We start from the raw sequence: 230686 nt of genomic DNA, 5'->3' as shown, positions 1-230686 counted from the left end.
CTTGGCCATGCCAATCCATATAGCTAATTGTGTTTTTGAATGGATGCACTTGTAATACATCTTTGTAGCTAACCTCTCCTAGCGCTATACTGTTGCGCATGCCACCACCGCTGATGACACCAAAATCAGCGCCGACAACATTCATTTGTGCTTGGATGATCACTCGTGCTAAGTTAGTTTGTTGCACACGCACTTTATCCCGGTCACCCTCAAGCTTTGCATCTACATAGCCAATCGTACCTTCAATTTGCGCAGCACCTTTAGCTTGAAAGGGCATTAGAAAAGCTTTTAGCTCAGTGTCAGCGGGGATATAACTCGTGGCCAATTCTAATTTGATGGAGCCATCGGATTGTGGTTTATCAAGGTATAAATTGACCGGTAACAACTTATAATCAAGCAACGTTAACTGATCATCTGCAAACTTAAATTCAGCTTTACCCACATATTTACCCCACTCATGGGCTTGCATGATCCACGTACCGTTTTGTTGGTCTGGCTTACAACTCATTCCAGGCTTAAAATTATCGTCGTTGATGTTGCCGGAGGCCATACATACCTGTTTTTGAGAACGCCCACCAATGATCACATCCAAAGTATTGTTGGGTAAAGAACGTGCGAGCGTCACATCTCCTGGGGCATTGCTGCCGTAAGATGCATCTACATAGTGGCCCATATGCGTAACGGCAATGGTAATATCGGGCTGATATTGTTGCTCAAGTCTTTGTGTGAGTGCGGCCGTGATTTGAATCGGCTCCCTAAACTCTAAGTTATTGATATATTGTGGGTTACCTATTTTAGCGGTGTCGGTGGTGGTAAGGCCAATAACGGCGATGGTTAAATCTTGTTGCTGAAAGATTGCATATTCTTTAAACGCATTTTGCCCACTATCTTTAAAGAATATGTTGGCCGACAAAAACGGAAAATTTGCCCATGTTTGTTGTAAATCTAACACGCTAAGGGGATTGTCAAATGCGTGATTGCCAAGGGCCATTGCGTCATAACCAATCAATGACATGCCTTTAAAATCTGGCTCGGCGTATTGTAAATCAGACTCCGGCACGCCAGTATTAATATCACCGCCCGATAACAATAAGACCGCATGCCCTTGTGCCTGCGCTTGATTACGAAGTTCATCAATTAGCGTTTTACGCGCTGCCATTCCATATTCGCCTTTTTCATTGTGCCAAAAGCGACCATGGTTATCGTTAGTGTGCAGTATGGTTAGAAAGCGAACCTGTGATCCGTCAATACTTTCGTTTAGCGGCGGTGCAGTGTTACAAGCAGTAATACTAAGAGTGAAACTGACTAGCACTATAGTGGTAACAAATGCGCGCATAATATCATGTGTCCTATTGAGTTTCGCACACATGATATACCGAAATTCAGCTTTCGGCAGCTTTTAGTGTTGCTGAAGGGCTTTCTTATTGCAGCAGGATAACGCGTAGTTCAACGGGGCGTTTTTGTTGATGCAGCACTAGTTGCTGCCTGAAACTGTTGAGTAGGCAAAAAGTATGTGGCTAGCGCATTTAATTTAGCCATAATAGCTTCATACTGCTTGGTGTCTACTAACTCAAAAATAATCGGCGTGAGTATTTTAATAACTCTGAAGCAGTGTATACGCCAATGTTCAGACATAAGAAGGTCACACATGGTTTCTTCTAGGGTACGTAGAAGCCTGAAATATACTTTTTCCCTTGCTGCAGGTGTTTGACACTGTTGCGCAGCCTGCAAGCCTGAATTGAAATAACAGTTTATAATATCGAGTGTTTGGTGGTGGTTTTGTGCTCGTATTGCTCGCTCGTAGCAGGCAAGTTGGTATAAATACATGCTCATTTCCTAACCTTAATGATAATCGTTAGCATTAAGGTTAGGGGGTATTAGATTCGACGTCAAGTGTAAATTTTGTTTACGTGTACCTTACATATCTAATAGAAGTCATAAAGGCCTGTAAATACGCTAAATGCTATCACGCTACAAATGACTATCACGGTATATGAGAGCCATTTACCGGCACATATACTCGATATCACCTTGTGCCAAACGGTCCGCCTGGCACAAGTTTTTAACCGATTAGATCTATTTCAATATAGTTATTGCTTCATTAGCAGTTGTTAGTTTTCCCTAGTGCGTTTTGCGGCATCTTCCACGATGCCTTTTTTTCTTCTAGTAAAATGTGTAAGTTGACAATAAGTGCTAATTTGTTGTTTCGAAGCTCATAATTATTCTTGCGGCAAAAATCCATCTATAGATAAATAACGCTCACCGGTATCATAATTAAACCCTAGCACCTGTGCCCCTTGCGCTAGCGTAGGTAGCACTTGGCTAATAGCCGCTAGCGTTGCACCCGATGAAATACCGACTAACACGCCTTCTTCTGCTGCGGAGCGTCTTGCCATGTCTTTTGCATCGTCAGCATCGACTTTAATAGTGCCGTCTAAAAGTGTAATGTCTAAATTTTTAGGAATAAAACCTGCACCAATACCTTGAATAGGATGTGGGCTAGGATCGCCACCTGAAATTACAGGTGATGCTGATGGCTCTACCGCAAATATTTTTAGTTGTGGCCATACTTTTTTAAGCGCTCGCGCGCAACCCGTAATGTGCCCGCCTGTGCCTACGCCTGTCACAATTGCATCTAAACCATCGGGGAAATCGGCAAGAATTTCTTGTGCGGTATGATCAACATGCACATCTATGTTGGCTGGGTTTTCAAACTGTCGCGGCATCCACGAGTTTGGAGTCTCAGCCACTAACATTTCTGCTTTAGCAATTGCACCGTTCATGCCCTTTTCCTTTGGTGTTAATGCAAATGTTGCGCCGTAGGCTAACATTAAGCGACGGCGCTCTACCGACATGCTTTCTGGCATTACTAATATTAATTTATAGCCTTTTACTGCCGCTACCATCGCCAGACCCACACCGGTGTTACCCGAGGTTGCCTCGATAATAGTTGAACCGGGCTTTAATAAGCCGCTTTTTTCTGCAGCTTCAATCATTGACAAAGCAATACGATCTTTGATTGAACCACCTGGGTTTGATCGCTCACTTTTAATCCACACGTTTTGCTTATCTCCAAACAAACGTTGAACTTTAATATGCGGGGTATTACCAATAGTCTCTAAAACTGACTGCACTTTCATAACTTGTTATCCAATTATTATATTTAAAAATAGAATGGTATTAACTCTAATGCCACACTGACGACAAAACAAGTACCTTTTTATTCATAAATAATATATGCAAGTACAATATTGCTAAAAACTTACCCAGGACAAAAGCGCAGGACAAAAGCGCAGGACAAAAGCGCAGGACAAAAGCAAATTCATCTAACGAGACCTTGAAAGATTGTTCAAGGCAGTCTAGTGATTGGCTATTGCAATTGGCATTTGACAAGAATATAGCTTTGGATCGATACTGGTTTAGCTGTTTTAGATATTATACGGCACGACATGGAGTGGGGGTCGCTACCTTTTCGCACTTGGGAGGATGAACATGAACATGAACGTCACACAGAAACTGATCCAATCGCATCTGATGCACGGTGATATGAAACCGAACGAGGAGATTGGTATCCGCATTGACCAGACTCTGACGCAGGACGCTACCGGCACGCTAGTTATGCTTGAGCTGGAGGCAATGGGCCTGGACCGAGTGAAAACTGAGGTGAGCGTCCAGTATGTTGATCACAACATCATTCAAGAGGACTTCAAAAACCCCGACGACCACCTTTTTCTGCGCAGCGCATGTCAGCGATTTGGCGTCTGGTACTCGCGGCCTGGAAACGGGGTGAGTCATCCCTGCCACCAAGAAAATTTCGGTAAGCCAGGCAAGACGCTGCTTGGCTCTGACAGTCACACCCCGGCGGCCGGCGCTATTGGCATGCTTTCTATTGGCGCTGGCGGGCTAGAAGTGGCGCTAGCAATGGCGGGTGAACCGTTCTTTACACGTATGCCTTTGGTCTGGGGAGTGAAGCTTACCGGCATCTTGGCGGACTGGGTGAGCGCCAAGGACGTGATCCTAGAGATGTTACGCCGCCACGGCGTGGAAGGAGGTCATGGCCGGATCATCGAATATTATGGACCAGGGCTAGACACATTAAGTGCGATGGATCGGCACGTGATCGCCAACATGGGTGCCGAGCTTGGCGCGACCAGTACGGTTTTCCCATCCGATCAGGAGGTGCGCCGTTTCTTACGCGCCTGGCAGCGCGAAGAAGATTGGATCGAATTAGTTGCCGATAAGGGCGCGACCTACGATGTATATGAAGAGATCGATCTGGCCAGCTTGGTGCCGCTGATCGCTATGCCGTCCAGCCCGGGCAACGTGCGTCCGGTTAGCGAAGTAGCGGGGGAGCAGATCTATCAAACATACATTGGTTCGTCAGCTAATCCCGGCTATCGTGACTTAGCTGTTTCCGCTATGATGGTAAAGGGTCGGCAGGTGAATGACCGAGTTTCGTTCGATATTAACCCCACCTCTCGCGCGCAGCTTGAAACCTTGGTGCGTGATGGACACGTAGCTCATCTATTGCACGCTGGTGCACGGCTTCATCAGGCTGGCTGCAATGGCTGCATTGGCATGGGTCAGGCGCCGGCTAGCAATGAACTTTCTTTGCGTACAGTGCCGCGCAACTTTCCCGGTCGTTCCGGTACGCGCGAGGACAAGGTTTGTCTGGTCAGCCCAGAGACCGCCACGGCGTCTGCGCTCACCGGCGTGATCACCGATCCACGCACACTTGGCATCCCTTATCCTCGAATTGCAGACCCAGATGATCCTATTATCAACCGCGCGATGTTTATGCCGCCGTTGCCGCTTGAGGAGGCGCAGCAAGTAGCCCTTGTGAAGGGCCCTAACATTGCTTCGCTGCCGAACTTTGAGCCACTGCCTGATGAGATTGAAGTGCCGGTGATACTTAAGACAGCGAACGACGTGTCTACCGATGAGATAATGCCGCCAGGGTTGCGCGTGCTGCCGTTTCGGAGCAACATTCCCATGATTGCTGAGTTCTCCTTCGACAGAATTGATCCTACCTACGCCGAGCGAGCCAAGCAGATGCCGGGTCACGTTGTGGTGGGAGGAAGTAATTACGGACAAGGTTCGAGCCGTGAGCATGCCGCACTAGGCCCGCAGTATCTTGGGCTGCGCGCTGTCTTGACTAAGGGCTTTGCACGAATACACGCGCAAAACCTAATCAACTTCGGCGTGTTACCGCTGATCTTCACCGAGTTTGCTGATTACGATGCGATTCAGGCCGGCGACGTGCTGCGCCTGACTGACCTTCGGCGCGTGCTATCTGAGGGGGGTGAACTGGTGGTCGAAAACGTCACTCAGCAGCACACGTTTCAGGTGCGTCATGACATGTCACCGCGACAAGTACAGTTCTTGCTTCGTGGCGGATTAATTAGCTGGATGAAAGAGCGCCTCTCACGACAGTAGGAAAATAATCAACGCGAACCGATTGTTGGATCCGCACTGGGCTTGGCAAAAAATAAATCCTTTTCAAAGCAGTAGTCTGCGTAAATCACGCGGCTCGCGCTTATTCTATGGTTTAAAAAAACCGCTATTACTAAGTTTATAAGCAGAACCTGAGAACTTACGCATGTTTTCATCTTCGCCCACAACAAGGTCATTACGACCATTCACATAGCCTTTTGTCTTGCAGTCAGACAAGTCTGATCTACCCGAACTCTCAATGCTTTTCAATATCAAAGATGTCGTCTTATTTACTGATGAAAAAGTGTGCATTTTGTTATGCGCATGTCGCCTATTATGGACTATTTTGTTAATGAATAATTAACGTAAATATTTATTTACGGAGCAGCGCGAAACTCGCGTAACATAAGGGTCACAATGCATATCCTACGCGTAATTAAGTTACAATATAGTAGTTGTTATGACTGATAGAAACGTTTTAAAACGCCTATTAAATTTGTTATTAAAGGGGTAATTACCATGAGCCAAATACTTGAATATTCATTCAAAAAAGAAGTCGCAGATCCGCTTAGTAAACATCATATGCCGGCTGGCACCTCTGATCGATTCGCCTTTCGCTTAACTAAGTTATTACGTTTTTTTGCCGACCATTTTTTTGCGAAACGCTACGGGCATCGTGCCGTTGTACTTGAAACCGTAGCAGCTGTGCCTGGCATGGTTGCTGGCATGGTGCGCCATATGCGCTCATTGCGTCGAATGAAAGACGACAGAGAAGCGATTCATACATTGCTTGAAGAAGCTGAAAATGAGCGCATGCATTTGATGACCTTTATAAAAATTGCCCAGCCCAGCTTATTTGAGCGGTGGTTGATTATACTTGCACAAGGGTTTTTCTTTGCTAGTTTTTTCATTTTATACGTAGTTTCTGGCCGAACCGCGCATAGGCTAGTAGGGTATTTCGAAGAAGAAGCGGTATATAGCTATACCGAATATTTAGCTGCAGTAGACAGTGGTCTATTGGAAAACGTGCCGGCTCCTGATATTGCTATCGACTATTGGAATTTGCCGAAAGACGCAAGACTTCGCGACGTTATTATTGTGGTTAGACAAGATGAAGCTGGCCACAGAGACGCAAATCATCAATTTGCTAATAATTATGATCAGGAGTCCTAAATTCGGTTCAGGCTCACCCTTAATCTAGATTACTCGCCCAATTATACAAAACCTCATTCAAGCTCGAAAAGTTGAGGTTTTCTTTTGTAGATAGGCAACACCCCCATATTCAAAATAGTCCTTATAAAGTTGGTAGATAATAGTCTCATTTGCCGCGCTAACTGTATCTGTTATTTACCCTTGCTTTACTTGTATATGGTCTCAAGTATACTCATCGGCAATTATTTAGTGCAACAAGCGGTCAAGTTTGAAAATGAAGACTTTACAAAAATCACTAAGGGTATTCATGATTGCGTCAACAGTAATTAAACAGGCGTAAAATGTTTAAAGAAGTGCTTGCGTTTGTCGCCAAAATGCGAAGATATTTGTTTAACTCGGGCTGGATAATGCTCGAGAAGATCCTCTCCCTTGGTATAACCTTTTTAGTTACCCTGCTAGTAGCTCGCTATTTGGGGCCTTCACAGTTCGGCCTACTGGCGTATGCTATGTCGTTAACGGCCCTGTTTGGTGTGGCCGGGCATGCGGGTCTCAGCGGTTTGGTTATGCGCGAGTTAGTGCGTAATCCCGATAAAATCCATGAAGTTTTGGGCACCAGCCTAGTGATGAAGGCAATTGGCTATTTCGTGGGTATAGCGTTAGTGCTAATATTTACGTTTAGTACGGAAGAGCTTGGTAGCGACGGGTTTTATATACTCATTATTTTATCGTTTACAATGCTACTTAAACCCTTTGATGTTATCGATTTTTGGTTCACCTCACAGCTTAAGTCTAAATTCAATACTTACGCTAAAGTAAGCGCCATGCTCATTGTTGCTGGATTAAAAGTATTATTTGTATATATGGGTGCGCATATTCTTTATTTTGCGCTGGCCAATACATTGCAAGTTGTGCTTGCATCTGTGTTACTCATCGTTTTGTATCAACATAAAAGTAAGCTGTCGCTTTTCAGTTGGCAAGCATCTAGGAAACGCGCCCAACAGCTGTTTTCTGAGGGTTGGATGGTATTTCTTGGCTCTATTTTTGCGATAATTTACCTTAAAACCGATCAGGTAATGTTGAAGTGGCTCGTTGGCACCGAAGAAGTGGGTATTTACGCCGTTGCCGCGATCTTGTCTGAAGCTTGGTATTTTGTGCCGGTTGCAATTGTGACATCGTTTTTTCCAAAGCTCATTAATATGCAAAAACAGAACGACCCACGCTATGCGCCCTCAATGCAGCAGCTGTATGACGTTTTGTTTCTAATTGCAGTGTCCATCGCAATTTTAGTCACCTTGTTCGCTGGGCCAATCATTAGTAGTCTGTTTGGAAGTGATTATGCAGGCTCTGCAGATATCTTAATTATTCATATATGGGCAGGCTTATTCATATTTATGCGCGCGGCTTTTAGCAAGTGGATACTGATTGAAAAGCTCGTTGTATTTTCGCTGGTAACCCAAGGCTTAGGCGCTTTTGTGAATGTGGGCTTGAATTTATATCTTATTCCTCGTTTTGGTGGCGAAGGCGCGGCGTACGCGACTATAATTTCGTACGCGGTAGCGTCTTACTTTAGCCTTTGTGTGCATCAAAAAACGCGACCTGCGTTTTTTATGATGAGCAAAGCGATGGTTTCCCCAATTCGTTTGCTGCTAAACATGGCTAAATAAAGAACTTGTAATGTCGATAAATGACTTGCTAAGTATTATAGGGCAAGTAAAATGCTGAGTAATGCGCCGCCGGTTTACCCCCGTGGCGGCACTTACATTTTTGCATGGAAAATAACACAGGTGTATATGAATAAAATAAGAGTTGTGCGGGGCTTTACCCTCGTTGAGCTTCTCATCGTTATGCTAATTCTAGGCTTGCTAGCCTCGTTAATAGCGCCGCAAATGTTTGGCAGAGTTGATTCATCAAGAGTGCAAACCGCAGAAACGCAAATGCGAATGCTTGAAACCGCTTTAAACACATTTCGAATCGATACCGGCAGATTTCCCGAAAACCTTGCAGAGCTTCGCGCAAGCGAGCATTCAATGTGGAACGGTCCCTACCTGCCGCGAGAACTGCCAATGGATCCTTGGGGCAACGCTTATGTTTACCGAGTGCCAGGCGAAGATGGAAGACCGTTTGCACTCATGTCATTAGGCCCTGAAGGGCAAGAAGCCAGTGAAGACGTTATCCGAAACTAACGACAAGCGCACTTGACAGGAGTGAGATGGAAAGTTTATTACGCAATGATTTTGCAATCGCTGAAGATGAATTACGCAAAGCCGTTCTTTATCAGGAGCGTAATGGTGGTAATTTAGAAAAAATATTAGTGAGCTTGGGCGCGTTATCTTCTGAGCAACTCCCCCATATTTATAGCAAGGTTTTTGCGCTGCCATTTTACGAAGACGCGCAAGCAAGTGAAGAGCTTTGGGGATCACTTAGCAAAGAGCTGCAGTCATCATTGCTTGCCCATAATATCTTACCTTTACACAATACCGATAAAAAGCTAACGCTGTTGGTGCAAGACCCGACCATGCCGGCTTTAAATGAGCTCTTAATTCGCTTACCTAAGCTCTTGTCACAGGCCGATGTACCCGTGAATGAGCTGCAGGTCAGTTTGGCCTCTGAAGTTGTATTTGAACGCATTAAAAAACAGCTGCAGGCGCACGCGCCGGTTTCAAACACCTCTGGGCTAAGTGTATTTGAAGAAGATCGCTTGCGTGAAATGGCGTCAGAAGCGCCCACGGTAAACCTGCTAAACACCCTCATTTCGCGTGGCCTAAGGCGACGAGCTTCCGACATGCACATTGAACCAAGCAGCGGTAGAGGCCGAGTGCGCTACCGTATTGATGGGGTTTTGCATGAAACCGACTCAATCCCCATACTCATGGTATTGCCAATCGTTACCCGTTTAAAATTACTGGCAAGCATGGATATAGCAGAAAAACGCCGCCCCCAAGATGGCAAAATTGAATTAAGAGTAGACGGTAAAGATGTAGACATTCGCGTTTCGGCATTGCCCGTATCTGGCGGTGAAAGCGTTGTAATGCGATTCTTATTACAAGAATCGTTAGAGTACGATGTTGCCAAACTGGGCATTGAGGCCGATATTGAAGCCGATTTAATGCTCGACATTGCCTCCACCTCCGGTGTGGTATTACTTACCGGCCCTACTGGCTCGGGCAAAACGACCACTTTGTATTCCTTTTTATCGCGCCGCAACGAATCTGGCATCAAGATCATTACTATTGAAGATCCGGTAGAGTACCAACTTGAAGGGATCAATCAGGTGCAAGTACAATCCGATATTGGGTATACCTTTGCCGGCGCTTTAAGAGCCGTTGTTCGCCAAGATCCTGATGTCATCATGGTAGGTGAAATACGCGATTTTGAAACCGCCTCCATTGCATTGCAGTCGGCGCTTACTGGTCACTTAGTATTTTCAACACTGCATACCAACGATGCCCCAAGTGCATATACTCGACTGCTCGATTTAGGCGTAGAGCCGTTTTTATTGAGCGCCGCCGTAAAATCCATTGTGGCACAGCGCTTAGTACGTCAATTGTGCCCACACTGCGCCCAGCTTGATGAAACTGCAGCAGACATAGTCAAAAATTTACAAATGAGCTGGCTTTCAACATTATTACAAGAGCAACCCACTTATAAAAAAGCAGTAGGCTGCGAACATTGTGCAAATACCGGTTACAATGGCCGTATAGCCGCCATTGAATACATGCGCTGTGATGACGATCTGCGGGCTTTGCTTGGTAATAAGAATTTTCTGATAGAAGCGCGCCAGCTGAATAAGAGTAAAGGCAGAAGAACGCTGTTAGAAGATGGCGTTTTAAAAGCGATGAAAGGCATAACTACTATAGACGAAGTGGTTAGAGTGGCCGGATAGTGAATCAATTTCGTTACGTAGCGTACAATAAATCGGGCGTTAGGCAAGAATCGTTGATTAATGCGATGAATATTGCTGAGGCCCGAAAGCGACTTGAATCTGATGGTCTTTTGTTGGTTTCTCTTGCTATTCGCAACAACGACAGCTTCAGTATAAGTATGCCTGGCGGCAGTACGCTCAATACAAAAGATGTCGAATTTTTCACCGCTGAAATGGCGCTTTTGCTCCACAGCGGTCTTAAAGTCGACAGAGGCCTAACCATTTTGCGTAATAACGTGGAAAAGCCAGCGCTGCAGAATTTACTTGATTCAGTTTATCAAGACGTAAAACAAGGCCTTACCTTATCCTCCTCCCTGGCAAAATTTTCTATATTTGATGCACTTTATATCGGCCTGCTGCGCATTGCAGAAGAAACCGGAGAGCTAGCAACAACCTTTGAGCGCCTTGCTTCCGAACTAAAATATCAGCTTGAGTTAGCCAATAAAGTGAAGCAGGCTTTAATTTATCCGAGCGTTATTCTTGCCGTGTGTGTACTGGCTTTGGTCTTTATTTTTAATTTCGTTGTACCAAATCTTACCTCATTATTCAGTGCGCAAGATGATTTGCCTTTATATACAGTTGCCTTACTCAACGTGAGCCAGTTTATGCAAGATTTTCAACTTTACTTGCTTGTTTTGTTTCTTGGCGCCGGTTTTTTACTGTACCAGCAGCGCAATAGCGCTTGGGTTGAGCGCTTAGTTGACACTATGCGCGATCGCCTGCCGGTGGTGTCAAGCGCAAATTTGTTAGTTGAGCGTATTCGCTTTAACGCCGCCCTTGCCACCATGCTTTCGTCAGGCGTGGCCATAGATCGCGCGCTAAAGCTTGCGCAAGGAACGTTGCGCAGTAAATCTTTGCGTCATGAAGTGGGTGTTGCCTGCGAAAGTGTTCAGCGCGGCGAAGGCTTAGCGCAAAGTATGAGTGAAACCCGAATATACCCCCCCTATTACGCGTCGTTATTGAGCATTGGCGAAGAAAGCGGCAAATTAGAGCGCGTATTCACCGAAATAGCCGACCGTTCACGCACCGATTTCTATAACTGGGTTACTCGGTTCACCACCTTATTAGAGCCCATTTTAATTTTAGTGATGGGCACAATAGTGGGCACTGTGGTAGTTATCATGATGCTGAGCATTTCTGCTATCACCAACGTGGACTTTTAAGTCGTGGCTAGCGTGCTTACATTAGGATCAAAGCCAAGGCATTTAAATGTCAGGCGTGTGGCAGGATTTACCTTAGTTGAATTACTGGTTGTATTGGCAATATTAGGCATAGCGCTAAGCTTAGTAGGGCCTTTTACTATTAATCAACTCGACAAGGTAAAGCGCGCACAAGAGCGTGAAGAAATAAGGCTGCTGCTCAATGAATGGCAGTTTAGGGCGTTTAATCAGCGCCGCACGATTCAGCTAGGGTTTTCGGGTAGCCAGTTATTAGTGAGTCGCGGTAGCGCTATTAATCGACCTCAGGTAGAGCTTGAAAGCCAAATAGCAAGCTATGAGTTCGCTTTTAGTCAGTTTCCGTCACAGTCGATAATTGTGAACGCCCATGGTTATGCAAATTATGATCAACTACAGCTTTTACAGGGCGAGCGAGAATTTACCCTTAACATTGTGAACACTGGCCTTATTACCGGCAGTAAGGCAAATGCTACAGCTGGGTTTGGGGCTAGTGTTAATGCAACTGACTAGTCAAAATATACGCGCATTCAAAAAAAACCAAGGCTTCACGCTTGTGGAAGTGTTAGTGGCTGGCCTGATCCTTTTTCTCACGTTAGGGGCAGGGCTACGAGCATATGAGGTGGCCATGAATGGCAGCTATCGCGCCGCCCAGCATTTAAAAATGCTGCAGGTAACTGAGTTTGTGCAAGCGCACATTCACAAAGCCATTAACGATGAAGTGCAAGACGCCGAGCAAACAGGGCGACAAATTAATGAACTTGCCGGTCAAACTAACTTAATGGAGGTTGCCATTAATTGGCAAGCGGTGCTTTTTGAGCGCGGTTCGCCGCCGCGCCGGTATGACGAAAATATTGGCGCTGAAGCAGATTTCGAACCTCGCTTTTTCAAGTTTCAAGTAACGTTACGCTTAACTTTAAATAAGCGCGCGCAAAGTTTTACGTATACTGAGTTAGCGTGGTTTAAACAATTAAAAGTAGCCCAGTCGTGAACACAATAATCGACGGTTCTAGGGCATTGGCCCCAAAAAACAAAGCGCATGGCTTTACCCTAGTTGAAGTATTGCTTACCATGGCTATTTTGAGCATGCTCATGCTTACAGCAACTTATGCCTATAACTACATTACCCAAAATTGGAAACGCAACCAGCAGCTGTATGAAAGTGAGTTAGCGCAGTATAAAAGCGCCACTTTGGTATATCGCGCAGTGGCTCATACTCAGCCCAAAATAGTAAAAGGGGAAGGCACTGCAAGTTTGCAAGGCGCAAGCTCACGCACAGGTTTTTATTTTTTAGGGCGTGATAATGGATTTACCGCTTACACTCACTCAGCCGCCCAAGATCCGGCTTACCCCGCCGTTTATCGCTTATTTCGCGAGCAGAGTGAAAACGGCCAGTTCAGTTTAATTTATGAAGAGGCAATGTTAAATGACGTGCTTCTTTTACGCGCTCAGCAAAATCTTCCATTTTCTTTTCGCCTAACGGTGGCAACTGAGCTAAACAGCCTAAACTTTGAATATTACGGCTGGGCGTCAGCAACCATAAGAATGAATGCCAATCCTGAAGTAGGTACGCAGCTGTTTACGCCCGAGTGGTTCAAACAATACGATGGTATGGAAAGAGTTCAACACCCCCTTGTGGTCCAAGTCAGGATTGAAGATTTTCTGTGGCCAATACCAGTGCTTGATTTGTCATCTGAACTTCTCAACAGACGCTTTGTTGGCGAAGAATAAATGACTCAGCAGACTAAAAAACATAAGGGCCTAGCCTTAGTACAAGTGCTCTTACTCGTGGCCATGCTATCAATACTGTTACTGCTTATGACAGCGAATACCCAGCAACAGCAAAAGCAGGTTATTGCCTTACAAGCGCAGCTTGACCAGCATTTTCGTTTGTATTCTACAGGCAATGATATGGTGTATAGCTTGCTTACGCATAGTTGGAATAGATCTGCACAAGCTAGCGCGAGCGGTTCTACTATAGTGCAAAGCGCTGCCAATAAGAGCGGCGGCGTAAATGCTTGGCACGAGCATTGGAATTTTTATGCATCTTCGTTTGCGCTTAACGATTACTCAGCGCGGATCACAAATTTGAATAGCTTAGTTAGCATACAAACCGCAGGCAGGCCCATGGTTTTATTGCTAAAACATTTAGGTTACGCTGAGGCTGAGGCAGTAAGTTTGGCAAATCAGGTACCGACACCATTTGCCACAACCAGTAGCTTTGGGCCTATGCAACTGCCTTCGGAGCAATCGCAGCAAGAAGATTTTTTGCCGCTGCAGCATATCCATGAATTATCACTGCTCCCGGGCTGGGATAAAGAATTAATGCAGCGCGTCACCCCTTATGTTACTACCTACAGCTCACGACTTTTGAACGAAGCCTATATGCCCAATACCATGCTGGAAATGATGGTAACTAAATCTCAGGCTGATATAATCCGGCTAATGCGTGCTGAAGGTAGCTTTAATAGTATACAATTTGAAGCCGTGACTGAATTGTTGGCAGATGAGCTGCGCAGTTTTTTTGTTGGCCCCGATTTTCGCATTGAGGTTTGGCACAACAGCTCTCCCGATTTTGTAAGAGTGCTTGAAGCACGATTATTGCCTTATCAACCCACTGCTGTTGAATTTCGTTATCAAGGTTGGGGCTATTAATAAGTTAAGTGAGCGCCGTTGTAAAGCGCCAAAAAGGATTTACTAGCTAGCGCTTTAGCAAACCAACAAACCAACAAATAACAATAAGTGACCACAGGAACACGAATGATTGGCAAGCGAATGGATAAAAAAGTAGCGGATGGGGCTAAGCGCTTAGCGCTTAGCGCTGCGGTTTACTTTAGTGGCCAAGAACAAGTCCGCTTAGATGCTAGCCCTTGCAATGTGGCCAAGCCCTGGCTACTTATTCTGGCTAAGTCTTGTTATCAAGAAGAGATTGAGTCGTTCCCCATTAAATCAGCCAGTGAGTTAAAGCAATTACTCGAGTTGCAGCGCCCTAAAGACGCTCTTACCCGTTATTTCATTGGCCCTTACATTAATAATCAGCGGCTAGTGTACAAGATTTTTATTGACCCCAACTACGCCGTTCAAGCAAGTGCTGCGCGCCTGCTGGTGCCAGAAACGGTTTTGCTGAGTGAGTTTGCACCATTAGGTTTCACCAGTATAAGCTTGTATGCAACACAAACGGTTATTTCGGCACAGCATTTGTGGTACTACAAAGGACCAAAGCAGGGCTTGTCGGTGTTGCAAGGTGGCTTGGTGCAAACTGAAGACGCAGCGCGCGTAATGCTTGGGGTTAGCAGCGCCGCGCCCACTCAGCAGTGGCATTTTTCGCAGTATCTTAATGTTATCAGTGAAAATTGGTGGCGTTTACCATTGGGCTGGTGGCTGGCCGCACGTAATGTGCAAGAACATAAAGAGCCTTTACCTTGGCCTAAATTATTCGGTGCTGGCATCGTAATTTCGATTGTCTATGGGCTTGCTTCTTCTAGCTATCTGCACTTTGCAAATGAATGGCGCGCAAAGCAGTTGGTGAATATGAGCAATGATGTTACCCAGCGACTAGGGGAGCGTGAAAGCTTTGATGGTAACCTTAGCAAATTAAGCGCCTTAAAAAAGGCTGGTGAAATTGAAGCTCAGCAGCTACACGCATGGAATATCATTGCTTTTTTAAATATAAACGACATTGATATAAACCAAATAAGTGCGAATAACGAGTATTTAGAGTTTAGTGGTGAAACTAACAGCGCCACTGACTTAGTAACCCAACTTAATAGTTTAGCCGGCGTAGCGCGAATCGAATTTATTTCACCGGTAAGAAGAGGGCGCGCCGGAGAAACCTTTCGTTTACGTATTCAATTGGTAGCAAATTAATATGGCAAAGACAGCGGTTAGCAGTAACCAAAAAAAACTGCTTATTTCATTATTAGCAGTGCTGGCTGTAATGCGTTTTTTTGGTGTGCCGTTTATAGCTAAGCAAACCGAGCAAATTACGCAGCTAAATCTTACTTCACAGCAGCTCGAGCGCGCTACTCGTTTGTTAGAAAACGATATCAGCGAAGAGCGTGTTAGGCAAGTTAGCGAGAGTTTGCAAGCCAACGAGAGCGAGTTTCTTCAACACCTAGAAGCAAATACATTTCGTTTGCAGGCGCAAACTGCTATACAGCAAGCCGCCGCCGTTTATTCCACGCAGCTTGAGTTATTTGACTGGTTAAGCAGTGAACCGCGCCAGCAAGGATATTTACAAGTACATCAAGCGCGTATTGTGCTGCAGGGTACTTCGCAAAACGTCGCGCAAGCGCAGCTTGCTATTCAACAGCAGGTGCGCGGTTTAAAGGTATTAGAGTTTGTCTTGCGCGAACAACGTGCAAGGGCTAGGCGCGAAGGCTCAGCTACCTTAACAATGTTAATCGAAATGACAGGGGTGCGAAGATAATGCGTTTACATGTAGCCCAATACACCCGCCTGCCTTTTATCATTGTTGTTGGGGTTTTGTTATTGGTTTTTTTAGTTGACTTTATGCAGCGTGTTTGGCGCCCGCTAAACCCGCAAGAAGTGAATATTTCCCAGTTTTCTGAAAATGCTACGCAAGTAGAAACCGCCTTTAAACAGCCTGCCTACTTAGCGCAGTGGCTGCAAGGCAATGAGCAAGAGCAAGACCAAGCTGACGTTGTTACCAATAACGACAGTGAATTAGCCGCAGAAGTAGTGGCTATGCCGGGTAGCACAGCGCTTAATAATGAAAATGTGCGAATTCGCGCTATTTTTATAAGTGGTAATAAAGACGGTAATAAAGCTGGCAGTAAAGCCGGTAATAAAGCCGGCAATAACACCACAAATAATACAAAATCTAAAGCGGTCGCTGTCGCCGAAGTGCAAAATACTGAAACAGGCGAAGTAAGCAGGGTACTATTGCGCACTGCCGATACTATTTCGGCTTGGAAAGTCAGCCTAATTGAAGTTAACCAAGTGCTGCTAACTAAAAACAATGCGGCAGAAGATGCTGCAGGTCCGCCGCAAATTGCGCTATACGTTTTTGAACCAATAGCTAGCGCGCAAAAAACTGACGAGCCAACAAACAATGGGCTTACACATAATAAAAAATCTGGCTCTGGAGAATGAAAGTGGTGTTACCAATAATTAAATTACAGCGAGTAATAAAAGCAGCGGCGTTCATTAGCGTGTTAGCCGTTCTTGCGGGATGCGCGCAAACATCACGCCAATACATTGTAGATCCGTCACGTATGGCAAGCGACGAACGCGTTGATAGTCAACAGTCAGATGTGGGTACCATTGCCCCCTTAGAGCGCGCAGAGGCGGGCATTAAACGTTTAACCCCGCTAATGCTTGAAGAGCGAGAACTACAGCAGCACGAAAATGCCGCGCAATTTTTTTCTGATAACGATCAGCAGCAGGTTTCAGCCGATGAACTCGCAGTTAGCGACTTTGTGCAAACAATCTTGGGCGATGTGCTAGCAGTCAATTATATTATTACCGATGAAGCGCGGCGAGTAGGCGGCAGCGTTACCCTAAATGTTGCTGAACCAGTATCGTCACGCCGTTTATTTGTACTGGCGTCAGAATTGTTAGATGAGCGAGGGCTTAGCCTCACGCGCCGTGATAACGTATTTTATGTTACCCAAAAAGAAAACAACAGCCGCGGCGGCGCCATTATCGGTCGCGGCCGTGAGCGCGCAGACGTGCCCGATACTGTGCTGCCGGTATTACAAATTATTCCACTACGCTACGGCATAACCCTTAGCATTGAGCGTACCTTGCGTAGTTTAAGCAGTGCTGTTATCACCCCTGATTTTGATCAAAACGCACTATTTGTGCAAGGGCCACGCAATGAAGTGTTGCGCGTAATCGATTTAGTTAATCTACTCGATGTGCGCGCGCATCGAGGGAAATTTGTGGGCTTGCTACAGCTTACTTACATAACAACTAAGGAATTTACCGAAAAAGCCAGCCAGTTACTCGCCGCCGAGGGTATTCGGGCTTCTACATCGGCTTCAGGAGGCAATGCACTGCTAATGGTGCCAATTGACCAAGTCGGCGCAGTGGCGCTATTTGCGGGCGAAGATTTTATACTGCAGCGCGTTGAGTATTGGGCAAAGCAAATTGATAGGCCAACGCAAGGTGCTGAAAAACGCTACTATATTTATCATCCGCAATACGCCCGTGCATCAGACTTAGGGGCATCTATAGCGCCACTACTTAGTGGAGATGCTGGCGCAAATGCAAACCAAAGCCGCGATACTCAATCAGCCCAAGGGGGCCAGCAGTTGGTAGCAGGCTCACAACCGCGCAGTGGGCAGGGCAATAATCAGGGCCCTCAGGTTGTTAATGTAGTAAGTGAGGATTTGCGCATGACCGTAGACGAACGTTCAAACAGCATAATATTTTTTACTTCAGGCCAAACCTACGCATCATTACTCCCTATAATTCAACGACTCGATATAATGCCAAAACAAATTTTACTAGACGCGACTATTGCAGAAGTGACGCTTACCGATGAATTTGCCTTAGGCTTCGAATTTGCCTTTCGAAGCGGGCGCTTAACGGGCGGAACATTGGGCCGATTAGGCCTACCAGGCGGTGGTGTTGGCCTGAATTGGTCTGACGGCATAGGCGATATTTTAGCTAGTCTTTCGGCCAGTACGAATTTAGTTAATGTGCTGTCAAACCCTACTTTAGTGGTGCGCGATGGGGTGTCAGCAAATATTAGTGTGGGCAATGATATTCCAACCGTTGGTGCTACGGTATCCGATCCTATTCAAGGCGACAGGCAAACCACCGTAGTTAATTATCGTAAAACGGGCGTTGACTTAACGGTAACCCCCACTATTAATGCCAGGGGCTTAGTGATATTGAAAATTGAGCAGCAAATATCGAATGAATCAGAGGGTGGATCGAATATTGCCGGTTCCCCTTCTATTTTTGAGCGCTCAATTAGAACAGAGGTATTAGCGCAAAGTGGGCAAACCGTCTTACTAGGCGGCTTGATTTCTGAAAATACGACCAACAATAATGCGAGGGTGCCCGGCCTTGCCAGCTTGCCCTTAGTGGGACACTTATTTAAGAGCCGCAGTGAGTCTAAAGTGAAAACTGAGTTGGTTATTTTTATAACCCCACGGGTAATTGAAAGAGCAGATCAATGGACCGAGATACGTGCACGCATCTCTGAAGGCTTAATAAACCTAAAGATTGCCGAATAATGGTCGATAAAAACGGGTAACAGAAAAGGGCGTGTAACGACAAGATTTACCCACCGGCGTTGTATCACAAGAAGGTGCTGTTAGCATAAGTTCTATTAGAGCGCCAGAATTTTGATAGTGTGAACTTATGGACCGAAATGCGCGCGTGCACTGCTGAAGGCTTAAGCAAGCTAAAAATTGCACAGTAAATGCCTTAAACATCAGCAACATAAATGCAGGCAGTGTTACAGCAGTTTTAAGCTTACATATGTATGGATGTATATAGTAAATGAGCGTGATGTTTGTGAAATACACAAGGAGTTAAAGATACCTACTTATTTACCGCTGGCATCAAACATTAACTTGATAAACAGTCAACTGTACGTTATTGTCGCATGGCTCATTAATTAAATGCAAATACAATTTAGATTTGCACCTTAATATTGAGTTAAAAAAACACTTGACAATAACCGCTAAGAATATTTAAACTTCACACGAAGTCGCTTAAGTGACGGCTTAGGTGCATAATAAAACTTACTAAGAGTAATGAATGTATCATTATTCTAGTTTCATGAAACTTAAAGGAAATAAAAAAATGTTGAAAAAAACACTTATAGCTACTGCCATAACCCTAGCTTCTTTTGGCTCATTGGCCGCTGTTGTAGTAATCACACCTTCTCCAATATCCATTGAGGGCGCTGCCGGTGCAGCTACTATTGGTTCGCCAAACGTTGTAGTAACACTTCAAGCGGGATATGCAGTTGGAGACTTACTAACATTTACAGTTACAGGAGCCTCGTTAAATACTGCGACGCCTACACTAACCCACAGTAACATAACGCGAACAGCCGTCGCCGATACTCCTACTGCCGGCGCCGGCGGTGCCACTCAAGCTGACGTTGACGCCGCTGCTGCTGGGTTTCCTAGTCGTATTATAGAACTTGGAGACGTCGTTACTGGAATTACTCAGACTTTAGGTGGCGATCTTACAGCTGGAGTTTTAAGCAGAACAGCTACAAGTGTGACCTTTCGGGTCACAGCCGTGACGAATAATACAACAGGCACTAGGCTTACGCTAGGTGGCCTAGAGCTAACAACGGCCTCTACTATTGACGCGGTTGGTAACATTTCAGTTGCATATTCTGCGCAAACTAACACAGGAACAGCTATTGACAATACTGGCACGCTAACAGATGTATCTCATACTGTTGCCAACCAATTCACCGCGACAACTACAGGCCTGCTAGATGCAGTGGTTGATGTAGAATTCGCTCGTCAACAGTTTGTAGGAAATACTAATGTTTTGAGAAATACCGATATACTAGTAGTTACTCCAGTAACCAATGTAGATCTTGCTGGTGGTCCTCTTAACGCTGCTTATACAGGCTCAACGATTACAATTGCTGGTAATTTCTCATGGATGGACACTGATACTACTCCTGGCGTAAGCGCAGCTGAATTAGCGGCTGCATTCAACGTAAATGTTAGTGCAAACGATACAATGGTACGTACTATAAATGCTACGGGTGACTTAATTACCGTTGTAATAAGTGATGAAGCCGGCGGAGTCGTTGGCGTTCCTACTATGACCTTCACTAATTTGGGTGCCGGTGTCGGTAGAGCTGTTTTACCAACTTCTACATATACTGTTAATACAACGCTCCGTTATACTACTGCTGCTGCTGCTCCAGCAACTGTCACACTGCAAACTAATGCAGCAGCAGGTGAATGGACGTTAAACGGTGCTCAAGCGTTATATAACTACGTAGCCGTTGGCTATGCTGGCCTGCAAAACACGCTAACCCTGAGCAACTCTGGCACTCGCTCAGGCGCAGTAGTTCTTGAAGCATTTGACGAAGCTGGCAATACATATGGCCCAGTGACGCTTGCAAATGAGCTAGCCCCAACCAGCAACATGAAGATTTCTGGAGACGATATCATTGAATCGTTAAACGTGCCTGCTGGTACTAAATTGTCAGTCGGCGTTATTGTAAATGCACCCGCAGAAGCAATAGACTTTTCTGGCTTTACACAAGTTGTAGGCACAGGTCGTCAGTTAATGAACGTTGTAGTACAAGATTAATGTTTAATTATTGATTCGTTCGAAAGCGGTCGTATGACCGCTTTTTTTATGTCTGTCCAGCGAAGCAAGCAAGCCTGTCCACAAAAAAGAAACCTGAGTTACCCTAACTACGGGAAAAATAATCCGAATGACAAGGGCCTTACTGGCTAATGATGGGGTGTGAAGGAAGTCATTGGAAGTTAGCGGTACACAACTCAATATCATGCCACCCATTTTTGACTCCCACTTCCATCCATCCAGTTGTGGGTATCGTGTGAGTAGAATCTGTCATCAAGTCATCAAGTCATCAGCAAAAATCAGCAAACGTCACTTCGAAGTTAATGTAGCGACGACACTTTAAGGACTCAATTCAGTGCTTAGAGGTTTTGTTAACTACTTCAAAATAGCGAATATAAGCCGTATATTGAAATGATTAGCGACTTGGGAAAGGCCTCGCCTACAAGGACTGCACCTAAATCAGTGGAAAAAGGCAACAAAGTTACATCGCCGATTAAAGCAACTTAGGTACTAGCCCCCTTTTATGTTCAGCAAGCTGAACGCGTGGCATAATAGTGCCAGTCAACTAGCGAATTACGCAATGCCAAACAGTTGGGTTGATGAATTAGACTTATAGCAAATAGGGGAGGTAAAAACAGGTGTTCTTGCTTCTTCGGCGTTTATAATACTGATACTAAATATTCCTGAATTGATTGACTTATGGTAGTATGCATCGCAATTTTTGTTAACACAGTTTCTAAAGGGAACCTGCAATGCCAGAGGCTAAGAGTGAAGCGCAGCGCTTTGATGTAACACCATTCTTCCAGGCGTGCTGGCAAGGAAAGTTATGGATAGTGGTCAGTGTTGTGTGTGCTGTTGCAATTGGTGCCTTTTATGCTATGTCGCTTCCTGATATTTATCGCGCCGAAATTGTAGCAGCGCCTACCGAAGAAGCGCAGGGAGGAGGGCAACTGTCTGGGCAACTAGGCGGGCTAGCTACTTTGGCTGGGGTTAACGTTGGCCAAGGGCAAGTTGATAAAGCAGCTCAAGCCCTAGAAATTTTGCAGTCTCGCCAGTTTCTATATGACTTTATAAAGCGCCACGATGCAGCAGTGTCTTTAATGGCGGCTAAAGGTTGGGATCCAGAAACAAACGAGTTAATTATTGACCAAGACATATACTTAAAATCTACCAATGAATGGCTCAGAGAGCCAAAAAATAATCGGTCTTCACAACCAACAGCTTGGGAAATGACAAGCCTTATTCGAGATCGTATTTTATATGTTGAGCAAGACCAACGAACCGGAATTATTAGATTAAGCGTCGAATTTTATTCTCCCGACCTGGCGCAGCAGTGGGTAAGTGCAATACTTCAAGATCTGAATGAAATTATGCGTGAACGAGACCTAAAGGAATCTGAACAAAGTATCCGATACTTGGAAGAACAAATGCTTACAATCTCTTTGATAAGTATGCAGCAAGTATTTTCACAACTAATTGAAAAGCAAATGCAAACAATGATGTTGGCCAATGCCAGAGCTGAATATATCTTTACAACGCTAGATCCTGCTTTAGCCCCTGAAACAAAAGCATCACCACATCGCCCCGTAATTATTATTTTATTCGGCTTTTTAGGCATTTTTATTGGTGTATTAGCCGCCTTAATCAAATATTTTCTGTGGAACAACAAAACGACTTAAATTATGAAACGACAAATTCGTAAGCTCATACCAAACCAATTTATACAGTTTTACAAGGTAATTCGAGAATCGAGTAATCGGAAATTTATCACTTTGTTTGCAAGCAGTCGTTTTTTTTCTAGTGTTTACTATTTTCTTTTTAGCTCCCAGTTTCGTAGGGAGCATCAAGCGGCTTTGCAGGGGCGCCTGAAGTATTATCGCTCCTTGAATGATATAGGGCAAAGCTCAGCCTTACTGCGACGTAATACACACCGACTTGAGAAAGGCTTAATTATGCAGCCAAGACACCCTGTATTTGCAGAAGCTTATATTCTTGAAACTGTAATTTGTTATCACAAAGCTATTATGACTCCCGGTCTTTGCATCGAAGAAAAAAAATGGGCCACAGATGTATTAAAGGAATATTTTTCCGTTGTGATCCACACCAAAGTGATCGCAAAGGCAAAGGCGCTGTTTGAGGCCGCCATCGAAAGCGAAGATTTAAAAGCCAGTGCTGTATCACAGCAATCGATTCCGCGGGATCGTTCTAGTTATCCAGAGCTTGATATAGCTACCGAACAACTAGAAGCTTTATTTTTGCGTCGTCGCTCGGTAAGGTGGTATTTACCCAAGCCGGTTCCACAAAAAAAAATTATTGAAGCGGTTAATTTAGCAAGCTTAGCGCCTTCGGCCTGCAACCGTCAGCCATATGAGTTTTATGTTGTTAATGATATGCAAAGAGCTCCTATAATCGCTAAGTGCGCGATGGGAACCACTGGCTTTGCTGATAATTTGCCATGTATTGTTGTGGTGGTTGGCAATTTAGACGCCTATCCGGCCGAGCGAGATCGCCACTGTATCTACATTGACGGTTCGCTTGCTGCAATGCAGTTTATGCTGGCTATTGAGACATTAGGATTAGCAACTTGTCCAATCAACTGGCCAGATATCGAGGCGCGCGAGCGTCAGCTTGCAAAAGAACTTTCACTCAGTGTTGACCAAAGACCTGTCATGCTTATTGCCGTTGGTTATGCCGATCCAGATGGAGGTGTTCCTTTTTCGCAAAAGAAGAACAATACATTGCTAATTCGTAATGTATAACAAAAATCTGAAGAAGAGTTAAAGCCTAATTTATGTTAAACGTAGAAGTAAAGGGTATTTCTTTCCAAAACAAAGGTGCTGAATTGATGCTGCATGCAATTCAGGAAGAATTTGCTAAACGACAAGTAGATGCTCGCTTTGTTGTTGAACCTATTGGCGATTATCAGCGTCGCTGCAATTTTGGACTATGGCAAAAGACGCGATATATAAAACGCAAAATAAATTGCTTGTTTCCATTTTCTTTATTACCTTCATTTATGCGCAAAATGTTAGGGTTTATCAACGAAAACGAAATAGACGTAGTGCTTGATGCCTCAGGCTTCTCCTATGGTGAGCAATGGTCACCGCTAGTTGCCAAGTATCGCTTAGCAAGTACTATTTCTGGTATGAAGAATAGAGGTACCAAAGTCATTGTTATGCCACAAGCACTTGGTCCATTTGAATCAACTGCGCAAAAAAAATACTTTGGCCATATTCTAAATACCGCTGATAAGGTATTTGCTCGTGATGACAACTCATTTGCTTATGCTAGCACGCTACTTAAGGCTAGTACAAAGCAGGGTACATTAGCCCAGTGCGGTGATTTCACGAATATAATTTCTGGATTAGCCGATGATAATTTTGATCCCAATATGCATAAAATTTGCTTTATTCCCAATTCCAAAATGCTTGAAATGCGCACCGACGGCGAAGCATACATTGAGTTTGTAATAGCGCTAATTGAAAACGTAATAGACAGTTCACCCTTTATTTTGATTCATGAAGCAGACGCTGACAGACGTTTAGCCGAAACAATTCAACAGCGTTTGAGCCGGCGAATTCCAGTGTTGGATCCCCAACACGCGCTTAAGATAAAATGGATCATTGGGCAATCAAACGTGGTTGTCAGCGCACGTTTTCATGGCTTGGTTAGTGCACTTTCTCAAGGAGTTCCCGTTGTGGCGACAGGTTGGAGCCATAAATATAAAGAATTACTTAATGACTACGAAATGGGTGAATGGTTGTTTGATGTTGCTAGTGAGACAGAGCGAGCGTTAACGAAAACGAATCTTTTGTTGACACAGGCCAGCACTTACAATCAAGTGGTAGAGGTAATTCAATCTAACGCGGCTAAACATAAACAACGGGTAAAGGCTGCTTGGGATGAAATTTTCGCTATTATTACTGCTAAATATTAACGGCAAGCTCTGAATCAGGTGTAGTCTCTATTTGTGAGTCCTTATTTTAATTCTTTTAACTTTTAATCTAAATCTTGATAAAGGTTGTGAAAGCCTTCTTCGAAGTGGTAAAATTTTAATCTTTTAATATCGTAAAATTGGAATTTAAGAGCTTGAACAAGAGTGAAATTCATCAATGTTAGAAGCAACAAATAAGCAGATCCTCTTGTTGACAAATATGTACCCCACTGACCGATTTCCAGCAAAAGGTAGTTTTGTGAAGCGCTCGGCTGTTCAATTAGTTAACGCCGGTTTTGAAGTAAAGGTGGTAACTTTAAAAGACATCAAAACTAAAATGCTTGAGTATGCTCTTTTTTATAGTAGGGTCGTTCGTAAGCTTTTGTTACAACCCGCGTCTTATGTTTATATTCATTTTGTATCACACACCGCCGTTCCGGTGTTGTTCGTAATAGCATTGCGTAAGTTGCTTCGAAAGTCTCCGCATATAATCGTTAGTCACGTACATGGCGGTGATGTTCACTTCCAGACAAACAAGAACAAACTATTCTTTGCTGTGAAGAGGCTACTTGCCAAGCAAATTTTGCATCGCAGTGACGTAATTATAAGCCCTTCTCACCGCTATGCAGACATTGTTAGAAAACTATTAATGAGCAAACAACAAATTGGTGGTTTTGCACCTGATAAACACAGCCCCGACATTCGCGTGATTTGCAGCGCTGGGGTAGATCTAACGAAATTCGGCAGTGTCTCATTCACTAAAAGTGGGATTGGATTAGAAAATCTTAAGTTTGTATATTTATCAAGATTTGAACCACTAAAACAACCATTATTGACACTGAATTATTTGGATGAATTGTACAGACAAAAACCAGAATATTTCTCAAGTGCAAAGTTCTATGGCTATGGTTCGCTAACACAAGAGCTCAACAGTGGCATAGCAGAATCGCTGATGACATCAGAAAAAGTAAAATGTTACGATGCAGTGCCAAGTGATAGGGTGCCCAGCTTATTTGCTGACAACGATGCGTTTATTTTGCAATCAAAGGAAGAGAGCTTAGGCCTAGCGCCTTTAGAGGCGATGGCGAGTGGCTGTGTTGTGTTTCTGAGTAAAATTCCAGCATTTGAAGAATTTATTGAGGATGGTAAAAACGGGTTTTTAATAAGCTCTAAAGAAGAGTTTATTGGTAAAGTCGAAGATTTCTGTAGCTGGCCTTTCGAGCGGCAGCAGGAATTGCAACAGGCTGCTAGAAACACCGTACAGCAAAGCTATTCGTCGTTAATAGCAGAGCGCGACTTAATTGACGTTTTTGTAGATAAAAGTCGATGTTAGCAAGGTTGTCAGGGCGTATATACGTTTGTGCTGGCGAAGGAGGGCATTTAGAGCAGGCCCAACGTTTCGTAGCATCTGCGGCTGAACATTCTCAGGCTAGTCGGTTTGTTATTTACACAGACGCCTCTCACCAAAAATTAAGTTCAGGAATACCTGCAAAGTACTTACTTCCGGTATCTAAATACTCTAAGCAAACAAATAAACTGTCGAGAATATGGTCATACTTTTTATTCTGCATAGAGCTAATAAGGTTTGTATGTATGTTTATTGTCATTCGTCCTGACGGCCTTGTGCTTTTTGGCCCGCTAGTCTGCATTCCCATTGCAGTGGCTGGTAAACTGATGCGAGTACCTGTTGTGTATATAGAAACGTGGTCTCGGTTTACTGCGCCCACCAGAACAGGTCGGATTATAGCGAAGCTTGGCATTAAGTGCTTTTATCAGAATAAGAGTTTAGCTTCATTTTATGACAAATTTGGCGGCAAGTATGCGGGTAGACTATGATTAAAGTGCTTGTTTCTTTAGGCACCACACGCTTTGACGGTTTAATAAGCTTTTTTGATGTGGCATCAGACAACATCGAGCTGCTTTTTCAATGTCCTAAAAATGGCATGCAGCCTAAACACTGGCCCGCAATCGATTTTATTGATGATTTTAAGAGCAAGGTTAACGACTACGATTTGGTCATAACGCACTGTGGAGCCGGAAATGTATATAGCTTGTTAGAGCGTAAAATCAAATTATGCGTTGTGCCAAACTTAGAGCGCAGCGACAAGCACCAGTTAGAATTAGCTGAATATTTAACACAAAATGGCTTGGCTTATGTGCTTAGCTTATCTAGTGTAGCTAAATCATCAACAGAAGGAATTATTCATGAGGCCTTAGCGTTTGAGCCAAATGAATATTGTCCTGATAAATTTTTTAAAACAAAAGAAATTCTAGATTTTTTCGGGTAGGAATATATTACGATGAAAGTGCTTGTGACAGGCAGCTCAGGCTGGATTGGAAATAGCTTGTGTGAAGTTTTGCGCGCGCGCGGGCACGGTGTTGTGGGGTCTTCGCGTAGTAATGTGCCCCAGCCCGATGTTTTAAATATTGATCTGTTATCCAGTCAATGGAATTTCACATTAGATAGCATTAATACAGTCATTCACTGTGCAGGAATTTCGTTCTCAGATGCGGTAACTAATGAACATGCCAAAGCTCAATTTTGGAAAGTAAACGTGGAAGCGGCGAAAAAATTGGCTAGAAAAGCAAAAGATAGCGGTGTAAAGCGCTTTGTATTTCTAAGCTCAGCAAAGGCAATGGGAGAGCGGACCGAGCCTAACGCGCCGTTTAGCATCCTCAGTGATTGTGCCCCAGAAGATTTGTATGGAGAGTCAAAGCTAGCGGCAGAGCGCGCAATCCAGCAAGAGCTTTTAGGCTCCAATACTGAGCTAGTTTGTATTCGTCCTCCATTAGTTTATGGCGCTGGTGTTAAAGCGAACTTTCGAGCACTAATGAATATTGCCCAGCGTAACTTGCCGCTTCCGCTTGGGTCGGTAAAGAATAAGCGTAGTTTTATAGCTTTAGATAATTTAAACGACTTCATAGCTACGTGTGTAGAATATCCAGACACACTAAATGAAACATTCCTGATAAGCGATGGCATTGACGTATCCACGAAAGAGCTTCTAGTGGCACTGACACGCGCCTATGGCAAAAATCCAAGGCTTTTACCCGCTCCTGTGTCGATAATGCGCACCTGCGCCGAAATTCTAGGTAAAAAAACAATTGCACAAAGGCTGTTTGGAAATCTGCAGCTTGATGTAAAACACTCAATAAACACTTTAGCTTGGCAACCGCCAGTTTCGTTTGAGGATGCCATTAATGCGGCGGTAGCGTATGATGCCCCTAAATAAAACAATAACGCTTATTCAAGGATTAAAATGATACGTATACTGGATATCGCGGTCGCGTTTTTGGGCTTATTAATTTTGCTTCCGGTCATGCTTATTTTGTATGTAATTGGCCTTTTTGATACGGGTTCACCTATCTTTTCACAAGCGCGCGTTGGTTTACACAAAAAGGAATTCACGTTATATAAGTTTCGAACCATGAATGTTAATACGGCATCTATGGCGAGCCATTTAGCGGATGCAAACGCAATTACAAAATTTGGCCGCTTTTTGCGTAAAACCAAACTCGATGAGCTCCCCCAACTATACAATGTGATAAAAGGTGAAATGAGTTTAGTTGGTCCCCGGCCTGGTTTATTTAATCAAACAGAGTTAACGCAAGCGCGTGATGAGCACTTGGTTTATAAGGTTAGGCCAGGTATTACTGGCCTCGCACAAATTAATCAAATCGATATGTCTACGCCGAATAAGTTAGCTGAAGTTGATGGCGAAATGATACGAATGATGAGCATAAGGAATTACTTCAAGTATATTTTTCTCACGGCTGTGGGAAAGGGCAGTGGAGATCGTGTTCGCCCCTTGAAATAGACGCCGCTGAAAATTATAAATTAAACATGAATAAGAATATGAGAAAATAATGTGGCTTATCAATTAAGAACAGGTTACAAATGAAAATTTTAGTCACCGGTGGCGCTGGATTTATTGGCTCGGCAGTATTGCGGTACATAATTGAAAATACTAAAGACAGTGTAATTAATGTAGATAAGCTTACCTATGCAGGCAATTTAGAGTCGCTTGATAGTATTTCGAGCAGTCAGCGCTATGCTTTTGAACAGGTTGATATTTGTAATCGAGTAGCGCTTGACAAAATTTTTGCAATTTATCAACCCGATATTGTCATGCATTTAGCCGCTGAAAGCCATGTTGATCGCTCCATTACTGGATCAGCTGAGTTTATTCAAACAAACATCGTGGGTACCTACACTTTATTAGAAGCAGCGCGCGAGTACTGGAATTATTTAGACGAAAAAGCAAAAAAAGCCTTCAGGTTTCATCACATTTCAACAGATGAAGTATACGGTGACCTGCCTCACCCAGATGAACACAATGGTGTATTACCATTGTTTACTGAACAAACTTCCTACGCACCAAGCAGTCCTTATTCTGCTAGTAAAGCATCGAGCGACCACCTAGTTCGTGCTTGGTTACGCACTTACGGACTACCAACAATAATTACTAATTGCTCAAACAATTATGGGCCTTTTCATTTTCCTGAAAAATTAATTCCTTTAGTTATTTTAAATGCACTTGAAGGTAAAAAGCTGCCAATTTATGGCAAGGGCGACCAAATTCGTGATTGGTTGTATGTAGAAGATCACGCACGAGCGTTGTATAAAGTAGTCACTCAGGGGGCGGTAGGAGAAACCTATAACATAGGCGGGCATAACGAAAAAAAGAATGTTGAAGTAGTGCGAGCTATTTGCGAAACATTAGATGAGTTAGTCCCTAAAAGCACAAAGTACGCAGAGCAAATTACGCATGTTACTGACCGCCCCGGCCATGATCGTCGTTATGCTATTGATTCAACAAAAATGAGTAGCGAGCTGAACTGGTCACCCATAGAAACATTTGAAACAGGGCTGCGTAAAACAGTTCAATGGTATTTAGATAACCAAAAATGGTGTGAAAACGTGCAAGACGGTTCTTATCAACGTGAACGCTTGGGCGAAATAAAAGAGTTATAAATGAATAAGCAGTTATCACGGCAAGGTTTTACTTTTTTAATAGAGAATGCACCACTTGTTTCAATCGATATCTGCATTGTTTACGCTGGTAAAATTCTACTAGGCAAGAGAGCTAACGCGCCTGCAAGGAATTACTATTTTACGCCGGGTGGAAGGATTTACAAAAATGAAGCGTGGCAAAATGCAATTGAGCGGATTACTGCTGTAGAACTAGGATTAGATTTGAAAGCTAATCAATTCAAGTTGATGGGAGTGTGGGATCACTTCTACGAAGACAGTGTGTTTAACGAGAAAAAGTCCACACATTATGTGAACCTACCCCATTTTGTAGAGCTTAATGAAGAGCCGCACTTTATGGCTGATGAGCAACATGAGTCTTTATCATGGTTTAACCTGCATGATTGTGAACACAACAGTTTGATTCATCCATATACACAAAATTATATCTACTGGATAATAAAACAGCGAAGTCCTTGCAGTATCGCATTGTCTCAATTGCGCAGTTAAATGAAGATAATTTGTAAGCCTCTTGAGGTTTTAATAAAAGATTACTTAGCACGACAGTAAGTTTAGAGCTTGAATTTTAATGACTAAAGAGTAAGTAAATAAAATATTTATTTTGCAGCAAGAGTGGAGAGGGAATAATGAAAAAAGTAGCATTAATTACCGGTGTAACTGGTCAAGATGGTTCATATTTAGCAGAATTGTTGTTAGAAAAAGGATATGAAGTCCATGGCATAAAGCGTCGTGCCTCTTCTCTCAATACCGATAGAATTGATCATATTTATCAAGATGTTCATGAAAGTAATAAGAATTTTTTTTTACACTATGGCGATTTAACTGATTCTTCTAATTTAACGCGAATTATTAATCACGTACAGCCTGATGAAGTGTATAACTTGGGCGCTCAATCTCATGTCGCGGTTTCATTTGAATGCCCTGAATATACTGCTGACGTAGATGCCATGGGCACATTGCGATTGTTAGAAGCTATTCGATTTTTAGGCTTAGAAAAGAAAACTAAATTTTACCAAGCGTCAACGTCAGAGCTATATGGTGAAGTACAAGAAATCCCGCAAAAAGAAACCACACCATTTCATCCTCGCTCGCCCTATGCAGTAGCCAAAATGTATGCGTACTGGATAGTGGTTAACTATCGTGAATCATACGGAATGTATGCATGTAATGGCATTTTGTTTAACCATGAATCGCCTCGTCGTGGTGAAACCTTCGTAACACGTAAAATAACGCGTGCCATTGCAAATATTGCTCAAGGCTTAGACAAGTGCTTGTATCTTGGTAATATGGATGCGTTGCGCGATTGGGGTCATGCAAAAGATTACGTACGAATGCAGTGGATGATGTTGCAACAAGATACGGCAGACGACTTTGTAATCGCGACAGGTAAGCAAATTTCTGTTCGTGATTTCGTAGTATTGTCAGCAAAAGAAGTCGGTATTGAACTTGCGTTCTCAGGACAAGGAATTGCAGAAATAGCCACCGTAAAATCAATTACTGGCGAAAATGCACCTGCATTAAAAGTGGGCGACGTAATTGTTAAAGTTGACTCACGGTACTTTCGCCCTGCAGAAGTTGAAACATTGTTAGGTGATCCATCTAAAGCGAAAGAGAAGCTAGGTTGGATTCCTCAAATTACGGTTGAAGAAATGTGTGCTGAAATGGTTGAGAACGACCTTAACAAAGCCAAGCAGTACGCGATTTTAAAAAAGCACGGATATAAAGTAGCCATAGCCTTGGAGAGTTAATCAAGAGATTCAAGTGAAAGGTAGCCAGTTCTACGAAAGGTATTTATGAATAATAAGCAAAGAGTATTTGTATCTGGACACAATGGTATGGTGGGCTCATCTATTGTTCGTGAACTGAGCAATGATAGCAATATTGAAGTGATCACTCGTTCACGAAAAGCGCTTGATTTGTTAAATCAACAAGCGGTACTGACTTTTTTTAAAAGTGAGAAAATAGATCTGGTCTATTTAGCGGCCGCTAAAGTGGGTGGGATATTAGCTAATAACACATATCCAGCAGACTTCATTTATGAAAATTTAATGATCCAGTGCAATGTTATCAACAGTGCCCACATCACTAATATACAGCAACTACTTTTTCTAGGATCTTCGTGTATATATCCAAAGTTAGCAGCGCAACCAATGGCAGAGTCAGCGCTGCTAACTGGTAGATTAGAGGCAACTAATGAACCATATGCAATTGCCAAAATAGCAGGTATAAAGCTATGCGAAAGTTATAATCGGCAACATGGTCGTGATTATCGAAGTATAATGCCGACAAATCTTTACGGGGCCTTCGATAACTTTCACCCTGAGAATAGCCACGTTATTCCTGCACTTTTGCGCCGCTTCCATGAAGCGAAACAAAATGATGCTCGAGAGGTCGTTGCATGGGGCAGTGGTAAACCAAAGCGTGAGTTTCTGCATGTTGATGATATGGCTGCCGCTTCTGTTTATGTCATGGGATTAGACAAAGAAATTTACGATACCCACACCTCTTCGATGCTGAGTCATATCAATGTTGGCACGGGTACCGACTGTACTATTAAAGAATTAGTCGAAACAGTTGCAAAAGTAGTGGGGTTTAATGGCGAAATCAAATTTGATGCTACTAAGCCCGACGGAGCGCCACGCAAGTTAATGGATGTCAGTTGCCTTAATTCACTGGGCTGGAAGTCTTCTATTTCTCTTGAAAAAGGTCTTGAACGAACCTACAGCTGGTTTTTAGCTAATCAGGATAAGTTTAGAAGGTAGTAGATGAAAATATCAGGTACTAATTGTGAAAGCTCAGGCGCTATTCGTCACATTAAATATAATGTTAACGGTTCACTTATTAACCTTGATAAGCTTACGAGCGAAAGTGTTTAGAAAAGGAATCTTGATGCCAAAACATACAATATGGTTCTTATCGATTAAAGCTTACGGGAGCACGACAACATGAAAGGAATAGTTCTAGCTGGCGGCTCGGGCACCCGCCTCTACCCTATAACGCAGGCAGTATCTAAACAGCTATTGCCAATTTATGATAAGCCTATGATTTTTTACCCTATCTCGGTGTTAATGCTCGCCGGGATCAGAGATATTCTTATTATATCGACACCCGATGACATTGGCGGATATAAAAGACTATTGGATGATGGTTCAAAGTACGGTATTAATATTTCTTACGAAACGCAGCCGTCGCCTGATGGTTTAGCGCAAGCTTTTATAATTGGGGAAAAATTCATTGGTGATGATAACGTCTGTTTAGTATTGGGCGATAACGTTTTTTATGGGCAAGGGTTTTCTCCCAAATTACTTAGTGCTGTTTCAAGGACAAAAGGCGCCACAGTTTTTGGATACCAAGTTAAAGATCCTGAACGATTTGGTGTCGTCGAATTTGACGCTCAGGGCAGAGCACTTTCCATCGAAGAAAAACCAACCAAGCCAAAATCTAATTATGCAGTGACTGGATTATATTTTTACGACAACAAAGTTATTGAAATTGCAAAATCGATAAAGCCATCTCATCGTGGTGAGTTAGAAATAACCGATATAAATAATGCTTATTTGGAAAAAGGTGAATTGAACGTCGAAATATTAGGCAGAGGTTTTGCTTGGTTGGACACTGGCACTCACGAGAGCTTGTTAGAGGCTAGCCACTTTGTTCAGACCATAGAGCATAGACAAGGATTGAAAATTGCGTGCTTGGAGGAAATTTCTTACTTTCATGGATGGTTGTCGCGAAAAGAGCTGAAAGAAATAGCAGAGAATCTAAAAAATCACGATTACAAAAAATATCTATTAAATTTGATAAAAATGCGAGATGCATAGTATGAGCAGTTGGAATATAGTTGAAATTAGTTCATTCCCTGATGAGCGAGGAAACATACATATTGCGGAATACGATAAAGATTTTGACTTCAATGTAAAAAGAATTTATTACTTAACTGGTATGTCAGAAAAAACGTCAAGAGGTGGGCATGCACACGTTGAGTTAAATCAATTTATGTTATGTCTTGCCGGTAGCTTTGATATTGAGCTAAATGATGGCATTTTAAAGCAAAAATTCCGAATGAAAAATGACTCAAAGGCATTATGCGTTGGAAGCCTCGTTTGGAGAGATATGACAAATTTTACAGCAGATGCGGTAATGCTTGTATTAAATGACAGGGTATATTCAGAAGATAGAGTCGTTCGTTGTTACAGTACTTTTGAAAAGTTGGTTTATGAAAAAAATGTATGAAAAACAATTACAACAATTTTTAGATTGTTATGGCCAAAGCATGCCAGACAGGACCCTTGAGCAGAAAGAAATGGCTTTTGAGCGTCTTTATACTGGCGGTAGCCACAATACGATAGATGAAATAGTTTCATGGTTTAGTGAGCAACAAAATAAAAGTACTATGTCCTATGAAGTTATACCTTTACTAGAATGCAACGGGTGGGAATTTGATAAAAGCGGTTCTTTGGCTCACGCATCAGGTGAATTTTTTAGGGTTGAAGGTATTCGAGTCTTTAATACACAGCAGAGAGAAGTTAAAGGCGGTTGGGATCAGCCTATATTAACTCAAGTTGGTTACGATGGTGGTATTTTAGGTTTAATTAGAAAGCGGATTGACGCGGTACCTCATTACTTAGTTGAGGCTAAATCGGAGCCTGGAAACTATGGAATAACCCAGATTAGCACATCGTTGCAAGCAACATTTAGTAACATTAAACAAGCACACAAAGGAGATAAAACCGCTTTTTCAGACCTATTTATGGAACCAGAAAATAATGGCGGTACAGTCGTTTTCAAGCGCTGGATGTCTGAAGACGGGGGCCGGTTATTGAATAAGCGGAACTTATCGATGGTTGTCGAAGTGGATTCTTTCGATATTGAAACTCCGGCCAGATATCATTGGGTTACGTTGAATCAGTTAATTGAAATAAATCGCACTAAAGATTCTATTATCGCCCCTCACATTCGCGGGATTTTATCAGCTTTATGATTGCAATTATTGGTTACGGTAATCACGTTAAAAATACAATTGTGCCTGCGCTAGTAAGAGCGAATATAAACATTAGGTACATTCTTGTCCGAGACATGAATTTGTCATCAAAGCTTGGGACAATTAATTTTACGAACTCGATTGACCATATTCTTAATGATACTGAAGTTACGCACGTCTATATTGCAACACCATTATCAACCCACTACCACTTTTGTAAATTAGCTCTATTGGCAAAAAAAAATGTGTTATGCGAAAAACCAATAGCTGCTTTATTACACCAAACAGAAGAGTTATTTGCTATTGCTCAGGCGTCCAATGTTTTATTAGACGAAATGCTGATGTTTTCCTTTCACAAGCAATTTAAAACCTTGCAAAAGGTAATGACAAGGTCAAAGTTGGGAAAACTATTAAGATTGACTACTTGCTTTCAGGTGCCTCATTTGCAAAGAGAAAATATTCGATATGATAAAAATAAAGGCGGTGGTGCGCTGTTTGATATTGGGTTCTATCCCATTGCTGCTAGCCTACTATTACTGAAGAATTGTAAATTCAGTTCTGGAAAGGTTTTCAGTCAAAAGTCATATGATGTAGATTTGACCGGTGCAGCCCTTTTTTATAGTAACGAAGGTGCATGTGGCATAGCATCATGGGGATTAGGTGCAATTTACAAAAACTACATTAAATTAGAATATAGTGATGCAGAAATTATTGTAAACAGGGCTTTTTCTAAACCTTTTAACTTAGAGACTGAAATCGAAATTAATCACTTAGATGGTTCGGCGGAACGAATACTCATAAAACCAAACGATCATTTCGCTCAGCAGTTTTCATTTTTTCTATCAAAAAGCGAATATAGTAGTGAGAGACAGACTACCGTTATTAATCGAATTTCAGTAATGGCTCAGCTGATAACAACGTTAAATTGTGTTGAACTTGAATAAGGTAAATGTAGTAACCCTAACCTACAACCATGAAAAATATATTGCCAAATGTATTAATAGTATTGTGGAACAAGACACTGATGCAGAAGTGGAAATTTTAGTTGGGAACGACTGCTCAACAGACTGCACTAAAGATATTCTTGAGAAAATAGAAATAGCGCCTGATAACTTTTCTATGAAGGTATTTAATCATTCACAAAATCTGGGTGTTGCACAAAATTTTTGTAAGCTAATGGAGGAAGTGACGGGTGAGTATATTGTATTTCTTGATGGTGACGACTTTATGCTACCTGGAAAGCTATCTACTCAGCTAGATATTTTAAAAAAGAATCCTGAGGTAAATCTAGTGCACCACAATGTGTGTGAAGTAAATGAAGATGGCGTGGTTACAAAGCAAAGGAGAATAAAGAAGGGAGTTGCCGGTTCGATAAATGATATATTTAAAGCCTGTCAATCTGGAATTCAAAGCTGTTCAATCGTAGTAAGAAACCCATATATTAAGGACTGGTCAGTTATAGTCCCAAAAGACTCAAAAATTGTAGACTTACCGTTTTTACTTCATAGCCTTGGCAAGGGCAAGGTTTTTTATCTGAACGATGTTTTGTCTGCATATAGAGTCATTGACTCATCAATTACAAGGACCACCAGTGTTCTTACGTTTGAAAAGAACACAAGATTTCATGTTCGCCAGACTATCGATTTTGGGTATGCAAAAAGAAGTTTTATTAATACTTCTTTAGCTGCAAGTTACATTCGCTCTGCTTCTGCTGAGATAGTAAATAAAAAACTGAAATTGGCAAGTATTTACGTTTGGAGAGCGTTGCGTTTATTACCCTATCCAAGTAACGAGCTGCTAAGAACACTTTTGAATTTAATAAAAGTTGTAATTAAGAGCGCAAAATCATGACGCTTATCAGTAAGTAATGAATATTAAGAAAGTATTGTTTCTACAGGAATATGAAATCCTTGTTATGAATGAAAGTTATGCTCGTTAAAAATATTTCCTACTCAGTCTTATTTAAAATATTAAGAATGACATTGTCATTGATGATGGTACCACTGCTTTTGGAAATATTAGGCGTTACCAACTATGGCTTATGGGCTGCGCTTACATCGCTAATAGTGTGGGTAACTTTATTTGATTTTGGAATGGGTAATGCTCTGAAAAACTCGGTTTCAAAAGCGGTGGCAATCGGCAAACCTGAGTTAGCCCATGATGAGTTTTACCAAGTGATAAAACTAAGCGTTTTTAGTTCGTTTGTTATTGTTTTGATATTTTTGTTTACACTTTTCTCGGTCAACTTTTTCAGAGAAAATTTGATTGTGTCAATGTCACTTTTTTTACCCATAATTATTTTATTTCCACTGCGTGTCGCTAGCTTTGTGCTGCAAGGAGCTAGACAAATCGCTATGGATTCTGGCTTGATGTTTTTGAATACTTTAATATTCTTTGCCATGATCACAGGGGTATACTTACTTGATGTTTCGATAGGGCTTATCCTACTTGCGGTTTCGTTCGTTATTAGTTACTCAATATCAATTTTGTTAGTCGCGTCAAAAGCGATGAAAATTCTAAATATCAGGATCTATGATTTTAATAAAATATTAAAGGTTGAATTCGATTTCATCCGCATTAAACTAGGCTTAAAGTTTTTCGGCTTACAAGTTTCATCACTGGTTCTTTATTCACTAGGCACAATTATTGTTTATTCTTATTTGTCTAGTGAGCACGCAGCACAATTTGACATAGTGAATAAAATATTTGTTTTTGGCTTAAGTTTTTTTAGTATAGTTATTGGTGCATTTTGGCCAGAAATAACAACTCACAGGGCTGCAAGTGATTTTAGATCTATTCGTAGCCTTTATTTCAAGATGATAGGTTTGTCATTAATATTTACAATTGCTGCATTTATTATTGCTTACTTTTCACCATACATAGTTCAAGTTTGGACAGGGTCAAAACTCGAAGTAACAAGACATCAGGCTATGTTTTTTGCACTGTTAGTTTCGACTCAAGCTATTGCCTACTCTGGTGCGGTTATTTTAAATGCATTTGAAAAAATAAATATTCAGTTGGTCCTGTCTTTAGTTACTACTGTGCTGATGCTCCCATTAACGATTTATACTATTCGGCTGGGATATGAAATTGAGGCGGTTCCTATCGTATCTGCAATGCTAACGTCAATTGCAATGGTTTATTGCAACGTACATGCTTACAAACTTATTAGAGAGAATTGAAATGAACTTCATCAAGAAACTCACTGAATATCTATTTTATAATCCAGCAAAGGTGGCAAAAAGCTTACCCAACGTAACGCTTGCTAGTGATACCGTTTTGTTAAAAGAATGTCGTTTTTCATTTGAAAGTGCGGCGAAGGATAATCAGATTTCTATTGGTGCTAACTCAATGATTGGCGCTTCATTTGTGTTTGAGTCGAGCAGAGGTCAGATATCTATAGGCAACAATACTTTTATAAATGGTGGCACCAAACTAATCTCACGTTCATCAATTGTGATTGGTGATTATGTGACCATTGCATGGGGTTGCATAATTTATGATCATAACTCACATGCTTTAAACTTTCTTGAAAGGCAAAAAGATATAAGGGATCAAATAAAGGACTACAGAGAAAATAGAAGTATTATTTCATCTAAAAACTGGGATCTTGTAAAGTCTAGGCCAATTGTTATACATAACAACGCTTGGATCGGTTTTGACAGCGTTATTCTAAGTGGCGTTACAATTGGCGAAGGAGCCATTGTAGGCGCTAGAAGCGTTGTGAGAGAAGATGTAGAGCCATGGACGGTAGTCGCTGGTAATCCTGCGGTTATTGTAAAGAGATTAAAATGAATAAAAATAAAAAAAGCGTTTTGGTGACCGGTTCAAAAGGGTTTATTGGATCAAATGCAGCTAAACATTTCAGAAATCTTGGATTTGAGATATTTGGAATTGGGCATGGTGATTTGGCCAACGTCGAGTTAGTTAAGTTCGGTTTAGATCATTGGAAAAACGCCAACGTTACAATAGAGGCAATGCGCGATTATGGCATTAGCTTCGACATAATAATACACTGTGGTGGTAGTGGATCTGTTGGTTTTTCGGTAGAAAATCCATATGGAGATTTCAAAAAAACAGTTGATGGTACGCTTGAAGTTCTTGAATTTATAAGACTATACTCTCCTGAATCTAAGCTAATTTATCCATCAAGTCCAGCGGTTCAGGGAGAGCACTGTGACTCACCTATACTAGAAAGTTATGTAGGTAAACCTTGTTCGCCTTATGGATACCATAAAAAAATTGCAGAAGAGCTTTGTCGAAGTTACTCTGAAAAATACGGATTGAAAGTGAGTATTGTTCGGTTATTTTCCGTTTATGGCGTTGGCTTGAGAAAGCAATTGCTTTGGGATGCGGTAGGTAAGTTGTCTAAAGAGAATTCTGAAGCTGACTTTTGGGGCACTGGTCAGGAAACTAGAGATTTCATTCACATAGATGATGTAATGTATATTTTTGAACAATTAGCCAAGCAAAATTTGGACTTTGTATTGGTAAATGGAGGCACCGGGATTAAGACAAGTATTCGTCAAACTGTAGAAAAAATTAGAGAGTACTTGAAAAAAGAAGTTAATATTGTCTTCAATAACGAGATTGTCCCTTCAAACCCAATGTATTACTGTGCGTCTATGGGTCATATATCTAGCTTGATAGATTGTAATTTTAAACCATTAGAGCCAGGTTTACTTGAATATGTGACGTGGGCAAGTAATGAGCAATAAACCCAGAGTTGCTTTTTTCCCGTCTGCATCGCTTGCATGGATGGGCGGAGTGAATTATTACAAGAATTTATTTTTTGCACTTAAAAAACACGCCAAGAACGAATTGCAAGTTATTATTTTTTTGCCGAAAGTCCATGATGTAGAGGTAATTAATCATTATTCACAGTACGTTGATGAATTACATATTATTGATTTTTTAGACACAAATAATCTATTTAGACTGCTATCAAAAGTTGAAAATATTTTGTTTGGATCTCATTTAGTTTTAGAATATTTACTTAAGGCTTATAAAATTGATTTGGTTTCCCATTCAAATTTTGTGGGTACGCGACACCTAAAAGTTATTAGTTGGATCCCTGATTTCCAACATTTGCACTTACCCGATATGTTCACAAGCACTGAAATAAGCAACAGAAATAAGACATTCAGAAATATTGCAAAAAAAGCAGATGCGGTAATTGTAAGTTCAAATGATGCTTTAAAAGACTATCATAATTTTGTGCCAAGCTTTTCATCAAAAGGTAGGGTACTACAATTTGTATCACAGCCATTCGAAGATTATTTCGTTTTGAGTGAACCCGATAAGGTTTTAATCCTTAGCAAATATGAGCTGCCTAACAGTTATTTCTTTTTGCCGAATCAGTTTTGGAAGCACAAGAATCACCTAACTGCATTTAAGAGCGTAAAGCTTCTCAAAGACAAAGGTATTGATATATGTCTAGTATGCTCGGGAAGTTTACACGACTATAGGTCACCAGAATTTACTGAATTGATAAAGGAATACGTGGGTAAAAACAAACTTGACACTAATATCAAGCTACTGGGTGTTATTCCATACCACGATGTATATCGATTAATTAAGTTTGCTAAAGCGGTTATTAACCCTTCATTATTTGAAGGTTGGAGCTCAAGTGTTGAAGAATGTAAATCAGTTGGTAAGTCATTAATCTTGTCTAATATTGAGGTTCACAAGGAGCAGTCTGTTGACGCCAGTTTTTTCGAAAAAACAAACCCTGATTCGTTAGCTGCAACAATACAATCGTTCGAAAATTACGATTCTGTTGAGATACCTGAAGATGTTGAATCAAGAACGAAAGATTATGCATGTAACTATATTGAAATAATTAAGTCGGTGTTAAATAGCTAAAACAATGTCAGTTGATTAGTTGGCTTGTACCAGCAGATATGTTTATAGGCGCTAGTAGCAGACTTTCGTGGAAATTCATGACCTGGTCCTGAATTTTTTTAGTACCTTTTTGAAGACATAAGTCCCTATAATCGATCTTATAATCCTGTATCCATACCAAATATTCGATGTAATAAGATTTGTTTTGTCTCTGATAACCAATTTTGAATCTTTTAATGAAGCATAAATATCGCCACTTAATCCACCGTCTCGAAAAGCACCAAAAACAATATTGACGTTTTTCGTCGTATAGTTCTTTTTTAGCAGCCTGTATACGAGTTCAAAATCCGCACTCAACTTATAATTTAAATCAAATCCACCCTCTGATTTTAATACGCTTTTATTAAGGTAAAGGGACTGATGTGCAAAAGGCATCCTTACTAAGACATTAGCAAAAAAGAAATGTTTAATTGGAGTGAAGCGCGCGTAGTATTCCTCCTGCTCGTTAACAAGGTCTACAGAACTAAAATATAGATCGGCCGGCAAGGTTGATAGCTCATTCGCATACGATTTAAGCGAGGTGTTATACATATAGTCATCAGAATTCAAAAAACCGATATATCTACCAGTTGAGCACTGTAAACCCTTATTCATTGCATCATAAATGCCAGTGTCCTTTTCAGACACCCAGTAGTCAATAGCATGATCATATTTACGAATAATATTTAAAGTATTGTCTGTTGAACCGCCATCAATAATTATATATTCAACGTTATCGTAGGTTTGATTAATTACACTGAGTATAGCTTTTTCTAAAAACCGTTCACCGTTGAAAACGACTGTAATGACCGTTATGAGGGGGCTAACAGGCGCCGAAGAATCTGACTGAGAGCGTGTGTCACCACCCACTTTGAAATAACCTTTTGTGCGTAAGCCACCTTCACCAATACGTCCGCTTACTTTTTTCAAAAACAAAACGGTTTCGAATTTATCATCAGGGTTATTAGACCGACGTACCGTATCAGAAAATTCTTTTATGCAAGGCTTTATTACTTGACGGGCTGTACTAAAAGTAGAATCTAGTTCAAATATATTATGCATTTATTATTTTTCTTCCAGTTTATCAAACAATCATAGCACCCTTATATTGCGATGCAATATACCAAATATCCCTTGTACCCTCACTATATTTAAGGCATCTCAAAGCTTTGCTTGTTTTCTTTAGTGGAGTAAGCATGTAGCTATTTTCCCTGACGATGACTTGTGGCATATATCGCTAGCGTGAGAGGGATTGCCGCAAGCCCTGAATAAACTACGTGTCCAGCAAAACAGGATATGACTAATATAAGAAGCCAAATAGTAAATGATGCAAGATGAATGAAGTTATTTCTGATACAAATTAGCCGATATACCAGATAGAAGTAGAGAAGAAATGATATAAGCCCTGTTAGCCCAAATAAGAAGAACATATCTAATATATCTATTTCAATCTTTGGTTTGACAAAGCCGACATAGGCGCCTTGGCCCCAACCAAAGAACCATCCAAACAGTCCAAAGTTGTCGAGCGTAAATTGTAAGTTGGTTAAGAAGAAGGCCTCTCGTGCAGAGAATATCAACGATATTATGCCTCGTTTGTGATACACAAATAAGAACCGCTCGATAATGCCTGACACTTTAATGAGTTCACCTAAGGCATCTGCGAATAAGATAATTGAAAAAATACAGATAAGTAGTGTCGCAAAAAATGTTTTCCGTGAGTTTAGAAATAGAAAGAGTCCTACAATTATTATTGTACCAAGCATTGCCGATTTGGTTGCCACTAATGCGCCACACAGCAGCACTAGAATTAAGGCTGTCATCTGAATTGGCCATGATTTATGCTTCACCCAGCTAAACATTACAAAATATGATAATGCAATGATGGTAATAGCTAGCTCGTTTCCAGAGAATATAAAGCCCTTTATCCCGAAGCCCTCGTCGACAGAGTAGGTTGCAAACCCGAAGCCTAAAACACCAAATGCAAGATTTACAGCGATAGATACGGTTAGTACTTTTAAAATAAAATTGATTTTATCGACTGTTGGTTGCGTTAAAACAATGTAAAGCATAAAGCTAAGAAAGAATAAAACGCGAATAGCTAAACTGATATCGATAAAGAATAGCGAAAATTCGCCCCGTATTAGAAATATCCTTAAAGAAGGAAGCGAGAGCAAAAATGTAAGTGCCAATAAACCCGTTGCAATCCTCAAATCGGTAATCGCTATGCGAATAATGACAAGGGTTAGGATACCTGCTTTAAAGACAAGAGATAGCGGCGCAGCGGCACCAGTTAACAGTAAGAAGCCATTGACTAGGTCAACGGCTATCGAGAAAGGACACAGCATCAATATTGTCCAATCGAGCAGTGCTTTTTGCCATTGCTGTTGATTTGATGAAGGCTGTTTGCTGATGTTGTCGGCTAAGACTTCATTTGGGGTTATAATATCCGCCACATTAGCGCCTAAGTGACTGTTGGGAGATCTTCGGTGGATAGAGTAGCGACTTTCCAAAAGCAATGATTAAAGCAAGCAAGCCGCCTAAAATAGTGCCAATGATAACCAGAAGGCCACGTCTGGGATAAGAGCGTTTTTCGGGTATCATGGGCGGGTCAATAACCTCAAAAAGAAAGTTACCGTCGGCATTTATTAAAAGTGTTTCGTAAATTGTTTGTTCTATAAGATCGGATAACACCACGCGAAAACTTTCAATCTGAACAGTCGCTAACTCAGTCTCATAAAAGTGTAACTTTCTTTCTAAGGCATTGAGTTCTCTATCTTTCATTTTTTGGTTTAAATCGATGACTAGGGAATTGACAATTTGCGCTGCCACTATCGGAGACTGGTGGATAAATTTAAGGGTTAGAACTCTTGCAGCCCTGTTGTCTTCTATGAATAAATGATTAAGCATTAGCATTTTCGAAGCCACTTGAAGCGTTGGGGGTTCTTCTATTATCCAAGACTCAGTTACCGGATCATATATTTCATCATTCCAAACCAGAGAACCATCGCTGCTATTCCAGCTATCTACGCCATAGAGTAGCGGCACTAAATTATGTTTATCAATAAAGTTAGCTATAAAGCCTGGTGAACGCAAAACCTGCACTGCCACTAGATGTTGCTCGTACTCGCTCGTTGCTTTGCCAAATCCGGCCAAACGCAAAGCAATATTTGCTTCTATCGAATTATCAGTAGCAGCAAGACTAGACTCTGAAGGAATCGCCTTGAGTTCTACCGTGTAGAGTTCGACTTGCGTTAAAGCAAGCCAGACAGATACAACTATAGACAGACAAATAGTAATTAAGAAGATGTATTTTTGTGTCCACAGTATTTTAACGACATCCAAAATATCTAGACTCGCGTAATACGGGGCTTTTTTTTCGCTGGCTGTAGTGCTTTTTTTAATGTTATTCAAAGGAATACCTATCTAAGACTTCAGCCACTGCATCTCACCTAAAATACATGTTAAGTAATGCTTTACTTTACGCGGAACTCTGCCTGCTTTGTAGGTTGATAAAATGTCTAATAAGGTTATTTTCTCGTTCTTTTGGATAGCCATCATCACACTAATATTGCGACACTGCATTGGACTCATGAGCTTTCCATGTTTATCCATAAACTGTTGGAATCCCATCCAATATTTTTGGCTATTGGAAATTCTATCCTCAGTTTTGAATGCATAAATACGCATGAGCGGAATGCCAAGGCGATAAGCAGGTCCAAAGCGGTGAATCAGTCGCGTAAAACAATCGTAGTCTTGTAATGAAACAAAATTCTCGTCAAATCCACCGATGGCAAGAATACGATGCCGCTCAATAAAAATTTGATTGGAGACCTTATTGTATGAAAGCTGCTGCTCTAAACTAACAATTTCATCTTTGCAGAGCACTTTTCGGTCTTTTTTGTCATCAAACCAAAGGTAACCCGCACATATAAATGAATAACGTTCGTCGTATGCTGCAAATAGAGCACAAAGGCGTTCGCCTACGAACTCGTCGTCGTCGTCAATGCCAGTAATAAATTTGCCATGAGATGCTTTAATGGCGATATTACGACTAGCGCATGCCCCCATTAATTTGGTGTTATGAAGCACCTTAATGCGCGGGTCTTGCTTTTGCCATTTCTCTAACGTTTCACGTGTATTGTCGGTAGAACAGTCGTTAACAATGATTAATTCGAGATTTTTCCAAGCTTGATTTAAAACTGAATAAATAGCTTTGTCTATTAACCGAGCACGATTTCGGGTAGGCATATATACAGATATAAGCGGTTTGTTTGACTTATGGTGGCCATTTTCAACCGTTAAGCTAGCGTCTTTTATCATTGAATTTTTAGTTTCTGCTATTGAATTTACTGCGAGATATCGACTGCAATCCTTCGATAGACTCCAACCTCCCTTAGTCTTTAACCAGGCATTTTACCTCTTTCAACTTTCAACTTTCAATCTAAATTTTCCTAAAAGCTGCGAAAGCCTTCTCCGAAGTGGAAAATTACAATCTTAATCACCTTGTAATCGGAATTCAAGAGTTTGAGCAACAGTGCAATGCATCTATGTAATCAACAAATACAGCAGGTTTTGTTTTAAGTGTCAACCGTCAGTTTGACTGTCCCTAGCTTAGGATTTATTGTATCTTTAATGATAATGGAGATTTGCCATAGCGACAAAACTATAGTGCTTCGCTGAGAAAACGCGTTTTATATCATGTCATACAACCAATGGAAACCTATGAAACCAACACCGTATTCGCTCATTCTCGCAGGCGCCGGTCATGCTCATTTAGTGGCAATGCGGCGCTGGATAGAAAATGGATATAATCCGCCACAGGGTACTATATTACTCAGCCCCAGCCCTAAAGCGTGGTATTCGGGGATGATGCCAGGGCTTATTGCAGGACGTTTTACGAGTGACGAATGTGCAATTGATTTGGCTCCTTTGTGTAAAGCCTGCGAAGTGGAGCTTGTCATTGGCGAAATTGCTGATCTTAACGCTGCTAAGCGCCGAATGAAGCTGACAAACGAGCAAGTTCTAGAATATGAATATTTGTCATTAAACGTAGGTTCGGTGCCGCCTCAGCCATTGCATAACGATGGCAGTATTAGCCTAGCCCCGGCAAAGCCCTTCGCTGGTTTTAACGAGCATTGGCAAGTATGGCGTAAGCGTAACGAATCTATGCAGCTGGTCGTATTGGGCGGTGGTGCGGCAGCGTTTGAGCTTGCTTTAGCCTTACAAAAGAGCTTGCCACAAGCACAGCTATCGTTAATTTGTAGCGGTGATTTGCTAAGCGGCTATTCGAGGGGCCTGCGACACAAAGCCATAAAAATTCTTGACGAGCGCGGTATTAAACGACATAAAAATACGCGAATTGATAGTATCGCCAACGGTTGGCTAATTAGCGGCACACGGCAAATACTGCAGGCCGAAGCGCTTGTAATAGCAACGGGCGCTGCCGCGCAGCCTTGGCTGGCTAGTTCTGGGTTGAAATGCGACAATTCAGGCTTCGTGGAAGTTAGCAATAGCTTACAAAGTCTAAGTCATCCTGAGGTCTTGGCCAGTGGTGATTGCGCCAACCAAACCGGCGCAGCACATTCTGGTGTGTACGCGGTCAGACAAGGATCGGCTTTAAGTCAAATTATACCGGCATTATTAGACAGCGACACCTTGCGCGAATACAAGCCGCAAGCACGCGCGCTGGCTTTGCTTGCTACCGCTGATGGCGGCGCACTTATGCACTATGGTCGGTTCAGCGCCGGTGGGCGATTACTTGGTATGTACAAGGACTATTTAGATAAGGGCTTCATGGGGCGACACACGATAGATTAAACTATAAACGCTGTTATTCTTCGTTTGTAGGCTCTACCGCCTTTTTTTGAAGCGTAAAGTAGCCGCCATAAACACGGGTAAATATAGTAATGCTGCCCGCAAGCGCAAAGCCATACGCTAACCATGAAAAATGCTGCGGCCAGATACAAAAGGCGACGAAGATTAAAATAGTTTCCGTGCCTTCGGTTAAGCCATGTAAATAATAAAAGCTCTTGTATTCAAACTGCGGCTTGCTTAGCTGATACTTTTCAGCCGGAATTGCAAAGGCTAAAAAACTTGAACCAGTGCCCATAAACACGGCTAATAAAACGGCTGCGGGCAAGGCATTTTGGGCGGGATCGGCCAGTGCAAAACCTACCGGCACGGCGGCATAAAAAAGAAAGTCTAAGCAAATGTCTAAAAAGCCGCCGGCGGCGCTGCTAGAACCTTGATGACGCGCAAGAGCCCCGTCTAATCCGTCTAAAATGCGATTAATTACAATGGCCGTTAAGGCTAAATACCAGTGCTGAAAGGCCAGTAAAGGCAGGGCTAACATGCCAATTGCAAAGCCCACCACGCTTAATTGATTAGGGGTCACCTTGGTCTTTGCTATTTGTTTAACAAGCGGCGTTAATAATACTTTTACAACTGGGGTGATAGAAGCATCTAACATTGTTTATCGGCTCCTGTTGTTGACAAATTAATCACCCGACCGCCTGCGGCATCGGCATCGCTTTGATCATGAGTGACTAATATAGCCGCCAAACCACGCTGGCGAATTTGCGCAAATACTAATTCTCGTGTTGCCTGCCTAAGCTGGCTATCGAGTTTACTAAAAGGCTCATCTAGCAAAATCACGCTTGGTTCGTTTAACAGCACTCGCAATAGTGCAACGCGAGCTTGCTGCCCGCCTGATAAAGTTTTAGGCGCGCGTGCCTCCATTCCTGATAAGCCAACACAGGCCAACGCGTCTAACACACGCTGCTTTTTACTACTTGATTTACCCTGCTGCATGCCAAATTCAATATTGCCTGAAACGCTTAGATGGTTAAACAACAGCGGATCTTGAAAAAGAAGCGCGGTGCGTCTTAAATGACTGGGAGTTTGCGTTATATCTTGAGCGCCTACTAGTAGTTTACCACTAGCACGAAAAGCGGGATCTAACATGCCCGATAGCCAGCTTAACAAGGTTGATTTACCGCTACCCGATGGCCCCATTACGGTCAGTATTTCGCCTGCGGCCACGCTTGCCTCTATGCTAAGTAAAAGCGTGTCGCCTTTATAAATCTGCAAGTTTTCAATGCGTAAGAGCTTGCTTGTGTTATCCATTATTTATTGCCTTGGCCGAAAAATAAGTTTAGGAATGAGCCATGCGAGTATAAAACCAACGACAGGCAGCAGTATTTGTATTATGACATAAACCGCGCTTAGGCGTCTGCTGGCGCCACTGGCAATAGCAACTGCTTCTGTGGTTAGTGTATTGATGCGTCCGCCGCCTAATAGCAAGGTTGGCAAATATTGACCGAAGCTCACAGCCAGCCCAAGCGCGCATGAAAACAGCATAGGCGGCAGTAACTGTGGCAGCTTTACGGCGTAAAAAACCTTAAAGGGTGAACAACCTAAAGAGGCTGCCACCTTGGCATAGCGCAAATCGAGCTTGCGATAGCTTATCGCTAAAGACAAAAACATATAGGGCATAACGAACAATAAATGCCCCAGTACCACGGCGCTAAATACTGCCTTAACACCCAGCAGCTCTTTTACCCATACAATGCCAAATAAGAAGGCAACGTTAGGCACTAGCAAGGGCAAATAAACCATCAGGCTGGCAGCAGAGCCTAATTGGGTTTGGTGCTGTTGCTCAGCCTCTAATGCAAACAGTGTAAAAAATAGCGCAATAGCCGTGGCGGTAATGCCCACTAAAACCGTGTTGGTAATAGTTTGGGGAAGCTGCTGCAAAGCGCTGTTCCAGTGTAGGCTGACTAATTGGTCAGGGTAGGCATTTGGAAAAGGCCAAAAGCCTGCAAAAGACCAAAGCACAAGCCCAAGCAGCGCTAAAACGATGAAGAAAAGCACTAGAAAGGTTGTAGTATGCGTCAGTATTTTCCAGCATAAATCGCCATACTGTCGGCGCCCATTTGTGAATGTGGAAAACCCAAATCGTTTTACACATTGCTCTAGCAGCCGCCACGTTAATAATACGCTTAACGTTAGCGCAATTTGTATCAGTGCGCCTGCCGAGGCCTTTATTCTCAGGCTTAGGTCTACATCGTTAAACCACTGCATAACGGCAACCGCAAGGGTCGGGGGCGAATTGGGTCCTAAAATTAACGGGATTTCTATACTGGCACTGGAATAGGCTAAAATGGCATAAATAGGCAGGCGCATGAAGGGATAAAGACTCGGTAAAACGGCCTTGCAAAAGGCTGTAAAAGGGTAATAACCAAGGCTAAGCGCCATCTTATATTGTCTATTTATAAGCTGCTTTATTTCGTTTTGCTGCATGGCGGCTAGCGCCATTAATAAAATGAATGGCAGCTCTTTTAAAGTAAGCCCTAAAATGATGCTCAATCCATAAGGGTCGTTGGGCAACAACACATCAGGCGGTAATTCGGCGCCGCTTAGCCATGGCGAAAACAGTCGCATAATTAAACCTGATGGGGCAATTAGAAACCCAATGGCAATAGCGGCGGCCGCATGTGGAATGACGAGTATAGGCCCTAAAATTCGCTGTATGTGGCCAAGTAGTCTAGAGTTGAAATAATTGCCGAGTATTAAGATACTCAAGATGACCGCAAAAAGTGTGCTTATAAAACTCGTAAAAAAACTCAAGCCAAGCATATTAGTCCAGCCTGGGGTATGAAAAAATGCTGCAAAGCCGCGTAGGTTAATCGTGTTTTCACCAAGCGCAGGCAGCCAACCAAAAGCGGGTAGTATAAGACCTAATAAGCCGGCAGCAACAGGCACTAGCAGCAGGCTTATTAGTATTCGCGGGCTCAAGCTCACCCAGCGCGTGAAAAACGACGGCTGAATAATCATTGCTTAGCCCCATATCGTTTTTCCCATTGTGTGGTAATTACCGCATTCCATGAAGGATGCGGCTCACTCAGCGAAGGGCTGCTGTTGTTGGCAGGCAAAGCGCTTGGGTGGCGCTTTGAAGGGTGAAACATTAACTGCTGCTCAGGCGATAGCATGCTTAAATCTAGCACTGTGCGGTCGCCCCAATTGCTTGGCTGCTGCTTTTTTGCCTGTGCTTCTGGGCTCATTAAAAAATTAGCGACTACTTTGGCAGCTGCTTTGTGCTGAGCGTTAAAGGGGATTGTCACAAAATGTACATTGCTTAAGCTTCCGTCTTTCATGGCGTAACTTTTAATGCTAAGGGGCAGCTCAAAGCGTTCAACTGCGCCGGGTATGTCGCCCCCAGAAAATGTAAAGCCTAGCGTCAGTTCGCTGTCGTCTACTAAGCGTCGTATGCTGGCGCCATTGCTAAGGAAGTATTGTCCTTTACGCCATAGATACGGGTGAAGTTGGTCCAGAAATTGCCATAGTGGCGCGAGCACAAGTGCTTGGCTTTGGGCCGTAGGCGGCTCGTATAGCTGTGCAAGAATAGCGGGTTCTTGCTGCTGGCTAAGTATAATTAAAGCGTATTTTAAAAAGCTTAAACCCAAAAAATCGGGCGGTTTAGCGTAGGTAAAACGCCCCGGGTTAAGCTTGCTCCACCTTAACAGTGCTGGCAGTGTTTTAGGTGGTGATGAAGTATGCGCGCTGTCATAGTAAAAGGTGAGGGCGGCTTTTCCCCAAGGCGCTTCCATGCCGTTTGTGGGCATACCAAAGTCCATTGTTACCGCAGGGTTTTGGTCGGGGTTGGTGAGTGCAAAATTGGGAAGAAGACCAAGCCATTGCGCTTCAAGCAAATTGTTTTGCGCCATGGTGGCAAAGTTAAGCCCGTTTATCCATAAAAGGTCAACTTGTCCTGCCGTAGTATTGCCCGCTGATGCCTCGGCAAGCACTCGGCTGACCGCGTCGCTGGTTTGTGCGAGTTTAACGTGCTGCATATTAATTGCGTATAGGGTGTTAACGCGCTGGGCTACCCACTGCAGGTAGCGGTTAACCTGCGGATCGCCGCCCCAAGCATAGAAATAAACGCTCTGGCCTCGCGCCTGTTGCACTAGCTGGGTAAACTGCGTTTGGGTAACGCTTGCTTTAGTGTCGATTGCTTGGGTGTCGATTAAAAGTGGGGCTTTGAGAGGCTCAAGCGTTTTAAGTGTCTTAAGCGTTTTAAGCGCGCCCTGAGCGCTAATGAGCGGACAAAACAACAGCAGTATCCACATGAAGATTAGGTAAGATGGCTTATTTTCCATCACGCGCACAGTATTGTCAGCCTATCGTTTTACATCGTTTAACTGCCAATCGTAATCTAGGTAATCTGTTTTTACTTGCTCACTTTGCAATAATGCACGCTGTTCAGGGCTCAGGCCAAGAGTGTCTGCATAAAGCAGTACAAACGATTCTAGGCTGTTGGCACTTCGAAAACCTAACTCAAAATCATTTTTGTACCACTTAAAGATAGACGATAAATTTAACGCCTCCCCTTGCATGTTATTGCGACTCCTATCGGATAAAAAGCGCAGCGTTTGCTGTTCTAACTGCATATCGAGTTTACTTGCTTCATACGCTTCTTCACGCAGGGCCGGGCAGCCTATACTGGCGCAGTTAACCGCAAAATGTATGCGCGGCTCTTGGTATTTGTTGTCACCTCTTATGAGGTCATGCTCAATATCGTCAAGGCTAAGCACCTTGCCAAGTAAAGGTATAAAGGATTTTTTCCAAGGTGAGCGAAAAAAGCTGCCTAAGTCTTTAATAGAATCAAGATTAGGATATTCGGTTAAAATAAGCTCTACGGTCCATGCATTATAGGCGTTAAGTAAAAATGCTAACTGTTTGGCATCATCCCATGCAGCAAATTCAGCTTGGGTGACTTGTTCAAGGGCATTAAGATAGTTTTTTAACGCGCTTCGCTGGGCTAAAAAACCGGTATAGTCGACGACTGTATTGTGGCTTTGCGCGGTTGGGCTTACGTGCTCAGCCAGCAGCGTAGACCAGTCGTCGTGAAGTGTTTTTGTTTGCGCAGAAAATGCCAACATAGCCAGTAGCACAACAGTGGCGGCTACATAGCGTTTTACCCACACTGGCATGAATATTCGCATACTATTATCCTCTTCTAAACGCGTGATACTTTTCAAGTAAACTGAGTACTTTTTCAGGCGCATGCGCACGTTTCCACTCGCCCGCCGCAAACTTGCTGCTTTCAGCCCACGTGGGGTAGCTATGAATAGTGCCCAATATTTTTTGTAGCCCCAAACCGTGCTTCATGGCCAGCACGAACTCGGCAATTAAATCGCCTGCGTGCTGTGACACAACCGTCACGCCTAAAATTTTGTCTTTGCCTTTGGGTGTGATGACTTTGATGAAGCCTTTGTTGGCACTTTCACAAATGGCGCGGTCAAGCTCTTCAAAATCATAGCGCGTTATCTCATAGTCAATTTCTTGATCAATCGCGTCTTGTTCATTAATACCTACGCGAGCCACTTCGGGATCGATGAAAGTGACCCAGGGGATCACGCGGTAATCTACTTTGAATTTTTTGAAGGGGCCAAACAAGCTATTCACCGCCGCATACCAGCCATGATGAGCGGCCACGTGGGTAAACTGATAGGGCCCCACAATGTCGCCGGCGGCTAAAATGTTCGGGTATTTGGTTTCTAAAAACGCGTTAGTTTTAATAGTGCGACCGCTTTCAATCCCCAGTACATCTAAACCATACCCTTCAAGGCGAGCGGCGCGGCCAACGGCGCATATTAACGCATCGTACTCTATTGACAGTTCTTGTTGCTGATGTTTCACCACAATGAATTTTTTACCGTCGTGGCGTTCAAAACGCAAAGCTTCGTGCTCGGTTAGCACATTTACACCGCTGTCGCGCAAACTTTGTTTAGCAAACGCAGACACCTCGGTGTCCTCTTTTGACATAATACGCGTGGCTAACTCAATTTGAGACACCTCGCTGCCAAGGCGTGCAAATGCCTGCGACAGTTCGCAGCCTATAGGGCCGCCGCCTAGTACAACCAGCTTTTTAGGTGTATTTTCTAGCTTTGCAAACTCAAGCCACATGGTGTCACTGGTTACATAGCCAGAATCTTCGATGCCGGGTAAGGGTGGTATAAAAGGACGAGCGCCGGTGGCAATAACGATATTACGTGCGCTTAAGCGTTGCTTGCTGCCGTTGTTTAGGGCAATGTCTACGGTCCACGGATCAACAAAGGTAGCGTAGCCTTTAAGCACTTCTACGCCTAAATTGGTGTAGCGCTCAACGCTGTCATGCGGGGCTATTTCGGCAATGATATCGTGTACGCGCTGCATCACGTTTTTAAATGAAAAGCTGACCTTAGTTTCATCAAGTCCATATTTTTGGGCCTCTTGAAATTGGCTGACGATTTTAGCACTTTTAATCAGCGCTTTGCTGGGCACACAGCCGTAATTCAAGCAATCACCGCCCATTTCTCCTGCTTCAATTAAGGTCACTTTTGCCTTAACCGCCGCGCCAATATAGCTGGTGACTAAACCACCCGCGCCCGCGCCGATCACAATCATATTGCGGTCAAAGCTTTTGGGTTTATGCCAGCCTTTATACACGCGGCGTTTTTTTATAAGGTTAATAATCGCTTTGGCTATTAGCGGAAAAACACCCAGTAGAACAAAGGATAAAATAAGGTCGAACGACAAAATACCCTGCAGGCTGTTAAGCTGGGCAAGCTGGGTACCGGCGTTTACAAACACAAAGGTACCTGCCAGCATACCTAGTTGGCTGACCCAGTAAAAGGTCCATGACTTTATCGCCGTAAGGCCCATTAGTAGGTTAATTAAAAAGAAGGGAAAAAGAGGGACTAGGCGCAGTGTAAATAAGTAAAACGCACCTTCTCTTTCAACGCCTTTGTCTATTGCCGTTAAGCGCTCAGGAAACTTTTTCTTAATGGTGTCTCTTAATATATAACGAGACACTAAAAATGCTAAAAGAGCCCCTATGCTTGAGGCAAAAGAGGCTAGTAGCAAGCCTTCAAACAAGCCAAACAGCGCGCCTGCCGTTATGGTCAGTATGGCGGCGCCGGGCAGTGAAAGCGCTGTCACTACCACATATATTAAAAAGAAGCCACCCAAGACTAAAACAGGCGAAGCATCGCGCCACTGCCTGAAATCGTCGATGGAGTTTTTAAGGCCGTCTAAGGTGAGGTAGGTATTTAAATTGAAGTAAAAGAAGCTTGCGATCAGCGCCGCTACCACCACCGCAATGGTTAATTTTTTATACACGTAGACTCTTCCTTAAAATGAGTAGCTTAGCTTAACTTCGCCGTGAATGGGCAGCTCTGGAAACACCAGTGTTGACCCAAAAAATCCGCCTTCAAACACGGGCCGCCAATTCTTTTCGTTGGTCACATTGTTTAGGGTAAAGCGCAGGGCGAGCTGCTCGCTAAACAGATAGCGAGTATTAAGATCGAGGGTAAACTGGTCGCGTATCAGCACTGTAGCCAAAAAGTCCAAGGGGTAGCTTTTTGTATAAATACCGGAGAAGCCTGCTGACCATTTTTCGTTAATATTAAGGCCGCCGTTTAGCCCTAGGCTTTGCTGCGGGATCCCTTGTACTTGGGTGTTTGACGCAGCAAAAGGGGTGAAGTTGGGCGAACCAAGGCCCGTGCCTTGAATAATATCAGGACGGGTGTTGTCAAAAGCATCAGCTACTTGGCGCGATCCTTGGCTGGTGGCGCTGTTGTCATAACGTGCATCTATATAGGTATACCCGGCGTTAAACCAAAAGCGCTCGGCGGTATAAAAAGCTTGTAGCTCTAGGCCTGTTGCGCGCACGCCTGTGTTGCTGCCGTCGCGATTGCGTAAGCTTCGTCTTTGATTAAACCATGCGCCGTCTACATACCAATGGCTATCACTGGGCGCATACTTTATACCCGCTTCAAACAAGCTATTGTTAGTCGCAAAATTTAATTCGTTGATGGTGTTGTCGCTGCCAAGGACATTGCCGCCAGCCATACTGTTTGATGTGGCTTCGTTATAACTGCCCGCAATATACGACGTTAACGAGGCAGTAATAGCATAGCTAACGCTAATTTGAGCAGACTGCAATATTTCATTAATGCTGTCAGATACCGGCATTTGCCCCTGAGGTGCAATGGGGTCTTGGGCTTTTACATCATAATAGTCGAGCCTGTAGCCTAGGCTGGTGCTTAGTTCATCTGTCCATTGGCTGTCGTGCTGCACGGCTAAACCTGTTTGCCAACTGCTTGAGTCGGTGGTGTCTGAGAGCGAAAAGTCCCCTGCGCCGTCGCCGTTAATATCGTATTGCCCGCCGGGTGATACAAATACCCCTGGGCGTAATTCAACCAAGCGCGCTTGTTGCTCGCTAGTAAGGGGGATACGCCGATTCATAATAGGTCCGGTTAGATCAATTGGTGCATCGGCTTCGGTAGTGAACTGACTGTAGCCTAATACGCTGTTATAGCGCACGTCAAACGCGATGATACTTTGCTGACTGTGGTGCCAGTCGTAAGCTAATTCGGTGCGGTTTTGCGCGGTATTAGCCGCGTCAATAATTTCTACAAAGCTATTTTGGGCGATGCTTTCACGCTCAAGATGCTGATAATATGTGGTGTTTTTAAGTCGAGCATTATCGCTTAGTTGGCGCCTGTAAATACTGTGGACTAGGAAAGTTGTGGCGGTATTGATATTGCCTGGATCGGTCAACACTTGGCTTCGGTTTATGCGCACTTCCCCCGTTGGCGAGATAACCGAGCCTGCTCTGGGAATTAAGCTGCCATTAGCCTGAGCGCCTTGGCCAGTAATATATAAGCCCTTGTCAATGAGGTTTTGGGTGGGGCGGTTTATGCCGGCGTTGTCGGTAAATTCCACGTCATAATATTCAACGTTGATATCCCATGTGCTGTCACTATTGGGTACTAAGCGAAAAGCGCTGTAAAGGCTGTCGCTTTTATACCCGCTAAAATCATAAAAATCGCCGTTGTCTATGCGTTCATAGCTTAGCCGTAGCCCGCTTTTATTGTCAACCAAGACCTTGGAGGTATCTATTTGGGCGCGGTAGCTGTCCCATCGGCCCGCGGAGAGTGACATTTTGCTGTCTTGCTTGCTTACGGATGCACGTTTGGATTGTAAGTTAACAAAGCCGCCGTTGCGCTGACTGCTGCCAAACAGCACAGGAGGCGGCCCTTTCACCACGTCAACTTGTTCAATAGCGTTAAATGACAGCGGCACACCAAATCCGTTATTACCGGCTTGACGCCTCACACCATCTTGCAAGAGCTCACCTAGCTGACCTCTAATTGTAGGCAGGCTAGGCGCGCCAAAACCACTTGCCGCATAAGTACTTGGGCTCACAGCCAAAATATCTTGCAAAGTGGTAATGTTAAGCACTTCCATCATCTGCGCCGAAATAGGGGTTACCGAGCGCGCAATATTTTGGATAGATAGGCCATCTCCAAAAGGCCCGTCAATTAAGCTTTGCTTAGGGGAAAGTAATGCGGCGTTAGAGGCGTTGCCGGTAACCTCAATTACTTCAATTTCTTTATCGTTTTCTTGCTGTGCGAAGGCTGTCGCGCAAAAAATCGGAAGCAAAACCGACAGGGCCCCTAATGTGCAGCGCAATGAAGACGCATTTTTTTGCATGTTTGATAATATCCGAATAGGTGGTTTTGGACGTTAGCAACTGATTTTTGACCAGTTGCTATTCATCATTAAATTTTAGCGATTGAATTGGTCTTTAAAGCCTTGAATTCTTTTTGCATTAGCGCCCAAGTCACTGCGCCCGACTCTAGATACTGAGCGTAAATCGACGTTGGTAGTGTTGGGCGTTTCAGAATCAGCTTGCACTCTAATAACGATGTCATCTTTAAACTGCCACAGCGTGGTTGTTTGTGTCGCTTCAATAATACCCATATCTTCATTTATATTAACAATTTCCCAGCCTAAGCTTTGTGCTACGCCCAGCGCTTTATCAAAGCTGTCTTGCACACTTGCACTCACGTTCATGGTTTTGATGTTTGGATATGCCGCTTGCTGCAGCTCGGCTAAATTTCCGTTTTCAATACTGTAGGCTAAGGGATTAGCGCTGTCACCGCGAATGGCTACTATGGCGTCAAACCCAGGAGGATTAAGTACATCGGTTGAAATGTTATGGATAGCAGGAACGGTTCTGGCAACGTATACCTGAATGCCTAGGCCAACGATGGGGATTAAGCTTATTGCCACGGCAATAACAGCGTTTCGGCCGCTAGCGGGTTTAGCACGTCTGTGCAAAACAAAAACAACAAGGCCCGCTATGAGTACGATAAGGGCTAAATAAAAGGTGTAATTGAGGATCTGAAAACCGGTGCCAAATCCGTAAAGACCTATGCGAAAGCCGATTAATGCAAGGGGAAAGCCCAAAGCGCTTAGCACTGCAAGCCATTTAAGTACTTTACTCATAATAAATATCACCGTTAATTATTTGATTAGTATGCAAAACATTTTCATTCATATTACCACTAACACAGCGCAATTAGAACAAACAGGAGGCTGTGCACAAAGATATCGCCAAGAGTCTCTAGTTTGGTGATTTATAAGCTGCGTGGATAAATCTACCATGGCATGCGAGTTGCTGGCAGGTTGAAGCGCTAGACTGTCTGGTTTACAAGCTTCACAACGCTATCTTTGTGGATAAGCTAATTTGCTATCGATAAACTACAATAACGGCATTTTAACAGTAACTTTTAACCGATTATTGTGTTTTTATATCTATAAGGGTAACAAACTACTTTTTTAAAGCTTTTTTTATGCGTATTTACATTTCTGTTGCTCCAGTACGTAATCTACTATTTCCCATAATATTTTAAAACACTTAGCGCCTATATTGTCGACAATATCTGTTTTATTAACTTGATTAATTAAATATTTTCTTTATTATAGCCCGTTATAAAATTTACATGTCGACAATATTGTGGCATTTTGGTAGTAATTAACACTTGGTTTATTCACTCATATGAAAATAACTAACCCGACTCAACAAGCAGCGGTGACCACTGCCGACAAAGTATTTCAACAAATGCAGCATGCCATTGTTGAAGGTGAAATTGCTGCCGGGAGTAAAATTAGTGAGCCTGAGTTAGCTAAACGCTATCAAATTAGCCGCTCAACCCTGCGTGAGGCCTTAAACCGTTTAGAAAAGTGTCACCTTATTGAACGAAAAGCCAACGTGGGTTCGCGCGTAGTTACCTGCACTATTGAAGGTTTGCTAGAGCTATACATTACTCGAGAAGCACTTGAAGGCATGGCGTGTCGCCAAGCTGCCAAAAATATGAGCGACGAAGAAATTTTGCATATGCAAGATATGCTAAAAATTCACGCCCAAACGCAAGATCTCAAAGACGGTGTTGCCTATTATCAAGAAGAAGGCAATCTCGATTTCCACTACAAAGTGATTTTAGGGAGTCACAACAAGCAGTTAATCGAACTGATTTGTGGCCAGCTATATCACTTGGTGCGCATGTATCGCTGTCAATTTGGCATGCATAGCCCTAGAGCCAGTCGCGCTTTTGATGAACACGCCAACATTATCCAAGCCATTGCAGATAGAGATGGGGAGCTAGCAGAAATGCTCATGCGTCGTCATATTGCTGCATCGCGTAAAAATATTGAAAACAAAATAGCCCAAGAAATTGCTCATAAAGAGCAAGCAAACATTGTACTCATTAAGTCTTAAGAGGAAATACATTATGACAAGTCCATTATCTGCTGGCGCGAAATTTCGTCAAGCCTTAGCCAATAACAAGCCCTTACAGGTTGTGGGCACCATCAATGCATACAGCGCAATGATGGCCCAGCAAATAGGCCATCAAGCCATTTACTTGTCGGGCGGCGGTGTAGCGAACGCCTCTTATGGCTTGCCCGACCTTGGTATGACTTCATTAAACGATGTTATTGCCGATGTGCAGCGCATTACGGCAGCGTCCAGCTTACCCTTACTGGTTGATATTGATACCGGTTGGGGCGGCGCATTTAATATAGCGAAAACAATCCGTGATATGGAAAAAGCAGGCGCGGCGGCAGTTCATCTTGAAGACCAAGTTGCGCAAAAGCGCTGTGGTCATCGCCCTAACAAAGAAATTGTGGCTACTGATGAGATGGCAGACCGTATTCGCGCCGCCGTGGATGCACGCATCGATCCTGATTTCTTTATTATGGCGCGCACCGACGCCTTCGCGCAAGAAGGACTAGACGCTGCAATAGCGCGCGCTAAAGCCTATGTGGCAGCCGGCGCCGACGGTATTTTTGCAGAGGCGATAAAAACCGAAGAACACTACCGCGCGTTTACCGAAGCCTTAGATGTGCCAATTCTTGCTAATATCACTGAGTTTGGTCAAACCGAACTGTGGAACAAAAAGGAGTTAGGTGAGTGGGGCTGCGCTATGGTGCTTTATCCACTCTCCGCGTTTCGTGCCATGAATAAAGCGGCTGAGTCTGTGTATAAAACATTGCTTAAAGATGGCGATCAAAAAGCAGAAATTGGCAACATGCAAACGCGTATGGATTTATATGACTATCTTGGTTATCACGATTATGAGCAGAAGCTAGATTCGCTATTTGCTAATGGCAAAAATAAGTAATTACACTGTAAAAAGTACAAAAATATTAATAAGAGGAAACTACCATGACAGAGAAAAAGATTAATAGTGCGGGTCTACGCGGTCAAAGTGCAGGCGAAACGGCGCTTTGTACCGTGGGCCAATCGGGCAGCGGATTAACTTACTGCGGTTATGACGTATCTGACCTAGCCGACAATGCTACCTTTGAAGAAGTCGCTTATTTATTATTTAACGGTGAATTACCCACTACAGCTGAGTTAACGCAATATAAAGCCGAGCTACTGGGATTACGCGATATTGGGCAGTCACTAAAAGACGTGTTAAAACTAATCCCCAAAGACACTCATCCTATGGACGTTATGCGCACGGGCTGTTCATTTTTAGGTAACGTTGAGCCAGAAGCTGATTTTTCACAGCAGCGCCAAGCCGCAAACCGTTTACTCGCCGCCTTCCCAGCAATTATGTGCTACTGGTATAGATATTCACATGAAGGCCTTGAAATTGACTGTAGCAGTGACGAAGCATCACTAGGTGGCCACTTTTTACGCTTGTTAAATGGCAAAACGCCGTCTGCGCAGCATGAGCGTGTAATGGACGTATCGTTAATTTTATATGCTGAGCACGAATTTAACGCCTCTACTTTTACCGCACGTGTTTGCGCCTCTACTTTGTCTGATATGTACTCTTGTATTACCGGTGCAATCGGCACTTTGCGTGGCCCACTTCACGGTGGTGCTAACGAAGCGGCCATGGATATGATCCAGAAGTTCAAATCACCAAGTGACGCAAAAGTGCAAATGGCCGCAATGCTTGAACGTAAAGAAAAGATTATGGGCTTTGGTCATGCTATTTACCGCACGTCCGACCCGCGCAACGTCATTATTAAAGCGTGGTCTGAAAAGCTAGCGAAGCAAAACGGTGATACTTCACTATATGATATTTCTGTTGCCTGTGAAGAATTTATGTGGGACAGCAAAAAGTTGTTTTGTAACGCTGATTTTTTCCATGCGTCTACCTATAATTATATGGGTATTCCTACCAAGCTGTTCACGCCTATATTTGTGTGCTCACGCTTAACGGGCTGGGCTGCGCACGTGATGGAGCAGCGCTCAAATAATCGTATAATTCGCCCAAGTGCCGATTATGTTGGCGCAGATCCAAGAAAAGTGATACCCATCGCGCAGCGCTAAGCTAGCAATCACTAAGCTCAACAAGGGATTACATTATGAATTACGATTATCGCAAGCCACTTCCTGGCGCCAATATTGATTTTTTCGATACCAGAGCCGCCATAGAAGACCTCAGCCCAGGCGCTTATGCAAAATTACCCTATACATCACGTGTACTTGCTGAGCAATTAGTAAGGCGATGCAGCCCTGACACCTTAAGCGACTCGTTAAAGCAAATTATTGAAAACAAGCAAGAGCTTGATTTTCCTTGGTATCCCGCGCGTGTTGTGTGCCATGATATTTTAGGCCAAACAGCCTTAGTTGACTTAGCCGGCCTTCGCGACGCGATTGCTGATCAAGGCGGCGACCCATCTAAAGTTAACCCCGTGGTACCTACTCAGCTTATTGTGGATCACTCCTTAGCAGTAGAAGCGCCGGGATTTGATCCGCAAGCCTTTGATAAAAACCGCGCTATTGAAGATCATCGTAACGCACAGCGTTTTCACTTTATTGAATGGACCAAAACAGCGTTTAAAAACGTGGACGTTATTCCTGCCGGCAACGGCATTATGCACCAAATTAACTTAGAAAAAATGTCACCCGTTATTCAAGTGCGCGACGGCGTCGCCTTCCCCGATACCTGCGTAGGCACCGACAGCCACACGCCGCATATCGACGCGCTGGGCGTTATTGCCATTGGCGTTGGCGGCTTAGAAGCTGAAACGGTTATGCTGGGTCGCCCCACTATGATGCGCTTGCCTGACATTATTGGGGTGCATTTGAGTGGTAAACGCCAGCCTGGTATTACCGCCACCGACATAGTGCTGGCCATTACGGAGTTTTTGCGTAATCAAAAAGTGGTCTCTGCCTATTTAGAATTCTTTGGTGAAGGCGCGAGAAGCTTAACCATTGGCGACAGAGCCACTATTTCAAACATGACGCCTGAATACGGCGCCTCTGCGGGTATGTTCTATATTGACGCGCAAACCATTGATTACTTAAAAATTACCGGCCGTGAGCCAGAGCAAATCGCCCTAGTAGAAAATTATGCCAAGCATACTGGCCTGTGGGCTGACGATTTGCTTGACGCGCAATATGCACGCGTGCTCGAGTTTGATTTATCAAGCGTAGGGCGTAACTTAGCTGGCCCTTCAAACCCGCATCGTCGTTTGGCCACAGCCGATTTAGCGTCCAGCAACATTGCAAGAAACCTAAGCGATTGTAAAGCCCAAGAAGCCAAGGGTGAAATGCCCGATGGCGCCGTTATTATTGCGGCTATCACCTCGTGCACGAATACGTCTAACCCACGTAACGTGGTGGCAGCGGGTCTTATCGCCAAACGCGCTAACGACTTAGGCTTAGTGCGTAAACCGTGGGTTAAAACGTCATTTGCACCGGGTTCAAAGGTGGCTAAGCTTTATTTAGAAGAAGCCGGTCTTTTATCTGAAATGGAAAAATTGGGCTTTGGTATTGTCGGTTACGCCTGCACAACCTGCAACGGCATGAGTGGCGCCCTTGACCCAGTCATCCAAAAAGAAGTCATTGATCGCGATTTATACGCAACCGCTGTTTTGTCAGGCAACCGTAACTTTGATGGGCGTATTCACCCTTATGCAAAACAAGCCTTTTTGGCATCACCGCCTTTAGTTGTTGCTTATGCAATAGCCGGCACCATTCGCTTCGATATTGAAAAAGATATACTAGGACAAGACCAACACGGTAATGACATTACCCTAAAAGACATTTGGCCAAGCGATGAAGAAATTGATGCAATTGTAGCGTCGTGCGTGAAGCCTGAGCAGTTCAAGAAAATTTACACGCCCATGTTCGATTTAGGCTCGTTTGAGCCGGCCGAAAGTCCACTATATGCATGGGATGAAACCAGCACCTATATTCGTCGTCCTCCTTATTGGGACGGTGCGCTAGCGGGTGAACGCACTATGCAAGGCATGCGTCCGTTAGCAGTACTTGGCGACAACATAACAACGGATCACTTATCGCCCTCAAATGCGATTCAGTTAGACAGCGCCGCAGGTGAGTACTTGCATAAAATGGGCTTGCCAGAAGCGGATTTTAACTCTTACGCAACCCACCGTGGCGATCATTTAACTGCCCAGCGCGCAACCTTTGCTAACCCCAAATTATTTAACGAAATGTGCAAAGACGCTAACGGCGAAGTAAAACAAGGCTCTTTAGCCCGTATAGAACCCGAAGGTCTTGAATCGCGCATGTGGGAAGCTATTGAAACATATATGGCGCGTAAACAACCCTTAATCATTATTGCCGGCGCCGACTATGGTCAAGGCTCTTCACGAGACTGGGCGGCAAAAGGCGTGCGCTTAGCCGGCGTTGAAGTGATCGTGTCAGAAGGTTTTGAGCGTATTCACCGCACCAATTTGGTCGGAATGGGCGTGTTGCCACTTGAATTTACGAAGGGTGAAACTCGTCATACTTACCACATTGATGGCACTGAAACGTACGATGTTAAGGGAACAACGGCCGCCGGTGGTGCAATGACCGTGGTGATGACGCGTAAGAACGGTGAAGTGGCAGAAATACCTGTGAAATGTCGTTTAGATACAGCTGAGGAAGTTTCAGTATATGCAGCTGGCGGTGTTCTGCAAAAGTTTGCGAATGATTTTCTTGAAGCGACTGTCGCCTAGCCATTAATCGTCGCCTAGCCATTAACCGTCGCCTAGCCATTAACCGTCGCCTAGCAATTAGAAAAGGAAGTGTGATGTCTCATGTACCTCAGGTCAAAATACCCGCTACGTATATGCGCGGCGGCACATCAAAAGGTGTGTTCTTCAATCTGACAGACTTACCCAAACGCTGTCAGGTGCCAGGTGAAGCTCGCGACAAGATGTTACTGCGCGTCATTGGTAGCCCCGACCCGTACGGTAAGCACACCGACGGCATGGGCGGGGCAAGCTCAAGCACCAGCAAAACCGTCATTTTAGCTAAATCAGCGCAAGCAGATCACGACGTTGACTATTTGTTTGGTCAGGTAGCCATCGACAAAGCGTTCGTAGATTGGAGCGGAAACTGCGGAAATCTGACCGCGGCGGTAGGTGCATTCGCTATAAGTGCAGGATTAATTAATGCCGACAGGATCCCCGAAAATGGCATTTGCGAAGTGCGGATTTGGCAGCAAAATATCAGCAAAACAATTATTGTTCATGTGCCAATTACACAAAGCCAAGTGCAAGAAACCGGTGATTTTGAACTTGATGGCGTGACCTTTGCGGCCGCTGAAGTACAGGTAGACTTTGTTGCGCCGGTTGACCCAAGTGAAGCAATGTTCCCTACCGGTAATGTAGTGGATGATCTTGTGGTGCCAGATGTTGGCACATTTAAAGCAACCATGATAAGCGCTGGTATTCCCACGATATTTTTAAATGCAGATGAAATAGGCTATACAGGCACAGAACTGCAAGATGCCATAAACGGTGATGAAAAAGCACTAGCGCGCTTTGAAACAATTCGTGCCTATGGTGCGATAAAAATGGGCCTTATTAGTCATATTTCAGAAGCGGTGTCTCGCCAGCACACGCCGAAAGTTGCTTTTGTTGCGCCGCCCCAGCCTTATGTATCTTCAAGTGGCAAAGTTATTGCCGCCAATGAAATTGATTTACACGTAAGGGCACTATCGATGGGTAAGCTTCATCATGCCATGATGGGAACCGCCGCAGTTGCTATTGGCGCCGCAGCGGCGATTTCTGGCACATTGGTAAACATAGCGTCTGGCGGTGGTGAACGAAACTCAGTTACCTTTGGTCATCCATCGGGTAGCTTAAAAGTAGGCGCACACGCTATATGCACCAACGATAAGTGGACAGTCAAAAACGTCAGCATGAGCAGAAGCGCAAGAGTGTTAATGGAAGGCTGGGTAAGGATCCCTGAAGATTCTTTTTGAACGCTGTGTTCTATTACAGATTATCGCCTTCAATTATAAAATATTACAGCAGTTGGGTATGCTTGAAGGTGTAAGTGGGCAATTTACATTACACATGAATAAAGCTTAATGCAGATTTGTGCGTCGATGAGTTAGTATTACATTTGTATTCATCTATACTATTCGACCAAAATAATTTATAGCATTAATCATATTGCGTAATTTGCGTAAATCATCATCAGCTGACGCCACGTAATACAGCTTAAGAAAAAATAACGGAACATCTCTAAACATGACAGCACCTTTAAAAAACGCCGAAATAAAAGAAATGCCCTCTACCGAACCTCATCGAATGAAAGGCACCATGATGGATGGCGTGAAAGCCTTGCAAAGAACACCAGAACTCAAGGGCGGCACCCAAGCCGATAAGCGCACAGAAATAGCGTCTTACTTCACCAATACCTTTGACACTTACACAAGTCTTTTTGACTGCTTAGTAGATGACAACGCTTTTTACCAAAAGTCTATTGCGCTGCGCCATCCGCTCATTTTCTATTTTGGCCACACCGCCACTTTTTTCATCAATAAACTGTTACTTGCAAAGCTAATTCCTGAACGAATAGACGCACACATGGAATCAATCTTCGCAATAGGGGTTGATGAAATGAGTTGGGACGATTTAGACGACAAAAACTATGACTGGCCCAGCGTGCCTGAGGTAAGACAGTATCGTGCAAAGGTGCGCGCTAAAGTGCTCAACGTAATCAACACGCAAGCACTTAGCCTGCCTATTGACTGGGAAAGCCCATGGTGGCCAATTGTGATGGGTATTGAGCATGAGCGTATTCATCTTGAAACCTCATCTGTTTTAATTCGCCAACATGATCTTGCCAGAGTGCAGATACAGCCGCAATGGCCTGCATGTCCAGACACTTCAGACGCACCAAAAAACACCTTAATTACGGTGCCGGCTGGAGAAGTGAACATTGGCAAAGCATTTGACGATGCTTATTATGGCTGGGATAACGAATACGGCGAGCGCCGCACAGAAGTGGCTGAATTTAAAGCCAGCGAGTACTTGGTTAGCAACAACGAGTTTCTAGAATTTGTTGACGCTGGTGGCTATGAACAGGACAGCTTCTGGTCTGAGGAAGGTACGTCGTGGAAGCAGTTCACGAAGGCTAAACACCCGGCATTCTGGCGCTGGCATAAAGCGTGGCATTTACGTCTTATGACCCAAGAAATGCCAATGCCTTGGGATTGGCCAGCCGAGGTGAACTACCATGAAGCGAGCGCGTTTTGCGAATGGAAATCAGCGCAAATGGGTCAACAAATTCGCTTGCCCAGCGAAGATGAGTGGCATAGGCTATGTGCACACGCAAACGTAAAGGAAGTAGGCGTCGATGTTGCTAATGCCAATTTGCATCTAGATCATTACGCGTCGTCAACCCCGGTTAACCGCTTTAAACAGGGTGATTTCTATGATGTGGTGGGCAATGTGTGGCAGTGGACGCAAACACCAATTTATCCGCTTGATAACTTCAAAGTACACCCTTTATATGATGATTTCACCACGCCTACTTTTGACGGCCAGCACAATTTAATGAAAGGTGGTTCGTGGATTTCAGCCGGCAACGAAGCACGCCTTTCAGCGCGCTATGCTTTTAGACGACATTTTTCTCAACATGCAGGGTTTCGTTACATTGCGTCCGATGAAAAGGTCAACGATCCTAATCCCTACTATGAAAGTGATCGCTTACTTTCTGAGTATGCAGAGTTTCATTTTGGCGATACATGGTACGGCGTTGAGAACTTCCCTAAAGCACTGGCGGATATTGCGCTTGCGGCGAACAAGGGAAAGCCTGCGGGTAAAGCCTTAGATTTAGGCTGTGCCTGTGGCCGCGCAAGTTTTGAACTAGCACGTGAATTTGACAAGGTCGATGGCATTGACTTTTCTGCTAACTTTACGCGCTTAGGTGCGGTAATGGCAGAGCAGGGCGCGGTGCGCTACGCACTCACCGAAGAGGGCGAACTAGTTAGCTATCATACCCGTACACTGCAAGAATTAGGGTTAAAAGATTTTGCGCAGCGTGTGTCATTTCACCAAGGCGACGCGTGTAATTTAAAGCCCCAGTTTGCAGGCTATGACTTAGTATTGGCCGCAAATTTGATTGACCGTTTATACCAGCCAAGCGTGTTTTTAAAAGACATTGCTAAGCGCATTAACAGCGGGGGTTTGCTCATTCTTGCCTCTCCTTACACCTGGCTAGAAGAGCATACGCCAAAAGAAGAGTGGATAGGCGGCTATAAGAAAGACGGCGAAAATTACACCACCTTAGATGGCTTGAAAGACCAGCTTTCAAACCACTTTAGGCTAGTGAGTGAGCCTCAAAAGGTGCCCTTCGTTATTCGTGAAACCCAGCACAAGTTTCAACATACCTTGTCTGAACTGACTATTTGGGAGCGCTTGCCGCGCTAACTAGGGCGGTTATTTCTTGCTCAATGGCGCTGTGGTCTACTAATTGCGAAAACCAATTATTAGCCACAGCATCGCTTTGTAAGCCAAGCAATGTACCTAACACAGATCCACGGTGAACGTTGTCACCGCCCAAATTAGTATTCACTAAAAGCGCTTTGTAAGGGTCACTGTAATATTTGTAGGCTAAATACAATACTATCGGCCATGAGTCAGAAATATAGCAGGCGCGCGAAAATAAATGGCCGACAACCTGATGATCGGGCAGGTCACGTTTGATTAAACCGGGTAAATCTAAATTAGGCACGCCCTTACTTGCCTCTATTAGCAGGGCTTTAAAACCGCTCTCATCAACGCCCTCCAAAAGCCCGCAAAGTAAATTCACATAACGGTCGCAAACCTGCATTAGTGATTCATCCGGATGCGTTAGCGCCAAATGCTCTCTACAGGCAACCTGAATGTTTGAAGCAGCGCTGCCTTTTAGGTACTGTGAAAAGACCAGAGGCGCTATGGTAATTAACGCGCCAACCGAGGCAGTATCGTGTGTTAGCATGGCGCATTTTTCTGGCTTGCGCCCCTGTGCATAATTTGCAAAAAAACCACGATGATACGATTCAGCGTAAGTGTCGGGGTGAGCAGGCGGCTGTGCGGTCATAAAATCGATATAGGCGTTAACAAATGAACGGCGATCGTAATGACCGTTATCAGTTGCCAATGTACGCATTACTACACGTGCGCAATGGGCGTTTAAGGTGTTTTCACCGGCGCCCATGCCTTGATGATAATGCACATTGGGTGTATTCCAAAAAGAGGCTTTGTCTTTTAAAATAACATCACCCACCACCTCGACGTCTGCGGCAGAAGATGTATCACTTGATTGGCGTCCTCCTTTGCGTTTTGAATGCAAAGACATAATAGAAGAGGGATGATGTTTAGGGGCGGCTTCGAAACGCTGAATACCCCCGGGAAAAGCGAACTCAATTTCCATTGGTTGGTAATACCAGTGCACAGGCATTGCTAAGGCGTCAGCAATAAACTGAGTTTTAAGGGCGTTTGATACGCGTATTGATTGAGCAGAATTATGGTTCACTATATTACCTCTGTCACCTAGTACCAAAAAGTCAAAAGCCTGATGCTAAATATAATGTAACAGACGTTTAGCACTTTTTTGTCTTTAGTGTAAATTGCTTTTAAAAGAGGTAATGACAATAAACAATAAGCTTACTATATTCAACAAACAAGCAGATATTGCTTACCTTAGGCGTACGCGTGAGGAAACATGCGTCTATACTCCTTCAGCTACCACGGTTCTAGAAAACGCAAGCGCCGTATTAATAATGCTTGAAAAACGGCAAATTTGCCCCAACATTTAGCTTATACACAAGGCTAGAATTGAACAATGCTTTCCTATTTATTACCTCTTTTGCTTGGCTCGCTGTTTATTGCTTTTTTTGTTGGCAAGCCCTATTGGCGAGAATACAAAAGAGCTGAGGCAAAGCGTTTACCCTTTACTAAGCAGTGGCGTAAAATAATTCAGCAGCGCATGCCATATTTCAAAAAAATGCCGGCGCATCTGCAGCTACAATTGAAGCAGCATGTTCAAGTATTCTTGTCCGAAAAGCGTTTCATTGGTTACCACGGTATTCTTATTACAGACGAAATTAGGGTGACAATTGCCGCCCAAGCCTGCTTGTTACTGCTAAATCGAAACACCGATTATTACCCTAAATTGAGCACTATTTTGGTCTACCCGCGAGCGTTCGTGAAACAGCATAGCTCAGCAAGCTCTGATGGCGTGCACTTTAGTGAAAACGTCACGCTTGCCGGAGAGTCTTGGGGCTTTGGTAAAGTTGTGCTGTCATGGCAAGACACTCTAGATGGCGCTTACGATCCTAATGACGGGCACAATGTCGTGATTCACGAGTTTGCGCATCAGTTGGATCAAGAAAACGGCGCTGCCAACGGTGCGCCAATACTATCTAAAGGACAACGTTATGACACCTGGTCAAACGTATTGTCACTTGAATTTGAAAAGCTGAAACGCCAGGCTGCTCTTGGTCAACCCTCATTATTTGACTATTACGGCGCGACGAATCCCGCTGAGTTTTTTGCGGTTGCTAGCGAAGTGTTTTTTGAGAAGTCTGAAGCGCTTAAGTATGAGCATCCTGCGTTGTATGCGCAATTGTTTCGATACTATGGCGTTGATCCTGCCAGTTGGTAACACATAATGTATTTAGCATTTAGCATTTAGCCACAAGTATTGGTCAAAAATCAATGAGCAAAAAACGGCAGTGCTTAAGGCACGCTTGCCTAAAAAATAAGAACTGTTGTCAGGCTGTAAAAACGCTACAATATTGACTCATAATTTTATTACATTTGTGCAAAGGAAAACGCATGTTAAGCAGTACTCAACTCGCCACAATGCTGGCACTACAAGACGCCATGAACACAAAAGTTAACCCCCAGTGGCTTAGCGCAGGCTACAGCTATTTACGCGCAGCGTTAATTGAATCGGTAGAAGCTATTGATCATCATGGTTGGAAGTGGTGGAAAGCTCAAAATTGCGACTTAGCCCAGGTACAAATGGAACTGGTTGATATTTGGCACTTCGCGCTATCGCATATTATTATTGCGCATGACGGTGACATTCCAAAAGCAGCTAAAGAAATTGAAGTTGAACTACAGCACCTAAACCCTATAATCGTGTTTGACGGTGTAACATTTGATGTCTCCACAAATACCTTGGTGGAAAATTTAGAGTTAATGGCGGGTCTATGTGTGGTAAAACGGTTTGATATGCCGTTATTTGTGACCATAGTTGAACAAGCACAAATGACACCTACTATGTTGTTTGAGCAATACGTAGGCAAGAATATTTTGAATTTCTTTCGGCAAGATCACGGCTATAAAGAAGGTAGCTATAATAAGGTATGGCAAGGGCGAGAAGACAACGAGCATTTAGTAGAGATAATGGCACAGACTAACAGTACGACACAAGATTATGCTGACGTATTATACAAGGCGCTTGAGAAGCGATATTTAGCCAAGTAATGAATGCTGCCCTTGTGTGCTTTTGCGCAGGGCAACATTCACTCTAGCTACTGATATTGTAACTAGTACAATAAGCCTTACTTTTTGCGCAAGTCAGCGTCAAAGTCATCAGGAAATATAATTAAACCCTCTTCTTCAGGGTTTGGGAACACCGCAATATTGACATCGTCGCCCTGCAGTCCCAGGGTCCAGCGAGCTAGCCAGTCACTTACCGAAATAGCCATAGGGACACAATGTTCCCAATCGCCGGTAGCCCAGTGTTGGGCGAATGCTTGTGCTGGCCAAACCGGCACGCAGTCTTCATCTTCAGTGGTGAGAATGACACAACCGTCATCATCGTTTAGGATCCACAGTTGCTGATGCTGCTGCGCTTGCGATAGCAAGTAGGTATAGCGCTTATCTGCCGACATTTGCAATACTTCGTTAAAGCTTGGTGACATCTTATTTCCTTAAAATAAGTAAAAAGGCAAAGGTACTATTGATATATACACCCTTTTTACTGAGGTGAGTTGTTAAGCCGTCTTTACGATGCGTTAGTACTTTCAAATATTTTGTCGGCAGACGCCGCTACAAAGCCTTGATACAGCTCGCCACTTTGCATTGCATAACGCTGTGCAAATTCGTAAAAACAGCTGGGTAGGGTCATAGTAGTATCTGTAAACGCAACTTGAGCATGATCAGCCATAGTACTTGACTGCGCTAAACACACGTCTGCGCCGCCTTTTATTTCACCGCCCGACGCGTTTAGCTTAAATCCAGCGTGTTTGAGCATAGTATTTACATCTTCTAGCTCGTGGATGTCGCTTAAGTGGTTAATACTTACCGTGAAGTGATTTGCACGATAGCCCCACGCCAACATCCATGCAGCATACTCAGATTCTGCCAGCAAAGCTTTATACTCATCACTGCTTGCCTGCCAGTGTGTGCCTGAATATAAGAAATTATCTGCGTTTACGGCACTTGGCTTAATTTGTTCCACTATTCTATGAATAATCGACTGCGCCTGCTCGCTTAGCTGTGACACGCGTAATTCGCTTATAAACACTTTTGGTACGGTTGTGTCGGGGTGCTCTAAATGCACCGCGGTGAGCTTTTTAGCGACAAAATCGTAATCGCCCTTTTGCTCATAGCCAAGCGCTAGGAAGTGTGCAGCTAGTTTGTGCAGGTTGACCTTTTCTATGTCAAAGGTGCGCAGCGCGATATGGTCGTTAACGATATTGCGGGTAGCCGTTTTTTCAGCTAGTAAAGCATGTATTTTATGCGCCGATGGCGTTATGCTAATATAATCTTGCCATAAACCCGCAAATAAGTCTGAGACTGTTGTATGCATGATATTTCCTTACCTTTTGTTCTATGTGGGCTAACGCAGTAATTTTTGTTGATACTGCGTCAATGCAGCGCTATTTCACGACTATTCTAATATTAAGCCAGGGCTTAATGTAGCAGGCAGTGTTACTTTATCAAGCTCTACCGATGCAACGGGGTAGGCGCAGTAATCAGCCGCATAATAAGCGCTTGCCCTATGGTTGCCGCTGTCGCCTATGCCGCCAAAAGGCGCTGCACTGCTAGCACCAGTAATAGGCCTATTCCAGTTGACAATGCCTGCACGAATGCGCGGTAAAAAGTAGTCGTAATCGGCTTTGTCGTCACTTAGTAAACCGGCCGAAAGACCAAAGCGAGTAGCGTTAGCCAAAGCAATGGCTTCGTCTAGGTCGCTGTATCGAATGACTTTCAAAAGCGGTCCAAAATGCTCTTCATCGGCCATTGTTAGTGCAATACTGGTTACATCAACAATGCCTGGCGATACAAAGCCTGTGTTGTTGTCAATGTGCTCCATCGTTACTAAGGCCGTAGCGCCTTGTGCAATTAATTTGTCCTGCGCCGCTACCATAGCCGCCGCCGCTGATGCTGATATCATCGCGCCCATGAAAGGTTGCTCTGCGGCGTCGTAATGCCCTGGGATCAATTTTTTAGTGGCGATAACAAGCTTGTTAATGAGTGCATCGCCGTATTCACCTTTTGGCACTAATAGCTTGCGTGCACAAGTGCAGCGCTGACCGCTGGTAATAAAAGCCGATTGAATAATGTCGTGAACTGCGCCTAAGATATGCGCCACTTTGGTCACGATTAATGCATTATTGCCGCCCATTTCTAGGGCCAAAATTTTGCCGGGCTTGCCTGCATATTGTGCATGTAAGAGCTTGCCCGTGGTAGCGCTACCGGTAAAAAACAAACCGTCTATTTGATCACTAGCGGCAAGTGCTTTGCCTGTGTCCACTTGACCTTGCACCAGGTTTAATACTCCCTTGGGTAAGCCTGATTTATGCCACAAGGTCAGCATAAACTCAGCCACCAGCGGGGTTAAATCACTTGGCTTAAATACCACAGTATTGCCAGCAAGCAAGGCAGGCACTATATGCCCGTTAGGCAGGTGGCCTGGAAAATTATAAGGGCCAAATACCGCTACCACACCGTGCGGGCGATGACGCAATATGGCTTTACCTGCGGGCATTGGATTTTCCACGGTGCCCGTTCGTTCATGATAGGCTTTTTCAGAAATAGCGATTTTACCGATCATTGCGCCTATTTCTGTGGCCGTTTCCCACTGGGGTTTACCCGTTTCTTTGGCAATAATATGCGCAAATTCTGTTTTGTACTCAGCAAGTAACTCGGCAAAGCGCTTAACAATTTTGAGGCGATCTTCAAATGACAACTGCGACCACTGGATAAATGCATTTCGGGCAGCTGAAATGGCAGCATCTACTTGTTCAGCCGAGGCCGCATTACCCGACCATACCACCGCATTTTTTGCGGGATCCACAGAGCTCATTTGCTGGCCTTTACCATCTAGCCATTGACCATTAATATAATGTGTATTTTGAGACATGTAGCGCTCCTACTTATGTGCGGGATGTGAAATGTGTGCTTGCATAGCGAATGGTATCGCCGTGACATATTTGTAAAGTATCAGCAAGTGCCTGGCTTATCAAAACGGTATGCGTGTCTTGTGAAATATCGAGTGATTTAAGTTGACCGACACAGCCGCGAAATCCTGCAATTTTAGTGTTTATAATGAAGTAATTTTCTAGCAAAGTAATATCCAATGTGGGCGATATCTGCACCGTTGCTTCTTTGCTTATGCGCACGGTATCAATATTCGCTATGTCAGCTTCCATTGTGGGTCCGGCGTCAAAAATATCAACATATCCACGAAACCTAAAGCCCTCTTGCTCAAGCAGCCTAAGCGCGGGACGCGTTTTTTCATGTACCTTGCCGATGCTGGCTTGGGCCTCTTTTGATAATAAATTGACGTAAATAGGGTACTTCGGCATTAGCTCAGCAATAAATACTTTGTTGCCAATGCCTGTTAGATAGTCTGCGGTAGGAAAATCGACTGAGAAAAAGTGGGTTTCTAGCCATTCCCAAAACGGAGACCTACCCGCTTCATCTGATATGCCGCGCATTTCTGCGATAACAATGTCTGCAAATCTATGCTGATGCTGGGCCATAAATAAGAAGCGAAATTTTGACAGCAGCCTACCTGCGAGGCCTTCTCGCGCGTCTTCTTGTAAAAACAGGGTGCATATTTCGCTCACGCCGGTGTAGTCGTTACAAAACGTCAGTATTTCGACTGAATTATGAACACCAAGCTCGCGTGATGCATGCACCACCTTACCTACATGATAGTGGTAGAAGGCATCTTGTGTGCCAACGGTAGCCTCAATACCAGAAGTGCCGACGACTTTACCGGTTTGTGTGTCTTCCATTACAAATAAATAGCTCTGCTGCCCGGGAGACTTTGGATTTGACACAAAGGCACTTTGCGCTGCGGCAATTTTCTTTTTGAGCAGCGTTTCGTTCACCGGCAAAGACGTAAAGCCTATGCCGGATTCTTGGGAAATCCTGTATAGCGCAGAATAATCGCTTTCCCTGATGGGGCGAATGACCAGCATATAGTCGTCTCTATTTTGTAAGCGCAACTGGTTGGGCAACAAGTCCAGCGATACCGCGCTCAAACTTCTCTAAGCCCTCAATAATATCCTTATCAGGAATTACTAAAGAGGGCGCAAAGCGCACCACGTTCATGCCCGCTACTAAGCACATTAGGCCTTCGTTAGTGGCCGCTACCATAAAGTCTTTTGCGCGGCCTTTGTATTGTTCATTTAGCGCACACCCTAAGAGCATGCCTTTTCCACGAATTTCTTCAAACACATGATACTTTGCGTTTATTCTATTTAGGTGCTCTCTAAATAGCGCTTCTTTGTGCGCAACGCCGTCAAGCACTTGTGGTGTGTTTACCACATCAAATACGGCTTCTGCTACCGCGCATGCAAGCGGGTTTCCGCCATATGTACTGCCATGTGTGCCCGGTTTTAGATGTTCAGCAATAGCTGCTGTGGTCAGCATTGCGCCAATTGGAAAACCGCCGCCAAGTGATTTTGCGGTGGTAAGAATATCAGGCCTTACACCCAAATTCATATATTCAAATAGCTTACCCGTGCGCCCCATACCCGACTGTACTTCATCAAAAATTAACAGGGCGTGGTGCTTATCGCAAAGTTCACGAACGCCTTTAACAAAGGCAGGGTCGGGCACAATAATGCCGCCTTCACCTTGTAATGGCTCCATCATAATGGCACATGTTTTGTCAGACATCATGCTGGCTAGCATGTCTAAGTTGCCAAATTCGCAGTGCAAAATATCGCCTGGTTTTGGACCAAAGCCGTCAGAGTAAGCAGGCTGCCCGCCTACTGTTACCGTAAAGAATGTGCGCCCGTGAAAGCCTTGTTTAAACGCTATAATTTCACTGCGCTGTGTGCCGTGCATTTCGAGGGCAAAGCGTCTGGCTAGCTTCAGTGCAGCCTCATTTGCTTCGGCACCTGAATTGGCAAAATATACTTTATCGGCAAACGTGGCGTCGGTTAGTTTTTTGGCTAAACGCAATGCGGGTTCATTCGTGAACACATTGCTTAAGTGCCACAATTTATTGCCTTGGCTAATAAGTGCTTGCGTAAGGGCGGGGTGACAGTGCCCTAATACGTTCACAGCAATACCACCGGCAAAATCAATAAACTCGTTGTCGTGCTGGTCCCAAACACGTGAACCTTCACCTCTTACAGGCACCATGTCTGCAGGGTTATAATTGGGAACCATTACGTCATTGAATGTGTCACGAGTTACTTGCATGTTGATACCTCACTGGTGTTAATTATTACTTTGTAAACCGAAGCTGTCCACGCCTATAAAATCGTGGATGTACTGGTGTAAAAAGCGAACATAGCGTAAAAAGCCATGCTGGAGTATGCCAGAAATTGAAGCGAAAGTCGCTATGGTTTCTGCTCTGAAAACCTTTACTTTAAGGGATCTTGGCCAGTTTTTCGGAATTACTGCATAACTATAAAAGCAGTTTTTAACTGGGTATCGTCGAAGTAATCAGCGGGCTTAATAATATAAGCCATATGTTAATTGGAGAGCGCCTAATGAATAACCCAGTGCTGTCAAAAAAGATGAAATAAAAGAACAACATTACTATTACATAAGTATTCAATAAATATGCAGTAAAGAGTGTAAAGTTTTGTATAAGGACTTGCCGGTTTTATCAATTGTGCCAGCGATGTTATATTTGTCAGCTAATTGCAAAAAAACTATGTTGCGAGTGTAAATCCAACCTTATTACCCTTTCTTAATAAAATTATGTAATACCAAATGCCCATGCTCAGTTAGCAACGATTCAGGGTGAAACTGAAGTCCGTAAAGCTTTAACTGTGTATCCTCTATCGCCATTATTTCTTCAATGCCTTTAGTATTGCATGTAGCGGTAATATTGAAATTGCTACTAAGCGTGTTTTTATCAATTAAGAGTGAGTGATAGCGTGTCACCATAAAGCGTGATGGACACTGCTCAAACAACACTGAAGCCTTGTCTAAAACACGTAAACGTGACGTTTTGCCATGTTTAATATGCACCGCTTGAACAATATTAGCGCCATAAACTTGTGCAATTGCTTGATGGCCTAAACACACACCTAATATTGGCACTTTCCCTGCAAAATGCTTTATTGCCGCCAAACAAATACCCGACTCGTTTGGTGTGCAAGGCCCCGGTGATAGAACCAGATGCGAAAAGTCCATAAGCGCAAGATCGTCAATTGTGTGGCTATCATTTTTGACAACTTTCACAAGGTGGCCTAGCTCTTCAAAATACCGTGCTAGGTTATAGGTGAAAGAATCATAATTATCGATGATAAGTACCATGTTAAGCCCGCGGTATAAACCCTACAGCTTTGTACACCTTAGCGAGTGTCTCGGACGCTTTTTCGCGAGCTTTAGCACTTCCTTGATGCATAACCTCATGTAAATAAGGCAAATCTTGACGAATTCTTGCATATTCGCTTTGAATGGGCTTTACCAGGTTCACAACCGACTCCGCTACGTCACCTTTTAAGTGACCATACATCTTGTCTGTATATTGCCCAACGAGGCTGTCAATGCTGTTGCCGCTCGTCGCGCTAAGCAGTGAGAGCAGGTTAGAAACACCCGGTTTTTCGGCCACATCATAATAAATATTAGCTTGCTCGTCGCTGTCAGTAACGGCGCGCTTAATTTTTTTAGTCAGTATTTTGGGGTCTTCTAACAGGCCAATTACATTGTTAGTGTTTGGATCTGACTTTGACATCTTTTTGTTTGGTTCTTGTAAGCTCATGACTCTGGCGCCATCTTTGGGAATACAAGGTTCAGGAAGAGTAAACACATCACCGTAAATATTGTTGAAGCGGGTTGCGACGTCGCGCGTTAGCTCAAGATGCTGTTTTTGATCTTCACCTACCGGCACTTCGTTAGCCTGATAAACTAAAATATCGGCCGCTTGTAACACAGGGTAAGCATATAAGCCTACATTGACGTTTGACTGATTTTTTTGTGACTTATCCTTAAACTGGGTCATGCGATTAAGCTCACCCATTTGCGTATAGCAGTTAAGCACCCAGCTTAGCTGTGCGTGCTCTGGCACATGCGACTGCATAAATATAGTACTTTTGTTTGGGTCAATACCGCAGGCCAAATAAAGCGCAAGTCCGTCTAGGCATGCTTGGTTTAATTCTGCCGGGTTCTGTCTTAAGGTAATGGCGTGCAGGTCTACAATCATATACAAACAATCATGTGTGGCCTGCATGGCGACCCATTGGCGTAGTGCGCCTAAATAATTACCTAATGTAAGTTGCCCTGAAGGCTGACATCCGCTAAGTACGATCGGTTTCGTTGAACTGCTCACTGAATATTCCTATTTAAATTGTTGCGTTAAATCAGCTATGGCTTTTTTATAGTCGCGTTGACCGAAGATAGCGCTGCCGGCTACAAACATGTCGGCGCCAGCTAAATATACGTCTTTTATGGTGTCTTTGTTAATGCCGCCGTCTACCTGAATACGGGTGCTTAATCCCATTTCATCTATGATTGATTTTAAATGCGCTGTTTTTTCAACGGTGCCGGGAATGAATTTTTGGCCACCAAAACCTGGGTTAACCGACATTAGTAAAACGTAGTCAAGCTTTTCTAAAACGTAATCGAGTACGCTTAATGATGTTGCCGGATTAAGCACTAAGCCTGCTTTACAACCGTGCTGTTTAATGAGCTCAATACTTCTGTCTACGTGTAAAGCCGCTTCTGGATGAAAGCTAATCATACTAGCCCCGGCTTTGGCAAAGGCTTCAATCATTGAGTCAACCGGCGATACCATTAAATGCACGTCTATATCGGCTGTTATGCCATAGTTGCGAAGCGCCGAACATATGGTGGGGCCGAAGGTTAAATTGGGCACATAATGATTGTCCATTACGTCGAAATGAACGATGTCAGCGCCAGCGCTTAACACACTGTCGACTTCTTCTCCTAACTTTGCGAAATCGGCAGACAAAATGGAGGGGGCTATTAATGGTTTATGCATGAGTCGGTCACGTATCGTCTAAAAAACCATAGTTTACCGTATTTTTAGCGCAAAATTCACTTCTAATACAAAAAGCTTTTATTTTTCTTGTGCGGTATAACAGCCTGTTTACTTTGCGCCTGCTCTAAAATGGTGAGGCTGTTGCAAAATAGTGCATAAACCAGGCGTCTATGGCTGTTTTACTGCTTTTTGTGGCTACTATGAATACGCGCAGGTAGGGTCTTATTTGTCACTATCCCTTTGTAACTATTAGATATTTTTATGGTTTTTGAAGCGGGTATCAAGTTCGCCTTATGTTTGGCACTGCTATTGCTAAATACAAGGCGTATGTACCCTTAGCGCGCCTACATTATTAAGTAAAGACGCTTCATCACACTATTAGTGCATACACTATTAAAATCAACGACGTAAAGTCTTTTAATCACTATTCAGCAAAGCATGGGGAACACACATGAAACAGTTAACTAAGATATCGTTGATAGCAGCGGCCTTGTCTCCGACATTATTTGTCAGCCAATCAGCACTTGCCGAGGTAAGCGCTAACATAGGGGCTACCACCAACTATATTTGGCGTGGTGTTAGTCAAAGCTCAGATGCGGCCTCCGTTTCAGGCGGCATTGACTATGCTGCCGATAGCGGATTTTATGCCGGTACATGGGTCGGTTCTTTAGGCGATAGCGATTCTGGGTTTAATGGCACAGAGACCGACTTTTATTTAGGCTTTGGCGGTGAAGTTGCGGGTTTTACTTACGACATCGGTTATATTTATTATCTATACACTGAGTTAGATGACAGTAACTTTGGTGAAATTTACGTCAACGCTGGTTTTGGAAACTTCGGGGTAGGCGCAGCGTATACAGTGAATAGCGAGGTAGACGAAGGCGCCGGTTTTGAAGGCGGTGACATTTATTATAGCATTAGCTACGGTGGTATCGCGTTGGGCAATGAGTTTGAACTCGCGCTAAGTGCTGGCCTTTATACATTTGATTCAGACGGTAGTGAGAACGATTACAATTATTCCCACGTTCAGGCTGATATATCCAAAGGCGATTTTGCGTTTTCGATTGTTAAAGCACAAGAGAGTGCGTTTGCAGATGAAGATATAAAATTTGTTGCTAGCTGGTCAACAAGTTTTTAATCTAGCTTATTCTATAGGCAACGTTCACCACTGCAGCAAGGTTAATTTGGGCCAACGTTGCAATCCTGCGGCGCAATTTAGCCGCTTATTGATGGTTCTCTTTGCATATTTTGAACGTTGATCAGCGGACGTGGTTTGTGCTGAACTAGTATATTTTTGTTTTTACGGTAAACTTAAATACTGTTAGTAAATGCACAGTATTTAAAGTAAAAGTGATAGGCGCTTTGATCCAGTGCATTTTCACTATTTAGATTTATTGGAGTTAATGTCTCGCAAATGAGTACTACCAAAGATTGGCTGGCGGTTGTACAAAGTGTAATGGCGGGGTTGCTTGGGGTACAATCGCAGCGTAAATATGTTGAAGACGCTAACGCAACTTCCTTCGTGCCCTTCGTTGTGGTGGGCGTAATAATGGTTATTGTGCTTATCTTGTCTATCTGGTTTGGCGTTAGTTTACTGCTACCAAATACCTAGGTGGCTATAGTTAGCTGCTATGACCTGCTATGACCTGCTAGAAAAATCTTTAATTCTTCATAACGTACCGCTCTGGACATCAAAAAGCCCTGAGTAAAGTCGCAGCCCAGTGCCCTTAACTGCGCGACTTGCGCCTCAGTTTTTGCGCCTTTCGCAACGATGGGCACAGATGAACCATGCTCAAGACATAGCCTTGGCTGTCACGCTTTACGCTTGGCCTTTATAAAGTGCAATCAATTCGGCGCAAGGTTTTCTGGTATTGCCTTTGCAGCTAATACTGCGCGCAACGCTTAATTTAACGATTTTATTAGCGGTGGCGTATATTGCTCGGGTTTGTGGTAGGTTATTATTTGAAATTATAGTGGTTATCCCCATTTTTTGAGCCTGTAGCGCGCAGTCAACCAGCCTTTGCTGATCATCCCAAGAAAAACCTTTACCGGAATACGCGGTAAAGCTCGCGGTTTCATTAATGGGTGTATAAGGAGGATCGCAATACACAATATCGCCTTTACAAGCCTGTTCGAAGGCCAATGAAAAGTCGCCTGAAAAAAATTGCGCAGCTTGAGCCTTAGCTGAAAAATCGTCTATTTCTGCGTGGGGAAAGTAAGGTTTTTTATACTGACCAAAAGGGACGTTGTAGCCACCTTTCGAATTATATCTACATAAGCCGTTAAAACCATAGCGGTTTAGGTATAAAAAAAGAGCACTTCTGCGAAGGGACTTGCTCGTTTTGTTAAACTCTTCTCTAAGTGCGTAGTATTGCTTGCTGATGTTATTGCTTGGAACAAACAAAGCTTGGCTAGCGTTTACAAACGCTTCTGGCGTTTCGCGAATATGCGTGAAGAAATTAATAAGATCTGGATTGCTATCCGCTAAGAGGTATTCATTGAAAGGGAGGTTCAAAAACACGGAGCCACCGCCCACGAAAGGCTCGATAAGCCTACCACGATCATTCTTTGGGAGCAGCTTGGCTATGTCAACGACCAGCTTACGTTTTCCACCTGCCCACTTTAAAGGAGACTTAACTAAATTTAAGGGGGCTTTACTAGCGCTAGTAAATTTCTTGCTGGATTTGGTTAATACTTTTGGCAAAAGGCTGCGCTTCCTTTACATCTGCCGGCATGCTATGCAATTGCTTAAGTGGCGTTTCAATAGAGCCAAACGCCTCTTTGTACAACACCACAAACCATGAACCACCATAGCGCTGGGTTTTGTACACCCAGGTTGAAGCCTTCAGATTGTTATTATTAAGATAATTCTCTAGCACCGCTGGACTTTGAATACCAAGGAGTTGCAGCAAGACAGAATAGTTAGGCAAAGACAGTAGTGTAGTTTCATCAAACTTATAGTCAATAGCAGAACTAGAAACTGTTTGCGTTTGTCGCCTAGTGACATGCTAATCTTTAAGGTCTGTTGTAATTCAGTTCTGTTTAGTTAAGTAGCTCACTAAGCTGTGCTTGCGTTACATCACTGACCACTTGCGCATTGCCAATCCCAATAGGAAGGATAAATCGCATAGTGCCACTTAACACCTTTTTATCTCGCTGCATGTGCGTAATATAATCTTGGGCGCTCATATTAGCAGGCCCTGTAAGAGGTAAGTCGAAATATCCCAAAATGTTAGACACCTGTCGTAATTCTGACCTTAGCATTTGATTACGCATTGCAGATAATTTACAGGCAAGGATAGTGCCAGCAGCTACTGCTTCTCCATGAAGCCAGTTACCATAGCCCATTTGAGCTTCAATAGCGTGACCAAAGGTGTGTCCTAAATTCAATAAGGCGCGTATGCCATGTTCTTTTTCGTCTTGATTAACAATGTCGGCTTTTATTTGGCAGCAGCGCGCAATCATGGTGCTTAATGCCTTTGGCTCTTGTTGCTTTATATCGGCCTTATGGGTGTTTAACCACTTGAAAAAAGTACTGTCATAAATTATGCCGTATTTAATGACCTCTGCCATTCCCGCCGCAAACTCTTTTTGTGGCAGTGATTGCAGTGTAGTAGGATCGATAACAACGGCTTTTGGCTGATAAAATGCGCCAATCATATTTTTACCCAGCGGGTGATTAACCGCTGTTTTGCCGCCCACAGATGAATCTACCTGCGAAAGTAGGGTGGTGGGTATTTGGATAAAATCGATACCGCGCTGATAGCAGGCTGCAACAAATCCACTTAAATCACCAATGACACCGCCGCCTAAGGCTATAATACAGGCATCTCTAGAGATTCTGTCCTGCAATAAGTGCGTCATTATTAGTTCAAAACTAGCAAGCGTTTTAGTGGCTTCGCCGTCGGCTAAAATAATGTGTGTTATGTTTTTGTTGGCGCCGCTTAAGGTGTTCATCAAGGTTTTAAGGTAAAGTGGCGCAACCACGTCATTGGTGATGATAACAACTTGTTTACCGCTTATTGCATCCAGTAGAAAGCCGGCGTTTTGCAGACTGCCGGCTTGTATTGCAATGGGGTAACTGCGCTCACCAAGGTCAACTAGTATGCTTGGCATGTAAGGATCCTTTGGGTGTTTTATAGGCCTATTTTACTAATAATTTGGTTAGCAACCGCGCGTGCGCTTTGTTCGTCAGTTTCAATCACGTAGTCGGCTACTTCTTCATATAAAGGGTTACGTTCTTCACCTAAGGCTATTAGTACTGCTTCTGGGTCGTCGTTTTGTAGCAGTGGTCTGCGCTTATCGCGCTGTGTGCGAGCAACCTGTTTATCAATAGTTGTTTGTAAATACACCACTATGCCACGTGCTGATAAGCGATTACGCACGGCTTTTGAAACAATTGAGCCGCCGCCCGTCGCCAACACTATACCTTGTTTGTCGGTTAGGTCGTGAATAATAGTCTCTTCGCGTTTGCGAAAACCGTCTTCACCCTCTAAATCAAAGATCCAAGCAATGTCAGCGCCGGTTCTGCGCTCTATTTCTTGGTCTGAATCGAAAAATTCTAAATGAAGTTCATCGGCTAGATGTCGGCCAATAGTGCTTTTCCCAGCGCCCATTGGGCCCACAAGGAATACGTTACGTTTCTCTGCCATATCTGTTTAAATCATATCTTTTAAAAAGTGGTGTTGGCTGGAAGTAGTGTTTTAGCCAACAATTACCATAACAGGCAGTGTCTGTTATGAGCGCGTTAATCCTCGCGTTAAGATCGAGACACGCGATTATCTCAATTATCATGGTGTATTTGCAAGCCTTGTCTGCAAATACATTTTTTATACACTAAGAATGACGCTATTTGCGTCATTCTTAGTGTTCACTTACCCTACCAAAAAACAATATACAGTACTTATATTACATATCGGTGGTAATTATTTTGGGCGTCACGAATATTAATAGTTCGCGCTTTTCTTCTCGCTGTCCAGTTGTTTTAAAAAGTCTTCCTATAAAAGGTAAGTCACCTAATAGGGGAACTTTAGACACGTCACGCGTACTAATTTGTTGGAAAATTCCGCCCAGCACAATGGTCTCACCATTTTCAACCAACACTTGTGTACTGATCTCTTGAGTATCAATGGCAACCGCGGGTCCTGTAGAGGTTGACACAGTATCGCCGCGTGTATCTTGGGTCACGACAAGATTTAAAATAATACGGTTGTCGGGCGTAATATGCGGTGTTACCCGTAAGCTTAACACTGCCTTTTTGAATTCTACCGACGTTGCCCCACTTGACGTGGACTGCACAAAGGGAATTTCAGTACCCTGTTCAATGTACGCCTCTTGCTGATTCGCCACGGTAATACGGGGGCTGGCAATAATTTCACCTTTGTTCTCAGATTCTAAGGCGCTGAGTTCTAAGTCAAGTATATTGCCGTCAAGTAGGCTTGCAATTTGAACGCCGATTCTACCTGCAGCATTGGCAACGGGCAAGTTTACATTTAAGCGGTCTGTTATATTTTCAGGAACCGCATCACTATTGGCTATGTCTGAACCAAGTAATGAGCCAGACGTAGCGCCTTCGCTGGTGTTGCTGGTAAAGCCCCAGCGCACGCCTAACTCCCCGCCAGCGTTGTCTCGTACCGTTACCATGCGCGATTCAATCAATACTTGTTTGACCGGAATATCCAGTGCTTCAACGGTTTTACGCGCTTCATCAATAGAGGCCTGGGTATCGCGAAGCAGCAGCGTATTGGTTCTTTCATCCACGCTAACAGTGCCTCTGTCAGATAAAATACCGCCGTCGGGCGACTTTAAAATAGTCGCCAACTCACCTGCTCGGGCGTAGTTAATGGCAATATTAGCCGCGCTTAGTTCAGCCAGATTTTGAACCTGTTGTTTAGATTTAAGCGCTTGGGCTTCTTGTGCGGCTAGTTCGGCAGTAGGCGCAACCAAAAGAATATTGCCTTCTAAACGCTTGCCTAAACCGCGGATCTTAAGGATCATATCTAGTGCCTGATCCCATGGCACTTTCGACAAGCTGATGGTAACGTTGCCGCTTACAGTGTCGGTAGCGACTAGGTTGAAGCCGTTCACTTGCGCAATTATTTGTAATAATTGGCGCACAGGCACGTCTTGAAAGTCTAAGCTTATAGGCTTACCCGAATAAATTACGCCCTGGGCTTGTGCAACATCTTCTTGTGACAGTGGCACTAGTGAAAATTGGACTTGCGTAGCGCTCGTATTTTTACTCACTTTAACGCTGCCGGTGTAATTTATTTCTAACCTTGAGTGCTTTTTATCTTGAAAGGTTTCAATGAAGGTAACCGCGGTACCAAATTGAGCCACATCTATTTTCACAAACTGGTCGTCGTTAAGCTGTGTATTTTCAAAGCTTACACTAACTTTTCCTTGCGCTTCGATATATGACACGGTTGGTGTCGCTCCGTTAAAATCAACCACAATATTTGCGTTGTCGCCGCTGCGCGTGAAGTCTATGTTTTTTAACTGATGCATTTTAAGTGCTAGCGCGCTTGCCTGAGGATTGATTAAATCGATACTGTTTATTTGCATACCCGATTTATCTTGTGGCATTGATGCGCCCACACCCGCAATTTGGTCTAAATTCCTGTCTTGCGACAGTACAGTAAAACTGGTTAAACAGCTCAAAAGAGTACCCGCGACACAGCAAAGTGCTTTGTGTGTGTTTAATTTATGGCCAGAGGTATACTTCTCAGACATTATTGTTTCCCCCTACCATTGACGGTTTTGTCAACGTGGTTTGTTTGCTTTTCCAGCATCCAGCACCATCTGGCAGCATTTCTTGAATTAAAATCTCGATGTCGTGAATGCTTGATACACGGCCATTAAATAAACCAATATAGTTGCCCCGAGTTACTTTATGCAGACTGCCGTCGAAGGCTTTAATGAGGGCATATTGACGACCATTATTGGTGAACACGCCAGCCATTTCTAAGCTGTCTATTCCATAGCTTTCGAGTGCTTGTTTGCGTCTGTCGTTATTAGGCTGTTGGCAATTTGGCCTATCTTCGACACTTTGAACAACTTGCTCGGTTCTTGAGCGTAAAAACGGACTTCTGTGATCGCTTGCTGTGTAGCTTACATTTGGCAGTGGTGCAAACTCCGGATACGGCTCTATACTCACTTTTGTATTTGCCCGCACACTTTCGGTATACGCAATTAAGTCGTCAATATTAGCGCCACAGCCGCTGAGCAGGGCGCTTGCGCTAAGGCTAATCAATAATCTTTTCATATTATTCTTGCCCCGTTGTTTCAGCGCGATAGGTTTTCGCCTGCATAGACAGGCTTAAGCCGTCTTGTTTGTTCAAAATTTCAAAATCGTGCAGGGTAACAATTCTGGGTAGATTTGCGACGTTTGAAGCAAACTGACCGAATTGATGGTAGCCACCCGACACTTCAATTTGAATGGGCAGTTCGGTATAAAATTCTTTTGGTATTTCTTGCTGCCAATTTATTAATTTAAACGACAGACCGGCGTCGGTTCCTACAAAGGTAACATCGTCTAATAAGCCCGGTGTTTCGTTGCTTGTAGGCAAAGACTTCAACATACAAGAGAAATCATCTTCTATGCGTGTAAGCAGTTCTTCATACGCTGACAAATTAACCGCTATTCGAAACTTCGCCTCAAAGCTTAGGCGCAGTTCGTTTTCTGCGCTTTTAGCGGTGTCAAACTCAGGCAATTTATTTGAAATAATAGCGAAGTGGCATATTGCGCTGACAATAAGCGCACAGATCACTCCCACCACTAATTTGATTTCTTTAGGCCATATAGCAACTTGCTCAAAGTCGAGGTCGTTTATTTCTTTTAATTTATTAACATCAAATTGCATAAACGTTATTCCTCTTGTGCATCGAGCTGTTCAATTTCAACAGGACCATATTTAGGCGATATAGAAAATGTAAGGTCAAAATCACTCACCGCGTTAAGGCCCGTTTTATCTGCTACGATTGAAGATATTTCGGCGTCTACAAATACTTCAGACAAATCTAAGGCACGCATAAAGCTTGAAAGCCTGTTATTTGAGTCACTCATGCCAGTTATCTTAATTTGCTTGTCAGAGCGTGACATAGTGTCAAAGGCCACTCCAGCGGGCATTATCTTGGCAAGCTCATCAAATATAATGGGCGTTAAATTCTTGCTTATTTGTAGCTGCTCTATTAGCGCCATGCGAAGACCAATTTCTTCTTTTGCATTGCTAATTTCTCTGATTCGGCTTATCTGCCTGTCGAGTACCTCAATTTGCTGGCTTAAATAGTTGTTTCTTGAATTCTGGTTACGCACCTGCTGGTCAATAATTTGACCAATTACCCAAAACAGCGCAAAGACTGCCACCGATACACCCACAAGTGAGCCTATATAGTGTTTCTTGTGGGTTTGACGAAGCGCTTCCCGCCAAGGCAGTAAATTTATCTTTGCCATGATTCAAGTTTCCTTGTGGCAAGACCAAGCGCGATGGTCATTTGAGGGGCAATACTAAGCAGCTTCTCAGCGTTTATGTTGCTACTTATTTCCATGCCTGAAAAGGGATTAAAAGGTAGCACTTGAATTGATAGTTCTTTGTCAAGCTCTTCACATACATTAGGCAGGTTGGTAACGCCGCCACACAGGTAAATTTTAGTAGGGGGCGGTTTGTGTGTTGCTGACGTATACATTTGTATGGCTCGCTGTATTTGCTGCTGCAAGCTTGCATAGAAGCTTGGCAGTGTTTCAGCAAGCCAATCTTCAGGAGCGGTGCTATTGTGAATTCGTAGCTCAACTTCTTGCATTTCAAGGTCGTAAATGAGCGAAAGGTCTTGGTTTAGTTTGTTTAAGCCATAAGCGTGCTCTTTGGTGTATATAACGTGCTTATTTTGCACAACGCTTAACTGCAGAAGCGACGCTCCCACATTTACACAACAGACTACTTCATCTGGTGCAATGGGATCTTGAATGTACTGCATGAAAGCCTCGCCTAAGGCGTTTGACTCAAGGTCTATAATTTTAGGTTCGAACAGGTTTTCTCTCACCACGGTCATGCGCGTGTCGACTAAATCGCGGTGTGCAACGCTGAGTAAAACCTCTATTTTGCCATCTTGGGATTCACTTGCGCGTAATTCTTCAAAGTCTACATAAACTTCTGAAAGCGGATAAGGAATGAGGCTGTCAGCTTCTAACTCTATTTGACTTTCTAATTCAAAATCGCTTTGATTAGCTTCCATGAAAACAAGTTTGCTGAGCACAGACGAACCCGCAACGGCAAGGGCACAATGTTTGTCGCGCTCAGCCAAAACAAGTTTCACCTTTTTGAGTGCTTTGCTTATCGCGTCAAAATCTTTTATTTCGCGCTCAGCAAAGGCCTTGCCCATAATGGGTTCACAAGCATAAGACAACACTTTGGTTGAAGATGAGGAAACATCTAGGCTAAGCGCCTTTATATATTTGGTTCCTATATCTAAACCGATAATTGTTTTAGCTTTTTTGGAAAAAAGCGACTTCATATCATGGTAGCCTAATGTGGATTGCAGTATCATATGTACAAATAATACTGAGAATTAATCTATGATATGCATCAGTTAACGACACATACGTATAATTTTTTCGTGTTTTTCACCAATTATTTGAGATAAATATCACTTGTGAAGTATTTAAAAATCTTTTTCATCATTTGTCTGTCAGCAGTCTTACTCGGCATAGGAACTGTTGCCGGCCTTTATGTCTATTATAAAGATGAGCTTCCAAGCGTTGAGCTGATGCGTGACGTTGAACTGCAAACACCTATGCGAATTTATACCAAAGATGGGAAGTTAATCTCGCAGTATGGTGTGAAAAGAAGAATACCGGTTTCTTTAGATGAAGTCCCCGAGACCTTGGTACAGGCCATTATTGCGACCGAAGACAGCCGTTTTTACGAACACATTGGCGTTGACCCAATTGGGGTTATGCGGGCTGTTTTAAATTTAGTGGTAACGGGAGAAAAAGGCCAAGGCGCATCTACGTTAACCATGCAGTTAGCGAGAGGGTTTTTCGGCCTAACCCGTAAAAAAGAATACTCTCGAAAGGTAAAAGAAGTGTTTATTGCGCTGAAGATGGAGCAAGAACTCAGTAAAGATGAAATACTCGGGCTTTACTTAAATAAGGTTGAGCTTGGGCATCGAGCGTTTGGCGTTGGCGCGGCTGCGCAGGTTTACTATGGTAAACCGCTTAGCGAACTCAATTTAGCGCAAATTGCGACTATCGCAGGTTTACCCCAGCGTCCGTCTGCCTCAAACCCTATCAGTAATCCTGCGTTGTCAAAGCAACGCCGCCGCATAGTACTGCTGCGCATGCTCGATGAAAAGTATATTACAAGAGCACAGTTTGACGAGGCTGCATCTGCACCTGTTACCGGGAAAAGACACGGTGCCGAGCTAGACATGAGCGCGCCTTATTTAGCCGACGTAGTCTACAATGAAATGATTGCTATTTACGGTAAAGAAATTGCTGAAACAAGTGGCTTTCGAGTATTTACCACGGCTACCTCCGTTCATCAAGCAGCGGCTGAAAAAGCCGTTATTAGAAATTTGCACGACTACGATGAACGCCATGGTTATCGAGGACCTATAGCGCAAATCTGGAAGCCGCTCAGTGCAAATGTATTAGCACAAGAAGGCTTGTCATTGCCTTTATCGAAAATAGACGCTGAGAAAATAACCCTTAAGTATGGACCCTTTGAAAGGCCACAGCAGTCTACGCTTGAAGCAATACTGCATGATACACCAGTAATAGGCGCTTTGATCCCTGCGCTTGTGCTTAAGACGCAAGCGCAAAGTATTGAAGTACTCACCCTAGATTATGGCGAATTTACTATTACTTGGGATGGACTCGATTGGGCGAGAGCCTACATTAATGATGAAAAGCAAGGGCCAGATCCCAAATTAGGCAGTGACATTGTTAATCAAGGCATGCTTATATACGTGCGCCAGCGACCTCATGACAATGTTTGGCAACTGTCTCAATTGCCCTTGGTAGAGGGTGCGTTTGTGGCCGTGAACCCTTTTAATGGCGGAGTTGATGCGCTGGTAGGAGGCTTCAGTTTTTTTCAAAGTCAGTTTAATCGTGCTACTCAAGCAAAGCGTCAAATAGGCTCAACCGTTAAACCATTTATTTACGCCGCGGCACTCGACAATGGCTATACCGTTGCCAGTGTCATGAACGATGCACCTATCAACCAGTGGGATGCGTCTTCAGGTGTTGCTTGGCGGCCACAAAACTCACCTCCCTTATACGATGGGCCCATTCGTATGCGCGTTGCTTTAGGCAAGTCTAAAAACGTTGTGTCGGTAAGACTACTAAGGGGGGTAGGACTAAGCGCTACTCGAGATTATCTGACGAAGTTTGGTTTTGAACGTTCAGAAATTCCGCTGGATGAAACCATGTCGCTTGGTTCTGGCGCGCATACCCCGCTTGAACTTGCCACCGGTATAGCCATAATTGCTAACGGCGGCTTTGCTATTCGCCCCTACTTTATTGATCGTATAGAAAATGGTGCTGGTGATATTATGTGGCAGGCTGAACCTGTGTATGCGTGCGACCCCTGCGATGCTTACAACCTTGACGGTAGTCTAAAACCGCCAGCGCAGTTGGCAAAAGAGCAATCTGCGCTGCAAAGGCAAAGAGACGCTTATATAGAGGCTCGCCTGGCGGCGCAGTTTAATAACAGTGGTAGCCCTAATTCTACCGTTATTACCAAAAAGGAAAGGCGCATAATGCAGTCAGCGCCTCAGGTAATCCCCCCTCAAACGGCGTTTTTGGTCGCCCAAATGATGCGCACAGCAGTGCGCGGTAATGGCCGCAATGACACTTACTGGCTAGGCACCGGGTGGCGAGCGACCAATATATTACGGCGCGATGATATTGGCGGTAAAACCGGCACCACCAACGATTCACGCGACACTTGGTTTGCAGGTTTTGCGGGTGACTTGGTGGCGACTTCTTGGGTCGGCTTTGATGATAACGTGCGCCAGTTGGGCAGAACGTCGCGTAATCAAAATTTAATCAATAAAAATCCAGAACGCTTTAACTATATCGGAAATGCCGTTATTGGCGGCGAAAGCGGAGCGAAAACAGCTCAGCCGGCGTGGATAATGTTTATGGAGAATGCGCTTAGCGCTACGCCCGAGGTGATCAATCCGATACCTGTGGATATTGTAAGAGTGAGAATAGACAGAAAAAGTGGTTTATTAACACGTAAAACTGATTCATCATCTACTTTTGAATATTTTAAAAAAGGCACGCAGCCAACTACTTTTGTAAATCAAGACTCGTTCGACTTGCCTATTGAAGCAGGCAAAAAGCAAGAACCAGTATTTGATGACTTATTTTAAATTAACCATTAATCGCTAAGGCCAACATGTCTGCAAACGATATACAACGCTATTTATATACGCATTATGCGGGTTCAGCATTGCTGGAAACGCCCTTATTGAACAAGGGCAGCGCGTTTACGGAACGCGAGCGTAAGTCATTTAATATTTTGGGCTTAGTGCCGCCGCGCTACGAGTCTATTGACGAGCAGGTTGAACGCGCTTACATGCAGTATAGAAGTTTTGTAAGCCCTCTACACAAGCATATATACTTGCGTGCTATTCAAGATAACAACGAAACACTCTTTTATAAATTATTACAAAAACACATAGAAGAGATGATGCCTATTATTTATACCCCTACGGTAGGAGAAGCGTGTGAACGTTTTTCTGACATTTACCGTTCTTCACGTGGCTTATTCATTAGCTATGACGAACGCCATTTAATGGGCGACATTTTACGTAATGCCACTAAGCGCAAAGTGAAGGTTATTGTAGTAACCGACGGCGAACGTATTTTGGGCTTAGGTGACCAAGGTATCGGTGGTATGGGCATTCCTATTGGAAAGCTTTCACTGTATACAGCCTGTGGCGGCATAAGTCCTGCGTATACCTTGCCGGTTATGCTAGACGTTGGCACAAATAATCAAAAATTATTAGATGATCCCATGTATATGGGCGCTAGGCATCCGCGTATTGAGCAAGGTCAATATAACGAATTTTTAGACATGTTCATTAAAGAAGTCAGCGCCAGATGGCCTGAAGCGATGATCCAGTTTGAAGATTTTGCGCAGCCAAATGCCATGCCCTTACTGCAAAAGTATCGCGACAAGGTGTGTTGTTTTAATGATGATATTCAAGGCACTGCGGCAGTCACCTTAGGCACCATATTAGCGGCATGTCGCGCACGCGGCGATTTACTATCTCGTATGAAAGTGGCTTTTGTGGGGGCGGGTTCAGCCGGCTGTGGTATTGCCGAGATGCTGGTTCAGCAAATGATATTTGAAGGTTTAGATGAAGCCCAAGCGCGTGCTCGCGTGTTTATGATTGACCGTTTTGGTCTATTAACCGAAGGAATGGAAGACTTACGTGATTTTCAGCTAAAGTTGGCGCAGCCTCTTAGTAACCTAGCGCAGTGGACTTACAGTGGTGAATACGCATCATTATTAGACGTTGTAAACTGCGCTAAGCCCGATATTTTGATTGGTGTGTCAGGCCAGCCTGGTTTGTTTACTGAGCAAGTTATTACCACCATGGCAGAGCACTGCGATACCCCCATCATTTTCCCATTAAGCAACCCTTCTAGGCAAGTTGAAGCGCGTCCAGAGCAAGTGATACAATGGACTAAAGGTAAGGTGGTTATTGCGACTGGCTCGCCCTTTGATCCAGTGGTGTATGAAGACAAGGTGTTTCCTATCGCGCAGTGTAACAACAGCTATATTTTCCCGGGCATTGGACTTGGCGTAATTGCGTCAAAAGCAAGTCGTATAAGTGATGAAATGATCATGGCGGCCAGTAACGCCCTAGCATTAGAGTCGCCCTTAGCTAAAGGTGAGTCAGCTGATTTACTACCGCGCCTAACCAAAATAAGTGGTCTATCAAGAAAGATAGCCTATGCAGTGGCCAAAGTGGCGATGGAGCAAGGATATGCATCAGCACTTGATGATGAAGCCTTAGAGCAGCGTATAAGAAGTAATGTATGGAAAGCCCAATATAGACCCTACAAGCGTGTGAGCTTGTAGGCTTATAGCGCAGCGCTTGAAGGCTTATAGCGTAGCGCTTATTGAAATTAAAAAGTAAAGCGTAAGAAACATACGTACAATATGGATATTAGGCGTGAGCTCATTTTTACAGGGGCAATACAAAGACTTTAGATTTGCGCGTGAAATTATAAATATCTTTTTTGGAGCGGGGCAAATCTTCAATGCTCTGCTCGACAAAGCCTTGCTCTAAAAACCAGTGGCTTGTTACGGTAGTAAGCACAAAAAGTTGCGTTAAGTTCAAATCAAGCGCTTTATCTTTAAGCGCCTGCATAAGCCTTTCGCCTCTATGCTTTCCTCTGTAGTCTCTGTGGATTGCCACGCAGGCCACTTCTGCCATGCGCTCTTCTTGAAATATATAGAGGGCCGCGCAGGCGATTGTCATGCCATCGCGCTCAATCACAGTGAATCTTTCAATCTCGTTTTCGAGCTTTTCGCGAGAGCGTGTTAATAGCACCCCGCTTTCTTCTAAAGGCTTGATTAGGTTTAAAATACCGCCCACGTCGTCTACAATAGCGGTGCGCAGTTGCTCATAGTGAGTTTGCATCACTAACGAGCCGTGGCCATCGCGGGTAAATAGTTCTTTTAATAATGCGCCGTCATTGTGATAACTGACGCAGTGTGCGCGGTCAATCCCCGCTGCGACGGTGTCTATCATAGCGCTTAAACAAGTACTTTCCGCCTGAATTTCCTTGTTTTCAATTAAGGGTTTTAAGCTGTCTAACTCGATGGTTCTAATAAGTTTCTGAAGCTGAAAAATACCGTCAAATTCTGATAGGGTAATGAGCTTGTCGGCTTTTAAAGAAATCGCGGCCTGGGTGGCAACATCTTCATGCGAAAGGTTAAACACCTCCCCTGTGGGTGAATAGCCCATTGGCGAGAGTAAAACAATAGAGCCAATATTGAGCTGATCTTGAATGCCGCTAACGTCAATCCGGCGTACAGAGCCGGTGTTTTCAAAATCAATACCGTTTACTACCCCTAAAGGTTTAGCAATCACTAAATTGCCAGAACACACCCTAATGCGTGCGCCATGCATGGGTGAATTTGGCAGCCCAAGGGTTAGCAGAGCTTCTATTTGGCTGCGTAAAGACCCTGCTGCGTCTTTGACGCACTCAAGCGTGGCTTTGTTGGTTATTCTCAGGCCATCTACAAACTGTGACTGTATAGAGCGAAAGGCTAGGCGCTCGTCAATTTGCGGCCGTGCGCCGTGTACAATAATAATGCGTATGCCCAAGCTGTGTAATAGCGCGATGTCTTGAATAAGGCGATCAAAATTTTCGCTTAGCACGGCCTCGCCGCCAAACATGATCACAAATACTTTGCCGCGATGTGCGTTCATGTAAGGTGCCGAGTTTCTAAACAGACGCACGCTGTCTTGGTGAGATAGACTCATTTAGTCGCTACCTTTATTGCTATTGTTAATGAGCCGTAAAATAAACAAAGTGCCAAAAATTTTACGTTAACCATCATGTTTGCACTGCGCTTTTAACATGACCCAATTTTCTAATTCAACATAAAGTGCCCGCATCACCGTTTTTTTGCTAGTGCCGCCTAGCTGGTCACGTTTATCTAAAACCGCATCTAGTGCAAGCCACGGGTATACGTCTTCTTTTATATCTTTATGCATTACCTGTAAATCATCGATGCTCATTTCTTCAAGCGCTACGCCTTTTGCAATTGCGGCTACTACGGCTTTGCCCGCAATGTCATGGGCGGTTCTAAAAGGAATGTTTTTAGCGACTAAATAATCAGCCAGTTCGGTGGCGTTTGCATAGCCCTGCTGGGCCGCTTTGCGGCCAGCCTCTTCATTTAGCGCCATACCGTTTAACACCTCTACGCCAATACATAGGCAAATATGCCACTGATTAACGGTGTCTATGGCGCCTTCTTTATCTTCTTGCATGTCTTTGTTGTAGGCCAAGGGCAGGCCTTTCATGGTGACTAATAGCGCTTGGAGGTGGCCAAATACCCGCCCGCATTTTCCACGCATAAGCTCAAGTGCATCAGGGTTCTTCTTTTGCGGCATAAGCGAGGAACCAGAGGTGACATTATCAGACAGCTGCAAGAACCCAGCTTCGCCTGAGTTATAGAAGATTAAATCTTCGGCCATTCTCGACAGGTGCATCATACTGGTGCTGGCCACAAATAAAAGCTCAAGCACAAAATCACGATCTGAAACAGCGTCTAAGCTATTCAAACATGGGCTTGAAAAGCCTAAACTTTCGGCTATCTGATAGCGGTCTACCGCAAAAGTGGTGCCCGCTAATGCGCCGCTGCCAAGTGGGCACTGATTCATTCTTTGGCTTAAATCATCAATTCTGCTTATGTCGCGCTTTAGCATTTCAACGTAGGCTAAGCACCAGTGCGCAAAATATATGGGCTGGGCGCGCTGCAGATGAGTATACCCGGGTATAACCGTTGTTTGATGTCTATTGGCGCACTGTAGTAATGCGCCAAGTAAGTTGACGCAGTCTTGTTTAAGCGATGCTAAGTGATTTTTTACCCACAGTCTGAAGTCGGTAGCTACCTGATCGTTTCGGCTGCGCCCGGTGTGTAATTTACGGCCTAAATCCTGAAGCTTATCGGTTAGATAAGCTTCAACAAAGCTGTGAATGTCTTCTTCGTTTGAAGCCGCAAAATCAATTTTCCCATCCTGTGCTAGCACTTGTAAATCGCTTAAAACAGTCTCAATTTGAGATTGTTCATCTGCGCTTAATACGCCCGCTTGCTTGAGTGCACGCGACCACACAATTGATCCAAATATGTCTTCAACGGCCATAACATGGTCAAAGGGTAATGAATCGTTTACCTGTTTGAACATGTCGCTGCTGCCTGCCTGAAAGCGTCCACCCCATAAAGCCATAGCGGTATTCCTTTATTTTTGTTTGTTCATGTGACTAATGCGGCTAGATAAACTAAACAGTCTAATAAAGCCTTCTGCGTGAGACTGGTCATATACGTCGTCGGCGCCAAAGGTGGCGAAGTCTTCACTGTATAAGCTGTTGGGCGACTGGCGCTGCACCACCGTGGCATTGCCTTTATAAAGTTTAATTACAACTTCACCGCTGACAAGCTGAGCAAAACTGTTAGCCGCTGCTAACAATGAATCGTTTATGGCGGTGAAGTAACGACCGTCGTACATTACATGGGCGTATTCTAAACCGATTTGCTCACGAAATTTAAACGCAGATTTGTCGAGCACTAAACACTCAAGTGCCTTATACGCTTTCATCATAATAGTGCCGCCGGGTGTTTCATAGCAGCCGCGAGACTTCATGCCAACTAAGCGGTTTTCAACAATATCGATACGGCCAACGCCGTGGGCAGCGCCAATGCGGTTAAGTGCAACTAGCACATTGTAGGGTGATAAAGCTTTGCCGTTTACGTGGGTTAAGCCGCCTTTATCAAACACGACACTGACCAGTTCTGGTGTATTTGGCGCATCTTCAGGATCGACTGTCATGGTCCACACTTCTTTAGAAGGCGCATTCCACGGATTTTCTAACTCGCCACCTTCGTGAGAAATATGCCATGCGTTGGCGTCGCGGCTATAAATTTTGGTTGCTGAGGAGCTTGTTTTCACGTTTCTGCTGGCAAGGTAGTCAAGTAAGTCTTCGCGCGAAACCATATCCCATTCGCGCCATGGGGCAATTACCGGCAGGTCGGGGGCGAGGGCGGCAAATGCGCCTTCAAACCTGACTTGATCATTACCCTTGCCAGTGCAGCCATGGCTTAATGCGTCGGCGCCCACCTTACGTGCTATATCAACTTGTGCTTGAGCGATGATTGGGCGAGCCATAGAGGTGCCTAGTAAGTAATCGTCTTCGTATACCGCGCCGGTGGTAATAGTGGGGTAAATAAAGTCTTTTACAAACTGTTCTTTTAAATCAACAATATGGCATTCGCTGGCGCCTGAGGCGATGGCTTTTTCTTCCAAACCTTCTAACTCATCTGCGCCTTGACCTACATCGGCGGCAAAAGCAATGACTTCACAGCCATAATTATCTTTTAACCATGGCACAATGGCGCTGGTGTCTAATCCGCCTGAATAGGCTAGTACGACTTTTTTCACATCTAACTTGGGTTTGTTTGCTGTATTTCTCACAATGACCTCTAAAACTGACTAATATCACATTCGGTTAATAAATAACAAAGGATCGCGTTTTGCGCATGCAGGCGATTTTTGCTTTCTTGCATAAGTAAGGACTGCTGTGAATCCATAAGCTCACCGCTAATTTCAAGGTCTCTATGCGCGGGTTGGCAGTGCATCACGTAGCTTGCGCCGGCTTGCTCCATAAGTGCCTTGTTTACCTGATAGGGCATGAATTTGTGTTTGATTTCGCTTAAGGGCGTGTCATCTCCCATCGACACCCAGGTGTCGGTGTAAATTACGTCTGCCTCTGTCAGCGTTTCTATATGGTTACTAACGCTGAAGTTTACACCTGATTCACTGGCCATTTTCGCGACTTTTTGGGCGATGCCTGCGTTTATTTCATGGCCTTTTGGGGTAATGACCACTTGATGACAGCCCAATAAAACCCCTAGTATCAGCAAAGAATGGGTTACATTGTTGCCATCTCCCACGTAGGCAAGGGTTTTGCCTTTGATTTCACCAAATGCTTCTTTCATAGTAATGTAGTCGGCAAGTGCTTGGCACGGGTGGTAAATGTCGCAAAGTGCATTTATAACCGGTATGTTACCCAGCGAGGCTAACTCTTCTAAAGTACTGTGTTTGTGCACTCGGGCAACGATGGCGTCGGCCCACTGGGCGATATTGGCGCTTACGTCCTTGGGATCTTCGCGCTTTGCGATGGGTTGGCCTTGGGTGTCCACATATACCATATGGCCGCCCAGTTTATTGATGCCTATGTCAAAGCTTATGCGGGTGCGCAAAGATGGTTTTTCAAATAGCGCTACGACCGACTTACCCGCAAGGGGTTGACCAAAACGTTCGGGAGTTTGTTTGAGCGTAATGGCAAAATTGAGCAGTGAATTGGCGTCTTTTGCTGTCCAGTCGCTGAAACTTAATAAATTCACACGGTTTTCCTTTTTGAATTTCAATTGTATTCACTATTTTCGGTTGTAGTTAATATAGTATCTCGGTTCCGCAAACAGCATTATCAATGAGTATTTTAAACGCATCATTCCAACTGCCAATAGTAACACTTTGACCAATTTCTTTGGCCGCAAACTGCGCGGCGTTTACTTTTACCGCCATACCGTCTGTAATGACGCCTTGCTGTATCAATTCATCAATCTGCTTTGCGCTCAGCGTCGCTAATAAAGCTTTTTTACTGTCTAGTACGCCGCTAATGTCCGCGAAAAAATAGAGCTTAGTGTGCAGAAGTTGCGCAATGCAAATAGCAGCATGATCGGCGTTAACGTTGTAAAGTCGGCCGGCTTCATCTTTGCCAATCGAGGCTACTATAGGCACCATATTCGCCTGCATTAGCACATTAAGCAAGGCTGAACTATTCGCTGTAGGAACGCCTACCGCGCCAATGTTAGCAGGATGCTGCGTGCAATTCGCCATATTGCCGTCGGCTAAACTGATGCCCACCGCGTTTATAGAATATTTCGCACATTCGCCTACCAGTTGCTTATTAAGTTCACCCGCTAACACACCCGTAACAATGGGCATATGTTCATCGGGTGTAACGCGCAAACCATTTTTACGGGTACTGACAATGTTTAGGTCGTTTAATCTTTCTAGTACTTGCTCACCGCCGCCATGGACTAATACAACACTTCGACCTTTAGCTTGCAGTATGCGGATTGTTGACAGCAATTCATTGTCTGCGGTTTTAGTAAGGGAAGCGAAAAAACTGCCGCCTATTTTTATGACCACCGGTAATGGTGCATTGTTTGGATTTGCCATGTTAAATTAAGCCCATGGTTTGTGGTAAGCCAAGTCGAATGTTACAGCACTGAACGGCTTGCGATGATGCGCCTTTTAAAAGATTGTCTATGGCGCTCGTTACTACCACACACTGTTTTGTTGGGTCAAAGGCAAAGCCAATGTCGCAAAAAGGGGTGTGGATAACGTGATCAAGTTTCGGCATGCTGTCTTTTACCCTGACTAAGGGTTGATGAGCATAAGCACTGTCAAAAGCGTTTTGAATATCGCGCAAGCTCACACCTGATTTTGTGAACGCAGTCAGTGTGGCTAAAATTCCCCGCTTGAACCCACCTAAATGAGGCGTGAATATAACCGGTGTGTTTGCATAGTTTTCTATTTCTGGTGTATGCCTATGATTTAGCACGCCATATGCTTGTAAGCTGACCTCATAAAAGCTGGTTGTGGCTGAAGCTTTTTTGCCAGCCCCGCTGACGCCGCTGGTGGCATTTATAACAGGCAATTTACTGAGATCAAGTAAGTCATTTTCAATAAGCGGTTTAAGCGCTAATAGTGAGGCAGTAGGGTAACAGCCAGCTACCGCGACATACTGGGCCATTTTAATATTGTCGCTATACCATTCTGCTAGGCCATAGACGGCTTTTTTAAGTGTGTGCGGGTGCTGGTGTGCAAAACCATAAAAAGTTTCAAACACTTGGGTGTTGGGCAGGCGGTATGCCCCTGACAAATCAAATACCACGGCTTTGCCATTCAGCATCGCAGGCAAGTGGTCATGGCTAAATTCGTGCGGTGTGGCTAAGAAAATTGCATCAAAGTCGTTGCGGATACTCGCTATATGAGTACTTGCTAAAGCGTGTAGTGGTAAGTCACAAATACCGCTTAACTGTGGGTGTACGTCACTAACAAGCATACTTTGGTATTGGCTATTTTCAGATACGAAACAGTGCGTCAGTGTTAGCTGCGGATGTTGACTAATAATTTTTATTAATTCAGCGCCAGTATAACCACTGGCGCCTACAATACAGGCTGTAAACATAATGTTATAACTTTTTTAGACTGTTGGTTTGATAAAAAAAGGTGGCAGAGCGCTGATGTTCGGGTATTACAACACGAAATGACATCGAACGCACTAGCGCACCAATCGCTGATTGAAGATGAGAAGCGATTTAATATCGTCGACTTCTAAAGTTACAGCGCAATGAGGGAGAAACCAAACTAAAGATATCTAAAATTGTAAACACACCTGACCTTATCTAGTTTTTAGATTGGCTTATTTGCCAACTATTTAATCGGAAGGTACATGATAATGGAATAAAATAGATATGCAATTAAATTGTATAAATATTCATAATAAGCTGACCCAGGGCACCTCAATCTGGGTCTCGTTAGTGCTGATAAAAAACGACTCGTCGCTGATCGTAATTGACCAATTCATTGTGCGCCCAACATGCTTTGCCAGTGATTGAATGTCAGTCCAGTCAAAGCTAAATACCTTGATAGGCAGTTTAGTAAATTGTTCTTGATTCTGTTTCCACCACACCGCCGACTTGCTATTGAAGCTATATAAATATGTTTCTTTTGAGAGTCGACAGGCCTTCTTCATTCTATCGAAGCTGGGCTCACCAATATCTATCCAATAATTAAGAGCATCATCAAGACCTTTGTGCCATATGTCGGGCTCATCTGTTGCACTTAAGCCTTTTGTAAAACGCATTAGCTCGTGTGTGTCAGCATGCGAGTGTCGACAAAATGCCAGCATTCGCACTAACATCCTCTCGCTAGTTTCTGATGGGTGCTGAGCCATTGTTAAGTGCAAAGTAGGGTAATGCTGATTGTTGAGGTCGGCAAGTGCAATGTTTAACTTATAAATGGTGGGTTTAAGAGCCATGGATTTGCTTTTGGTGAAGTTATACTCGCAAGGATAAGGCATAAAGGGCGCCTTTACTATTTTCTAATTCACCTTGAGCCTCTTACTGTTGCTTGTATTACTATATTTTCACTGTTTACTCCGTCACTGGATAGGCGTAATATCAAGAGTTGATAACGCAATATTACTGCTGACCTCGTGGCGCTTAAGGCAAGTAGCTAAGCAGGAAAAAATGCGTCCATAAGGTCTTCTGGTCAGTTTTACGGTAAGTGCGATAGAGAGCTTAAAAAGGATGAGAACTGTTATACCGCACACTACTATCAGCAGCTTCGCAAAGATCTACAATCACAAAGCCAATAGGCATTATCATTGCGTTTAATTCATTAATCTGAAAACTCAAACTCAAACACGGATACAAAATACTTATGATTTTGGACCTACAAATTGCCTAGGTGCGAATAAGGAACTTTAAATGGACGCTACAAAAAGAGCAGATATAGCGATTGGCGCTACTGTTTCAATAGTACTTAAGCAAGATCAAAGAAACGGCGCTTTAACAGACGGCGTGATTGAAAAAATTCTGACTAACTCGCCGAATCACCACCATGGTATAAAGGTTAGATTAAACAGTGGCGAAGTAGGAAGAGTCAAAAAAATTCATCCGTAGGCAGAGTGCATTTGCGGTTTGGCTAAATATTTTCTTTCTTAAGCTTTACCCACCACTAGCGATAATTAAACGAAAAAAAACGTATGACATATCCTTTTACTAAAAAAACCTTTGCGCTAAGTATCGTCATGTTGAGCACCCTAGCCCTTTGGGCATGCTCAGACAAATCACCACAAATGACCATAAACGATACTAGCATAACGACCACCTCTGAAGAAAAAGTGAGTACAGTGACTTATAAAAATTTAGTATTTAATACAGCGGGTAAAACCGATGACGACCACCTTTATTTAGAAGAAGTGTTGGGCGAGCGAGCACTCGCTGAAGTGCAAGGATGGAATAGTCGCACACTCGAGCGATTAATGGCCGATTCACGCTTCGAAAAAATGCGTTTCGACGCGTTAGAGATCCTCAATTCGAAAGACAAAATTCCCTATGTGTCTTATCGCGGCGGCGAAGTACATAACTTTTGGCAAGACGAAAATCACGTTCGCGGCGTTTGGCGCAAAAGTACCCTTGAGAGCTATCTTTCACCCCAAACCAAATGGGAGACCGTATTAGATTTTGATAAGCTAGCAAACGATGAAGGCAAAAACTGGGTATACAAGGGCAATTCTTGTCTAGGACCCACCTACGAGCGCTGTATTGTTAATTTGTCTGATGGCGGCAAAGATGCGGTTGTGCGCCGCGAATTCAACACAAAAACAAAAACATGGGTGAAAGAGGGCTTTGTGACACAAGAGTCAAAAGGCACAATGTCGTGGCTAGATGAAAATCACGTAGTAATAGGCGTTGATTTTGGAGACGCCTCTATGACCACGTCAGGCTATCCTATGCTGGCTAAACTTTGGAAGCGGGGCACGCCCTTATCTGAGGCTGTTGAAATAGGCCGCGGTGAACTGGTAGATGTGGGCTATTGGGCCAGTACTTTCGAGCTTCAAGACGGTTCACGCGAAATTCTGAATGTCCGCTCTATGACCTTTTTCACATCGCGTTATGAATGGGTGCCTATGCTAGATGGCAAACTACAGGCGCCGATTGCATTGCCGATCCCTGAAAAAGTGAATATTTATGGTGCATTTAAAGATCAGGTGCTAATGCAACTTAATGAAGACTGGCGCGGTTTTACAACAGGTGATCTTGTTAGTTTTGATATTCACGACTTTATGAAAGACGGGAACATTGAAACAATTGCACTTGTGTATAGCCCAGATGAAAAATCATCGCTAAATAATGTAGGCGCGACTAAAAGCAAGCTCTTAATTTCTATTTCGCGTGACGTGGTAAGCGCCGCTTACGCCTTTGATTTCAAAAACGGTAAATGGCATTCAAGTAAGCTCGACTTTCCGTCTAACTCAAGCGTGACTATTGGTGCCACTAATGACAAGGAAGACATAGCGTTTATCAGTTCTGAAAACTTTCTTACACCAGATACGCTGTGGACTTACAACACCGCCACGGGGAACAAAGCAAAAGCTAAAAATTTACCGGCTTGGTTTGATGCTAGCGAAATGGTGTCGCAGCAGTTTTTTGCGACCAGCCCTGATGGCACCCAAGTACCTTATTTCGTGGTGCATAATAAAAATATTAAAATGGATGGCAGCAACCCAACATTGCTGTACGGCTATGGCGGCTTTGAAATATCGTTAAACCCAAGCTATTCTGCCACGCGCGGCAAGCTGTGGTTAGAAAACGGCGGCGTGTACGTGTTGGCCAACATCCGTGGCGGCGGTGAATACGGCCCTAAATGGCATCAAGCAGGTCTTAAAACCCAGCGTCAGCGCATATATGATGACTTTATCGCGGTGGCTCAAAGCCTCATTGACAAAGGCATCACAAGCGCAAAACATTTAGGCATTGAAGGCGGCTCAAATGGCGGATTACTTACTGGCGTTATGTTCACGCAGCGTCCTGACTTATTTAACGCTGTAATTATTGCCGTGCCTTTGCTAGATATGATGCGTTACCACACCATGCTCGCGGGTGCGTCATGGGTAGGTGAGTTCGGCGATCCTGAAGATCCGGTTGAAGGTGCCTTTTTGCGTAACATATCGCCTTATCATAACATTGACCCGGCGGCAGATTATCCCGAAGTTTTTTTTGTGACGTCAACCAAAGACGACCGCGTACATCCCGCTCACGCCCGCAAAACGGCCAAGCGAATGGAAGACCAAGGCCACGATTTTCTATATTACGAGAATATTGATGGCGGCCACAGCGCAGCGGCCAACCTGAAAGAAACGGCCAAGCGCCTAGCTTTGCAGCATACCTATCTTATGCAAAAATTAGTTGATGGGCAGTAAAATGCCTGAAAGAACTAATTAGCCGTGCCGGCGACAAGTTGGATCTTGCTCACGATCGTGGCCGTGATTAAACGGTTTCTTAGATTATGTTGCAACATATTTAAAGGTATAAGCTTTGCTAGAACCAAGACTTAGTTTGATATTGTTGGTTACTCTGTAAACTTGTTTTCGCTTAGCAAATTGCCATTTATGTGCCTTATCCGCTCAAGCAAGGTACAATGTGGGCGTTTCTTGTAAGCTTGCGCTAATAAAAGCAACATCTTTTTTAAGCTTCGAGTTCTTCTATAGGCATTAAGCCTCTTATTTTCTGGACTTACATTTGTCACGACTCTCTCTTACGACAACTGCATTAATTGCGGTTTGTACCGGTTATCTTATAGCGCCCATGGGCATGGCTGCAGTAAATGTAGCTATTCCTGCTTTGGCTGAAGATTTACAAGCCAACGCCACCAAAGTTGCTTGGTTGCCCACTTTGTATATTTTAGCTAGTGTTGCTTTTATGCTGCCTTTTGGCAAATTGGCTGATAATTACGGCCGCAAACGCATTTATGCATTAGGCCTATTGCTAAATGCACTCAGCGCCTTTATGTGTGCAATAGCGACTAATATTGACTGGATTTTGTTTTGGCGCTTCGTACAGGGCATAGCAGGTGCAATGATATTTAGCACCGGCGTTGCCATTATTACCTCGGTCACTCCCGCTAATAAAAGAGGGGCTGCCTTGGGGTTGCTAGCAGCTTTCGTCTATATTGGTCTGACAATGGCGCCCGCAATAGGCGGCTGGTTAACAGAATTGCTAGGCTGGCGCTCGGTGTTCTATTTTCAAATTCCCTTTATAATTGCTTTGCTTATATTCATTAAGTGTAAGCTTCATGGTGAATGGAAAAACGATCTTCACTCGAGCTTTGATTGGATAGGCTCTCTCATATTCGCAACGTTTGCCTTTAGTTTAGTGTATGGGCTGAGTAAGTTACCAAGTGCCTTAGGGATATTCTTGTTGCTGATTTCGTTGGTAAGTATAACGAGTTTTATTGTGCATCAAAGCCGCAGCAAGCAGCCTTTGATCCGCGTGCAAATGTTTCGTGAAAGCCGCGTGTTCAGTTTGTCATTGTTTACTTCGTTTTTGATGTATGGCAGCAACTTCGCCATTATCTTTTTACTCAGCTTATATCTGCAGTATATCAAAGGCTTTGGTCCTGCTTATGCTGGGCAAATTTTACTTATTCAGGCACTGCTAATGGCTATCGTTGCGCCGTTTGCTGGAAAGCTTTCTGATCGTTTTCAACCTAGAGTAATTGCAACCTTAGGCTGCAGTATCGTTGCGCTAGGCTTTGTACTATTAAATCAATTAGATACGCATACAAGCGCCTTGTACATTGGCGTGTCCTTAGGTGTTATAGGGCTCGGCTTTGGACTATTTTCAACCCCAAATAACAGCGCGATAATGGGCGCGGTGAAACAACAAGAAATAGGCGTGGCCTCTGCATCTATGAATTTATCGCGCACTATTGGAAATCTGGTGGGCATGAGCTTAGTCAATTTGATGATGCACTTTTATATAGGTGACGCTACCTTCGGCCCTGAAACAAACCCTGCGCTTATGACTACCATTTCACTGGCTTTATTAATGTCACTCATCTTCGTAATTGTAGCATGTGTGGCATCTGCCGTGAGGGGGAGGCAGTAGGGAAACTAAGTAGACCTCACCCCTTTCGTTTTTTCAAACAAGATAGCCTTTTTCACACAAGCTATCATGCAAAACTTGTATGTGCGCCGGCCCAATTTCACAGCATCCACCAATAATTGAGGCGCCATTTGTTACCCATTGCATGGCAACTTCGGCGTATTCTTGGGGATTTAAGTCCATGCGTGCTTCAAGTACGTCAACCGTAACACCAGGATGCAAAGAGTCTATAGATACAAAACCGTTGGCGTAGGCACCAATTTCCAAAGTATGGCTTGGTAGGCTGGCTTTTTGCCCACTTGCGTTTACTGTTGTTTTAGCTGCCCACGACAAGTCAGGCCAACACGCGCTTATTGCTTCAGGCTGGCTGCAATTTAACAAGATTGCGTGAGCGCCCAAAGACGACAGAACAGCCACCGCTTTGGTTAACGACTCGCCGCTGCGCAACAGTCCAAAGTGGCTATCACTGACGGTTAGTGCAACCCATACAGGTTTTCCACTTTCAACACCCGCGGTGCATGCCGCGCTGGCCTCGGCAATAGATGCCATGGTTTCGCATAAAAACACGTCGCACGCATTATACTGCAGTTGCACAAGGCGGCGGTAGCTGGCTAGCGCTTCAGGGTAAGTCAAAATTACTTCTGGCTGATAACTTGCTACTAAGGGGGGCAAGCAGCCTGCTATTTTGACTCCGTCGCACTGTGCAATTTCTACCGCTTGCGTGGCTGCACGTATCGCCGCGCTATGCAGGCTCTCGAGCTGCTCGGGAACATTTTCTCGCGTTAAGCGCTCTGGGGTTGCGGTATAGTTGTTGAGTGTAATAACGCGCGCGCCGGCAAGGATAAAATCACGGTGAAGGTCGCGCACTAATGAGGGCTCATTATGCATAATATCGGCAGACCATAAGCGCGTCGCCAAACGTGAGCTTCTGCGCAGTAATTCCTGTCCCATGCCGCCATCAAGCAGTGTAATTTTCGTCATTTGGGTAAGCCATATTATTGCTAATTTATTGGGGGGTGAATATAAGCTGAACTAGTAGTAAAATAAAGGGGGCAGGTTGAATTAGTCATTGGACCTGACCCCTTTACTATCGATCCCTTTATTTTCAACATCATTTTAAGGCACGCCAATTGACTTACTATATCAGCCTTGAAAATAAGGTAAGCACCTATCCTCAGACAGACTTTATGGCGTTTTTTAATAAGAAAGTACGCACCGGCATTTGGCAACAACGCAGTGCAGTAGATACTTTCTATGGTTATGTGATTAATGCATCGGCCAGCAAGTGTATTGTTATCTCACAAGGCCGTTCAGAATCTCTAGTAAAATATGCGGAGTTTATCTACGAGCTGTACCAAAACGGGTACACGGTATTTATGCTTGATCATCAAGGACAGGGCCAATCTACTCGTTTGCTCCCAAATCCCCACATAGGCTATGTAAAAAGTTTCAATGACTATGTTGAAGATTTGCATGAAGTAATCGAAAATGTGCTCAATCCTCTTTTAACTGACAATAATCAAGGCAACTTACAGAAAATCCTTTTTTGCCATTCAATGGGGGGAGCAATTGGCAGCATGTATGTGTTGGCTCATCCAACGGTATTTACGAAATTAGTGATGACTGCCCCAATGCTTGGCATACTGATCCCGGTAAGTGAATCCTTAACGTATTTAATGGTGAAAACGGTGCTAGGCATAAGAGCGTTTTTTGGCTTGCCCCTAGGTTATTTATGGGGTCAAACTAACTATGAGGCTGGTTCTTTTAATGAAAATAAGCTGACAAACAGTGAGTTACGCTACGGTGTTTTTCGAGACATGATGACACTTTATTCACAGAATCAGCTGGGGGGAATTAGCTTTACATGGATGCAGCAGGCTATTACTGCAATGCGCGACTTGCGTCTTAAAGCATCAAGCATTATGTTGCCTACGTTGGTGTTTCAAGCTGAGCAAGAACGTATCGTAGATAATAAGAAAATGACTCAGTTTGTCGCACAATTAGCAAACGCCACGTTGGTTAAGGTGGCTAATGCACAACATGAGTTACTGCTTGAACAAGACGAGGCAAGAACAATGGTGCTTAGCAATATATATGACTTTATAGAAAGCGACCATAATCACTAGGCATCACAGCACAGTAAAGATGCTAAGTGGGGCAAAAAACTAAATGTATAAGATACTACTTCTTCTATATGCCTTGCTTGAGCTGACTAAATAAACGCGGCAAAGGCCTTTTATTTTCTAAGCTTCTTAATCACAAAATCGCTAATGTCAGGTGCTGCACTTCTTAAAATATTAGGATACAGTTTTTTACCCGAGTGAAACGCTCGCTTAACTTGCTGTCTAAGCGCAATGCCTTTTCCCATCGCTTCTATTCGCTGACGGTTTCGCTGCACATTACTCGCATTTTCGATAGCTTCACCCATGGCGAACTTAAGCTCTTGTGCGCCAAAGCTTTCTTTGTCAGGTGCAATAGACAAGGCTACAACAGCATCAAAGTGCAATTTTTTTTGATTAAACTCAAGCGCCTGCTTAATTATCTTCGCCTTGGCGCAGTTGGGCTCTGCAATATTGTATGGCGGCTGCCATTGGTCAACAGGTTTAAGTTTATCGACCTGATTAACTACGCCAATGAGCGCGGCTTTTTTGCGAGAGATGTTTTTGTTACTTGCATAGTAGGCATCAAACGCAGTTTTCAAGGTTTTGTCTAGCGCCCGCGCAGGCTGATTTGCTTTTAACACCCACATGATCAAGTCAGCTTGCGTCATTTCATCAAGCATTGCCTGTTGGGTGCTAGTGTCACCGTCTAAACCTTGCAGATCAATCACACGTATTGGGATGTCGTTTAATACAGCCTCGTAGACAGTGGCTGTATCGGTTGACGGTAATACGTCAACCTCAGCTACTAGCTGCTCTTTAATGAGGTTGATAATGGACGACTTCCCTGCGCTTGTTTGACCAACAAACACTATACGTATTGGCTCTAGCGCTAACGCAAAGCGTGTTTCATCCTTGGCTACGATGCTTGAGGCAGTCACGTCCTCTTCTTCAAAACTAAAGCGGCCGCTATAAAGGTCAATAGCCACGCTTGCAATCTCATCTAAAAGCGCTTGCTTGGCCTGGCTTTGCATGTTGTCAACCAACCCTTTTGTCATAGACGATGTGGACTGATCTTTGATAAGGTCAGCAGCAAATTTTGCGGGATTCAAGTATAAGTTTTTGGCATAGTTTGCCCAAATAGCTATTTTTAACGCTTTGCCGCCTAGCTCTCCATATTGCTCGTAAACCGCATAGCCTTCTTTTAAGTGCGACACTTTTAACATTTCAACGCCAGGAATATGCGCTTCTATAACGTTCTTATAGCGGCGACTTATTTCTCCAACGAGCTGTAATCCCTCTGGAATCGAAAAATCTAACGCCTTTTTACCAAATTCGCTTGCCACAAACGCCAGAATATCCAAACCCACTTGGTCAAGCTCACTCCACTCATTCTTTTCTAGCAATAGCTGTTGCGATTTAAGTTTGGTTTTTTCCCAAATAATCACTTCGTTCTGCGACCACTGCTGTGATCTTGCTACCAAGGCGTCGCTTACCTGCGCTGTGTTTAAGGTAACGTCATCTTTTTTCTTCTTATTGTTGCAAGCAATAACAAACAAAGGCACGCTGATAAGCAAGGTGCTAAACGCGATAATGAGCGAAAGTAACAATATATAGTCGTACTTAATGGCAAGAAACAGCGCAAACACAATCAATACCAAAACAGGCAATACAGCAGACACCACAGCGATACCCCAGCGGCCACCTGACATTTTCGTGAGGACTACAAAAAGCTGTTTGATTTTATTCATGGCCGACTGTTTTCATCATAATTGGCTGCTGCTTTGCCTTTTTTGAAGGCCTTTTTGTACAAGTCCTGCATTTTTTCTGGCGATACGTCTTCCCCTTTTTGTTTACGATAGAAGTAATAGCAGGCAACGCGCCCTAAGCCATAGGTGGTCGCAAAGCTCATAGACGCAGCGGCAATTGCTCCCACCGTTTGCCCATAAACGGGAATAAACTTGATTAACTGCCTTGCCCCAAGTTTGGTCGAATAGCTAAGAGCAAAGCTACTGCCCAAAGACCCAATTAACTCACCAAAAGTTTGCGTGTTGAATACTAGGTCGTACTGTTTGGCTAAGCTATGCAACATTTTGGCTTGAATAGCGGGGACCGACACCAAGCCAATAGCAGGAATTAAATCACTCGCTGCGGCACTACCACAGTACCAAAGAACTTCTTTTTGAACCTGTGCAAAGTTATTGCTTTCCATGGTGCAGTGGGCTTTATCGTTAATCAATAAACCAACAAGCGGTAATATATTGCTTATTTCAGACAGCAACAAGTCCTCGTTATAGATACCCCCGCTGGGGACTTCAAAATCTACACTCACCGTACTAAAGTCTTTATCCCAAACACCTCGCACCTGCTCCTCATTAAAAGCGACTTGACGTGCCCTATCGCTGTCGCTACTGAGCAAAACTGCGCTATGAACAAGGAGTAAGTGGCGTATGTTTTTATCTTTTCTAATCTGTTTTAAAGCCGCTAAGACTGCGCTTTGTTCTGGCTCTTCAGCTCTCATTAACACTACAACCGCATTGCCTTGCTTAGCCATTTCGGCTAAATCTTCTTTGGGGTCGTAGTTAGCTTCGCCTAGGCCGCGCGTGTCTAAAAATCGCATTATTGGTTTGTCTTGCGGAAAATCGTAGGCGTGAGCGCTTACCGTACAGGGTTCAAAACCATTGCCTATTTCCACACACGACAGGCCTGTGACGGATTGAATAAGCGACGACTTGCCCGCACCAGTTTTGCCCAGCAGCCACAAAGTGGGCAAATGTTTTTGCTGAAAGTCTTGCACCTGCGTGATATTCGTATTTTTACGAGGATTAATAAATGCTTTAATTTGAGTAAACATGGTCACCGTGATCTTCGTCTATTGCGCGCTAGCCTTCTTAAACAAGATAAACCGTTTAAGAATTGAATCAAACTTTATACGTCTAGCTTTGCTCAAGCGCTTTATTCGCCAGTGATGCTTTATGCAATGCGCTTAGCACTTCTCGGCCTGCTTCATCATTTTCTAAGTATAATGCGTTAAAACTTTTGCGCTCTGAATATTTGTACGTCGCTTAAGCTGACAATACCCGGCTGCTCGTTAAAGCATTCTTCCATTAAGCGTTTAGCAATTTTATTAGCGGTATCAGTACTCAATACGATGACCTCTATTTTCACGATCCTAAATTCGTCTACCATGGATGCATGCTGTGCTGGATGCAGGTGAAACGAGCCGTTGCCTCCGCCTTCAAAAATGGTGTAGCCCTTTGCGCCCTCTTGCTCAAGCACTTCTAGAATATTCTCTTCAAAGACCTTTTCGGTCATTATAGATAGTAGCGTGGCTTTATGTTTCATGATTTTCCTTTATGCGGGTGTCGTTAAAAAACAACCTTGGCTAATTCGGTGAACAGGGGGATACCTATGGCAATACAAATGGGTGTGCCGATACTGGTAGACGAGCCAATAAAGGCGGAAGGGTTTGCGGTAGGAATACCCGCGCGCAGCGTCGGTGGCCCTGAAATATCTGAGCTTGAAGCCGCAAGTATCGCCAGCAACACTACACCGCCGGGGCTAAAGCCGGTTAAATGATGCGCTATAGCGCCAAAACCAAAGGCAATGGCGCCGTGCATAAGAGGTGCAATAACCGCATACACCGCATACCAATGAGCAACTCGGCGAAGTTCACTCAATCGCTGCCAAGCTTCTATACCCATAATCACCATGAGAATCGACAAAAATCCACGAAATACAGGGTTATAGAAACTCTCATATACAGGCTCTGGCTTGGTTAGTAGGCCTAATAGTAAGCCTAGAATAAGCGCTGACAGCGCAGATCCACGTAAACTGTCTACCACTATTGCTTGAATGTTAATGTCTTTGCGCTTGTGTTTTGGTGCCTCCTTGTCATTCGCTTTGTCCTCTTTTTGAGTGACTAGCCTTGCTAATACAATGGCGAGCACCAAGGCGGTAATATCCATGAAGGGGTATAGCGCCGATACCCAAGCCTCATATTCCATGCCAATGTCGTCTAAATGTAGCATTGCTGCGGCAAAAGTTGACGCAGAAACGGCGCCAAAAAGTCCTGCGGTTGCAATAGCGTCGACAGGGCGAATACCGGGAAGTTTTGATAGTGCCACTTTGCCACCGTACACAATAATAATGCCAATTAGCACGGCAAAAAAAGCGGGCAGTAAGAGCTCAGCCAAATTCGCATTTCGAATTTCCATGCCGCCGCGCAGCCCTATTTTCATCAACAGTACAAACACAATAAACTTGTATACTTGGTCGGGAATACTTAAGCGACTCCCCATGGCTGCCATGAACATACCGCCCAATAAAAAACCCAAGGTTGGGGTTTGAAAGCCCCCTAGAAATAGCTGGCCGAAGCTTACAAGAGTATCCATATTATTAGTGCTAACCTTTACTGATAAAATGATGAAGCATGCTCAACACTAGCTGTATCTACATGTTTATTTACGTAATAATAATAGTGTATACCAATTTTCTGCGTTTTCCTACGTTGCAAACTGATACAATAAAAGGCGTATACAACGCTGCTAAGAAATAAGTGAGCACACATGTTAGACGTCGTCCTATTTGAGCCAGAAATTCCCCCTAATACAGGAAACATAATCCGCTTATGCGCCAATACAGGCTACAAACTTCACTTAATTGAACCTTTAGGCTTTGATTGGGATGAAAAGAAAGTACGCCGCGCGGGTTTAGACTACCATGAGTTTGCCGACACCAAGCGTTATCCAAATTTAGAGACCTATCTGAATGCTCAAAAGCCCAAGCGCGTGATTGCGTGCACCACAAAGGGCAAAGCTTTTCATCATGAAGTAAGCTATGAAAAAGGTGACGCCTTATTATTTGGGCCTGAAACGCGCGGCTTGCCAAGTGATATCATTATGTCATTGCCGCCGCAGTGCCGGGTGCGCATTCCTATGAGCGCTAACAGCAGAAGCATGAATTTATCCAATGCGGTGGCGGTATTTGTATATGAATCTTGGCGCCAGCTAGGATTTGAGAATGCGTGCTAGCGCATTGGTAGACGCCAAAAATAAAGGCAGAGCCTCGCATTAGTGTGGCTGCGTTACTACTAGCAAAGTCGCTAGTTCAATATTACTCGGTAGTTTGCTCGCGTCCTAGTAATGCAATAGCGGCTTCCTTAGCAGATTTTTTTTCGTATAATACTTTGTAAATTTGCTCGCAAATAGGCATTTCTATACCTTGCGCCTTTGACAGTATGTTTACTTCGTCGGTATTTCGATAACCTTCAACTACTTGGCCTATGCTGTCTATTGCGTCTTCAACGCTTAAACCTTGGCCTAAAGCGAGCCCGAAGCGGCGGTTGCGCGATTGATTGTCGGTGCAGGTTAAGACTAAATCGCCCAAACATGCCATGCCCATAAAGGTCTCGCTTTGTGCGCCTAAGGCCAGCCCCAAGCGCTTCATTTCGGCTAAGCCCCGAGTGATTAAAGCGGTTCTAGCATTTGCACCAAAGCCTAAACCATCGGCAAGTCCAGCGCCTATGGCGATTACGTTTTTAACGGCGCCGCCTAACTGTACTCCGATTAAATCGCTGTTCAAATAAACTCTAAAGCGTTTAGGGTCGTGTAACAAAGCCGCAAACTCAGCGCCTAAATTATCGCATGTGCTTGACAAGGTAATGGCGGTAGGTAAGCCAGCCGCCATTTCAGCAGCAAAGGTTGGGCCTGAAAGCACCGCTAGTGCGGTGCTTTCAGGCAATATGTCTTGTGCCACTTGCTGCAATAAACGCCCGGTGCCGGGCTCTAATCCTTTACTGGCCCAAATGACTTTATGTTGAGGGCCAATAAACGGCGCTATTAAGCCTAGCATGTCGGCGAAAGCATGACTTGGCACCACGACTAGCAAATACATGCTGTCGTTAATGACTTCTTCTAAATGTGAAGTAGGAAAGAGCGCGTCTGGGAATGTAAATTTTTCCAGATATTTGGCGTTGCAGCGACTCGTTTGCATGTGGGCAATTGCTCTTGGATCTCGGCCCCACAGATAGGTTTTATGTTTGTTACGTGATAAACAAAAAGCCAAGGCTGTGCCGTATGAGCCGGCTCCAAAAACCGTAATGTTGTGCGAAAGTGTCGTCACTAAGAGGTTTCCTTGGCTATTTGCTTAATAGCGACAGCGTTGTTTGCTGTCGCCCTGTAGAGCTTAAGAGTCTAATTTCGGTGGTGCATTATCATCGCTTTCTAGCGCCTGCTTGGCGGCTTCTTCTTGACGTTTTTGCACATACTGCGTAAAAATAGCATCAAAATTTACTGGCGCTAAGTTAAGCACTGGGAAAGTACCCCGGTTAACAAGGTTAGACACCGTTTCACGTGCATACGGAAATAACAGGTTCGGACAGTAAGAACCCAGCATATGTGCTTTGTTATTAGCGGGCATTTCACCAATGGCGAAAATCCCTGCTTGCTGCACTTCACATAAAAACGCGGTGTCGCCGTCGTTGGTAGCAGTTACCGTAACTGACAACGTGACCTCAAATAAATTAGCGCTTAGCTCTTGCGTGCGCGTGTCAATATCGAGTTTAATTTCAGGCTTCCATTCTTTTTGAAAAGCGCTAGGAGAGTTAGGCGTTTCAAATGAAATGTCTTTGGTGTAAATGCGCTGCACGTTAAATTGAACTTCTTGCTGCTGTTGTGCATCTTGCGGTTCGTCTTGCGGTTGTGGTTCGTCAGCCATATTTATTTCCCATTATGTAGTTCTATATACGTACACTTTTTAGTGTACCTGATGTTAATGTCGTTAACGGGCGAGAACATATCAGCCTCGCTCACCCGTTTATCAATTTAAATGCCTTAGCCTTTAAGCATAGCGTCAAGTTTGCCTGCTGCGTCAAGTGCGAATAAATCGTCACAGCCGCCAACATGAGTGTCGCCAATAAAAATTTGCGGTACTGTTGACTGACCGTTAGCACGCTCAATCATTGGGCCACGCAGTTCAGGCTGCTTGTCTATTTCAAAATTGGTGAAATCTGCGTCTTTTGCTTTTAGTAAGCTTGTGGCGCGTGTGCAGAATGGGCAGTAGCCCTTGGTATATATTTCAACTTTTTGCATTCTATTTCCAATATTCGCGCATTGACTATTCGCTTAGCCTTGGCTCAAGCCCACATTCAAGCGCTTTTGTGTTCATTAAATTATTTGCTTACAGGTAAACTTGCACCTTGCCATGCGTTCATGCCGCCGGTCAGTACATACACCTTGTTAAACCCAGCTTTGGCCATTTTAGTGGCCGTACCTGCTGCAAGGTTGCCCATTGCGCAGACTACAATAATGGGTTGGTTTTTATATTTTTCAAGCTTGATGTAGTTGCCTTCTCGGACTTCTTCAGGCTTTAACTGCTTCGAATCGATGATGTGACCTGCTTTAAAGTCTTTTGCCACGCGAATATCAAGCACTATAGCGTCTTCTTTATTAATGAGTAATGTGGCTTCATGATTATTGACGCGTTTAGTTTTTGACAAAATAGGCGCTACGAATGAATACACTAGCATAGCCACCAAAGCGATCCATAATCCAGTTAATAGTATTTGGTCTTTTGCAAATTCGAGAAGTGTTGAATCCATGAAACGTTATCTCACTGTAATGTTTTAATACGACTAAAAGCGGAATTATATATAAACCTCATACAAATAACACCCAATTAAGGTGGATTAGTGTGTATTCAATTTACTTTTTATTTAAGGTAGGGCAAATAACTGCTAAATTAGCAGGGTATATATATATTGATGTATGTTAATTCTATTTTGCACCACTTCTTGCACGGGGCTTAACAACGTATTTTGCTTTGAGATTAAGGAATTTTATGACGCTGAAGAAAAAAACACTCGCACTATTTATTTTAGACGGCTGGGGTTACAAAGAAGACAAAACCAACAATGCCGTGGCCTGTGCTAATACCCCTAATCTAGATAGACTAACGCGCGAATATGCCAGCACCTTAATTTCAGGCTCAGGGATTGACGTGGGTTTACCGCCGGGGCAAATGGGTAATTCTGAGGTAGGGCATGTAAATCTTGGCGCCGGGCGTGTGGTCTATCAAGACTTTACGAAAATAACCAAAGCGATAGAAGACGGTAGCTTTGTTAACAATGAGGTACTTACTACGGCGATTGACAGTGCAGCGAAAAATAGCAAAGCGTTGCATATTATGGGCCTGCTGTCCGATGGCGGTGTGCATTCACACCAGGATCATCTAATGGCAGTGGCGGAATTAGCAAGCGCGCGCGGCGTTAGTAAAATTTACTTACATGGTTTTTTAGACGGCCGCGATACGCCTCCACAAAGCGCTGAAAAATTTGTAGGACAGGCGCAACAAGTCTTAAGCAGTATTAAAGGCGCACAAATAGCCACTCTGATTGGCCGCTACTACGCCATGGACCGAGACAATCGCTGGGATAGGGTTGAACTAGCTTATAACATGCTGGTAAACGGTGACGCTGAATTTCATACACATTCTGCCCAGCAGGGCGTCGCTGAGTCATACGCGCGTGGGCAATCTGATGAATTTGTGAAACCCACCGTGGTTGGTGACTACAGTGGTATGCAAAGTGGCGATACCGTGTTGTTTATGAATTTTAGAGCGGATCGTGCGCGCGAACTTTCGCACGCTTTAATTACTCAAGATTTCAAGGGCTTCACCCGAGACTCAAAAGCCAATATTAACTTTGTAATGCTAACTGAATACGAGTCTACCTTAAAAGCGCCGGTGGCTTATCCTTCACAAGATATCGTTAATTCAATGGGAGAATGGCTGTCTAGCCACCATAAAACCCAGTTAAGAATATCAGAAACAGAAAAGTTTGCTCACGTCACGTTTTTTTATAGTGGCGGTAAAGAAGATGAGTACGAAGGTGAAAAACGCATCCTTATTCCATCGCCCGACGTGGCAACCTACGATCTTCAGCCAGAAATGAATTCAGAGAAACTGACTGATGCACTCATTGAAGCGATAGACGCAGGCAGTTTCGATGTGATTATTTGTAACTTCCCCAACGGTGATATGGTTGGGCACACTGGGAATTTTGAAGCGGCTGTTAAGGCTTGTGAAGCAGTTGACGGCTGCATAGGCCGTTTGGTTGAGGCCTTAAGCCGCAACCATGGCGAGTGTATAATTACAGCTGATCATGGCAACGCTGAACAGATGCAAGACCCCAATACCGGCGTAGCTCACACCGCGCATACTAGTGAACCGGTTCCGTTCATCTACTTTGGTCGTGCGGCAACTACACGAAACGATGGCACGCTAAGTGATGTCGCCCCTACGATGTTGCATTTAATGGGAATGGAGCAGCCAACACAAATGACAGGCACACCTATTGTGACACTAAAGTAGTCTGCTTTTCGTGCGTAATAAAAGTAGCCACTTCAGAGCGTTTATGCTCGCTGCGACGCTATCCCTATCGGGTAGCCATTTTGCATGGGCGCAGTGGGAAGCGCAAAACGTCTCCGACAGCGCAGAGCTTGAGACAATCAAAAATTTGATTGAGCAAACGCAGCGCCAGTTGAATAAAAAACTGGCAGACTTTGAGCGTTTACAGCAAGAATTAAAACTAGCTAAACTGAACATAGCGCAAACAACGACCTTACTCAATCAAACCGATAAGAAGCTGCGCACAACGCGCACTGAACTAAGCAATTTAAGCGCTGAACAAACATCTATTCGCACCAGAATGCGTAATCAACAAAGTGCTTTAGCCAGTCAGTTAAGAAGCGCCTATATGGCAGGTGACAATGACTTTGCCAAAATGATTTTTAATCAAGAAGAGGCAGGTAAATTTGAGCGTGTTCTCACCTATTACTATTATTTAAACAAGGCCCGGCAGTCGCAGATAGCGGTATTTAGAGGCTTGATTGAGGCGCTTGAGCGTGTACAAAAAGAGCTTGATTCACAAGAGCTTCAGCTTGCGAGTTTGCTGAACAAGCAGACTAGTCAATCTTCTGTGCTGCGCAGTCAACAGCAAAAACGCGTTGAAAGCTTCGAAGCACTAGAGAAACAAATTAGAAGCGACCAAGCAAGAGTGGCGCAACTGCAAGAACAGGAAAATGACCTGCAGACAGCGATTGAGCAGGCTGAAATTGCCGCCCAGCAAACGCTTGAAAGAGACGATATTGACTTAGTTGGATTAAGTGGAAAAAAAAGGCTGTTAATTGCGCCTACAGGCGGCCAAATACAAAATTTATTTGGTCAACGCCGGCAGGGACCCGTGCGTTGGAAAGGCATTATTATTAACGGTGAATCGGGAGCGGCAGTAAACACAGTGTCTGACGGCGTGGTGCTTTACGCCGATTGGTTAAAAGGATTTGGGCTGGTCACTATTATCGATCACGGTAAAGGCTACATGAGCGTGTATGGACGAAATCAGGCATTGCTAAAAAACGCGGGTGAAATAGTGCAAAGCGGCGAGGCAATCAGTTTAGTAGGCACCAGTGGTGGTCAAGAAAACGCTGGGCTCTACTTTGAAATTAGGCACAAAGGGAAGGCCCTAGATCCAAATGAGTGGCTTGCACGCTAGCATCAGTTTAGAAGTTTGTTGATAGGTATTCGCCGACCCTGCAAGAGCCATTGAGGAGGCAAATACAAAAGATGGTAGTGGTAAGTTATTGGCTCAAAATCTGCCGATAATTGCTAAAAGCCTAAAAGACACTTTGCTTAAATACGTGTCCATTTCGGACGAGTTATCGACGTATTTACCTAAGCAGTTTGCAACTTTTCAAAAAGAAAATAATTTAAAATCTTAAAAAGGCTTCACAATTGTCAGTATAACAATGGCTAGAAGCGCTAGCACCGGTGCCTCATTTAAAAAACGATAAAACTTAGGGCCATGGGTATTCGCATTATTCGAAAAGCGTTTCATCAGCACATACAAATACATGTGATATATATAAAACAGCACAACAATGGCGAGTTTAACATGTAGCCAAAGACTTAACGCAAACCACTGATAGCCGTAGGAATAAATTAGTAATACGCCAAACACGAGCGTAAGCAGGGCAAACGGCGTAACGAAAAACCAGAGCCTGCGCTGCATAATATTAAGCTGCGCTTTTACTTCACTGCTTTGTGATTGAGCGTTGTAGACGAACAAGCGTGGCAAATAAAAAATACCTGCCATCCAAGCAATCATGAAAAATACGTGTAGTGCTTTGTACCACAAAAGCATAGTGCCTTTCCTCTTTGCCTTTTACACTGAGCGCTTATATTGTGCGAACGACAATATTCGAACACGCGCCCTAAAAAGTGTGTGTTAATGTTGTTGTCGCAGTAAATAGGTATGCAACATTTTCCAAGTAATAATACCGCATAATGTACCTTGCGCATGGTTTTCATTGCGCTCATCTGTTCCACTTCCAATGTTTTTTCATCAGACGATATAATAGCTACGCCTCCATGACGCTTTTTATACAATAGTTCGTACACTTCGGCTAAGGTATTTTGATCAGATAAACTGTCTATTTTATTGCGGGCAATATTATTTGCTGAGTAAAGCGCAACGCCACTAGCGCTGAAAGCGCTGCAAGTGGCGCGTGAAGTACAGCAGCTGTAAGAATAACATAGTTGCCGACTTGGCAATGCGCTATAATTACCAACTGAGCCTAGTAAAGCGCCTTGCAAGGCCTCTAAGCACAGTCTAAAGAGTATTGTTACCGCAGCGGCTGCTGCCAGCCCCGCTGCTAGGCCAGCCATGCATAGCTGCAGAAGTTGAAGGAATAGACAGCGTTAGCCGTAACGATTGTAAACGCACAATAAGCAGCTTGTTAGGCGGTATATTTTACAAACTATATCACAAAAAAAATGCTTAGGAGAGAGCTTGAAATTACGAAAATACCGTGAAAAATTGGGCTTTGTGCGCTTCTACAGCTTGTTGCTGATAATAATAGGCTTTATTTTTTATGCTGGTTTCGCGTTTGCAAATATGAATCAAGCAAATTTGCAGGCCCAAAACCGAGTATTGAATAAGAGTTTAGGGAATGTAAGCAATGAGAACGAAAGATTACAGTCCCAATATAATGTTCTTAAAGTAGAGTTAGACATTGCGCAGTTAACCCAAGAGCACGCTAAGCAAAGTATACAAGATAGCGTTGAACGTGAACAAACTTTAAAAGAGCAGATTTTATTTTATCAGCGGGTAATGGCGCCTGAAATGACGCAGGATGGTTTTTTGGTGCAGCGCATGGAAATTCTCCCAACCTTGAGTGAACGTAACTATGCCATTAAAATGGTATTACTTCAGCACGAGAATATTAAAGCCGTTATAAAAGGCGAGCTGGCAATGCAGAGCCATGGTAGTGCTCACGGCAAGCCAGTAAGCTTTAGTATCGACGCGCTGCAAGATGAACCTAAAATCCCACTGGCATTTGCGTTTAAATATTTTCAAGTCATTGACACTAGCATAACACTGCCTGAAGGCTTTATGCCTGAGCGTTTGGATATAAACACCGACGTGTACAAATATAGGAAGAAGCGAGGCAGTTACACCACCACTATAAAATGGCAGGAAGCCTTTAGCGAAGCCCAGTCAATACTTGATTAACACACTCAAGTACTAGATAATCAATATTAATTATTTCATTTACTTCTTTCGGTTCGCCCCCATGTAGATAATGAGCATGGCCTTTTGCTAGAAAGTGAGCAATAACGAAAGATACGGAGTTAACAATGTCAGTAGAAGTGGCAATGCCAATCGAGTTTTCTGATGCAGCGGCAGGTAAAGTTAAAACCCTCATTGCAGAAGAAGAAAACCCAGCGCTTAAACTTAGAGTGTATGTGACCGGAGGAGGCTGTTCTGGATTTCAGTATGGCTTTACCTTCGATGAGAAAGTAAATGATGGTGACATGACCATCGAAAATCAAACCGTTACTTTGGTGATTGATCCAATGAGCCTGCAGTACTTAGTAGGCGGTATCGTTGATTATACCGAAGGACTTGAAGGTTCACGCTTTTTCGTGAACAATCCAAATGCGAGCACAACCTGCGGCTGCGGTTCGAGTTTTAGTGTTTAATTTGCATTTTATATGTAGGCTATGGCAATGAAAAAAATGCAGTTGTTTGGTGCGACTATGTCTCCCAATTCGCGTCGGTTACGCCTGATACTGCAAGAACTTGAGCACTAGTTTGTGTTGATTGATTCGGTTATGTTCTGTCAACTTTACCAAGTGTCTGATTTTGCTACCCTGGAAAATCTTTATACACAATGGAAGCAATTAGCGATTTGCCATCAAACTGATCTGAGGTTGTAGGAATAAAAGTATATTTTCAAGTAAGCAGAGGTGTTTTTATCACGCCAAATAGCATGCTAGGTCGAAAAATGAATTTCAGTGCGTATGGCAATCCCTGGTGACGCTCTAAAGTTTTCTTCGCGCAGCCACAGCACGAAAGGCTCTATTTCTAAAAACAGCCACTCACGCAAGATCTTTCGCTTATATCGCAAACTCACAAACATTTGCTGCTTTCGATAAGAAGGCTTAGAGGCACCATTTACCGAGGCAGTAAACAAATAACTTGTATCATCATCTCCTAACCGTAAGTATCTAAATTCGTGCCGCCATATCCAATCGCTCGATTTATTTCTGAAACGAAAGCTGTTGCCAAGTTCAAACGTTGATGAACTGTCAAACACGAAGCCATATTCAGCGTTTGCTTCAAATCCAAGTTTGTCGCCTGAATAATAGTTTGTTTCTGCAAAATATCGAAGTGATGAGGCCCCAGTAAAGCGATGCTGGTCAGAAAAACGGGCGCGGGTGTATAGCTGACTGCCCCTGCCAAAACCAACGCGGTACGATAATTTGTCGGTTGCGCTGTTTTTAAACTGCACCGCTAATACAGTTTGATCACGTCCTCTTAGTTGGGAGCTGCGCGCCGCTTTAACAGCCTGCTGCCTGACATCATCTTCATCGTCTGACAACAACAATTCTACGCGGTCTTCTAAGGCAGGCAACTTAACCCTAATTCTAAAACGAAAGTCTAGTTCGCTGAAATCGCCCGAACGTGGTTCCCATCCAAAGCGCAGTCGACCCTTGGTGGCCGCTGGGGTTAAATTGTCACCGCCTTCATGTTTAAACCAGTTGTTTATGGTAATGGCGGTGGCGTCAACGCCGTAGTTTAAGTAGCAATAATTGTTATTCAGCCAGCCTAGCTCGCCGCAAAACTCGTAACGCTGGCCTTCATTATCGTTTTGATTGCTTTGTGTGTTGTTATATTGCTCAACTATTTGCTCATTATTTGCCTGCATTTCTGCTCCGGCTGCATCTTTACGCGTTTCGTCACTAAGCTTTTCAGCCTTGCTTTGGATTTCGTTTGCTAATGCGTTAGCGCTTAGCAAGAAACTTAGTAATAAAAAAATTGTCAACTTAGATAAATATGTATGCATGACCGCGCTATTTCTGGTACATCTTGTTTGTTGACGTAAATTATTTTGCCACACAAGTAGCAAAGCCAGTGATATTCATTTAGTTCTAGGTATAATACCACCATACGAAAGGTAGTTATGCAATCAGTTAAGCAATTTAGCAGCCAAATAAATGTGCAAGTTTAGAAAAGTGTACTTGCAAATATTGACGAATAATTTACCTTTATCGCTATCTTATATAGCCATCATATTTCTTCATCTATTTTTTAAGGATCGACATGGGCATTAGTATTTGGCAAGCCTTAATTGTGCTAGCCGTCGTAATTTTACTGTTTGGAACCTCTAGGCTTAAAAATGTAGGCTCTGATTTGGGTTCAGCCTTAAAAGGCTTCAAAAAAGCGGTAAAAGACGATGACAAAGATGACGCAAGCGAAAGCACGAAAGAAGATGCAGACTTTGAATCCTTAGCTAAACCCGCCGTAAAAACCGACGAGTCTGCCACAGGTAAAACCTCGCAGCCAAAGTCGCAGAAGCCAGTCGATAAAGAATAAATTATGTTTGACATTGGCTTCTGGGAAATGCTGGTTATTGGCGTAATGGCCTTAGTAGTCTTAGGGCCTGAGCGGCTGCCTGGGGCAATCCGCTCATTAATATCCGGTATTCGCAGTGTAAAAGAGCTTGCCAATGGCTTTAAACAAGAAGTTGCTAGCCATCTTGACGCCCACGAACTGCATACCAATTTGAAAAAAGCGGAAAGCTTGGGCATGGAAAGCTTGGGTAAAGATCTGCAAAAGTCCGTTAATGAACTTAAACAAGCGGCTGCATCGGTGCGTAAGCCTTATAAAAATAAGACGATGCAGTCAAGCCAGCAGTTAACTCAGTCCCAAAGGGGCAATAAAGAACAAGATACTGGTAGTCAACAAGACGCAGATGCTCATCAAGACACTGATGCACAGCATGTTACTGCCAATCAAAATTCATCCGTAGAACCTAGTGTTGTAGATAGTAAATCTAACAATACGAACGATGCCAGCCTAATCGATACAAATGATAGTAGTATTACCCCTAATGCCCCTAGTAAAGCATCTAAGGCATCAGAAAATTTAGTCACCAAGCCACTCGGCAAAACCGATGAGTGAATCTAGCGGCTTAATTGGTCACCTAATAGAACTAAGATCACGGGTACTTAAAGCGCTCATGGCGGTTTTCGTCGTTTTTTTGTGTTTGGTTTATTTTGCACAAGACTTATATCGCTATGTAGCAATGCCTCTAGTGGCGAGTCTGCCAGAGGGCGCAAGCATGATTGCTACCGATGTAGCATCGCCATTTTTAGCCCCATTCAAACTCACCTTAGTGCTCTCGTTTTTTGTCGCAATTCCATTTGTTCTTTATCAAATATGGGCCTTCATAGCGCCTGGTCTATACAAGCGTGAAAAAAAGCTAGTGGCACCTTTACTCGCCAGTAGTACCATACTATTCTACTTGGGGATGGCATTTGCCTACTTCGTAGTATTCCCGTTGGCCTTCATGTTTTTTAACAGTGTGGCGCCTGAAGGGGTTTTAGTAAGCACTGATATTTCGAGTTATCTTAACTTTGTATTAAAACTGTTTTTCGCCTTTGGCTTGGCTTTTGAAATTCCCATTGCGGTTATTTTAATGTGTTGGACGGGTGTGACCACGGCTGAGCAACTTGCAAAAAAGCGGCCTTACGTGATTGTGGGCGCATTTTTCGTTGGCATGTTACTAACACCCCCTGATATTATTTCGCAAACGCTTCTGGCTGTTCCCATGTGGATTCTGTTTGAAATTGGGGTCGTTATAGGCGGTTTATATTCGGGTAAACGAGGCGACCCTGACGAGAAAAGCGACGCCCCTGACACAGATGAAAATAGAAATACAGATGAAGGTTCATCTGACGATGTACCTAATGATACACAAAAAAAGAATGACCAGAACTCGTAATAGGATGTAAATATGACAGTAAACACCACCCCTAGATTGATGTATTTTTGGGCTAGTGCCATGCTGCTTAGCCTCGGGTTTTCGGGCCCTGCGCTAAGTGCTCAATCGGACCAAGACAGCGCCTGTCACTTGATCCAAGACAATATGCAGCGCTTAGGCTGCTTTGATCGGCTGTTTGCAGAACAAAACAATGAACAAACGCCTGAAAATATACAAGGAGATCCAACGCCCCGAGCACAAAGTGTTATCGAAAATGCAAAGAGAGAAACCGACGATATCGACAAACGCGCACAGGCATTAATGAACCCATCAGGTAAAGCTGACGTGCGGTTCTCAAAAGAAACATCAAGGGTGCCCGCGACTACGAATAGACAAGTCATTGCCAACACTGCCCATGACAGCTTTGGTTCACAAGCCCTAAAGACTAATACACAAGACGCGGTAAACGAAATTCAAAGCACCGTAAGCGCCATAAACGAAAATGCACTAGGGGTTGCAAGCCTTATTCTGAGTAACGGCCAAGTATGGCGCCATACCGATCAGAGCCGTCTTACAATAAGGCAAGGCGATATTGTTACTATTGAGAAAGGTGTTTTGGGCGCATTCTACCTGTCTGAGGTAGATAGTAATCGCCGAATACGTGTGAGGCGAACGCAATAAAATGAGTTGGATTGACGCTGGCGTAAACTTGACCGATGCAAGATTTGCGCTAGCAGAGGTGTTGCTTCGTAGTGCGAAAGCAGACGTTAATCACTTGCTAGTTATCTCATCTTCCATTGAAGAATCTGAGCAAGCGTTAGCATTATGTAAACAGCATAAATTGGGTGTTAGTAGCGCAAATATTTTTGAAAGTGCGCTTGATAAACAATTAATAAATAACATAAAACTCGCCTGTACCGCAGGTATTCACCCGCATTACGCCGATCAGGCAACAATGCAATCTTGGACTAAACTAAATGCCCTAATTACCGATAAACATATATCAGCAATAGGCGAGTGCGGTTTAGATTTCAATCGTAATTTTTCAAGTAAATCTAAGCAGCTATATGCATTTGAACAGCAGTTAAACATTGCGGTTAACAACAACATGGGCGTGTACTTGCACGAAAGAGACGCCTTTGATGAACAAATGACACTGCTTGAGCAGTATGCTCCTTCGCTTAAATTTATGGTTGTCCACTGTTTTACAGGAACTGCGCAGCAGCTAAAAGATTATCTGTCTTTGGGCTGCTATGTGGGAATTACCGGCTGGTTGTGTGATGCCAAACGAGGTATGGCACTGCGAGAAGCAGTCTTAGAGTTGCCGCTTTCACGTTTATTGCTAGAAACAGATGCCCCTTATTTGTTTCCCAAAACGCTTAAACCACGAAAGTCGAAAAACGAACCTTGTTATTTGCCTCATATTGCGCAAGCTTTATCGCTAATCATTAACCAAGATATATCGCTGATAGAGAAACACGCATTTGAAAATGCACAGGCTTTGTTTTTTAGTTAACATCCGCATAATCCATTTACAATGATAATGAATAAGTTTGGGACAATGACCAAAACAAGGACTTTTTTTTCGTCAGTGCCGGTTTAGCAAGTAAGTGCTTAGCAAACGCGAGTGAATCTAAAACCTTGGTAATAAAAGCGGATAAAAATCTGTATTTAGCCAAACACAAAGGACGAAATACAGTGGTATCTTAGGTATACTATGGTTGGATTCATTGTATTAAGGAAATATTGCATGTCAGGCATGTTACTCACGCGTCCCCGCCGGCTAAGACGTACATCAGCGCTACGAAACTTAGTAGCTGAACACGCACTATCGGTCAATGATTTAATTTACCCCATGTTTGTTATTCCAGGGCAAAAAACAAGGCAAGCAATAGGCTCAATGCCAGATATATCGAGGTTCAGTGTCGATTTACTCATTGATGAGGTGGGTGAATGCCTGGCTTTAGGCATTCAGCATTTTGCCTTATTCCCCGTGGTAGGTGAAGATAAAAAATCCCTGCAGGGCGACGAAGCGTTTAACCCTAGCGGTCTTGCGCAATTTGCTGTAAGCGCCTTAAAGGAAAAGTATGGTGATACCATTTGCGTGATCACCGATGTAGCACTAGACCCTTATACCACTCACGGGCAAGACGGCATAATAGACGATAGTGGCTACGTGTTAAACGATGAGACCATTCACGTACTGGTGGAGCAAGCACTGTCACACGCTCGTGCAGGCGCCGATATAGTGGCGCCATCTGATATGATGGATGGCAGAATTGGTGCTATTAGAGAAGCTTTAGAAGCTGAAGGCTTTGTAAATACCTGTATTATGGCCTACTCTGCTAAGTATGCCTCTAGCTACTATGGACCTTTCAGAGACGCGGTAGGCTCCGCTGGCAATATTAAAGGTGGCGATAAAAAAAGCTACCAAATGGACCCGGCTAATAGCGATGAGGCAATACTAGAAATCACCCTAGATATTAATGAAGGTGCCGACATGGTCATGATAAAACCAGGCATGCCTTATTTAGATTTAGTTAGGCGTTGCAAAAGTGAATGCAAGGTGCCTACGTTTGCGTACCAGGTAAGTGGCGAGTATGCGATGCACCAAGCGGCGTTTCAAAATGGCTGGCTTGATAAAGATGCGGTTATAATGGAGTCTTTGTTAGCCTTCAAGCGCGCAGGCGCTGACGGCATTTTGACTTATTTTGCAAAAGCTGCCGCGACACTATTGGCGAACAAGTAGCACTGGGCAGTCTTTTCGTTTAAATAGCAAAACGTAAGTTATCGATCAACCTTGTTTTACCGCAAAAGGCAGCGGCTAAAATAACCAAATCTTTGTCTTCGTGGCCTACTTGCATGAGTGTTTGTGCACTACGAAGTTCAATATAATCAGGGTTAAAGCCAGCGTCAGATAAGCGCTGTTTGGCCGCTACAATAAGCTCGCTGAAATTTCTAGCCCCAGCTTTAATGCGATCGCGCAGCGCGCACAGCTCAAGGTACAGCAAGGGGGATATTGCGCGTTGTTCATGGTCTAAATATCCATTGCGAGAGCTCATTGCTAAGCCGTCTTCGTGGCGCTGTGTGGGTATGCCGTGAATGATTAAATTCATGGACAAGTCGGTGACCATGGCCTTGATAACCTGCAGCTGCTGAAAGTCTTTTTCACCAAAGAATGCGTGATTAGGCTGCACCATGTTAAACAGTTTACAGACTATTGTGGCAACGCCTCTAAAGTGACCGGGACGACTTGCACCACATATCATATACGATAAGCCGGGGACTTCTACAAAGGTCTGTTGCTCTATGCCGCGGCTGTAAATATCGTCGATTTTGGGCATGAACAGCACGTCTACGTCTAGCGCTGCTAAGGCGGCGGTGTCATTTTCTAAGGTTTTGGGGTAGGCGTCTAAATCTTCATCAGGACCAAACTGCAGTGGGTTGACAAATATAGACACCACAACCTTTGATGAGACCTTTTTCGCTTCTTCAACTAATCGTAAATGACCTTTGTGTAAATTGCCCATGGTGGGTACAAAGGCAATCTCTTCTTCACTGGCGCGCCATGCTCTGCGCGTTTCGCGTAAAGCATCTATATCCTGAATCACTCTCATAAACGTTTGTTCTCTTAAACACTGTGTAGCGGTGAGTACGCTTTCAATAACTGAAAAATAAGCGCTTTATGCTAATCAAAGCTGTGCTCTGGGCCCGGAAAAGTCTGGGATTTAACTTCGCTAATATACTGCTTTACACTGCCTGATATACTGCCCGTGGCGTTTAAATAGTTCTTTGAAAACTTGGGCATATAGTTGGCGCTTACCCCCAGCATATCATGCATTACCAGTATTTGCCCGTCGGTGTGTGGCCCTGCACCTATGCCAATTACGGGGATGGTGAGTTTTTCGCTAATCAATTTGGCCAAGCTTGAAGGCACACATTCAAGTACCAGCAGTTGTATGCCGGCTGCTTCTAAAGCTAGTGCTTCGTTAATCAGTTTTTCAGCTTGGTTTTGCTCGCGTCCTTGCACCTTAAAACCGCCTAGCACATGCACCGATTGCGGCGTTAAGCCCAAATGTCCGCACACCGGAACAGAGCGCTCAACAAGGCCTGCAACGGTGTTAAGCAGCCATTCGCCGCCTTCAAGTTTAACCATGCTGGCACCGCTTCGTATTAATGTGGCGGCATTTTTATAGGCTGAATTAGCATCGGGATAGCTCATAAAAGGCATGTCTGCAATTACGAAGGCTTTTTTAGCACCGGCGCGAACACATCTAGTATGATAAGCAATGTCTTTAACGCTGACGGACAAGGTATCTTCTTGACCCTTTAATACCATTCCTAAGGAATCGCCAATAAGAATGACTTCAACATTTTGCTGGTCAAATAACTGGGCGAAACTGGCATCATAGGCGGTCAAGGCGACAATCTTTTCATGTGCTTGCTTCATTTTTAGTAAGCTAGTAACGTTGTGCTTCTTCATACTGCTTTCCCTAAGTTTATAATTTTTGTGTGGATATAATTAAAGACGTCAGGTCTATTTTGCCGGGCAGACGCCTTAAGTGTGCAAACGAGCAGTCTGCCACCCACGAGGCGATTGTTTTACCATTTTGCATGATCATATCAGGCTCTATTTCAAACAAGGGCACCATGACGAACTCTCGCTGCGCCATGCCATAGTGAGGCAAGGTGAGTCGGTCGTTGTCCATGTTAAGGTTATTGAATAAAATAATGTCGAGATCTAACGAGCGTGGTCCCCATCTTTCACCAACGCGTTTACGGCCGTGCTGCTGTTCTATTTCTTGCAGTACGTCTAACAATTCTATGGGCGTTAAACCGGTAGTAATTTTAACCACCGCATTAACATAGTCAGGCTGATTTTGAGGGCCCATAGGCGCACTGGCATACAAATGCGAACAAAGTTGAATACTTATTTGTTCATGTGACTGCATATTCACAAGCGCGGTATTAATTTGCGTTTGTGGATTTTCAATATTACTGCCTAAGCCAATGTAGGCGACATCTGACATCATGGCGCGGCTTTCCTTTTACGGCGTTTGCGAGGGCTGCTATTGGGCAGCTCATTTATCATGCTAATGCGCGCTTTTTCGCTGACTTCTTGAAAACTTGTCCACCACTGCGCGGCCTCGTATAAATCTCCGCCTTCCACATTGCCTCTTAGTAATAAAAAATCATAAGCAGCTCTAAATCTTGGGTGATCTAGCAGCTGCAGGCATCGGCGCCCCTGTCGTTTTTGTAAACGCAGTTGTAAACCCCAAATTTCCCGCACGGGTATACTGAAACGCTTGGGGATCATGATCCGCCGACTTTGCTGAAAGAGTACATCTGCACTGGCTAAGTTTATAGCGTCGTGTAAGGGCATTGCAGCATCAAACATGCGTTCTTGTGCGCGCTCTTCCATGGGATACCATAAAAATGCTGCATATAAAAAGGCAGGGGTTATTCTTTGTTCATTATGAATGCGATTGTCGGTATTTTTGAGCATAAGCAGCACAAATTGATATTCTTTGCTGTTTACGTCGGTTAGCAATGGCGTAAGTAAGGGGAATAGCGGTGTGAGCAGGTTATGCATTAATAAGCATTCAAATGTGACTGCACCGTAGCCGCTGAGCAAAAGCTTACTGACTTCCTCAAATAGCCTCGCCGGTGGAATATTAGTCATCAGATGGGCGTTTTGTTTTATGCTGTTAGACAGTGCAAGCGGCAGCTGCATATGCAGTTTACAGGCAAAGCGAATAGCGCGTATCATTCTTACTGGGTCTTCTCGAAAGCGAAGCTGTGGATCGCCTATCATGACAATTTTTCGTGTCCCGATTGATTCCATTCCGTCAGCAAAGTCTAAAATACTTTCGTCTTCTACGTCGAAATACAGCGCGTTAAAGGTAAAGTCACGTCTTGCTGCGTCTTCTTCAATGCTGCCAAAAATATTATCTCGGGTTAATTGCCCAGTATCACTTTTACTTGATAAAAGCTCGCCAGCCTTGCGCATTGCTTTGCTTGAAACGTCTAGTTTAGATACCTTCGACGGTGGTTTTTTAGCGTCGCTGCGTATGTCATTAGCGCTCACAGACTCAATTATATCAGCGCTGTCATGATGGCCTCTGAAGGTCGCCACCTCTATAATCTCGCGACCATAAGTAATATGAGCAAGTCTAAATCGGCGGCCTATTAAGCGGCAGTTTCTAAAGCACGCTTTTATTTGGTCGGGGGTTGCATTGGTCACTACGTCAAAATCTTTCGGGTCTTTGCCCATTAATTTATCGCGAACACAGCCGCCCACTGCATAAGCTTTGTAGCCATGTCTGATTAATGTTTGAAGCACTTTTAATGTATTGGGTGTTAAGTCTGAATTTCGCATGCTGTGAGCATCGCGTTCGATCACCTCAGGATACAGCTTTTGCACATTGGCCTCTTGATTTGTTTGGGCTTGTTTTCTTTAGTAGCCTATTGTTTATTTTCTTGTCTATTTTTGTCAATACCTAAGCCTCACAAACATTGCCTACATACTTTGTGGAGCTGAGTATACGTCATTTTCAATCGAAATAAGAAGTTCTGATTGTTTTGGCATCAATTTGGGCTGCCAATGTTCAATTGCCCAGTGTAATATTTTTGCAGTAGTCGTTAAATGAGCAATAGCGCCCCTGTCCATTCCTAAATATGCAAGTGCAAGCTTAAGGTTGTCCACCGCTTTTGTGCTGTCAATAGCCGGTGCACCACGCTGTTTCGACAGCTTTACGTTAGCGCGTTTAACCACCATTGGAATATGCATATAGCGAGGCGTAGGCTCTTTTAAGGCTTGATAAAGGGATAGTTGCACCGGCGTTGCTTCGCTTAAATCACCGCCCCTGACAATATGCGTTATTCCCTGTTCAATATCGTCTACCACTACCGCCATATGGTAGCAAAAAATGTCGTCGGCCCGGCGCAATACAGGATCTTCGCGCGCTACACTGGTGTTTATGTGCTGTTGGCCCCAAAATAGGTCACTAAACTCGCTATTATTAGTGGTGTGTATAAAGCGCACCGAATTTCCCATGAAAGGCAGACCAGCGCTTCGACAGTAGCCATCGTAGGACGGCGATCGCAGCTTTATCTGACTGCGGGTACAGGCACATGCGTATAAAGAATTAGCCTTTTCAAGCTTACTCAAATAGGTGTTGTAAATATGCTGGCGCTGACTTTGAAATACTATGTCAAGGTCCCAACGTAATCCGTGGGCTTGCAATGCGCTTAGAATTTTCTCTGGGCTATCTTTTTCGACGCGCGGGGTGTCGATGTCTTCAATACGTACCAGCCACTCACCGTTGCGCTGTTTGGCATGTAAATAGCTAGCAAGTGCGCATAGCAGCGAGCCAAAATGCAGCGGACCGGTTGGAGAAGGCGCAAAACGGCCGCGATAAGGGCGTACCTCATCAGCGTTAGCGTCTAGATCTTGGGTATGATGTGAGCGTATTGCGTTTGTCATTCATTAGCCTGTTTTTTCTATGCTATGATTGATGTTTTACAAGCGCGGGTAAAAGGAGCAAGCATGGGCTTGCTCTCGGTGTGGAACAGACCTTAGCCTTGCAGCTGCTTTTCTTTAATTTCGGCTATGGTTTTGCAGTCAATACACATATCGGCGGTAGGTCTTGCTTCTAAGCGTTTAATGCCGACCTCGATGCCGCATGAGTCACAAAATCCGAAATCGTCTTCTTCAATGCGCTTAAGCGTTTTCTCAATCTTTTTGATTAGCTTTCGTTCACGGTCACGGGTACGCAATTCTAGCGAGAATTCTTCTTCTTGCGCAGCGCGATCTACCGGATCAGGGAAATTCGCCGCCTCGTCTTGCATGTGATGAACCGTTCTATCGACTTCTTTACGAAGCTGGTCACGCCATGCGGCCAAAATTCTTCTGAAGTGATCAATTTGACCATCATTCATATATTCCTCGCCAGTTTTCTCCTGGTAAGAAGATAATCCAGCAAGGGCTAGTAACCCAATTGATTTAGCATTTTCTGTTGGCATTTGGCCATTCTCCAAAAATTAACCGTTATGAACGCAAGTTTTACTACCTACTTTAACGCGATAATAGCTGCTCCGGTAAGTTACTTTGCAAGGCTAGTTGTACGTTGCAGCTTTTTAATCAGACCACTAGCATAAAATTCGAAGCATTAAAATCAAGGACGGTAGAATGGGCATATTTTAAAAAAAAGCAATCTTTATTTACGTAATTATGGGTATTTGATGCGATAAGTGTATATTTGTGGTGCTTAAATCGCAGACATAACACAATATTTCTACTCCATTGGCTTTTGCATGCGCTACTGCCTTGGCATAGTCTGGGTCTAGTTTCTCAGCAATCATAAAATCGCGAATGTTTTCGCGCATCACACAAAACAAGAGTTTTGCCTGATACCCTTGCTGGCTCAATTGGGCTAACTCCTTGCAGTGCTTTTGACCGCGCTTAGTCACAGTATCAGGGAACATACCGGTTGTGCCGGTGGCTAATGTGGCAGATTTAACTTCTAAATAGCAGTCTGGATAGCCGTCTTGTTGCAACAGAAAGTCAAAGCGGCTGTTAAGATATCTCTGTTCTGGAACGATAGTGCCGTAATGGCCTAACGCTGAAATGCGATGCTCTGCTAACGCGCTTTTAACGACTTTGTTTGCATTGTTTGTGTTAACGCAAATTTTATGGCTGGCTGCGTCTGTTGCATATTCCCACGTATACCTGTATTTTCGTTTGGGATTGTTTGATTCACTCAAGTAAACGCGTGAATGAGGATCACAACAGCCGGTCATCGCACCGGTATTTGGGCAGTGAACGGTAATCACTTCGCCGCTAGGTAACACCACGTCAGCTAAAAAGCGTTTGTAACGTTTTACTAAAACCGCCTGCGTTAAAGCTGAACTAAACTGAAACATTTGTTATTCTATGCCCTTATATTCATTTTATTCACTATTGTGGAGCATTAATGTCGTATTTTATAGTAGAACTTAGCGAACAAGTCGCGCCTGCGCCTTATTCATCTTCAAGCCTTGTATCATTCAAAGAAGAGGGTGCGCTTGTGCATTTGCCCGCTAGTCAGCCGTTTCCGGTAAGAGCATTACAAAAAGCAACGCGTAAAATAGCGGCGCTCGGCGTTAGCGATATCAAATTTAAAGGGCCTTGGACATTTGAGCAGCAGCTTACCTTCGTGCAAAGTTTTTGTGGCTCTGATTTTAGCGGTCATTTTGACTGGGCCGATCCAGAGCACAAAGTGGATTTAGAAAACTACCTTAATGCTTTGTTGTTCACGCGTAAAATGGTTAATCAAACGCCTGAAGATATGCCTCCTGAAGCGTTGGCAGATCAGGTTGAGCACTGGCTGAAAGAGGTGTCTAGCACGACGCTTAAAATAAAGCGCTTAACTGGCGAAGAGCTCAAGCAAGCTGGCTGGATGGGTATTTACGAAGTCGGTCGTGGCAGCGTACGTCCACCGGTGTTATTAGAAATTGATTATCATCCAAGCGGCGCAGCAGACGATGTAGCGGTGGCCTTAGTAGGTAAAGGTATAACCTTTGACAGCGGCGGTTATAGTATTAAATCTAGCGAAGGCATGTTGGATATGAAATGCGACATGGGCGGCGCTGCCACGGTTGCGGGTGCCTTAGGTTTAGCGATTATGCAAGGCTTAAACAAGCGCGTAAAATTGTACTTGTGCTGCGCCGAGAATCTCATCAGTGGACACGCTTACAAAGTAGGGGATGTCATCACCTATAAAAATGGCACGCGCGTAGAAATAGTGAATACCGATGCTGAAGGACGCTTAGTGCTTGCCGATGGCCTAATGGCAGCCAGTGAAACAAAAGCAGGTCTTATTATTGACGCAGCCACGTTAACCGGAGCCGCAGTGGCTGCGGTTGGTCGTGAATACAATGCGATGTTTAGTTTGTCTGATGAGGCCAGTGATGCGTTTTTAGCTACCGCCAAGCAAGTCAATGAGCCGCATTGGCGTTTGCCTTTGGAACTATGGCATCAAGAACAATGTCCATCCCCCTTTGCTGATACTGCAAATAGTCGTCCCCAAAAAGGTGGCGGGGCTGGTGGCGCTTCTAACGCGGCAGGGTTTCTATCACGGTTTGTTGATCACCAAAACTGCGCTTGGTTACACTTAGATATTGCCGCGGCATATAGCCGTGATGCCACTGAGTTTATGCCGGCCGGCGGCACTGCTATTGGTATACGCACTATTGCACATACCTTGCTTAAGGCATAATGTGCGTGAAGTGTGTTTCAAGGTTTAAAGACCGCCAAGACCTTGGGCTAAGTCTTGGCATTTAGCTATAAAGCCTTTGTTAAATAGAGGCTTATTTTCGGCGTTTTTCTCGCTTGATAGAAGCAAACTTTGACGTTCAAGACGCAGCACCCGTGTTTCTTGAGCGGATAAGAAGTTGGCGACCTCTTGAACTGACATTAATGATATTTGGTTCTCCAGGTACATCAGCAAATCATATAGTAAGAATGTAACGACCGAATACGTAAAAGTCTTAGCGTAAATTGCGAACTATTATGGTGACAAGGCAGCACAATTAATGTTTGAAGTATTATCGGCAGCAACCCTACTTTTTTTGATTATGGATCCACTGGGCAACCTGCCTATTTATATGTCGGTGCTAAAGTCTATTGAACCAAAACGAAGAACGTGGGTGATATTTCGTGAGTTGTGCATTGCTCTTTTCATTCTTTTTGTATTTTTGTTTAGTGGACGCGCCTTACTCACGTTTTTGCAAGTTAAGCAAGAAACGGTCAGCATTGCCGGTGGTATTATCCTTTTTATCATTGCTATTAGAATGATTTTCCCTAAGCCAGGTGGCGTGATGGATTTGCCTGAAGGCGAAGAGCCCTTAATTGTGCCCTTGGCAGTGCCATTGGTAGCAGGGCCTTCTACTATGGCTGCGCTTATTTTATTGGCCAACCAGCAGCCCGACAAAATGCTTCATTGGAGCCTAGCGCTTCTATTAGCATGGGCATTAACCTCGGTCATTTTACTACTGTCGGGACCTTTTCATCGTTTGCTGACCGACAAGGGTTTACGCGCTATAGAACGACTCATGGGAATGATACTAGTGATGATTGCGATACAAATGCTGCTTAACGGCATTTCAGCTTACATCAGGCATTTTGCCGCTTACTAAAAAAGGATTTACGGACATGAAAATGCGCGACACTAAACTTAGTACCTTTGCCCAAATTCGCGACTTACCCTACCCAAACGATGTTGTATTTGGCTGTGCACTTATGCAGCGTATGCTGCCTAACTATCAGCTGTTTAGCCAATCCACTGGCTTTGGCGATGGCGCCGCGGCGCAAGCAACATTAAACTTAATATGGGAATGGTGCATGTCGCCTAAAAACAAGTTTAACGCGCCGGTGCAGCTTGAAAGGCTAGAAGAGATTATTCCAGACGTTGACAACTTTGAAAGCTTTGGTGTTTATCCTGCTTTAGACTTCTGCATGGCCTTGAGCTCAATGTTGCTGAGTTTTAGCAAAGAACATGAGGCGGTGGCGGTAACTATTGCGAAGCTAAGCCAAGGCTCTGTAGAAGCGTTTATTTTAGCCTCGGCTGAGGGTGAGCTAAGCAATGAGCAAATAAAGCAGGACCCGCTAATGGAATATGAAATTGAAACGCAGTTGAGCCTGCTGGAGTATTGTAAATCGAATAAAATAAGCAAAGAGTTTGTGAAGGAGTTACGCGCCGATATAATTGCTCAAGGGATCAGTAACTTAGGCTTGAGTGTTGAGTCGCATAGTTAGGGTATATGCCCATACCGCGCGTTTTTAATTCCAACCCTGCAACCACTTTTCAGCGTCTTCTAAATCTCGCCATTGGATGGTAAATTCACGTTTTGACATAAGCGCCTGCAGCACACACTCAACAACGGCTTGGTCTTCATCAAGCACAACCTTAACCACCATAAAATGCTTTTCTTTATCGACAGGACATGTCGCCGTCCATTTGCTGTTGACGAGTTTTTAAGGACTAAATTTATTCAACTTGCTACCTTTTATTTTGCTTATTGTTATCTATTGTCTGTAAACACTTGAATGAAAATATCAATTGCCCACTGGTAATACCGTATCATACTCGACAAAATAGGGTCATATTTTCGTTATTCTACTTCGCGCAACTGGCACCAAGCTGACCCTAGAGAAAGTGAGTTTTAAGTCTCAGTTTATTGATTAAAAAAGTTCTGTATTCCCAAGCTATGTGATTAAAAGTAGCGGTTTCACTTAACTTTATAGCTGATTTCAAGTACAAATACGTGTCGGGTTTTGCCGCGTCAAATGACATACAAAACCGTGAAAATTTAGGATTGAAGCATACAATTTTATGAAGTTTACAAAGGAATATAATGTGAAGAAATTTTTAGGGTATTTTAGTTCGTCGCTCTTATCGCTCTCGTTAGTAGTGTCAATAAGTGGAGCTGGTGGTGCTAACGATAGCGTAAATAGTAGCGCAAATGAAGCAGTAAAGGGTACTACCCTTAGTGTTGAACGCCTGTGGCAGCTTGATCGTATTGGGCAGCCAGTGGTCTCTGCTGACGGCAAGTTTATAGTCGCACCCGTGTCTAGTTTTGAAGAAAAAGAAGATAAGGGGTCAACTCAACTCTGGTTATTTAACGATTCGCCCGACAGTGCGCGTGCCATCACCGCCAAAGGTCTCAGTGTCAGCCAAGCAGTGTTTTCACCCGACTCAAGTCACCTCGCCTTTATTAGTAAACGCGATAAAGACGACGCCGGTCAAATTTACCTCTTACCCATGACCGGCCCAGGCGAAGCGTTTCAGCTAAGCAATGTGCCCACAGGCGCGTCTAACCTCAAATGGGTAGGCTCGCACCTTTATTTCACAAGCTCTGTTTGGGCAGACAAAAGCTGGGACGAAATGACTCAGGCCCTAAAAGAACAAAAAGATAAGAAAGTGTCGGCTTGGCAATGGAACGCGCTGCCTTATGCAATGTTCGACAGATGGATTGATGAAGAGCGCCAGACACATGTATTTCGTATACCGGCTAAAGGCGGTGATATCGAACAAATCACCCAAAATTTTGGCTTAGAACTGCCGCGCCAATTCTATGGCGGCGAAAGCTTTGACATTGACCCCAGCGAAACACTTATCGCTTTTAATGCGAACGGTTGGGATAACACGGTCGATATTAAGTACGATATTTTTGTGGCTAACATTGGCGCCAGCGAAGCGGTGAATATCACCAAAGACAATGATGCGCCCGACTCTTCACCTAAATTCAGTCCAAATGGGAAAACCTTGGCGTTTTTGAGTCAAAAAATTCATGGTTTTTATGGCGACACCATGCGCATAAAACTATATTCTATTGCTGATAAAAGCGTGTCGGATGTAAACGAAAGCTGGGACCGCTCGGTGTCTAACATTCAGTGGGCAGCTAACAGCAAAGGCTTTTACAGCCAAATTGATGACGCCGCTACCCGCCGTCTATATTATATCGACGCAAGTAATGGCGAGGTAAAAGCGATTACCAAGGCGACAAACTTTGGTCTGCCGGTGCAGCTGTCGAGTAAGTACTTAGTGGCCACCAATGAAAGCTTCTTGCATCCCGCTAGGCTGGTTAAAATCGCTATACGAAACGGCGCGTTTTCGCGTTTAGACAACTTTAACGACGATGTACTCGCGCAAGTTGAGTTAGGCACCTACGAATCTGTCACTTATAAGGGTGCTGAAGGAAAAGATATCCAAATGTGGGTACATTACCCGCCGGGCTTTGACAAGCGCAAAAAGTACCCTTTATTCTTATTAATCCACGGCGGTCCTCATAATGCTATTACCGATGGTTTTCATTATCGCTGGAATGCACAAACATTTGCCTCGTGGGGATATGTAACGGCTTGGCCTAATTTTCATGGCTCAAGTGGTTTTGGACAAGACTTTGCAGACTCTATTAACCCAGATTGGAAAACTAAGCCGCTTGCAGATGTACAGGCCGCCATCAACTGGTTTATGCAAAAAGACTGGATAGACTCTGAGCGTATGGTCGCGGGCGGGGCCAGCTATGGCGGCTATCTTAGCTCTATTTTGTTAGGCACCGAACACCCTTTTAAAGCCCTGCTGATCCATGCTGCGGTATATAACATGTACTCGCAAATGGCAGCCGATTTTGCGGTGCACTCCACACGCTTTGGCGGCTATTGGGAGAACCCTGATATTTACAAATCAATTTCGCCGCATTATTTTGCAGACAAATTTGCTACGCCCACCTTAATCAGCCACGGACAGTTAGACTACCGGGTGCCAGTTGGACAGGGGTTTGAGCTTTTTAGAACCTTACAAACCAAAGGTGTTGACTCGCGCATGATCTATTTCCCCGACGAAAACCATTGGGTGTTAAAGCAAAATAACTCGGTGTATTGGTATAATGAAGTGAAAGACTGGATGACACGCTATGCACACCCTAACGGTAGATAGTAGACGTCACTAGATAGCGTAAGCTATGAGTTGAAAGCTTCGTATCGAAATGTTGAGCTAGGCTGCAAAACCTTCTAAAATGACGATGTTTTTAACTTTCAATTGAGACTTTTCTGCGTCACACATTAAGTCTTCCTAAGTTACTGAAGAAACACGTAGTTGTTCAATATGGGAATTGAAAAGTCGCTTCAGGTGGAGTGGCTTTTATTTGATAAGTAAATTCTTTAGTAATAGTGATTATGTCTTAAAATATTTTGCCAACATTGGCGAGTCTGGTACGTTATAAATATCCCCTAAGTCAGATTTAATGTCTGTAAAAATGGAGGCTATTTTTAATAAATGGTAAAGATGAAATCCATGTTTATAGTTCAGATAAACGCGTGAACTTTACAGAGTAGCGATTAGCAAAATAGCTGGCGACTCGGAGTGTTATTATTAGAGTTGGCATTCAGGATTGAAGGAATGTACAGGGACTAAATCTACTATTGCTGATTCTGTAAGCAAAGCAGTGCTAACGTTCGAAAAGACTTTAAATGGCCGAAAAGTAGGATGCTTTTTTTGACACCTAAATCTGTTATGGTAACGAGTATTAACTTACAAAATAAAGAGTGCAATTATGAAATTAGGTTTACTGTCTTTGAGTTTAAAAGTCGCAGATATTGCGGTTTCAAAAGCATTTTATGAGAAATTAGGGTTTAGCCAAATGGACGGGCATATAGATCAAAAGTGGTTAATAATGAAAGACCAAGATGATCAAGTGATCGGTTTATTTGAAGGCATGTTAAAGAAAAACATGCTGACCTTTAACCCCGGTTGGGGTGCTAATGGGCAAAACACAGATGATTATATTGACGTTAGATATTTACAAAAAATGCTTGGTAACGAGGGGATCGACTGTGGTCAATTGATTGGTGAAAACAGCAAAGGTCCGGCAAATTTTATGATGACCGACCCCGATGGCAATCCTATAATTGTTGATCAACAAAGATAGTTTCTATTTGTATCACGTATTGATTTTGCTTTTGAATAATCGCTCAGTTGCTTAACATCCTAGTATTCTGATTCTCTTGGATAATGAATTGCAATTATTTTAAAATTAGTTGGCAGCTAGCTGATATAAGCGGGCATTTACTTGGCTGGTTTTAAGCTCTTTGAGCAAACAAAACTGGGCCGGTAAGTCGTAGCTGTCGTTGTGGCTTGTTTCTATGTACACGTAGGCATTTTGTGCCAGCATATTTTCACTTACAAGCCTATCGATGCTGTTGGCCACCATCTCTTTTCCAAAAGGAGGGTCGATAAATACTATATCAAACTGTTTAATTGCCGCGCTGGTAAACTCATGGCTTAATGCACTAGCATTTACAACATCTGCCTTATCTGTTTCTCGCAGAGTGGCTAGGTTATCGCTAATTTGCTGAGCAACAACTCTGTCGTTTTCAATGAATACGATATGTGCGGCGCCGCGCGAAAGCGCCTCTATTCCAAGGCTGCCACTGCCGGCAAACATGTCTAAACAAGTGGCTTGGTTAATAGACGACATAAGCCAGTTAAACAGTGTTTCTTTCACTCTGTCGCCTGTTGGGCGTAAGCCTTCATGCACAAGCACGGGAAGTCGCCGGCCTCGATGTTCACCGGCAATAATGCGGACTAAACCACGGCTCATTTTGACATTTTTAGCGCGATTGGCCCCGCTTGACGGTTTTCTGCACTTGTGTGTTGGTGACATAGGCTAACAAAATGGTATGATTAAGGGATGGATTGCCACAGTATATCAACAATTAAACAGCGAAGCGTACACAAAGATGTCAAAATTATTCAGTTGGTTTAAAAAAGACAAGCCAAAGCAAGACAGCGCCGACTCATCAGCGAAGACTGAAGCAGAAGAACTAGCGCTTGAACAGCTCCTTAGTGACAAAGAGCAGGTGGATAGCGACGATTCTGCGCGGGCTTTAGAAGATCATGGTAGTCACAAAAAAGAGCACAAAGGCGACGTAGAGGCTTCAGGAAAAAAGGCTACAAAGGACGCTGTGGATGACATATCACCAGATGCTGAGGCAAGGGTATCTGGGCGCGCACAAGAAGTTTCGCTTCCTGAATCAAATGTCCATGCAGAATCAGAAAAATTAGACGCTAGCACTGTCGTGAAACCGCAAGCAAAAACAATAGACGCAAGCGCCAAAGTTAGTTTTTTTGCACGCTTAAAAGTGAGCTTGTCTAGAACTAAAAATACCATAGGCAGTGGTTTTAGCGGCCTATTACTTGGTAAAACCATTGATGATGAGCTCTTTGAAGAACTTGAAACACAGTTGCTTTTGGCTGATGTTGGTATGAGCACCACCACTAAAATTATTAGCCAATTAACCAAAAATGCTAAAAGCTCATCGCTTAAAGACGGCGTGGCATTGTCTGCGCTGCTGCAGTCACAGATGCAAACTATTTTAGATAAAGTAGACAAGCCAATAGATTTTAGTATAGCCAAGGATGACGAGGGCAAGAAACACCCCTTCGTTATTTTAATGGTGGGTGTAAACGGTGTGGGTAAAACAACCACTATCGGCAAGCTAGCCAAACAATTTCAAGCGCAAGGTAAAACAGTGATGTTGGCGGCTGGCGACACCTTTAGGGCCGCAGCCGTTGAGCAGCTCCAAGTGTGGGGTGAGCGTAACAATATTCCCGTAGTAGCGCAGCATACTGGCGCTGACAGTGCGTCGGTCATATTCGACGCCATTGAATCGGCAAGTGCAAAAAAGGTTGATATTTTAATTGCAGACACTGCGGGCCGCTTACAAAACAAAGACCATCTGATTGAAGAGCTCAAAAAAGTGGTCAGAGTAATGAAAAAACTCAATCCCCATGCACCACACGAAATTATGCTGACCTTAGACGCAAGTACGGGCCAAAATGCTATTAGCCAAACGAAAATATTCAATGAAGCGGTGGGTATAACCGGGATTAACTTAACCAAACTTGACGGCACTGCTAAAGGCGGCGTTATTTTTGCTTTAGCTGACCAATTCGCCATTCCCGTTCGTTACATTGGCATTGGCGAAGGCATAGACGACTTAAGAGAGTTTGAGTCAAAAGCTTTCGTAGAAGCATTGTTTTCTGAGTGATTCCCTTGCTGTAAGTCATCTTAGCGGGCCTCATATGTGTTTGCGTGATGTTGCTCTTTAGCCATCAAGCGTTTTATTAACCAAGGTGCACAATGATAAAGTTTGAAGAAGTGAGCAAAACTTATCCTGGCGGTCAGCAGGCCCTAAGCAAGGTTGATTTCCATGTTGAACAAGGTGAAATGGCCTTTTTAACAGGCCATTCAGGCGCAGGAAAAAGCACGCTACTCAAACTTATCAGTTTAATGGAACGCCCTAACGTGGGCCGCGTACTAATAAATGGGCATGACTTAGGTAAGGTAAAGCGCAAGCAAGTTGCCTATATTCGCCGAGACATTGGCATGATTTTTCAAAGCCACCAACTGCTGATGGGAAAGTCAGTGTTTGACAACGTTGCGCTACCTTTAATTATTGAAGGACACACGCGCAAAACGATTTTTAAGCGAGTAGACGCGGCGCTTGAAATGGTAGGCCTGCGCGATAAGACGAAAAGCTTGCCTATTACCCTGTCAGGCGGTGAGCAGCAGCGCGTTGGTATTGCCCGCGCGGTGGTTAACAGACCGCCTTTGTTATTAGCCGACGAACCTACCGGTAACCTAGATCCGAAGCTCTCAATGGAAATTATTCGTTTATTCGAAGATTTTAATAGCGCCGGTGTGTCGGTGTTTATCGCTACCCATGATTTAGGCCTAATAGCGCGTATGAAATACAGAACCCTCACCCTTAAAGGTGGGCGCATGATCACCGACGGCCTATCGCAGCAGGGCGGTTGGTCATGAGCCTGTTATTTAGAGGACGCCAGCAAGCGAGCAGCCACAAGGTGAGCGTGATGCAACGCTTTTTTATGTTTTTCGCCGACCATTTTCGCCAAGGTATTAACAGCTTAGGCGAGCTTTATCGTATGCCTTTTGCATCGCTCATGACTATTGGTGTGCTGGGTTTTAGTATAACGCTGCCAAGTACCCTGTATATTATGGTTGAAAATACCGAGCAGGTAACTGAGCAGTGGCAGCAGGCTTCTGAAATATCCCTGTTTTTACGATCCGACGTTAACGACACCCAAGCTCAGCAGCTTATAGGCCGTTTAAGCAGTTGGAATGAAATTAACAGCGTTAAATTTGTGTCATCGCAGCAGGGTTTAGAAGAGTTTCAGCGTTTGTCGGGTTTAGGCGAAGCGCTCGATTACTTAGATGAAAATCCGTTTCCGCCGGTGGTGTTAGTGATCCCCACTTCTAAACACGCTAGCCCTAAAGCCGCCGCAGATTTACTCGACAAACTGCGTAAAGAGCGCGAGGTCGACATAGGCAAGCTTGACATAGAATGGTTAGAGCGCTTGTACGGATTGCTATCAATAGCTAAAGAGCTTGTTTACTTGCTTTCCACACTGCTATTTTTTGCTGTAGTGCTCATAATTGGTAATACTATTAGGCTAAATATACTCAGCAAACGCGACGAAATACTGGTTATGAAGCTAGTGGGCGCCACCGACGCGTTTATTCAGCGGCCATTTCTGTATACCGGATTCTGGTTTGGTCTATTAGGCGGCCTTATGGCGTGGGTCACGGTTACCTGCATTCTTATTTGGATTGGCTGGAGCCTAGATGCGTTTATGCAGCAGTATCAAATTCAGCTAGATATTACGGGCTTAAATATTCAGGCACTGGTATTTATGCTGCTGCTGTCAGTATTTTTGGGATTGCTAGGCTCGTTTTTATCTGTACAAAAGCACGTTGACGAGATTGAGCCGAAGTAAGTAAATGGGGTATATAAATTGTTAGGCAAAGATTTCTTTTTGCAGCGTAAAAACTGGCTCTCTGGCAAATATATTCATCATAGTTTGTGACTGATCATTGAATATTCTATTTTATTAATGCATAGCGTACGAGTGCATACAAGGTGTTTTTAAACTTCATGCGCAGCATGTGTGCCAGCAAATTAGCTTATCGACGCCATGAAGTTCTTGCGTGGCGTTAGCACTATTAACTTAGTTTAATTAATTAATTGCTTACTTTTTGCTGTAAAGGTATATAATTAAAATTAACTGGAGTTTGAGTTTACATACTTAATCCCAATCACTTATTAGATAAATAAAGTTTCAAACTATTATGCCGAACTTAAGGCTTATCATTAGGTCGTATAGCTAACATAATATTTATAATGCAATTCAAGCAGTACAAAGCAAAGAGGTAACAATGAACCACGACATTCAATCATCCTTAGCCTTAACGGTCTCTCATGGCGGCAGTATCGAAAGCTACGTACAGGCTGTGTCGAGTATAAAAATGTTATCGGCAGAAGAAGAAAAATCATTGGCAGTTCGTTTATTTGAAAACGAAGATTTAGAGGCAGCGCGTAAATTAGTTATGTCGCACCTACGCTTTGTAGTACATATTGCAAAGTCATATGCAGGATACGGTTTACCCCAAGCCGATTTAATCCAAGAAGGTAATATCGGCCTAATGAAGGCGGTTAAGCGTTTCGACCCAAATGTAGGCGTGAGACTGGTTTCATTCGCGGTGCATTGGATTAAAGCTGAAATTCACGAATTCGTGTTGAAAAACTGGCGCATCGTTAAAATTGCGACAACTAAAGCTCAGCGTAAATTGTTTTTCAATTTGCGTAAAGCGAAAAAGCGTCTTGGTTGGTTTACGCATGCAGAAGTGCAGAAGGTGGCCGAAGAACTCAACGTCAGCACAAAAGAAGTACTGCAAATGGAGTCGCGCATGGCCAGTCAAGACACCGCTTTTGACTTAGGCAACGACGATGACGAGTCGGCTTCGTTTAGCCCCGCTCAGTATTTAGAAGACCAAAGTACTGATGTTGAAACATCCGTCATTAATTCTGACATCGACAGCGCCGCGTCGAATCGCTTATATTCAGCCATTCGAACGCTTGATACACGTAGTCAGCACATCATTGAAACTCGCTGGTTATCTGATGACAAACTTACGCTGCAAGATTTAGCCGATGAGTATCAGGTGTCTGCAGAGCGAGTTCGTCAAATTGAAAAGAACGCGATGAAGAAGCTACAGGCGGCGATGTACGCTTAGTATTTCTTGCATACTTCATACAAAAAAGGGCCTTAGCGGGCCCTTTTTTGTTGTTGTCTCAAAAGCGGGTTTGCATACATTTGAAGTAGCTTATGTTGCTCACTTGGGTTCAGCGACATTAACTTATTATTGAGGTAATTATAGGCTACTTTGTATTCAGCATTATATGCAGTTCTTTTACTATCAGCTAAAGCGTTAGTTTCGCTTTGTTTAGCGTTGAGTAAATCTAAGGCAACCTTTGATGTAGCAAAAATTTGATAGCCATTGAGAATTTCTGAGTCAATAAAAGTGGCAACTTCTTTGGCGCTAGAGAATTGACTGCCCACCAACTTACCAAAATGCACATGCACTTTGCCTTTTCTGCCGGTAATGCCGTTAACAATACTGCGCATGTCCTCATTATCAGGCTTCTCGTAGCCGCCTTCGTTTTCTGACTGCTGAAGCTCTTTTGCTTTATTGGCGTCACAGGGGTCGAATTCGTATGAAATTGATACCGGTACTATTCTTAAATTATTCACATATTCGCTAAATTCTGTGGATTTTGATTTATGCAAAGTAAGCATCGAAATAATAGCGGGATTGGTTTTGTCAATGCCGTCTTTGGCGCGACCTTCGCGCTGAGCGATCCACAAATGCTGTTTATCTACCTGCAGCGATTGTTGCATATATTCGCTTAGTAGCTTAGCGGCGTTTAGCTTCTCACGCCTGCCTTCTACTGAACGTTCAACCACAAAGCATTTGTTTAAGCGAAGTAACTCAGCCACCCAGTTTTTATCAAATAAATTATCGCCCACAGCAATTCGAACCGTGTTTTGGCCGTTAATGTGCAGCACCCAGTTTACAAATGCGGGGTCTAATGCAATGTCTCGGTGATTGCTTATGAATAGGCAAGGTTTGGATATGTCTAAGCCTTCTAAGCCAGAAACGCTTAAAGAAGTGGTTGTATTCTTGATCATTTTTTTCATATACGGCTCAACTAAGCGCTGAAAATCGACCAAGGTATTCACTTTGTCTAGCTTTCTGCTGACAAACTGTTTCATTAAAAATGCCAGTATTGGGCTAATAAAGGCAGGTCTATTTGCAAATTGAAACCTGACTAAGGTGTCAATAAATTCTTTATTGCTTACCAACGAGCTTAATACTGAGGGTAAGTCATCGTTGTTATATGGCCTGATTTTGTCAAATTTGGATGTCATGTATGAGATTTTACTTCGTCAATTTTATAATGGCAGCCATGTTGGCTAATGGCCGCATTTTTATTATTAATAAACTTCGAAACAGTGTAGTCAATAATGAGATGTTTGTCGTTTATATTCGTCAAAGAAAGTACTTATACTTTGGTAAAAAATTGGAAACTGTGAAATATTATTATGCCCCGCTGCTTGAATTACAATTAGTCTTGCTGGTTCAAGCGCCAAAGCACTGGCTAGCGTCTGGCTATGTTTGTTGGGAATGAGCTTGTCTTGTGCGCCGACAATAATTAATACTTGGCTGTTAACGTGTTTTGCTAAAGCCACAGAGTCATATTTGTCTTTTAATAAAAGTGATACAGGGTAAATAGGAAAGCTGTTTTGCGCAACGGCTAAAATACTGTCGTATGGGCTTATCAATACCAACTGGTCTACTACTCTATTGGCAGCTACGTACATAGCCACGCCTGTGCCCAAACTTCTGCCCATAATGGCGACTTGCGAATGCTGCGTTTTTACTTTATCAAACACCGCTAGCGCATCTGAGAATAGACCTGCTTGTGTCGGCTTGCTGGAGCTGCCGCCATAGCCGCGATAATTAACCAAGTATATTGTTTTGTTGCCAAACGCAGACGAGAAATCCTGTGCGTTTGCGATAACCGGCTCTGCATTGCCGCCAAAGTAAATAAGAGCTTCATCGTTACCTTGATTAAGTACAATAATCTGAACAGTCACGTCCTCATTTAGTAGACTAAGTTCTTCATAATTGTGACTATAAACTGGCGTTGGCATATACAGTAGGTTTCGCTGAAACACATACAGCAGCGCGAATCCTAAAAGATATATGCCTAATAGAGTGTAAATTACATTTTGAATACTTTTATCCTCACATCTAGGTTCATGGCTGCAACGTTGCTCTAACAAAAGCAGGCCTGCGATTATTGTAAAGCTAATATAAAGATATGTTAAAAAAAAGATAATAGTTTTTATTGAAACGTTAAATTTTTCACGCTTCTTCACACTTCTTCACGCGCGCCAAGACACTAAAGTCACAAGAACTAATCGCGGTTTTAAACGTGGCTTATGACCACAGTAAATTTGTGTCCACCCCCGCAGCCCAGTGAAGGGCATAAGCCCACTTTGGTAAGAGCGAGTCTACACTGATGGTGTCGAAAATACGGGAGTGTGGTTTGTTGAAAAAAGCACTGGAAACGTCTTTTTCCAAACTCAACAGTTTGATGTTAAGGTCAAATATAACCACTACCGCACACAATAGATTCAGTTGGGAATTACTTGGTACTGGTAATGTTAGTGCCCCGCCTTAGTCTCAATTCCTTATTGCCGGATTTGTCTAATTTTGAGTGTGATCAAGCGTCCGCATGTTAGATAGACGTACTTGTTAAGCATAAATAACTATCAAATTTGTAAAATATATGTTAAAAGAAATAAGAAACTCGCTTTTATTATATACTTTAGTTTATGTTAAAGGAGCATTGTTTATGAAAGCACGACTATTACCTTTTTTTTCCTGTTAATGGCTTGCTCACCTGCGAGTGAGCAAAATGAAGCTGCTGAAGTCTTAAAGCAGCCAGTAAATCCACCAATCGACCAAATGAGCTCAGCGGACACCAAAACCAGCGCGGCACAGCAATGCAACCTGGTATTGGGTTTTGACGCATGGGAACCTTATCAGTACGTCGATGTAGGCGGCCGAGTAGCGGGTTTAGACATTGAATTGATTTCAGGCGTTGTTAAAAATATAGGCTGTGAATTAAGGTATAAACAAGGCGCATGGGTCGACCTACTAGCCGATCTTGAAAAAGGCGATGTTGATATCTTGCTGGGTGCGTCGAAAACTGAAGCAAGGCAGCAGTTCGCATTTTTTAGTGACCCTTACCGAGTGGAAGAATTCTCTCTATACATTCGAAAAAATGATAAGGCGCAAGCTGAGCACGAATCTTTGGGCGAGTTTGTTGCCAACGGCGGCACTATAGGCATCGTTGCCGATTACCTATATGGCGCAGAAGTGTCTAACTTGCTCGATGATCCTGACACGTCTGGCCTATTTGAAAATGCCATAATGGGCGAGATAAATGTAGCAAGGCTGCTAGACGAAGATATTGCAGGTTTTCTAGAAGACAGTTTTGTAGGCGCCTCATTACTACGACGCAAGGCCTTGTCTGAGTTAATCGTGGCACAGGGCATTATTATTCAAACGGGCAATGTTTATGTCATGTTCAGTCGTGAAGGCTTTTCACAGCAGCAGCTTGAATCATTTAATGAAGAGTTGCAAAGCACCAAAGAAAGTTCAGGGTATCAAGACTTACTAACTGAATACGCTTACTAAGTGTTTAGCCAATTTAAGTGATAGTCATTACTCAGCGCTGGGTAAAATCCAGTACTGCCCAGAAAACTCAGCCACCGCTTCTTGCTCGTCAAAAATATCGACGCGCAGTGAAGCGGGACACTTCTTGCCAATTTTAAGGAGTTCAAACTTGGCTGCGACCGATCCAATATTACAAATGCCGCGCGGTTTACTGCTAAGCGGCTTATGATAGCGAATACTGGCATCACCAAGCACAATTTCGCCCTCAAGCCCTTTTTGTTTGAGTTGCAAAAACAGCATCCCCCAGCCTGTTAACGTCGCTAATGAATAGACACTGCCTGCAAACATGGTGCCGTGAAGATTAATGTTTTTAATTAGCGAAGCCCTAGTCTCTATTGTGCGCATGGTATATTGATGCAGCTTAATGCCCATGTGTTCGGTGATAGGAATTTGGTCGTGCCATGTATTTTGTAGCTCTCGACACCACTTAGGATGTAACATAAGAACATTGTTCTCGACCAAATTTTTGAGCATTTGTTTACGTTTAAGTTTACCTGAATCAACGGGTGCATTTTCTGCAATAGCAAAGCCGCGGGCACTGAAAAACGCAATTGAGGACGCCCTTGAATTAGTCACAGCGCGCTTGGCGCCTAAGTCTCTTGATACTTGTTCTAGCGCGTCTAAAATGATTTGGCCAACGCCCTTTCGTCTGTACGCTTCAACTACTGCAATGTGCCTAATTTGTGCTTCGTCACTGTTGTTAAGGTGCACACGGCCGCAGGCCACAATGACACCGGCGCCCGTTTTTACGACTCTGTGTTCGCTAACGGTGTCATATTCATCTTTTTCAGAGCCAGGCGGGTGCCCCAAAGGTTCGTGTAGCCATGTCCACCGAAAATGGAAATAACGTTGAAGTTCTTCTTCGCTAATAGGCGCGCTAATAGTAAACACTGTGCATTCCTTATTGACGTTTTAAGATTGTAGATAAGCAAGACAACTTTAAAAAGGGTAAACCATATTTTATCAATAGCTTATTGATAGTGTATGAATGGCTGTTCATTCGCCAAGTTCCTACACCTTTAAGTAGAATGTGGCGGGGCCATCATTTATTAATTCAACTTGCATATTAGCACCAAACTGACCGCTTTTGCAGGGGCTATATGTACTGCTAAAATGGGTAATAAAGTCGTTGTATAAGCTTTCTCCTAATGCTGGTGGTGCGCTATTGGAAAACCCGGGGCGGTTTCCTTTTGCAGTATCAGCCACTAAAGTAAACTGAGATACCACCAGCAGTTCGCCGTTTACCGTCAACAAGTCAAGATTCATTTTTCCTTCTGCATCGCTGAATATTCGTAAATTAGCGACTTTTTTGGCTAATTTTTCAAGCTCAATATTGGTGTCGTTTTTTTCTACGCCAAGCAGTAACAATATCCCGATATTTATCCTGCTTATGCTCTGTTGATTGACACTTATGCTCGCGCTTCTCACGCGCTGAATTAGTCCTATCATACTGTTCCTGATTAGCCAATGGCTCAATTTTTTTTCAGTAATGCTCTTATTTGTTTAAGAGCGCTCACTAAGGCTTTGCTGGTGCCTTTTTCGGTTCCGCTGTGACCTGCGTCTTCTACGATGGTTAAGTGTGAATGCGGTAAGGCCTGGTGCAACTCTACTGCTGATGCACATTTACATACCATGTCGTAGCGACCATGTACTATATACACCGGTATTTCTTGTATTTTATGTGCCTGCTCAAGGATATGATTAGCGGGCATAAAACACCCGTTTACCACATAGTAACACTCAAGTAGTGCCAAGGAGTATACTTGCTGGTTTGAGGCACAGTCTATAATGGGCATTTTCATTTGCTTAAGCGTCGAGATACTACCTTCCCAATTGAACCAAGCCGAAGCGGCTCGGTGTCTTACGCTTTCATCGTTGTGGGTAAGCTGTTCTAAATACCAGCGGCATAAAGACTGCTCGTCTTGCTGGGGCTGTGGATTAGTTTTTGTAAAGTCAGCTACAAATTCACTGTAAGCTTCAGGAAATACTTGACTTGCGCCTTGGGTGGCACTAGTAAACCAGTTGGCGTCTTGCTGCCTGCCCAGAAATATACCGCGCAGCACTAAGCCCGAAACGCGTTTTGGATGGGCAATTGCATACGCTAGGCCTAAGGTTGAGCCCCATGACCCACCAAAGATAAGCCATTTATCAACATTAAAAAACTCCCTTAATGCCTCAATGTCTTCGATTAATTTCGCGGTAGTATTGTTCTCAAGAGACCCAAAGGGCTGACTTTTACCGCATCCGCGCTGGTCAAAAGCGATAAGCCTGTGCTCGCCGTTCAAAAATGGCCAAAAATAATTCTGGCCAATACCCGAGCCCGGGCCGCCATGTATGAAAAGTGTAGGAATACCCGACAGACTGCCCGACTCTTCAACGTGTAAAGTGTGCCCGTCACTGGTTGCGAATTTAAATGTTTTAAGAGATTTTATACCGTCCAACATTGTTAATTCCTTGTTTCTTTAACCGGATATCTATTATCGTAACTTATATATTACGTTTAAAAATAAAAAAGTGACTATTTTCCTTTACTGAATCATTGTGTATGAAGAAAGCTATGTTTCACAAACGTTTATTACCCGCCGCGGCAGCTGTTTTGTTAATAGCTTGCGTATCTGCAATTATAGATAAATATTTTGATCTGTGGAAAAGCGAGTGATTCTTGTTGATAGAGTACAATATACGCAAGAGCCACAAAAAGAAGCGCAGCAGGAGTTTGATCGTGCCCTAGCGTAGTTTAGTGCAATAATTAATCTTGAGATTCTATTTCAGCCACATCAATGCCCATCTGTAGCATAATATTTCTCGCCTGAGTGGGGATTCTATGTTTATTATCTTTTTTCAAATCGATATCATCGGGCAATGGCTGACCGGTAAACGCATGTAAAAAAGCTTCGCATAATAGTTCTGAGTTAGTGGCATGACGCAAATTATTCATTTGCCTGCGCGTGCGTTCGTCAGTCAGCACCTGCAGTACCTTTATAGGAATTGACACGGTAACCTTTTTTACCTGCTCGCTTTTTTTGCCATGCTCTGCATAAGGGTGAATATATTTACCGTTCCATTGCGCCATTTTTTTATCGTTATGTGGGTTCAATCATTGTAAAAGTCTAACTGGTCTAGCGAAAAGGTCAATATAGACGTCTAAATTGCTTGACGTCTATCGCGCAATTTTCACTGTGGAATTTTGTAAATAATGCTGTAAGCCTTGCTGTATCATGTATTTTGGGCCTTAGTTTGCTAAGATATAGATTATAGAAATTAGGACATTTGTGATGCTCAGTGCATTATTAATGCAAATTATTGGTCTTAAGGCTATAGAGTCTTTTGGAGCGACGTGGAAATGTTACATAAATTTAAAGGCTACGGGAAAAGAAAAATGCCAATGTTGAGGTCAATTGCGATTAATTTTGCTAAAGACTTAATGGGCGAAAGAATCACGATAACGGCAGGGCACTTAGCTTACGTAAGCTTGCTGTCACTGGTACCAGTAGTCATGGTGTTTTTTATGGTGATGTCTGCCTTTCCTGCCTTTGAAGAGATCCGCGAGGAATTTGAAGAACTTATTTTCAGCAGTTTCGTACCCACCGCAGGTGACGTTGTGCAAAATTATATGACTGATTTTGTAGGCAATGCTTCAGGTATGGGCGCAACCAGTATTATTGTTCTCTTGGTGGTTGCAATTATGCTTATATCTAACATAGACAAAGCGTTTAACCATTTATGGAAAACCAAAAACGAGCGCCCTATCATTTTTACCTTTGCCATTTATTGGATGGTGATCACCCTAGGACCCTTGTTGATAGGTGTGAGTATTGCGGTTAGCTCTTATTTAGGCAGTTTAGCCACGTTTGCCGACGACTATACGCCTGGTTTTGGCACTGCAGCACTTGCGCTGGTGCCTTGGCTAGCCGCTATAGGCTGTTTCATGCTCTTATACATGATAGTTCCTAACCGGCATGTACGTGCAAAATACGCATTATTTGGTGCTTTGTTGGCCACTGCACTATTTGAAGTAACCAAGCAGGGCTTTGCCTTTTATATTTCTAATTTTCCGTCTTACGAAGTTATATATGGGGCTTTAGCGACCATTCCTATTTTATTTGTATGGGTGTATTTATTGTGGATAGTGGTGCTGCTTGGCGCAGTATTTACCTATAGCGTGACGATGACCTGTGAAGCCTTTGAAAAAGAAGAGGCATCGCGCGACGATGGGACTGCTTATTCACCCGTTAGTGAAAGCGGTGATAACGAACCTTCTTTGGAAAATACGGAAAATGCAGTTAATACGCAAAGCTAAATGACGGTTGGAGGCGGTGATTAAAAAGCGCCATCGAGCACCGATTGCGTAAATTCTTTGCGCAAATAAAAGCCACGAGGCCGCGTTAAAATAGTACTACCGTTGTTGCCGATTGCTTCGGTGAGGGCGCTTCCGTCTGCTGCTTTAGGTCTCAGCTGCAGTACTTGGCCAATGCGCGCGGTAATAGATTCCACTTGGCCCAAGGATATCATATCCATAAGCTCCTCCCAGTCTTGCTGCATCAGCAAAGACTGCTTTGCACTGGGCTGCCACAAAATAGGTGAGCCGATAATGCGCTCACCAGGGGGGATATCACGTTCGCCTTGAATGGGTATCCACAGTACTTTTTGCAGTTTATTACGTACGTTTGAGGTTTCCCAAGTTACCCCCATCATATGTCGCAGCGGCGCATAGCACACGTAGGTTGTCTCTAAAGGGCGAAGCGCATAACTAAGCGGTAAGGTTTTCAGCTCTATGCCTAATTCAACAAAGTCTTGTTCGGGCTTGCTGCCTGCGGTGGCGCCTAAATAACATTCTATAAGCTGTCCACTCCAACCTTTGTGGCGCTTAAAGTTGTGCGGCACGTTTACCTTTAATTCACTAGCCACATCCGCAAGACATAGCCCCGCCAGCCGATGCGCGCGCATTAATAGGTCTTCTTGTGATGTTGGGGGTGCTTGTATTTTCATAAAACGGCAACAATTACTTTGATTAAGGCTAAGAATATGAAAGAATGAAAGTATATCAAAAAATAACCGCGTCAGGTAATCTAAGTGATTGATACCGAAGGGTTCCGCGCGAATGTTGGCATCATAATCTGTAATAAATCAGGACAAGTTTTCTGGGCCAGACGATATGGCCAACATTCATGGCAATTTCCGCAAGGTGGAATTGACAAGGGCGAGACTGCCGAAGAGGCAATGTATAGAGAGCTCAACGAAGAAGTTGGCTTGACACAAAAAGACGTAAAAATTGAGGCAGTGTCACGTAGTTGGTTGCGTTATAAACTGCCTAAACGGCTTGTGCGCAAGGGTACCGATCCGGTATGTATTGGTCAAAAGCAAAAGTGGTTTTTACTTTCACTCACATGCAAAGAGTCTGATGTAGACCTAGCGGCGACCGGACATCCTGAATTCGATGATTGGCGTTGGGTAAGTTACTGGTATCCTATACGTAATGTCGTGTCATTTAAACGCGACGTATATAGACGAATGATGAAGGAGTTTATGCCTTTTGTTATGCCAATCACTAAGTGCACCCCTTTGCCGCCAAGGCGAAATAGAAATAAGCATAGACACACCAAAACCTAGCGATTAGCACACGCTGCAATAGTTGGTGTAAGGCTTGCAGAGTCAGCATGTTTGCACACGTCTCGTCGTTATTTATTTTATCGTAAGGAACACAATGCTTACTGCCCTTAAGCAAATCATTCAAGAGGTAGGTCAAATACCCGACCTACAGCCTGCATTGATGCGCTTAGTCGAAATGGTAAAAGAAACAATGAGCGTAGACTCATGTTCTATTTATTTAACCGACTACGCTAAGCAAGAGCTCAGTTTAGTGGCCACTGTTGGGCTTGATCCTGAAGCTGTGGGTAAAGTAAAAATTGGTTTTTATGAAGGCCTGATAGGACTTGTAGGCGACCGCGAAGAACCGATTAACATCGAAAATGCGCCACAGCATCCAAAGTTTAAGCATTTCCCAGAGGTAAAAGAAGAAAAATTTCATGCCTTCATTGGCACACCTATTATTTATCAGCGAAAAGTACTGGGTGTTATTGCGATGCAGCAAGAAAGTATTCGTCGTTTTAGCGAAGACGAAGAGGCCTTTTTAATCACCCTAGCCGCTCAAATTGCATTAGAGATTGTGACCGCTGAAACACTGGGTAATTTAAACCTTGATAATAAGGTACTTATAAACGAGTCGCGTGTAGTTAACGGTATTCCTGGTTCGCCTGGTTTAGTCATTGGGCGCGGTGTTGCCTACAATGCAAAGCACGATCTCACACAATGGGTGGCGAAAAAGTCGGGCGACGCTAAAACGCAAGTTTCCCTCTACAGAAGTGCGGTTGAGATAACGCGCGCAGAGGTAGACCGGCTATCAGACCAAATAAAAGACAATATTCCAGAAGATGTAAGCGCTATTTTTCAACTTTATCATCAACTGTTAGACGCCAACAGTTTAGGGCGTGAAGTAGAGGCTAAAATACACGAGGGCTGGGATGCCGCATCGTCGTTAAAACTAGTGGTTGAAAGCTACGCCGCTAAGTTTGAGCGCATGAGCGACTCGTATATGCGTGAGCGCGCGATTGATATTATAGATTTATCTAACCGTATTTTGAGGAATATTGTAGGTGACAGCAACCAGCAGTTTTTACTCAATAAAGACAAACCAGATCATGAAAAGTATATTTTAGTTGCGCGCGAAATAAGTGCGCCTATGCTAGCGGAATTTCCAAGACATTTACTCGCTGGTATCATCTCAATTAAAGGCTCAAACAACAGCCATGCTGCTATATTAGCGCGCGCTATGGGCGTGCCTGCGGTTATGGGTTTGCATAAAATATCGCTCAATATTCTAAATGACCAAGAGCTATTTTTAGACGGGTATTCGGGCGAGGTTGTACTGAACCTGAATGAAAATAACCGCGCTGATTTTCAAGCACTCATAGCACAAGAAGAAGTGCTGCAAAGTAAAGTTACAGCACAGGCCGATAAGCCTAGCATTACCCTAGACGGCAAGCGTATTTCACTGCTTGTGAACGCAGGCTTGTCTGCGAATGTTGAAATGGAGCAGTTCTTACAAGGCGACGGGGTCGGTTTATATCGAACTGAAATTCCATTTATGATGCGAGAACGCTTTCCATCTGAACAAGAGCAATATGCGTTATATCATCGTTTATTAAGTGCGCATCCTAGTAAAGAAATTACCATGCGTACGCTAGATGTAGGCGGCGACAAACCGCTTTCCTACTTTCCTATTGTTGAAGATAATCCGTTTTTAGGCTGGCGCGGTATTCGACTTACGCTAGATCACCCCGATATTTTCTTAGTGCAGGTAAGAGCGATGCTGCGCGCCAGTATAGGACTGTCTAATCTGCATATTTTGTTACCCATGATTTCATGCATCAGTGAAGTGGTAGAAGCCAAACGCTTAATTAAGCAAGCGTTTTTAGAAGTTAAAGAAGACGCTTGCGATCAGGGTAAATTACTGTCTAAACCGGCAGTTGGCGTGATGTTAGAGGTACCCGCAGTTATATTTCAAATAGAGCAGTTAGCGCAACATGTGGACTTTTTCTCTGTGGGTACGAACGATTTAACCCAATATTTGTTAGCCGTCGACAGAAATAATCCACGCGTATCGTCACTCTATTCTAGTTATCATCCGTCGGTGCTAAATGCCCTGCAGCAAATTGTCACAAAGAGCAATAAAGCAAATATTCCGGTGACAGTATGCGGTGAGCTAGCCGGTGAGCCGGCAGGCGCGGTTATTTTGCTTGCCATGGGGTATCGAAAGCTAAGCATGAACGCACATAGTTTACGCAAAATAAACTGGGTGTTGCGCAACACCGATATTTCTCATATGCAGGGGTTTCTCAATGTTTTACTGCGTCAAGACACACAGCAAGACGTCATTAGCTTAATAAACGATTATTTAGAAACCAAGCAGTTAGCAGGTTTAATTAGAGCGGGCAGTTAAATGGATGTTGCTATTATATTCTTTCTACTTTGTTTGGTATTAGGGTCGATAGTCGGCATATTTGCCGGGCTTTTAGGAATTGGTGGCGGCTTAATAATAGTGCCTGCGTTTTTGTTTATGGCACAGCATTTACTCAATATTGATATAGAGCATGCTATGCCCATGGCGATTGCGACCTCGCTTTCCACCGTCATCTTTACGGGTTTGTCATCGGCCAGAACCCATCTGAAACTGGGTAATATAGACACGTACATCGTGACTTACTGCGCTTTGGGTATTGCAGTAGGTGCCATTTTAGGCGCTTTTTTTGCAACTAAGATCTCTGGTGTGCTGCTACAGCGAATATTCGCTGGCTTGGTTATTGTGATTGCTTTGCAAATGATATTTGGGCGTAATAAGGTGTCAAGTTCTACCTTAGGTAAACCGTCGCTTGGGCTAATTGGTCTTGGCACCGGTTTTATTAGTGCGCTCATGGGTATAGGCGGCGGCGCACTTCTGGTGCCTATTTTAGTGTGGTTTCAAATTAACATTAAAAAAGCCATTGGCTGCGCTGCTTTATGCGGCGTGGTAGTAGCCAGCTTTGGCAGCGTAAGCTTCATTTACTCGGGTTTCAATAAGGAGTACTTGCCTGATTATTCACTTGGCTATGTATATCTACCTGCCACCTTCGGTATTGCTATCACGTCTATGATCACAGCGCGAATTGGTGCTAAACTTACTGCTAAATTAGACACTAAAAAACTCAAGAGAATTTTCGCAGTATTTCTGGTACTGGTGAGTATTCGTATGATCATAGGACTAGAATAAAAATATGAGCGAACAACCCTATCTTACTTTCCCCAGTATAGATCCTATTATTTTTGAGATTGGCCCGGTGGCGCTTCGCTGGTACGGGCTCATGTATTTAATAGGCTTTGCCGCTGCGTACTGGCTTGCCTCTAGAAGACTATCCCGTACTCCTTGGAACAAAGACGAGCTAAGCGACCTGCTTTTTTACTGTTTTTTGGGCGTAATAATAGGTGGTCGTTTTGGCTATGTCATGTTTTACAGTTTTTCTTCGTTTTTAGAAAATCCGCTATATTTGTTCAAAATATGGGAAGGCGGTATGTCTTTTCACGGCGGTTGTTTGGGCGTTATCGCTGCGGCATTTATATTTGCAAAAATGAAGCAGTGGTCTTTTCTAGCGGTAGGTGACTTTATCGCACCTTTAGTGCCCATTGGATTAGGGGCCGGCAGAATTGGTAATTTCATAAACGGCGAGCTTTACGGGCGTGAAACCACGGTGTGGTGGGCATTTGTATTCCCAGGTGCAGAAAACCCCCGTCACCCTTCTCAGTTGTACGAGTTTGCTTTAGAAGGCGCACTGCTGTTCGTTATTTTATGGTTGTACTCAGTCAGGCCACGCCCTGTTGGTTCGGTGGGTGGTTTGTTCTTGTTAGGCTATGGTGCATTTAGATTTATTGTTGAATTCTACCGTGAGCCCGACGCGCACTTAGGCGTGTATGATATAGGCCTAACCCAAGGTCAATTATTATGTATTCCCATGATATTAGCCGGCATAGCCTTAATCATTTACGCCAACAAAAGTGGCATGATAGGACCATTACCTGCGTTAGTGCCTGGCAAAAAAGGCAAGACTAAAAGCGCAGATAAAAAGCCTGGAAAGTAACCATTAAAAAGTAAGGGATTAGTATTATGAGCACGCAACAATTGCCCAACTCGGCTAATATTAGCCAATACGAAGACTTATGCCAAAGGCTTCTGAACGAAGGCCAGTGGGTTGAGAATAAACGCACCAACATTCGTTGCTTAACGCTCATAAATGCTGACTTAGAATACGATGTAGGCAACCACGCTTTTCCGCTTGTTACCACCCGCAAGTGCTACTACAAAGCGGCAATTGCCGAACTACTTGGATACTTACGAGGCTACGATAACGCCGCCAGTTTCAGGGCAATAGGCTGCAAAACGTGGGACGCTAATGCTAATGAAAATACCGCGTGGCTAGCCAATTCTGCGCGCAAAGGCACAGATGATATGGGAAGAGTATATGGTGTGCAGGGAAGGCAATGGCATAGGCCCGACGGTACGCATCTTGACCAGTTGCAAAAGATTGTTAGTAACTTAAGTCGGGGTATTGATGACCGCGGTGAAATTCTGACGTTCTATAACCCAGGTGAGTTTCATTTGGGCTGTTTGCGCCCCTGCATGCACACCCACACCTTCTCTTTATTAGGTGATACTTTGCATTTAACCAGCTACATGCGCAGCTGCGATGTGCCCCTTGGTTTAACCTTCAATATGCCGCAGTGCTTTGTATTGTTAGCCCTAATGGCCCAAATTTCTGGGCATAAAGCAGGCAAGGTCTATCATAAAATAGTAAACGCTCACATCTATGAAAACCAGCTTGAAATGATGCAGAACGTGCAGCTTCAACGAGCGCCATATGCAATGCCACGCCTGCATATAAACCCAGATATAAAGTCTTTAAAAGATATTGAAACATGGGTAAGCACTAGTGACTTTGCACTTGAAGGTTATGCATGCCACGCGCCCATTTCATATCCCTTCGCGGTTTGATTGCCACTGATAGTTATGCTCAGTGGAGCGACGATTGCAACGTTTTATTCTGTGTAGGCGGTGTGTTAGCGCTCAATATACTCGAATCGCCGTTTGTGACACCCATGGTACTTGCTTAAAAGAGGCTAATAAATTTTTTCAGTATCATTTTATGGTTACTTTTTTGCGGCTGGATGTAGCGACTAATTGCATACCTATTGCCTTTTTGTCCATTGCTTGTATCAAACTAATGTTGAATCAGTAAGATGGCGCTAAAAATGGGTGGATCTCATAGCGACCTAAATACGCGGTAAAGTTTATATTGTAATGTGTACTTATTACAGAGCCTGCGGTACTGACTTTAGAATTAAGCATACATATTAGTAGGTTAACTTAGGCGTGTATATTGCTTCTGTTTTTCACACAAGCTGTGATGAAAGAGAAACAATAATGCCCTACCTTACATATCTAGCATTTTACCTGTATTTACTCATGATACTTATTCAGTGGGCGGTGGCCACGTTTAGCAAAGCTAAACAGCCAAATGTTACTCCAGGAAAATTAGACGATGATTTATCTCACGGCAGTTTTGTGTTTAGAGCCCATCGCACCTTTCATAACACCCTTGAAAACAGTCCTCTTTTTATGGGCAGCGTTTTTTTAGCCGCTATGGTAAGTTCTCAAAGCACCGCTTTTACACTTTGTGTATGGGTGTATTTGGTCGCTAGGCTTATCCACATGGCACTATATTACGCAATAGCAACAGAGAAAAACCCCAGCCCAAGAAGCTATTTTTTCCTAATTGGCGTTATCGCTAATGTCATTATGCTGGTGCTTCTGGGGTTTGACTTAGTTTAATATTGAGCAATGAACACGCCCAATTATCATCTTACACAATTAAAAGGAAATCAACGTGATGAAAAACACATTAATTATTGGCGCAAGCGGTCAAATTGGCAAGCAGTTCACCAAACTTATGCTCAACGATGGGCAAAAAGTGTCTGCACTGGTGAGAGATAAAAGTAAGCTGTCGGATATTAATAATAAAAACTTACATATTATAGAAACCGATTTAACCAACGATTTCAGTCATGCTTTTAAGCACTGTAGCGATGTTGTTTTCGTTGCTGGCTCGGGTGGAAGCACCGGCGCTGAAAAAACATTGCTTATCGATTTAGGGTCTGCGTGTCGAGCAGTAGATTATGCCAAAGCAAGTGATGTCAATCATTTTGTAATGGTCAGTTCAATAGGCGCTGATACGCCTATTGAAGGCCCTGAAGAAATGCAACCTTACTTGGTGGCTAAGCATATGGCAGATGAGCACTTGATACGCAGCAAATTGCACTACAGCGTTATTCGTCCTGGTGCATTGACCGATGATGATGCCATAGGCAAATTCACTCATCAGCGACCATGTAACGACGGTGATGCTAAAATAACGCGCGCCGACGTTGCTAATGCCTTGCTTTACTGTGTAAAAAATGAAGCTAAGAAAAACATAATTATTGAACTTTTCAACGGTAGTGAAGAGCTGGCTGACGTGTTTGACCAGAAATAAAAATAAACGCGTAAAAATCACATAGGTGTTTGAAAATTTTTCACCATTTGCGTCAGCTTAATTGAGTATCAATATTCAGTTTGAGTTATTACTATTAAATTCAATGACCTAGGAAATTTTATACTGCGTAAAAAGTGGCGCTAAAATTGCAAATAGACATTGTCTAAGACAAATTAAGGTGAAATAAACTAATGAGCAATACAAGAAAAACGATCAATCCCTACACAGAAGAAATTCTAGAAGAATATACCCTCATGTCTCAACAGGAGTGTGAGAACGCTATTGAAAATGCACACAATTGCTTTGAAGAGTGGAAATTAGTGCCCGTTGAAAAGCGCGCTAAACTCGCATTAGCATTAGCCGGCGAGATTGAAAAAAACCACGACGAGATACTTCAACTTATGATGGATGAAATGGGTAAAATTAAGGCCCAAGGTAAGCAAGAGTTGGCGCTATGTATTGCTATTTGTAAGTTCACCGCGCAGAACGCATTACAGCAATTGGCAAACGAAGAACGCGAATACGAACCTGGTCGAGCAATTGTTAGTTATCAGCCTATCGGCGTCATATTAGGAATCCAACCTTGGAATTTTCCTCTGTATCAAGTCATCAGATATAGTATTTCAAATTTGGTGGCAGGCAATACAACAGTGATGAAGCATGCGTCTAACGTCTTCGGGATGGCGCAAAAAATACAGACGCTTTACGAAAATGCTGGATTTCCAGAATATGCCTACCAGTCTTTAATTGTGGATGGTAAAACGGCCAGTAAGCTCATTAAGCATGGCAAAATAATGGGTGTGACCTTTACCGGCAGCGATGAAACCGGTAAGTCTGTTGCACAAGAAGCGGCTAAATACGCCAAAAAGACAGTATTAGAACTTGGCAGTAATGATGCCTACCTTGTGTTGGATGATGCCGATATACCCCTCGCAATAGAAACTTGCGTAATAGGCCGTGTCATAAACAACGGTGAGACATGTGTTTCAGCAAAGCGTTTTATAGTCACCAAAAAGAATTACGATGAGTTTAAAGAAGGCTTTAAAAAAGCAATGGAAAATATCAAGTTTGGTGACCCAAAAGCTGACGATACAGACCTTGGACCCATGGCAAGAAAAGACTTGCGCGACGAACTCCACGACCAAGTTAGCCAATCAATTACCGGCGGTGCTACCATAGTGTGCGGTTGTGAAATACCAGAAGGAAAGGGCTACTTTTACCCAGCGTCTATTTTAGAAAATGTTATGCCGCACACACCTGCTTATGACGATGAGTTATTTGGCCCCGTCGCTTCGTTAATAAAAGCCCAAGATGATGAAGACGCCATGAGGATCGCAAACGATTCGCGCTACGGTCTAGGCGGTGGCATTTTCTCTAGGGATGAAGATAAAGCGGTTGAACTTGCGCTTAAGCATTTCAACACAGGCATGATTAACATAAACGGTTATGGTTTAGCGCATCCAAATTTACCCTTTGGCGGCGTCAAAAATAGTGGCTATGGTCGCGAACACGGGGGGTTTGGCATTAAAGAGTTTGTTAATATTAAAGCCGTTATGATAACAAATACGCAATAACCTGGGTTTTTCGCGAAGCTAGAAAAAGGCGCTCATTGCAGATTGAGCGCTTTTTCATACATGTCCCCGAAGTAAAATAGTAGTAGATCCTAAACGCACCGAATAGGAGTTTTCAGGATATTTTAATGTATCAGCTTGTTTTAACGGGCTCCGCGTAAGATTCTGCATCACTCATGCGGCCTTGCATGTAAAGGTCAAGCGACAGGTAGACAGTTCGAAGTAGCACTTCTGCTTTCTTCAAACTGGGTAAGTTGACTTCTTTTAAATTGAAGTTATTGTCGGTGGGCGCGCCCTAAGTGCGCGAGAAAAGTGTTAACTGGCGAGAAGTTATAGGCATCTAGTTCTCCTTTTTTTGGCTTGTAGGTAGCGATAACATTAACGATGCTTGTATATATCTAGATGGTCAAATACAGACATCGTCAACAGTTTTGGCTTAATCTAAGGTCGCCATATCAATGACGAAACGATAGCGCACATCGTTATCTTGCATACGTTCAAATGCGTCATTAATCTCGCTCATTTTAATTTCTTCTATAGTCGCTACTACGTTATGTTCACCGCAAAAGTCAAGCATTTCCTGAGTCTCCTTTAAGCCGCCTATTAGTGAGCCGGCCACTGCCTTGCGGCCCGTCACCAGCATCGCGCCATTGACGTTTGCTAAAGGTTCGATAGCGCCAACTAAACACATGGTTTTGTTATATTTAAGTAAGTTTAAATAGGGATTAACGTCATGTCCTACTGGGATCGTGTTGAGCAAAAAGTCGAATTTACCTGCCCATTTTTGCATGGCGTCTTTGTCGGTTGATACTAGCACTTCATCGGCGCCTAACTCTTTGGCATCATCGGCTTTGGTTTTTGACGTGGTGATCATCACGGTATGTGCGCCCATAGCAGCAGACAATTTAATGCCCATGTGCCCAAGGCCGCCTAAGCCAATAACACCTACCGTCATGCCTTTTTTGACACCATATTGATGCAAGGGAGAATAGGTGGTAATACCTGCGCATAGAAGAGGTGCGGTACCTGCTTTGTCAAGATTTTCGGGGATTTTTAGCACAAATTCTTCACGTACAACAATGCTCTGTGAATAGCCGCCGTAAGTAAGACCGCCGGGATCATCGGTTTGACTATTGTAGGTCATCGTAGGCTGTCCTAGGCAATGCTGTTCTAAATCTTCATCGCAGGCCTCGCAGCTTAGACAGGCGTCTACTAAGCAACCCACCCCTACTGTGTCGCCTTCTTTATATTTTGTAACGCCTGAACCTACTTTTTTAACGGTACCAATTATTTCATGGCCCGGTACAAGTGGATATTTAGAATTACCCCAGTCGTTTTTGATAGCGTGCAAATCACTGTGGCAAACGCCGCAGTGGGTAATTTCTATTTGAACATCATTTGATTGTACATCGCGTCGTTCAATAGAATAGGGTGCCATTTTTCCATCGTTAGATTTTGCGGCATAAGCTGCTGTTTTAGACATATATGTTCCTCTCTTGTGTATAAAAATAAACTAATAAAAACGCTACAGCATAGTAGCGCTGTCCTAATCTGGTTCTAAAGCATTGAGCGAATGACGTACTGCAAGATCCCGCCGTGGCGGAAATATTCAAACTCATTAGGCGTATCGATGCGAATGTCAGTGTCAAAACTAACGGTGCCGCCATTGCTTCGTTTAAGCTCTACTTGTACCCGCTTTTGGCCTGCTTCAATCGCTTTTATTGAAAACTCTTCAGTGCCGTCAAGTTTATAGGTTTGTGCGCTTTCACCGTGCGTAAACTGGAGCGGCAAAATGCCCATGCCAATTAAGTTTGAACGGTGAATTCGCTCATAGGTTTCAGCGATAACCGCTTTTATGCCTAGCAATAAAGGGCCTTTAGCTGCCCAGTCACGAGAGCTGCCGGTGCCGTATTCCTTTCCAGCAATGACGATGGTTGGAATGTTGGCTTCAATGTATTGCTGCGATGCTTTAAATACCGTCATTTCTTCATTTTCTGGCTGCTTGCGCGTAAAGCCGCCTTCAGTGCCAGGTGCTAGTTCGTTTTTAAGGCGCACGTTGGCAAAGGTCCCGCGCATCATGACTTCATGGTTACCGCGCCTAGAGCCATAAGAGTTGAAGTCTTTTTGCTCAACGTTATTGTCGCGCAAATATTCGGCTGCTGGAGTATCTGCGCCAATTGAACCGGCAGGTGAAATGTGGTCAGTGGTCACGCTGTCGGCTAGTTTCAGCAAGCAACGGGCGTTCTTTATGTCTTTGATTGCCTCAGGCTCTGCGGGCATATTGTCAAAAAACGTGGGTTTTTTAACATACGTGCTGTCGGGCCAATCGTAAATATTGGCGTCAACCGTCTCAAGGTTTTCCCAAATATCACCGCCGTCGTAAATGCTGCCGTATTTTTCAGTAAACATAGACTTGTTGACTACGCGGCTCACAATATCTTCAATTTCTTGCTGACTTGGCCATAAGTCTTTTAGATAGACGGGTTTGCCATCCTTGCTAGTGCCAAGTGACTCAGTCGTAATATCAATTTTCATATTACCCGCTAGCGCATAAGCCACTACCAGCGGCGGTGAGGCTAAGTAATTTGCTTTCACCTCAGAATGAATCCTACCTTCGAAGTTACGGTTACCCGACAGTACCGATGTAACGGTTAAATCACTGTCTTTAATGGCTTTTGACACGGCCTCGGGAAGCGGGCCTGAGTTACCGATACAAGTAGTACAGCCATAGCCCACTAGGTTGAAACCTAATGCATCTAATTCTTTAGACAATCCTGCTTTGTTTAAGTATTCAGTTACCACCTGCGAGCCGGGCGCAAAACTTGTTTTTACCCATGGCTTGACGGTTAAGCCTAATGCATTTGCTTTTTGTGCAAGCAAAGCCGCGGCTACCAGCACCGACGGATTTGAAGTATTCGTGCAGCTAGTAATGGCGGCAATAACGACCGCGCCTTCATCAAGGTCAAAATCTTGATCATTGAGTTGACAGGGAGCACTGGTTTTGGCACCAATATTCTCAGCCCCGCCCTCTGCATCAAAGCGTTCTTTTTGCGCATCAAGTGGCGCAATCGCGAGATCGTTTTGATCACTAATCCATTTTGTAAACGCGCCTGCGGCTTGGTCTAAATCTATTCTGTCTTGCGGACGTTTAGGGCCGGCAATAGCAGGCACGACTTTATTGAGGTCCAAAGAAAGTGTGTCATGATACTGGGCATTCTCTTGTGATTCACGGCCCCACATGCCTTGTGCTTTAGAATAGGCTTCAATAACAGCGATTTGCTGCTCGCTGCGACCGGTTAAGATCAAATACTTAGTGGTTTGTTCATCAATTGGAAACAGGCCGCATGTTGCGCCATATTCCGGCGACATGTTGGCCAATGTTGAACGATCAGCTACTGTTAAATGCGGTATACCATCACCATAAAACTCAACAAACTTACCCACTACGCCAAATGCGCGCAGTTGCTCGGTTACCGCCAGCACTAAATCTGTGGCGGTTGCGCCCGCGGGTAGCTTACCGGTTAATTGCATGCCAACCACCTCGGGAATAAGCATAGTGACAGGTTGACCCAGCATGGCGGCCTCTGCCTCAATGCCGCCTACGCCCCAACCAAGTACGCCTAAGCCATTAATCATTGTGGTATGTGAGTCGGTGCCCACTAGCGTATCGGGATACAGCATAGGAGTATCGTGTTGCTCATCAACAAAGGTCACACGCGCTAAGTATTCTAAATTGATTTGGTGAACGATGCCTTTTCCCGGTGGTACTACTTTGAAGTTGTCAAACGCGCTTTGGCCCCATTTTAAAAACTGATAGCGTTCTTTATTGCGTTCAACTTCAATCTTGGTGTTGTGTTTGAATGAGTCGGGCTGGCCGAATTCATCTACCATAATTGAATGATCAATCACTAAATCCACGGGCTTAAGCGGGTTGATTTTATTTGGATCGCCGCCTAACTCAAGCATCGCATTTCGCATCGCCGCTAAGTCCACAACCGCAGGCACGCCAGTAAAGTCTTGAAGAACAACTCGAGCAGGAACGAAGGCAATCTCGGTGTCAGATTTTGCGCTTGTATCCCATTTTGCAAGGGCGTCAATATCTTCACTTTGCACATACTGCTCAGCGCTATGACGCAGCAGGTTTTCAAGTAAAATTTTAGCCGTTAGCGGCAGTCGTTTAGTGTTTACCTGAAGTGATGAAAGGTCATAGTACTGATACTCTTTTCCTTGCACCGTTAGCGTGGATATATGTTTGTTAGCTGAAGTCACTTTATTCTCCTTGGTCGTCTTGCATGTGAACAATGGCCTATAAAGTTGATGCCTAATGACCAGCAGTTGAAGCGTATTAGATAATGCCAGAACATCACAGTTGCCCTATTTATTAATTAATTTCAAAAGTTCATCAATCGATTTTTCGCTACCGTCTTTACTAACCGTTTTGTCAATAAGCTTCAGTAAGTTACTGTTCATACTATCACGCATTAGCCCCAACATTTCGGGCGCGGCAATAATATCTACCGCATGAAGTTTGTCTTGTCTGCGTGCATCTTCCAAATGTTCTACCACGTCTTTGGCAAAATCTTGCTTCGCTTTGTCGGTAGGACTTACCTCTTGAGTAAGTGAGCTTTGCCCATGCATACCGCCGCCGGGCGCGACCGTGCCGGGCCGGTCAGTCACTAGGTCTTCATCTTTTAAGCGGCGCGCGCCGTTGGCCACCCCAACAATTTCTTGTAAAGAAGCGCCGTCGGCTATGTACTTATAAATAGTGGCTTGTGAACCGTTTGCTACTAATAACCAAGATTCTTTATTCATTATAGTCTCCTACTAAGATGGTGGGTTTTTAAAAACGGAATGTTGCCGATAATCATTAATTTTCGTTGTAAACATCGACTTCTGGCACGAACTGTGAAATCAATAATGTGTTCACGGTAGGCCCGTAAATTTTTCAATGGATGTGTAATCTTGTAACAGTATTTTTCCACGCATAGTTTGTGTGAGATCAATGTGGTTTCGCGCTGGAGATCTTTGCAACAGCGTCAACAGCGTCAACAGTGGTTTTATTGGACATGTTAATCCTTCTTCTTTAATCTCGATTCAGTTAGTTTTTATGCCGTACTGTACTGTTGTATTCAAAATTCAAGCCAATTTGTATTTACAGGTCAACACTTGCAGCATTGTATTTGAACGCTGGATCTGAATAAAAAACCATGGGATACTACTGTACGTATAAACAGTATCAAGAGCTATGAAAATTTCACGACAAACAATACAAGCGGGCATAACGGGTTTCGAGAGTCCTGCTAATGAGTACATCGATGTTGCCTTGAGCCTAGATGAGTTGCTCATTCAGCGTAACAGCGCCACCTTTATTGGCCAAGCCCGCGGTCACTCTATGACTGGATTTGGCATATTTAACGGCGACCTATTAATCGTAGATAGAGCAGCGCCAAGATCTAATTTTGATATTGTGGTAGCAACCTTAAACGGTGAATTTATTTGCAAAAGCATTGACCGAGAAAATCGCATGTTGATTTCGGCGTGTCCCGAAAGAAAGATATATTTACTGATGCCTGATGATGATTATCAAGAAGAAGGCATTGTTATATCGTCGGTTCGCTTGCACAGAAAACTATCGCGAGGCCGCTAATGTATGCTCTTGTAGATGCCAATTCGTTTTACGCGTCGGCCGAAGAGGTGTTCGATCCCACCATTAGGGGCAAGCCGGTGGTTGTGCTGACAAATAACGACGGCTGCATTTGCGCCATGTCAGCCTCTGCTAAGCGCTTAGGCATCAAAAGTTTTAGTCCGTATTTTCAAGTAAAGGACCTGCTGCACGAGGCGGGAGCAATAATAAGATCGTCTAACTACGCCTTGTATGCTGATCTCTCAAGGCGTGTTTTTGAAGTCACTGGCCGATACGCACAGCAGCATGTGTATTCTGTGGATGAAGCCTTTTTAAAATTCAGTAACCAGCATTCAAGCTCAACCGCGTGGTTTGATATCGCTCAAGACATAAAGCACACCGTATGGCTAGAAACGCGCATTCCGGTGGGTGTAGGTATGGCGAACACGCCAACGCTGGCAAAAGCGGCCAGTTTCGCTGGCAAACGTTTTGATAAGTTCAATGGCATTGCGGTATTAGACAGTCCTGAGCAAGTGCACTATGTGCTAAGCAATATGCAGTGTTCCGATGTATGGGGCGTAGGCAAACGAATAGCGGCGCGCTTACATAAGATGGGGATTTATAGCGCGCTGGAATTAGCGCAATATCCGCCAGCGCAAATTCGAAAAGCGTTCTCGGTAGAATTAGAGCGTACGGTTAGAGAATTGAACGGCACGGTGTGTTTTAGTTGGAACGACGTAAAAGCCGATAAACAGCAGGTGTTTGCTTCTCGCTCGTTTGGCGAGCGAGTAGACAAGCTAGAAATTTTAAACGAAGCGATTTCTTTTCACGCGCAACGCGTGGGTCGTAAGCTCAGGCAACAAGGCTCGGTAACACGGAAAATAAGTGTGTCAGCGCAGTCCTCGCCGATGCAGCCCAATCATTACAAACGTAACGTAGTGCGCCAGTTTGTTACACCTACTAACGACGACAGAAAGCTCGTTGGCGCGGCTATTTCGGCTATGGCAGAGATTTACTGCGAAGGTGTGTCGTTTTTAAAATGCAGCATAGGCGCGATAGAAATTGAACCCGAGGCTATTATGCAGTGTGATTTATTTTCAAGTAACGACAAAGACTCAGCGCTCATGTCATGCCTTGACGCCATAAATGCTAAGTTTGGAAACCATTCTTTAAAAGTGGCCAGCCAAGGAATAAGCGACAAAAGATGGCAAATGAATAGGAAGTATCTGTCGCCTGAATATACAACCAAGTGGAGCGATATTCCAAAATTCACCTGTTAAGCTGAAACGGTAGTAATACGGGTACAAAAAACTTGCTTAATATGCACTATTCCAACGCTTTTATAATATTGCATGTTGAGATAAAACAAACCATTTCAACCATGATCGTATTCCTGAGCGCATTGTGCATGCTAAAGGCACTGCTGCACATTGCCATTCTGGATCAATTAAGCCTTTAGAATGTTCCATAAAACAATGAGGTATGATGGCATTCTTTCATCTTCAAGATGAGGGATAGCCCATCGGCTGCATCTTCATTGTCATCAGCAACGAGAATCTTTAATTGATCCAAGTCGACTTCATCACAACTCGCTATGAGTAACTGGGCCACTAAATTGTTTATATATTTCGCTGTGGCTAGCACAATCGTGTATGTTTTGGGTAAAATTAAAATTGTAAAGACTACACAAAGCGTTGCCAATTTACATACACTGGCGTTTAGCTTAAAGCCTTAAGTCAAAGCTCGCTTAGTAATAACGACCTTAATCAAGGTTTTAGCGAAATAATGTTGAGTTGGCACTTTTTCTGCTAACTTCCACTTATGACGGTGGCTGTAAAGGGTCATAATAGCGACTACTAGTGAGTCGCTGATTATTTCGGAGGATTTACATTGGCGGATATCGATTTGTCTGGCGCTCATTTGCAGTGGAATAATGATCCACTCTATGAAAATAGCGAGGTAACTAAGCAAACATTGCTAGTGGTAGACGACTATCGCAGTAATCTAGATGCAATGAACGCATTATTTTCATCACAGTACCGAGTGATTTTGCACGACAATGCAAAAGATGCGATTAACTGTGCTACGCGTGAAGATATAGCGCTTATTTTGCTCGATATTGACATGCCAATTGTAAACGGCTACGACACTTGCGCTGCGTTAAAAAACAATCCGATAACAGCGCATATACCCACTATTTTTGTTACTGCCGCGGGTAGCCAAGCAGAAGAGGCAAAAGGCTTATCACTTGGGGCAGTAGACTACGTTTCTAAGCCAGTGAATTTACCTATTTTGCGTGCGCGAGTTAAAAACCATATGAAATTGGCTTGTTATCGTAAAAAGTTAGAGCTTTTGTCACGCATTGACGGGCTGACCGGAACATCAAACCGCAGACAACTCGACATTATGCTACATCAGCACTATGCGTCTGCCACTAGGCATGGTCATGCATTGTCGTTACTTATGATAGACATTGATGATTTTAAATCTTTTCACGATATTTACGGACATGCTAAGAGTGCTCAGTGTTTAAAGCAGGTTGCTCGCACCATCATGCTGGTGCAACACACAGGAGCCGATATTGTTGGTAGATATAGCGGCGAGGAGTTTGCCATGATTTTACCCAACACCGACAGTGCAGGCGCCCTGATTATAGCAAACAAGCTGCTGTGTAACATACGTAAACTAAATATAGACCACGCTGGCAACAAAGAGCATAAAATAGTGACCTTTAGTATTGGCCTAGCCACTATAAAGACTCAGCCCAATGTTCGCCACGAAACTAGCCTTGAAGATTTTGTAAAAAAGTCCGACTACAATCTGTGTAAGGCTAAGTTTATGGGTAAGAACTGCGTGTATCATGCAGGCGTTAATGATGCAATTGAACAAGATTTATAGGTGGACAGAATTATGAAAGATGATGACCCACAGCCGCTAAACAAGTTTATTCACGATGTTAGAAATCCATTAAACAGCATTTCGCTGCACGCGGAGCTAGGCAAGATCTTAGTCGGTGATAAAGCGAGCGATCAACAAATAAAACATGCTTTTTCGGTAATTTTAGAGCAATGCAAAGTTTGTGAAAATTTGCTGACAGAGCAACGAATAAAAAATGATGAATCAGATTAAAACAATTATCGGCCTAAAAACTAAAATAATAAGCTTAAAAGAGGTAGGGCGTCTCAAAGTATAAAGCGTTGCCCGTTACAGGATGCATAAAGCTAATATTAAAGGCATGTAAACATAAGCGGGAAGACAGTGCTTTGCCTTCATCGCTTGCATACAGCCTGTCGCCTAAAATAGCATGTCCCATAGATAACATGTGTACACGCAGTTGATGCGAGCGCCCAGTAATAGGCGTCAGTTTAAGCAGGCTAGATACCTCGTCACTACTAACGAGCTCCCAGTGTGTACACGCGGGTTTTCCATTCTCCCAATCGACCATTTGCATAGGTCTGTTGGGCCAATCGCATACGAGCGGCAGCTCAATAGTGCCCGATGTTTGTGGAGGCAATCCTAATACTCTGGCGTAGTAAGTTTTACCTACTTGACGTGTTTCGAACTGTTTAGAAATATGTCGGTGCGATGGTTTATCAAGCGCCATTATAAGCAGGCCAGACGTGGCCATATCTAATCTGTGCACAATGGTGGCACTTGGCCACACTCGCTGCACCCTTAGCTGCAGCGAATCTTTGTGCACGGCATGTTTGCCCGGCACTGTTAGCAGCTCGCTTGGTTTGTTAAACACAATAAGGTGTTCGTCTTTATAAACCACCTCAAACACCGGAGTTTGGGGTGGGTCGTATGCCATTAACGGTCTTCTCATGCGGTTAGGGCTGCTTATTTAGGGTTATTAACGACCACTCGCACACTGTCTAAAATGGGCTCAGCGTCTTGGATTGTTTTAAGCAGTTGTTGCTTTTGCTTCACCAAGAAATCAATTTCTTCTTGGCGAATAGAAGGGTTGTTTATTTTGAGCTCGCTTAGTCTGTTAATTTCCTCGCCTAGCTCATATTCCATGTTGATTAAGGCCGCTTTTTTGACGTTGGCCAACTCTGCGCTAGCCACTTTTAAAGCCGCTGTAATAGTTTGCGCAATCGGTGTGGCCAAAGCCGTGATTAACTGATTTGCCATTTTCGGCTTAACTTTAAATATGTTGGTGAATTCGTCATTGCACACTGTCAATTTGGCGTCTAAGCATACTCTAGTGGGCGTGGCCGGTAAGTATCTATAAAGCTGCAGCGCCGGTGGGGCTGACGGATTTAACACGGCAATTATTTCTATCCAATAGGCGCCTACGGAGGTGTCAGGTTTATTGACAAAGCACAAACTGCTTTTGCCCATGACGTCGCTCAATACTGAATCGATGCACTGGCTTACCAGCGCACTGTCAGGCGTAATAAAGGTAAGATGCTCGCGTTGGGTGGCCGTTTCACGCTTGTAGGTAACTTCTAAACCTTCATCAGAAATGCCGCTAATGGGAAATAGTGTATTTTCATTTTGGCGCAAAATAAAACTGTGGGCGTCTTTTTCTTCTTGCACAATGCCTAAGCTGTCAAAGAGTCGCGTCATAAACTTCAGCATCGATACGGGGTTTTCTGCAGACACGATATTTTCAAGCACTTCTTCACTGGCGCTGTTGCCCTTGGCGTTTATTTCTAGCAGGCGGTCGCGGCCTTCTTCCACTTGGCGTTTTAGCATTTGGGTAAGCTGGTGGCCTTGGGCAACCACATCTTGCCAGTTTTCTATATCACTTGGGGTAGCAAGTGCGTGATGCAAATCGCTTTCTAAGCGTTTGTATACGTCGCTGCCAACAGGGCAAGTTGCATCAAATGCGCCTAAGCCTTCTTGATACCATTTAAACAGCACTTCTTGCGCGGTATTTTCAAAATAAGGAATGTGCAAATTGATATCGTTTTTCTGCCCAATGCGGTCAAGACGACCAATCCGCTGCTCTAATAAGTCAGGGTTTAGGGGTAAATCAAACAACACTAAATGCCGTGAAAACTGAAAGTTACGGCCTTCGCTGCCAATTTCGCTGCACAGCATAACCTGTGCGCCTTTTTCATTTTCAGAGAAAAAGTGAGCAGCTTTGTCGCGTTCAATAATGCTCATTCTTTCGTGAAATACCGTATGGCGAATGCTTGTTTTTGCGCGCATGTACTCGGCTATTTGTAAAGCAGTGCTGGCATGGGCGCATATAACTAAGACCTTTTCTTCATTGTTAGCTTCTAGCCACTCAATCAAAAAGGTCACGCGTGGATCGTAGCTAGGCCAAGCGTCGTCTAGCATAAGGGTGCGCTCTGGGTGCAGGGCGTGGGGAATGTCGTCTTGTTCTAGCAGGCTTAATGCATATTCTTTTGGCAGCCTTAGTTTTACCGCATGGGTAATTCTTTGCGGGAATCCTTTAATGGCCGCACGGCGGTTTCTAAATAGCAAACGTCCCGTACCATGTTGATCCACCATTCTGCTAACTAATTGAGCGCGATCGTGACTGCTGTTTAAGTCAAATTCGTGTAAATCGACATTCGGCACGACCACTTTCAAGACTGATATTTCAGTGTTGGTTGGCGCTCGATCTTCTATTAAGGGCGTAACGGCTTGTGCTAACTCGCTGTAGCTTTGCTCCTGTTTTAAAAATTCTTCGTAGTCGTAAAAACGCGCAGGGTCAAGTAAACGCAAGCGCGCAAAGTGGCTTTGATGGCCAAGCTGGTCGGGTGTTGCGGTAAGCAACAAAACAGAGGTGGCAATTTTACTGAGCTGTTCTATGGCCGAATATTGCGTAGACACTTGATTTTCTGCCCAGTGCAAATGATGGGCTTCATCTACCACTAGAATATCCCAAGATGTCGCACACGCTTGCTCAAGCACTTTCGTTTGACATATAAAATTTTGACTACATAGCACTAACTGCTCTTGGTCAAAGGGATTTTCACCGCTTTCTTTCACCGCTTCAATGCGCTCATCGTCAAATACCGAAAAAGCTAAATTGACCTTGCGCAGCATTTCTACCAGCCATTGATGGACCAATGAGTCAGGCACCACAATGAGTACGCGTTGAGCTCGGCCGGTGATTATTTGCATATGAATGATTAACGCAGCTTCAATGGTTTTACCTAAGCCCACTTCATCGGCCAGTAATACTCTGGGGGCGTAACGATTGCCCACTTGGTTTGCAATATGGATTTGATGGGCAATTAGTTCAACGCGCGCACCCACAAGGCCTACAACGCCTGAATTTGCGAATTCATTTTGCTGCAGCCAGCATCGGTAGCGCGTTTCAAACCAATTTGGATCGTCAAACTGTCCATGAAACAAACGTTTTTCGGGTTGGTTGAGTTTCACTTGAGGATCTAAGGCAACTTCAACCACGTGCGCAATCTCGCTAGTATCGCCGCGCAGGCCAATGTAGGTGAGCAAGTGGTCTTGTTCAATGACTTCGTTGATGGTAATTTCAAAACCATCTATATGCTTCACCTTTTCACCCACACCTAATACTAGACGCGTCACATGAGCGTTGGATTTAGCATAAGTACGCTCTTCACCTACCGCGGGGAAAAATATTCTAACGGCGCGGATGTCAGTAGACATTACCACCCCTAAACCTAACACCGCTTCACTGTTACTGATGAAGCGCTGACCTATATGGAATGACTGAATTTCGCTCATTGCTACCGATTTGTTTGCAAAGTTAATGGCTACAATTGTAAACCTTATGCGGGGGTAATGTCAGCTTTTTATGTGGATACTTTGTCAATGGCTAAACTGCCTTGAGTTGAACAGTGAACTACCAAGCACAAGACTCTATACTCATCTTTATTGCAAAATATATATTTTGTCTCACATAGTGTGAACCTGTTGAGTCCTGAAAAAAGTTAAGTTTGCACTTGATCTTTACAAATTTTGTTATATTATAACATTCATAATATGATATATTATAACATTCGTAAACAGTGGGACATAAATGAAAAAAACAGCCGCATTATCTCTAATCGCTTTTTCGGTCGCAAGCTCTTTTAATGCTTTCGCCAATACAATATCGGGTCAAATTAAGGACGAAGATGGTCTTGTCCTCACTCAGGGCTTTGTGCAAATTATGGGCACTAATAAGCGCACCCCGATTGATGCTCAAGGTCGTTTTGAGTTTACCGGCGTTAAACCCGGCAAAGTTGAACTGCACGTTGCATCCATAAACCATATTCATTCGAGTGAAAAAGTCGCGGTAGTGGCTAATCAGACCTCCACGGTTAACATTGTCGTTGATAACGCCAGTATTGAAATATTTGACGTTAAGGCCAGTGCATTTCACGCCTCAAATATAGAGTCGGCGGCACCTGTGAGCATTTTAGCGGGCGAGAAGTTAAAGCAACAGCAGGCTGCAACGCTTGGCGAAACACTTAAAAACCTCGTGGGCGTGCATTCTACCTATTATGGTGGCGTAACAAGCTCTCCTATTGTCCGTGGTCTTGATGGCCCAAGAGTACTCATTACTCAAAACGGCATGGACGCTGCTGACGCTTCAAGAATTGGCCCTGACCATTTAGTGTCAACGGAGTCCTCAACCGTGCAGCAAATAGAGGTGTTAAGAGGTCCCGCAACCTTGTTTTATGGCAGCGGCGCCATTGGCGGTGTGGTGAATATGGTTGATACGCGAATACCCGACAATAATTTAAGCGAAGGAAAGTTTGCGGTATCGCGTAACAGCAATAATGCTGAGCAAGCGTTTAGCGGCGAATACAAAACCGGTTTTGACAATATTGCATTTCAGGTCTTAGGTTTTTATCGCGACAGTAGCGATTATCGTATACCGGGTTTTGCTGAGAGTGAAGACGCTCATGATGACAAAGACAAGGGTCATGACCTCGCGCACGATGAAGAAGGCGAACATGACGCTGATTCACATAGCCAAGAGGGTGACTTTGGGGTGGTGAAGAACACCGCCGCAAGAACAAAAGGCATTACCCTTGGCAGCAGTTATTTATTTGATACCGGACACGTTGGGTTTTCAATCGAGCATTTGTCGAGTGTTTACGGCATACCCGGTCATGCGCATGAGGATGAAAGTGACGACAGTCATGACAGTGAGCATATGGAAGTTGAAGGCGATGAAATTGTGCAGGCAGACCTGCAGCAAAATAGATATCAGATTGCCGGTGAATTTCAATTAAGCACGCCTATGATAAGCGCGGTAAATTTTGGTCTTGCTTACACCGATTATCAGCATACTGAAATTGAAAATAGGGTACCTGGGACGTCCTTTTCTAACGAGTTGTTTGAAACACGCATCGAAATTTTACACCAGCCTCTCGCTGGCTGGCGTGGGGGGATAAGTCTACACACCAAAATGTCTGATTTTGCTGCCGTGGGTGCTGAGGCATTTAGCCCGCCCTCAGACACCAAGTCTTTCGGCTTAGGACTTATTGAAGAAAAACACTTTGGTGATTTTCTGGTGCAGCTTGGCGGACGTATCGAAAAAGTATCCCTAAACGTGCCTCGCGTGTTTGCGCCTGAACTTGAATTACACGATGAGTCGTACTCTGAAGGACATAGCGACGGACATAGCGATGGATATAGCGACGAAGGTCACGATGAGCATCATGACGAACATTCATCAGATCAGGACAATGCTGCGCACAGCGGCGAAATTGATCCTGTCAGTTTAGATTTTACGCCTATATCAGTGTCAGCCGGTGTTGTATGGGACATCGCCAAAGGATATAACCTAGCGGCTTCATTTGTGCATGCACAGCGAGCACCTTCAAGCGCTGAACTATTTTCTTTTGGTCCACATATAGGCACTCAAACCTATGAAATAGGCGCATTGTATGCGCTTCACGAAGACGGGTTTGAGTTTGAAGGTAGTACGCCAAGGATGGAAAAATCTAATAATATCGACTTATCTTGGCGTAAATTTGGGGGTAATTTTGGTGCGGTATTTAACCTTTTCTACAATCAAATAGACAACTATTATTACGCTGCAAATACTGGCTTTATGGCTGAATTTGAACATGCAGATGGTGAGCACGGTGAAGGCGATTCACACAATGAGCATAGCGGTGAAGAGGTCGCGGAGCATGGCTATGAGGACGAACATGGCGGTGCACATGAGGATGAAGGTCTACCAGTGTACGCATACCTAACCGCCGACGCTGATTTATACGGTGCTGAAGTTCAGCTAAGCTATAACGTGACGAACAACCTAAGCTTTATGGCTCAAGCAGATTATATTCGCGCCAAAATAAAGCAAAGTGAAACAGGTAACTTGCCCCGCATTCCACCGATTAAAACAATTCTAAGCGTTGATTATAAAACTAATGATTTGAGCCTAAACGCTCAAGTGACACACATGTTCTCACAAACTAAAGTGGCAGCGTTAGAAAGTGAAACGGATGCGTATACCTTGGTAAGCATGAATGCTTCATATTTTACAAATATACGCGATATGGATACTGAAATATTTCTACGTGGACGTAACCTGCTTGACGAGGAAGCTAGGGTGCATACTTCCTTCCTAAAGGACTTAGCGCCTATGCAAGGACGCTCGGTAGAATTAGGGCTAAGATTGACGTTTTAAGCGCTAGTTTATTGTTGCGTACTTAGCAATTAGACATAAAAAACCGCCTCAACCGGCGGTTTTTTTACGTCTGTCTGTTTGTGTTTTCCCATTATTAGCAGGCTCAATAATTTAGATGGCTTTGATGCATAGGCTAAGGGGTTGAGGCATAATAATAAGCATACATAGCTTCACACTTACAAAGCGATACTTTTGGATAAACCCGGGTTAGTGAAGTAACATAATAAAAAATAACGCTGTGCTAGCACAGGAGAGGGACAATTGCGAATTAAAACGGGTGTTATATGGGGTGGGGTGGTTGTTTCAGGATGTTTTTTTGCAGCCGCTGTCTTTTTATGGGCTATTGGCCCAGATTGGCGGGTATTGGCCTTAAACCCACCTAAAGACACCAATATACTTTTTTGGGATCAGCAACAGCGAGACGCTGGTTTCAAAGTGCTAGACGAACTGTCGTTCATGGTTAAATCACGCACTATTATACCAAGTGGCAATGTAAAAGAACTTCCCAAGGGAATGCCTTTAAACCTCAAGGTTGATATGGATGCGTTTTTTGAAGAGCAGCGTCTGTCAGGTGCGCTAATCTTGCATAAAGGTCAAATTCGCTATGAACGCTATGGTATTGGGCATTCACCTGAAAAACGCTGGACCAGTTTTTCAGTGGCAAAATCGTTTACCTCTACTCTGGTTGGCATTGCCTTGAAAGACGGTGATATTGACAGTCTTGATGATAGCGTCTCTACCTACATCGACGGCCTAAAAGGTTCCGTTTACGATGATGTCAGTATTTTGCAACTGTTAACGATGACCTCAGGCGTAGCGTGGAACGAAAGTTATACTGAGCCTGATTCTGACGTAGCGAAATTTAATTTTCATCAAGCAAATGATGGCCTTCCTACCATTGTCAGCTACATGCGCACTTTAAAAAGAGCGCATCCTGCAGGGGAACAGTGGCACTATTCTACCGGTGAGACTAATTTAATAGGTATTTTAGTGGCGCAAGCCACAGGGCGTAATATTTCTGATTATCTGACTGAAAAAATATGGCAGCCTTTTGGTATGGCAGACAAAGCAAGCTGGCTGTTAGGCCCCGATGGTAACGAAATATCAGGTTGCTGCATGCAAGTTAGTTTGCGTGATTATGCTCGTTACGGATTATTTATAGCGCAAGGCGGTAAGATTAATGGTGTGTCTGTGCTACCCGACGGATGGTTAGCAGATGCCACTTCCACGCAAATTAGTATTGGCATTGAAGGAAGTGGATATGGTTATCAGTGGTGGACTTTTGATGACGGCAGCTTCACTGCAAGAGGTATCTTTGGACAAACTATTTTTGTCGATCCCAAAAGGGAATTAGTGATAGCGTTTAATGGAAACTGGTTAAACGCGAGTGACAGTGAACTAAACGCCAAACGCTTCGAATTTATCGATAAAGTACAATACACTATAGAACAGCAGCTATAATTTAAAATCTTACCCTATAGTGCAGTCAGGCGCGTAAGTGCAAAGCGCCTGACTTTGGTGTGCCCAAAAACGCTTAAGACATTGTCACAAGCTCCTCTGCTGACGTCGGGTGAATAGCTACGCAGGCGTCAAAGTCTGCTTTGGTAGCGCCCATTTTCATCGCAACGCCAAAGCCTTGTAAAATCTCATCCATGGCGTAGCCAATACCGTGCAAACCTACCACTTTTTCTTCGCTACCTGCGCATATTAGTTTCATTTTAGTGACTTGACGATGAGCGGTAAGCGCGGTATACATTGCGCCAAAGCTAGAGTTGTATATGGTTAAGTCGTCGCCATACTTTTCACGCGCTTGGGCCTCAGTTAAGCCTATAGTGCCGATGGTAGGATGACTAAATACCACGGTGGGAATTAAATCATAGTCCATGTGGGCATCGGTTTTATTATTAAACAACCTTTCAGATAGCAAGCGGCCAGCTTTTACGGCTACAGGGGTTAAGTCAATTTTACCAATGTTGTCACCCACTGCATAAATGTTGTCGGCGCTAGTATTTTGAAATTTATCTACTTTTATGTAGCCGCGCTCATCAAGTTTTACGCTGGTGTTTTCAATGTCAATTGTGTTGTTAGCGGGTTCGCGGCCTATTGCCCAAATTAATACATCGGCTTCTAACATGGTGCCGTTGACCAAATGCACTTCAAGCGTATTGTCGTCACGCTTTTCTACCTTTTCAACTTGTGTGTGTGCGTGCAACTTAATGCCATCTTCTTGCATCAATTCGGTGATTGTATCTGATAACATGTCATCAAAACTGCGTAAGGGTTTTTCTTTGCGCACCACTAAGTGTGTCTGTGTGCCTAAAGAGTGTAAAACGCCGGCAAGCTCAACCGCAATATATCCTGCGCCCACCACTACAACTCTTTTTGGCTGATGTGCTAAAGCAAAAAAGCCATCAGAATCTATGCCAAGATCGGCCCCAGGCACTGCTGGCTTAATTGGGCGCCCGCCGGTGGCAATATTAATATGATCGGCGGTGTAAACTACGCCATCAACGTCAAGGGTATTGTTGTCGATGAACTTTGCAAAACCTTTAATGACGGTTACGCCATTGTTCATAAACACGCGTTCATACGATTTGTGAATACGTGAAATGTAGGCCTCACGGCTTTCTACCAACTTTTCCCAACTGAATTTATTAACCGTAATGTCAAAGCCATAATCTGCAGAATATTTGTGAATGGCTTCTGCAACTTGGGCGCCATACCACATTGCTTTTTTGGGCACACAGCCGACGTTTACACACGTGCCGCCCACCAGTTTTGCTTCAATTATGGCGACTTTTTTGCCGTAGCGAGACGCTCTGTTGGCTGATGCAATACCGCCGCTGCCGCCGCCAATACAAATGTAATCAAAATGTGTGTTTGAATCTGTCATAAAATCCCAATTTAGTAGTGAAAATAAATAGTGGTGCTAGGCTTAATATCCGTAATGTAGATAGAAGTCTGCAAAAAATGATTAGTGATAATCTAAATAACTTTTTTCTGCCATACAAACACTATGTTGGCAAGGATATATAATTCAAGTTTTGCTTGTACTTTTATTTGCCATAAAGCGTATTGGTAAGCATACTAATTGATACTTTGGGGCCACTTCCACCAAGACAATAGTCACAATAGTAGAGTAAACTCAGGTTTAATCCAGTGTTGAATTTTCATTATATACCCCAACACTTGATCTCATCTAACACCAAAAGAGCATGCCCCTTTATGAATATTAAGCAAATATCTAGTGATCAAGCCCTTAGCGATTTATCAAACAACCCTGTATTCTCTGCCATTGACCCTAGTGAAGTTGCAGAGCAAGTTAGGCATTCAATCTCGCACTGTAAGGAAATTATTGCAGAATCTGTCGCTAAAGCCGAGGTGTCCTTTGTTAACGTTGTCTCAAAGCTAGAAGAAGCCGATGACACGCTGAGTAAATTGTTTTCCCCAATAAGTCATATGAATTCAGTGCTTAGCAGTGACGCCCTGCGTGCAGCCCACGATGCTTGCTTGCCCCTGTTGTCTGAATACTCTACTTTTGTGGGCCAGCATCAAGGTTTATGTGACCTGTATAAAGCCTTAGCAGAGTCGCAAGAATTCGAGACCTTGTCAGTTGCGCGACAAAAAGTTGTGACAAACGCGGTGCGTGACTTTGAACTATCGGGTGTTGCGCTGCCTGTTGATAAGAAAAAACAATATGCCACTATTAGCGCTAGGCTGTCGGAACTTGCATCGCAGTTCTCAAATAACGTGATGGATTCAAGCCTTGCTTTTAGTAAACATGTGAGTGATGAACAAGAACTTGCTGGATTACCGCAAAGCGCGCTAGACGCAGCGGCGCAGGCTGCCCATGAAAAAGACTTGCCAGGATACTTATTCACCCTTGATATCCCTAATTACTTACCGGTAATGATGTACTGCGACAATGCTCAACTTAGGCAAGAAATGTATCGTGCTTTTGTCACCCGTGCTTCTGACCAAGACGGCAAGAGCATTGACGGCGAAGCAGGGCAGTTTGACAATGCACAGATCATTGATGAAACCTTATCGCTGCGCCACAGTCTTGCGCAATTGCTTGGGTTTAACAGCTATGCTGATTATTCGTTAGCCACAAAAATGGCACAAGACACTGCTCAAGTTAAGCACTTTTTAGAAGATCTTGCGGCTAAATCCTTACCACAGGCCAAACAAGAGAAAAAAGAACTAGCAGAATTTGCGACGGCCGAATTTGGCGCTAGTCAGCTTGAAGCTTGGGACTTCGCCTATTATGGAGAAAAGTTAAAGCAAGCAAAATATTCTGTTTCTGATGAAGAATTGCGTCCTTACTTTCCAGAGCAAAAGGTCCTTAGCGGACTGTTTCAAGTGGTGTCGCGCTTATTTGGCGTGGAAGTCAGCGAAATTACAAACGTAGACACATGGCACAAAGACGTACGGTTTTTTGAAATTCACGATAGTATAGGACGCCTGCGAGGTTCGTTTTATTTAGATCTGTACGCGCGTGCAAAAAAACGCGGTGGCGCGTGGATGGACGTTTGTGCAGGACGAAGACACAAACTAAACGGGGAATTGCAAACTCCTGTTGCCTATTTAACGTGTAACTTTTCTGGCCCCGTGGGTAGTAAACCCGCGCTGTTCACTCACGACGAAGTCATTACTTTGTTCCATGAATTTGGCCATGGTATACACCATATGCTAACGCAGGTCGATGTTAGCGCCGTAGCGGGTATTCATGGCGTAGCGTGGGACGCCGTTGAACTCCCCAGTCAGTTTTTAGAAAACTGGTGCTGGCAGCCTGATGCCTTGGCATTTATTTCAGGTCACTATGAAAGCTACGACCCTTTGCCGCAAGACTTACTCGACAAAATGTTAGCGGCCCGAAACTTTCAGTCTGCTATGCAAATGGTAAGACAGTTAGAATTTAGTTTGTTTGACATGAAGCTGCATCAAGGACTAGGCCAAGATCAATCGGTGCAGTCTCTTTTAAACGAGGTTAGAGTAAAAGTGTCGGTGACTGTGCCGCCTGCTTTTAACCGCTTTCAAAATAGTTTCGGACATATTTTCGCAGGAGGCTATGCCGCTGGCTATTACAGCTACAAATGGGCCGAAGTATTATCAGCAGATGCGTTTTCGCGCTTTGAAGAAGAAGGTATATTCAACCCGCAAACTGGCCAAGACTTCCTTAATAATGTGCTAGAGCAGGGTGGTTCAAAAGAGCCTATGGAACTATTTACTGCATTTAGAGGACGTGAGCCTAATACCGACGCACTGATAAGACACTCTGGCATAATGCAGGCATAGCGATGTCAGTAGAAAAATTTAGTCGCATCTATATCCGTGCCGCCAAACGCAAGGGCGGCGATTACCTGCTTGAATCACTTGTTGCTGTGCCCTTACTAAATCAAGAAGTGGCTAGTATTGGGGATGACAGGTTTTTATCTGAATTCACCAAAAAAGTGTTTCAGTCGGGTTTTGTGTGGCGCGTAGTGAGGCAAAAATGGCCTAATTTTGAACGGGATTTTTTTGCCTTTAATATTGAGAAAGTGCTATTGATGCCTGACGAAATGCTAGAAAAAAAGGCAACAAACCCCGACATCATCCGTAATTTAAACAAAGTACGGACTATCCGCGACAATGCTCTGATGATCAAAAGCGTGCAGCAAAGCCACGGTTCATTTGCGCGTTTTGTGGCTGAGTGGGACAGCACCGATATTATTGGGCTTTGGGCGTTTTTAAAGGAAAATGGTGCCCGTCTTGGCGGCAATACAGGTCCTTACGCACTGAGGTTCTTAGGTAAAGATACCTTTTTAATCAGCCGCGACATAGAAGGCTATTTTGTTGCGCATGATATTATTACCGGTTCATCGCGATCAAAGCGTAGCCTGCTTGCAATACAGCAGCAGTTCAACGAGTGGCAGCAGCAGTCGGGACGCTCACTGCAAGAAATCAGTCAAATTGTGTCTATGAGTGTTGGCGATAATCATGCTCCAAGCGACTAAGGTATAGTAAGGTAAGAAATCGCTACACCTACAGCATAAAACATCCATAAATACATGCGCGAAAACAGCAATCGACTATCAGTTACCGCCGCTTTACGCTAATATCGTAGCCAAGATTAATAGTTATGTAAGGCCTTTATGTCTAACAAAAAGCAAAAAAACACGTCTGATAATGAAAGCGCCACTGCTGATTTTGGCTTTACTAAAGTAGACAAGGCTAAAAAAGCCGATATGGTGGCTGATGTTTTTCACTCTGTAGCGGCTAAATACGATGTAATGAACGACTTAATGTCATTAGGTATTCATCGTTTTTGGAAGCGCTATACTATAGACTGCTCAGGCGTGCGCAGCGGCCAAAAAGTGCTAGATTTAGCCGGTGGTACAGGTGATTTAGCGGCTAAGTTTAGCAAGATGGTCGGACCAAGCGGAGAGGTTGTACTTGCAGACATAAACCATTCAATGCTAAACGTAGGCAAAGAAAAACTGCTCAATAAAGGCATTGTAGGCAATGTACATTATGTGCAGGCGAACGCTGAGAAATTGCCTTTTCCAAACCACCATTTCGATTTAATTACCATTGCATTTGGCTTGCGTAACGTTACTGATAAATCCAAAGCTTTAGCCTCTATGTTCAGAGTATTAAAACCTGGTGGGCGCTTGCTCGTGCTTGAGTTTTCAAAACCAAGCACTGAGGCCTTGAGTAAAGTGTACGATGCCTACTCATTCTATTTATTACCGAAAATAGGAAAGTTAGTGGCTAATGACGCTGAAAGCTATCGCTATTTAGCGGAATCTATTCGCATGCATCCTGACCAAGATAGCCTTGAACAAATGATGAAAGACGTGGGTTTCGAGCAAACCAGCTATCATAATTTGACCGGCGGTATTGTTGCGCTACACCGAGGATATAAGTTCTGATGGCTGCGCCGCAAATGGTAAGCGCCGCCTTAGAAGCTGGGGTAAACAAAGCATTAAAATGGTCATCTAATAGCGTGGGATTGCTTAAACCTTTGGCTGATAAAACCTGCATTATTTATATACAAGAGCTAGAGTCGGCGTTAATTTTTAGCTTCAATGACCGCTACATAAGTGTGTCATCCGACACCGACAGTCTTTATACTAGCCTTCCAGACGATAACGGCCCTAGTGCCTTATATGATAATGAATGCTGGGTGAGTATTTCATTTTTTGCCCTCGACAAGCTTAAGCAAAATAATCAAATGACCAAACTAATCAAATCAGGCAAGTTAGATTTTTCTGGCGATCTTGGGATCTTGCAGGGCGTCAGTCGCCTATTTGATAAACTTGATATAGATGTCGAGGAAGTGATGTCAGCTTATGTCGGCGATGCTGCTGCTTATCAGTTTAATTCATCGGGTAAAAAATTGGTAGCGTCTATTGGGCAGCAGCTTTCTATACTTTCTGTCACCTTGGCCGATGCAGCACTCGATGAAAAGCCCATTGGGGTAAGGCCCATAATAGTAATGAACTTCAACGATGAAGTGAATGCTCTTCGCGCAGACTTTGATCGCTTTGAAGCAAGGCTTGCATTAATGGAAGTGAAATTGAAAATAAAAATGAATGTTAAGCAAGGTAAGTCAACATGAGATACGGCCGTTTCCTGCAAATTGGCGGTGTGTTGCTCACCCATGGTTTAGACGATCTGGTTCCTAAGCGTTTTCGCCCATGGTATTTCAAAATTGCGCGTAAAGGGCTTTTTTGGTGGCCAAATCGACACAAAGGCGAGTCCCAAGGCAAGCGTCTACGGCTAGCCTTACAAGAATTGGGTCCGGTATTCGTCAAGTTTGGACAAATGTTGTCAACACGCCGCGATTTATTACCCGACGAGATGGTAACTGAGCTCACTCGTTTACAAGATAAGGTGCCCCCATTTGACTCTAACGAGGCCAAGGAAATAATTAGAAAAGCATTAGATCTGAAGGATCTTAACGAGCTTTTTAGTGAGTTTGAACATGTCCCATTGGCTTCGGCGTCGGTTGCGCAGGTGCACAGCGCTAAATTAAAGGGAGATAACAAAGACGTTGTTGTTAAGGTGTTAAGGCCAAATATTAAGCAAACTATTGAAGCCGATGTAGATTTGTTAATCTCTATTGCGCAACTTGTGCAAGACTGGCTACCAAATGGTAAACGACTGCGCCCTGTAGAAGTGGTAAAAGAATATAAGCGTACTATTTTAGATGAGCTTGATCTGCTGCGTGAAGCTGCTAACGCCATACAGGTGAGGCGCAGCTTTAAAAATTCTGACAGCCTCTATGTGCCTTACGTATACAGCGAACACTGCCGCATTAATGTGATTGTGATGGAGCGTATTTATGGCATTCCAGTATCCGAAATAGACACCCTACGTGCACAAAATACAAATCTAAAAGTATTGGCAGAGCGTGGCGTGGAGGTCTTTTTTACTCAGGTGTTTCGCGACAGTTTTTTCCATGCTGACATGCACCCAGGTAATATTTTTGTGTCGTTTGAGCATCCTGAAAACCCGAAATATATAGGCATTGATTACGGCATAGTAGGGACCTTAAATAAACAAGATAAGCGCTATTTGGCTGAGAACTTTATTGCATTTTTTAACCGTAATTATCGCAAAGTAGCAGAGCTTCATATTGATTCAGGCTGGGTGCCTGCCGACACCGATATTGATGATTTTGAAATGGCGATTCGAACCGTATGTGAACCTATCTTTCAAAAACCGCTGGCCGAAATTTCGTTTGGTAACGTGTTATTACAACTTTTTACGACCGCTCAGCGTTTTAATATGACCGTACAACCACAGTTAGTTTTACTGCAAAAAACACTGCTATATGTTGAAGGATTAGGCCGCACGCTATATCCACAGTTGGATTTATGGAAAACGGCGAAACCTTTTCTAGAAAAATGGATGAAAGATCAAATTGGCCCACAGGCCTTATATAATCAACTCAAAGAAAACCTACCTTTTTGGTCTGAAAAGCTGCCAGAAATGCCTGATTTGCTATATGACACTCTACGGCAGATTAAACAGATGCCCATACAGGCTGAAAAGCAGCACTTGGCTAGTTTGGCGCTTCATGTGAATATTCAAAAGGCACGAATGTTAGGCAAAGTGGCCGTTACTTTTTCTATTGCAGCGGCGGTATTATACGTGTTTGAGCAGCATTGGTTATTAAGCTGTGGTAGTGCGTTGGTGGCACTGTTTGCATGGTATTTCTCATTTAAACGATTAGAGTAAAACACCTGCGTGTCAGCCTTCTTGAGGTAAGGAGGCCTTTAAGCCTTTTGTTTAATCATTCCATTGGACTTTTGCTGCGATACTTTCACCCTGAGTAGACAAGTTTAAACGCCAGCCGGCCTTGTGCTGCATCCAGCATTCGTGCAGAAGTTCGGTATGAATGAGAGGGTGTTTAATCTTAATGTCGCAAGGCAATAAAAGTAACCATTTTTCATTATCGATACACAAACTTACCTCAGGTATGGCCGAGCTTTTGCGCCTTCCTACCAATATAATGGCAATTCGTAATATTCGAAGGCTGCGCTCGAGCATTCCGCGCAAGTCGTCGCTATAATTCGCTATAGACAGCATGTCTACTGGTTGGCGATGCATGCTGACTAAATCCCGTATCATCATACGCTGTAGCGTTGTAAAACCAGTGATTTCAACATTATTAAGGATATATGCGCCGTGCTCATGGTATGATTTATAGCCTATATGTAGGCCTAACTCATGCAGGGCAGCCGCAGCGCCAACGATACCATGAGTGTCGTAATCACAAAAACGCGTTTGATCGCACATTTGATGGCAAAGTGTAACGGCTGTGTCACGTGCTCTTTGGCTATGTGCAGGATCTATGTGGAAGCGTGATATCAAATGATTTAGACCTTGAGTTCGCCTGTCTGCACGTCGGTAACTGTCGAGCATTCCATATATAATGCCTTCGCGCAGCGCACCCCCAGCAATTTGCATGTTATCAATACTGAAGGTCTCAAATAGCGCTATTAATATAGCTAGCCCACTAGGGAAAATGGCTTGCCTAGCCAGCGGTAAGCCGTCTATGTTCAGATTATCAACATGCTGTTGGCTAATGCATATTTCGCGTAGATTATATAAATGCTGCAGTCTTATGGCATCGTTAATGCCTTGTTTGACCAAAATTTGCGTGACCGCTTGGGGTGTACCCGACGCGCCTAAGCACTGCTGCCAGTCGAAGCATAAAAAAGTGTCTTTATGTTCATTCAGTATTGTGAGTGCTGCTTGGTAAGCATTTTCAAAATTCATACTTGTGAGCTCACCGCTAGCAAAAAACTGCTCCATGAAAGTGACACAGCCCATGTTTAGACTAGTCAAAAATACCGGCTCTATGTCGCGGCCTAAAATTACTTCAGTACTGGCACCGCCAATATCAATTACTAAGCTGTTGCCTTGGTTGGCAGACGTATAGGCCACACCTAAGAAAATTTGGCGCGCTTCTTCCTCGCCGCTTATTACCAGTACTTTATGTTTTAAAATGGTTTCGGCGCGCTTGATAAAGTCGCGGGCGTTAGTGGCTAAGCGTAAGGTCGCGGTAGCCACAATTTTAATGTTTTCTGGGGGGATGTCTTGGAGTTTTTCAGCAAAATTAGTTAAACATGAAAGCCCGCGTTCAATAGCATCTTCATGTAAATGATTGTTTTTATCAAGGCCTGTGGCTAAGCGTACTTTATGTTTGTTTTTACCAACCGTTTGTACGCTACCAGCTAAGACCCTCACAATAACCATGTGGAAACTGTTTGACCCTAAATCGATGGCGGCGTAGTACTCATCTTGTTGGTTATATGAGCCTTGATCTACCATTTTTGCTAACTCTACAAACATAAATGTCTCTACTTCATATTATGAATTTCTTTTTGGACCCCGAGACGGCCCTTTACTTTGCCGACTATCTTTACGCGGGCCCCCGCGAGTATTCGTTCGACCCCTCGCAGGTGCTCGTTTTGTGAAGGTTGGTCTAGGTACATCGTCTAATAAATTGATTGGGTTATAGTCGGTTACCTGCACATCGTGGCCTATGTAAGTTTCAATAGCGGGCAGGTTTTGTGCGTGACGCTCACATGCAAAACTAATTGCTTTACCGGTTTCACCTGCACGGCCTGTACGGCCAATTCTATGCACGTAATCTTCAGCTTCGTCGGGTAAATCGTAGTTGAATACGTGCGTCACTTTTTCAATGTGTAATCCACGCGCTGCAACATCGGTAGCCACTAATATGTCTAAGGCACCGCTGGTAAAATCTTCTAAAATGGTAAGGCGCTTTTTCTGTTGAACATCGCCACTTAGCAAACCGACTCTGTGTCCGTCTGCTTGCAGCCAAGCGGATACTTTTTCACAGTCATGTTTGGTGTTAGCAAAGACGATGGCTTTGTCAGGCCACTCTTCTTCAATGAGTGTGAGTAACAATAGCGCTTTGTCTTCGTTGCTTGGATAAAAGAGTTCCTCGCTTATGCCGATCCCAGTTTTTGTTTCAGGTGCTACCTGAACGTGGATAGGGTTATTCATGTGTTCATAAGCAAGTTCTTGCACTCTAAAGCTCAAGGTGGCTGAAAACAGCATGCTTAAACGCTTAGTAGGGTTAGGCATGCGGTTAAACATGTAGCGAATATCTTTTATGAAGCCTAAATCGAACATCCTATCGGCTTCATCAAGTACAGCGACTTGAATATTATCCAAGTTAAAGACGTCTTGCTTGTAGTAGTCGATAATGCGACCACAGGTGCCAATTAAAATATCTACCCCTTTTTCAAGCTGTTGGCGTTGACTTTCATAACCTTCGCCTCCATAAATAGCGGCAACAGATAATCCAGTGTGTTTACTGAGCAGCTGGGCGTCGTTAAATATTTGTACAGCCAATTCGCGAGTGGGTGCCATAATAATAGCGCGCGGACTGTTACCTTGGTCACTTTTTGGATGAGTAAGTAGGTAGTGAAAGGTGGCGACCAAAAAGGCGATGGTTTTACCCGTACCGGTTTGGGCTTGGCCTGCAATATCGCTTCCAGCGAGTAATTGAGGTAAACTCATCGATTGTATGGGCGTACACTGGGTAAAGCCAGCCTCGTCTAAGCCCGCTTGAACTTGCGGGTGAATCGAAAGAGAAGAAAATAGCGTATCAGTTAAATGTGTTTGTGGCATAGCTTATAGCTTCTCGATGCTTGCAATAAAAATGACTTCTATATAACACTATTAGGCACTGAACAAAGGTGTCAGCAATAATCCCTAATTTGGAGAAAAGAATGAGCGACAAAATTCTCGTATTAACAGACGAAAAATTCGAAGCCGATGTATTGAAAGCATCAGGTCCTGTGTTAGTTGATTTCTGGGCGCAGTGGTGCGGCCCCTGTAAGATGATCGCCCCTATTCTAGAAGAAATATCGGTCGAATACGAGGGGAAGTTAACAGTTGGCAAGCTAAATGTCGAAGAAAATAACGAAACTCCGCCTAAATACAGCATACGCAGTATTCCGGCCCTGCTTTTATTTAAGGATGGAGCGCTTGCTGCGACCAAGGTTGGCGCGGTTTCTAAGGCGCAATTAAAAGAGTTTTTAGACGCGCACATATAAACTGGACTAATAAAGCAACCGGCTCGGTTGCTTTATTTTGACCTTATATTTATCGATTATCGCTAATGCTTACAAAAAACTGGACGAATTTAGCATTAAGTGATACTTTTAACTAACTCACCAGCAGTAAGGTTTGTTTACATATTATATTATGTGGACTATCCACCTTGTAAGCTCCGGTTTTATTCTCGATTTGAAACACATTATTCACACTTATGTGGTCGAAAATATGTACCTCGTAATTTCCATTAAGCGATCAATTGTCTAAGGCAGCTGTTGGACAAGTATCAATTAATTAAACACAATGAAATTGGCCGTCATGGCGCATCTTTTGTTAGCAAACATTCATGTTTGCATAACGCTAATAAGCGGCAACAGAGCTGCCAGTTTCGTAAATTTAACAACGCGTAACAACAAAACAGACCCCCCAAATATGAATTTAACTGATTTAAAAAGCAAACCTATTAACGAACTCGTCGCTCTATCTGAAACCATGGGTTTAGAAAATCTAGCGCGTGCGCGTAAGCAAGATATTATCTTCTCCATTTTAAAGGCTCATGCCAAGGGCGGTGAAGACATTTTCGGTGACGGTGCACTTGAAATACTACAGGACGGATTCGGGTTTTTACGCTCAGCCGATTCATCCTATCTTGCTGGCCCCGACGACATTTACGTATCACCAAGCCAAATTCGACGCTTTAATTTGCGCACCGGTGATACAATTTCAGGTAAAATTAGGCCGCCAAAAGACACCGAGCGCTACTTTGCGCTGTTAAAAATTAGAGAAGTTAATTTTGATAAACCTGAGAATTCACGTAACAAAATTTTATTTGAAAATCTTACGCCACTGCACGCAAATGATCGCTTGCGTATGGAAAGAGGCAATGGCAGCACCGAAGATATTACGGCCAGAGTACTAGACTTAGCTTCACCCATAGGCCGCGGTCAGCGCGGACTTATTGTGGCGCCGCCAAAAGCAGGTAAAACCTTATTGCTGCAAAACATTGCGCAGTCAATTGCGGCTAACCATCCTGACTGTCTATTGATGGTATTGTTAATCGATGAGCGCCCAGAAGAAGTGACCGAAATGCAGCGTTTAGTTAACGGCGAAGTTATTGCTTCAACCTTCGACGAACCCGCTAGTCGCCACGTCCAGGTGGCAGAAATGGTCATCGAAAAAGCCAAGCGTTTAGTGGAACACAAAAAAGACGTGGTTATTTTATTAGACTCAATAACCCGTTTAGCACGTGCTTATAACACGGTTATTCCATCGTCTGGTAAAGTCTTAACGGGTGGTGTAGACGCAAACGCGCTGCACAAGCCAAAAAGATTCTTCGGCGCGGCTAGAAATGTAGAAGAGGGCGGCAGTTTAACCATTATTGCAACTGCCCTTATCGATACTGGCTCAAAAATGGATGAAGTTATTTATGAAGAGTTTAAAGGCACTGGTAACATGGAGATCCATCTTAATCGAAAAATAGCAGAAAAACGCGTATTCCCGGCTATTGATATTAACCGATCGGGCACCCGAAGAGAAGAGCTACTCACCACCCCTGACGAGCTGCAAAAAATGTGGATTCTGCGTAAGATAGTGCATGAAATGTCAGAAGTAGACTGTATGGAGTTCATGATAAGCCGTCTTTCTATGACGAAAACTAACGAAGAGTTTTTTGCGAGCATGAAACGCGGCTAAAGGGTTTTTACAATATAGTTATAAAAAAAGAGCCATAGCGCTCTTTTTTTTGTAAAGGCGCTAAACATATGAGCACAAAAAAAGAGCGGCGAGGGTCGCTCTTTTTTGTGCTTGTGAGTATAATAGTTAATTGTATTAATGCCTGCTGCAGTTTAATGGCTAGCCTGCCTGCTGTGATAGGCCACTTTTTAAGAGCGAGTATTAAATGGCGCAAGTCGCAATTGTAATGGGTTCACAGTCAGACTGGCCAACGATGCAAAAAGCAGCTTCTATGCTTAAAGCGCTTGGCGTTGAATTTACGGCGCAGGTCGTATCTGCTCATAGAACGCCTAACTTGCTGGTTGAATTTAGCGAAGGTGCTGCCAGCAAAGGTTATCAGGTGGTTATTGCAGGTGCCGGTGGTGCAGCGCATTTACCCGGCATGATTGCTGCGCACACTCACCTACCCGTATTAGGATGCCCGGTGCGTTCTAGTCAATTAAACGGACTTGACTCACTGCTATCTATTGTTCAAATGCCAAAAGGTGTTGCTGTAGGCACCTTAGCAATTGGTGAGGCAGGCGCTGCAAACGCTGGTTTACTAGCCGCGCAAATTATTGCGCTGCAAAACGAGACTGTGCGCGACAACATAATTGCCTTTAGAGCTAAGCAAACGCAAACTATACTTTCAAATCAAACTTTGGTGCTTGAATGAAGGTACTCGTGTTAGGCGCTGGGCAACTAGCGAAAATGCTGTATTTAGCCGCTGCACCCCTTGGCGTAGAGGTTTTTGCGGTTGACGTTACAGACAATTCAGTGCTGAATCCGGTTAGTAGGCAAGTGCATGAGTTTGATTTAGCATTCGCCATTGAAGAAGCAAAAGCAATTACCGTTGAATTTGAGCATATTCCTGAGCCATTGCTAGAGCTTGTCGAAGCCAGTGGAAAGCTCATGCCAAATATGCTATCCATTATGGCTGGAGCAGACAGAGTAAGAGAAAAGTATTTACTGGCACAAAATGGCATCGCTAACTGCCAACATTTGATTATCGATAATGTTGACCAGCTTGAGGGCATTACAGACATTTTGGGTGACAAAATAATTTTCAAATCCAGCCGAGACGGCTACGATGGCTATGGTCAATGGCGTATGCGCAGCGCATCAGACCTAGGAAGTTTGCACGATACCTTTGATAAACTCGATTTACGCAAAGTACCGCTAATTGCGGAGAAAATGTCCTTATTTGATCGGGAAATTTCAGTGGTCGGCGCGCGCGATGCTAAGGGCAATATTTGCTGCTTCCAAATTGCTGAGAATTTACACTATGAAGGACAACTACACGTATCGATTGCGCCAGCCACTAAGCTAACAAAAACAATTATCTTTCAAGCGAACGATATCTTTAAGCGCATAGCAAATGCGCTTGAATATGTAGGTGTGTTAGCCATAGAGCTTTTCCAAGTTGGCGACGAATTATTAGTAAATGAAATTGCCCCACGCGTGCATAATTCAGGGCATTGGACTCAAGACGGTGTTGGCACTTGTCAGTTTGAACAGCACATACGAGCGGTATTAGGCTTTGGTTTGGGCAGCACCAAAACCCCTTACGTTAACGCCATGGTGAATGTCATTGGCTGCACCAGTTTTAGCCGAGACCTAATCGCGCTTGACGGCTGCCATTTGCACTGGTACGGCAAAACCCTGCGTGAAAAACGTAAAATGGGGCATATAAACGTAGTGGCCGATAATTATGCTCAGCTTGGCGACAAACTAATTGCTCTACTTGAGCATTTACCCGAGGAATCGTTTCCCCTGTTAGCAGGAGAAGCAAAACGTTTACAAGCTTTCTCGCAAACCTAGCGACCTTATCAAAATTGTATAAGGAGCATGTTTTGAGTGGTGACTATTATAAAAAGTATTTTTTCACATTAATTCATATCGGCAATACGGAGATAAATAAATTATGCCATGTAAATCATTTTTTGGGTTTTGTTTGTTGCGTGCCTCGCGCTCTTTGCTCACTTACCTGTCGACATATAGTAAAAGGCTAGTACTGAGGGCATCCTTTTTCTTCGTCATCCTAGCTACCACTGCTACTGTGTATGTAAATGCGAACGTACACCATCAAGCTCATATCGCAGAGATTAGCATGGCGTCATCTGTTAGTATAAATGAGCCGTGGGCAAGAGCCACATTTGCACTTGCAAAAAGCGGCGCTGCCTACTTTTCTATCATCAATACCAGCAATCATGACCTAGTACTCAGCTCGGTGTCAGTCGACAACAGTGTGGCCATGACAGCCGAACTGCATCATACCATCATGCAAAACGAAATGATGAGCATGCAAGAATTAGAAGATGGTATTGAAATAAAAGCTGGCTCGACGGTTGAATTATCTCCCGGCGGCATGCACATTATGCTGATGGGTTTACAAAAGCCACTTAACAAAGACGAATTTATAAACGTCAATTTAATTTTTGAAGACGGATCGCAGTTAAGCCATAGCGTACCTGTTTTAGATAAGCGTAATTGAAATATACAAAAAGAGCCGTTAAGGCATTTTTAACATTTACGCTTAGCTAAGGCAGTATGGATCCCAAATGGTCTGTGTGTCAGACCGAATATTTAACAATAGAGGGTAATATGTCGAATATAGATATTGGTATAAATGAAAACGATCGCCGCGAAATTGCAAATGGCTTAAAAAAACTATTAGCAGATTCGTACACTCTCTACTTACAAACACATAACTTTCACTGGAACGTAACAGGCCCACAGTTTCGTGAGCTACACCTAATGTTTGAGGAGCATTATACTGAGTTAGCGACAGCAGTTGATGACGTAGCAGAGCGCATTAGAACATTAGATGTGGCAGTGCCCGCCACCTATAAAGCTTTTGCTGAATTGAGCAGTATCAAAGAAGTAGATGGTGTGCCACAAGCATCACATATGGTGACCTTGCTGATGCAAGGGCATGAAGCGGTTGTGAAGACATGCAGAGACGTCCTCAAGCTTTCTCAAAAGGCCGATGATGAATCCACTTCTGCATTGGTTTCAGATCGTATGCGTGTGCATGAGAAAACTGCATGGATGTTACGCGCAACACAAAAATAGTCTTACGCAATTAAGACGCAGTAATGCATTGTGAACCTTGCGAAAGGCAAGGAGCACAATGCTATAGCGTCAGTTACTTGCAAAAAAGACGAACATCACCACACATATCACCACACATTGCGACATAGCAATCTAAAACAAAACGGCCTATTTTTATGAATCAAAACACGGTAGCACTTACTCTTGAAAACTTTCGTCCTGTTATGGTCGAACAATCAGCCCTAAAGCTAGTAGTCGTTTATTTTTGGGCGCAGCGGGATGAGCCCTCCGTAGCCCAGCTAGAGGTGATTAAGCGCTTTGTTAGTCAGTATCCTGATGAGATCTTTTTGGCAAGTGTGAACTGCGACGAACAGGCTGAAATAGTACAGCAGTTCGGCGTTAAAGGGCTCCCGACCACTATTTTAGTGAAGGATGGACAGCCTGTAGATGGCTTTTCAGGACCACAAGATGAAGCGCAGTTGAAAGTCACGTTTGCAGAATATTTGCCCAAACCAGAAGATGAGTTGTTTAGCAAAGCAAAAGAACTTATTGCGCAAGCAGATTATCAAGGCGCCTTTACATTTTTGAAACAAGCGCATGATATTGATGCTACCCGAGCCGATATTACAATAATGTATGCTGATGCCTGTGTTGAAACAGGCACTCTAGCGCAAGCAAAAGCCCTCATTGGCTGTGTTGGCCTTGTCGATCAGAATGGGGATTATCAAGCAGTGCTGGGGAAAATTAAATTAGCCGAAAAAGCGGCTGAGTCACCGCAGCTCTTAGAACTTCAGGAAAAACATGCCCAGTCACCTGATGATTTGGGTATTAAAGTAGAGCTTGCTGTGCAACTGCAGCAAGCGCACCAGCCTGAACAAGCCTTATCTTTGCTATTGGAAGTAGTGAAAAAAGACCTAAGTTTTGGCGATGCTAAAAAGACTATGCTCGATATGATAAACGCATTAGCCGACGGCGACCCCATAAAGGCGGCCTACAGGCGCAAGCTATACAGCCTTTTATATTAAAGGCCGCACTTTTTTACGCTAAATAGAGATGTCAGGCACTGCTTTTTTTGCTAACATCGCCCTCAAACTTAATTACCGTTCTTAACTTATGGCTAAAAATGTTGTTGTGCTTGGCACCCAATGGGGTGATGAAGGCAAAGGAAAAGTAGTTGACCTGCTAACGCAGAAGGTCTCTTATGTAGTGAGATACCAAGGAGGCCACAACGCTGGCCACACTTTGGTTATTGACGGCGTGACGACTGTCCTTCATTTAATTCCCTCTGGTATTTTGCGTAGTAAAGTAACCTGCGTCATTGGCAACGGCGTTGTGCTAAGCCCTGAAGCCTTGCTCACAGAAATGAAAATGCTTGAAGACAAAGGCATACCCGTAAAAAAACGCCTTAAAATAAGTGAAGCCTGTCCTTTAATTTTACCCTTTCATATTGCTCTTGATATAGCGCGCGAAACCGCCAGAGGCAATAAAGCAATAGGCACGACTGGTCGCGGTATAGGCCCAGCGTATGAAGACAAAGTGTCGCGCAGAGGCCTGCGTGTGGGTGATTTGTTCAACGCACAAGGTTTTGCGTTGAAGCTAAAAGAAGTGATGGAATATCACAACTTTATGCTGACCGAATATTACAAGGTCGAACCCCTAGACTACGCTACCGTGCTAGCCGATGCGTTGGCAGTAGCCGATTTATTAAAATCGATGGTGGTGGATGTAACCGATTTACTTGAAACCGCAAGGCTTAAGGGTGAACCCATAATGTTTGAAGGCGCCCAAGGCACCTTACTCGACATCGATCACGGCACTTATCCTTATGTGACGTCATCAAATACCACAGTGGGCGGTGTTGCCACTGGGGCTGGCTTTGGACCTTTGCACTTAGACTACGTGCTGGGAATAGTAAAAGCCTATACCACGCGAGTAGGCTCAGGCCCGTTTCCGACAGAACTCGACTGTGAAGTGGGCCAGCATTTGGGCGTCAAAGGTCACGAATTTGGCGCTACAACCGGTCGCAAGCGTCGCACCGGTTGGTTTGACGCAGTCGCGATAAAGCGCGCCGTGCAGCTAAACTCCATTACGGGGTTTTGTCTGACCAAACTTGATGTGCTCGATGGTTTAGAGACATTACGTATTTGTATTGGCTACAAAGACAAAAACGGTAAGGTCAGCACTACTCCCCCCCTAGCGGCCGAAGGCTATGAAGCTGTCACGCCAGTGTATGAAGATATGCCGGGTTGGACGAGCAGCACCTTCGGCGTAACCACGTTTGATAGCCTACCTCAGGCGGCTAAAAACTATATTAAACGCATTGAAACACTTGCGGGTGTACCGATAGACATCATATCGACAGGGCCTGACAGAGCGCACACTATGGTGCTCAAAGACCCGTATTCAGTTTAAGCCTCATTTTTGCTACTTAATAGCCTGGCACTAGTGCAATTTATCGACTAGTGGCGGGCTTTTTTATGGTCGAAACTACAGCAGGGTTCTGCTAATATCATGGTTAATTATGGAACTAGGATAATATAGCCATGGATCAACAAGCAGCCGCAAATATTGATACAAACAGTAAAAAAGAGACCAACATAGCGCAAAACAGCAAGGTATCTTGGGTAAGCCCTGTAAACGACAGTCTTGCAGCCCTGACTGACACAAAAGCTAGATTGGATGACTATTTTGCCACATCTGCAACGCTCCCATTGTCGTGGCGTAAACATCAGCTTAATGCGTTTTTAAAATTACTTCGCAGCGAAGAAAAAGCGATAACTACAGCGCTATATCAAGACCTGCACAAATCGGAAGAAGAAGCCTTTATAACCGAAGTGGGATATTTAACCAAGGATGTAAAGTATTTGCTGAGTCATATAGACGGCTGGGCGAAGCCAAGATCGGTGGGTACACCACTGCTAGCCATGCCGGGTAAAAGCATGATCAAAGCAGAGCCATTGGGTACTTGTTTAGTCATTGGGGCTTGGAACTATCCTTTCCAACTGGCTTTGAGCCCCATGCTGGCTGCTATTAGTGCGGGAAACTGCGTTATTATAAAGCCATCGGAGCTTGCGCCTGCTACCTCTGCTTTAATTGCCAAGCTGTTGCCTAAGTATTTAGACATGAACGCAATTGCTGTGGTCGAAGGCGGTAAAGAACCTACGTCTGAGCTCTTAAGCTTAGCCTTTGACAAGGTGTTTTACACTGGGGGCGAAAAAGTGGGTAAAATTGTAATGCGCGCCGCCGCTGAGCACCTTACTCCCGTAACGCTGGAGCTTGGCGGTAAAAGCCCCTGCATTGTTGACAAAAATATTGACCTAAGCGCCGCCTGCAGCAGGATTGTTTGGGGGAAACTGATGAATGCAGGGCAAACGTGCATCGCGCCTGACTACTTAATGGTCCATCATAGTCACCTTGACGATGTTGTTAACATGCTTAAAAAAGTCATTGTTAAGCAATATAGTAAAGATATTGAAAAAAATAAGTATTTTGGTCGCATTATAAGTCAGGCTCACGCCGAGCGACTGGTAGGGTATTTAAAAGACCAAAATATTGTGTTTGGCGGCGAGCATGATGTAAGTAAGAAATTCATTGCGCCTACGATAGTGCTCAACCCAAGCCCTGATAGCCCACTCATGCAAGAAGAGATTTTTGGCCCCATCATTCCTATCGTCAGTTTCAATGGGCGCAGCGATATGCTTGCGTTTATTAGGCAGCGTGCTAAACCATTAGCGGCCTATGTATTTACCAAAGACAAAGAGTTTGAACAACGCTTCGTTGACCAAATTAGTGCAGGCAATATGTGCATTAACGACACCTGTGTATTTATGGTGAATCCTGAGCTTCCGTTTGGCGGTGTGGGTATTAGTGGAATGGGTCGCTATCATGGAAAATATGGCTTTGACACCTTCTCTCACCAAAAGTCGATATTAAAGCGCAGTTTTAGCTTAGAAAATTCTCTGCGCTATATGCCCTTTAATGCATTCAAATTTTCATTGATCCGTAGGTTTTTAAAATAAGAGAGCTGATTGTATGACATTTCCGTTTCATCTAGCCATTCCAGTAAATAATCTGAACGACGCTGCACATTTTTATGGACAAGTTTTAGCCTGCGAGCAGGGCCGCAGCGATAAACACTGGATTGACTGGAATTTTTTTGGTCATCAACTTGTGACGCATTTGGTGGATACAATGCCTAAGTGCGTGGCGCCTAATGAAGTCGATAACAAATCGGTTCCGGTTCCGCATTTTGGGGTGCTTGTTGATGAAGAGGTCTGGCTGCAGGTGATTGACAAGATAAGAGCGCATAATATACCGTTTCAACTTGAGCCATACATCCGTTTTAAAGGTAAAACAGGTGAGCAGGGTACGTTTTTCCTGTTCGATCCTGCGGGCAACGCGCTAGAATTTAAGTATTTTAATGATCCCACGCAAATTTTTGCGGTCTAATCAGTGTTAATTGGCTTTTTTTTGCTCGTTTTGCCTTATATCAGCGCGCTAGATGTTGATCTTATCGTGAAAATGCCATCTAATAACAAAAGCTGCTAGGAGTTGCAGTCATACAAACCTCATAAAAAAGAGAAAAATAACTATGAATAAACAAGAATTAATTACGCAAATCGCTGAGAAAGCCGACCTATCTAAAGCGTCTGCTGGAAATGCACTTAATGCAATTACCGATACAATTACAGCTGCATTAGCAAAAGGCGATGCAGTAACGTTTGTTGGCTTTGGTACCTTTTCCGTTAAAGATAGAGCCGCGCGTTCTGGTAGAAACCCACAAACGGGTGCGACGATTCAAATCGCCGCAGCAAAAGTTCCTGGGTTTAAAGCGGGTAAAGCACTCAAAGATGCCTGCAATTAAGATTTATTTGAAAGCTTTTGCTTTTACAAAAACGGTTAGCATTTGCTAGCCGTTTTTGTTTTCGATGTCTATACATATACCTAAACGCGGTATCATGTCTATAGCATGACTGCACTTAATACAAGATAGGCTACAACGGTAGTAGCGCCGGTAAGTAGTGCGTAGGGCAGTTGTGTTTTGACATGAGTAAGTAAGTCACATCCAGCGGCTAACGACGATACCGCGGTAGTATCAGAAATAGGCGAGCAATGATCACCAAATATGCCTCCGCCAAGTATCGCGGCTAATACAAGCTCAGCGGGTAGCCCTAAGGTTTGCGCTAAAGGCATACCGATGGGGATTAAAATAGCGAAGGTTCCCCACGAGGTGCCGGTGGTAAAAGAAATAATGCCGCCTGCTACAAATAGCATAGGCACAACCAATACCAGCGGTAAATACTCGCCTACTAGGCCCGATACAAATATACCAGTGCCTAATACTTTCAAGCTGGCGCCAAGTCCAATTGACAGCATCACTATGGTGACCAAGGGTAAGAGCTCGCTGATACCGGCAAAGCCAATTTTAAATGCACCTTGGTGCGTAGTTTGTTTACTAAGCACCATAAGGCAATAGCCCACAATGCAGGCTAAAAAGGTGGCGTAGAGTACCGAGCGACTGCCACTGCCTTGCGCTAAGTTGCCGTTACCGGTCCATATCATAAAGCCCACCATGCCAAAAATCATCACGCTTAACGGTAATAGCATAAAACGCGCTTTGGTGGGCTTGGCAATGGCTACCTTGGTGTCTACGCGCTCAAGCTTTTTTTCAGCTTCTTTCATTGGGCCGTGTACTTTGTCGGCAAATATGGTGTAGGCGACAATGACTAAGGTAAGCCATGCATAGATGTTATAAGGTAAAGTGCTCCATAGCACAACAACTGGGCTTGAGGGTAAGTCATAGGCGCTTAGTAAGATCAGCACATAAGCGCCCCAACCGTTAAGTAGTATGAGAATACACACGGGCGCACTGGTTGAATCAATCACGTAGGCGAGCCTTGCACGGCTCATTTTAAATTTGTCGTACAGACCCCTTGCCATAATGCCTGCGGTGAGTACGCTTAAATTAGATTCTATAAATACCACCATGCCGGTAAACATAGTAACGCCGCCGGCGCGGCGCTTAGTACTAGCAATGCCAGATGAAACGAGTTTATTAACAAAAGCGGCAACGCCGCCAGAATCGCGCATGAACGCAAGTAGCGCGCCCACTAATAAACTGAATAAAAGAATACGCGCATTGCCTTCGTTACTGATGGTTGAAACTATTCGTTCAATTGTATTAATAGGGGTTAAGAGCACGCTTTGTTGTGCTTGCTGCAGCAACAGTAGGTATTCGGAGGTAATAATTGACAATAATAAAGCCAATATTACTTCCTTTTTCCATAACACGACGGCTAAGGCCACTAAGGGGGGTAAAATGCTTAACCAATCCACGCTTTTTCCTCTTATTTGCTGCTGTTTTACTTTACGGCTGTTTGCGCCAATACAGCTTCGTACACTAAGTTCATTATGTTGCCATAGCGTGCGCTTGGATATTGGTCACCGCTGAATTGTAAACGCCCACCTTGTTCACTTAGTGGAGAATGCTTTTTGTTGCTCAAGTATATAATAGCTAAGTCTAATTCAGGGTCAATAACGGTGGCGGTGCCAGTCCAACCGGTGTGCCCATAGGCACTTGAACTTGCATATGACCCAAAATGCCAGCGTGTTTCAGGTGAAGATAAGCGCCAGCCTAAACCCATTGAATCGCGCACAAATTCGGGGTGCACAAAACGATTAATGGTATATTGCGAAAACAAATGCACATTGCCATAGCCGCCGCCGTTTAGTAATAACTGCGCAAGCACCGCTAAATCTTGCGCGGTGGAGAACAAACCAGCATGCCCGGCTACACCCTGCATAGAATAGTGGGCTTTTTCGTCATGAACTTGACCTTGAATAACGCCGCTGCGGATGTTGTCAAAGGTAACGCGGCCGCCGCGAGTATTTCCCTGTAGTTCTGTTGCGGCAAACTGATAGGCTTGTTTGCCTTTGCTTAAGGGCACAAATAGGGTATTGCTTAGGCCTAGGGGCGCGTAAATGTAGGTTTCTACGTATTGATCAAGTGGCATGTGGGTGATGCGCTCCACAAGTAACCCAAGGATCATAAAGTTGGTATCACTGTAATTTTGGGTGCTTCTGCGCGCATTGCTAAAGGGTACCTGGTTTAACAAAAACTCACTGGTGAGGACTTTGTCCTGCGAGAAAAATAGGTCGCCAAACGGGCTATTGTTCTTGAAAAATTGCACTTCGCTATTGTAGCCAGAGGTATGCGAGAGTAAATCAGCAATAGTGCGGGTATCGCGGCCACCGCCCTGATACTCGGCCAAATAGTGGGCAATAGGTGTGGTTAACGATAGTTTACCCTCGTCTACTAACTTCATTACGGCTAAGGTAGTGGCAAATACTTTTGTGTTTGAAGCTAAATCAAACATAGTGCTAGTTGTCATAGGCGCAGGTGCGTTAACGGCTCGCTGCTGTTCATCATATTTTAGCGCATAGCCATAGGCTTGTTGCTTAATAATATTGCCCTTATGCACAACGACTATGCTGGCACCAGGAAAACCCTTACTTATATCATTTTGTATAAACTGGTCGAGTTTTGAAAAGTCGACCTTAGGCCTCATGCTGTTTAGCATAGCGAGTGTGTTAATAGTAGGATAGGGAATGCTGATCGCAATTTCAGCTGGCGTGTTGTTAATGCTGGCGCGTATATTCTCAACGCGCAGGCTGTTTATGCGGTTTTGAGTACGTTTGGCAATTGATAGAGATTGAGGTTTGGCTGGGTTTTGCGTAAACACATTGCCTAAGTTGAGTTTCTGATTGTTGATAAAAATATCGGCTGATATCACGTTTGTGCTTTCAATAGTCAGGGTGCCTTTATTAGCAATCGCCAAAAAGGAGGCTCTATTACCATTATAAAGATGCTGTGTACCTTGCGCTGATGCCAAGAAGAGCATGTTTAGCTGGCTCGTGAGCGGGGTGAAATTATCTATTATCGCAGACTCACTTTGGTACTGGGTCATTAAAGCACTAAGCTGTGGTTCAAAATATTTTTCCAGTAGGGCAAATATTGTGGCTGCGGTTTTGGTGTCAGCTTGATAGGTCACTTGCCAAGGGATGAAGTGCATTTGAAAGGCGCCCAGTACGTCCAAAGTTTGGCGGTCTAAAACCCCTGTTTTATCAATAGCATAGCCATAAATATTAAGTGCCTCTTGCAGCAGGCCGGTGCTGGGAGATTGATGATTAAATAGCTGCCAATACTCAGCTACAGTGTCATTGTCATACCATGCGCCAATGCCAGCTTGGTATAGTTTTTGCCACGGAAATCTTGGGCCAGGATCATTTTTGCGTGAAGGCGCAATGTCAGAATGACCCACTACTGCCGTTGGCGTAATATCCGGATTGCGCGCTAAAATATCTTTTGATAGCGCGATTAACAACTCAATTTGCTTATGTTCGAACTCTGGAAAAATACACATGTCTTTTGGTTTAATAAATCCAGCGGGAACATCGCTTTCAATGCACTCAGGAATATTCACAATTTCAATCCCAATAGAAGAATCGTTCAGTGAGCTGCGGCCCTGCCAATAACTTTGGCCAGCGTGCCACGCCCGCTCCTTTTCATCCACAAGCTGCAGCACTTCAATGTGGCTTTTGGGATAGCTTTCATCATTTAGCATCGGGATCAGATAATGTGAGCTTACGCCGCCACCTTCATTTACCAGAAAATCAATTGAACGTTCGTAATTTACCGCAGTAAAGTGCATCACCAAGGACTTGACTCTGTAGCTTGAATTGCTTGACTCTAGCTGTACAATTTTATGCGTGTTTGTACAGCTTACTAATACACTTAATGCTATCGTGATTAGGCTCAAAAACCGGAGTTTACATTTGTGAGAATACATTTTTTGCAAAGATCCGCTTTGCCTGTTAACGAAAACAAATGGCCAAAAAGGTGTTTTACGCATACTGCCCCTGCTAGTTAGGTAAAGTTAGCTCAGTAAAGTCTTGTTTTTCCGTTTAATATACGTCATTTGTTGCGTAAACTAAACGATATAAAGTGGCAATGTCTATTTGTTAGTAATCAGGACTATCGAAAAAAGCATTTTTGCAAGGCTCTATCTTTAATGACAGTCCCGTGATAAAGAAAGATATCAAATGCCTGCTGTACATAACATAAAGAACTATTATCGAAGATGGCTGAAAAGTATAGATGAAGAACTACATTACAATCGTTAAGCGAAAGGTAACCCCACGTGTTGTAAACGAACGCAGCAGTATTGCTCAGCGCTATCTCAATATTTGCATTGTCTTGCTCATTGCATGTTCTTTCACGCTAGAAGCAAGCGCTTTGGTAAACGCGCAAATCCCGCTGCAAAGTCAATTTAAGAATGTTGACACTGAGCTTCGGGCCAAAATAGCCCAAAAATTGTTTATTGACCTGCGCTATTACTGCTCGCCTAAAGCCCAAGGATATTGTCTAGAGCCATTGCTTGAACTACCCGATGAGATAGCCTCTATGTTGGCGAAGTCGAAGGTGGGTGGGGTAATTTTATTTTCTGAAAATTTATCTTCGCCTGAGCAAATTATAAGACTCACGCATGATTTACAAGTAGCGCTGATGCCTGCACATAAGAAAGTGCCTGGCCTTGCTCAGCAAGGTGTTAAACAGCGCGAACCGCAAACTTTTAAACAGCCTCTTTATATTCCTCTTTACATTGGTATCGATCAAGAAGGCGGGCGAGTGTCGCGACTTCCACAGTCTTATTTTATGGGGTTTGCGGGGAATATGGCGATTGGGGCCACCGCCAAAGCACATAAAAATAAATACTCTATAGCGACAAGTCTAGCAATGGCGAAACATCTAAATTTACTCGGTATTAACGTTAATTTTGCGCCAGTGATTGACGTTAACAACAACCCCAGTAATCCAATTATAAACGTGAGGGCCTATGGTCAATTCCCAAACTTAGTCTCAGATTTAGGCGGTGCGTCAATACTCACTATGCAAGAGCAAAATATTTCGGTAGCAGCAAAACATTTCCCCGGTCATGGCGATACTTTTCTGGACAGTCACGTGGGTTTGCCGCGGGTGAATCACAGCCGTGAAATGATCAACAGCATCGACTTATTGCCATTTCGAAAAGTTATTGGTAACTCTAACACACGTCCAGATATGATTATGACAGCCCATATTCAGTATCCTGCGCTTGACAGCACTCGCTTTGTGGGTGATAAAGCCGCTACTGAAAATGCAGACAACGCGCAAGCTACCGCAGAGCCACCGGTGTTACCTGCTACATTATCACGCAAAATATTAACGAGTATTTTACGTCAAGAATTAGCCTATAGCGGACTTATTATTACCGATGCTTTAAACATGAAGTCTATTACTCAATATCTAACGCCAATAGAAGCCGTTATTCAGTCATTTTCTGCAGGCGCCGACATTACTCTCATGCCTTACCAAATAAGTTCACCCCAAGATGCGATTGGCTTTTTAGACTGGTTGAACGAACTGACTATATTCATTGCCCAAGACAATGAGCTAAAAGGCTTGGTTGACGCATCGTACAGGCGAATACTCACGCACAAGGCTAAACGCAATATTGCTAAACGAAGCTTGTTGCCCTTAGCCGATAAACTTGCGCTGTTAGAGGACACTTCCTACAAAACCAGTGACTATAATTTAGCGCTTTCACTGTCACAAGCATCTTTTACGCAAATTAAGGGCCTTACTACACCATTAGTAGCGCAGCAACGCTTGCTTGTTTTTATGCCTGATAAACTGCGCTGTCAAGCCTTTAAGCAGTACTGGCAAGAACAAGTAGATACAAGTGACGTAAATTGTTTGAGTATACTAAGCGAGGCTATTCCTTCGAATTCAGAGCTTTTAGCTGACATAGACGCGGTAATTGTAGGCGACGCTTTTCCGGCGCTTGGCTTTCATGAAAGTGTTGATTATGAGGGTATACAGGCTAGTGGTCGTATCGATAACGAACTGCAGCTCTGTGCCATTAATGCTCTAGTTGCGCAGGCTAAATTTCAAGATATACCGAGAATACTGGTAAAGCTTCGCTCGCCCTATATTTCCGTTAATGACGCCCAATCATACAGCGCTATTTTTGCCTCATACGACTATCAAGTTGCGCAGGTTAGTAGTACACCCAATAATAATGAATACCTGTTCAGTCCTGCATTTGCCTCGTTAGTTAAGGTGATCACCGGTAAGCAAACGCCATTAGGGACTTTGCCTGTTACTTTATCTACAGAAGCAATCAAGGCCTTGCCCGCGCCAAAAACGAAAAGTGAGCCAGCGCCTCAAGAAGAATGAAAACTAATTGAACCTGACTCCTTTAGTTTTTTAAAAGCGCACTCTTACACCTCCATTTACGATGAAACCGTCATTGCGTGACCAAATGTCGGTGGTCCATTGTCCATCGGGGGCGCGGTTAGGCAATACCAACGGGTCTTCTTTGGTTTGGCGAATATTCAATAAGTTTTCCATGTTAATAAACCAGCTGAATTGACCGGTGGTGATCTCCCCCATTAGTCCAAGGTGCCAGTAGGGTTTGCTTTCAGCGCGATAAGGATTTCCTTCTAAACGCTGAATGCCAGTGTAATAAGCTTCAAATCCAATTCTGAATTTACCGTGTTGCTCTTTCATAGCGACAAAGCCGGCAGAGTGCTGCGGCGTTAGCTCAACGCGTTGGCGAGTTTCGCTGCTGCCGTTAAATTCAGTCGCATCTAAGTAGAGATAGCTGGCGGTTAGCTTGTAGTCTTGCCATTTGTAGCGTAGTAAAAGTTCAGATCCATAAATACGCGATTCGCCAGGGGCATTGTTTAAACGGACGCGGTCAAGTGGGCCACCGATTTGTGATGAAAAAGCTTCCAGCTGCGTCACGCCTTCTACGCTGGAGGTGAAAAAGGTGAGGTTGGTTTCAAGTTTATCAAGTTGATAGCCTATATCAATTGAGGAAGTCACAGCGGTTTCTTCTTCTATGTTACTTAGCGGTTCAAGACGTGATAAGCCGGCGGCCTCAATTGCTTCCACGAAAGGGCTCGGCGCAAAGTAGCCGCGCCCGTAGGAGGCTCTAATAGTCCAGTCATCAGGGCGATAGAGCATTGAGATGCGCGGACTAAATTGGGCGCCAAACTCGCTATGATCATCAAAACGCCCGCTGAGTGAGGCCGATATGCGCTCGTTTAGCTCATAGTCAGCTTGGGCGAATATTCCTGGTACGTCATATGAATAGTCGAAGCTAGGAAAATCTTGCGACTCAAAACGGTCTGACTGCATGGCGACACCCAGTACCCACTGCACGTTTTGTGTATAGCCTGCGAGGGAGCTCTCAAGCAGATAACTTTCATGACTGTCGTCGTCTAACACATCGCCAAAACGTTTATCGTGATTTTGAAGCATGGCTGAAGCGCGCAAATTCAGACTCAGTACATCGCCTAACGGGGTATTAGCAATAAGTCCCGCGTCGAAGCGCTCACTATCTTGGTTGTGTACAAATGTACTGCCGTCTGGCAAAGTTTGACGGGCGCGCGTGCCGCCTTTGCGGTTCTCTGTCATAAAGCCCGCTGTGGCATAGATGCTTGCGCCGTTTTCGCCGTCCCAAAACAGGCGTGGGCGCGCGGTGTAACGTTCGTAGCCAGCCATGTCAATCCAGCCATCATCGTCTAAATCTTTGTTACTTTGCTGGTGTGCTCCAGCCGTGAAAGACATACCCACCGAGTCATTAAGCGGAGTAGCTAAATAGCTTGTTATATCTTGGCCATCTTGCGATGTGGCATTTAACAAGACTTCTCCTTGTGCTTCACGGCTTGGCTTGCGTGAAATTAAATTGATCACGCCACCCATAGCCGAGCCACCATAAAGCGATGAAGCAGAGCCTTTGATGATCTCCACTCTGGAAAGATCGGTTGGTGGAATTTGAAGCAAGCCGATAGAGGACGCTTGACCACCAAAAAGTGGTAGGCCGTCGCTTAACAATTGGGTATAACGACCGTACAGACCTTGCAGGCGAATGTTGGCACTGCCAAGCGCTGGGGAGGTGGTTTGCACCCTAACGCCGCCCGTTTCGGCGACTAACATCGAGATATTGCCGGGGCGCATAATCGCTTTTTCTTCTAATTCTTCGCGGTTGATGACTTCTATTCGAATGGGTTCACTGTTTATTGAGCGGCCTATCCGCGTTGATGTTACTAAAATTGTTTCGGTCTCATCATGGTGATGTTCGTCGCTATCATCATCATGTCCATCATCATGTCCTTCAAGATGTCTATTGCCTCTTGCCTTTATTTCGGCCTCAGGATTAACGCTAATATTTGTCGCGTTCGTTTGCGCATAAGCTTGTGTTGTAAATGTGTACATCATGCTGATAGTAATAAGTGAAAAAACAAAGTGTTTATTGGATTGAAAAATGTTCATGGTGAAAGAGTGTCCATTAGTGCAGAAGGTGAAGTAACTTAAGCGCGTTACTTTGAAATCGGTTGTGCGTATAATAAAGCTTCTAGTAAGAGGAAGGTCAAGCCAATATGCAAATAAAACAATTAGCTAGCGAGACGGGTGTGGGCAGTTACACGATCCGTTACTATGAAGATATCGGCTTATTGCCTCAGGCTAGGCGCAGTGATATCGGTTACCGTCGTTACAATCAGTATGATGTACTTTCACTAAATTTTATTCGACGTTGCAAAGACTTACGTATGCCACTGGTTGCCATAAAAAGCTTGGTGGCCGTGCAAGCATGAGAAACTTTTCAGAATTATTAAGGATATAGTAAATACGGCAAGCGCATTTTCTTATATAGGGCTAAATCATATTGCCAACTGAGGCGAATGTCCTCAAGTGACTCACCGTTTTCAATGGCTTTTCTTAAGGTGTCTGTACCGGCCAGTTTGTCCATAAAATCAGGCGCTGTAAAAAAGGGTATATTTTGCGCTTTAAAGGCCTTGTGATAATCCATAAGAAGGCGTAAATCTAGCCCTTGAATTACGCTATGCTGAAGGTTCAAACCAAACAACGCAAGGTTCAGCAGTTTTGGCTTAGGCGCGGCAAAAGGTTTTGACGCAGGCGTGAAGGTAAAGTCGCCTAAGCGAACCTTATTATGCCCTATTACTTGAAAAGGAAAATCAGTACCTCTGCCTATACTCACAGCGCTAGCTTCAAAAAAGCATAAAGAGGGGTACAGTCTTACGGCTTGGTAATTAGGCAAATTGGGGCTGGGCGGAACGGGTAAGTTATACACTAGCGATTTGTGATACCCCTGCATGGGAATGACCGTTAATGCCAATTGTTCAGCGTTATCTATCCAATTCTCGCCTTTTATCATTAGTGCGAGTTCACCCACTGTTAGCCCGTGTAAAACCGGAATAGGGTGCATACCGACGAAAGATTGAAAGGCTAGATCAAGCACGGGGCCGTCTATAAACTCACCGTTCGGATTGGGTCTATCAAGCACCATAAACGCGACTTTGTGCTGGGCGGCAGCCTGCATCATGTGGTGCATTGAACTGATATAGGTATAAAAGCGGGTGCCAACATCCTGAATGTCAAAAATGATTACATCAAGGCTTTCCATGATGCTGTTAGGCGGTGTTTTGTTTTTTCCGTAAATGGATTGAATGGGAATAAGGGTAGCGGCATCTTTACCGCTACTGATATGTTCGCCCGCGCCTTTATTTCCGCGAACACCATGTTCAGGCGCAAACATCACGGTGACATTTATGCTGTAACTGCGTAACAAGTCTACTAGGTGTATGGGTTTTGAAACAGCGGCGTTGTTTTCATGCTGATCCAGCATAGACGTTTGGTTAACGATTAATCCCACGCGTTTTCCACGCAGACTGGCCAGATACACAGAGGTGTTTTCGGCGCCAAGCACTAAGCTCGAAGTGCTAGATGTGGCGTCGCTGTCAAGCGGTGCTGCACTGCTATCTAGCGCTGAGCTTGGATAAATGGCTTGCTCACTACTATCAACAATATCGTCTTGCACTAAATTCGCGCTTGCTTGATAGGCTATCACAAGCCAGCATATGAGCAGCATGCCACAAAATGGTAACAGCAAACGTAAGTTAGAAAATGTCATATCATGTGTAAACCTAAAGTAACGTTTTTTTATGCGGCTTCGCGTGAATGCTATCAGGCGAATTGCTTAGCGAATTACGCAAATGCCCCTGATTTTTTTGCAACATCGTTTTTGCTGTAATCGCATCTGTTTGCGTTAAAATCATTAAAATGGCCAGCTTTGCGCTATTGTCGGCCAACTCAAGTGCTGTTTGCGCCTGCGTTTGGCTGCATTGCGTCGCCTGCATTACAATACGGATAGCCCGAGCGCGCAGCTTTTCATTACTTGCGTTAAGATCGACCATCAGGTTTTCAAAGACTTTGCCTAGTTTTACCATGACGGCGGTGCTTAGCATATTGAGTATGAGTTTTTGCGCAGTGCCTGATTTCATGCGCGTTGAGCCGGTTAAACATTCCGGCCCCACTTGCGCGCATATTCCGGCATTCACCATAGTTAACATAGGCGAGTTTGGGTTACACACCACACATGCCGTATTACAGCCTAATGAATTAGCGTATTCTAAGGCGCTAATCACATAAGGCGTGCGGCCACTGGCGGCTATGCCAACCAGCATATCGTTTTTTTGCAGGTCAATGTTTTGTAAATCAACTATGGCGCTGTCTTTGCTATCTTCTGCACCTTCTACTGCATTAGTTAAGGCGTTCTCACCGCCGGCGATAATGCCTATTACTAAATTATCGGGTACACTAAATGTGGGTCGGCACTCTACCGCGTCTAGTACCCCTAAGCGTCCACTGGTGCCTGCACCGATATAGATCAGCCGACCTTTGTTTTGAAGGCTGGTAACCGCCAAGTCAACGCAAACACTAATGTTATGCAGCGCGGCGGCAACTGCTAGCGCAACTTTCTGGTCTTCTTGGTTAATCACCTTTAGCAAATCAAGCGTGTTTAAGGTGTCTAATGTCATGGTGCGTGGATTTCTGCCTTCAGAGACAAGGCTGTCTAGCTGCTGCATGAGGGCTTGCTCATTTGTTTCGAGTTTTTGGGGCTGAGTTTTTACTTCCTCAAAGGGCTTGGGCATCTACGCTTCCTCTTTAGTAAACGAACGTGCATTTTGAGCGACGCCAAGGCAGCAAACTATCGTGGCCACGCTGGTGGCAATTAATAGCTGATATGAGAAATTCAAATCAAATTGCCACGCGTCTGGCAAATACCACGTTTGTACATAGGGCTGCATAAGCACCGGAATAGAAAATCCAATGATCAGCGCCCCTAGAATAGAGCCTGCTGAGCCGCGTTTGGTAAAAAGTGCCGTAAAATAAACGCCAAGCAAGCCGCTATATGAAAACACCATCACGCTAAGCGCAAAGGCTAAAAGCGGCATGTCGGTATATTGTTGCCAATAGTAGCAAAGCCCTGCCATTGCGCTTAAGCAAATGGCCACAAGCCCCATACTAATTCGACCTGCTTTTACTAACTGCTGTTCGCTCGGGCTTACTTTTTTAATCAAACCACAGTAAAACCCACGGTAAAGATCTTGCACTAGCACCGATGACATGCTGTTTAAGCCAGAGTTTAAGGTAGACAAGGCGGCGGCAATAATTCCTATGGTGACCACTGCTTTTATGCCATTGGGTAAATCGGTAAGCACGTAGTACATAAATATAGTGACGGTTTGGCCCACGAATTCTGGCGTGGGCTCGCCCTCTATGCCGCTTTGCATTAAATCGGGTCGCTGGTAATAGACAAAAAGTAACAAACCAATACAGACAAAAATAAGTACAACCGGTATGCCCATAAATATTGAGCTGACCAACGCCCGCGTTGCGCTTTTTGAGTCTTTGCAGGTTAACATGCGCTGCGTCACATCTTGATCAAGACCAAACGCAGCAATATTTAATAATACAAACCCAGTTACAACAGACCAAAAGCTAAATACGCCGGCACCGCCAAGGTCAGTAGTGAAATTAAACACGGTCAGCTTAGAGTCTTGACCGTCGCCAGGATCGGCTAAAACAGCCCATATGGCAGAAAAGTCGGCGGGAATACTGATTATCAAATACCCAAGTACTAACAGTGCAGCGCTTATGTATACCATCGCTTGAATAACATCGCTGTAAATAACGCTGCGAACGCCGCCGTACATGGTATATGCGAAACCAACGGTGGCAATAAGTAAGATCGAGGCAATAACATGGTTTGCGGCAATATCACCAAATAAAATCATAGCAACCGCAATTGCGGCCATATATAGCCTTGCGCCACTTGCAAACAGCCTGCCGATTAGATAAACCGTACCTGCCTGATATTTAGATTTTTCACCAAAGCGCTGAGCGAGGAGTTCGTACACGGTAAACACTTTGTAATGGTAGAATTTAGGCAATAAAAAATAGGCCACAAAGCCTGCGGCAATAAAACCCGCTAAATTGGTGGCTAAGTAAGTCAAGTCGCCCCTGTAGCCTTGGTCAGGGCCGCCTAAAAAAGTTGCCGCTGACTGCGACGTGGCCAGCACAGAAATACTCACTAGCCACACGGGCATTTGATTGCCCGCTAAAAAATAGTCTTTACTAGATTGTGACTTTCGATTGAACCATAGGCCTGTTGCCACTAAAGTTAGTGCGTAGCCGGCGAATATTGCCCAATCTATCAGGGAAAACTGATCAATCATTCATTGACCTCATAATTATTGTTATTTTTAGGATATCTCTAAGATGTACTTTATGTATAAATATCGCAGCGCTTAGTTATACCCAATCGGGTTTGCGCTGTATACTACTTAATTATGCTATAAATGCACTCTTCATTAAAATGTTGGGGCATGGGCGAGATAACATGGGCACATGTCTTGCTTTAGTGACAATAATTGTCGGCAGATTAAACATCCGCTGGCAATAGTGTGAACTATATAGCGCTTTTTCATCGTTTAAATAACAAATTAAAGAGGTGTATTGTGAGTCGTCGCACCATTGCTACTATAAATTTAAATGCACTACGCGATAATCTTGCTTTGCTCATGGATTATAACAGTGGCAGTAAGGTGATTGCTGTAGTCAAAGCAGACGCCTACGGCAATGGCGCGGTGAATGTTGCGCGCGCTATTGAGGCTGAGGTCGATATATTTGCAGTGGCATTTTTAGCCGAAGCAAAAACACTTTGCGAGGCCGGTATTTCTAAGCCTGTTTTAGTCCTACAAGGCCCGCACAGTCAGCAGGAACTGTATGACGAGTCCACCTCAAATCTTATTTGGATGCTACACAGTGAATGGCAGCTAGAAGCGTTTGCAAAATATAAGCAAAGTACCGTTGTGCACAAAAGTGCAGCTTGGTTGAAGTTCGATTCGGGCATGCATCGACTCGGATTGCCTATTGCACAGTTGCCAGACTTACTCGCTAAGTACTCAAGCATTATAGATGAGAACACCGTACTTGCTACCCATCTTGCAAACGCAGATGAGCCTATTCAAGATCATGCAAAAGCCCAAATAGACGACTTTTTAGCGGTAGCCTTAATGGTGAACTTGCCCATTTGCATTGCCAACTCTGCCGCGAGTATACGTTTTGATCAGGCTCGCGGCGACTATGTACGCTTAGGTATTGCTATGTATGGTTCAAGCCCCTTTCAAAGCCATGACAATCCTGTAGCGCTAAAACCAGTAATGAGCTTAGATTCGCAAATAATAGGCTTGCGCACTATTGAAAAAGGCGAAGCGGTTGGCTACGGAAGCACTTGGAGAGCCGCTAGAGAGTCGGTCATTGCTACAGTCTCCATTGGCTATGCTGACGGCTACCCACGCCACGCTCCTACTAGCACTCCCGCATGGTGTGAAGGGCAGCTTATACCTTTAGTCGGGCGTGTGTCTATGGACATGTTAACGTTTGATGTGACTAATTTAAGCAGTGTTGCAATAGGAGACGTTGTGCAACTGTGGGGCGATAAACTGCCTATAAACGATGTGGCCGATCACATAGGCACCATTGGCTATGAGCTAATGACCCGCATTTCTGCTAGAGTACCTCGAAAGTATATTGGGTAAGGTGTTAAACGAAAGCCTTCTTCAGGTGTAAAAAGGTAAAATTTTGTCGAATAGTCATAAAAGAGATCTCACTAAAGGGCCCGTTTATAGAGCCCTAGTCGCTATGTCAGCGCCAATGAGATTAGGTATTTTTCGGTGATTGCTGTGGGCTTAGCAGATGCGTACTTCTTGGGCCCTTTAATCACCAGCACCGTGTTGCAGAACTAATTATGGCTTGTGCTGATTTTTTATTTCAATATAGCCATGCTAATGTCGAGATCAATAAAATTTATCCCTGATAATAAGCGGTTTTATGAAGTGCTTATAAGAATATAATACTGCGTATATTTGGCATTAGAACGTTTTGGAACAAGGTTGAAGTATGTGGATTGTAGGGGTTGATGGTGGTGGCACGAAATGTGAGGCGGGTTTATTTACCCAAAGTGGTGACTTGTTAGCGAGGGCGCGAACGGGACCTGCCAACTTGTTCGCTAATTTTACAGGTGCTATGGCTTGTATAGAGCAGGCCAGCGAGCAGCTCTTTTCGAAGTGCCAAGCGCAGCATAATATTAGTGTTACCCAACAGGACTGTTTTATTAGCTTAGGTTGCGCCGGTGGTTCAATAGAGTCGGTGAAAAAAAATTTCAGGCAATGGCCGCATCAATATGCTGGAGCGCTGCTTAATACCGATGTATATGTATCGTGCCTTGGGGCTAATAAAACAAAGGCTTGCGCCGTATTCGTGATTGGTACGGGGTCTTGTTTAGCGGTTTTCACGCCTGAGGATCCCATTAATATGCAGCAGTTTGGGGGCCACGGATTTATATTAGGCGATGTTGCATCGGGCGCCTGGTTAGGCAAGCAAGCACTAATTTGGTACTTACAGGCGCTTGAAACACCTCCCCAAGATACACTCTTATTAACCACACTCAAGCGTGAGTTAGGCAGCAGTACGAGTCTAATAATTGAGACCTTTGGGCAAGCTAGTGCGCGTGAATTTGCTGAACTTGTACCCGTAATCTTGAACGTGCAAGATAGTAGCCCAACGGTCGCGAACTGGCTAGCACAAGGGGCGTCGTATGCCGCTAATTTGATAGAACGGCACACCGATAAAAACCAGCCAATATTTCTTACAGGAGGATTAGCCACGGTGTACAAACCGTTAATTGAAAAACGCATTGCAACCGCTGTCACTATTCCTAATAAGAGCGCTATTTTCGGTGCATACGCAGCCGCCAAAGACTACTTAAACAGACAAAATGGTTGAGTTAGGTAACGGGCTTGTATTTACTTTCGTCAGATTGATTTCATACTCTGAGGGGTCAAATGTAAACGATATCTGCGCTAGCTTATCGCCTTCAAGTGCTCAACACAAGTACGCGTGCAAAGCCCACCAAATCATGTTTTTTAGCAAAGGCGCTGCCTTTAAGATGCACTTGAGGCGGTATGCGTTGCCACTGAAAATACACTACCAATAGTTACCATTTTCGTAGGATTTCTGAATACAGCGCCGCATCTAAAAGCACTTGGGACACGTCAGCCGGATTTAGCAAACGCTCTAACTCTCCCGATGTGCTCATCATTAAAATAGAAGCATTAAAATCATCTATAATAGTCTGTGCGTTTGGTGTGTCAGATTTAATCGCTAAACGCAGTTGGACTTCGTAAATAGGGTCGCGTGACAGATACATTGACTGTTGTTTTACGTCTATTAAAAGCTTGTTGAAGGCGTCCAGCATAAATTTGTCAGCAATGATGTTTTCAACGCGCCGGTCTGCTAGCTGCTTAACGTTGGCTAAAAAGTCAGGAGTGCGTGCCCATCTTACTGAACGCTCAGCGCGCAATTCATCGGTATTGGCGAATCTGTTTTCAATGCCCAGAGTCGTTCTATATATTTTATCGAGCCTGTTAGCTTCTTTTGCTTTTGGGTTTCTTGAGGCGATGTGCAGCGGTAATACCATATAAGGGTCAGAATATAGATAGCTACCACGCTGAACGTTCAAAGAATAATGGTCGATGAATCCCGTAAAAGTACCATTTCTTAAACCGCTGCCAGACCACGCCTGCGTTGTTGCGGTAATAGTGACGGCATAGTCACTCAAGGCTTTTTTTACTACGTCATTCGCCCGCGCTGAATTGGGGGCTTTGTCGATCAAGGTAGGCACTATATTGCCCACCAAAGGAAGCTTGGTGTTTTGCGCTAGAACAGGTAATGCCAAAATGCTCGTAGATACAACTAAACAGATCAACGCACCGCGCTTCATCATTATTTTTATACTCAATGTAATCTCAATATATAGTAGTGGGTTGGGACGCGCAGATATAAGGTTAAAACTACGTTTCATGCCTAGTGTAAACGTGAAATTAAGCACAATGGATTTATTTATTAAGTGATTTTTGAAAAGCGCTGTTAACCGTGATGTATTAAAGCTTGCATATTAATTGGATTAATACACAAGTCTTTAGCAATCTTAATGCGTCAAGCAGCACAGCCAATATTTGTATGACATCGAAATAATGCATAATTAGGACTTATTTTAAAAAGGCAAAAGCATCGCCAAATAAGCAGTCTTGCGACAAACCAAGCGGTAAAAACTCAGTCTTAATAAGGGCTGCCATTTCAAATCGGCCTGCTACGTATACTTGCTTATTTTCAAGTGACGGGAAATCGCTTAATACTGCTTGATGCACAAGGCCCGTCTTACCTTTCCATCTCGTTTCAGGAGACTCAACTACAGGATTAAAGTTAAAGTTTCTATGCACCGTCGCTAACTGCGTAAGTCGGTTCAACTCGTATAAATCAGCCTGTTTTTTAGCGCCCCAATATAAATCTACTTGGCGATTTGGCTGACGCTGTAAACAGTCAAGCAATATCGACTTTGCATACGAATAACCGGTGCCGCCTGCAATAATAATCGCTGGCATATCGCTCTCGCGCAAAAAGGCATTGCCAAGACCCACCTCAACGGTAAGGGTATGAGTATCTCTTGCGCGCTGTATGACTTCAAAAGCATAGGGGTTTTTGGGCGTAGCGCCTATATGCAGCTCTAATAAATGATTATGTTGAGGTATGTTAGCGATAGAAAAAGGTCGTTTGTCTTGTTCGCTCATAACAACCTGCAGATATTGCCCCGCTTTAAAAGCAACAGCTTGTTTGGCGTCCAAGGTAACTTTGAGTACGTGCGGGCTTAGCGGCTCAATACTGAGCACGCGGGTATTAATAAAGGTCATTGTGTTCCTATTTAAAATGTATTAACAAATGTGCTGCTCAGTCTTAATCAAGCAACCCAAGTTCTTGCCAAATATCATCCACTTTCTGTTTGACTTTTTCGTCCATATAATGGGGGTTCCCCACTCACGGTCTGTTTCGCCTGGCATTTTATTGGTGGCATCAAGTCCCATCTTGGATCCTAAACCCGACACCGGCGAGGCAAAGTCTAAATAGTCTATTGGTGTATTTTCAATCATGGTGGTGTCTCGGGCAGGGTCCATTCTGGTAGTAATTGCCCGAATAACATCATTCCAATCGCGTGCGTTCGAATAATCGTCACATACTATCACAAATTTGGTATACATGAATTGTCGCAAGAACGACCAAACACCCATCATGACCCGTTTCGCATGTCCTGGATATTGTTTTTTGATGGTAACAATGGCCATTCGATAAGAACACACTTCAAGGGACAGATAAAAGTCGACAATTTCTGGGTATTGTTTTTGCAATATGGGCACGAAGACTTCATTTAACGCTACGCCTTCGCGAAGCACGCAGACTTAAGCTTTAGTCGTGTATTTTCGCCTTATTTTCAAATAAGTATTTAGCCTAGCTAATTACCTTTTATTCTTATTGTGTTGTAATAGGAGTGTATTAATATTTATTCAAGGTTACTCAATCAATGTCTCTTAGCATTTCATCTGATAGTTATTCTGCGGCAGTTCAAATAGGTACACCTTTTTCCGCTTCAAGCACCAAAGTTATGTTGTTAGGCGCTGGCGAATTAGGTAAAGAAGTTGCCATAGAGCTGAAGCGTTTGGGCTGTGAAGTTATTGCGCTAGATCGCTATAAAAACGCGCCCGCCATGCAAATTGCCGACAAAGCCTATTGTTTATCTATGCTTGATTCAGACGCTTTAGAAAAAATAATTCGAGATGAAAATCCCGCTTTCATCGTACCCGAAATAGAAGCAATTGCGACCACTACCTTGTTAAAACTTGAGGCCGATGGTTTTACTATTGTACCCAGTGCGAATGCGGCGCATTTGACCATGAACAGAGAAGGCATTCGATGCTTAGTCGCTGAAGAACTCAATATTTCCACATCAAACTATAGATTTGCCAGTAGCTTTGATGAATTTACGCTTGCGCTTGAAGAAATTGGGTTTCCGTGTGTAGTTAAACCGGTAATGAGCTCATCTGGTAAAGGGCAAAGCTTACTCAAAGCAGCAAGTGAGGCACAACAAGCTTGGCAATATGCACAAGAAGGCGGGCGCGCTGGGAAGGGCAAGGTAATAGTGGAAAGCTTTGTAGATTTCGACTACGAAATTACCTTACTCACAGTGCAGCATGCCTCAGGTATAAGCTACTGTGAGCCTATTGGACACAGGCAGAAAGACGGTGATTATCAAGAAAGTTGGCAGCCCCAAGCGATGAGTGGACTTGCTTTAAAGCGTGCCCAAGAAATGGCTGAAAAGGTCACCAAGGCATTAGGTGGAAAAGGTCTGTTTGGTGTAGAGTTTTTTATAAAAGGTGACGATGTTATTTTTAGTGAAGTCTCACCTAGGCCACATGACACAGGCATGGTTACCATGATATCGCAGGACTTATCAGAATTTGCTCTGCATGTTCGTGCCTTTTTGGGTTTGCCGATCCCTAATATAGGGTTTAGAAGACCTTCTGTATCAGTTGCACTATTAGTACAAGGAAATTCGGACAAGGTTAGTTTTGGTAACCTTGCGCAAGTGCTGTCACTTCCCAACACAGATTTACGCCTATTTGGCAAGCCTGAGGTGTCCGGTAAGCGACGAATGGGCGTCGCCTTGGCTAGCGACGCATCTTTAGAAGTCGCATTAGAAAAAGGCTTGTTTATGGCGGCGAGTATTCGCTCTAAATTATAAACAGATTGCGTAAAAGGGTGGTATTCGTTTTTCAATCGTTTATACTTTAAGCATGAATAAAGAAAACAAAACAGAAAAAAATATAAAAACGAATACTCCTAATACAAACAAGTTACTACCTGCTAACAGTGATAAACAAGACGCTGGAACAGTGCCGCCGGGTACGAGTTCGTCAGGTAAAAGTCAAGATCCTCACTTTGAACGTGAACAAGTAAAGTATGAAAATCCAGTCGCCAGTAGAGAATACATGCTGAGTATGCTGATGCAGCACGCGCAAGATAATTCGGGTGGCTTAGCGTACACAGAAATTTGTAATCTTTTAAATGCACACGACGAAGACAGCCGCATTGGTATTCAAAGACGACTACGCGCTATGGAGCGCGAAGGGCAAGTTCTATTTAATCGAAACAAAAAATATGAAGTACAAGCACAAGACGCATTGGTTAGAGGCCGAGTCATTGGCCATAGAGACGGCTTCGGATTTCTAAAACACTCTGACACAGAAAAAGACTATTTCATCACAATGGGGCAGATGAAAAATCTTTTTCATGATGATGTGGTAGAGGGTGCGCTAGGGCAAACCGATCGTAAAGGACGCACTGAGTTTCGCGTCAACCAAATAATTGAACCAAGAAAAGACGCCATTGTGGGTCGCTATTTTATTGAGCAAGGCGTAAGTACCGTCATACCTGATGACAATCGTATTTGCCATGAACTTATCATTCCCAAAGAATATACGAATGGCGCAAAGCAAGGTCATGTCGTGGTAGTTGAAATACTGCAGCGACCGCGTCGGAATATGAATCCGACGGGCAAAATTACAGAGGTCCTTGGCGAGCACTTAGCGCCGGGTATGGAAATTGAAACGGCACTGCGCAACTTTGATATACCGCACACATGGCCAAAATCAGTAACGGCAAGTTTGAGTCAGCTAACAGACGAAGTCCCTGATGAAGCAAAAACGGGACGTGTAGATTTACGCGATTTACCGCTGGTTACGATTGACGGCGAAGATGCCAGAGACTTCGACGACGCGGTATACTGTGAACCTGGTGATGATGGCGGCTGGAAGCTGTGGGTGGCTATTGCCGATGTAAGTAGCTACGTGAGGCTAGGTACAGCGCTTGATAACGAAGCTCAAAACAGAGCAACCTCTGTATATTTCCCTGAACAAGTAATCCCCATGCTACCCGAAGCCTTATCTAACGGCTTGTGCTCGCTTAATCCAGACGTCGACCGTCTATGCATGGTCTGTGAAATGCACATATCGGCAAAAGGAAAGTTGGGCGAATACATGTTCTATGAAGCCGTTATGCGCTCTCATGCCCGATTTACTTACACTAAAGTATGGAATATTCTAAACGGCGATGAAACACTTATTCAGCGTTACCAAGACAGAGTTGAAGATCTCGGCAATTTAAATAATTTATACAAGGCCCTTAAGCGTTCGCGTCAAAACCGTGGTGCCATAGAATTTGAAAGCGTAGAAACAAAGTTTGTGTTTAATGCCCATCGTAAAATAGAAAATATAGTGCCATTGGTGCGTAACGATGCACATAAGATCATCGAAGAGTGCATGATCATGGCAAACGTCTGTGCCGCGCAATACATTGAAGAAAACAATGCCGAGGCCTTATTTAGGGTGCACGACAAGCCCGATGCGGACCGCTTAATTAGCTTTCGTTCCTACTTAGCAGAAGTGGGTATCGATTTTAAAGCGGGCAATGAACCCACGCCAAAAGAGTTTGCCCAAGTGGCGACAAAAATAGCAGGCAGGGTTGACAAAGACCTCATTCAAACTATGCTGCTGCGCTCGATGAAGCAAGCTATATATGACGGTAATAATCTCGGTCATTTCGGCTTAGCACTTGAGGCTTATGCGCATTTTACATCACCAATAAGGCGCTATCCCGACTTAGTGGTGCATCGCGTAATTAAAGCTATAGTGAACAAGCAGCAGGGCAACAAAGCTTGTAAAGGCGCTAAGTTTTACACTGAGCAAGAAATTGAAGCCCTTGGTGAGCAATGCTCTATGGCAGAGCGGCGAGCCGATGATGCCACCCGAGATGTTGCAGACTGGTTAAAATGCGAGTTCATGCTAGATCATGTGAATGACGTATTTGAGGGAGTCATTGCCTCGGTAACTAATTTTGGTTTATTTGTGAGGCTCAGTAACTTTCAAATAGATGGCCTGATCCACATCACGTCTCTGGCTAATGACTTTTATCACTATGACCAAATCAAACAATGTTTGGTCGGTGAAAATTCTGGCCGTAGCTACCGTTTAGGCGATCCTTTGCGTATCAAAGTGGTGGCAGTAAATCTAGATGAACGCAAAATAGATTTGATGATAGACGGTGAAGATAATACCAAGCGTCCTGCGCGTAAAAAGAAAAAGCGCAGTGGTGGCGGGAGCAAAGAAGACAAAGCCGTAAATAATGGTAAGGCCAGCACTAAAACAAGTAAACCTGAGGGTAAAAAACCAGAAGCACCGGTAAATAAAGACGGTAAACGTAAAGCAGGTCCTGCCTCTAAACGCGGAAAATCATCGCGTTCAAAACCGAAAAAGTAGTAAATAACTCAGTGCCCTTTCCCAAGGGCACTTGTTTAATATAATTAGCCCTTAGTGTCAGCTAGAGCAAGCTATATTTAGGCTCACCAACACGATTAGGAAATTCACTTAATGGCACAACAGGAATTTTTGTATGGTATTCATTCGGTTGCCGCTGTGCTTGAAAGTGAGCCTGAGCGGGTACTTGATGTGATGATTGCGAAAGGTCGCAGTGAAGAGCGAATTAATGATATTGTTAATGCTGCCAGAAACAATGGAATTTCAGTGCAGTTTGTACACAGAAAAACACTCGATGAAAAAAGTGATGGTGAACAAAATCAAGGTGTAATAGCACGTGCAAAGCCTGCCAGAATATTGGATGAAGCAGATCTAGATAAGATTTTTAAGAGTGTTCAGTCTTCGCCAAATACAATACCGTTCTTTTTAGTGTTAGATGGTGTTACCGACCCGCACAATCTAGGTGCTTGTTTGCGAAATGCCGATGCCGCTGGTGTGCAAGCTGTTATTGTGCCTAAGGATAATGCGGTTGGCCTTACACCTGTAGTGCGTAAAGTCGCTTCTGGTGCGGCCGAAAATGTGCCGCTTATTCAGGTAACAAACTTGTCTCGCACGCTTAAGCATATGCAGCAGCAAGGCGTGTGGGTAATAGGTACAGCAGGAGAGGCCACGCAGATTATTTATGAGTGTAAAATTGAAGGTGCCGTAGCACTTGTGATGGGTGCAGAAGGAAAAGGGATGCGCAGATTAACTCGTGAAACTTGCGACGAGCTTATTAAGCTACCCATGGCGGGCACGGTGTCTAGTCTAAATGTTTCAGTCGCAACAGGAATATGTTTATTTGAAATAGTGCGTCAGCGGCCCCGCGTTTAGGCACATGTAGTCATGTATGATGGTTATAGAAGGACATCCAATTTACCTATCGATACACAATACTTAAATTTCTTAAAATTAGGCTACACCTCAAGTTTGTTTTCTGTTATAGTTTCGCGCCCTTTTTGTAGGGGTATGGTCTGTTTTTATCAAGAATTACTTATAATTTAAGGTAAAAATAGCAGCTTAGAGGCTCAAAAGAGTCATAATATTAAATAGCGGAGCTCTAACATGATCCAAATGCAAACTAACCTGGACGTAGCCGATAACTCGGGTGCTCGCAGGGTTCAGTGTATTAAGGTTCTTGGTGGTTCGCATCGCCGTTATGCGCACATAGGCGACATCATTAAAGTTACTGTGAAAGAAGCAATTCCTCGCGGTAAAGTTAAAAAAGGTGACGTCTTAACTGCAGTGGTGGTACGTACTAGGAAAGGCGTTCGCAGAGCAGATGGTTCTACTATCCGTTTTGACAACAACGCAGCTGTTTTGCTTAATGCAAACAAGCAACCTATTGGCACACGTATTTTTGGTCCGGTTACAAGAGAACTTCGTGGAGATTCATTCATGAAAATCATCTCATTGGCCCCAGAAGTACTATAAGGAGTCACGATAATGGCTAGAAAAATTCGTCGTGATGATGAAATTGTCGTATTAGCGGGTAAAGATAAAGGTAAGCAAGGCAAAGTTTTGCGTGTATTACCTTCCGAAGACCGCGTATATGTAGAAGGCGTAAATATCATTAAGAAACATCTAAAGGCAAATCCGCAAGCGAATGAGCCAGGTGGTATTATTGATAAAGAAGCTTCTATTCATGTTTCAAATATAGCGTTAGTAAACCCTGCAACGGGAAAAGCTGATCGCGTTGGTTTCCGTTTCGAAGACGAGAAGAAAGTACGTTTCTTTAAGTCTAACGGCGACCTAGTTTAACTATTGGAGAATACGATGGCGAAACTGCATGAGTTCTATAAAGAGACCGTAGTGGCCGATCTTGCAAAGCAGTTCGGATACAAAAGTGTCATGCAAGTCCCTCGGGTGGAAAAAATCACTCTAAACATGGGTTTGGGTGAAGCAGTAGCAGACAAGAAAGTCCTCGAATCAGCGCAAGCTGAAATGGCGGCAATCGCTGGTCAAAAGCCAGTAGTCACTGTTGCAAGAAAATCTGTTGCGGGCTTTAAAATCCGTGAAGGTTATCCGATTGGCTGTAAAGTGACCCTACGTGGCGAACGTATGTGGGAATTCCTTGAGCGATTTATTTCGATCACTATTCCCCGTATCCGTGACTTCCGTGGTCTTAACCCGAAATCATTTGACGGTAAAGGCAACTATAGCATGGGCATACGTGAGCAAATCATCTTCCCTGAAATCGATTTCGATAAAGTGGATAAAATGCGCGGTATGGATATTACTATCACTACCAGTGCTGAAACTAACGACGAAGCACATGCTCTTTTGAGCGCGTTTAGCTTCCCGTTTAGAAAATAAGGTGTAGGGTTATGGCAAAAGAATCAATGAAGGCGCGTGAAGTAAAACGTGCCAAGCTGGTTAAGAAATATTCAGAAAAACGTGATGCTTTAAAAGCAACCGTTAGCAACGTGAATGTTTCTGAAGAAGAGCGTTGGGACGCTGTTCTTAAGCTACAACAACTTCCACGTGATTCGTCACGTTCACGTCAGCAAAACCGCTGTCGTGTAACGGGCCGTCCACATGGGTTCCTACGCAAATTTGGTCTTTCTCGTATAAAGCTTCGTGAAGCTGCTATGCGCGGTGAAGTCCCTGGCCTTAAAAAAGCCAGCTGGTAAGGAGTAGCACATATGAGCATGCAAGATCCTATCGCGGATATGTTTACCCGAATTCGTAATGGCCAACAAGCCGCTAAAGTTACGACCTCTATGCCATCATCTAAGTTACGCGTTGCTATTGCAACCTTACTTCAGTCTGAAGGTTATGTAGAAGGTTTCAGTGTTACGCAAGGGGCTAAGCCCACTTTAGAAGTAACTTTGAAATATTTCGAAGGTAAAAAAGTAATTGATACAATTCAAAGAGTCAGCCGTCCTGGTTTACGCATCTATAAAAATAAAGATGAGTTACCTAAAGTGATGGGTGGTCTTGGGATTGCTATCGTGTCTACCTCAAAAGGTGTGATGACTGACCGTGCAGCGCGTAATGCTGGCATGGGCGGTGAGATCATCGGTTATGTAGCGTAACTCCAGGAGTAGAATATGTCACGTATAGCAAAATCCCCTGTAGACATCCTAGCAGGAGTAGAAATATCTATTTCTGGTCAAGAAGTCACAGTTAAAGGTAAAAATGGCACCTTAACTCGCGTATTTAACGACGCAGTTGACGTAAAGCAAAAAGACAACACGTTAACCACGGCTCCAAAAGAAGGCGCGGCAAACGGTTGGGCTCAAGCGGGAACGGCAAACGCATTGTTAAAGTCGATGATTAAGGGTGTAACTGATGGTTATGAAAAGAAACTTCAGCTAAATGGTGTTGGTTACCGTGCAAACGCACAAGGTAGCAAACTAAATCTAACGCTGGGCTTTTCTCACCCTGTCGCTTACGATATGCCTGAAGGCATTACCATACAAACTCCTACACAAACCGAAATCATTGTTTCTGGCATTGATAAGCAAGTGGTGGGACAGGTTGCAGCTAACATTCGCGGATATCGTCCACCAGAGCCTTACAAAGGCAAGGGTGTTCGTTACGCAGATGAAGTTGTTCGTCGTAAAGAAGCTAAGAAAAAGTAGGTGGGTGTTATGGATAAGAAAACAGCTCGCTTGCGTCGTGCCACTCGCGCACGCAAGAAGATCAGTGAACTCGAAGCGACTCGCTTGGTAGTAAACCGTACACCGCGCCACATATACGCTCAGTTAATCGCTCCATGCGGTTCTGTAGTATTAGCCTCAGCTTCAACTGTTGAAAAAGATCTTAAAGGTTCTTTGAAATCAACAGGCAATGTTGAAGCGGCAGCGGCAGTTGGTAAAGCGATTGCACAACGCGCTATCGAAAAAGGTGTCGAAAAAGTCGCCTTTGATAGAAGTGGATTTAAATATCACGGTCGTGTGAAAGCACTGGCTGATGCCGCTCGTGAAGCGGGCCTTCAGTTCTAGGAGTTTAAAATGGCTAAAGTAGAAGTTCAACAGCAGGGTGACCTGTTAGAAAAGCTAATCGCTGTAAACCGTGTTTCTAAAGTAGTTAAAGGTGGTCGCATCTTTAGTTTTACTGCATTAACAGTGGTTGGCGATGGCAATGGCCGTGTAGGTTTTGGCTACGGAAAAGCACGTGAAGTTCCTGCTGCAATTCAAAAGGCAATGGAAAAAGCTCGTCGCAACCTAGTTGATGTAGATCTAAACGGAAACACATTACAGCACCCAATTAAAGGGCGTCACTCAGGTTCTAAAGTATATATGCAGCCTGCATCTGAAGGTACCGGTATTATTGCCGGTGGCGCGATGCGAGCAGTATTAGAAGTTGCTGGTGTACAAAACGTTCTTTCTAAATGCTACGGCTCAACCAACCCTATCAACGTGGTACGCGCAACTGTTAACGCGCTAGTAGAAATGAACTCTCCGGAGAAGATTGCTGCGAAACGTGGATTGCCGGTTAACGAGATTCTGGGGTAAGTGAACATGGCAAAGACGATTAAAGTAAAGCAAACTAAAAGCTCGATCGGTCGACTGCCTAAGCCTAAAGCAACATTAGTTGGTTTAGGCTTACGCAAGATTGGTCATGTTCGTGAACTTGAAGATACACCAGCCATTCGTGGCATGGTAAACCGTGTATTTTACATGGTTGAGATAGTGGAGGAGTAATTGATGAAACTTAATACGCTTGCTCCTGCACCTGGAGCAAATAAAGCAGGTAAACGTGTTGGTCGCGGAACTGGTTCTGGTTTAGGCAAAACTGGTGGTCGTGGTCATAAAGGTCAAAAGAGTCGTTCAGGCGGGAAAGTCAAGCCTGGATTTGAAGGTGGTCAAATGCCTTTACAACGTCGTTTACCTAAGTTTGGTTTTACGTCGCGTGTATCTTTTGTGACCGACCAAGTAACACTCAGCGAAATTGCTAGCGTTGACGGTGATGTTGTATCACTAGACACTTTGAAGGCTGCAGGTCTTGTTAAAAAAGAAATGCAAAATGTAAAAGTGATCTTGAGCGGCTCAATTAGTCGTGCAGTCACCATTAGTGGCCTTGGAGTAACCAAAGGTGCGCTAGAAGCAATTACAGCTGCTGGCGGTAAAGTAGAGGAATAAGCTAAATGGCAAAACCAGGACAGGGTTCAAGTAAAGGCGGTGGTTTGAGTGAATTACGCTCTCGCCTGTTTTTCGTACTTGGCGCAATCATTGTGTTTAGGCTTGGGTCTTATGTACCTATTCCTGGTATTGACTCCAATGTGTTGTCTCAAATATTTGAACAGCAAACAGGCACCATTGTGGGCATGTTTAACATGTTTTCTGGTGGCGCTCTTGAGCGTGCTTCAGTACTAGCATTGGGCATAATGCCGTACATCACAGCGTCGATTATTATGCAGTTATTAGCTGCTGTGCATGAGCCATTTAAGGAATTAAAGAAAGAGGGCCAATCTGGTCAGCGTAAAATCAGTCAGTACACGCGTTATTTAACGCTAATACTTGCGTCATTCCAATCTATTGGGATTGCAACTGGTTTACCACAAATGATTCCTGGTTTAGTGACCGATCCTGGCTTAGCTTTCTATTTTACAGCAGTCGTGAGTTTGGTTACCGGTACTATGTTTTTAATGTGGTTAGGTGAGCAAATTACCGAACGCGGTATTGGTAATGGTATATCAATTTTAATATTTGCTGGTATTGTGGCGGGCTTGCCCAGTGCAATAGGGCAAACTGCTGAACAAGCAAGGCAGGGCGAAATTCAGCTGTTGTTCTTGTTAGTATTGGCTGCCATTATTATAGCATTAACCTATTTGGTTGTATTTGTTGAGCGAGCACAGCGCCGTATTGTGGTAAACTATGCAAAGCGTCAACAAGGCAGAAAAGTATTTGCAGCGCAAAGCTCACATTTACCCCTCAAGGTAAACATGGCAGGTGTAATTCCACCTATCTTTGCTTCAAGTATAATTTTGTTTCCAAGTACTTTATCGGGTATGTTAGGACAAAATGAGAACTTCTCGTTTTTGACTGACTTTGCTCTTTTATTGTCACCTGGGCAACCCTTATATGTAATGCTGTACGCAGCAACGATTATTTTCTTTTGCTTCTTTTATACAGCATTACAATTTAATCCACGCGACACTGCTGATAATCTAAAGAAATCTGGCGCTTTTGTTCCCGGGATCCGTCCTGGAGAGCAAACATCACGTTACATTGACAAAGTGATGACAAGGTTGACCCTAGCTGGTGCTCTCTATATTACCTTTGTTTGTTTAGTGCCTGAGTTCCTATTACTGTGGTTTAACGTTCCGTTTTACTTTGGTGGTACATCTCTACTCATAATATGTGTAGTGGTAATGGATTTCATGGCGCAGGTACAAACCCACTTGATGTCTCATCAATATGGGGATGTTCTCAAAAAAGCTAACTTAAAAGGCTAAGTCGGTAAGACTACACTTTTAGGTAGCCAACTACGGAGTGATGACATGAAAGTTCGTGCATCCGTTAAAACGATTTGCCGTAACTGCAAAATCATTAAGCGCAACGGTGTTGTAAGAGTGATTTGTTCAGCAGACCCTAAGCATAAGCAAAGGCAAGGCTAATTGTCCTAGAAATAGGGATTTTACTCGGTTTTTAATATCGGGCGCTGTACTAGTGCCCGAGCTCTAAAACCTTTATTTGCAATTTTGTTATTAGGTAAGTATCCTAACGGGCTTTTTAGGCTAGTAACATTTATTAAGAGGAGTGCTGTTAATGGCCCGTATCGCTGGCATTAACATTCCTGATCACAAGCATACCGTTATTGCTTTGCAAGCCATTTTTGGTATCGGGGCAACCCGTGCAAAAGAAATATGTGTGAGTGCGAGTGTTTCAGAGTCTACCAAAATTAAAGAATTGGATGAGACTATAATAGACAAACTTCGTGACGAAGTGGCCAAGTTTATGGTTGAAGGTGATTTACGTCGTGAAGTTTCCATGAGTATTAAACGTTTGATGGACCTAGGTTGTTTTCGTGGCATACGCCATCGTCGCAGCTTACCCTTACGTGGTCAGCGCACTAAAACTAATGCGCGTACCCGTAAAGGTCCTCGTAAACCTATTAAAAAGTAAGCGAGGATTATAAGTTATGGCTAAAACCCCTACTAAAGCGCGCAAGCGCGCCAAACGTCAAGTTGCTGATGGAATGGCTCATATCCATGCATCTTTCAACAATACGATTGTGACAATAACTGATCGTCAAGGTAATGCGCTATCATGGGCAACATCTGGTGGTTCAGGTTTTCGTGGTTCTCGTAAGTCAACTCCGTTTGCGGCTCAGGTTGCAGCAGAGAGAGCCGGCCTTGCCGCTCAAGACTATGGCTTGAAAAACATTGAAGTGTTCGTTAAAGGACCCGGCCCAGGCCGTGAATCTGCTATACGCGCATTAAATGCCACAGGTTATAAGATCACAAACATTACCGATGTGACGCCAATACCGCACAACGGTTGTCGTCCACCTAAAAAGCGTCGCGTATAAGCGAGCAGTTGGAGAAAGATCATGGCAAGATATTTGGGTCCAAAACTCAAACTTAGTCGTCGTGAAGGAACCGACCTGTTCCTTAAAAGCGGCGTAAGAGCAATTGAAAGTAAGTGTAAAATCGATCAGCCTCCTGGTCAGCATGGTGCCCGTCGTGGGAGATTGTCTGATTATGGCGTTCAGTTACGCGAGAAACAAAAAGTTCGTCGTATGTATGGCGTATTAGAAAAACAGTTTAGAAACTATTATAAAGAGGCTGCACGACGTGCAAGCAACACCGGTGAAAACTTGTTGCAACTTCTTGAGCAGCGTCTTGATAACGTTGTCTACCGTATGGGCTTTGCAAGTACCCGTGCTGAAGCACGCCAACTTGTCAGTCACAAGGCGATTGTTGTTAACGGTAAAGTAGTAAACATTCCATCTTTTACAGTGAAAGCTGAAGATGTGGTTGCTGTTCGTGAGAAAGCTAAAAAACAGGCTCGTATTGTTGCTGCATTAGAATTAGCAGATCAGCGTGAAAAGCCAGTATGGTTGGAAGTAGACAATACTAAAATGGAAGGTACGTTTAAACGTATTCCTGAAAGAACAGATTTGTCTGCCGAAATAAATGAACAGTTGATTGTCGAACTTTACTCTAAGTAAAGTATAACTAAAGAGGATACATTGTGGGTTCAGTGACCGAATTCTTAAAGCCAAGGTTAGTTGAAATTGAAAATATTTCACCTACTCGTGCAAAGGTAACGTTAGAGCCATTAGAGCGTGGCTTTGGCCATACTCTAGGCAACGCACTTCGTCGCATCTTACTATCTTCTATGCCAGGATGTGCTGTCACAGAGGTTGAGATTGATGGCGTGCTACACGAGTACACTGCTAAAGAAGGCGTGCAAGAAGATGTTATAGATATTCTGTTGAACCTTAAAGGTCTAGCAGTAATACTCGAAAATAAAACCGAAGCTACCTTAACATTAGTTAAGTCTGGTGCAGGTCCAGTTCTTGCCCGTGATATTCAGCATGACGGTGACGTTGAAATTGTTAATCCTGAGCATGTGATTTGTAACTTAACTGGCGAAGGCGAGTTGAGTATGCGTATCAAAGTAGAAATGGGTCGTGGTTATGTACCAGCATCTACTCGTCGTTCCTCTGAAGACGATGATCGACCAATTGGTCGTTTGTTAGTTGACGCTTCATTCAGTCCAGTAGAACGTATTGCTTATTCTGTGGAGTCTGCGCGTGTTGAACAACGCACTGATTTGGATAAGTTAATAATTGATATGGAAACAAACGGTACATTAGATCCGGAAGAAGCCATTCGACGTTCTGCAACAATCTTAGCTGAGCAATTAGATGCTTTCGTAGAATTACGCGACATCTCGGTGCCCGAAGCTAAGGAAGAAAAGCCAGAATTTGATCCTATTCTATTGCGTCCAGTTGACGACTTGGAATTAACGGTCCGTTCTGCTAACTGTTTGAAAGCAGAAGCCATTCAATATATTGGTGACCTTGTACAGCGCACTGAAGTTGAACTTCTTAAGACCCCTAATCTGGGTAAGAAATCGCTTACAGAAATTAAAGATGTACTTGCTTCTCGTGGACTTTCTTTAGGCATGCGCCTTGAGAATTGGCCTCCAGAGTCAATCGCTGAAAAAGATTAATCAGAATTATTACTGAATTGTAAAGAAGGATAAGACTATGCGCCATCGTAAGAGTGGTCGTCAGTTGAATCGCAATAGTAGCCATAGAATTGCCATGTTTAAAAACATGGCAAGTTCATTGGTTAAGCATGAAGTCATTAAGACTACGTTGCCAAAAGCGAAAGAACTGCGTCGTGTTATAGAGCCATTAATAACACTTGCTAAGCAAGACAGCGTTGCAAATCGCCGTTTAGCTATGGCAAGAACGGCTGATAAAGAAGTTGTTGGTAAATTATTTAATGAACTTGGTCCGCGTTACGACGCACGTCCAGGTGGTTACACACGTATCCTAAAGTGTGGATATCGTACTGGTGACAATGCCCCTATGGCATACGTTGAATTAGTTGACCGCCCCATTACTGAAGAAGTTGCTGAAGAAATTGAAGCAGTTGAATAGTATAGGGTAATAAAAAAACCCGGAATATTCCGGGTTTTTTATTGTCTAAATTTTAAGATTAAATTGATACTGTATATTTTAACAAACTGCCTGTTCTTCTCAAACAGTCATTGAATTATGGTGTTGGTGCTTGTGATTCTAATTCCAAATAGTGATCATTAATAATTGCCACTATTTCTTCTTCACTTAAACCACCTTTCATTGCGCTTATTCGAACTTTTTCTGAACTGATATCACGCTGCTGAGCAAGTTCAACCAAACGAGTAATAGCGTCAGGGTATTGTGCAAGTTCTTCCATTGATACAATTATCATATTTTCTGTTTTGACCAAATCATCCGTTACTGTAGCTAGTAGAGCGTCCAACACATATTTACCAACAAAAGGTACTTCTTTAATTGTAGTAATTAAAATTTCCATCGTTTGAGACGGGAACGCAGCCACTAACTTTTGTGCAATTTGATCGGCTGAATCTGGTTCTGCCTTAACTGCCGTTTTGACAATTTCATCAAAATATTCAGGGTTGTTTTTGCAAGCGGCGCTTGTAGCTGCGCCCGCATAACTTGGTTCTGCATTTACTGCCAAAGCTACAATTTCTGTTGGTTTTGCTACTCTATGTTCGTTTGCTAACATGATTATATCATCAACGAACATAGGTTTTGCGGAGACGCTTGTAGTAATTATTTCTTGATATCTCTCTGGATAGGCGCTTAACGCAATAGAAACAAATTCGGGCGTGCGTTGTGGATATCTGTCGAGTAAGCTTTTTAAGGAATTGTCTACTGAAGCTCCGCCTTCAACTTGTTTCTTGAAAAATTGGATCGACTGCTGGCTAGGTTGCATCCAACTAGCTTGCTGGCTTGTTATACTAAATTGCTCAGATGCGACACTATTGCTAACTAGGTTAGCTGTGAGTACTAGAGAACAACTGATCGTAACTAATGTATTCATCTTTAAAACCGCCTTAAGATTGCTGCTTAGTTCATAATGCATTAACTTTATTAACACTAATTTCACAATACCACATACTATTAGATAGCTCTATTTAATAAATTAAGGAGATACTCGTTTTAGTGCTTGACCTTTTCCTGTTGAACTTTATAATGCGCCCTCTCAAACATTGAGAGTAAGTTTGTAGACGATCTTGTGGCTCACCAAAGTTAGGTGTTTGTTATAACAAAAGGTTCAATATAATCAATTATATTATTTTGAAAAAGTTACAAAAGATGTTGACAAACTTTGCGAATGACGTAGTATTCGCA

The 230686-nt window shown here is 43.8% G+C and carries 213 protein-coding genes and 6 pseudogenes (1 of these 219 cut by a window edge); 131 read left to right on the top strand and 88 right to left on the bottom strand.

Annotation, left to right across the window (positions count from 1 at the left end):
- The 3 genes from ushA to cysK form a co-directional block, all read right to left on the bottom strand.
- Nucleotides 1–1336, bottom strand: partial view of a bifunctional UDP-sugar hydrolase/5'-nucleotidase UshA gene (gene ushA, locus GPUN_RS13445; RefSeq protein WP_006007764.1) — the 5' portion only. Its footprint begins 311 nt before the window's first position; 1336 of the gene's 1647 nt are visible here — the first part of the coding sequence; it begins with the start codon at nucleotides 1334–1336; its stop codon lies beyond the left edge, outside the window.
- 110 nt (nucleotides 1337–1446) lie between these two features.
- The gene (locus tag GPUN_RS13440) at nucleotides 1447–1827 is read right to left on the bottom strand and encodes a hypothetical protein (RefSeq protein ID WP_006007762.1); all 381 of its coding nucleotides are present in this window, start codon (nucleotides 1825–1827) and stop codon (nucleotides 1447–1449) included.
- A 392-nt stretch (nucleotides 1828–2219) separates the two neighbouring features.
- Entirely contained in the window at nucleotides 2220–3140 is a 921-nt protein-coding gene (cysK, locus tag GPUN_RS13435) for a cysteine synthase A (protein WP_006007760.1), read from the bottom strand.
- A 352-nt stretch (nucleotides 3141–3492) separates the two neighbouring features.
- Here cysK and GPUN_RS13430 point away from each other — a divergent pair, with 352 nt between their 5' ends.
- The 37 genes and pseudogenes from GPUN_RS13430 to GPUN_RS13250 all read left to right on the top strand — a co-directional run bounded on the left by GPUN_RS13430 (nucleotide 3493) and on the right by GPUN_RS13250 (nucleotide 40725).
- The gene (locus GPUN_RS13430; RefSeq protein WP_040521167.1) at nucleotides 3493–5436 is read left to right on the top strand and encodes an aconitate hydratase; all 1944 of its coding nucleotides are present in this window, start codon (nucleotides 3493–3495) and stop codon (nucleotides 5434–5436) included.
- Between the two features lie 516 nt (nucleotides 5437–5952).
- Nucleotides 5953–6606, top strand: a complete 654-nt coding sequence (locus GPUN_RS13420) for an alternative oxidase (RefSeq protein ID WP_006007752.1) — start codon at nucleotides 5953–5955, stop codon at nucleotides 6604–6606.
- A gap of 320 nt (nucleotides 6607–6926) precedes the next feature.
- Nucleotides 6927–8249: a flippase gene (locus GPUN_RS13415; protein ID WP_006007748.1), complete on the top strand. Its 1323-nt coding sequence runs from the start codon at nucleotides 6927–6929 to the stop codon at nucleotides 8247–8249.
- A gap of 51 nt (nucleotides 8250–8300) precedes the next feature.
- A complete protein-coding gene (gene gspG / locus GPUN_RS13410) occupies nucleotides 8301–8768 on the top strand; it encodes a type II secretion system major pseudopilin GspG (RefSeq protein WP_006007746.1) in 468 nt (155 codons plus the stop codon).
- Nucleotides 8769–8794: 26 nt separating this feature from the next.
- Entirely contained in the window at nucleotides 8795–10468 is a 1674-nt protein-coding gene (locus tag GPUN_RS13405) for a GspE/PulE family protein (RefSeq protein ID WP_006007744.1), read from the top strand.
- Complete coding sequence (locus GPUN_RS13400; RefSeq protein ID WP_040521165.1) at nucleotides 10468–11670, top strand: type II secretion system F family protein; 1203 nt, start codon at nucleotides 10468–10470, stop codon at nucleotides 11668–11670. The genes GPUN_RS13405 and GPUN_RS13400 overlap by 1 nt, the downstream gene beginning before the upstream one ends.
- Before the next feature lie 57 nt (nucleotides 11671–11727).
- A complete protein-coding gene (locus GPUN_RS13395) occupies nucleotides 11728–12195 on the top strand; it encodes a type II secretion system protein (protein ID WP_006007740.1) in 468 nt (155 codons plus the stop codon).
- Nucleotides 12182–12673 (top strand): PilW family protein, encoded by a 492-nt coding sequence (locus GPUN_RS13390; RefSeq protein WP_040521164.1) that lies wholly within the window; start codon nucleotides 12182–12184, stop codon nucleotides 12671–12673. The genes GPUN_RS13395 and GPUN_RS13390 overlap by 14 nt, the downstream gene beginning before the upstream one ends.
- Nucleotides 12670–13413, top strand: coding sequence for a type II secretion system protein (locus tag GPUN_RS13385; RefSeq protein ID WP_006007729.1), 744 nt, complete (start codon nucleotides 12670–12672; stop codon nucleotides 13411–13413). The genes GPUN_RS13390 and GPUN_RS13385 overlap by 4 nt, the downstream gene beginning before the upstream one ends.
- Nucleotides 13414–14337, top strand: coding sequence for a type II secretion system protein GspK (locus GPUN_RS13380; RefSeq protein ID WP_006007727.1), 924 nt, complete (start codon nucleotides 13414–13416; stop codon nucleotides 14335–14337). It begins immediately after the preceding gene.
- Between the two features lie 105 nt (nucleotides 14338–14442).
- Nucleotides 14443–15549: a hypothetical protein gene (locus GPUN_RS13375; RefSeq protein ID WP_006007725.1), complete on the top strand. Its 1107-nt coding sequence runs from the start codon at nucleotides 14443–14445 to the stop codon at nucleotides 15547–15549.
- Nucleotide 15550: 1 nt separating this feature from the next.
- Nucleotides 15551–16111, top strand: a complete 561-nt coding sequence (locus GPUN_RS13370; RefSeq protein ID WP_006007723.1) for a hypothetical protein — start codon at nucleotides 15551–15553, stop codon at nucleotides 16109–16111.
- A complete protein-coding gene (locus tag GPUN_RS13365; protein WP_006007721.1) occupies nucleotides 16111–16797 on the top strand; it encodes a hypothetical protein in 687 nt (228 codons plus the stop codon). The genes GPUN_RS13370 and GPUN_RS13365 overlap by 1 nt, the downstream gene beginning before the upstream one ends.
- Entirely contained in the window at nucleotides 16794–18893 is a 2100-nt protein-coding gene (locus tag GPUN_RS13790; protein WP_006007719.1) for a secretin GspD/PilQ domain-containing protein, read from the top strand. The genes GPUN_RS13365 and GPUN_RS13790 overlap by 4 nt, the downstream gene beginning before the upstream one ends.
- Before the next feature lie 574 nt (nucleotides 18894–19467).
- Nucleotides 19468–20955 (top strand): Slr4 family S-layer protein, encoded by a 1488-nt coding sequence (locus GPUN_RS13355; protein WP_006007718.1) that lies wholly within the window; start codon nucleotides 19468–19470, stop codon nucleotides 20953–20955.
- A gap of 346 nt (nucleotides 20956–21301) precedes the next feature.
- Nucleotides 21302–21367 (top strand): annotated as a pseudogene (locus GPUN_RS14815) (hypothetical protein); the annotation flags it as partial.
- A gap of 337 nt (nucleotides 21368–21704) precedes the next feature.
- Entirely contained in the window at nucleotides 21705–22631 is a 927-nt protein-coding gene (locus tag GPUN_RS13350; RefSeq protein ID WP_006007714.1) for a Wzz/FepE/Etk N-terminal domain-containing protein, read from the top strand.
- Between the two features lie 273 nt (nucleotides 22632–22904).
- Nucleotides 22905–23711 carry a nitroreductase family protein gene (locus GPUN_RS13345; RefSeq protein ID WP_006007712.1) on the top strand — a complete coding sequence of 269 codons (807 nt, stop codon included), beginning with the start codon at nucleotides 22905–22907 and terminating at the stop codon, nucleotides 23709–23711.
- A gap of 32 nt (nucleotides 23712–23743) precedes the next feature.
- On the top strand, nucleotides 23744–24889 hold the full coding sequence (locus GPUN_RS13340) for a polysaccharide pyruvyl transferase family protein (RefSeq protein ID WP_006007711.1): 1146 nt from the start codon (nucleotides 23744–23746) through the stop codon (nucleotides 24887–24889).
- 175 nt (nucleotides 24890–25064) lie between these two features.
- Nucleotides 25065–26219 carry a glycosyltransferase family 4 protein gene (locus GPUN_RS13335; protein ID WP_006007710.1) on the top strand — a complete coding sequence of 385 codons (1155 nt, stop codon included), beginning with the start codon at nucleotides 25065–25067 and terminating at the stop codon, nucleotides 26217–26219.
- Nucleotides 26213–26722, top strand: coding sequence for a PssD/Cps14F family polysaccharide biosynthesis glycosyltransferase (pssD, locus tag GPUN_RS14060; protein WP_081483977.1), 510 nt, complete (start codon nucleotides 26213–26215; stop codon nucleotides 26720–26722). The genes GPUN_RS13335 and pssD overlap by 7 nt, the downstream gene beginning before the upstream one ends.
- Nucleotides 26719–27174, top strand: a complete 456-nt coding sequence (gene pssE, locus GPUN_RS13325) for a PssE/Cps14G family polysaccharide biosynthesis glycosyltransferase (RefSeq protein ID WP_006007707.1) — start codon at nucleotides 26719–26721, stop codon at nucleotides 27172–27174. The genes pssD and pssE overlap by 4 nt, the downstream gene beginning before the upstream one ends.
- Before the next feature lie 12 nt (nucleotides 27175–27186).
- Complete coding sequence (locus GPUN_RS13320) at nucleotides 27187–28119, top strand: NAD-dependent epimerase/dehydratase family protein (RefSeq protein WP_006007706.1); 933 nt, start codon at nucleotides 27187–27189, stop codon at nucleotides 28117–28119.
- Nucleotides 28120–28146: 27 nt separating this feature from the next.
- Nucleotides 28147–28704 carry a sugar transferase gene (locus GPUN_RS13315; RefSeq protein WP_006007705.1) on the top strand — a complete coding sequence of 186 codons (558 nt, stop codon included), beginning with the start codon at nucleotides 28147–28149 and terminating at the stop codon, nucleotides 28702–28704.
- A gap of 80 nt (nucleotides 28705–28784) precedes the next feature.
- Nucleotides 28785–29861, top strand: a complete 1077-nt coding sequence (gene rfbB, locus GPUN_RS13310) for a dTDP-glucose 4,6-dehydratase (protein ID WP_006007704.1) — start codon at nucleotides 28785–28787, stop codon at nucleotides 29859–29861.
- Nucleotides 29862–30368, top strand: coding sequence for a GDP-mannose mannosyl hydrolase (locus GPUN_RS13305; RefSeq protein WP_006007702.1), 507 nt, complete (start codon nucleotides 29862–29864; stop codon nucleotides 30366–30368).
- A 137-nt stretch (nucleotides 30369–30505) separates the two neighbouring features.
- Complete coding sequence (gene gmd / locus GPUN_RS13300) at nucleotides 30506–31627, top strand: GDP-mannose 4,6-dehydratase (protein WP_006007700.1); 1122 nt, start codon at nucleotides 30506–30508, stop codon at nucleotides 31625–31627.
- A 45-nt stretch (nucleotides 31628–31672) separates the two neighbouring features.
- Nucleotides 31673–32641, top strand: coding sequence for a GDP-L-fucose synthase (fcl, locus tag GPUN_RS13295; protein WP_006007698.1), 969 nt, complete (start codon nucleotides 31673–31675; stop codon nucleotides 32639–32641).
- Nucleotides 32642–32824: 183 nt separating this feature from the next.
- Nucleotides 32825–33700, top strand: coding sequence for a glucose-1-phosphate thymidylyltransferase RfbA (rfbA, locus tag GPUN_RS13290; RefSeq protein ID WP_006007697.1), 876 nt, complete (start codon nucleotides 32825–32827; stop codon nucleotides 33698–33700).
- A 1-nt stretch (nucleotide 33701) separates the two neighbouring features.
- Nucleotides 33702–34112, top strand: coding sequence for a sugar 3,4-ketoisomerase (locus GPUN_RS13285; protein ID WP_051987358.1), 411 nt, complete (start codon nucleotides 33702–33704; stop codon nucleotides 34110–34112).
- Nucleotides 34096–34860 carry an NDP-hexose 2,3-dehydratase family protein gene (locus tag GPUN_RS13280; RefSeq protein WP_051987357.1) on the top strand — a complete coding sequence of 255 codons (765 nt, stop codon included), beginning with the start codon at nucleotides 34096–34098 and terminating at the stop codon, nucleotides 34858–34860. The genes GPUN_RS13285 and GPUN_RS13280 overlap by 17 nt, the downstream gene beginning before the upstream one ends.
- The gene (locus GPUN_RS13275) at nucleotides 34857–35804 is read left to right on the top strand and encodes a Gfo/Idh/MocA family protein (protein WP_006007692.1); all 948 of its coding nucleotides are present in this window, start codon (nucleotides 34857–34859) and stop codon (nucleotides 35802–35804) included. Before GPUN_RS13280 ends, GPUN_RS13275 begins: the two co-directional genes overlap by 4 nt.
- Nucleotides 35797–36711 carry a glycosyltransferase gene (locus GPUN_RS13785; RefSeq protein ID WP_158309280.1) on the top strand — a complete coding sequence of 305 codons (915 nt, stop codon included), beginning with the start codon at nucleotides 35797–35799 and terminating at the stop codon, nucleotides 36709–36711. Before GPUN_RS13275 ends, GPUN_RS13785 begins: the two co-directional genes overlap by 8 nt.
- A 77-nt stretch (nucleotides 36712–36788) precedes the next feature.
- Nucleotides 36789–38042 (top strand): lipopolysaccharide biosynthesis protein, encoded by a 1254-nt coding sequence (locus GPUN_RS13265; RefSeq protein ID WP_006007688.1) that lies wholly within the window; start codon nucleotides 36789–36791, stop codon nucleotides 38040–38042.
- Nucleotide 38043: 1 nt separating this feature from the next.
- Complete coding sequence (locus tag GPUN_RS13260) at nucleotides 38044–38655, top strand: acyltransferase (RefSeq protein WP_006007685.1); 612 nt, start codon at nucleotides 38044–38046, stop codon at nucleotides 38653–38655.
- Nucleotides 38652–39578 carry an NAD-dependent epimerase/dehydratase family protein gene (locus GPUN_RS13255; protein ID WP_006007683.1) on the top strand — a complete coding sequence of 309 codons (927 nt, stop codon included), beginning with the start codon at nucleotides 38652–38654 and terminating at the stop codon, nucleotides 39576–39578. The genes GPUN_RS13260 and GPUN_RS13255 overlap by 4 nt, the downstream gene beginning before the upstream one ends.
- On the top strand, nucleotides 39568–40725 hold the full coding sequence (locus GPUN_RS13250; RefSeq protein WP_006007681.1) for a glycosyltransferase: 1158 nt from the start codon (nucleotides 39568–39570) through the stop codon (nucleotides 40723–40725). The genes GPUN_RS13255 and GPUN_RS13250 overlap by 11 nt, the downstream gene beginning before the upstream one ends.
- Nucleotides 40726–40800: 75 nt before the next feature.
- On the opposite strand, the gene GPUN_RS13245 is transcribed toward GPUN_RS13250, so the two are convergent.
- The 4 genes from GPUN_RS13245 to GPUN_RS13780 form a co-directional block, all read right to left on the bottom strand.
- Nucleotides 40801–41805, bottom strand: coding sequence for a glycosyltransferase family 2 protein (locus GPUN_RS13245; RefSeq protein ID WP_006007679.1), 1005 nt, complete (start codon nucleotides 41803–41805; stop codon nucleotides 40801–40803).
- Between the two features lie 140 nt (nucleotides 41806–41945).
- Entirely contained in the window at nucleotides 41946–43196 is a 1251-nt protein-coding gene (locus GPUN_RS13240) for an O-antigen ligase family protein (protein WP_006007677.1), read from the bottom strand.
- Nucleotide 43197: 1 nt separating this feature from the next.
- A complete protein-coding gene (locus tag GPUN_RS13235) occupies nucleotides 43198–44154 on the bottom strand; it encodes a GumC domain-containing protein (RefSeq protein WP_006007675.1) in 957 nt (318 codons plus the stop codon).
- 12 nt (nucleotides 44155–44166) lie between these two features.
- On the bottom strand, nucleotides 44167–45063 hold the full coding sequence (locus GPUN_RS13780; RefSeq protein WP_006007673.1) for a glycosyltransferase: 897 nt from the start codon (nucleotides 45061–45063) through the stop codon (nucleotides 44167–44169).
- A gap of 402 nt (nucleotides 45064–45465) precedes the next feature.
- On the opposite strand from GPUN_RS13780, the gene GPUN_RS13225 reads away from it, so the two are divergent.
- Nucleotides 45466–46560: an FAD-dependent oxidoreductase gene (locus GPUN_RS13225; protein WP_006007671.1), complete on the top strand. Its 1095-nt coding sequence runs from the start codon at nucleotides 45466–45468 to the stop codon at nucleotides 46558–46560.
- Nucleotides 46561–46573: 13 nt separating this feature from the next.
- Here GPUN_RS13225 and GPUN_RS13220 read toward each other — a convergent pair whose 3' ends face one another.
- The 8 genes from GPUN_RS13220 to GPUN_RS13185 all read right to left on the bottom strand — a co-directional run bounded on the left by GPUN_RS13220 (nucleotide 46574) and on the right by GPUN_RS13185 (nucleotide 57081).
- Nucleotides 46574–47212: a CDP-alcohol phosphatidyltransferase family protein gene (locus GPUN_RS13220; RefSeq protein WP_006007668.1), complete on the bottom strand. Its 639-nt coding sequence runs from the start codon at nucleotides 47210–47212 to the stop codon at nucleotides 46574–46576.
- Entirely contained in the window at nucleotides 47206–47868 is a 663-nt protein-coding gene (locus GPUN_RS13215; RefSeq protein ID WP_006007666.1) for an ATP-binding cassette domain-containing protein, read from the bottom strand. Before GPUN_RS13215 ends, GPUN_RS13220 begins: the two co-directional genes overlap by 7 nt.
- Nucleotides 47869–47871: 3 nt before the next feature.
- On the bottom strand, nucleotides 47872–49578 hold the full coding sequence (locus GPUN_RS13210; protein ID WP_006007664.1) for an ABC transporter permease: 1707 nt from the start codon (nucleotides 49576–49578) through the stop codon (nucleotides 47872–47874).
- Nucleotides 49575–50909, bottom strand: coding sequence for an ABC transporter substrate-binding protein (locus GPUN_RS13205; RefSeq protein WP_006007661.1), 1335 nt, complete (start codon nucleotides 50907–50909; stop codon nucleotides 49575–49577). Before GPUN_RS13205 ends, GPUN_RS13210 begins: the two co-directional genes overlap by 4 nt.
- A gap of 12 nt (nucleotides 50910–50921) precedes the next feature.
- Nucleotides 50922–51746 (bottom strand): DUF547 domain-containing protein, encoded by an 825-nt coding sequence (locus tag GPUN_RS13200; RefSeq protein WP_006007660.1) that lies wholly within the window; start codon nucleotides 51744–51746, stop codon nucleotides 50922–50924.
- Nucleotides 51747–51750: 4 nt separating this feature from the next.
- Nucleotides 51751–53904 carry a dihydrolipoyl dehydrogenase family protein gene (locus tag GPUN_RS13195; protein WP_006007658.1) on the bottom strand — a complete coding sequence of 718 codons (2154 nt, stop codon included), beginning with the start codon at nucleotides 53902–53904 and terminating at the stop codon, nucleotides 51751–51753.
- A gap of 12 nt (nucleotides 53905–53916) precedes the next feature.
- Nucleotides 53917–56283: a TonB-dependent receptor gene (locus GPUN_RS13190; RefSeq protein ID WP_006007657.1), complete on the bottom strand. Its 2367-nt coding sequence runs from the start codon at nucleotides 56281–56283 to the stop codon at nucleotides 53917–53919.
- A 75-nt stretch (nucleotides 56284–56358) separates the two neighbouring features.
- Entirely contained in the window at nucleotides 56359–57081 is a 723-nt protein-coding gene (locus GPUN_RS13185) for a DUF1499 domain-containing protein (RefSeq protein WP_006007655.1), read from the bottom strand.
- A gap of 553 nt (nucleotides 57082–57634) precedes the next feature.
- On the opposite strand from GPUN_RS13185, the gene GPUN_RS13180 reads away from it, so the two are divergent.
- The 6 genes from GPUN_RS13180 to ovoA all read left to right on the top strand — a co-directional run bounded on the left by GPUN_RS13180 (nucleotide 57635) and on the right by ovoA (nucleotide 66780).
- Nucleotides 57635–58354, top strand: a complete 720-nt coding sequence (locus GPUN_RS13180) for a GntR family transcriptional regulator (RefSeq protein WP_006007653.1) — start codon at nucleotides 57635–57637, stop codon at nucleotides 58352–58354.
- A 13-nt stretch (nucleotides 58355–58367) separates the two neighbouring features.
- A complete protein-coding gene (gene prpB, locus GPUN_RS13175; protein ID WP_006007652.1) occupies nucleotides 58368–59258 on the top strand; it encodes a methylisocitrate lyase in 891 nt (296 codons plus the stop codon).
- Between the two features lie 44 nt (nucleotides 59259–59302).
- Entirely contained in the window at nucleotides 59303–60427 is a 1125-nt protein-coding gene (gene prpC, locus GPUN_RS13170) for a bifunctional 2-methylcitrate synthase/citrate synthase (RefSeq protein ID WP_006007651.1), read from the top strand.
- Between the two features lie 35 nt (nucleotides 60428–60462).
- Nucleotides 60463–63069, top strand: coding sequence for a Fe/S-dependent 2-methylisocitrate dehydratase AcnD (acnD, locus tag GPUN_RS13165; RefSeq protein WP_006007650.1), 2607 nt, complete (start codon nucleotides 60463–60465; stop codon nucleotides 63067–63069).
- A 74-nt stretch (nucleotides 63070–63143) separates the two neighbouring features.
- Entirely contained in the window at nucleotides 63144–64322 is a 1179-nt protein-coding gene (gene prpF / locus GPUN_RS13160) for a 2-methylaconitate cis-trans isomerase PrpF (protein ID WP_006007649.1), read from the top strand.
- Nucleotides 64323–64593: 271 nt separating this feature from the next.
- Nucleotides 64594–66780: a 5-histidylcysteine sulfoxide synthase gene (gene ovoA / locus GPUN_RS13155; RefSeq protein ID WP_006007646.1), complete on the top strand. Its 2187-nt coding sequence runs from the start codon at nucleotides 64594–64596 to the stop codon at nucleotides 66778–66780.
- Here ovoA and GPUN_RS13150 read toward each other — a convergent pair.
- Nucleotides 66755–67867: an ADP-ribosylglycohydrolase family protein gene (locus GPUN_RS13150; RefSeq protein ID WP_040521203.1), complete on the bottom strand. Its 1113-nt coding sequence runs from the start codon at nucleotides 67865–67867 to the stop codon at nucleotides 66755–66757. The two genes, ovoA and GPUN_RS13150, sit on opposite strands and share 26 nt — an antisense overlap.
- Nucleotides 67868–68176: 309 nt before the next feature.
- Between GPUN_RS13150 and GPUN_RS13145 the strand changes: the two genes are divergently transcribed.
- Nucleotides 68177–68998 (top strand): M90 family metallopeptidase, encoded by an 822-nt coding sequence (locus GPUN_RS13145; protein WP_006007640.1) that lies wholly within the window; start codon nucleotides 68177–68179, stop codon nucleotides 68996–68998.
- Nucleotides 68999–69171: 173 nt separating this feature from the next.
- On the top strand, nucleotides 69172–69828 hold the full coding sequence (locus GPUN_RS13140) for a dUTP diphosphatase (RefSeq protein WP_006007638.1): 657 nt from the start codon (nucleotides 69172–69174) through the stop codon (nucleotides 69826–69828).
- 77 nt (nucleotides 69829–69905) lie between these two features.
- On the opposite strand, the gene GPUN_RS13135 is transcribed toward GPUN_RS13140, so the two are convergent.
- The 8 genes from GPUN_RS13135 to rpe form a co-directional block, all read right to left on the bottom strand.
- Complete coding sequence (locus GPUN_RS13135) at nucleotides 69906–70268, bottom strand: DUF2750 domain-containing protein (protein WP_006007636.1); 363 nt, start codon at nucleotides 70266–70268, stop codon at nucleotides 69906–69908.
- An 83-nt stretch (nucleotides 70269–70351) separates the two neighbouring features.
- Nucleotides 70352–71158, bottom strand: coding sequence for a DUF1338 domain-containing protein (locus GPUN_RS13130; protein ID WP_006007634.1), 807 nt, complete (start codon nucleotides 71156–71158; stop codon nucleotides 70352–70354).
- 81 nt (nucleotides 71159–71239) lie between these two features.
- Nucleotides 71240–72715 carry a succinylglutamate-semialdehyde dehydrogenase gene (gene astD / locus GPUN_RS13125; protein WP_006007632.1) on the bottom strand — a complete coding sequence of 492 codons (1476 nt, stop codon included), beginning with the start codon at nucleotides 72713–72715 and terminating at the stop codon, nucleotides 71240–71242.
- 13 nt (nucleotides 72716–72728) lie between these two features.
- Nucleotides 72729–73781, bottom strand: a complete 1053-nt coding sequence (astA, locus tag GPUN_RS13120) for an arginine N-succinyltransferase (RefSeq protein ID WP_040521157.1) — start codon at nucleotides 73779–73781, stop codon at nucleotides 72729–72731.
- 10 nt (nucleotides 73782–73791) lie between these two features.
- Nucleotides 73792–75015: an aspartate aminotransferase family protein gene (locus GPUN_RS13115; protein ID WP_006007628.1), complete on the bottom strand. Its 1224-nt coding sequence runs from the start codon at nucleotides 75013–75015 to the stop codon at nucleotides 73792–73794.
- 486 nt (nucleotides 75016–75501) lie between these two features.
- Nucleotides 75502–76083: an anthranilate synthase component II gene (locus GPUN_RS13110; RefSeq protein WP_006007626.1), complete on the bottom strand. Its 582-nt coding sequence runs from the start codon at nucleotides 76081–76083 to the stop codon at nucleotides 75502–75504.
- Nucleotide 76084: 1 nt separating this feature from the next.
- On the bottom strand, nucleotides 76085–77098 hold the full coding sequence (trpS, locus tag GPUN_RS13105) for a tryptophan--tRNA ligase (protein WP_006007624.1): 1014 nt from the start codon (nucleotides 77096–77098) through the stop codon (nucleotides 76085–76087).
- 9 nt (nucleotides 77099–77107) lie between these two features.
- Nucleotides 77108–77770 carry a ribulose-phosphate 3-epimerase gene (rpe, locus tag GPUN_RS13100; protein WP_006007622.1) on the bottom strand — a complete coding sequence of 221 codons (663 nt, stop codon included), beginning with the start codon at nucleotides 77768–77770 and terminating at the stop codon, nucleotides 77108–77110.
- A 451-nt stretch (nucleotides 77771–78221) separates the two neighbouring features.
- Between rpe and GPUN_RS13095 the strand changes: the two genes are divergently transcribed.
- On the top strand, nucleotides 78222–78908 hold the full coding sequence (locus GPUN_RS13095; protein WP_006007620.1) for a TorF family putative porin: 687 nt from the start codon (nucleotides 78222–78224) through the stop codon (nucleotides 78906–78908).
- Nucleotides 78909–79184: 276 nt separating this feature from the next.
- Nucleotides 79185–79382, top strand: coding sequence for a DUF2970 domain-containing protein (locus tag GPUN_RS13090; RefSeq protein WP_006007618.1), 198 nt, complete (start codon nucleotides 79185–79187; stop codon nucleotides 79380–79382).
- Nucleotides 79383–79589: 207 nt separating this feature from the next.
- On the opposite strand, the gene GPUN_RS13085 is transcribed toward GPUN_RS13090, so the two are convergent.
- From GPUN_RS13085 to pilM, 9 genes are all read right to left on the bottom strand, one after another.
- Nucleotides 79590–80474 carry a Dam family site-specific DNA-(adenine-N6)-methyltransferase gene (locus tag GPUN_RS13085; RefSeq protein WP_081483971.1) on the bottom strand — a complete coding sequence of 295 codons (885 nt, stop codon included), beginning with the start codon at nucleotides 80472–80474 and terminating at the stop codon, nucleotides 79590–79592.
- Nucleotides 80434–80601 carry an SPOR domain-containing protein gene (locus GPUN_RS14425; RefSeq protein ID WP_006007613.1) on the bottom strand — a complete coding sequence of 56 codons (168 nt, stop codon included), beginning with the start codon at nucleotides 80599–80601 and terminating at the stop codon, nucleotides 80434–80436. Before GPUN_RS14425 ends, GPUN_RS13085 begins: the two co-directional genes overlap by 41 nt.
- 211 nt (nucleotides 80602–80812) lie before the next feature.
- Complete coding sequence (aroB, locus tag GPUN_RS13080; RefSeq protein ID WP_006007610.1) at nucleotides 80813–81886, bottom strand: 3-dehydroquinate synthase; 1074 nt, start codon at nucleotides 81884–81886, stop codon at nucleotides 80813–80815.
- Between the two features lie 20 nt (nucleotides 81887–81906).
- Entirely contained in the window at nucleotides 81907–82422 is a 516-nt protein-coding gene (aroK, locus tag GPUN_RS13075; protein WP_006007608.1) for a shikimate kinase AroK, read from the bottom strand.
- 256 nt (nucleotides 82423–82678) lie between these two features.
- On the bottom strand, nucleotides 82679–84277 hold the full coding sequence (locus GPUN_RS13070) for a type IV pilus secretin PilQ (RefSeq protein ID WP_238528991.1): 1599 nt from the start codon (nucleotides 84275–84277) through the stop codon (nucleotides 82679–82681).
- Between the two features lie 217 nt (nucleotides 84278–84494).
- Nucleotides 84495–85034 carry a pilus assembly protein PilP gene (locus GPUN_RS13065; RefSeq protein WP_006007603.1) on the bottom strand — a complete coding sequence of 180 codons (540 nt, stop codon included), beginning with the start codon at nucleotides 85032–85034 and terminating at the stop codon, nucleotides 84495–84497.
- Between the two features lies 1 nt (nucleotide 85035).
- Nucleotides 85036–85632, bottom strand: coding sequence for a type IV pilus inner membrane component PilO (locus GPUN_RS13060; RefSeq protein ID WP_006007601.1), 597 nt, complete (start codon nucleotides 85630–85632; stop codon nucleotides 85036–85038).
- A gap of 5 nt (nucleotides 85633–85637) precedes the next feature.
- Nucleotides 85638–86222 carry a PilN domain-containing protein gene (locus tag GPUN_RS13055; protein ID WP_006007599.1) on the bottom strand — a complete coding sequence of 195 codons (585 nt, stop codon included), beginning with the start codon at nucleotides 86220–86222 and terminating at the stop codon, nucleotides 85638–85640.
- The gene (pilM, locus tag GPUN_RS13050) at nucleotides 86210–87280 is read right to left on the bottom strand and encodes a type IV pilus assembly protein PilM (RefSeq protein ID WP_006007597.1); all 1071 of its coding nucleotides are present in this window, start codon (nucleotides 87278–87280) and stop codon (nucleotides 86210–86212) included. Before pilM ends, GPUN_RS13055 begins: the two co-directional genes overlap by 13 nt.
- 138 nt (nucleotides 87281–87418) lie before the next feature.
- On the opposite strand from pilM, the gene GPUN_RS13045 reads away from it, so the two are divergent.
- A complete protein-coding gene (locus tag GPUN_RS13045; protein ID WP_040521155.1) occupies nucleotides 87419–90145 on the top strand; it encodes a penicillin-binding protein 1A in 2727 nt (908 codons plus the stop codon).
- A gap of 26 nt (nucleotides 90146–90171) precedes the next feature.
- Nucleotides 90172–91866, top strand: a complete 1695-nt coding sequence (locus GPUN_RS13040; protein WP_006007593.1) for an NAD-dependent malic enzyme — start codon at nucleotides 90172–90174, stop codon at nucleotides 91864–91866.
- A 106-nt stretch (nucleotides 91867–91972) separates the two neighbouring features.
- Here GPUN_RS13040 and argA read toward each other — a convergent pair whose 3' ends face one another.
- The 7 genes from argA to GPUN_RS13005 form a co-directional block, all read right to left on the bottom strand.
- A complete protein-coding gene (gene argA / locus GPUN_RS13035) occupies nucleotides 91973–93280 on the bottom strand; it encodes an amino-acid N-acetyltransferase (protein WP_006007590.1) in 1308 nt (435 codons plus the stop codon).
- A 66-nt stretch (nucleotides 93281–93346) separates the two neighbouring features.
- On the bottom strand, nucleotides 93347–94750 hold the full coding sequence (gene argH / locus GPUN_RS13030) for an argininosuccinate lyase (protein ID WP_006007588.1): 1404 nt from the start codon (nucleotides 94748–94750) through the stop codon (nucleotides 93347–93349).
- Between the two features lie 12 nt (nucleotides 94751–94762).
- Nucleotides 94763–95992 carry an argininosuccinate synthase gene (locus tag GPUN_RS13025; RefSeq protein ID WP_006007586.1) on the bottom strand — a complete coding sequence of 410 codons (1230 nt, stop codon included), beginning with the start codon at nucleotides 95990–95992 and terminating at the stop codon, nucleotides 94763–94765.
- A gap of 8 nt (nucleotides 95993–96000) precedes the next feature.
- Nucleotides 96001–96924: an ornithine carbamoyltransferase gene (locus GPUN_RS13020; protein WP_006007584.1), complete on the bottom strand. Its 924-nt coding sequence runs from the start codon at nucleotides 96922–96924 to the stop codon at nucleotides 96001–96003.
- 49 nt (nucleotides 96925–96973) lie between these two features.
- Nucleotides 96974–97765: an acetylglutamate kinase gene (gene argB / locus GPUN_RS13015; RefSeq protein ID WP_006007582.1), complete on the bottom strand. Its 792-nt coding sequence runs from the start codon at nucleotides 97763–97765 to the stop codon at nucleotides 96974–96976.
- Between the two features lies 1 nt (nucleotide 97766).
- Nucleotides 97767–98780 (bottom strand): N-acetyl-gamma-glutamyl-phosphate reductase, encoded by a 1014-nt coding sequence (gene argC / locus GPUN_RS13010; RefSeq protein WP_006007580.1) that lies wholly within the window; start codon nucleotides 98778–98780, stop codon nucleotides 97767–97769.
- 309 nt (nucleotides 98781–99089) lie between these two features.
- On the bottom strand, nucleotides 99090–99632 hold the full coding sequence (locus GPUN_RS13005) for a YaeQ family protein (protein ID WP_040521201.1): 543 nt from the start codon (nucleotides 99630–99632) through the stop codon (nucleotides 99090–99092).
- A 451-nt stretch (nucleotides 99633–100083) separates the two neighbouring features.
- On the opposite strand from GPUN_RS13005, the gene GPUN_RS13000 reads away from it, so the two are divergent.
- The 3 genes from GPUN_RS13000 (at nucleotide 100084) to GPUN_RS12990 (ending at nucleotide 104268) form a co-directional block, all read left to right on the top strand.
- Nucleotides 100084–100278, top strand: coding sequence for a YwbE family protein (locus GPUN_RS13000; RefSeq protein ID WP_006007574.1), 195 nt, complete (start codon nucleotides 100084–100086; stop codon nucleotides 100276–100278).
- An 83-nt stretch (nucleotides 100279–100361) separates the two neighbouring features.
- Complete coding sequence (locus GPUN_RS12995; protein ID WP_006007572.1) at nucleotides 100362–102581, top strand: prolyl oligopeptidase family serine peptidase; 2220 nt, start codon at nucleotides 100362–100364, stop codon at nucleotides 102579–102581.
- 319 nt (nucleotides 102582–102900) lie between these two features.
- Nucleotides 102901–104268 carry an MFS transporter gene (locus GPUN_RS12990; RefSeq protein WP_040521152.1) on the top strand — a complete coding sequence of 456 codons (1368 nt, stop codon included), beginning with the start codon at nucleotides 102901–102903 and terminating at the stop codon, nucleotides 104266–104268.
- A gap of 33 nt (nucleotides 104269–104301) precedes the next feature.
- On the opposite strand, the gene GPUN_RS12985 is transcribed toward GPUN_RS12990, so the two are convergent.
- Nucleotides 104302–105246, bottom strand: a complete 945-nt coding sequence (locus GPUN_RS12985) for a homocysteine S-methyltransferase family protein (protein WP_006007567.1) — start codon at nucleotides 105244–105246, stop codon at nucleotides 104302–104304.
- 149 nt (nucleotides 105247–105395) lie between these two features.
- Here GPUN_RS12985 and GPUN_RS12980 point away from each other — a divergent pair, with 149 nt between their 5' ends.
- A complete protein-coding gene (locus GPUN_RS12980) occupies nucleotides 105396–106391 on the top strand; it encodes an alpha/beta fold hydrolase (RefSeq protein ID WP_006007565.1) in 996 nt (331 codons plus the stop codon).
- A gap of 110 nt (nucleotides 106392–106501) precedes the next feature.
- Here GPUN_RS12980 and GPUN_RS12975 read toward each other — a convergent pair whose 3' ends face one another.
- The 4 genes from GPUN_RS12975 to GPUN_RS12960 all read right to left on the bottom strand — a co-directional run bounded on the left by GPUN_RS12975 (nucleotide 106502) and on the right by GPUN_RS12960 (nucleotide 110758).
- Nucleotides 106502–108115 (bottom strand): GTPase family protein, encoded by a 1614-nt coding sequence (locus GPUN_RS12975; protein ID WP_006007563.1) that lies wholly within the window; start codon nucleotides 108113–108115, stop codon nucleotides 106502–106504.
- Nucleotides 108112–109218, bottom strand: a complete 1107-nt coding sequence (locus GPUN_RS12970) for a YcjF family protein (protein WP_006007561.1) — start codon at nucleotides 109216–109218, stop codon at nucleotides 108112–108114. The genes GPUN_RS12975 and GPUN_RS12970 overlap by 4 nt, the downstream gene beginning before the upstream one ends.
- A 176-nt stretch (nucleotides 109219–109394) precedes the next feature.
- Nucleotides 109395–109709 (bottom strand): P-II family nitrogen regulator, encoded by a 315-nt coding sequence (locus GPUN_RS12965; protein ID WP_006007559.1) that lies wholly within the window; start codon nucleotides 109707–109709, stop codon nucleotides 109395–109397.
- A 23-nt stretch (nucleotides 109710–109732) separates the two neighbouring features.
- Nucleotides 109733–110758: a sodium-dependent bicarbonate transport family permease gene (locus tag GPUN_RS12960; protein WP_006007557.1), complete on the bottom strand. Its 1026-nt coding sequence runs from the start codon at nucleotides 110756–110758 to the stop codon at nucleotides 109733–109735.
- Between the two features lie 174 nt (nucleotides 110759–110932).
- Here GPUN_RS12960 and trmL point away from each other — a divergent pair, with 174 nt between their 5' ends.
- The gene (trmL, locus tag GPUN_RS12955; protein WP_006007555.1) at nucleotides 110933–111397 is read left to right on the top strand and encodes a tRNA (uridine(34)/cytosine(34)/5-carboxymethylaminomethyluridine(34)-2'-O)-methyltransferase TrmL; all 465 of its coding nucleotides are present in this window, start codon (nucleotides 110933–110935) and stop codon (nucleotides 111395–111397) included.
- An 82-nt stretch (nucleotides 111398–111479) separates the two neighbouring features.
- Here trmL and gpsA read toward each other — a convergent pair whose 3' ends face one another.
- From gpsA to GPUN_RS12935, 4 genes are all read right to left on the bottom strand, one after another.
- Nucleotides 111480–112487 (bottom strand): NAD(P)H-dependent glycerol-3-phosphate dehydrogenase, encoded by a 1008-nt coding sequence (gene gpsA / locus GPUN_RS12950; RefSeq protein ID WP_006007552.1) that lies wholly within the window; start codon nucleotides 112485–112487, stop codon nucleotides 111480–111482.
- Between the two features lie 63 nt (nucleotides 112488–112550).
- The gene (gene secB / locus GPUN_RS12945; RefSeq protein WP_006007551.1) at nucleotides 112551–113081 is read right to left on the bottom strand and encodes a protein-export chaperone SecB; all 531 of its coding nucleotides are present in this window, start codon (nucleotides 113079–113081) and stop codon (nucleotides 112551–112553) included.
- 116 nt (nucleotides 113082–113197) lie between these two features.
- The gene (gene grxC, locus GPUN_RS12940) at nucleotides 113198–113455 is read right to left on the bottom strand and encodes a glutaredoxin 3 (protein ID WP_006007549.1); all 258 of its coding nucleotides are present in this window, start codon (nucleotides 113453–113455) and stop codon (nucleotides 113198–113200) included.
- 80 nt (nucleotides 113456–113535) lie between these two features.
- Entirely contained in the window at nucleotides 113536–113964 is a 429-nt protein-coding gene (locus GPUN_RS12935; RefSeq protein WP_006007547.1) for a rhodanese-like domain-containing protein, read from the bottom strand.
- 239 nt (nucleotides 113965–114203) lie between these two features.
- Here GPUN_RS12935 and gpmI point away from each other — a divergent pair, with 239 nt between their 5' ends.
- Nucleotides 114204–115733, top strand: coding sequence for a 2,3-bisphosphoglycerate-independent phosphoglycerate mutase (gene gpmI, locus GPUN_RS12930; protein WP_006007545.1), 1530 nt, complete (start codon nucleotides 114204–114206; stop codon nucleotides 115731–115733).
- 10 nt (nucleotides 115734–115743) lie between these two features.
- Nucleotides 115744–116913: a murein hydrolase activator EnvC family protein gene (locus GPUN_RS12925; protein WP_006007543.1), complete on the top strand. Its 1170-nt coding sequence runs from the start codon at nucleotides 115744–115746 to the stop codon at nucleotides 116911–116913.
- A 222-nt stretch (nucleotides 116914–117135) separates the two neighbouring features.
- Here the strand turns inward: GPUN_RS12925 and GPUN_RS12920 are convergent, their stop codons facing one another.
- Together GPUN_RS12920 and GPUN_RS12915 are read right to left on the bottom strand one after the other, a co-directional pair.
- Entirely contained in the window at nucleotides 117136–117561 is a 426-nt protein-coding gene (locus GPUN_RS12920; protein WP_040521151.1) for a CopD family protein, read from the bottom strand.
- The gene (locus GPUN_RS12915; RefSeq protein ID WP_040521150.1) at nucleotides 117522–118085 is read right to left on the bottom strand and encodes a BTB/POZ domain-containing protein; all 564 of its coding nucleotides are present in this window, start codon (nucleotides 118083–118085) and stop codon (nucleotides 117522–117524) included. The genes GPUN_RS12920 and GPUN_RS12915 overlap by 40 nt, the downstream gene beginning before the upstream one ends.
- A gap of 124 nt (nucleotides 118086–118209) precedes the next feature.
- Here GPUN_RS12915 and GPUN_RS12910 point away from each other — a divergent pair, with 124 nt between their 5' ends.
- Together GPUN_RS12910 and erpA are read left to right on the top strand one after the other, a co-directional pair.
- Nucleotides 118210–118932 carry a DUF6776 family protein gene (locus tag GPUN_RS12910; protein ID WP_006007534.1) on the top strand — a complete coding sequence of 241 codons (723 nt, stop codon included), beginning with the start codon at nucleotides 118210–118212 and terminating at the stop codon, nucleotides 118930–118932.
- A gap of 125 nt (nucleotides 118933–119057) precedes the next feature.
- Complete coding sequence (gene erpA / locus GPUN_RS12905) at nucleotides 119058–119402, top strand: iron-sulfur cluster insertion protein ErpA (protein ID WP_006007525.1); 345 nt, start codon at nucleotides 119058–119060, stop codon at nucleotides 119400–119402.
- Nucleotides 119403–119695: 293 nt separating this feature from the next.
- On the opposite strand, the gene GPUN_RS12900 is transcribed toward erpA, so the two are convergent.
- A complete protein-coding gene (locus GPUN_RS12900; RefSeq protein ID WP_006007523.1) occupies nucleotides 119696–120769 on the bottom strand; it encodes a hypothetical protein in 1074 nt (357 codons plus the stop codon).
- Between the two features lie 257 nt (nucleotides 120770–121026).
- Here GPUN_RS12900 and tatA point away from each other — a divergent pair, with 257 nt between their 5' ends.
- From tatA to hemB, 6 genes and pseudogenes are all read left to right on the top strand, one after another.
- Nucleotides 121027–121299 (top strand): twin-arginine translocase TatA/TatE family subunit, encoded by a 273-nt coding sequence (tatA, locus tag GPUN_RS12895; RefSeq protein WP_006007521.1) that lies wholly within the window; start codon nucleotides 121027–121029, stop codon nucleotides 121297–121299.
- A 3-nt stretch (nucleotides 121300–121302) separates the two neighbouring features.
- Nucleotides 121303–121599 (top strand): annotated as a pseudogene (gene tatB, locus GPUN_RS14685) (Sec-independent protein translocase protein TatB); the annotation flags it as partial.
- A gap of 280 nt (nucleotides 121600–121879) precedes the next feature.
- Nucleotides 121880–122710 (top strand): twin-arginine translocase subunit TatC, encoded by an 831-nt coding sequence (tatC, locus tag GPUN_RS12885; RefSeq protein ID WP_006007517.1) that lies wholly within the window; start codon nucleotides 121880–121882, stop codon nucleotides 122708–122710.
- Between the two features lie 12 nt (nucleotides 122711–122722).
- Nucleotides 122723–123370: a hypothetical protein gene (locus GPUN_RS13775; protein WP_006007515.1), complete on the top strand. Its 648-nt coding sequence runs from the start codon at nucleotides 122723–122725 to the stop codon at nucleotides 123368–123370.
- 1 nt (nucleotide 123371) lies between these two features.
- Nucleotides 123372–124205, top strand: a complete 834-nt coding sequence (locus GPUN_RS12875; RefSeq protein WP_006007513.1) for a TatD family hydrolase — start codon at nucleotides 123372–123374, stop codon at nucleotides 124203–124205.
- Between the two features lie 234 nt (nucleotides 124206–124439).
- Complete coding sequence (gene hemB, locus GPUN_RS12870; RefSeq protein WP_006007511.1) at nucleotides 124440–125438, top strand: porphobilinogen synthase; 999 nt, start codon at nucleotides 124440–124442, stop codon at nucleotides 125436–125438.
- Between the two features lie 19 nt (nucleotides 125439–125457).
- Here hemB and panC read toward each other — a convergent pair whose 3' ends face one another.
- The 7 genes from panC to sfsA all read right to left on the bottom strand — a co-directional run bounded on the left by panC (nucleotide 125458) and on the right by sfsA (nucleotide 131614).
- Nucleotides 125458–126306 (bottom strand): pantoate--beta-alanine ligase, encoded by an 849-nt coding sequence (panC, locus tag GPUN_RS12865; RefSeq protein WP_006007509.1) that lies wholly within the window; start codon nucleotides 126304–126306, stop codon nucleotides 125458–125460.
- Between the two features lie 71 nt (nucleotides 126307–126377).
- A complete protein-coding gene (gene panB / locus GPUN_RS12860) occupies nucleotides 126378–127172 on the bottom strand; it encodes a 3-methyl-2-oxobutanoate hydroxymethyltransferase (protein WP_006007508.1) in 795 nt (264 codons plus the stop codon).
- Nucleotides 127173–127188: 16 nt separating this feature from the next.
- Complete coding sequence (gene folK / locus GPUN_RS12855; RefSeq protein WP_006007506.1) at nucleotides 127189–127722, bottom strand: 2-amino-4-hydroxy-6-hydroxymethyldihydropteridine diphosphokinase; 534 nt, start codon at nucleotides 127720–127722, stop codon at nucleotides 127189–127191.
- Nucleotides 127719–129113 carry a polynucleotide adenylyltransferase PcnB gene (gene pcnB, locus GPUN_RS12850; protein WP_006007504.1) on the bottom strand — a complete coding sequence of 465 codons (1395 nt, stop codon included), beginning with the start codon at nucleotides 129111–129113 and terminating at the stop codon, nucleotides 127719–127721. The genes folK and pcnB overlap by 4 nt, the downstream gene beginning before the upstream one ends.
- A 96-nt stretch (nucleotides 129114–129209) precedes the next feature.
- Nucleotides 129210–130175 carry a tRNA glutamyl-Q(34) synthetase GluQRS gene (gene gluQRS / locus GPUN_RS12845; RefSeq protein WP_006007503.1) on the bottom strand — a complete coding sequence of 322 codons (966 nt, stop codon included), beginning with the start codon at nucleotides 130173–130175 and terminating at the stop codon, nucleotides 129210–129212.
- Nucleotides 130176–130267: 92 nt separating this feature from the next.
- The gene (gene dksA / locus GPUN_RS12840; RefSeq protein ID WP_040521147.1) at nucleotides 130268–130714 is read right to left on the bottom strand and encodes an RNA polymerase-binding protein DksA; all 447 of its coding nucleotides are present in this window, start codon (nucleotides 130712–130714) and stop codon (nucleotides 130268–130270) included.
- 198 nt (nucleotides 130715–130912) lie between these two features.
- Entirely contained in the window at nucleotides 130913–131614 is a 702-nt protein-coding gene (gene sfsA, locus GPUN_RS12835; protein ID WP_006007498.1) for a DNA/RNA nuclease SfsA, read from the bottom strand.
- A 50-nt stretch (nucleotides 131615–131664) separates the two neighbouring features.
- On the opposite strand from sfsA, the gene pepB reads away from it, so the two are divergent.
- Nucleotides 131665–132948, top strand: coding sequence for an aminopeptidase PepB (pepB, locus tag GPUN_RS12830; protein WP_006007496.1), 1284 nt, complete (start codon nucleotides 131665–131667; stop codon nucleotides 132946–132948).
- 24 nt (nucleotides 132949–132972) lie between these two features.
- On the opposite strand, the gene GPUN_RS12825 is transcribed toward pepB, so the two are convergent.
- Nucleotides 132973–133146 (bottom strand): hypothetical protein, encoded by a 174-nt coding sequence (locus GPUN_RS12825; protein ID WP_006007495.1) that lies wholly within the window; start codon nucleotides 133144–133146, stop codon nucleotides 132973–132975.
- Nucleotides 133147–133264: 118 nt separating this feature from the next.
- Here GPUN_RS12825 and GPUN_RS12820 point away from each other — a divergent pair, with 118 nt between their 5' ends.
- Nucleotides 133265–133867 carry a YhgN family NAAT transporter gene (locus tag GPUN_RS12820; protein ID WP_006007493.1) on the top strand — a complete coding sequence of 201 codons (603 nt, stop codon included), beginning with the start codon at nucleotides 133265–133267 and terminating at the stop codon, nucleotides 133865–133867.
- A 16-nt stretch (nucleotides 133868–133883) separates the two neighbouring features.
- The gene (locus GPUN_RS12815; protein ID WP_006007488.1) at nucleotides 133884–134486 is read left to right on the top strand and encodes a YjaG family protein; all 603 of its coding nucleotides are present in this window, start codon (nucleotides 133884–133886) and stop codon (nucleotides 134484–134486) included.
- A 24-nt stretch (nucleotides 134487–134510) separates the two neighbouring features.
- Here GPUN_RS12815 and GPUN_RS12810 read toward each other — a convergent pair.
- A pseudogene (locus GPUN_RS12810) lies at nucleotides 134511–134726 on the bottom strand (TIGR02450 family Trp-rich protein).
- Nucleotides 134727–135141: 415 nt separating this feature from the next.
- Here GPUN_RS12810 and GPUN_RS12805 point away from each other — a divergent pair.
- Nucleotides 135142–137169: a S9 family peptidase gene (locus tag GPUN_RS12805; protein WP_051987362.1), complete on the top strand. Its 2028-nt coding sequence runs from the start codon at nucleotides 135142–135144 to the stop codon at nucleotides 137167–137169.
- Nucleotides 137170–137785: 616 nt separating this feature from the next.
- Complete coding sequence (locus GPUN_RS12800) at nucleotides 137786–138160, top strand: VOC family protein (protein ID WP_006007484.1); 375 nt, start codon at nucleotides 137786–137788, stop codon at nucleotides 138158–138160.
- Nucleotides 138161–138265: 105 nt separating this feature from the next.
- On the opposite strand, the gene rsmD is transcribed toward GPUN_RS12800, so the two are convergent.
- Nucleotides 138266–138895 carry a 16S rRNA (guanine(966)-N(2))-methyltransferase RsmD gene (rsmD, locus tag GPUN_RS12795; protein ID WP_051987355.1) on the bottom strand — a complete coding sequence of 210 codons (630 nt, stop codon included), beginning with the start codon at nucleotides 138893–138895 and terminating at the stop codon, nucleotides 138266–138268.
- Nucleotides 138896–138911: 16 nt separating this feature from the next.
- Here rsmD and ftsY point away from each other — a divergent pair, with 16 nt between their 5' ends.
- From ftsY to rpoH, 4 genes are all read left to right on the top strand, one after another.
- Nucleotides 138912–140282 carry a signal recognition particle-docking protein FtsY gene (ftsY, locus tag GPUN_RS12790; protein WP_439644184.1) on the top strand — a complete coding sequence of 457 codons (1371 nt, stop codon included), beginning with the start codon at nucleotides 138912–138914 and terminating at the stop codon, nucleotides 140280–140282.
- A gap of 92 nt (nucleotides 140283–140374) precedes the next feature.
- Nucleotides 140375–141058 carry a cell division ATP-binding protein FtsE gene (gene ftsE, locus GPUN_RS12785; RefSeq protein WP_006007481.1) on the top strand — a complete coding sequence of 228 codons (684 nt, stop codon included), beginning with the start codon at nucleotides 140375–140377 and terminating at the stop codon, nucleotides 141056–141058.
- Nucleotides 141055–142032: a permease-like cell division protein FtsX gene (gene ftsX / locus GPUN_RS12780; RefSeq protein WP_006007480.1), complete on the top strand. Its 978-nt coding sequence runs from the start codon at nucleotides 141055–141057 to the stop codon at nucleotides 142030–142032. The genes ftsE and ftsX overlap by 4 nt, the downstream gene beginning before the upstream one ends.
- A 439-nt stretch (nucleotides 142033–142471) precedes the next feature.
- Complete coding sequence (rpoH, locus tag GPUN_RS12775; RefSeq protein ID WP_006007479.1) at nucleotides 142472–143329, top strand: RNA polymerase sigma factor RpoH; 858 nt, start codon at nucleotides 142472–142474, stop codon at nucleotides 143327–143329.
- A 32-nt stretch (nucleotides 143330–143361) separates the two neighbouring features.
- On the opposite strand, the gene GPUN_RS12770 is transcribed toward rpoH, so the two are convergent.
- Nucleotides 143362–144525, bottom strand: coding sequence for a 1-acyl-sn-glycerol-3-phosphate acyltransferase (locus GPUN_RS12770; protein ID WP_006007478.1), 1164 nt, complete (start codon nucleotides 144523–144525; stop codon nucleotides 143362–143364).
- A gap of 90 nt (nucleotides 144526–144615) precedes the next feature.
- Entirely contained in the window at nucleotides 144616–145311 is a 696-nt protein-coding gene (locus tag GPUN_RS12765; RefSeq protein WP_006007474.1) for an alpha/beta hydrolase, read from the bottom strand.
- Nucleotides 145312–146131: 820 nt separating this feature from the next.
- Here GPUN_RS12765 and GPUN_RS12760 point away from each other — a divergent pair.
- A complete protein-coding gene (locus tag GPUN_RS12760; RefSeq protein WP_238528988.1) occupies nucleotides 146132–146866 on the top strand; it encodes a substrate-binding periplasmic protein in 735 nt (244 codons plus the stop codon).
- Between the two features lie 27 nt (nucleotides 146867–146893).
- On the opposite strand, the gene GPUN_RS12755 is transcribed toward GPUN_RS12760, so the two are convergent.
- From GPUN_RS12755 to metJ, 4 genes are all read right to left on the bottom strand, one after another.
- Nucleotides 146894–147796 carry a bifunctional GNAT family N-acetyltransferase/hotdog fold thioesterase gene (locus tag GPUN_RS12755; protein WP_006007470.1) on the bottom strand — a complete coding sequence of 301 codons (903 nt, stop codon included), beginning with the start codon at nucleotides 147794–147796 and terminating at the stop codon, nucleotides 146894–146896.
- A 120-nt stretch (nucleotides 147797–147916) separates the two neighbouring features.
- On the bottom strand, nucleotides 147917–148354 hold the full coding sequence (dtd, locus tag GPUN_RS12750; protein ID WP_006007468.1) for a D-aminoacyl-tRNA deacylase: 438 nt from the start codon (nucleotides 148352–148354) through the stop codon (nucleotides 147917–147919).
- A gap of 23 nt (nucleotides 148355–148377) precedes the next feature.
- Nucleotides 148378–149349, bottom strand: coding sequence for a prolyl aminopeptidase (gene pip, locus GPUN_RS12745; protein WP_006007466.1), 972 nt, complete (start codon nucleotides 149347–149349; stop codon nucleotides 148378–148380).
- Between the two features lie 305 nt (nucleotides 149350–149654).
- The gene (gene metJ, locus GPUN_RS12740; RefSeq protein ID WP_006007462.1) at nucleotides 149655–149978 is read right to left on the bottom strand and encodes a met regulon transcriptional regulator MetJ; all 324 of its coding nucleotides are present in this window, start codon (nucleotides 149976–149978) and stop codon (nucleotides 149655–149657) included.
- Nucleotides 149979–150290: 312 nt separating this feature from the next.
- On the opposite strand from metJ, the gene GPUN_RS12735 reads away from it, so the two are divergent.
- Complete coding sequence (locus GPUN_RS12735; RefSeq protein WP_238528987.1) at nucleotides 150291–151205, top strand: virulence factor BrkB family protein; 915 nt, start codon at nucleotides 150291–150293, stop codon at nucleotides 151203–151205.
- Between the two features lie 20 nt (nucleotides 151206–151225).
- Here the strand turns inward: GPUN_RS12735 and mutH are convergent, their stop codons facing one another.
- On the bottom strand, nucleotides 151226–151894 hold the full coding sequence (mutH, locus tag GPUN_RS12730) for a DNA mismatch repair endonuclease MutH (protein ID WP_006007458.1): 669 nt from the start codon (nucleotides 151892–151894) through the stop codon (nucleotides 151226–151228).
- Nucleotides 151895–151978: 84 nt separating this feature from the next.
- On the opposite strand from mutH, the gene rppH reads away from it, so the two are divergent.
- From rppH to GPUN_RS12690, 8 genes are all read left to right on the top strand, one after another.
- Nucleotides 151979–152515, top strand: a complete 537-nt coding sequence (rppH, locus tag GPUN_RS12725; protein WP_040521140.1) for an RNA pyrophosphohydrolase — start codon at nucleotides 151979–151981, stop codon at nucleotides 152513–152515.
- A 94-nt stretch (nucleotides 152516–152609) separates the two neighbouring features.
- Nucleotides 152610–154904, top strand: coding sequence for a phosphoenolpyruvate--protein phosphotransferase (gene ptsP / locus GPUN_RS12720; protein WP_006007453.1), 2295 nt, complete (start codon nucleotides 152610–152612; stop codon nucleotides 154902–154904).
- Nucleotides 154905–155711: a sulfite exporter TauE/SafE family protein gene (locus GPUN_RS12715; RefSeq protein WP_006007451.1), complete on the top strand. Its 807-nt coding sequence runs from the start codon at nucleotides 154905–154907 to the stop codon at nucleotides 155709–155711.
- Between the two features lie 4 nt (nucleotides 155712–155715).
- Nucleotides 155716–156573, top strand: a complete 858-nt coding sequence (gene lgt / locus GPUN_RS12710; protein WP_006007449.1) for a prolipoprotein diacylglyceryl transferase — start codon at nucleotides 155716–155718, stop codon at nucleotides 156571–156573.
- Nucleotides 156574–156632: 59 nt separating this feature from the next.
- Nucleotides 156633–157484, top strand: a complete 852-nt coding sequence (locus GPUN_RS12705) for a thymidylate synthase (protein ID WP_040521185.1) — start codon at nucleotides 156633–156635, stop codon at nucleotides 157482–157484.
- A gap of 429 nt (nucleotides 157485–157913) precedes the next feature.
- Complete coding sequence (locus tag GPUN_RS12700; RefSeq protein ID WP_006007440.1) at nucleotides 157914–158321, top strand: MAPEG family protein; 408 nt, start codon at nucleotides 157914–157916, stop codon at nucleotides 158319–158321.
- Nucleotides 158322–158379: 58 nt separating this feature from the next.
- Nucleotides 158380–159021 carry an SDR family oxidoreductase gene (locus tag GPUN_RS12695; protein WP_006007439.1) on the top strand — a complete coding sequence of 214 codons (642 nt, stop codon included), beginning with the start codon at nucleotides 158380–158382 and terminating at the stop codon, nucleotides 159019–159021.
- Between the two features lie 191 nt (nucleotides 159022–159212).
- Nucleotides 159213–160595 carry an NAD-dependent succinate-semialdehyde dehydrogenase gene (locus tag GPUN_RS12690; protein WP_006007438.1) on the top strand — a complete coding sequence of 461 codons (1383 nt, stop codon included), beginning with the start codon at nucleotides 159213–159215 and terminating at the stop codon, nucleotides 160593–160595.
- A 142-nt stretch (nucleotides 160596–160737) separates the two neighbouring features.
- Here GPUN_RS12690 and GPUN_RS14050 read toward each other — a convergent pair.
- From GPUN_RS14050 to GPUN_RS12675, 4 genes and pseudogenes are all read right to left on the bottom strand, one after another.
- Nucleotides 160738–160932: pseudogene (locus GPUN_RS14050) on the bottom strand (NADP-dependent oxidoreductase); the annotation flags it as partial.
- A gap of 96 nt (nucleotides 160933–161028) precedes the next feature.
- On the bottom strand, nucleotides 161029–162075 hold the full coding sequence (locus GPUN_RS12685; RefSeq protein ID WP_006007437.1) for an NAD(P)-dependent alcohol dehydrogenase: 1047 nt from the start codon (nucleotides 162073–162075) through the stop codon (nucleotides 161029–161031).
- 74 nt (nucleotides 162076–162149) lie between these two features.
- Nucleotides 162150–164861, bottom strand: a complete 2712-nt coding sequence (gene acnA, locus GPUN_RS12680; RefSeq protein ID WP_006007436.1) for an aconitate hydratase AcnA — start codon at nucleotides 164859–164861, stop codon at nucleotides 162150–162152.
- A gap of 105 nt (nucleotides 164862–164966) precedes the next feature.
- A complete protein-coding gene (locus tag GPUN_RS12675; RefSeq protein ID WP_006007435.1) occupies nucleotides 164967–165404 on the bottom strand; it encodes a host attachment protein in 438 nt (145 codons plus the stop codon).
- Nucleotides 165405–165837: 433 nt separating this feature from the next.
- Between GPUN_RS12675 and GPUN_RS12670 the strand changes: the two genes are divergently transcribed.
- The 5 genes and pseudogenes from GPUN_RS12670 to GPUN_RS12650 all read left to right on the top strand — a co-directional run bounded on the left by GPUN_RS12670 (nucleotide 165838) and on the right by GPUN_RS12650 (nucleotide 169344).
- The gene (locus GPUN_RS12670) at nucleotides 165838–166239 is read left to right on the top strand and encodes a LexA family protein (protein ID WP_006007434.1); all 402 of its coding nucleotides are present in this window, start codon (nucleotides 165838–165840) and stop codon (nucleotides 166237–166239) included.
- The gene (locus GPUN_RS12665; protein WP_006007433.1) at nucleotides 166239–167495 is read left to right on the top strand and encodes a Y-family DNA polymerase; all 1257 of its coding nucleotides are present in this window, start codon (nucleotides 166239–166241) and stop codon (nucleotides 167493–167495) included. The genes GPUN_RS12670 and GPUN_RS12665 overlap by 1 nt, the downstream gene beginning before the upstream one ends.
- 91 nt (nucleotides 167496–167586) lie before the next feature.
- Nucleotides 167587–167694 (top strand): annotated as a pseudogene (locus GPUN_RS14810) (catalase); the annotation flags it as partial.
- Between the two features lie 411 nt (nucleotides 167695–168105).
- Nucleotides 168106–169113 carry a GGDEF domain-containing response regulator gene (locus tag GPUN_RS12655; RefSeq protein ID WP_006007428.1) on the top strand — a complete coding sequence of 336 codons (1008 nt, stop codon included), beginning with the start codon at nucleotides 168106–168108 and terminating at the stop codon, nucleotides 169111–169113.
- Nucleotides 169114–169125: 12 nt separating this feature from the next.
- Nucleotides 169126–169344, top strand: coding sequence for a hypothetical protein (locus GPUN_RS12650; RefSeq protein WP_006007426.1), 219 nt, complete (start codon nucleotides 169126–169128; stop codon nucleotides 169342–169344).
- 34 nt (nucleotides 169345–169378) lie between these two features.
- Here the strand turns inward: GPUN_RS12650 and GPUN_RS12645 are convergent, their stop codons facing one another.
- Both GPUN_RS12645 and rapA read right to left on the bottom strand, forming a co-directional pair.
- Nucleotides 169379–170026, bottom strand: a complete 648-nt coding sequence (locus tag GPUN_RS12645) for a pseudouridine synthase (protein ID WP_006007424.1) — start codon at nucleotides 170024–170026, stop codon at nucleotides 169379–169381.
- 29 nt (nucleotides 170027–170055) lie between these two features.
- Nucleotides 170056–172884, bottom strand: coding sequence for an RNA polymerase-associated protein RapA (rapA, locus tag GPUN_RS12640; RefSeq protein ID WP_006007422.1), 2829 nt, complete (start codon nucleotides 172882–172884; stop codon nucleotides 170056–170058).
- 295 nt (nucleotides 172885–173179) lie between these two features.
- On the opposite strand from rapA, the gene GPUN_RS12635 reads away from it, so the two are divergent.
- Nucleotides 173180–175789 carry a TonB-dependent receptor gene (locus GPUN_RS12635; protein WP_006007420.1) on the top strand — a complete coding sequence of 870 codons (2610 nt, stop codon included), beginning with the start codon at nucleotides 173180–173182 and terminating at the stop codon, nucleotides 175787–175789.
- Nucleotides 175790–176050: 261 nt separating this feature from the next.
- On the top strand, nucleotides 176051–177250 hold the full coding sequence (locus GPUN_RS12630) for a serine hydrolase domain-containing protein (RefSeq protein WP_006007418.1): 1200 nt from the start codon (nucleotides 176051–176053) through the stop codon (nucleotides 177248–177250).
- Between the two features lie 73 nt (nucleotides 177251–177323).
- On the opposite strand, the gene gorA is transcribed toward GPUN_RS12630, so the two are convergent.
- The gene (gene gorA, locus GPUN_RS12625; RefSeq protein WP_006007416.1) at nucleotides 177324–178682 is read right to left on the bottom strand and encodes a glutathione-disulfide reductase; all 1359 of its coding nucleotides are present in this window, start codon (nucleotides 178680–178682) and stop codon (nucleotides 177324–177326) included.
- 332 nt (nucleotides 178683–179014) lie between these two features.
- Between gorA and prlC the strand changes: the two genes are divergently transcribed.
- The 5 genes from prlC to ubiB all read left to right on the top strand — a co-directional run bounded on the left by prlC (nucleotide 179015) and on the right by ubiB (nucleotide 185017).
- Complete coding sequence (prlC, locus tag GPUN_RS12620) at nucleotides 179015–181087, top strand: oligopeptidase A (RefSeq protein ID WP_006007414.1); 2073 nt, start codon at nucleotides 179015–179017, stop codon at nucleotides 181085–181087.
- Between the two features lie 2 nt (nucleotides 181088–181089).
- Nucleotides 181090–181785, top strand: a complete 696-nt coding sequence (locus GPUN_RS12615) for a DNA-3-methyladenine glycosylase I (protein WP_006007412.1) — start codon at nucleotides 181090–181092, stop codon at nucleotides 181783–181785.
- Between the two features lie 138 nt (nucleotides 181786–181923).
- On the top strand, nucleotides 181924–182703 hold the full coding sequence (gene ubiE, locus GPUN_RS12610; protein ID WP_006007411.1) for a bifunctional demethylmenaquinone methyltransferase/2-methoxy-6-polyprenyl-1,4-benzoquinol methylase UbiE: 780 nt from the start codon (nucleotides 181924–181926) through the stop codon (nucleotides 182701–182703).
- Entirely contained in the window at nucleotides 182703–183392 is a 690-nt protein-coding gene (locus GPUN_RS12605; RefSeq protein WP_006007410.1) for a ubiquinone biosynthesis accessory factor UbiJ, read from the top strand. Before ubiE ends, GPUN_RS12605 begins: the two co-directional genes overlap by 1 nt.
- Nucleotides 183389–185017, top strand: a complete 1629-nt coding sequence (gene ubiB, locus GPUN_RS12600) for a ubiquinone biosynthesis regulatory protein kinase UbiB (RefSeq protein ID WP_006007408.1) — start codon at nucleotides 183389–183391, stop codon at nucleotides 185015–185017. The genes GPUN_RS12605 and ubiB overlap by 4 nt, the downstream gene beginning before the upstream one ends.
- A 51-nt stretch (nucleotides 185018–185068) precedes the next feature.
- On the opposite strand, the gene GPUN_RS12595 is transcribed toward ubiB, so the two are convergent.
- Both GPUN_RS12595 and rhlB read right to left on the bottom strand, forming a co-directional pair.
- Nucleotides 185069–186637 (bottom strand): Ppx/GppA phosphatase family protein, encoded by a 1569-nt coding sequence (locus GPUN_RS12595; RefSeq protein ID WP_006007407.1) that lies wholly within the window; start codon nucleotides 186635–186637, stop codon nucleotides 185069–185071.
- An 18-nt stretch (nucleotides 186638–186655) separates the two neighbouring features.
- Complete coding sequence (gene rhlB, locus GPUN_RS12590; protein ID WP_006007404.1) at nucleotides 186656–187948, bottom strand: ATP-dependent RNA helicase RhlB; 1293 nt, start codon at nucleotides 187946–187948, stop codon at nucleotides 186656–186658.
- A gap of 101 nt (nucleotides 187949–188049) precedes the next feature.
- Between rhlB and trxA the strand changes: the two genes are divergently transcribed.
- The 11 genes from trxA (at nucleotide 188050) to GPUN_RS12530 (ending at nucleotide 198005) form a co-directional block, all read left to right on the top strand.
- Entirely contained in the window at nucleotides 188050–188376 is a 327-nt protein-coding gene (gene trxA, locus GPUN_RS12585; RefSeq protein WP_006007403.1) for a thioredoxin TrxA, read from the top strand.
- Nucleotides 188377–188809: 433 nt separating this feature from the next.
- A complete protein-coding gene (gene rho, locus GPUN_RS12580; RefSeq protein WP_040521183.1) occupies nucleotides 188810–190069 on the top strand; it encodes a transcription termination factor Rho in 1260 nt (419 codons plus the stop codon).
- Between the two features lie 205 nt (nucleotides 190070–190274).
- A complete protein-coding gene (gene purE / locus GPUN_RS12570; protein ID WP_006007397.1) occupies nucleotides 190275–190763 on the top strand; it encodes a 5-(carboxyamino)imidazole ribonucleotide mutase in 489 nt (162 codons plus the stop codon).
- Complete coding sequence (locus GPUN_RS12565; protein ID WP_006007395.1) at nucleotides 190760–191908, top strand: 5-(carboxyamino)imidazole ribonucleotide synthase; 1149 nt, start codon at nucleotides 190760–190762, stop codon at nucleotides 191906–191908. The genes purE and GPUN_RS12565 overlap by 4 nt, the downstream gene beginning before the upstream one ends.
- Before the next feature lie 289 nt (nucleotides 191909–192197).
- Nucleotides 192198–192581 carry a copper chaperone PCu(A)C gene (locus GPUN_RS12560; protein ID WP_006007393.1) on the top strand — a complete coding sequence of 128 codons (384 nt, stop codon included), beginning with the start codon at nucleotides 192198–192200 and terminating at the stop codon, nucleotides 192579–192581.
- Nucleotides 192582–192691: 110 nt separating this feature from the next.
- Nucleotides 192692–193162: a Dps family protein gene (locus tag GPUN_RS12555; protein ID WP_040521180.1), complete on the top strand. Its 471-nt coding sequence runs from the start codon at nucleotides 192692–192694 to the stop codon at nucleotides 193160–193162.
- Between the two features lie 155 nt (nucleotides 193163–193317).
- A complete protein-coding gene (locus GPUN_RS12550) occupies nucleotides 193318–194166 on the top strand; it encodes a tetratricopeptide repeat protein (RefSeq protein ID WP_006007389.1) in 849 nt (282 codons plus the stop codon).
- An 88-nt stretch (nucleotides 194167–194254) separates the two neighbouring features.
- Nucleotides 194255–195553, top strand: coding sequence for an adenylosuccinate synthase (locus GPUN_RS12545; RefSeq protein ID WP_006007387.1), 1299 nt, complete (start codon nucleotides 194255–194257; stop codon nucleotides 195551–195553).
- A gap of 131 nt (nucleotides 195554–195684) precedes the next feature.
- Nucleotides 195685–197160 carry an aldehyde dehydrogenase family protein gene (locus tag GPUN_RS12540; protein WP_006007385.1) on the top strand — a complete coding sequence of 492 codons (1476 nt, stop codon included), beginning with the start codon at nucleotides 195685–195687 and terminating at the stop codon, nucleotides 197158–197160.
- Between the two features lie 13 nt (nucleotides 197161–197173).
- Nucleotides 197174–197590, top strand: a complete 417-nt coding sequence (locus tag GPUN_RS12535) for a VOC family protein (protein ID WP_006007383.1) — start codon at nucleotides 197174–197176, stop codon at nucleotides 197588–197590.
- Between the two features lie 142 nt (nucleotides 197591–197732).
- Complete coding sequence (locus GPUN_RS12530) at nucleotides 197733–198005, top strand: HU family DNA-binding protein (protein ID WP_006007381.1); 273 nt, start codon at nucleotides 197733–197735, stop codon at nucleotides 198003–198005.
- A gap of 98 nt (nucleotides 198006–198103) precedes the next feature.
- Here GPUN_RS12530 and GPUN_RS12525 read toward each other — a convergent pair whose 3' ends face one another.
- Complete coding sequence (locus GPUN_RS12525; protein ID WP_006007378.1) at nucleotides 198104–199477, bottom strand: Na+/H+ antiporter NhaC family protein; 1374 nt, start codon at nucleotides 199475–199477, stop codon at nucleotides 198104–198106.
- A gap of 26 nt (nucleotides 199478–199503) precedes the next feature.
- Nucleotides 199504–202053 (bottom strand): penicillin binding protein PBP4B, encoded by a 2550-nt coding sequence (pbp4b, locus tag GPUN_RS12520; RefSeq protein ID WP_238528986.1) that lies wholly within the window; start codon nucleotides 202051–202053, stop codon nucleotides 199504–199506.
- A gap of 245 nt (nucleotides 202054–202298) precedes the next feature.
- Here pbp4b and GPUN_RS12515 point away from each other — a divergent pair, with 245 nt between their 5' ends.
- Complete coding sequence (locus GPUN_RS12515; RefSeq protein WP_006007374.1) at nucleotides 202299–204419, top strand: glycoside hydrolase family 3 N-terminal domain-containing protein; 2121 nt, start codon at nucleotides 202299–202301, stop codon at nucleotides 204417–204419.
- A gap of 30 nt (nucleotides 204420–204449) precedes the next feature.
- Here GPUN_RS12515 and GPUN_RS12510 read toward each other — a convergent pair whose 3' ends face one another.
- The gene (locus GPUN_RS12510; RefSeq protein WP_006007372.1) at nucleotides 204450–206522 is read right to left on the bottom strand and encodes a TonB-dependent receptor plug domain-containing protein; all 2073 of its coding nucleotides are present in this window, start codon (nucleotides 206520–206522) and stop codon (nucleotides 204450–204452) included.
- 107 nt (nucleotides 206523–206629) lie between these two features.
- Here GPUN_RS12510 and GPUN_RS12505 point away from each other — a divergent pair, with 107 nt between their 5' ends.
- Nucleotides 206630–206845, top strand: a complete 216-nt coding sequence (locus GPUN_RS12505) for a MerR family transcriptional regulator (protein WP_006007370.1) — start codon at nucleotides 206630–206632, stop codon at nucleotides 206843–206845.
- A gap of 17 nt (nucleotides 206846–206862) precedes the next feature.
- On the opposite strand, the gene GPUN_RS12500 is transcribed toward GPUN_RS12505, so the two are convergent.
- Genes GPUN_RS12500 through GPUN_RS12490 form a run of 3 tightly spaced genes read right to left on the bottom strand, consistent with a single transcriptional unit; the run spans nucleotide 206863 to nucleotide 210790 of the window.
- Nucleotides 206863–208182, bottom strand: a complete 1320-nt coding sequence (locus GPUN_RS12500; protein WP_006007368.1) for an exo-beta-N-acetylmuramidase NamZ family protein — start codon at nucleotides 208180–208182, stop codon at nucleotides 206863–206865.
- 13 nt (nucleotides 208183–208195) lie between these two features.
- A complete protein-coding gene (murQ, locus tag GPUN_RS12495) occupies nucleotides 208196–209203 on the bottom strand; it encodes an N-acetylmuramic acid 6-phosphate etherase (protein WP_006007366.1) in 1008 nt (335 codons plus the stop codon).
- Complete coding sequence (locus tag GPUN_RS12490) at nucleotides 209204–210790, bottom strand: sodium:solute symporter (protein WP_006007364.1); 1587 nt, start codon at nucleotides 210788–210790, stop codon at nucleotides 209204–209206.
- A 282-nt stretch (nucleotides 210791–211072) separates the two neighbouring features.
- On the opposite strand from GPUN_RS12490, the gene alr reads away from it, so the two are divergent.
- Together alr and GPUN_RS12480 are read left to right on the top strand one after the other, a co-directional pair.
- Nucleotides 211073–212155 carry an alanine racemase gene (gene alr, locus GPUN_RS12485; RefSeq protein WP_040521132.1) on the top strand — a complete coding sequence of 361 codons (1083 nt, stop codon included), beginning with the start codon at nucleotides 211073–211075 and terminating at the stop codon, nucleotides 212153–212155.
- Between the two features lie 361 nt (nucleotides 212156–212516).
- Nucleotides 212517–213401, top strand: a complete 885-nt coding sequence (locus GPUN_RS12480) for a glucosamine kinase nucleotide-binding domain-containing protein (protein WP_006007360.1) — start codon at nucleotides 212517–212519, stop codon at nucleotides 213399–213401.
- Nucleotides 213402–213612: 211 nt separating this feature from the next.
- On the opposite strand, the gene GPUN_RS12475 is transcribed toward GPUN_RS12480, so the two are convergent.
- The 3 genes and pseudogenes from GPUN_RS12475 to GPUN_RS12465 form a co-directional block, all read right to left on the bottom strand.
- Nucleotides 213613–214353 carry a transporter substrate-binding domain-containing protein gene (locus GPUN_RS12475; protein WP_158309279.1) on the bottom strand — a complete coding sequence of 247 codons (741 nt, stop codon included), beginning with the start codon at nucleotides 214351–214353 and terminating at the stop codon, nucleotides 213613–213615.
- 313 nt (nucleotides 214354–214666) lie between these two features.
- The gene (gene fre, locus GPUN_RS12470) at nucleotides 214667–215365 is read right to left on the bottom strand and encodes an NAD(P)H-flavin reductase (RefSeq protein WP_006007355.1); all 699 of its coding nucleotides are present in this window, start codon (nucleotides 215363–215365) and stop codon (nucleotides 214667–214669) included.
- 43 nt (nucleotides 215366–215408) lie between these two features.
- Nucleotides 215409–215890: pseudogene (locus GPUN_RS12465) on the bottom strand (3-octaprenyl-4-hydroxybenzoate decarboxylase); the annotation flags it as partial.
- A gap of 140 nt (nucleotides 215891–216030) precedes the next feature.
- Between GPUN_RS12465 and purT the strand changes: the two are divergent.
- The 20 genes from purT (at nucleotide 216031) to rplQ (ending at nucleotide 229426) form a co-directional block, all read left to right on the top strand.
- Nucleotides 216031–217248: a formate-dependent phosphoribosylglycinamide formyltransferase gene (gene purT / locus GPUN_RS12460; protein WP_006007351.1), complete on the top strand. Its 1218-nt coding sequence runs from the start codon at nucleotides 216031–216033 to the stop codon at nucleotides 217246–217248.
- Nucleotides 217249–217300: 52 nt separating this feature from the next.
- Nucleotides 217301–219820 (top strand): ribonuclease R, encoded by a 2520-nt coding sequence (gene rnr / locus GPUN_RS12455; RefSeq protein ID WP_006007350.1) that lies wholly within the window; start codon nucleotides 217301–217303, stop codon nucleotides 219818–219820.
- A 111-nt stretch (nucleotides 219821–219931) separates the two neighbouring features.
- Nucleotides 219932–220690 (top strand): 23S rRNA (guanosine(2251)-2'-O)-methyltransferase RlmB, encoded by a 759-nt coding sequence (gene rlmB / locus GPUN_RS12450; protein WP_006007348.1) that lies wholly within the window; start codon nucleotides 219932–219934, stop codon nucleotides 220688–220690.
- 231 nt (nucleotides 220691–220921) lie between these two features.
- Nucleotides 220922–221290 (top strand): 50S ribosomal protein L14, encoded by a 369-nt coding sequence (rplN, locus tag GPUN_RS12445; RefSeq protein ID WP_040521130.1) that lies wholly within the window; start codon nucleotides 220922–220924, stop codon nucleotides 221288–221290.
- 12 nt (nucleotides 221291–221302) lie between these two features.
- Nucleotides 221303–221617 carry a 50S ribosomal protein L24 gene (gene rplX / locus GPUN_RS12440; protein WP_006007343.1) on the top strand — a complete coding sequence of 105 codons (315 nt, stop codon included), beginning with the start codon at nucleotides 221303–221305 and terminating at the stop codon, nucleotides 221615–221617.
- Between the two features lie 15 nt (nucleotides 221618–221632).
- Nucleotides 221633–222172: a 50S ribosomal protein L5 gene (rplE, locus tag GPUN_RS12435; protein WP_006007341.1), complete on the top strand. Its 540-nt coding sequence runs from the start codon at nucleotides 221633–221635 to the stop codon at nucleotides 222170–222172.
- A gap of 11 nt (nucleotides 222173–222183) precedes the next feature.
- A complete protein-coding gene (gene rpsN / locus GPUN_RS12430) occupies nucleotides 222184–222489 on the top strand; it encodes a 30S ribosomal protein S14 (protein WP_006007339.1) in 306 nt (101 codons plus the stop codon).
- 12 nt (nucleotides 222490–222501) lie between these two features.
- On the top strand, nucleotides 222502–222894 hold the full coding sequence (rpsH, locus tag GPUN_RS12425; RefSeq protein WP_006007337.1) for a 30S ribosomal protein S8: 393 nt from the start codon (nucleotides 222502–222504) through the stop codon (nucleotides 222892–222894).
- 15 nt (nucleotides 222895–222909) lie between these two features.
- A complete protein-coding gene (gene rplF, locus GPUN_RS12420) occupies nucleotides 222910–223443 on the top strand; it encodes a 50S ribosomal protein L6 (protein WP_006007335.1) in 534 nt (177 codons plus the stop codon).
- A gap of 9 nt (nucleotides 223444–223452) precedes the next feature.
- Nucleotides 223453–223806 carry a 50S ribosomal protein L18 gene (rplR, locus tag GPUN_RS12415; RefSeq protein WP_006007333.1) on the top strand — a complete coding sequence of 118 codons (354 nt, stop codon included), beginning with the start codon at nucleotides 223453–223455 and terminating at the stop codon, nucleotides 223804–223806.
- 9 nt (nucleotides 223807–223815) lie between these two features.
- Nucleotides 223816–224319, top strand: a complete 504-nt coding sequence (gene rpsE / locus GPUN_RS12410; protein WP_006007331.1) for a 30S ribosomal protein S5 — start codon at nucleotides 223816–223818, stop codon at nucleotides 224317–224319.
- A 6-nt stretch (nucleotides 224320–224325) separates the two neighbouring features.
- A complete protein-coding gene (gene rpmD, locus GPUN_RS12405; protein WP_006007329.1) occupies nucleotides 224326–224508 on the top strand; it encodes a 50S ribosomal protein L30 in 183 nt (60 codons plus the stop codon).
- Between the two features lie 3 nt (nucleotides 224509–224511).
- Nucleotides 224512–224946, top strand: a complete 435-nt coding sequence (rplO, locus tag GPUN_RS12400) for a 50S ribosomal protein L15 (RefSeq protein WP_006007327.1) — start codon at nucleotides 224512–224514, stop codon at nucleotides 224944–224946.
- Between the two features lie 5 nt (nucleotides 224947–224951).
- Entirely contained in the window at nucleotides 224952–226262 is a 1311-nt protein-coding gene (gene secY / locus GPUN_RS12395) for a preprotein translocase subunit SecY (RefSeq protein WP_006007324.1), read from the top strand.
- 45 nt (nucleotides 226263–226307) lie between these two features.
- Nucleotides 226308–226424 (top strand): 50S ribosomal protein L36, encoded by a 117-nt coding sequence (gene rpmJ / locus GPUN_RS14045; protein ID WP_006007322.1) that lies wholly within the window; start codon nucleotides 226308–226310, stop codon nucleotides 226422–226424.
- A gap of 151 nt (nucleotides 226425–226575) precedes the next feature.
- Nucleotides 226576–226932, top strand: coding sequence for a 30S ribosomal protein S13 (gene rpsM, locus GPUN_RS12390; protein ID WP_006007321.1), 357 nt, complete (start codon nucleotides 226576–226578; stop codon nucleotides 226930–226932).
- A gap of 16 nt (nucleotides 226933–226948) precedes the next feature.
- Nucleotides 226949–227338 carry a 30S ribosomal protein S11 gene (gene rpsK, locus GPUN_RS12385; protein WP_006007320.1) on the top strand — a complete coding sequence of 130 codons (390 nt, stop codon included), beginning with the start codon at nucleotides 226949–226951 and terminating at the stop codon, nucleotides 227336–227338.
- 21 nt (nucleotides 227339–227359) lie between these two features.
- Nucleotides 227360–227980, top strand: a complete 621-nt coding sequence (gene rpsD / locus GPUN_RS12380; RefSeq protein WP_006007319.1) for a 30S ribosomal protein S4 — start codon at nucleotides 227360–227362, stop codon at nucleotides 227978–227980.
- Between the two features lie 20 nt (nucleotides 227981–228000).
- On the top strand, nucleotides 228001–228990 hold the full coding sequence (locus GPUN_RS12375; protein WP_040521129.1) for a DNA-directed RNA polymerase subunit alpha: 990 nt from the start codon (nucleotides 228001–228003) through the stop codon (nucleotides 228988–228990).
- A gap of 37 nt (nucleotides 228991–229027) precedes the next feature.
- The gene (gene rplQ, locus GPUN_RS12370; RefSeq protein WP_006007317.1) at nucleotides 229028–229426 is read left to right on the top strand and encodes a 50S ribosomal protein L17; all 399 of its coding nucleotides are present in this window, start codon (nucleotides 229028–229030) and stop codon (nucleotides 229424–229426) included.
- 115 nt (nucleotides 229427–229541) lie between these two features.
- On the opposite strand, the gene GPUN_RS12365 is transcribed toward rplQ, so the two are convergent.
- On the bottom strand, nucleotides 229542–230375 hold the full coding sequence (locus GPUN_RS12365) for a hypothetical protein (protein WP_006007316.1): 834 nt from the start codon (nucleotides 230373–230375) through the stop codon (nucleotides 229542–229544).
- Between the last annotated feature and the right edge of the window lie 311 nt (nucleotides 230376–230686).

The organism is Glaciecola punicea ACAM 611, assembly GCF_000252165.1.
GTDB classification, from domain to species: Bacteria; Pseudomonadota; Gammaproteobacteria; order Enterobacterales; family Alteromonadaceae; genus Glaciecola; species Glaciecola punicea.
The sequence above is the reverse complement of the archived record's forward strand: the minus strand, read 5'-3'. Positions and strand labels throughout refer to the sequence as shown.

Excerpts from the sequence above, each read along its gene's own strand:
- rplF (WP_006007335.1), top strand. The coding sequence starts at position 222,910 with ATGTCACGTATAGCAAAATCCCCTGTAGACATCCTAGCAGGAGTAGAA.
- rplE (WP_006007341.1), top strand. The coding sequence starts at position 221,633 with ATGGCGAAACTGCATGAGTTCTATAAAGAGACCGTAGTGGCCGATCTT.
- ftsE (WP_006007481.1), top strand. The coding sequence starts at position 140,375 with ATGATAAAGTTTGAAGAAGTGAGCAAAACTTATCCTGGCGGTCAGCAG.
- GPUN_RS13345 (WP_006007712.1), top strand. The coding sequence starts at position 22,905 with ATGCAGCCAAGACACCCTGTATTTGCAGAAGCTTATATTCTTGAAACT.
- GPUN_RS13415 (WP_006007748.1), top strand. The coding sequence starts at position 6,927 with ATGTTTAAAGAAGTGCTTGCGTTTGTCGCCAAAATGCGAAGATATTTG.
- GPUN_RS13210 (WP_006007664.1), bottom strand. The coding sequence starts at position 49,578 with ATGATTATTCAGCCGTCGTTTTTCACGCGCTGGGTGAGCTTGAGCCCG.
- GPUN_RS13225 (WP_006007671.1), top strand. The coding sequence starts at position 45,466 with ATGAAACCAACACCGTATTCGCTCATTCTCGCAGGCGCCGGTCATGCT.
- cysK (WP_006007760.1), bottom strand. The coding sequence starts at position 3,140 with ATGAAAGTGCAGTCAGTTTTAGAGACTATTGGTAATACCCCGCATATT.
- GPUN_RS13790 (WP_006007719.1), top strand. The coding sequence starts at position 16,794 with ATGAAAGTGGTGTTACCAATAATTAAATTACAGCGAGTAATAAAAGCA.
- GPUN_RS13265 (WP_006007688.1), top strand. The coding sequence starts at position 36,789 with ATGCTCGTTAAAAATATTTCCTACTCAGTCTTATTTAAAATATTAAGA.
- prpC (WP_006007651.1), top strand. The coding sequence starts at position 59,303 with ATGACAGAGAAAAAGATTAATAGTGCGGGTCTACGCGGTCAAAGTGCA.
- rpsM (WP_006007321.1), top strand. The coding sequence starts at position 226,576 with ATGGCCCGTATCGCTGGCATTAACATTCCTGATCACAAGCATACCGTT.
- GPUN_RS12510 (WP_006007372.1), bottom strand. The coding sequence starts at position 206,522 with ATGAACATTTTTCAATCCAATAAACACTTTGTTTTTTCACTTATTACT.
- GPUN_RS13780 (WP_006007673.1), bottom strand. The coding sequence starts at position 45,063 with ATGATAAAAGACGCTAGCTTAACGGTTGAAAATGGCCACCATAAGTCA.
- GPUN_RS13255 (WP_006007683.1), top strand. The coding sequence starts at position 38,652 with ATGAATAAAAATAAAAAAAGCGTTTTGGTGACCGGTTCAAAAGGGTTT.
- GPUN_RS13355 (WP_006007718.1), top strand. The coding sequence starts at position 19,468 with ATGTTGAAAAAAACACTTATAGCTACTGCCATAACCCTAGCTTCTTTT.
- GPUN_RS13370 (WP_006007723.1), top strand. The coding sequence starts at position 15,551 with ATGGCAAAGACAGCGGTTAGCAGTAACCAAAAAAAACTGCTTATTTCA.
- GPUN_RS13275 (WP_006007692.1), top strand. The coding sequence starts at position 34,857 with ATGATTGCAATTATTGGTTACGGTAATCACGTTAAAAATACAATTGTG.
- GPUN_RS12690 (WP_006007438.1), top strand. The coding sequence starts at position 159,213 with ATGAGCAATACAAGAAAAACGATCAATCCCTACACAGAAGAAATTCTA.
- GPUN_RS13350 (WP_006007714.1), top strand. The coding sequence starts at position 21,705 with ATGCCAGAGGCTAAGAGTGAAGCGCAGCGCTTTGATGTAACACCATTC.
- GPUN_RS12645 (WP_006007424.1), bottom strand. The coding sequence starts at position 170,026 with ATGGCATACGACCCACCCCAAACTCCGGTGTTTGAGGTGGTTTATAAA.
- GPUN_RS13185 (WP_006007655.1), bottom strand. The coding sequence starts at position 57,081 with ATGAGTAAAGTACTTAAATGGCTTGCAGTGCTAAGCGCTTTGGGCTTT.
- GPUN_RS12515 (WP_006007374.1), top strand. The coding sequence starts at position 202,299 with ATGAAGAACTACATTACAATCGTTAAGCGAAAGGTAACCCCACGTGTT.
- GPUN_RS13365 (WP_006007721.1), top strand. The coding sequence starts at position 16,111 with ATGCGTTTACATGTAGCCCAATACACCCGCCTGCCTTTTATCATTGTT.
- GPUN_RS13200 (WP_006007660.1), bottom strand. The coding sequence starts at position 51,746 with ATGCGAATATTCATGCCAGTGTGGGTAAAACGCTATGTAGCCGCCACT.
- GPUN_RS12560 (WP_006007393.1), top strand. The coding sequence starts at position 192,198 with ATGGCGTCATCTGTTAGTATAAATGAGCCGTGGGCAAGAGCCACATTT.
- tatA (WP_006007521.1), top strand. The coding sequence starts at position 121,027 with ATGGGCATTAGTATTTGGCAAGCCTTAATTGTGCTAGCCGTCGTAATT.
- GPUN_RS12545 (WP_006007387.1), top strand. The coding sequence starts at position 194,255 with ATGGCTAAAAATGTTGTTGTGCTTGGCACCCAATGGGGTGATGAAGGC.
- GPUN_RS12715 (WP_006007451.1), top strand. The coding sequence starts at position 154,905 with ATGGATGTTGCTATTATATTCTTTCTACTTTGTTTGGTATTAGGGTCG.
- pilM (WP_006007597.1), bottom strand. The coding sequence starts at position 87,280 with ATGAAGTCGCTTTTTTCCAAAAAAGCTAAAACAATTATCGGTTTAGAT.
- secB (WP_006007551.1), bottom strand. The coding sequence starts at position 113,081 with ATGGCTGACGAACCACAACCGCAAGACGAACCGCAAGATGCACAACAG.
- GPUN_RS12685 (WP_006007437.1), bottom strand. The coding sequence starts at position 162,075 with ATGTCTAAAACAGCAGCTTATGCCGCAAAATCTAACGATGGAAAAATG.
- GPUN_RS13340 (WP_006007711.1), top strand. The coding sequence starts at position 23,744 with ATGTTAAACGTAGAAGTAAAGGGTATTTCTTTCCAAAACAAAGGTGCT.
- GPUN_RS13140 (WP_006007638.1), top strand. The coding sequence starts at position 69,172 with ATGTTAAGCAGTACTCAACTCGCCACAATGCTGGCACTACAAGACGCC.
- GPUN_RS13215 (WP_006007666.1), bottom strand. The coding sequence starts at position 47,868 with ATGGATAACACAAGCAAGCTCTTACGCATTGAAAACTTGCAGATTTAT.
- rpmD (WP_006007329.1), top strand. The coding sequence starts at position 224,326 with ATGGCAAAGACGATTAAAGTAAAGCAAACTAAAAGCTCGATCGGTCGA.
- rpsN (WP_006007339.1), top strand. The coding sequence starts at position 222,184 with ATGGCAAAAGAATCAATGAAGGCGCGTGAAGTAAAACGTGCCAAGCTG.
- GPUN_RS12555 (WP_040521180.1), top strand. The coding sequence starts at position 192,692 with ATGTCGAATATAGATATTGGTATAAATGAAAACGATCGCCGCGAAATT.
- GPUN_RS12595 (WP_006007407.1), bottom strand. The coding sequence starts at position 186,637 with ATGTTTGTAGAGTTAGCAAAAATGGTAGATCAAGGCTCATATAACCAA.
- gspG (WP_006007746.1), top strand. The coding sequence starts at position 8,301 with ATGCTGAGTAATGCGCCGCCGGTTTACCCCCGTGGCGGCACTTACATT.
- prpF (WP_006007649.1), top strand. The coding sequence starts at position 63,144 with ATGTCTCATGTACCTCAGGTCAAAATACCCGCTACGTATATGCGCGGC.
- GPUN_RS12530 (WP_006007381.1), top strand. The coding sequence starts at position 197,733 with ATGAATAAACAAGAATTAATTACGCAAATCGCTGAGAAAGCCGACCTA.
- hemB (WP_006007511.1), top strand. The coding sequence starts at position 124,440 with ATGTCAGGCATGTTACTCACGCGTCCCCGCCGGCTAAGACGTACATCA.
- grxC (WP_006007549.1), bottom strand. The coding sequence starts at position 113,455 with ATGCAAAAAGTTGAAATATATACCAAGGGCTACTGCCCATTCTGCACA.
- GPUN_RS12920 (WP_040521151.1), bottom strand. The coding sequence starts at position 117,561 with ATGCTTTTGTGGTACAAAGCACTACACGTATTTTTCATGATTGCTTGG.
- GPUN_RS13430 (WP_040521167.1), top strand. The coding sequence starts at position 3,493 with ATGAACATGAACGTCACACAGAAACTGATCCAATCGCATCTGATGCAC.
- murQ (WP_006007366.1), bottom strand. The coding sequence starts at position 209,203 with ATGCCCAAGCCCTTTGAGGAAGTAAAAACTCAGCCCCAAAAACTCGAA.
- rpsD (WP_006007319.1), top strand. The coding sequence starts at position 227,360 with ATGGCAAGATATTTGGGTCCAAAACTCAAACTTAGTCGTCGTGAAGGA.
- ftsX (WP_006007480.1), top strand. The coding sequence starts at position 141,055 with ATGAGCCTGTTATTTAGAGGACGCCAGCAAGCGAGCAGCCACAAGGTG.
- GPUN_RS12960 (WP_006007557.1), bottom strand. The coding sequence starts at position 110,758 with ATGGATACTCTTGTAAGCTTCGGCCAGCTATTTCTAGGGGGCTTTCAA.
- rpsE (WP_006007331.1), top strand. The coding sequence starts at position 223,816 with ATGGCTAAAGTAGAAGTTCAACAGCAGGGTGACCTGTTAGAAAAGCTA.
- aroK (WP_006007608.1), bottom strand. The coding sequence starts at position 82,422 with ATGGCAGAGAAACGTAACGTATTCCTTGTGGGCCCAATGGGCGCTGGG.
- GPUN_RS12605 (WP_006007410.1), top strand. The coding sequence starts at position 182,703 with ATGGCTGCGCCGCAAATGGTAAGCGCCGCCTTAGAAGCTGGGGTAAAC.
- prpB (WP_006007652.1), top strand. The coding sequence starts at position 58,368 with ATGACAAGTCCATTATCTGCTGGCGCGAAATTTCGTCAAGCCTTAGCC.
- rfbA (WP_006007697.1), top strand. The coding sequence starts at position 32,825 with ATGAAAGGAATAGTTCTAGCTGGCGGCTCGGGCACCCGCCTCTACCCT.
- GPUN_RS12700 (WP_006007440.1), top strand. The coding sequence starts at position 157,914 with ATGCCCTACCTTACATATCTAGCATTTTACCTGTATTTACTCATGATA.
- GPUN_RS12540 (WP_006007385.1), top strand. The coding sequence starts at position 195,685 with ATGGATCAACAAGCAGCCGCAAATATTGATACAAACAGTAAAAAAGAG.
- rpsK (WP_006007320.1), top strand. The coding sequence starts at position 226,949 with ATGGCTAAAACCCCTACTAAAGCGCGCAAGCGCGCCAAACGTCAAGTT.
- folK (WP_006007506.1), bottom strand. The coding sequence starts at position 127,722 with ATGATGTCAGATGTCGCCTACATTGGCTTAGGCAGTAATATTGAAAAT.
- rpmJ (WP_006007322.1), top strand. The coding sequence starts at position 226,308 with ATGAAAGTTCGTGCATCCGTTAAAACGATTTGCCGTAACTGCAAAATC.
- GPUN_RS12995 (WP_006007572.1), top strand. The coding sequence starts at position 100,362 with ATGACATATCCTTTTACTAAAAAAACCTTTGCGCTAAGTATCGTCATG.
- astA (WP_040521157.1), bottom strand. The coding sequence starts at position 73,781 with ATGCTGGTCATTCGCCCCATCAGGGAAAGCGATTATTCTGCGCTATAC.
- rplN (WP_040521130.1), top strand. The coding sequence starts at position 220,922 with ATGATCCAAATGCAAACTAACCTGGACGTAGCCGATAACTCGGGTGCT.
- ptsP (WP_006007453.1), top strand. The coding sequence starts at position 152,610 with ATGCTTACTGCCCTTAAGCAAATCATTCAAGAGGTAGGTCAAATACCC.
- pip (WP_006007466.1), bottom strand. The coding sequence starts at position 149,349 with ATGTTGGACGGTATAAAATCTCTTAAAACATTTAAATTCGCAACCAGT.
- GPUN_RS12675 (WP_006007435.1), bottom strand. The coding sequence starts at position 165,404 with ATGAATAAAGAATCTTGGTTATTAGTAGCAAACGGTTCACAAGCCACT.
- rnr (WP_006007350.1), top strand. The coding sequence starts at position 217,301 with ATGAATAAAGAAAACAAAACAGAAAAAAATATAAAAACGAATACTCCT.
- GPUN_RS13390 (WP_040521164.1), top strand. The coding sequence starts at position 12,182 with ATGCAACTGACTAGTCAAAATATACGCGCATTCAAAAAAAACCAAGGC.
- GPUN_RS12635 (WP_006007420.1), top strand. The coding sequence starts at position 173,180 with ATGAAAAAAACAGCCGCATTATCTCTAATCGCTTTTTCGGTCGCAAGC.
- GPUN_RS12820 (WP_006007493.1), top strand. The coding sequence starts at position 133,265 with ATGTTTGAAGTATTATCGGCAGCAACCCTACTTTTTTTGATTATGGAT.
- GPUN_RS13110 (WP_006007626.1), bottom strand. The coding sequence starts at position 76,083 with ATGGTACTTATCATCGATAATTATGATTCTTTCACCTATAACCTAGCA.
- gorA (WP_006007416.1), bottom strand. The coding sequence starts at position 178,682 with ATGACAGATTCAAACACACATTTTGATTACATTTGTATTGGCGGCGGC.
- GPUN_RS13190 (WP_006007657.1), bottom strand. The coding sequence starts at position 56,283 with ATGCAAAAAAATGCGTCTTCATTGCGCTGCACATTAGGGGCCCTGTCG.
- GPUN_RS12480 (WP_006007360.1), top strand. The coding sequence starts at position 212,517 with ATGTGGATTGTAGGGGTTGATGGTGGTGGCACGAAATGTGAGGCGGGT.
- GPUN_RS12760 (WP_238528988.1), top strand. The coding sequence starts at position 146,132 with ATGAGCTCAGCGGACACCAAAACCAGCGCGGCACAGCAATGCAACCTG.
- pepB (WP_006007496.1), top strand. The coding sequence starts at position 131,665 with ATGTCGTATTTTATAGTAGAACTTAGCGAACAAGTCGCGCCTGCGCCT.
- GPUN_RS13040 (WP_006007593.1), top strand. The coding sequence starts at position 90,172 with ATGTCTGCAAACGATATACAACGCTATTTATATACGCATTATGCGGGT.
- GPUN_RS12665 (WP_006007433.1), top strand. The coding sequence starts at position 166,239 with ATGTATGCTCTTGTAGATGCCAATTCGTTTTACGCGTCGGCCGAAGAG.
- GPUN_RS13135 (WP_006007636.1), bottom strand. The coding sequence starts at position 70,268 with ATGTCACCAAGCTTTAACGAAGTATTGCAAATGTCGGCAGATAAGCGC.
- GPUN_RS13305 (WP_006007702.1), top strand. The coding sequence starts at position 29,862 with ATGAATAAGCAGTTATCACGGCAAGGTTTTACTTTTTTAATAGAGAAT.
- GPUN_RS13245 (WP_006007679.1), bottom strand. The coding sequence starts at position 41,805 with ATGCATAATATATTTGAACTAGATTCTACTTTTAGTACAGCCCGTCAA.
- GPUN_RS12670 (WP_006007434.1), top strand. The coding sequence starts at position 165,838 with ATGAAAATTTCACGACAAACAATACAAGCGGGCATAACGGGTTTCGAG.
- GPUN_RS12615 (WP_006007412.1), top strand. The coding sequence starts at position 181,090 with ATGTCAGTAGAAAAATTTAGTCGCATCTATATCCGTGCCGCCAAACGC.
- GPUN_RS12935 (WP_006007547.1), bottom strand. The coding sequence starts at position 113,964 with ATGGATTCAACACTTCTCGAATTTGCAAAAGACCAAATACTATTAACT.
- rplX (WP_006007343.1), top strand. The coding sequence starts at position 221,303 with ATGGCTAGAAAAATTCGTCGTGATGATGAAATTGTCGTATTAGCGGGT.
- GPUN_RS13090 (WP_006007618.1), top strand. The coding sequence starts at position 79,185 with ATGAGTACTACCAAAGATTGGCTGGCGGTTGTACAAAGTGTAATGGCG.
- rpoH (WP_006007479.1), top strand. The coding sequence starts at position 142,472 with ATGAACCACGACATTCAATCATCCTTAGCCTTAACGGTCTCTCATGGC.
- GPUN_RS12565 (WP_006007395.1), top strand. The coding sequence starts at position 190,760 with ATGAAGGTACTCGTGTTAGGCGCTGGGCAACTAGCGAAAATGCTGTAT.
- GPUN_RS13285 (WP_051987358.1), top strand. The coding sequence starts at position 33,702 with ATGAGCAGTTGGAATATAGTTGAAATTAGTTCATTCCCTGATGAGCGA.
- rplQ (WP_006007317.1), top strand. The coding sequence starts at position 229,028 with ATGCGCCATCGTAAGAGTGGTCGTCAGTTGAATCGCAATAGTAGCCAT.
- GPUN_RS12965 (WP_006007559.1), bottom strand. The coding sequence starts at position 109,709 with ATGAAACATAAAGCCACGCTACTATCTATAATGACCGAAAAGGTCTTT.
- GPUN_RS12815 (WP_006007488.1), top strand. The coding sequence starts at position 133,884 with ATGAAAATGCGCGACACTAAACTTAGTACCTTTGCCCAAATTCGCGAC.
- trxA (WP_006007403.1), top strand. The coding sequence starts at position 188,050 with ATGAGCGACAAAATTCTCGTATTAACAGACGAAAAATTCGAAGCCGAT.
- GPUN_RS12770 (WP_006007478.1), bottom strand. The coding sequence starts at position 144,525 with ATGACATCCAAATTTGACAAAATCAGGCCATATAACAACGATGACTTA.
- GPUN_RS12915 (WP_040521150.1), bottom strand. The coding sequence starts at position 118,085 with ATGGCTGGCCTAGCAGCGGGGCTGGCAGCAGCCGCTGCGGTAACAATA.
- GPUN_RS13405 (WP_006007744.1), top strand. The coding sequence starts at position 8,795 with ATGGAAAGTTTATTACGCAATGATTTTGCAATCGCTGAAGATGAATTA.
- GPUN_RS13055 (WP_006007599.1), bottom strand. The coding sequence starts at position 86,222 with ATGGCAAAGATAAATTTACTGCCTTGGCGGGAAGCGCTTCGTCAAACC.
- GPUN_RS13005 (WP_040521201.1), bottom strand. The coding sequence starts at position 99,632 with ATGGCTCTTAAACCCACCATTTATAAGTTAAACATTGCACTTGCCGAC.
- ovoA (WP_006007646.1), top strand. The coding sequence starts at position 64,594 with ATGACAGCACCTTTAAAAAACGCCGAAATAAAAGAAATGCCCTCTACC.
- GPUN_RS12550 (WP_006007389.1), top strand. The coding sequence starts at position 193,318 with ATGAATCAAAACACGGTAGCACTTACTCTTGAAAACTTTCGTCCTGTT.
- pssE (WP_006007707.1), top strand. The coding sequence starts at position 26,719 with ATGATTAAAGTGCTTGTTTCTTTAGGCACCACACGCTTTGACGGTTTA.
- tatC (WP_006007517.1), top strand. The coding sequence starts at position 121,880 with ATGAGTGAATCTAGCGGCTTAATTGGTCACCTAATAGAACTAAGATCA.
- GPUN_RS13375 (WP_006007725.1), top strand. The coding sequence starts at position 14,443 with ATGATTGGCAAGCGAATGGATAAAAAAGTAGCGGATGGGGCTAAGCGC.
- GPUN_RS12695 (WP_006007439.1), top strand. The coding sequence starts at position 158,380 with ATGAAAAACACATTAATTATTGGCGCAAGCGGTCAAATTGGCAAGCAG.
- GPUN_RS13180 (WP_006007653.1), top strand. The coding sequence starts at position 57,635 with ATGAAAATAACTAACCCGACTCAACAAGCAGCGGTGACCACTGCCGAC.
- gluQRS (WP_006007503.1), bottom strand. The coding sequence starts at position 130,175 with ATGACAAACGCAATACGCTCACATCATACCCAAGATCTAGACGCTAAC.
- GPUN_RS13320 (WP_006007706.1), top strand. The coding sequence starts at position 27,187 with ATGAAAGTGCTTGTGACAGGCAGCTCAGGCTGGATTGGAAATAGCTTG.
- rapA (WP_006007422.1), bottom strand. The coding sequence starts at position 172,884 with ATGAGCGAAATTCAGTCATTCCATATAGGTCAGCGCTTCATCAGTAAC.
- lgt (WP_006007449.1), top strand. The coding sequence starts at position 155,716 with ATGAGCGAACAACCCTATCTTACTTTCCCCAGTATAGATCCTATTATT.
- GPUN_RS13440 (WP_006007762.1), bottom strand. The coding sequence starts at position 1,827 with ATGTATTTATACCAACTTGCCTGCTACGAGCGAGCAATACGAGCACAA.
- dtd (WP_006007468.1), bottom strand. The coding sequence starts at position 148,354 with ATGATAGGACTAATTCAGCGCGTGAGAAGCGCGAGCATAAGTGTCAAT.
- rpe (WP_006007622.1), bottom strand. The coding sequence starts at position 77,770 with ATGCATAAACCATTAATAGCCCCCTCCATTTTGTCTGCCGATTTCGCA.
- GPUN_RS12500 (WP_006007368.1), bottom strand. The coding sequence starts at position 208,182 with ATGACATTTTCTAACTTACGTTTGCTGTTACCATTTTGTGGCATGCTG.
- GPUN_RS13070 (WP_238528991.1), bottom strand. The coding sequence starts at position 84,277 with ATGCATCAGTTAAAAAACATAGACTTCACGCGCAGCGGCGACAACGCA.
- astD (WP_006007632.1), bottom strand. The coding sequence starts at position 72,715 with ATGTCTCAAAATACACATTATATTAATGGTCAATGGCTAGATGGTAAA.
- GPUN_RS13220 (WP_006007668.1), bottom strand. The coding sequence starts at position 47,212 with ATGTTAGATGCTTCTATCACCCCAGTTGTAAAAGTATTATTAACGCCG.
- metJ (WP_006007462.1), bottom strand. The coding sequence starts at position 149,978 with ATGGCGCAATGGAACGGTAAATATATTCACCCTTATGCAGAGCATGGC.
- panC (WP_006007509.1), bottom strand. The coding sequence starts at position 126,306 with ATGAGAGTGATTCAGGATATAGATGCTTTACGCGAAACGCGCAGAGCA.
- trmL (WP_006007555.1), top strand. The coding sequence starts at position 110,933 with ATGTTAGACGTCGTCCTATTTGAGCCAGAAATTCCCCCTAATACAGGA.
- ubiE (WP_006007411.1), top strand. The coding sequence starts at position 181,924 with ATGTCTAACAAAAAGCAAAAAAACACGTCTGATAATGAAAGCGCCACT.
- GPUN_RS12490 (WP_006007364.1), bottom strand. The coding sequence starts at position 210,790 with ATGATTGATCAGTTTTCCCTGATAGATTGGGCAATATTCGCCGGCTAC.
- GPUN_RS12765 (WP_006007474.1), bottom strand. The coding sequence starts at position 145,311 with ATGCCAACGCCAGTTTATAGTCACAATTATGAAGAACTTAGTCTACTA.
- pbp4b (WP_238528986.1), bottom strand. The coding sequence starts at position 202,053 with ATGCGTAAAACACCTTTTTGGCCATTTGTTTTCGTTAACAGGCAAAGC.
- GPUN_RS13380 (WP_006007727.1), top strand. The coding sequence starts at position 13,414 with ATGACTCAGCAGACTAAAAAACATAAGGGCCTAGCCTTAGTACAAGTG.
- GPUN_RS13095 (WP_006007620.1), top strand. The coding sequence starts at position 78,222 with ATGAAACAGTTAACTAAGATATCGTTGATAGCAGCGGCCTTGTCTCCG.
- GPUN_RS13335 (WP_006007710.1), top strand. The coding sequence starts at position 25,065 with ATGTTAGAAGCAACAAATAAGCAGATCCTCTTGTTGACAAATATGTAC.
- argA (WP_006007590.1), bottom strand. The coding sequence starts at position 93,280 with ATGAGTCTATCTCACCAAGACAGCGTGCGTCTGTTTAGAAACTCGGCA.
- GPUN_RS12970 (WP_006007561.1), bottom strand. The coding sequence starts at position 109,218 with ATGTTTACTCAAATTAAAGCATTTATTAATCCTCGTAAAAATACGAAT.
- purE (WP_006007397.1), top strand. The coding sequence starts at position 190,275 with ATGGCGCAAGTCGCAATTGTAATGGGTTCACAGTCAGACTGGCCAACG.
- GPUN_RS12900 (WP_006007523.1), bottom strand. The coding sequence starts at position 120,769 with ATGCATACATATTTATCTAAGTTGACAATTTTTTTATTACTAAGTTTC.
- GPUN_RS12735 (WP_238528987.1), top strand. The coding sequence starts at position 150,291 with ATGTTGAGGTCAATTGCGATTAATTTTGCTAAAGACTTAATGGGCGAA.
- purT (WP_006007351.1), top strand. The coding sequence starts at position 216,031 with ATGTCTCTTAGCATTTCATCTGATAGTTATTCTGCGGCAGTTCAAATA.
- rho (WP_040521183.1), top strand. The coding sequence starts at position 188,810 with ATGAATTTAACTGATTTAAAAAGCAAACCTATTAACGAACTCGTCGCT.
- rplR (WP_006007333.1), top strand. The coding sequence starts at position 223,453 with ATGGATAAGAAAACAGCTCGCTTGCGTCGTGCCACTCGCGCACGCAAG.
- argH (WP_006007588.1), bottom strand. The coding sequence starts at position 94,750 with ATGGCTTTATGGGGTGGACGCTTTCAGGCAGGCAGCAGCGACATGTTC.
- GPUN_RS13260 (WP_006007685.1), top strand. The coding sequence starts at position 38,044 with ATGAACTTCATCAAGAAACTCACTGAATATCTATTTTATAATCCAGCA.
- aroB (WP_006007610.1), bottom strand. The coding sequence starts at position 81,886 with ATGCCAAGCATACTAGTTGACCTTGGTGAGCGCAGTTACCCCATTGCA.
- GPUN_RS13145 (WP_006007640.1), top strand. The coding sequence starts at position 68,177 with ATGCTTTCCTATTTATTACCTCTTTTGCTTGGCTCGCTGTTTATTGCT.
- GPUN_RS12975 (WP_006007563.1), bottom strand. The coding sequence starts at position 108,115 with ATGAATAAAATCAAACAGCTTTTTGTAGTCCTCACGAAAATGTCAGGT.
- argB (WP_006007582.1), bottom strand. The coding sequence starts at position 97,765 with ATGGCAAATCCAAACAATGCACCATTACCGGTGGTCATAAAAATAGGC.
- GPUN_RS12825 (WP_006007495.1), bottom strand. The coding sequence starts at position 133,146 with ATGTCAGTTCAAGAGGTCGCCAACTTCTTATCCGCTCAAGAAACACGG.
- rplO (WP_006007327.1), top strand. The coding sequence starts at position 224,512 with ATGAAACTTAATACGCTTGCTCCTGCACCTGGAGCAAATAAAGCAGGT.
- GPUN_RS12365 (WP_006007316.1), bottom strand. The coding sequence starts at position 230,375 with ATGAATACATTAGTTACGATCAGTTGTTCTCTAGTACTCACAGCTAAC.
- rpsH (WP_006007337.1), top strand. The coding sequence starts at position 222,502 with ATGAGCATGCAAGATCCTATCGCGGATATGTTTACCCGAATTCGTAAT.
- rlmB (WP_006007348.1), top strand. The coding sequence starts at position 219,932 with ATGGCACAACAGGAATTTTTGTATGGTATTCATTCGGTTGCCGCTGTG.
- ftsY (WP_439644184.1), top strand. The coding sequence starts at position 138,912 with ATGATTAAGGGATGGATTGCCACAGTATATCAACAATTAAACAGCGAA.
- GPUN_RS12505 (WP_006007370.1), top strand. The coding sequence starts at position 206,630 with ATGCAAATAAAACAATTAGCTAGCGAGACGGGTGTGGGCAGTTACACG.
- GPUN_RS13060 (WP_006007601.1), bottom strand. The coding sequence starts at position 85,632 with ATGCAATTTGATGTTAATAAATTAAAAGAAATAAACGACCTCGACTTT.
- erpA (WP_006007525.1), top strand. The coding sequence starts at position 119,058 with ATGTCAGTAGAAGTGGCAATGCCAATCGAGTTTTCTGATGCAGCGGCA.
- GPUN_RS13775 (WP_006007515.1), top strand. The coding sequence starts at position 122,723 with ATGACAGTAAACACCACCCCTAGATTGATGTATTTTTGGGCTAGTGCC.
- dksA (WP_040521147.1), bottom strand. The coding sequence starts at position 130,714 with ATGCCAACAGAAAATGCTAAATCAATTGGGTTACTAGCCCTTGCTGGA.
- GPUN_RS12875 (WP_006007513.1), top strand. The coding sequence starts at position 123,372 with ATGAGTTGGATTGACGCTGGCGTAAACTTGACCGATGCAAGATTTGCG.
- secY (WP_006007324.1), top strand. The coding sequence starts at position 224,952 with ATGGCAAAACCAGGACAGGGTTCAAGTAAAGGCGGTGGTTTGAGTGAA.
- gpmI (WP_006007545.1), top strand. The coding sequence starts at position 114,204 with ATGACGCTGAAGAAAAAAACACTCGCACTATTTATTTTAGACGGCTGG.
- mutH (WP_006007458.1), bottom strand. The coding sequence starts at position 151,894 with ATGAAAATACAAGCACCCCCAACATCACAAGAAGACCTATTAATGCGC.
- fre (WP_006007355.1), bottom strand. The coding sequence starts at position 215,365 with ATGACCTTTATTAATACCCGCGTGCTCAGTATTGAGCCGCTAAGCCCG.
- pssD (WP_081483977.1), top strand. The coding sequence starts at position 26,213 with ATGTTAGCAAGGTTGTCAGGGCGTATATACGTTTGTGCTGGCGAAGGA.
- ubiB (WP_006007408.1), top strand. The coding sequence starts at position 183,389 with ATGAGATACGGCCGTTTCCTGCAAATTGGCGGTGTGTTGCTCACCCAT.
- rhlB (WP_006007404.1), bottom strand. The coding sequence starts at position 187,948 with ATGCCACAAACACATTTAACTGATACGCTATTTTCTTCTCTTTCGATT.
- rfbB (WP_006007704.1), top strand. The coding sequence starts at position 28,785 with ATGAAAATTTTAGTCACCGGTGGCGCTGGATTTATTGGCTCGGCAGTA.
- fcl (WP_006007698.1), top strand. The coding sequence starts at position 31,673 with ATGAATAATAAGCAAAGAGTATTTGTATCTGGACACAATGGTATGGTG.
- prlC (WP_006007414.1), top strand. The coding sequence starts at position 179,015 with ATGAATATTAAGCAAATATCTAGTGATCAAGCCCTTAGCGATTTATCA.
- GPUN_RS13280 (WP_051987357.1), top strand. The coding sequence starts at position 34,096 with ATGAAAAAAATGTATGAAAAACAATTACAACAATTTTTAGATTGTTAT.
- rsmD (WP_051987355.1), bottom strand. The coding sequence starts at position 138,895 with ATGTCACCAACACACAAGTGCAGAAAACCGTCAAGCGGGGCCAATCGC.
- GPUN_RS12650 (WP_006007426.1), top strand. The coding sequence starts at position 169,126 with ATGAAAGATGATGACCCACAGCCGCTAAACAAGTTTATTCACGATGTT.
- GPUN_RS13130 (WP_006007634.1), bottom strand. The coding sequence starts at position 71,158 with ATGCATACAACAGTCTCAGACTTATTTGCGGGTTTATGGCAAGATTAT.
- argC (WP_006007580.1), bottom strand. The coding sequence starts at position 98,780 with ATGTTTACAGCCTGTATTGTAGGCGCCAGTGGTTATACTGGCGCTGAA.
- GPUN_RS13000 (WP_006007574.1), top strand. The coding sequence starts at position 100,084 with ATGGACGCTACAAAAAGAGCAGATATAGCGATTGGCGCTACTGTTTCA.
- GPUN_RS12985 (WP_006007567.1), bottom strand. The coding sequence starts at position 105,246 with ATGACGAAAATTACACTGCTTGATGGCGGCATGGGACAGGAATTACTG.
- acnD (WP_006007650.1), top strand. The coding sequence starts at position 60,463 with ATGAATTACGATTATCGCAAGCCACTTCCTGGCGCCAATATTGATTTT.
- GPUN_RS13115 (WP_006007628.1), bottom strand. The coding sequence starts at position 75,015 with ATGCAAGTAACTCGTGACACATTCAATGACGTAATGGTTCCCAATTAT.
- panB (WP_006007508.1), bottom strand. The coding sequence starts at position 127,172 with ATGAAGAAGCACAACGTTACTAGCTTACTAAAAATGAAGCAAGCACAT.
- GPUN_RS13420 (WP_006007752.1), top strand. The coding sequence starts at position 5,953 with ATGAGCCAAATACTTGAATATTCATTCAAAAAAGAAGTCGCAGATCCG.
- GPUN_RS13065 (WP_006007603.1), bottom strand. The coding sequence starts at position 85,034 with ATGAAAAGATTATTGATTAGCCTTAGCGCAAGCGCCCTGCTCAGCGGC.
- GPUN_RS12535 (WP_006007383.1), top strand. The coding sequence starts at position 197,174 with ATGACATTTCCGTTTCATCTAGCCATTCCAGTAAATAATCTGAACGAC.
- GPUN_RS13250 (WP_006007681.1), top strand. The coding sequence starts at position 39,568 with ATGAGCAATAAACCCAGAGTTGCTTTTTTCCCGTCTGCATCGCTTGCA.
- GPUN_RS13315 (WP_006007705.1), top strand. The coding sequence starts at position 28,147 with ATGATACGTATACTGGATATCGCGGTCGCGTTTTTGGGCTTATTAATT.
- GPUN_RS12800 (WP_006007484.1), top strand. The coding sequence starts at position 137,786 with ATGAAATTAGGTTTACTGTCTTTGAGTTTAAAAGTCGCAGATATTGCG.
- gmd (WP_006007700.1), top strand. The coding sequence starts at position 30,506 with ATGAAAAAAGTAGCATTAATTACCGGTGTAACTGGTCAAGATGGTTCA.
- sfsA (WP_006007498.1), bottom strand. The coding sequence starts at position 131,614 with ATGTTTCAGTTTAGTTCAGCTTTAACGCAGGCGGTTTTAGTAAAACGT.